This is a genomic window from Bacteroides sp. (assembly GCF_052357945.1).
Classification (GTDB): Bacteria; Bacteroidota; Bacteroidia; order Bacteroidales; family Bacteroidaceae; genus Bacteroides.
Genome location: NZ_DAWCXD010000003.1, coordinates 1 through 167,805, shown reverse-complemented (window position 1 = coordinate 167,805; position 167,805 = coordinate 1). Strand labels below are relative to the sequence as shown.

126 protein-coding genes and 1 tRNA gene are annotated in these 167,805 nt (G+C 43.0%); 69 read left to right on the top strand and 58 right to left on the bottom strand.

Annotated elements, in window-relative coordinates:
* The first annotated feature begins 395 nt into the window (after positions 1-395).
* The 12 genes from carB to ACT8YW_RS01980 all read left to right on the top strand — a co-directional run bounded on the left by carB (position 396) and on the right by ACT8YW_RS01980 (position 16,341).
* A complete protein-coding gene (gene carB / locus ACT8YW_RS02035; protein ID WP_032844102.1) occupies positions 396-3,617 on the top strand; it encodes a carbamoyl-phosphate synthase (glutamine-hydrolyzing) large subunit in 3,222 nt (1,073 codons plus the stop codon).
* Positions 3,618-3,860: 243 nt separating this feature from the next.
* Positions 3,861-4,634, top strand: a complete 774-nt coding sequence (gene yaaA, locus ACT8YW_RS02030) for a peroxide stress protein YaaA (RefSeq protein ID WP_009038969.1) — start codon at positions 3,861-3,863, stop codon at positions 4,632-4,634.
* A 3-nt stretch (positions 4,635-4,637) separates the two neighbouring features.
* Complete coding sequence (locus ACT8YW_RS02025; RefSeq protein WP_444103801.1) at positions 4,638-5,192, top strand: sugar O-acetyltransferase; 555 nt, start codon at positions 4,638-4,640, stop codon at positions 5,190-5,192.
* 312 nt (positions 5,193-5,504) lie between these two features.
* Positions 5,505-5,579: transfer RNA gene (locus ACT8YW_RS02020), tRNA-Val, on the top strand.
* Positions 5,580-5,721: 142 nt separating this feature from the next.
* The gene (gene purB / locus ACT8YW_RS02015) at positions 5,722-7,068 is read left to right on the top strand and encodes an adenylosuccinate lyase (protein ID WP_008020410.1); all 1,347 of its coding nucleotides are present in this window, start codon (positions 5,722-5,724) and stop codon (positions 7,066-7,068) included.
* 74 nt (positions 7,069-7,142) lie between these two features.
* Positions 7,143-8,450, top strand: a complete 1,308-nt coding sequence (locus ACT8YW_RS02010; RefSeq protein WP_134985015.1) for a pseudouridine synthase — start codon at positions 7,143-7,145, stop codon at positions 8,448-8,450.
* 105 nt (positions 8,451-8,555) lie between these two features.
* Positions 8,556-9,959 carry an asparagine--tRNA ligase gene (gene asnS / locus ACT8YW_RS02005; protein ID WP_009038972.1) on the top strand — a complete coding sequence of 468 codons (1,404 nt, stop codon included), beginning with the start codon at positions 8,556-8,558 and terminating at the stop codon, positions 9,957-9,959.
* 139 nt (positions 9,960-10,098) lie between these two features.
* Complete coding sequence (locus ACT8YW_RS02000; protein WP_049701811.1) at positions 10,099-10,590, top strand: DUF4488 domain-containing protein; 492 nt, start codon at positions 10,099-10,101, stop codon at positions 10,588-10,590.
* A 417-nt stretch (positions 10,591-11,007) separates the two neighbouring features.
* Positions 11,008-12,222, top strand: coding sequence for a glycoside hydrolase family 88 protein (locus tag ACT8YW_RS01995; RefSeq protein WP_444103805.1), 1,215 nt, complete (start codon positions 11,008-11,010; stop codon positions 12,220-12,222).
* Between the two features lie 48 nt (positions 12,223-12,270).
* Entirely contained in the window at positions 12,271-13,152 is an 882-nt protein-coding gene (locus ACT8YW_RS01990; RefSeq protein ID WP_444103800.1) for a hypothetical protein, read from the top strand.
* Between the two features lie 35 nt (positions 13,153-13,187).
* On the top strand, positions 13,188-14,597 hold the full coding sequence (locus ACT8YW_RS01985) for an alpha-L-fucosidase (protein WP_444103799.1): 1,410 nt from the start codon (positions 13,188-13,190) through the stop codon (positions 14,595-14,597).
* A 76-nt stretch (positions 14,598-14,673) separates the two neighbouring features.
* Positions 14,674-16,341: an alpha-L-fucosidase gene (locus ACT8YW_RS01980; RefSeq protein ID WP_444103798.1), complete on the top strand. Its 1,668-nt coding sequence runs from the start codon at positions 14,674-14,676 to the stop codon at positions 16,339-16,341.
* A gap of 82 nt (positions 16,342-16,423) precedes the next feature.
* Here ACT8YW_RS01980 and ACT8YW_RS01975 read toward each other — a convergent pair whose 3' ends face one another.
* From ACT8YW_RS01975 to ACT8YW_RS01925, 11 genes are all read right to left on the bottom strand, one after another.
* Positions 16,424-20,530, bottom strand: a complete 4,107-nt coding sequence (locus ACT8YW_RS01975) for a hybrid sensor histidine kinase/response regulator transcription factor (protein WP_444103797.1) — start codon at positions 20,528-20,530, stop codon at positions 16,424-16,426.
* 128 nt (positions 20,531-20,658) lie between these two features.
* Complete coding sequence (locus tag ACT8YW_RS01970) at positions 20,659-21,864, bottom strand: glycoside hydrolase family 88 protein (RefSeq protein ID WP_444103796.1); 1,206 nt, start codon at positions 21,862-21,864, stop codon at positions 20,659-20,661.
* 43 nt (positions 21,865-21,907) lie between these two features.
* Positions 21,908-24,910 carry a polysaccharide lyase family 8 super-sandwich domain-containing protein gene (locus ACT8YW_RS01965; protein WP_444103795.1) on the bottom strand — a complete coding sequence of 1,001 codons (3,003 nt, stop codon included), beginning with the start codon at positions 24,908-24,910 and terminating at the stop codon, positions 21,908-21,910.
* A gap of 329 nt (positions 24,911-25,239) precedes the next feature.
* A complete protein-coding gene (locus tag ACT8YW_RS01960) occupies positions 25,240-26,076 on the bottom strand; it encodes a DUF1961 family protein (RefSeq protein WP_444103794.1) in 837 nt (278 codons plus the stop codon).
* 27 nt (positions 26,077-26,103) lie between these two features.
* Entirely contained in the window at positions 26,104-28,644 is a 2,541-nt protein-coding gene (locus ACT8YW_RS01955) for a DUF4962 domain-containing protein (RefSeq protein ID WP_444103793.1), read from the bottom strand.
* A gap of 118 nt (positions 28,645-28,762) precedes the next feature.
* Positions 28,763-30,430, bottom strand: coding sequence for a DUF6562 domain-containing protein (locus ACT8YW_RS01950; RefSeq protein ID WP_444103792.1), 1,668 nt, complete (start codon positions 30,428-30,430; stop codon positions 28,763-28,765).
* A gap of 30 nt (positions 30,431-30,460) precedes the next feature.
* Positions 30,461-31,510 carry a DUF6562 domain-containing protein gene (locus ACT8YW_RS01945; RefSeq protein WP_444103791.1) on the bottom strand — a complete coding sequence of 350 codons (1,050 nt, stop codon included), beginning with the start codon at positions 31,508-31,510 and terminating at the stop codon, positions 30,461-30,463.
* A 12-nt stretch (positions 31,511-31,522) separates the two neighbouring features.
* Positions 31,523-32,284 (bottom strand): DUF3575 domain-containing protein, encoded by a 762-nt coding sequence (locus ACT8YW_RS01940; RefSeq protein WP_444103790.1) that lies wholly within the window; start codon positions 32,282-32,284, stop codon positions 31,523-31,525.
* Between the two features lie 17 nt (positions 32,285-32,301).
* Positions 32,302-34,911: a DUF4962 domain-containing protein gene (locus tag ACT8YW_RS01935; RefSeq protein ID WP_444103789.1), complete on the bottom strand. Its 2,610-nt coding sequence runs from the start codon at positions 34,909-34,911 to the stop codon at positions 32,302-32,304.
* A 6-nt stretch (positions 34,912-34,917) separates the two neighbouring features.
* On the bottom strand, positions 34,918-36,624 hold the full coding sequence (locus ACT8YW_RS01930) for a RagB/SusD family nutrient uptake outer membrane protein (RefSeq protein ID WP_444103788.1): 1,707 nt from the start codon (positions 36,622-36,624) through the stop codon (positions 34,918-34,920).
* 22 nt (positions 36,625-36,646) lie between these two features.
* Positions 36,647-39,826: a SusC/RagA family TonB-linked outer membrane protein gene (locus tag ACT8YW_RS01925; RefSeq protein WP_444103787.1), complete on the bottom strand. Its 3,180-nt coding sequence runs from the start codon at positions 39,824-39,826 to the stop codon at positions 36,647-36,649.
* Positions 39,827-40,221: 395 nt separating this feature from the next.
* Here ACT8YW_RS01925 and ACT8YW_RS01920 point away from each other — a divergent pair, with 395 nt between their 5' ends.
* The 13 genes from ACT8YW_RS01920 (at position 40,222) to tsf (ending at position 62,706) form a co-directional block, all read left to right on the top strand.
* The gene (locus ACT8YW_RS01920; protein WP_444103786.1) at positions 40,222-41,421 is read left to right on the top strand and encodes a glucuronyl hydrolase; all 1,200 of its coding nucleotides are present in this window, start codon (positions 40,222-40,224) and stop codon (positions 41,419-41,421) included.
* A gap of 115 nt (positions 41,422-41,536) precedes the next feature.
* Positions 41,537-45,637 (top strand): hybrid sensor histidine kinase/response regulator transcription factor, encoded by a 4,101-nt coding sequence (locus tag ACT8YW_RS01915; RefSeq protein ID WP_444103785.1) that lies wholly within the window; start codon positions 41,537-41,539, stop codon positions 45,635-45,637.
* A 275-nt stretch (positions 45,638-45,912) separates the two neighbouring features.
* The gene (locus tag ACT8YW_RS01910) at positions 45,913-48,516 is read left to right on the top strand and encodes a DUF4962 domain-containing protein (RefSeq protein WP_444103784.1); all 2,604 of its coding nucleotides are present in this window, start codon (positions 45,913-45,915) and stop codon (positions 48,514-48,516) included.
* Between the two features lie 26 nt (positions 48,517-48,542).
* Positions 48,543-49,280 carry a DUF3575 domain-containing protein gene (locus ACT8YW_RS01905; RefSeq protein ID WP_444103783.1) on the top strand — a complete coding sequence of 246 codons (738 nt, stop codon included), beginning with the start codon at positions 48,543-48,545 and terminating at the stop codon, positions 49,278-49,280.
* Between the two features lie 37 nt (positions 49,281-49,317).
* On the top strand, positions 49,318-50,328 hold the full coding sequence (locus ACT8YW_RS01900; protein ID WP_004314710.1) for a DUF6562 domain-containing protein: 1,011 nt from the start codon (positions 49,318-49,320) through the stop codon (positions 50,326-50,328).
* Positions 50,329-50,376: 48 nt separating this feature from the next.
* Positions 50,377-51,927 (top strand): hypothetical protein, encoded by a 1,551-nt coding sequence (locus ACT8YW_RS01895; RefSeq protein ID WP_444103782.1) that lies wholly within the window; start codon positions 50,377-50,379, stop codon positions 51,925-51,927.
* Between the two features lie 130 nt (positions 51,928-52,057).
* The gene (locus tag ACT8YW_RS01890) at positions 52,058-54,604 is read left to right on the top strand and encodes a DUF4962 domain-containing protein (RefSeq protein ID WP_444103781.1); all 2,547 of its coding nucleotides are present in this window, start codon (positions 52,058-52,060) and stop codon (positions 54,602-54,604) included.
* Between the two features lie 40 nt (positions 54,605-54,644).
* Positions 54,645-57,860, top strand: coding sequence for a SusC/RagA family TonB-linked outer membrane protein (locus tag ACT8YW_RS01885; protein WP_444103780.1), 3,216 nt, complete (start codon positions 54,645-54,647; stop codon positions 57,858-57,860).
* Between the two features lie 21 nt (positions 57,861-57,881).
* Positions 57,882-59,576, top strand: coding sequence for a RagB/SusD family nutrient uptake outer membrane protein (locus tag ACT8YW_RS01880; RefSeq protein ID WP_444103779.1), 1,695 nt, complete (start codon positions 57,882-57,884; stop codon positions 59,574-59,576).
* Positions 59,577-59,778: 202 nt separating this feature from the next.
* Positions 59,779-60,240: a 50S ribosomal protein L13 gene (rplM, locus tag ACT8YW_RS01875; protein ID WP_004297202.1), complete on the top strand. Its 462-nt coding sequence runs from the start codon at positions 59,779-59,781 to the stop codon at positions 60,238-60,240.
* A 6-nt stretch (positions 60,241-60,246) separates the two neighbouring features.
* Entirely contained in the window at positions 60,247-60,633 is a 387-nt protein-coding gene (gene rpsI, locus ACT8YW_RS01870) for a 30S ribosomal protein S9 (protein WP_008760801.1), read from the top strand.
* 121 nt (positions 60,634-60,754) lie between these two features.
* Positions 60,755-61,591: a 30S ribosomal protein S2 gene (gene rpsB, locus ACT8YW_RS01865; RefSeq protein WP_004297204.1), complete on the top strand. Its 837-nt coding sequence runs from the start codon at positions 60,755-60,757 to the stop codon at positions 61,589-61,591.
* 122 nt (positions 61,592-61,713) lie between these two features.
* Complete coding sequence (gene tsf / locus ACT8YW_RS01860; RefSeq protein WP_004297205.1) at positions 61,714-62,706, top strand: translation elongation factor Ts; 993 nt, start codon at positions 61,714-61,716, stop codon at positions 62,704-62,706.
* Positions 62,707-62,910: 204 nt separating this feature from the next.
* Here the strand turns inward: tsf and ACT8YW_RS01855 are convergent, their stop codons facing one another.
* A complete protein-coding gene (locus tag ACT8YW_RS01855) occupies positions 62,911-63,420 on the bottom strand; it encodes a TlpA family protein disulfide reductase (protein ID WP_444103778.1) in 510 nt (169 codons plus the stop codon).
* 36 nt (positions 63,421-63,456) lie between these two features.
* Entirely contained in the window at positions 63,457-63,807 is a 351-nt protein-coding gene (locus ACT8YW_RS01850) for a translation initiation factor (protein WP_444103777.1), read from the bottom strand.
* 166 nt (positions 63,808-63,973) lie between these two features.
* Between ACT8YW_RS01850 and ACT8YW_RS01845 the strand changes: the two genes are divergently transcribed.
* The 4 genes from ACT8YW_RS01845 to ACT8YW_RS01830 are packed head-to-tail and all read left to right on the top strand — an operon-like array spanning position 63,974 to position 66,784.
* Positions 63,974-64,624 (top strand): redox-sensing transcriptional repressor Rex, encoded by a 651-nt coding sequence (locus tag ACT8YW_RS01845; RefSeq protein WP_444103776.1) that lies wholly within the window; start codon positions 63,974-63,976, stop codon positions 64,622-64,624.
* Complete coding sequence (locus tag ACT8YW_RS01840) at positions 64,624-65,238, top strand: fumarylacetoacetate hydrolase family protein (protein ID WP_087318602.1); 615 nt, start codon at positions 64,624-64,626, stop codon at positions 65,236-65,238. The genes ACT8YW_RS01845 and ACT8YW_RS01840 overlap by 1 nt, the downstream gene beginning before the upstream one ends.
* A gap of 37 nt (positions 65,239-65,275) precedes the next feature.
* Positions 65,276-65,758, top strand: coding sequence for a 2-C-methyl-D-erythritol 2,4-cyclodiphosphate synthase (gene ispF / locus ACT8YW_RS01835; RefSeq protein ID WP_004308656.1), 483 nt, complete (start codon positions 65,276-65,278; stop codon positions 65,756-65,758).
* 18 nt (positions 65,759-65,776) lie between these two features.
* Positions 65,777-66,784 (top strand): metallophosphoesterase family protein, encoded by a 1,008-nt coding sequence (locus tag ACT8YW_RS01830; protein ID WP_074706626.1) that lies wholly within the window; start codon positions 65,777-65,779, stop codon positions 66,782-66,784.
* Here ACT8YW_RS01830 and ACT8YW_RS01825 read toward each other — a convergent pair.
* On the bottom strand, positions 66,774-67,637 hold the full coding sequence (locus ACT8YW_RS01825; RefSeq protein WP_444103775.1) for an exodeoxyribonuclease X C-terminal domain-containing protein: 864 nt from the start codon (positions 67,635-67,637) through the stop codon (positions 66,774-66,776). The genes ACT8YW_RS01830 and ACT8YW_RS01825 overlap by 11 nt on opposite strands.
* 110 nt (positions 67,638-67,747) lie before the next feature.
* On the opposite strand from ACT8YW_RS01825, the gene mnmA reads away from it, so the two are divergent.
* The 8 genes from mnmA (at position 67,748) to ACT8YW_RS01785 (ending at position 75,599) form a co-directional block, all read left to right on the top strand.
* The gene (gene mnmA / locus ACT8YW_RS01820; RefSeq protein ID WP_444103774.1) at positions 67,748-68,833 is read left to right on the top strand and encodes a tRNA 2-thiouridine(34) synthase MnmA; all 1,086 of its coding nucleotides are present in this window, start codon (positions 67,748-67,750) and stop codon (positions 68,831-68,833) included.
* Between the two features lie 24 nt (positions 68,834-68,857).
* The gene (locus ACT8YW_RS01815) at positions 68,858-70,222 is read left to right on the top strand and encodes a S8 family peptidase (protein WP_444103773.1); all 1,365 of its coding nucleotides are present in this window, start codon (positions 68,858-68,860) and stop codon (positions 70,220-70,222) included.
* Between the two features lie 12 nt (positions 70,223-70,234).
* Positions 70,235-71,524, top strand: a complete 1,290-nt coding sequence (gene xseA, locus ACT8YW_RS01810) for an exodeoxyribonuclease VII large subunit (RefSeq protein WP_444103772.1) — start codon at positions 70,235-70,237, stop codon at positions 71,522-71,524.
* A gap of 60 nt (positions 71,525-71,584) precedes the next feature.
* Positions 71,585-71,794, top strand: a complete 210-nt coding sequence (gene xseB, locus ACT8YW_RS01805; RefSeq protein ID WP_004297216.1) for an exodeoxyribonuclease VII small subunit — start codon at positions 71,585-71,587, stop codon at positions 71,792-71,794.
* 38 nt (positions 71,795-71,832) lie between these two features.
* The gene (locus ACT8YW_RS01800) at positions 71,833-72,864 is read left to right on the top strand and encodes a branched-chain amino acid aminotransferase (protein WP_444103804.1); all 1,032 of its coding nucleotides are present in this window, start codon (positions 71,833-71,835) and stop codon (positions 72,862-72,864) included.
* A gap of 45 nt (positions 72,865-72,909) precedes the next feature.
* A complete protein-coding gene (locus ACT8YW_RS01795; protein WP_444103771.1) occupies positions 72,910-73,533 on the top strand; it encodes a DUF975 family protein in 624 nt (207 codons plus the stop codon).
* 112 nt (positions 73,534-73,645) lie between these two features.
* On the top strand, positions 73,646-74,404 hold the full coding sequence (gene trmB, locus ACT8YW_RS01790; protein WP_004309382.1) for a tRNA (guanosine(46)-N7)-methyltransferase TrmB: 759 nt from the start codon (positions 73,646-73,648) through the stop codon (positions 74,402-74,404).
* 94 nt (positions 74,405-74,498) lie between these two features.
* Complete coding sequence (locus ACT8YW_RS01785) at positions 74,499-75,599, top strand: Mrp/NBP35 family ATP-binding protein (RefSeq protein WP_004309381.1); 1,101 nt, start codon at positions 74,499-74,501, stop codon at positions 75,597-75,599.
* Between the two features lie 202 nt (positions 75,600-75,801).
* On the opposite strand, the gene ACT8YW_RS01780 is transcribed toward ACT8YW_RS01785, so the two are convergent.
* From ACT8YW_RS01780 to ACT8YW_RS01770, 3 genes are all read right to left on the bottom strand, one after another.
* A complete protein-coding gene (locus ACT8YW_RS01780) occupies positions 75,802-77,715 on the bottom strand; it encodes a redoxin family protein (RefSeq protein WP_444103770.1) in 1,914 nt (637 codons plus the stop codon).
* Positions 77,716-77,906: 191 nt separating this feature from the next.
* Entirely contained in the window at positions 77,907-79,724 is a 1,818-nt protein-coding gene (locus ACT8YW_RS01775) for a TonB family protein (RefSeq protein ID WP_444103769.1), read from the bottom strand.
* Positions 79,725-79,742: 18 nt separating this feature from the next.
* Positions 79,743-80,108 carry a BlaI/MecI/CopY family transcriptional regulator gene (locus ACT8YW_RS01770; RefSeq protein ID WP_444103768.1) on the bottom strand — a complete coding sequence of 122 codons (366 nt, stop codon included), beginning with the start codon at positions 80,106-80,108 and terminating at the stop codon, positions 79,743-79,745.
* 397 nt (positions 80,109-80,505) lie between these two features.
* On the opposite strand from ACT8YW_RS01770, the gene ACT8YW_RS01765 reads away from it, so the two are divergent.
* Complete coding sequence (locus ACT8YW_RS01765; RefSeq protein WP_143259025.1) at positions 80,506-81,159, top strand: porin family protein; 654 nt, start codon at positions 80,506-80,508, stop codon at positions 81,157-81,159.
* A gap of 157 nt (positions 81,160-81,316) precedes the next feature.
* Here the strand turns inward: ACT8YW_RS01765 and ACT8YW_RS01760 are convergent, their stop codons facing one another.
* The 5 genes from ACT8YW_RS01760 to mdh form a co-directional block, all read right to left on the bottom strand.
* Positions 81,317-82,576 (bottom strand): ABC transporter permease, encoded by a 1,260-nt coding sequence (locus tag ACT8YW_RS01760; RefSeq protein WP_444103767.1) that lies wholly within the window; start codon positions 82,574-82,576, stop codon positions 81,317-81,319.
* The gene (locus ACT8YW_RS01755) at positions 82,577-83,758 is read right to left on the bottom strand and encodes an ABC transporter permease (protein WP_004297230.1); all 1,182 of its coding nucleotides are present in this window, start codon (positions 83,756-83,758) and stop codon (positions 82,577-82,579) included.
* A gap of 2 nt (positions 83,759-83,760) precedes the next feature.
* Entirely contained in the window at positions 83,761-84,753 is a 993-nt protein-coding gene (locus ACT8YW_RS01750; protein ID WP_004305512.1) for an HlyD family secretion protein, read from the bottom strand.
* Between the two features lie 106 nt (positions 84,754-84,859).
* Positions 84,860-86,323, bottom strand: a complete 1,464-nt coding sequence (locus tag ACT8YW_RS01745; protein WP_004305509.1) for a TolC family protein — start codon at positions 86,321-86,323, stop codon at positions 84,860-84,862.
* Between the two features lie 272 nt (positions 86,324-86,595).
* Positions 86,596-87,537, bottom strand: coding sequence for a malate dehydrogenase (mdh, locus tag ACT8YW_RS01740; protein ID WP_004297234.1), 942 nt, complete (start codon positions 87,535-87,537; stop codon positions 86,596-86,598).
* A gap of 123 nt (positions 87,538-87,660) precedes the next feature.
* On the opposite strand from mdh, the gene ACT8YW_RS01735 reads away from it, so the two are divergent.
* Together ACT8YW_RS01735 and ACT8YW_RS01730 are read left to right on the top strand one after the other, a co-directional pair.
* A complete protein-coding gene (locus ACT8YW_RS01735) occupies positions 87,661-87,870 on the top strand; it encodes a hypothetical protein (RefSeq protein WP_444103766.1) in 210 nt (69 codons plus the stop codon).
* 562 nt (positions 87,871-88,432) lie between these two features.
* Positions 88,433-89,305, top strand: coding sequence for a hypothetical protein (locus tag ACT8YW_RS01730; protein WP_004297244.1), 873 nt, complete (start codon positions 88,433-88,435; stop codon positions 89,303-89,305).
* A gap of 633 nt (positions 89,306-89,938) precedes the next feature.
* Here ACT8YW_RS01730 and ACT8YW_RS01725 read toward each other — a convergent pair.
* Positions 89,939-90,808 carry an NAD kinase gene (locus tag ACT8YW_RS01725; protein WP_004305502.1) on the bottom strand — a complete coding sequence of 290 codons (870 nt, stop codon included), beginning with the start codon at positions 90,806-90,808 and terminating at the stop codon, positions 89,939-89,941.
* 148 nt (positions 90,809-90,956) lie between these two features.
* Between ACT8YW_RS01725 and ACT8YW_RS01720 the strand changes: the two genes are divergently transcribed.
* The 14 genes from ACT8YW_RS01720 to folE all read left to right on the top strand — a co-directional run bounded on the left by ACT8YW_RS01720 (position 90,957) and on the right by folE (position 102,666).
* Positions 90,957-91,673, top strand: a complete 717-nt coding sequence (locus tag ACT8YW_RS01720) for a pyridoxine 5'-phosphate synthase (protein WP_004297247.1) — start codon at positions 90,957-90,959, stop codon at positions 91,671-91,673.
* Positions 91,670-92,386: a MotA/TolQ/ExbB proton channel family protein gene (locus ACT8YW_RS01715; RefSeq protein ID WP_004297248.1), complete on the top strand. Its 717-nt coding sequence runs from the start codon at positions 91,670-91,672 to the stop codon at positions 92,384-92,386. The genes ACT8YW_RS01720 and ACT8YW_RS01715 overlap by 4 nt, the downstream gene beginning before the upstream one ends.
* Positions 92,387-92,393: 7 nt before the next feature.
* On the top strand, positions 92,394-92,810 hold the full coding sequence (locus ACT8YW_RS01710; RefSeq protein ID WP_004305499.1) for an ExbD/TolR family protein: 417 nt from the start codon (positions 92,394-92,396) through the stop codon (positions 92,808-92,810).
* Between the two features lie 6 nt (positions 92,811-92,816).
* Positions 92,817-93,689: a cell envelope integrity protein TolA gene (locus ACT8YW_RS01705; protein ID WP_117512873.1), complete on the top strand. Its 873-nt coding sequence runs from the start codon at positions 92,817-92,819 to the stop codon at positions 93,687-93,689.
* A 27-nt stretch (positions 93,690-93,716) separates the two neighbouring features.
* Positions 93,717-94,268: a DJ-1 family glyoxalase III gene (locus tag ACT8YW_RS01700; RefSeq protein WP_004297251.1), complete on the top strand. Its 552-nt coding sequence runs from the start codon at positions 93,717-93,719 to the stop codon at positions 94,266-94,268.
* A gap of 7 nt (positions 94,269-94,275) precedes the next feature.
* The gene (locus ACT8YW_RS01695; RefSeq protein WP_444103765.1) at positions 94,276-94,935 is read left to right on the top strand and encodes a 2-C-methyl-D-erythritol 4-phosphate cytidylyltransferase; all 660 of its coding nucleotides are present in this window, start codon (positions 94,276-94,278) and stop codon (positions 94,933-94,935) included.
* Entirely contained in the window at positions 94,936-97,032 is a 2,097-nt protein-coding gene (gene recG / locus ACT8YW_RS01690) for an ATP-dependent DNA helicase RecG (RefSeq protein WP_444103764.1), read from the top strand.
* A gap of 223 nt (positions 97,033-97,255) precedes the next feature.
* Entirely contained in the window at positions 97,256-97,720 is a 465-nt protein-coding gene (gene ndk / locus ACT8YW_RS01685; protein WP_444103763.1) for a nucleoside-diphosphate kinase, read from the top strand.
* 19 nt (positions 97,721-97,739) lie between these two features.
* The gene (locus ACT8YW_RS01680) at positions 97,740-98,609 is read left to right on the top strand and encodes a peptidoglycan DD-metalloendopeptidase family protein (RefSeq protein ID WP_148366528.1); all 870 of its coding nucleotides are present in this window, start codon (positions 97,740-97,742) and stop codon (positions 98,607-98,609) included.
* A 122-nt stretch (positions 98,610-98,731) separates the two neighbouring features.
* Positions 98,732-99,274, top strand: a complete 543-nt coding sequence (locus ACT8YW_RS01675) for a DUF1599 domain-containing protein (RefSeq protein ID WP_004297257.1) — start codon at positions 98,732-98,734, stop codon at positions 99,272-99,274.
* Entirely contained in the window at positions 99,264-100,622 is a 1,359-nt protein-coding gene (locus ACT8YW_RS01670; protein WP_444103762.1) for a BT_3928 family protein, read from the top strand. Before ACT8YW_RS01675 ends, ACT8YW_RS01670 begins: the two co-directional genes overlap by 11 nt.
* Before the next feature lie 106 nt (positions 100,623-100,728).
* Positions 100,729-101,484 (top strand): triose-phosphate isomerase, encoded by a 756-nt coding sequence (gene tpiA / locus ACT8YW_RS01665; protein WP_302825453.1) that lies wholly within the window; start codon positions 100,729-100,731, stop codon positions 101,482-101,484.
* A 140-nt stretch (positions 101,485-101,624) separates the two neighbouring features.
* Complete coding sequence (locus tag ACT8YW_RS01660) at positions 101,625-102,068, top strand: SPOR domain-containing protein (RefSeq protein WP_004297260.1); 444 nt, start codon at positions 101,625-101,627, stop codon at positions 102,066-102,068.
* A gap of 7 nt (positions 102,069-102,075) precedes the next feature.
* The gene (gene folE, locus ACT8YW_RS01655; RefSeq protein ID WP_004297261.1) at positions 102,076-102,666 is read left to right on the top strand and encodes a GTP cyclohydrolase I FolE; all 591 of its coding nucleotides are present in this window, start codon (positions 102,076-102,078) and stop codon (positions 102,664-102,666) included.
* Between the two features lie 29 nt (positions 102,667-102,695).
* Here the strand turns inward: folE and dnaG are convergent, their stop codons facing one another.
* From dnaG to ACT8YW_RS01600, 11 genes are all read right to left on the bottom strand, one after another.
* Complete coding sequence (gene dnaG / locus ACT8YW_RS01650; RefSeq protein ID WP_004305478.1) at positions 102,696-104,777, bottom strand: DNA primase; 2,082 nt, start codon at positions 104,775-104,777, stop codon at positions 102,696-102,698.
* Between the two features lie 106 nt (positions 104,778-104,883).
* The gene (locus tag ACT8YW_RS01645; protein ID WP_004297263.1) at positions 104,884-105,657 is read right to left on the bottom strand and encodes a prephenate dehydrogenase; all 774 of its coding nucleotides are present in this window, start codon (positions 105,655-105,657) and stop codon (positions 104,884-104,886) included.
* 155 nt (positions 105,658-105,812) lie between these two features.
* Entirely contained in the window at positions 105,813-106,874 is a 1,062-nt protein-coding gene (locus ACT8YW_RS01640) for a bifunctional 3-deoxy-7-phosphoheptulonate synthase/chorismate mutase type II (RefSeq protein ID WP_004297264.1), read from the bottom strand.
* Positions 106,875-106,964: 90 nt separating this feature from the next.
* The gene (locus ACT8YW_RS01635; protein WP_074557406.1) at positions 106,965-108,143 is read right to left on the bottom strand and encodes a pyridoxal phosphate-dependent aminotransferase; all 1,179 of its coding nucleotides are present in this window, start codon (positions 108,141-108,143) and stop codon (positions 106,965-106,967) included.
* On the bottom strand, positions 108,118-108,966 hold the full coding sequence (locus tag ACT8YW_RS01630) for a prephenate dehydratase (protein ID WP_004297266.1): 849 nt from the start codon (positions 108,964-108,966) through the stop codon (positions 108,118-108,120). Before ACT8YW_RS01630 ends, ACT8YW_RS01635 begins: the two co-directional genes overlap by 26 nt.
* 357 nt (positions 108,967-109,323) lie before the next feature.
* On the bottom strand, positions 109,324-110,286 hold the full coding sequence (locus tag ACT8YW_RS01625) for a tetratricopeptide repeat protein (protein ID WP_444103761.1): 963 nt from the start codon (positions 110,284-110,286) through the stop codon (positions 109,324-109,326).
* Between the two features lie 39 nt (positions 110,287-110,325).
* Entirely contained in the window at positions 110,326-112,236 is a 1,911-nt protein-coding gene (locus tag ACT8YW_RS01620; protein WP_444103760.1) for a RecQ family ATP-dependent DNA helicase, read from the bottom strand.
* The gene (recJ, locus tag ACT8YW_RS01615) at positions 112,229-113,947 is read right to left on the bottom strand and encodes a single-stranded-DNA-specific exonuclease RecJ (RefSeq protein WP_052587872.1); all 1,719 of its coding nucleotides are present in this window, start codon (positions 113,945-113,947) and stop codon (positions 112,229-112,231) included. Before recJ ends, ACT8YW_RS01620 begins: the two co-directional genes overlap by 8 nt.
* Positions 113,948-114,152: 205 nt before the next feature.
* Positions 114,153-114,383 carry a hypothetical protein gene (locus ACT8YW_RS01610; RefSeq protein ID WP_004297270.1) on the bottom strand — a complete coding sequence of 77 codons (231 nt, stop codon included), beginning with the start codon at positions 114,381-114,383 and terminating at the stop codon, positions 114,153-114,155.
* Positions 114,380-114,859, bottom strand: coding sequence for a DUF3990 domain-containing protein (locus ACT8YW_RS01605; protein WP_444103759.1), 480 nt, complete (start codon positions 114,857-114,859; stop codon positions 114,380-114,382). The genes ACT8YW_RS01610 and ACT8YW_RS01605 overlap by 4 nt, the downstream gene beginning before the upstream one ends.
* Positions 114,859-115,080, bottom strand: coding sequence for a DUF3791 domain-containing protein (locus ACT8YW_RS01600; protein WP_004305471.1), 222 nt, complete (start codon positions 115,078-115,080; stop codon positions 114,859-114,861). The genes ACT8YW_RS01605 and ACT8YW_RS01600 overlap by 1 nt, the downstream gene beginning before the upstream one ends.
* Positions 115,081-115,342: 262 nt before the next feature.
* On the opposite strand from ACT8YW_RS01600, the gene ACT8YW_RS01595 reads away from it, so the two are divergent.
* Positions 115,343-116,203, top strand: coding sequence for a phosphodiester glycosidase family protein (locus tag ACT8YW_RS01595; RefSeq protein ID WP_004297274.1), 861 nt, complete (start codon positions 115,343-115,345; stop codon positions 116,201-116,203).
* A gap of 277 nt (positions 116,204-116,480) precedes the next feature.
* Here ACT8YW_RS01595 and ACT8YW_RS01590 read toward each other — a convergent pair whose 3' ends face one another.
* The 24 genes from ACT8YW_RS01590 to ACT8YW_RS01475 form a co-directional block, all read right to left on the bottom strand.
* Positions 116,481-117,221, bottom strand: a complete 741-nt coding sequence (locus ACT8YW_RS01590) for a hypothetical protein (RefSeq protein WP_217724983.1) — start codon at positions 117,219-117,221, stop codon at positions 116,481-116,483.
* Positions 117,222-117,238: 17 nt separating this feature from the next.
* Entirely contained in the window at positions 117,239-117,808 is a 570-nt protein-coding gene (locus tag ACT8YW_RS01585) for a hypothetical protein (protein ID WP_444103758.1), read from the bottom strand.
* A 56-nt stretch (positions 117,809-117,864) separates the two neighbouring features.
* The gene (locus tag ACT8YW_RS01580; RefSeq protein ID WP_444103757.1) at positions 117,865-119,160 is read right to left on the bottom strand and encodes a phenylacetate--CoA ligase family protein; all 1,296 of its coding nucleotides are present in this window, start codon (positions 119,158-119,160) and stop codon (positions 117,865-117,867) included.
* Positions 119,144-120,841, bottom strand: coding sequence for a C45 family autoproteolytic acyltransferase/hydolase (locus tag ACT8YW_RS01575; protein ID WP_444103756.1), 1,698 nt, complete (start codon positions 120,839-120,841; stop codon positions 119,144-119,146). Before ACT8YW_RS01575 ends, ACT8YW_RS01580 begins: the two co-directional genes overlap by 17 nt.
* Positions 120,834-122,324, bottom strand: coding sequence for a phytoene desaturase family protein (locus ACT8YW_RS01570; protein ID WP_272721144.1), 1,491 nt, complete (start codon positions 122,322-122,324; stop codon positions 120,834-120,836). Before ACT8YW_RS01570 ends, ACT8YW_RS01575 begins: the two co-directional genes overlap by 8 nt.
* A gap of 1 nt (position 122,325) precedes the next feature.
* Positions 122,326-126,183, bottom strand: a complete 3,858-nt coding sequence (locus ACT8YW_RS01565; RefSeq protein WP_444103755.1) for a 1-acyl-sn-glycerol-3-phosphate acyltransferase — start codon at positions 126,181-126,183, stop codon at positions 122,326-122,328.
* On the bottom strand, positions 126,180-127,370 hold the full coding sequence (locus tag ACT8YW_RS01560) for a DUF2062 domain-containing protein (protein ID WP_444103754.1): 1,191 nt from the start codon (positions 127,368-127,370) through the stop codon (positions 126,180-126,182). The genes ACT8YW_RS01565 and ACT8YW_RS01560 overlap by 4 nt, the downstream gene beginning before the upstream one ends.
* The gene (locus tag ACT8YW_RS01555; RefSeq protein ID WP_004324727.1) at positions 127,367-127,801 is read right to left on the bottom strand and encodes a 3-hydroxylacyl-ACP dehydratase; all 435 of its coding nucleotides are present in this window, start codon (positions 127,799-127,801) and stop codon (positions 127,367-127,369) included. Before ACT8YW_RS01555 ends, ACT8YW_RS01560 begins: the two co-directional genes overlap by 4 nt.
* A 3-nt stretch (positions 127,802-127,804) precedes the next feature.
* Positions 127,805-128,365 (bottom strand): hypothetical protein, encoded by a 561-nt coding sequence (locus ACT8YW_RS01550; protein WP_444103753.1) that lies wholly within the window; start codon positions 128,363-128,365, stop codon positions 127,805-127,807.
* Positions 128,340-128,975, bottom strand: a complete 636-nt coding sequence (locus tag ACT8YW_RS01545; RefSeq protein ID WP_444103752.1) for a LolA family protein — start codon at positions 128,973-128,975, stop codon at positions 128,340-128,342. The genes ACT8YW_RS01550 and ACT8YW_RS01545 overlap by 26 nt, the downstream gene beginning before the upstream one ends.
* A gap of 12 nt (positions 128,976-128,987) precedes the next feature.
* Complete coding sequence (locus ACT8YW_RS01540; RefSeq protein WP_444103751.1) at positions 128,988-129,668, bottom strand: polysaccharide deacetylase family protein; 681 nt, start codon at positions 129,666-129,668, stop codon at positions 128,988-128,990.
* The gene (locus ACT8YW_RS01535; protein ID WP_444103750.1) at positions 129,665-130,663 is read right to left on the bottom strand and encodes a beta-ketoacyl synthase chain length factor; all 999 of its coding nucleotides are present in this window, start codon (positions 130,661-130,663) and stop codon (positions 129,665-129,667) included. Before ACT8YW_RS01535 ends, ACT8YW_RS01540 begins: the two co-directional genes overlap by 4 nt.
* Before the next feature lie 24 nt (positions 130,664-130,687).
* The gene (locus ACT8YW_RS01530; RefSeq protein ID WP_444103749.1) at positions 130,688-131,878 is read right to left on the bottom strand and encodes a beta-ketoacyl-[acyl-carrier-protein] synthase family protein; all 1,191 of its coding nucleotides are present in this window, start codon (positions 131,876-131,878) and stop codon (positions 130,688-130,690) included.
* Between the two features lie 3 nt (positions 131,879-131,881).
* A complete protein-coding gene (locus tag ACT8YW_RS01525; protein WP_004297289.1) occupies positions 131,882-132,163 on the bottom strand; it encodes a phosphopantetheine-binding protein in 282 nt (93 codons plus the stop codon).
* Positions 132,156-133,928: a beta-ketoacyl synthase N-terminal-like domain-containing protein gene (locus ACT8YW_RS01520; protein WP_444103748.1), complete on the bottom strand. Its 1,773-nt coding sequence runs from the start codon at positions 133,926-133,928 to the stop codon at positions 132,156-132,158. The genes ACT8YW_RS01525 and ACT8YW_RS01520 overlap by 8 nt, the downstream gene beginning before the upstream one ends.
* Positions 133,913-134,356, bottom strand: a complete 444-nt coding sequence (locus tag ACT8YW_RS01515) for an acyl-CoA thioesterase (protein WP_004305454.1) — start codon at positions 134,354-134,356, stop codon at positions 133,913-133,915. The genes ACT8YW_RS01520 and ACT8YW_RS01515 overlap by 16 nt, the downstream gene beginning before the upstream one ends.
* On the bottom strand, positions 134,353-134,790 hold the full coding sequence (locus tag ACT8YW_RS01510) for a hydroxymyristoyl-ACP dehydratase (protein WP_444103747.1): 438 nt from the start codon (positions 134,788-134,790) through the stop codon (positions 134,353-134,355). The genes ACT8YW_RS01515 and ACT8YW_RS01510 overlap by 4 nt, the downstream gene beginning before the upstream one ends.
* Positions 134,787-135,857 carry a class I SAM-dependent methyltransferase gene (locus tag ACT8YW_RS01505; protein WP_444103746.1) on the bottom strand — a complete coding sequence of 357 codons (1,071 nt, stop codon included), beginning with the start codon at positions 135,855-135,857 and terminating at the stop codon, positions 134,787-134,789. The genes ACT8YW_RS01510 and ACT8YW_RS01505 overlap by 4 nt, the downstream gene beginning before the upstream one ends.
* 25 nt (positions 135,858-135,882) lie before the next feature.
* On the bottom strand, positions 135,883-136,794 hold the full coding sequence (locus tag ACT8YW_RS01500; protein WP_444103745.1) for an LpxL/LpxP family acyltransferase: 912 nt from the start codon (positions 136,792-136,794) through the stop codon (positions 135,883-135,885).
* A 2-nt stretch (positions 136,795-136,796) separates the two neighbouring features.
* Positions 136,797-137,048, bottom strand: a complete 252-nt coding sequence (locus tag ACT8YW_RS01495) for an acyl carrier protein (RefSeq protein ID WP_004305450.1) — start codon at positions 137,046-137,048, stop codon at positions 136,797-136,799.
* A 21-nt stretch (positions 137,049-137,069) separates the two neighbouring features.
* Entirely contained in the window at positions 137,070-138,293 is a 1,224-nt protein-coding gene (locus tag ACT8YW_RS01490) for a beta-ketoacyl-[acyl-carrier-protein] synthase family protein (RefSeq protein ID WP_007764491.1), read from the bottom strand.
* 26 nt (positions 138,294-138,319) lie between these two features.
* Complete coding sequence (gene fabG / locus ACT8YW_RS01485) at positions 138,320-139,048, bottom strand: 3-oxoacyl-ACP reductase FabG (RefSeq protein ID WP_004324738.1); 729 nt, start codon at positions 139,046-139,048, stop codon at positions 138,320-138,322.
* Position 139,049: 1 nt separating this feature from the next.
* The gene (locus ACT8YW_RS01480) at positions 139,050-140,573 is read right to left on the bottom strand and encodes an HAL/PAL/TAL family ammonia-lyase (protein WP_004324740.1); all 1,524 of its coding nucleotides are present in this window, start codon (positions 140,571-140,573) and stop codon (positions 139,050-139,052) included.
* A 209-nt stretch (positions 140,574-140,782) separates the two neighbouring features.
* Positions 140,783-141,214 carry an acyl-CoA thioesterase gene (locus tag ACT8YW_RS01475; RefSeq protein WP_004324741.1) on the bottom strand — a complete coding sequence of 144 codons (432 nt, stop codon included), beginning with the start codon at positions 141,212-141,214 and terminating at the stop codon, positions 140,783-140,785.
* 489 nt (positions 141,215-141,703) lie between these two features.
* On the opposite strand from ACT8YW_RS01475, the gene ACT8YW_RS01470 reads away from it, so the two are divergent.
* From ACT8YW_RS01470 to ACT8YW_RS01405, 14 genes are all read left to right on the top strand, one after another.
* Positions 141,704-144,730, top strand: coding sequence for a SusC/RagA family TonB-linked outer membrane protein (locus ACT8YW_RS01470; protein WP_444103744.1), 3,027 nt, complete (start codon positions 141,704-141,706; stop codon positions 144,728-144,730).
* A gap of 25 nt (positions 144,731-144,755) precedes the next feature.
* Positions 144,756-146,381: a RagB/SusD family nutrient uptake outer membrane protein gene (locus tag ACT8YW_RS01465; RefSeq protein WP_444103743.1), complete on the top strand. Its 1,626-nt coding sequence runs from the start codon at positions 144,756-144,758 to the stop codon at positions 146,379-146,381.
* Positions 146,382-146,583: 202 nt separating this feature from the next.
* Positions 146,584-147,147, top strand: a complete 564-nt coding sequence (locus ACT8YW_RS01460; protein ID WP_032848669.1) for an L-threonylcarbamoyladenylate synthase — start codon at positions 146,584-146,586, stop codon at positions 147,145-147,147.
* Positions 147,148-148,941: a chloride channel protein gene (locus ACT8YW_RS01455; RefSeq protein ID WP_004297305.1), complete on the top strand. Its 1,794-nt coding sequence runs from the start codon at positions 147,148-147,150 to the stop codon at positions 148,939-148,941.
* A gap of 71 nt (positions 148,942-149,012) precedes the next feature.
* A complete protein-coding gene (gene fmt / locus ACT8YW_RS01450; protein ID WP_444103742.1) occupies positions 149,013-149,984 on the top strand; it encodes a methionyl-tRNA formyltransferase in 972 nt (323 codons plus the stop codon).
* 98 nt (positions 149,985-150,082) lie between these two features.
* Entirely contained in the window at positions 150,083-150,733 is a 651-nt protein-coding gene (gene rpe / locus ACT8YW_RS01445) for a ribulose-phosphate 3-epimerase (protein WP_004297307.1), read from the top strand.
* 8 nt (positions 150,734-150,741) lie between these two features.
* Entirely contained in the window at positions 150,742-152,835 is a 2,094-nt protein-coding gene (locus tag ACT8YW_RS01440) for a ComEC/Rec2 family competence protein (protein WP_444103741.1), read from the top strand.
* Between the two features lie 46 nt (positions 152,836-152,881).
* Positions 152,882-153,919: a DHH family phosphoesterase gene (locus ACT8YW_RS01435; RefSeq protein WP_004297310.1), complete on the top strand. Its 1,038-nt coding sequence runs from the start codon at positions 152,882-152,884 to the stop codon at positions 153,917-153,919.
* A gap of 118 nt (positions 153,920-154,037) precedes the next feature.
* Positions 154,038-154,733 carry a DUF4827 domain-containing protein gene (locus ACT8YW_RS01430; protein ID WP_009000313.1) on the top strand — a complete coding sequence of 232 codons (696 nt, stop codon included), beginning with the start codon at positions 154,038-154,040 and terminating at the stop codon, positions 154,731-154,733.
* A gap of 42 nt (positions 154,734-154,775) precedes the next feature.
* Positions 154,776-156,164: a phosphoglucosamine mutase gene (gene glmM / locus ACT8YW_RS01425; RefSeq protein ID WP_004305440.1), complete on the top strand. Its 1,389-nt coding sequence runs from the start codon at positions 154,776-154,778 to the stop codon at positions 156,162-156,164.
* 973 nt (positions 156,165-157,137) lie between these two features.
* Positions 157,138-161,088 (top strand): AraC family transcriptional regulator, encoded by a 3,951-nt coding sequence (locus ACT8YW_RS01420; protein WP_444103740.1) that lies wholly within the window; start codon positions 157,138-157,140, stop codon positions 161,086-161,088.
* Between the two features lie 240 nt (positions 161,089-161,328).
* Complete coding sequence (locus tag ACT8YW_RS01415; protein WP_444103739.1) at positions 161,329-164,481, top strand: SusC/RagA family TonB-linked outer membrane protein; 3,153 nt, start codon at positions 161,329-161,331, stop codon at positions 164,479-164,481.
* Positions 164,482-164,503: 22 nt separating this feature from the next.
* On the top strand, positions 164,504-166,468 hold the full coding sequence (locus tag ACT8YW_RS01410; protein WP_444103738.1) for a RagB/SusD family nutrient uptake outer membrane protein: 1,965 nt from the start codon (positions 164,504-164,506) through the stop codon (positions 166,466-166,468).
* Between the two features lie 93 nt (positions 166,469-166,561).
* Positions 166,562-167,805, top strand: a 1,244-nt coding sequence (locus ACT8YW_RS01405) for a C2 family cysteine protease (protein WP_444103737.1), incomplete at its 3' end; no start/stop codon positions are given.

The window sequence follows — 167,805 nt, the reverse complement described above, 5'->3', positions numbered from 1 at the left end:
GATAAGGATAAAAACTGAAAGAAACATCAAAATGCAGTTACTTCATGATTTGTGCCTGCTTAAGATAAGAATGTAATCATTAAAAGCCAATGGAAAAACGACTGTTTCATTAACACGGTAAATTATTTCAGTAAAAAAGTGAACGTATCTTTTTGTCATGTGCAAAATATGTCGTTACTTTGCACAAATTTTGAAGTCAACAATGAATCAACAGGAAATTAGAAGCAAGTATTATTTACATTCGGATGTTTTTCATCCCGAAACGAAAGTCTTCTTCTCTTATTTCCAAAAACAATATTTTAGTTCTTTGGTAATGCGTTAATCCTTTTTTGAGGGTAACGCATTTTTTTTATGAACGAACTTAGAAATAACAACTTATTATAACAACAAAAGAAATGGAAAAGGAAATCAAGAAAGTTCTCGTTTTGGGTTCTGGAGCACTCAAAATCGGACAAGCCGGAGAGTTCGACTACTCAGGCTCACAAGCACTGAAAGCTTTGAAAGAAGAAGGTATCAGCTCAGTATTGGTAAACCCGAACATCGCAACCATTCAGACTTCTGAAGGTATTGCCGATAAAGTGTATTTCCTTCCCGTAAATACTTATTTCGTAGAAGAAATTATCAAGAAAGAACGTCCCGATGGTATCCTTTTGGCATTCGGCGGACAGACTGCATTGAACTGTGGTGCTGAACTTTACACACAAGGTGTTCTTGATAAGTATGGAGTAAAGGTACTTGGAACTTCGGTAGAAGCTATCATGTATACAGAAGACCGTGACCTGTTTGTGAAGAAACTGGACGAGATAGAAATGAAGACTCCGGTCAGCCAGGCAGTAGAAAACATGGAAGATGCCATTGCTGCTGCACGCAGAATTGGCTATCCTGTCATGGTGCGTTCTGCTTATGCACTGGGTGGTCTTGGTAGCGGTATCTGTGCCAATGAGGAAGAGTTCCTGAAATTGGCAGAGAGCTCATTTGCTTTCTCCAAACAAATTCTGGTAGAAGAGTCTTTGAAAGGCTGGAAAGAAATCGAATTTGAAGTGATCCGTGACGCTAACGACCATTGCTTTACAGTAGCCAGCATGGAAAACTTCGATCCGCTGGGTATTCATACCGGCGAATCAATTGTAGTAGCTCCCACCTGCTCGCTGGATGATAAAGAACTGGCTCTGTTGAAAGAACTTTCTACCAAATGTATCCGTCACCTCGGTATCGTGGGTGAATGTAACATTCAGTATGCTTTCAACTCTGAAACGGATGACTACCGTGTGATTGAAGTAAATGCCCGTTTGAGCCGTTCTTCTGCATTGGCTTCTAAGGCTACCGGTTATCCGTTGGCATTCGTAGCTGCTAAAGTGGCACTTGGTTACACACTCGACCAGATTGGCGAGATGGGAACCCCGAACTCTGCATACGTAGCTCCGCAACTTGACTACTATATTTGTAAAATCCCTCGTTGGGACTTGACGAAGTTTGCCGGTGTATCCCGTGAAATCGGTTCAAGCATGAAATCGGTAGGTGAAATCATGTCTATCGGTCGCTCTTTCGAAGAAATCATCCAGAAAGGCCTTCGTATGATCGGTCAGGGAATGCACGGTTTCGTAGGTAATGACGAACTGCACTTTGATGATCTTGATAAAGAGCTTTCTCGCCCGACTGACTTGCGTGTTTTCGCCATTGCACAAGCAATGGAAGAGGGGTATACCATCGAACGTATCCACGACCTGACAAAGATTGACCCATGGTTCCTTGGCAAACTGAAAAATATCGTAGACTACAAAGCGAAATTGTCTACTTATAATAAGGTAGAAGATATACCTGCCGATGTAATGCGTGAAGCTAAAGTGTTAGGTTTCTCTGACTTCCAGATTGCCCGTTTCGTACTGAATCCAACCGGAAACATGGAGAAAGAAAACCTGGCAGTGCGTGCTCATCGTAAATCGATGGGTATCCTTCCGGCTGTAAAACGTATCAATACCATCGCTTCCGAACATCCGGAACTGACTAACTATCTGTATATGACTTATGCAGTGGAAGGCTACGATGTAAACTATTATAAGAATGAAAAATCAGTAGTCGTACTGGGTTCGGGTGCTTACCGTATCGGTAGCTCTGTAGAATTTGACTGGTGCTCGGTGAATGCAGTTCAGACTGCCCGCAAACTGGGTTACAAGTCTATCATGATTAACTACAACCCTGAAACGGTTTCTACTGACTATGATATGTGCGACCGTCTCTACTTCGACGAACTTTCGTTCGAACGTGTACTTGATGTAATCGACCTCGAACAACCTCGTGGTGTGATCGTCTCGGTAGGCGGACAAATCCCGAACAACCTGGCTATGAAACTTTATCGTCAGTCGGTTCCTGTATTGGGTACTTCTCCGATTTCTATCGACCGTGCTGAAAACCGTAACAAGTTCTCTGCTATGCTCGACCAACTGGGTATCGACCAACCGGCTTGGATGGAACTGACGAGTCTTGAAGAAGTGAAGGGATTTGTAGAAAAAGTAGGCTACCCGGTATTGGTTCGTCCTTCTTACGTCCTTTCAGGAGCAGCAATGAATGTTTGCTATGACGATGAAGAATTGGAAAACTTCCTGAAGATGGCTGCCGAAGTTTCTAAAGAATATCCGGTTGTTGTTTCCCAGTTCCTTGAAAATACGAAAGAGATTGAATTTGATGCCGTTGCGCAGAATGGTGAAGTGGTAGAATACGCAATCTCCGAACACGTAGAGTTTGCCGGTGTTCACTCCGGTGATGCTACTTTGGTATTCCCGGCACAGAAGATTTACTTTGCAACAGCTCGTCGCATCAAGAAGATTAGCCGTCAGATTGCTAAAGAACTCAATATCTCCGGTCCGTTCAATATCCAGTTCCTGGCTCGTAACAACGAAGTGAAAGTAATCGAATGTAACTTGCGTGCTTCTCGTAGCTTCCCGTTTGTTTCTAAAGTTCTGAAACGTAACTTTATCGAAACTGCTACCCGCATCATGTTGGATGCTCCATACTCACGTCCGGATAAGTCGGCATTCGATATCGACTGGATTGGTGTAAAAGCTTCTCAATTCTCTTTCTCTCGTCTGCACAAGGCTGACCCGGTATTGGGCGTAGACATGTCTTCTACTGGTGAAGTGGGATGTATCGGTGACGATTTCTCTGAAGCATTGCTGAATTCAATGATTGCTACCGGATTCAAGATTCCTGAAAAAGCTGTGATGTTCTCTTCCGGTGCAATGAAGTCGAAAGTAGATTTGCTGGATGCCAGCCGTATGCTGTTCGCTAAGGGCTATCAGATTTACGCAACTGCCGGAACAGCAGCTTTCTTGAACGCTCACGGTGTAGAAACTACTCCGGTTTACTGGCCGGATGAAAAGCCGGGTGCAGAGAACAACGTCATGAAGATGATTGCTGACCATAAGTTTGATTTGATCGTTAACATTCCGAAGAATCACAGCAAGCGTGAGTTGACGAACGGTTATCGTATCCGTCGCGGTGCAATCGATCATAACATTCCGTTGATTACCAATGCTCGTTTGGCAAGCGCCTTTATCGAAGCATTCTGCGAATTGAAACTGAATGATATTCAGATTAAGAGCTGGCAGGAATATAAATAAAAACAGCTTTAGCTGTCTATTAGATAAGGAGAACTCTCTCTTTGGCTTGTCCAAAGGGGGAGTTTCTTTTTATTAGTAAATATAGCACATCAGAGTGTGTTCTATATAGGGAGTGTTTTTGTTATTAATAAATGATTAAAGTTAATTATTGGTTGAAACTAAGTAGAATCTGTCTATCCATCAGCAAGAGAAGCGATTTATTTTTTATTTTTGTTTCTTGAAAAGATAAAATCAGATAAAACAATGTTAGTACTTCTATCTTGTGCCAAGACTATGAGTGAGACTTCAAAGGTGAAAGTACCTTTGAAGACAGTTCCACGATTTCAAAAAGAAGCTTCCGGGATTGCTTTGCAGATGTCACAGTTTTCGGTGGATGAACTGGAACGCTTGTTGCGTATAAATGCCAGGATGGCGGTGGAGAATTATAAGCGTTATCAGGCTTTTCATGCAGAAGACACATCGGAACTGCCCGCTTTGCTGGCTTATACCGGAATTGTATTCAAGCGACTGAATGCAAAGGATTTCTCGAAAGAAGAATTTGAATATGCGCAGGAACATCTGCGGTTGACTTCTTTCTGTTATGGGTTGTTGAGGCCTTTAGATGTCATTCGTTCCTACCGCTTGGAAGGAGACGTAGTGTTGCCGGAACCGGGTAATCAGACCATGTTCTCTTATTGGAAATCCCGTCTGACGGATGTCTTCATCGAAGATATAAAGAAAGCGGGAGGCATACTCTGCAATCTGGCCAGCGACGAGATGAAAAGTTTGTTCGATTGGAAACGTGTGGAGAGAGAAGTGCGTGTCGTTACTCCCGAATTTCAGGTGTGGAAGAACGGGAAATTAGCTTCGATAGTGATCTATATCAAGATGTCCCGTGGTGAAATGACGCGGTTCATTCTGAAGAACAGAATCGAAAATCCGGAGGATTTGAAAAGCTTCTCCTGGGAAGGATTCGAATTTAACGAATCTCTTTCGGATGAAAAGAAGTTTGTATTTACTAACGGTAAAGAAATATAAAGTATGACGGAAGTAGAAAAGATGCGTAGTAGCCAGTTGGCTGATATGGCTGTGCCGGAATTGCAGGTGCGTTTTGAACATGCCAAGAAACTGCTGGCGCGTATGCGGGGAATGAGCACTTATGATGCGGGGTATCGGGAATTATTGGAAGAACTGGTACCGGAGATTCCTGAAACTTCAATAATCTGCCCGCCTTTTCATTGCGATCATGGAGACGGAATCAAATTGGGTGAACATGTATTTGTGAATGCCAATTGCACTTTCCTGGATGGAGGATATATCACGATAGGCGCCCATACGCTGGTTGGACCTTGTGTGCAGATTTATACGCCGCATCATCCGATGGATTACCTGGAAAGAAGAGGCTCTAAGGAATATGCTTATCCGGTGACGATTGGCGAAGACTGCTGGATTGGTGGTGGTGCTATTATCTGTCCCGGCGTGACGATTGGCAATCGCTGTGTGATAGGGGCGGGGAGCGTTGTGACGAAAGATATTCCCGACGACAGTGTGGCAGTCGGGAATCCGGCACGTGTTGTTCGCAAACAGGTTGTTTAACGTTTGACCGGAAAAGTTATTTCCCGGATTTAAGCGTTCCTGCGTTACTATCTTTGTTGGGAATTCGTTTTCCTGCAGATTCTATTTTAATTATTAATGATAGAAAAAGAGGCGCGACTATCTTTATTTTGTTCTGTTTATTAGATGAACCGGAAGAAGTGAAAGTGGCAAGAAAAAAGTTTTTATTATTATTTGCTGATAATCAGAGTGTTTCTTTATTTGATAAAAACTTTCTTGAAAAATAATACATGAAATGTTTGCAGAATTCAAAAAATGCCGTACCTTTGCATCGCTTTTGAAACGGAAGTGTACGGGCGTTTAGCTCAGCTGGTTCAGAGCATCTGCCTTACAAGCAGAGGGTCGGCGGTTCGAATCCGTCAACGCCCACACCAAAAAGGAAGTCTTACGAAGAAATTCGTGAGACTTTTTTTATTTCTTACCTCTTTTATACAAACTTTCTTTCTCCTTTTATCTTATAACTCAGGAAAAAGAGTTAATTTTGCAGTCTGATAATTATCTAAGAAAACGTATGGAACTTGATGTATTAACGGCCATATCCCCGATTGATGGTCGATATAGAGGCAAAACTAAAGCTTTGGCAGCTTATTTCTCTGAATTTGCACTGATTAAATACCGTGTACAGGTAGAGGTGGAGTATTTTATCACCTTGTGCGAACTTCCTTTGCCGCAATTGAAAGGAATCGATAGTAGCGTGTTTGAAACTTTACGGAATATCTACCGTAACTTCTCTGAAGCAGACGCACAACGCATTAAAGATATCGAAAGTGTAACTAACCACGATGTGAAAGCCGTAGAATACTTCCTGAAAGAAGAATTTGACAAGATGGGCGGAATGGATGACTATAAAGAGTTTATCCACTTCGGACTGACTTCTCAGGATATTAACAATACGTCTGTTCCTCTTTCTATCAAAGAGGCATTGGATCAGGTTTATTACCCGTTGATTGAAGAGCTGATTGCACAGTTGAAAACCTATGCGACAGAATGGGCTAACATTCCGATGCTTGCCAAAACTCACGGTCAGCCGGCTTCTCCTACCCGCTTGGGTAAAGAAGTGATGGTATTTGTTTACCGTCTCGAACGTCAGTTGGCTATGTTGAAAGCATGTCCGCTTACCGCTAAGTTTGGCGGTGCTACCGGAAACTACAATGCGCATCACGTGGCTTATCCTCAATATGACTGGAAACAATTCGGCAATCGGTTTGTTGCAGAAAAACTGGGACTGGAACGCGAAGAATATACAACGCAGATTTCGAACTATGATAACCTCTCTGCTGTTTTTGATGCTATGAAGCGTATCAATACCATTATGGTGGATATGAATCGTGACTTCTGGCAGTACATCTCTATGGAGTACTTCAAGCAGAAGATCAAAGCTGGAGAAGTAGGCTCGAGCGCTATGCCGCATAAAGTGAATCCGATTGACTTTGAAAATGCAGAAGGTAACCTGGGCATAGCAACGTCTATTCTGGAACATTTGGCTGTGAAGCTTCCTGTTTCCCGTTTGCAGCGTGACTTGACAGACTCAACAGTGTTGCGTAATGTCGGTGTACCTTTCGGTCATATCGTGATTGCCATCCAGAGTTCTTTGAAGGGATTGCGCAAACTGTTATTGAACGAACCGGCTATTTATCGTGATTTGGATAATTGTTGGAGTGTAGTGGCAGAAGCTATTCAGACCATCCTGCGCCGTGAGGCTTATCCGCATCCGTATGAAGCTTTGAAAGCGTTAACCCGCACCAACCAAGCTATTACAGAAAGTTCTATTAAAGAGTTTATCGAAGAATTGAATGTAAGCGAAGATATTAAAAAAGAGTTAAGAGCAATCACTCCCCATACATATACGGGGCTTTAATTGTTTACTTATATAATAAACGTGTTTTTTTAATAGGCCGTGAGGCCAAAGTCTAATTTTATTCGAATAAAAAAATGAGCACAGAAAACGAAGAATGGCGCGAAAATTCTTTTAATGAAGAGAATACAGGTGCCGGCCGTGATGGTAACAGGTCTTACAACAGAGAAGGTGGAGAACGTCCGTATCGCCCTTCTTACAACCGTGAAGGCGGGGATCGTCCGTATCGCCCGCGATTTAATGCCAACAATGAAGGAGGCGAACGCCCGCAGCGTTCGTACGGTGACCGCTCTTATGGCGACCGTCCCCAACGTCCTTCTTACAATCGTGAAGGTGGAGATCGTCCGTATCGTCCTCGCTTCAATAACAATAATGAAGGAGGTGAACGTCCGCAACGTCCTTACAACCGCGAAGGTGGTTCTTATGACCGTCCTCAACGTCCTTCTTACAACCGTGAAGGTGGTGACCGTCCGTATCGTCCCCGTTTCAATAACGGCGAAGGTGGCGGCTATCGCAGCAACAACGGCGGTGGAGGTTATCGTCCGAGATATAATAACGACCGTCAAGGAGGATATCGTCCTCGTCCGCGTACCGGCGATTATGATCCGAACGCTAAGTATAGCGTAAAGAAACAGATCGAGTACAAGGAACAGTTCGTTGATCCGAATGAACCGATTCGTCTGAATAAGTTCCTGGCTAACGCAGGTGTTTGCTCCCGTCGTGAGGCTGATGAATTTATCACAGCAGGTGTGGTTTCTGTAAACGGTGAAGTGGTAACGGAATTGGGTACGAAGATCAAACGTTCGGATGTGGTTAAGTTCCACGACGAACCGGTAAGCATCGAACGCAAGGTATACGTATTGCTGAATAAACCGAAAGATACCGTTACTACATCGGATGATCCGCAGGAACGCCGTACAGTAATGGATTTGGTGAAAGGCGCTTGCAACGAACGTATTTATCCGGTAGGACGTCTGGACCGTAACACGACTGGTGTACTGTTACTGACGAATGACGGTGATCTGGCTTCCAAGCTGACACACCCGAAATTCCTGAAGAAGAAAATTTATCATGTTCATCTGGACAAGAACCTGACTAAAGCAGATATGGAACAGATTGCAGCTGGTATCCAGTTGGAAGATGGCGAAATCCATGCAGATGCGATCAGCTATACAGATGATTTCAAGAAAGACCAGGTAGGTATCGAAATTCACTCCGGTAAGAACCGTATCGTTCGCCGTATTTTCGAATCACTGGGTTATAAAGTAGTAAAACTCGACCGTGTGTTCTTCGCCGGACTGACCAAAAAAGGTCTGCGTCGCGGAGACTGGCGTTATCTGTCGGAAGCAGAAGTAAACTACCTCCGCATGGGTTCGTTTGAGTAATAAGTCAATAAATAACAACTTGACAGAGGACGGGGAAAGAAAGCAGGAAAGAATTCATCCTGCATTTGAAACCTCGTCTTCTTGTATCTAAAAAGAAAAAGTTAAATGGAAAAGATTGGTAGAACAAAAATTGTTGACCTGTTGAAGCGCACAGATATTGGCGCTATGGTCAATGTGAAAGGATGGGTTCGCACCCGTAGAGGTAGCAAACAAGTAAACTTTATCGCACTGAATGACGGTTCTACAATAAATAATTTGCAGATCGTAGTAGATTTGGCTAATTTCGATGAAGAGATGCTGAAACTGATTACTACCGGCGCTTGTATCAGCGTGAACGGAGAAATGGTAGAATCAGTAGGTTCCGGTCAGAAAGTGGAAGTACAGGCTCGTGAAATCGAAGTGCTGGGTACTTGCGATAATACATATCCATTACAGAAGAAAGGTCACTCTATGGAATTCTTGCGCGAGATTGCTCACTTGCGTCCGCGTACCAATACATTCGGTGCAGTGTTCCGCATCCGTCACAACATGGCGATTGCTATTCACAAGTTCTTCCATGAAAAGGGCTTCTTCTATTTCCATACGCCGATCATTACGGCTTCCGATTGTGAAGGTGCCGGACAGATGTTCCAGGTGACTACCATGAACCTGTATGACTTGAAGAAAGACGAGAGAGGTTCTATCTCTTATGAAGATGATTTCTTCGGTAAGCAGGCAAGTCTGACTGTTTCCGGTCAGCTGGAAGGTGAGTTGGCAGCTACTGCTTTGGGAGCTATCTACACATTCGGTCCTACGTTCCGTGCCGAAAACTCCAACACTCCCCGCCACTTGGCAGAGTTCTGGATGATTGAGCCGGAAGTGGCTTTCAACGACATTACAGACAACATGGACTTGGCAGAAGAGTTCATCAAATATTGTGTGAAATGGGCGTTGGATAACTGTGCGGATGATGTGAAGTTCCTGAACGATATGTTCGATAAAGGCTTGATTGAACGTCTGCAAGGTGTATTGAAAGATGATTTCGTACGTTTACCTTATACAGACGGTATCAAGATTCTTGAAGAAGCTGTTGCGAAAGGACATAAGTTCGAATTCCCGGTTTACTGGGGCGTGGACCTGGCTTCCGAACACGAACGTTTCTTAGTGGAAGAACACTTCAAACGTCCGGTGATTCTGATTGACTATCCGAAGGAAATCAAGGCCTTCTATATGAAGCAGAACGAAGACGGTAAGACTGTACGTGCCATGGACGTTCTTTTCCCGAAAATTGGTGAAATTATCGGTGGTTCCGAACGTGAAGCCGACTATAACAAGCTGATGACCCGTATTGAAGAAATGCATATCCCGATGAAGGATATGTGGTGGTATCTGGATACCCGTAAGTTCGGTACTTGTCCTCACTCCGGTTTCGGATTAGGGTTCGAACGTCTGTTATTGTTTGTAACAGGTATGGCGAATATCCGTGACGTGATACCGTTCCCGCGTACACCAAGAAATGCTGATTTCTAATATTTCGGTATATTTATGTAAAACTCGCATAATCTTTAGGTTATGCGAGTTTTTTTATGCTCTGAATTGCTGTATTCTCAAAATAAATCTTTATATTTGGAAATACGCATTCGAGAGTGTTAACTAAAATAATACAACAATGAAAAAGCTCTATTTCTTTACCATGCTTTCAATAATGTTGTTAGCGGTAACAGGTGCGACGGCCCAGAAGAAAACCAAATTCAAAGCGGCCGATTTGAAAGGTATTTGGCAGCTCTGCCATTATGTCTCCGAATCTCCCGATGTTCCGGGAGCGTTGAAACCCAGTAATACATTTAAAGTATTGGGTGATGACGGACAAATCGTTAACTTTACCATTATTCCCGGTGCGGATGCGATTATTACTGGATATGGTACTTATAAACAACTCACGGACGATTCTTATAAGGAAAGTATCGAGAAGAACATTCATCTTCCGATGCTGGACAATCAGGACAATATTTTGGAATTTGAGATTAAAGACAATGATTATCTCCATCTGAAATATTTTATCAAGAATGATTTGAATGGAAATGAGTTGAACACCTGGTATTATGAAACCTGGAAGAGGGTGGAGATGCCGGCTAAATTTCCGGAAGATATTGTGAGATAAGTAAGTGTTGTAACTGGAACAGGAGTTGCGCCCATCTTCATCAATTAAGAAGATGGGCGCAATTTTTATTGTTATTATATGAAAGTGGATAAAAACAAAAGCCTTTTGGATAAAATCTACATTGATAAATTTAGAATCAAGGATGAAAAAATAGATATATAAAGGCTTTCTTTTCGGTAATCCCTAATTTTGCTATCAGTAAAAACCAAAGATTCTAAATATATTAATCACATGAGATTAGAAAGTGGAATGAAAGAGGAAGGTTATATAGTTCCAGGAGTATAGAACTTCTGTAAAACGATATTGTCAGACGATGGATTTAAAGGCTGGCCCAAAAGCAAGTTCCGCTAAAAATGGCAGTTGCTGGAACATATATTCTACTTATATGAATAAAACATTAAAGCTATAAATATGAGAATGAAAACAAAGTTGTATGTCGCGGTTTGGGGGATGAGTCTGCTAACCGCTTGCAGTATTCCCAAAGCGGGTGCGCCGGAGTGGTTTGAGAACGCTGTGAAAACTTCCGGCCATCAGTTACTTTATATGGCAGAGCAATTGAAAGACGTACCGGATACTACATGTTTCCCGCGTTCAACCAAACCGGATGGAAGCTATCGTTTGGAAAATGCCAAAGACTGGACAAGTGGCTTTTATCCCGGTTCTATGTGGCTGGCTTATGAACTGACCGGAGATGAAGCTTTGGCAAAAGAAGCGCGTAAATATACCAACCGTTTGGAAGATATTCAGTATTATACCGGAAACCATGATATCGGTTTTATGATGTATTGTAGTTATGGGCAAGCTCTTCGTTTGAAGCCGGAGCCGAAAGATAAACAGGTTTTGATAAACTCTTCCGAGAGCCTTTGTACCCGCTTTAGCCCGGAAGTAGGTCTAATCCGTTCCTGGGATTTTGGCGACTGGAGCTATCCGGTTATTATTGATAATATGATGAATCTTGAAATGCTATTCTGGGCATCCGGGCAAACCGGAAATTCAAAATATCAGGATATTGCAATAGCTCATGCTGATAAGACGTTGAAAAATCACTTTCGCGAAGATATGACTTCGTATCATGTAGTCAGTTACTCTCCTCAAAGTGGTAAAGTAGAATCCAAAGGAACTTTTCAAGGGTATGCCGATTCTTCAGCCTGGGCACGTGGACAAGCATGGGGAGTTTACGGTTATACCATGTGCTATCGTTTTACCAAAAATCCGGCTTATTTGGATGCGGCTCATAAGATAGCCCGTTTCATCATGGAAAATCGTCCGTCGGAGAATGATTTTATTCCTTATTGGGATTATGACACGCCAGATATCCCAAATGCTCCGCGTGATGCTTCTGCATCAGCTGTCACAGCTTCCGCTTTGCTTGAGTTGTGCGAATATACAGATGATAAAAAGTTAGGTAACAGCTATGTAGAGTATGCCGAAAATATATTGAAACAGCTTTCTTCGCTGGATTATTTGGCGAAAGAAAAGGGAAACAATGGATTTATTCTGATGCATTCAGTTGGCAGTTTCCCACATGACAGTGAGGTGGATGTGCCATTAAACTATGCTGATTATTATTATTTGGAAGCACTAAAACGGTATAAAGATTTGAAGAAGTTTAGTTTAAGTGAGAAAGAATAATCTGTTTCATTAATGAAGCAAGAAGTTATAATAGTAAGAGATTTGAATATGAAAACAATAAACTATATCCTGGTCATTGCAATGTTGCTCTCATTCAGCAGTTGTATGCAGCAACCCAAAGAAGAAAAACAGGTGGAAACTACCAGTCAGAAATCGTATGAATACATGGCAACTGTACGCCTGACAGTAAGCGAAAGCAAGCGTCTGATCGCTAAAGGTATAGCGGCAAACAAAGACGTCAAGGACAGGTTGGAGAACGGTATTGTCATTATTACTTTGGGAACAACCAATACTTACCTTGCAGAAGAACTGGCTGGATTGTCTGCTCCCCGGGGAAGTTTCGTCACAGGACGTATCTTTCCGAGTTGGAAAGAGGACTTTGCCAAAGGTATGAAGCGCCAGTCGGAAATAGTATTGTTGAAAGGGAAGCCGGTTGATATTTCTTATGCCGATGCTTTAAACCGTATGAATGCAAAAGATATCGTATTCAAGGGGGCCAATATGGTGAACTATGCCAAACGCCAGGCAGCCGTATGTGTAGGGGCTCCCGACGGAGGAACGGTAGCGAAACTGCGTAAATATACTGACTCGGGCAAAGGACGCTGGATGGTTCCTGTGGGACTGGAAAAAGAAACTACCCAAGACCTCTTCGAGATACAAAAATTGACAAATAGTGATACGCAACGTGGTAAAGGCACAGTGCGTCTCAACGTAACGCAAGGTAATATTTACACCGAAATCGAAGCTCTCAAAGAATTTGCCGACGTGGATATTCATGTCACGGCGAAAGGTGGTGTGGACGGTGCCGAAGGCGGTGTCTCATTACTGATTTGCGGCACGAAAGCGGAAGTGGAAAAAGCGGAAAGTATAGTGAAGCAATTGCAGGGTGAGCCTGCTTTTGTGGAAAGCACTTCTGATTCAAAGAAATAAAATATCTATTACTAATGCAATAACAAGAATTATTTATGAAGAAAGTTTTATCACTCATTGCGTGTATCGGTTTGTCGCTGGCACTGAATGCGCAAAACAAGAAAGTATTCGGCACGAAAGACGGCGAACTGATACATGAAAGCTCTGAAAGCTACGAATGGCCTACTGATGCGAAAGTACTGGAGAAGCTGGATAAATGGCAGGATGTGAAATTTGGTATCATGTACCACTGGGGAATCTATTCGGTACCCGGTATTACTGAATCGTGGTTGCTTTGCTCGGAAGACCGCTTTACCAAGCGCAGACAGAAAGTTGCTCCGGATAAACCGTATGACGAATTCAAGAAATGGTACTGGGGACTGGCGGAATCGTTCAACCCAGTCAAGTTTGAACCTTCCCGTTGGGCGGACATTGCGCAGGAAGCCGGTTGCAAATATCTTATTTTCACTACCAAACATCACGACGGATTCTGTATGTATGATTCTAAATATACGGATTATAGCATAGCAAAGGGACCGTACAAGAACGGTAAATATGCAGATGTCACCAAACACCTGTTCGATGCTTTTCGGCAGAAAGGTTTTATGATTGGCACTTATTTCTCCAAACCGGACTGGCATCACAAGGATTATTGGGACCCGTTTTGGGCAACTCCCACTCGTGACGTAAACTATGATGTGAAGAAGTATCCTAAGAAATGGGCGAACTTTCAGGAGTTTACTGCCAATCAGATCGATGAATTGATGACCAACTACGGTGACGTCGATATCTTGTGGCTCGATGGCGGCTGGGTACGTAAACCGCAACAGGACATTAAACTGGATGAAATAGTAGAAAAGGCACGTCATAAACAGCCGGGATTAATCGTGGCAGACAGAACCGTGCCGGGACGTAACGAGAACTATCAGACACCGGAACGTGTCGTTCCTGAAAAACAAATCAACAATCCGTGGGAAACCAATATTCCTTTGGCTTATACTTGGGGATGGAGTCCGAACTCCGAATACAAATCCTGTTCATGGGTTATCAATATGTTGGCTGAAATTGTGGCTAAAGGTGGAAATTTGGCATTGAATATTGGCCCTACACCGGAAGGTGAGATTGAGCAAGAGGCAATTGACCGTTTGAAAGAAGTAGGGGATTGGCTGAAACGCAACGGTGAGTCTATTTATGCCACCCGTACTACCTCAAACTATAACTGCGATAAAGTATGGTTCACCGCTAATAAAGACGGTAAAACGCTGTATGCTATCTATGCCTTGCCTGAAAAAGAAACGCTACCTGCTACTATCGAATGGAAAGGAAATGAACCGACAGGAAAAATGACTTTGTTGCAAAATGGCAGAAGCGTGAAGTATTCCAGCAAGGATGGCAAGGTGATCGTCACCCTGCCTAAAGACTTGAAAAACGAACCGCTGGCATTCCGTTTTAAAGTTAAGAAATAATCGTTTGTAATTTGAATAACGCTATTATTTGTCTATGATAAAATATTTTAAAGTAAAAACTATAAGTTACATAACTATGAACATTAGATTCTTAATTCTGCTATTATCTTGTTGTACACTTGTTGCGCAAGCGCAACAGAGTGAGCGTAATCAGCATGCCATTATCGACTCGAGCGCGTCAACCTTTAATTTTGACATCGCATCAGGTCCTGTGGAACCTACCGATGAATCCATAGCGGCAAACTACCAATGTCCTGAATGGTTTCGTGATGCTAAATTCGGTATCTATATGCATTGGGGAGTTAATTCTGTTCCGGGGTATAGCGGGCATTATGGCAGGTGGATGTATTGGTATCAGGAACCGGATTCAAGTTTGCGTAAATATCGTGTGCTGGGTTACAGGGACAATGCTCCCAAGGCTTATCAGCATCATTTGAAAACTTATGGTCATCCATCCAAATTCGGTTATAAAGATTTCATTCCGATGTGGAAGGCTGATAAGTTTAATGCCGACTCATTAGCTGCTTTCTATAAGGAGAATGGTGCTAAGTTTATTGGCGTGATGGCGGTCCACCATGACAACTTCGACCTGTACGATTCAAGTCACCAACCTTGGAATTCGGTGAAGATGGGACCCAAATTGGATATTGTGGGAGCTTGGAAAAAAGCATGCAAAAAGGCGGGCGTTCATTTCGCTGTATCTTCGCATCTTAGCAATTACAGCCATGAGCACATGTTCTTCCAGGGTACCAATGCAGACCCTGACGGGCCTTATGCGGGTGTGCCTTATGATTATATGAATCCTGCTTACGAAGGGCTTTACGGTAAACGTACTCCCGACCGTATCATGAGATTACAACCAGAATTTGCGCAATCATGGTATCTTAGAACTAAAGAGCTGATTGATAAATACGAACCGGAATTACTTTATTTCGATGGTCCGTTGCCCAATGGCATCTATGGAATGCAGTTGGCTGCACATTTCTATAACAAGAATCTTTCGCGTAAGGGGGTACAGAATGGCGTACTCACTATCAAGAGAATGAAAAATGGGTTGACACTCGACCGTGAATGTTCAGGAGCAGATGATTTGCAGAAAAATCCATTCTTAGTAGATACGACAGTCAATCCCGGATGGTTTTATATGGGAAATACTTTGGATATCAGCAAGGATGCCGGAGATGCCGGCATGGCTTCAGTCGTGAAAGGCAAAACCAAGGATAAACTGCGTATGACTGCGGGGCAGATTGTGGACAATTTGGTAGATATTGTCAGTAAGAATGGTACCATGATGCTCAATGTAGGGCTTCGTGCTGACGGAAGTCTGCCTGAGACTTTTAGAAATGAACTGATAAAGATTGGCGATTGGCTGAAAGTGAATGGTGAAGCAATTTATGACACCCGGCCGTTCACAGTCTATGGTGAAGGCCCTTTTGCTGCAAAGAAACAGAAACAAAAACAGAAGTATGCCGATTATTTATACTCTTATTCGGCAAACGATTTTCGTTTTACAACCAAGAAGAATACAATCTATGTTTTTGCATTAGATTGGCCGGGAAATAATGAAACGATTAAAATACAGAACTTGAACAGTACCAAAGTAACGGATAAGATACAATCAATCTCTTTCCTGGCTTCGGGAGAAAAACTGAAATGGAAACAGGAGCAAGATGCATTGTATATCACAATGCCTTCCCAGGCAATTGGTGAATATGCTTATGCCTTTAAAATTACTCTGAAGTAACGGTTGAAAGTATATAAGTTCCTTTTTACGTATGTCAAATTACGGATAATATCGGAAATAGGAAATTGGGAGAGGCTGAAGATTATTCAGCCTCTTTTTTTTCTTGGTTTCTCACATAATCGGAAGGCAAGCAGCCTACATGTTTCTTGAAACTGGTAGAGAAATAAGAAGGTGAACTGAAACCTACCTTATTGCTGATTTCAGAAATCGAATACCTTCCTTCCAACAATAATTTGCAAGCCTTATTAAGGCGGATACGGCGGATGAAGTTAGCCGGCGGCTCTCCTGAAATGGAATTCATTTTGAGGTAGAGTGAAGAACGGCTCATACAAAGTTGTTCGGCCAAATCATCAGCCGTAAAACTTTCGTTGTCGATATTATCTTCAACAATCTGTATGGCTTTGCTCATAAACTCTTCGTCTAATGCATTGGACGTAATTTTTGCCGTATCAATGTCTATTGTGTTGGAGTAATAGTATCTTAACCGTTGTTTCGCTTTCAGGATATTATTGATTTTCCCTTTCAGCAAATTCATGGAGAAAGGTTTGGGGATATAATCATCCGCACCAATCTGAATACCGGCTGTCTGCGCTTCGATACTTCCCTTGGCAGATAGCAGAATAACGGGAATGTGGCAGGTCTGCATGTTTTTCTTGATGAGTTCACATAGCTTTATGCCGTCGATACCCGGCATCATCACGTCAGAAAGTACAATATCCACTTTCTGCTCTTTCAGAATAGCTAGTGCTTCTGCCCCGTTTCCGGCAGTCAGCGTGACATACTTCGATTTGAAATTATTCTTCAGATAGTCAACCATCTCTTTGTTATCATCCACCAGTAAAATGGTTTCTGTCATTTCATCCGGTGTTTCATTTTCTTCCTGTCCGGCAACAGGAGACGTCACAGTAAATTCCCCGTCTTCAATCATTGTTTCTGTGGCTAGTGAGGACGTTTGCCATTCGGGATTGTTTTTTTCTTTTTGCGTCAGTAATTCCGTCGGGGCAAATACTTTGAGGTCTGAAGGCAGTTCGACATTGAATTCACTCCCTTGGTTAAGTTTACTGTTGACGCTGATACTTCCGTGATGCTTCTCAACCAGACATTTTACTAATGAAAGACCAATTCCACTTCCTTTCCGGTCTTCGTTCGCCTGGTAGAAACGTTCGAAGATACGCGACAGTTTTTCCGCAGAGATTCCGATACCGTTATCTTTTATCGTGAATCCGAAGCTATTCTCCTTTTCCCAGACAGAGAGCATTATTTCCCCACCGTTCGGGGTAAATTTGAAGGCATTGGAAAGCAGATTGGTCAATATCATCTCCACATAAGTCTTATCTATTGGGAGCGGGTTGCCACTCAATTCCGGCTGATATTGATAAGTGATATTTCTTTTCTGCGCATTCTCCTTAAACATACTGAACACATTCCGGGCTAGCTCGTCTACGTTATTCATAGCGACATGAATAGGTAATGCCCCGGATTCAGCTTTACGGAAATCCAGTAATTGGTTGACAAGATGCAGTAGTTTGCGCCCGTTTCTATATACGTATGAGAGTTTCTGTTGAACCTGGATGTCAAGCTTGTTTTTTTCTGCTACCAATTCTTCCAAAGGAGCCAGTATCAGGCTTAACGGAGTTCGCAGTTCGTGAGACATATTGATGTAGAAGCGAACCTTCTCCTGACTGATTTCTTCAATCTTATTACGTTCCATATGCTCAATCTGCACTTGCATTTTCATCTTGGCGCGAGCAATGAAGAAATAAACGATAAAGGTGAGCCCACCCAGTATAAGTAAGACATAAAGAGTCTTCGCCCACCATGTCTGATACCACATCGGGGTGATATGTACAAAGAACTCGGTCGGGGTGACACTCCAGCGTCCGTTGTTATTACATGCCTTTACCATAAATGTATATTTTCCGGGCGGCAGATTGGAATAGGTGACACCTCTTGTAGAAGAAAGAGCCTGACCCGAATATATCCAGTCGTCATCGAAGCCTTCCAGTTTGTAGGCAAACAGATTACGTTTTCCGGAAAGATAATTGATTACGGAAAAATGGATACTGAACAGTTTCTTGTTGGAAGGAAAGGACATTCCTAATAACCTGCCGTTATTTGACTGGAAGTACTTGGATTTTCCATCTTTTATTTTTGCGACCGCTTGGTTCTGAATTGCAGCACCGGTGATGATAGCATTGGGAGAAAACGGATTATCTACAAATTCGTAGGGATTGAAATAAGTAATTCCTTCCAGGCTTCCCAAAAAGAAAATACCGTCTTGTGTCTTGCAGGCTCCGTAGGTATTAAACTGGCTGTGGCTCAATCCGTCTTGTACGGTATAATTGAGGAAGGTTTGCTCGGAAGGGTCAAAGCAGGACAATCCGCGATTGGTTGTTATCCACAATCGTCCGCGTCCATCTTCCAGTATTCCGTAGATGAAATTATTGGGTAATCCGTTGCTTGTAGAATAGCGGGTCTGATGTTCGGTGCTTCCGTCGGGCGACTTGTACAAACCGGCTGAAGAACCTATCCAAATTTGCCGGTTGCTGTCTTCTTGTATAGAGAAAGCCTGTATCAAAGCCGGAGTTGCAGACGTATGGTCTTTCCATGCTTCCAGTTTGCCGTTTGCATATACAAATAAACTTTCTTCTGTCCCAATCCATACCCGGTCTTTCGAGTCGCGGTATAGGATAGATATAAGTATAGAGCTTAACTGGGGATATTTTTTCGTTAAAGGGTGGGGGGATAATTGCTTGTTTTTTTTATCAAAACTGTACAATCCGATGATGGAACCCACCCAAAGTGTGCCGTCCTGTCCGTCCAATAGAGAGTAACAACTGTTGCTGAATGAGACTGCCTTTGGGAAAGTATAGTTCTCGATTTGCCTGGTGCGGGTGGATAAATAACTCAATCCGCCGCCGTGGCTTCCTACGTAAACACCATCCATATCCGGAAGCACACATTTGATATTGTCCGACTGCAACGCATGGGGATTATGCCGATTAGCCCGGTAAACCGAAAAATGCTTGTTTTTCCGGTCATATTCGTTTAACCCGCCGTCATTGGTTCCTATCCAAAGATTCCCTGTACGGTTATCTTCTACAATACAACTGACTGTATTGTCACTGATAGAGTTTTTATAGGCGGAATAGGTCAGTGTTTCAAAAGCCGGTGCCATGGGGTGATAGTAGTTGAGCCCACCATGGAAAGTGCCTACCCACATTCCACCCTGGTGGTCTTTCAGGATGGAACGTACGGAGTTGTGCCCTAATGATGTTTTATCCTCATGAGAAAATGCGTATTTCTTTATTTTTTCCGTCTCGGGCTCGAGTATGAACAGTGCATTGATTGTGCCAATCCAAATATTGCCTTTGTCATCTTGTCCCAATGTGCGGACAGTATTTTCAGGCAACTGCTGCGGGCTCTTGTAATGATAATGCTTTTTTATCTGAAACTTTTCGTCCACACAATATACTCCGCTTGTCAAAGATCCCAGCCAACAGATACGTTTTCTAGGATCGTAGAGAATGGATGAGATAACTTCTTTTTCTAATTCGGGGATTAACTGGACGATAGAATTATCATGTGGATGATAATAATAAACACCTGATGAAGTGCCGAGCAGTACCTCGTTGTTCATCTTACAAATGGAATAAATGGTGGATTCCCGCAGAAGAGGGTGACGGTTCATATAACCAGTCTTTTTGTCAAAGACAACAAGACCGCTGCTTGTTCCCAGCAAAAGCTGATTTTTATCGCTCAAGTCCCCGATACTGAGTATTTGCACAGGTAGCTTATCCGGCAAGTAATAGTTGGTGAAGTTATTCCCGACGATGTTGTATCGGGACAAGCCGGTTAGCGTGCCTACCCACACTGTACCTTCCGCATCCGTACAAAGTGAGTAAACATGGTTATTGGATAAACTCGTGCTGTCGTTCAAATTCTTGTAAAGAGGGACAAAACGGTATCCGTCATACCAGTTCACCCCGTCAACGGTTCCTACCCAGATTTTACCGTTGTGGTCTTGCGTCAGCGCAAGAACCGTATTTTGTGACATTCCGTTATTCACCGAAAGACGCCGGAAGTGAATACGCTCTGAACTGCCGGTGCTTGCATGACAGAAAGAAGTGGATAATAAACAGAGGAAGAGGCTAAAGATAGAGCCTATTTGCAAATATCGGTTTCTCATGTGTGCTGAATGATAAATGTGAATATTACAAATCTAAGGTAAAGATAGTCATCTTTCATTCAATCACAAAATATACTTTCGAAATATTCATGTCGGTTTTCTCATCTACCTGTTAATTGTATTTCTGCTTATTGACGGCTTATTAATTTAAAATAACGGAGCAATCCTTCTGCATAATAGTAATCGGCATAGGACAATCCACCTTCCAGTTCGCTGCTGCGGAGATAATTCCCGGTAGCCTGTTTTAAAACAAAGAAAGAATGTTTTCCCGGTTTGGCGAGATACTCCTCGGAAGAAAGGTTTTTCAGTATTTTTTCTCCGGTTGGGAAGTAGTCTTTATTTGTGGAGTAGGTGCTTAATTCTATTAGGGCAGAAGCCATGATAGAAGCTGCGGAAGTATCCCGCATCGTTGAAACTTGGCTGCCGGAATAGTCCCAATAAGGAATTCCGTCTGCCGGCAGGTTCGGATGATGTATGAGGAAATCGGCGATATGTTCAGCTTGGCGGAGATATTTCGCTTTCTTAGTTTCCCTGTACATCATGGTGAAGCCATAGAGCCCCCATGCCTGTCCGCGTGCCCAGGTCGAAACACTGATGTCATCAGAACCATTATTCCAGTCGAATTTGCGAACCTCGCCCGTTTCCGCATTATAGTCAACCACGTGGGGACACGAATAATCTTTGCGGTATTGGCATTTCATCGTTTTATCGGCATGGGAAAGGGCGATGTGGCGCAAGGTGGTATCCCCGGATAACTTATAAGCTTCCATCAATAATTCCAAATTCATCATGTTGTCAATGATAACCGGGAATTGCCAGTCGCGTGTAGCGTCTTCTTCCCAAGACATGATAAGTCCGGTTTTGTATGAATAACGCGAGCTTAAGGTCTTGGCGGAACGACAGATGATTTTGGCGTAATCGGAATTTTTAGTCAGGCGCCAGCCATTGCCGTAACTGCAATACATCTTGAAACCGATGTCGTGGTCGAAGGCGTTGAACTGCTCCGACTTGAGTAAAGCGGTAGCCCGTTCGGCACGCTTTTTCCACTCTTCCTTACCGGTATATTCGTACACATACCATAACATTCCCGGGAAAAATCCACTTGTCCAGTCTGCCGGACTTACCAGTCCCCGTTGGGTGGAACGGGGAAGGCAAGACGACTTTTCTACTTTGGCGGACATCTTTTTCGCCTGTTTTTCAATCACGGAGAAAGCGTGCTGAAACCATTGCGGAACTTTCTTTCCCGGTTCGGCGGCATAGCCCGGCAGTTTTCCGAAGAGACAAGCGGCGAGTAGTAGAAGGATAAGGGTATTTCTTTTTTGACGGTATTTCATGTTTGAGACTAATTATCTATTGAGTATTTATCCTGAAAACTGATTATTTAGGTATATTGATAACAATGGGGGTAGCGGCATATAAGTCGGACTGATAGTTGTAGCGCTTCTCATCTCTGATGTCCGGCAGTTCAACCACTACTTTGGCACCACTTTTGTCTGGAGATACGGTTACAGTTTCCCCTTCCAACGGGTAAATTCCTTTCGTCCGGTAGGTATAAGTTCCTGCTGTCAGAGGAGCATTGACGCGGAATGTCAGTCTTTGCTTCTTGCCGTCCGGCATCGGATTAGAAACGGATAAAGCCCAGCTTTCACCATTATCACGCAGCATGATTAGTGCTACATCGTCAGAAATTACTTCAGTTTTTCCTACCGAAATTGTGCCGGGCTTGAAGAAAGCATATTGCCAGGTCTTATCGGTTGCGGAATATACCGCATGGGCGGAAGCTGTATTTTCTACAGTAGCAATCTCTTTTTGCAGGTTTGTCACGCGGGCTTTCATATCCTCTTTGCTGATATTGGCTATCAGGTAGTAAGCGTAATTATCATCCAAACCGCTTCCCGGTGTTAATCCATGGTTGAGGGCAATAATAAAGTTAGGCTGGTTGTTGGCTATTGCCCGGTCGGTGATGTTGATTTCCTTTCCGGTTTTAATCATCAGTTGCAGCTTCTTTTTCGGCAGGATGACATATCCTTTTTCGCCTTGATGAAGCCAGCAGACAGATTCTATGTTTTCAGTGATATTCACCGACTCACCCGGATTTACTGTTTGTTCTTTACCGTTGACACACCACGTCAATTCCCGGTTGAAGACAGACTGGTCGAGGAAAGTGGTAATCTCCTTTCCCTGTCCCGGACGCAGACGGGCAATACCGCTTCCTAATGCGATAATTTTATCTTCGATGAAGTGGTAGGTTTTGAATGCGATGGAAGAACTATACTTCTCTTTCGGTAAATGATGGTAAATTCCCATACCTGCCTTACCGTCAGCCAATACACCGGATATTTTGTTTAAGCCGGGTAACGAAGCCTGTGCACCCCCTTCGGCGGGTAGGGCGTCAGTACGCCATTCTTCTGTTAATCCCGGTATAGCGTGCCAGTCATAATTCTTCAATACCTGACTGGCATATTCGTCTCCGCATATTTTTAGTTGCAGGATTCCGTAGCCCAAATGCCAGGATTTACGAACTTTACCGAAGTCTTCGGCACCCACTGTACGCTCTGATTTCAGCTTTAGGGATGCATAGAACGGTGATTCGTTTTCTCCCCGGCGGTGTACGAGATATTCATTTACCCAATAAGCGTCCGTACCTGAATATTCGTGTGTATTTGCTTTGATTCCTTTGATAGCAGCCTGTAGTTCTTCAACTCCTGCCAACTTGGTGTCTTTGCTTCGGGCTTTTAGCATTTCATTGACAGCTTTGGGATAGCTCTTGGTGGCGAATTTATCTAAATCTTCCAAATAAGAACGTCCGGAGACAAGGAAATCCATGTGTTGTTTATAAATTAGCTTGGGATAGACTTTCAATAAATAGTCTAACTGGAACTGATAATATGGAGCGTCTACTTTGAATGGAGTGTTCTTGAGATATTGATATCCCACATTGCAGTCTGTCAGCCATTCAAATCCATAAGCTACCATGGCGGCATCAGTTGCTTGCCCTACATGGTGGGATATGGTACCGTCCGGCTGAAATCCCGACTGGATATACTTATGTGCAGGAATATTGTATTTGGTCATCCACCGACTGACATCGGCTATCACCCCTTGCGGACTCCAACCGGGGGAGAAACTGAAATTTTTGAAAGGTTTGTCTTTATAGAAGTCGCTATACCAGTATTGTACGTATGTCAGTGGGCGATTGTAGTCAGCCCAAATAATAGGCAGTGCCAGCATGGTGCGTGAGCGATGTCCCAGATTGGCATCTGCCCAGGCACCGGACGAATAAAGTGTATCTTGTATTTCTCCCCAACGTTCTTTAGGATTATCAATGGCTCTGCGGCTTTTGATAATAGACATGAATAACTGGTTATATCGTATCAGCGCATCATGTACCTTAAAACAAGTCTCATCATTCTCCTGTATGCCTTTTAGTATATCAGGAATAAGATAGAGTGCAGGTACCACTAATGGATCTGTCAATACCCATTGGTGGGTTGGTATTTGCATTCCTGCTAATTTATTGGCTTGAAGTAAACTGAAACCGTCTCCAGTGCAGTTACCGATAGGTTTTCCATTAATTTCTACATCTTTACCTTCCACAGGAACTGACAGTGTATAAGCCAGTATTGCCTTGTATAAAGCATTGCGCAATTCTTTCCGCTTTTCTTGGGAACCTTGTGGTCCATAGACTTTTGACGTGGCATAGGCATATCCGAGTCCACCAATCTGATTGGCTACTTTTGCCCAGTCATATTCAATGGTTTTGGTGTTTAGGTGGTCGTTTTTAGGATTGAACTCACCTTTATAATCCTGCGGATGAGTGGTATAACATCTGAATCCTTCGAAACGTCCGTCATTCTTTTCTAATTCCTCTATTTTTTCCGCCACCTCTTTATCTGAATATTTAGTTCGTCCATATAAACGACTGGTGCCGATTGCATGAGGGACGTAGCGGTCATATAATAATGTCCACAAAGTGCTTTTGACAATATTGACTGTAATATCGAACAGCTTTATTTGTTTGTTCCCGTCTTTCAGGGCGATTGTCATGGGATAGGATGAGGCTTTGGATCCGGTCTTCTTCTTTTTGTCGACGATCAATACTCCCATAATGCGTTGCGACAAGTCGTAACGGGTATCTATCCTGAACAACCCATCTGCCGGCTGGGCGATGATTTCGAACTTATATCCTTGAGGGATAGGAGAGGTTAATACATCTTTATTTTTTTCCAAATGAATGCGTCCGGTAACTTCCGTTCCGGCAGAACTGTTGATTGGAATATCAAAGTACGTGGCAAACACTTTTTCTTGTGCATGTGCCTGAAAACTGATGCATGAACAGGTGATACATACAATCAGAAGAGGTAGAAATCCTTTTTTCATGTTATAGTGTTATTTAATACTTTAATTCTGTTATCATTAAATGATGCCTTGGCTATTGCTAATAAACTTCTTAAGGCTTAATAGGAAACTTGCTGAAGGTTACTGCTAAACTTTTCCGGGCTTAAAGGTAAACTATAAACGAAAGCTTTGTTTTTATAATTGCAACTTTTGTTTTTATAATTGCAAGCTTTGTTTTTATAAACAAAGGCTTTGTTTATAGATTAGGCTTAATGGAGAATAACTTTACTTCCTATCATTTAGAACTTTACTCTTAATTGAAAGAAACTTTTCTATTAATGCATAACGACAGCTTACGGTTACTCTTAAAATTACATGGTTATTACTTTTATGTTGTCGTAAGCGCCTTTGGCACAAGTCATCAGTCTGAATCCCCAGTTAGCGCCTTGCAGCGGTTTATCATCTTTGTAGGAGAAACTTTCTTTTCCGTTTATCAGAAACCGAACGGTTCCGTTGATTCTTTCTATCCGGCAACGGCTGGTTGGACGCCAGTCCTCCGAGACAACTACATCCGCTCCTTGTGCTACCATCACCTTGCCGGGAGCGCGGCGTAAGTTGGCTTGTTTGCGTGATTTATGAAAAAATGAGACGCGATACATTGCCATGTCGTACATTGTTTCGTCTTCCACTCCGTAGCGTGTAGGTAGGGAGGTATCGAAGACACTTTCTCCTTTCAGGCCGGAAGCGCAGAACATCAACATATGTAACGGGGCGGGAGAAAGAGGGGTGAAATCAAACTCTATGGCAAAGTTCCTGCCTGTTTTGATAGCTTTGTTCCATACATTGAAATGACCGCCCATAAATTTCGGTTCCCCTTTTCCCAGAAGGAAATAGTTTCTGACATCATTCCCGTATTTAGCTTTCATGGCTGCATAGAGGTATGGTTCATATTCTTTCATGCGGTTATCGTCGGAGATAACGTCGGCTTTTATCAAGGTTTCCATAAGTGGAAAGAACAAGGGTTCCAAAATCAGTTTACCATTCTCGATATATGCTTTGCCTTCTCCTTCCACCAACCAGTCCGCAATTTCTTCCTCTTTATCGAAAGTGTAAATTGTGGATATGGTTTCTTTGACGTTTTGAGAGTAAGCACTGTTATAAGCGAACAGTGAAAATAGAAAGATAGATGTTGCCTGTTTTATATTCATAATTGTCAGTTTTTAGATTATCTTATATTAATAGCTGATTGCCCGTGTGGAAGCCGGGATATAGTCCGTTTGTTCCCTTACGCCATATCTGCCGTTCGACTTGTCGTAAAGTAAGGAAGAACGGGGAGATTTTCGTAGATATTCACTTCCTTCGATTATCGGATTGACGGATGAATAGCTGAATACCGTGCTGTTTGTCCGGTTGGTGACAATCAGTTCTGCCGGTTGAGAGGCACTCATGGTGGCTTGGATATTCCAGTCGTCACATTGGAAAGTGTCCCCCGTACGTACGATTGCCGGGACTTGTTCCGAGTTCGGGGTAATCTGTATGATAGTCAGGATACGGTTTTGGGCACTAGAAGTATATGTAGCTGTTAGATGCCATTGGTTAGGAGCCGGTGTGGCAGGTGGCACGACAAACAGGTCTGTTTGTGAAAACTCAAAAGAAGAGTTGCTGAACTGGCGAACGGTTGTTTTGAATTCTTTGGAAGAGTTTTCGGTAGTCGTTGTGTGCTTTTCTATATTAAACGGGGTAGGGCTGTGTAAGAGCCAGTCCCAACGAACCGCCTCGCTGGCTTCCAATTCATCGTAAATAACGATTGTATGAGGATGCAGAACCAACAGGTGGCGTAAGTATTTGGTAAGCGGGGTTTTACCGAAACCATTTTCGGGCGTTTGGGTGATCCCTAAAGCTGCAAAGGCGTTAATCCACATAGGGTCTTCGCTTATACCGTTGTATGCATGGGAAGCATCTCCAAGACAATAGGAAATATGATCGCCACCCATGGCACGGGTGATATTGCCGTATCCTTTTAAAGAATAGGGCTGACCGATACCGTTGACTAGAATTGTATTGTGGGCACGGGTGTGTCGGTAAGACATCAAGTTGTGCGCATCACTGAAATGCTGGTAATATCCGCTGCTGCGATACACGTCTACTCCTTTATATACAAGGTTGAAGCTGTTTTGATTGGCTAACGTATGGCTGCCTGAGGCGAAAATACTGGAACGGAAGCCGATAGCCATGTCCTGTTCAGGATGCATCAAGTCGGTGTGTATGGCAACTTCTCCTGCATCCTTATACCAGATAAATTTAGGTATGTTGGAAGGCAGTTCGGCGGAGTAGCTTTGGTTATGTATCATGCGATAGAGCCTGAATTCATAGTCTTGTTGTACCAAGTCTTTGGTTTGATCGGCATACCATCCGGCGTAGGAGTCGGCATTCTCTTTAGCCAGGAAGTCAGCAAAGGCAGCCAACACCCGGTTGGCTCCGTCACTCTTTTCGCTTCCGTCGCCGAAGCCGACACTTTTTGCATGTGGAGAATGGGTGTAAACTAGTGCTTTCCCGGCGTTCAAATACCACGGGTGCTTTAAAAAGTCGCTTCGTGTGATGTAAGAGAAGAGCGAGGGGATATAAAATAGGGTTTTTATGTTGGCGGTGATGTAGCCCGCTCCATTATGCCATACACCATCCCGGTTGAAGCCGGATGCCGGTGCGCGTGCGGTCCATATTTCGTAATAGTATTCCAGCATCGGGAGAACTTCGTCTGCGTACGCTGTTTTATCATAAAGGATGAAACAAGCCTGAAAGAATACTCGCATATTATGTTGCCAAAAGTGATTGTCGAATATATGATTTTCTTGTCTTCCGCAGTTTGATTTGAAATAGTAGCGTAACACACGCATCAGCAGTTCTTCTATTCCGAGTTTTTCTTCCGGGGTCAGTTCGCTGTAGAGCAAGTCGTAGATTTCGATAAAGTTGATAGCAATGTCGGTAGAGTCGAAATTGCTTGCAAAGAGTTGGGAGTCCGACACAGGGTGTGCCAGTAAGATATTTAATATTTCATGTAGTTTGTTGGCGTATTTTCTGTCCTGTATCAGATGATAGGCTTGATACAGGTATTGAACGGAGTTTTTTATACTGGCGGCCTCGTCGTAGGGATTGGGCAAGAGGGAGTAATCTGTTTTTAATGCGGTTGACGCACGATGTGTCAGTTGCTTGTATTCCGGGTGCGACGTCACGTTGCGTCGTGCTTGTTCTATCTCGTTGTCAAGGAAGCAATATAACCGTGGATGCGTGTGGGGAGTATTTTTAATAAATGTTTCGAATGTAGGAGTTACGAATTTGGGTGTTTCGTCCTTTACTTCAAAAGAATAGGTTTCGCTCCATGCTTGTTCGGCTCCATCGTTGCTGACAGAGCGGAAACGCCAGTACCATATACCGCTTTTGAGTATTTGGTGCGGATTATGCATACACCATTGTTTGGGAGTTGATAAGGTTGTTTCCGTGTCGGGAAAATCCTTCGATTGGGAAAAAGCAATTTGAAGCTTGTCTCCGGTCTTCATTGCTTGAGGTATGATGAATGGAGTGGGATTGATATAGAGTTCATTATCCGCTTTAGGGTATGGCTTTTCACGAAGTTTGTCGTGTAAAGCGTCGGGAGATGCTTCCGGCTGTTCTGTTTCTGGCGTGTCGGTTGCGGGAAGTGTGTCGTCGCTACAGGCAGTAAACAAAAACAAACAGGCAAAAATATGAAAAAGGGTTCTGAAGCGGAAGATAGTTTTCATAAGATTGATTTAAATAGGGGGATTGATTTAACAATAAAAGGGAAAAGCCGATAAGCAAGGCTTTTTTAGGGGATTCCTTGCTTATCTTGACTTTTCTATTTAGGTCGCTTTGGACTGTTTATTCCAGAATAGTGAGGATAGGACGGTATTGTCCCTGTACACCAAGTTTGCTGGGGTCACTATTGAGAATTGTTGCAGGTTTGGGATTAATATCCGTTAGTGCTCCCCCATTAAACGTGATAGGTTGTATAGCTTTGTTGCTGATGTTGCTGGATAGTAAATAACGGGCAGATCCAGTGGTATGAACAAAGAGGTTTGCACCTTCTATAGCGTCTACTGCATTTGCGAATATTTCGTTTTTAGCAGTCTCGCCGAATCCGTAGTATCCTATTGAGAATGCTTTCAGTTCCTCGAAAGAAGGTATATACCAACCGCTGGATTTTGCTGGAGTTGCGGTTTTTTCTTTAAAGGCAAGAAAGTCTACTATCATTGGATAGTCGCCTGAATTGTTGGTATAGCGGCTGTCTGCCAATAGAGACATGGTATTTTCATATCCTGTCTTAGTCAGTTCCATGCCGGTGAAATCAATTTCATTATTTGTGCAGAACGCTTTACGGGTATTTGACGGTGCACTTTCCAGAGCGATTACATATCCTTTGATACGGGTATATTCACCATATTTACTTGCTTCGTCGCCATTCAGTGCTTTGGTGGCAAACACAATTCCGATACATGGGTTGGCTTCGTCTGTTTTTAATTCCGAAGAATATTCGCCATTCTGATAATAGTAATCACCAATTTTCGGGTCAACAGTCGGTACTGTCGGGTCAACGTCTCCCCCGTCTATATCCGGATTCCATTCTCCGAAATCAGTGTCAATCTGTCCGTCATTCTGTGATTCTGCGACAAGATATCCTCTCACTTGCGTGCGTGTATTCTGTTTCACAGGCACATTGGCAGGGATAGCTACAGTACGACCGCCGTCTGTGGTAACAAAAGTCAGTTTGATTTCTCCCAAAGCGTCATCATCCGCAAAAATATAGCAAGAGAAAAGTTTTAAGTCAGCTCCTTCACCTTCTTGTGCTCCGGTGCCGATAGGAGCTGTGGCGGGTAGTACAGCTTCCACTGTTTCCGTAGAAATTTGTCCTGTTGATACATCGAATCCGTTCGGGATTTCCTGGCTGACACTGACTGAAGTACATTTGTTAAAGTTTGCACTACTCTTGTCTGATACAATCAACTTGGCAAATGGGCGAACCAATGTGATGCTGAGAGGATTCTCTAATGTTGCCTGACTTTTCTCGAAACTGCCGCTGCCAGAGAAGGCATCACAGGCATCCGTATTGTAAAGTGAAGCCGGATTTTTAATTGTGATCTTAGTCAGGTCGTCCGTATTGTAAAACTTGTCGGTGTAGCGACCTGTTACGGGGTCTTTCTGTTGTCCGTTGCCTTCAATGAAGTCTGCCCACATCTTATAGTTGTATGTTCCGGCTTCTTCAAGAGCAAATGTAAAAGACAGTTTACCGTCTGTGCCACCTTCAGTACCTAGTTTTTCTTCTCTATAAACACGGTCTCCGTTTTCATTTGTAATTTCGAGAATACAACGCAGGTAATGGCCGTCCACTCCCGGGATAGCGCGTGTCTTGGCAAATTCCTTCGGTAGTTCGGCGGAAATGTTAACCAGTTTGCTCTGGCTGTTTGAAGTACTAGAGTCGTTTTCTTGACTGCATGCGGTAAATAGTCCCATGAACAGTGTAATAGCTAAATAGATAAAGTTTTTTTTCATAATGGTAATGATTAAAGTGTATTATAATTATTAGTTCTTTTTTACGATAGGAGTGACGTCGATAATGATGTCGTCATCGTTGAAATCAGGGTCGAAACTGATACCAGGACTGGCCGTCAGGAAATAGCCCCGTATGTTTGTCTCCTTGTTCCGTTCATAAGGAATCTTTAGATTCTGATAGCGGGCTACCACTGTTTTACTTTCGTTCGTAATTTCGATAGTGACCGGAATGGACGATGAGGCTTCATTGTTGACTAGCAGATAATCGAAGCCGATATTGAATTCTGCTTTGTTCTCCTCTTTTTGGAGAGTGGCTAAATCAACCGTTTTATTGTACTCCATATACTGCAAAGAGTGCTTCAACTTACCCGTGAGTGCGTCGAATCCTGTGGGCAGATAGTAGTTGTACTTGACGGTCATGGTGAATTTCTTTCCGGTGATTTCCTTGTCTGTCACTTTCTTCAGGAATTTGGTGACATCCGTTGCTATCAGGTTGTACGAAGCCATTGGACGAATCATTTTTATGTCTATGGGAACCGTTACATTCCATTGGTCACGATAGGCGGTCAGGTCTAACGGAGTACTTCCGTAGAAAGCGTCGTAGTATTGGGAATTTCCTTTGTAAGGCGTAGTACGCAATATGAATGCCATGTCTGTGGCGTTGTAGAAAGCCGGGTTGATTTCTTCACCGGTTTTTTCCACATAGTCCGACCATACGGCAAGCTGATAGTTGCGGGCGTGTAATTTCATCGTAATGGGAATGTTTACGGTAGTTTCACCCGCTTGTATCTCTTGATAGACAACCTGACCGGCTACTTTTTGCGAACCTTCATAAACAGCCACGATAAAACGATGCAAGGAAGTGGTGGTTGCCGCACGTGTACCGCGGTTGACGTTCACGAGGTCGAATGACGTTTCCAATGTCAGGTTCGTCATGATATTAACAGCGGTAGGGTCTACTCCGATTTCTCCGTCAGCCGTCAGTTCCGGGTCTTCATAAAGGCAACTGCTTACGAAAACAGACAGTAACAGTAAACAGCCCAGTGTGCGAATAATGCATGTATAGGTATTCTTTTTCATAATCATACTGGCTTAAAAATGATAGGACAATGATAAACCGAGACGGGTGATTCCCCAATAATTCCGGCTTTTGGTTTCAATCAGGGCACCGTTGTCTATATTATAATAGGTGTTATACTTCATATTGGCATAGCCGGCTCCCAAAGTAAACTCCGCTCCCCAGTGTTTGGAGAAAGGGAGTTTGTATCCATAGCTGACACCTGCGCCCAGTAGCGGGCGACCGGTACTCTGATAACGGTTTTCATCCCATTTCACATTGAACAGAGCCATGTGCGCATGTACGCCGAAAAAATGACCTGTTCCTGCTTTTTCCAACCACCAGCGTCCTTCAGGCTGAACGGCGAACGTGCGGACAGCATGCTTGCTGCTGATATCCCAACCACTGAACATGACAGGAAGTTCTACGGAAATATGCTTGCTGCATTGTATCTCAAAAGCCAGGTTCGGTACGGCAATGGCGTCATAAGCGATATTGGTTTTGAGAGCCATGTAGCGTTCGGACGTCTTCTTTTGGCGAAGCTCCTTTTTAGGTTTGCTTGCCGTTGCTGTTTGCTTCTTTTCGGCAACTTGGGGCGTCTTGGCTTTTCCGGTTTCCGTGTTGGGTTTGAACACAATCTCCTTCTCGCTTGCGGAAGTCTGTATGCGTGGGCGCTTGCCTTCCTGCTTCTGCGGGTTCTGTGGATGCTGCGGTTCTCCGGCAGGTGAACCGGCTGTTGCTGTCATAGAACAAAGCAGCAACAGGAATCCTTGTACTAAATATCTTTTTGTTTTCATATTCTTCTTATAATCGGTTAGATTTCCAGTTCCGGGCGTTTGTCTATCAGAGTTGTTTCGTATCCGTCCTCACGTATGATTGTCGCTCCGCTTTTATAGACAATGCTCACGTCTTCCCCTTTCCGGGTAGAGCGGATGAAGAATGAAGATATTCCTTTGGTAGAGACGTTTACTCTGATAATCCAGCTTCCCACTTTGATGCGTCCGTCGGGAAGTATATTCGGTTCGGGAGCCGGGCGCGAAAGAGGATGTGTATTGATAATGGTTGCAAAGCGATATTTCTGTTGCTTTTCGGAAGTCGCCTTGAAATGCCAGTGGTTGGGATAATCGGCGAACTTGCCTTTTGCGTCAGCACGCAGCCAGTTGACTGCCGGAACAAAGAACTGGTTGGTCGTGTCGGTTTTCAGCGTACCGCTTGAAAAAAGATAAGCGTCCGAAGCTCCGTTTTTATTGGTAGCCTGTATATGTACGAACTGCTCTTTCTTCGTGACATTCATCGGGTTGATAACCGTATGCAACAGATAATCCCAGGTGACAGGCTCGTCGGCTTCCAGTTCGTCATAGATAAATACCAGTCCGGTTTTGCCTAAAGCGACGGTGTGGCGTCTGAAAGTCTTTAGGTGGTTCTTGTCCCAACCATTGGCAGGGGTGTATTCTATTCCGCCTTCTTTTCCGCGTTCCAGCCAGAGGGGAGAGATTTCTTCACCATAAGCGTTGGAAGCGTCGCCTAATACGTAACCTATCTTTTCGCCTACATAGTAACGGGGAATCCAGCCGTAACCTTCCGTACCGATACGCTGTCCCATGCCATTCACCAAGATGGAGTTGTGGGCGCGGGTGGAACGGTGGCAAAACAAACTATGCTTGTCTACGAACGCAATGTGGTGGCCGCTACTGTAAAAGAGCGAGCTTCCGCCAAAGAAAGTATTGAATGAATTTTGGTTGGCAATGGCGTGCGAGGTACTTCCGTAAGGGCTGCTTCGGAAACTGAACATGGCATTTCCGCCTACACGGTCCCAGTTCGTCATGAACGAAGCCAGTCCGCTTTCCGGGAAAACATATCCCATCGGGAGACTTGCCAGACCTTCACCTTCAGGCAGGGGCTTGTCGCATTGCAGGCGGAACCACGCCAGACTGCCGGATTTGGCTGTCAGAAAACGTTTGTAGAAGTCGGGAGTAGTGGCCATACGGCGTACGTAGTCGGCGGCGTATGTATTCCCGGTCATTCGGGCTAATGCGTCGGCATATCCTACACGTATGGAACTGGGTTTCAGGTTACTTTGGTGTCCGCTACCGTTACCGCCTGATTTGGAGAAAGGCGGTTGTTGGTAAATAGTGTACATGGCATTACCCTGATACCACGGGTCGCTGAAAAAATTGAATCCTGTAACGGTGGTGTAGAAATAGGGCACTTCGACAAGTGTACGGAAATTAACCGCAAAGTAACTGTCACCGTTGTGCCAGGCTCCATCCTTGTTCAGTCCGGGAAAACGTGCCAGCCAGATATTATAACAGTAATCTGCCCAGATATCCGCTTCGGGAAGGTCACCAAGTACGCTGAATGCAGCAAACGTAAAAATACGCAGGTTCATTTGCCAGACGTGATTGTCGGCTATATGGTTTTCCAACCGGTTGTTGAAGCTCTCATAAAACTCGCTGCCGCGTTTCTTGATTTCTTTCAACAGGGTCTGTTTCTGCGATTCGTTCAGCAGATTGTAGAATGAGTCATAAGACAATGAACTAAGTGAAAGCATTGTAGAAGCATTAAAATCGCCTTTCACATTCTGATTCTCGTCCCAACTGACCATCTCCAAAATACGTTTTATTGCTTCCTTGCTGTATTTGGTATTCTGTGTCAGCAGATAGGCGCGTATCAATAACTCTACGTTGGATTCTTCTTTGTCGATGATGCGGCGGCTTTCGCGAGTCAGCATGGCGTTGCGTTGCATTTCATTGTCCAATCCTGCGGCAAGTTTGGAATTGATGTCATTGACAGACTGCATCGGAGTTCTTAAAACTTTGTTTGCTCCTTCCAAGTACCATTGATACTCGGATTTCGAACGGCTGTTCTTCATAAAACTTGTCCAATTGTCTTTTTGCACCAATATGCGTGGATGACTTTTGGAAAGGTTTGCCTGCATCGTCTTGAATGAAGGCGGGCAGAACTTGCCGGGATTGGCTTCGACGGTGAATTGCAGAATGGATGACCATAGTGTTTTTCCTTCTTCATTCACATATCCATACTGCCAATACCATACACCGGGAGCTAAATCTTTCTCTGGATTGAAGAAAGGCCAGCGTGTTTCTTCCTGTTGCACATTCTTCTTCATCGCTGCATCTTGTGAATAGCGCAACTGGTATTTTAAACGGGACTTGTCTACTTTCTTTCTAGTGGATTTCATTCCGTCCAGTAATGCTTCGGAAGTGTCCACATTTGCCTGTAGCGGCCATTGGAATGAAACGGCACGGTCGGAAACAGTTGCCTTGTCCAGTGGGGAAGGAGTGGCGCGCATTTCGTGCATGAGCGTTACATCTGTAAGCCTGATTCTTGCCGGCTTTTCTTGTGCTTGCATGCCGGAGAATACCAGTAGGTTGCAAAATAATATGGTACTGATTAATTTCTTCATGGTTTATCAATAATTAGGGTTGTTTTTGTTTTCAAACAAGGGATTCAACTGTAGTTCGTCCAGTGGAATAGGAAATAATTCATGCTTACCCTTCTGGAAATTATCTCCGGCAAGATAGGCGCTGCTGCTCACTACCGAACGGCTGCTGAACAAGGTCAATGCGTCCTTGATAACTCCCCAGCGGATAAGGTCGTATTTGCGCTGTCCTTCGAAAGCGAGCTCAAAACCACGTTCCCAATAGAGTGCCGTGCGGAATTTGCCGGCCTCGTCTCCGTCGGAGATGTACTTCAGCTTATATACTTTCTCTTTCATCAGTTCGGTGTAGTTTTCCGTAGTGATTTCTCTGGCTCCGGCACGCTTACGTACGCTGTTGAGAAGTTTCCAGGCTTCGGGAGTGTTGTCTGTCTCATTGTAGGCTTCGGCTGCCATTAATACGACATCGGCATAACGCAGGTAGCAGAAGTTGACATCGGTGACATTAGGGTCTTTGTAGCCGATAGGCATCCATTCCCGGCGCCATTTCCCCGGATACCAGTCTCTACCGTTTTTGTTAACCACTTTTTTGTGGTTGTAGAGTTCTTTGTCCCATGTGTATTTGTAGGTACAAACCATAACGTCACGGCGTTCGTCACCTGTTATCACATTGCCGTCCGCATCTTCTGCTTGAACGTCGAAAAATCCTTTCCATTCGGGAACTACCCGGAACATGGCATTGGCGCGTCCCATAAACTGATTGACTTCGGTTACCGAGATGCCGGGGTGTGCCACTAACGGGCCGATGTAAGTACCCCAGTATCCTTTGGCGCCTGTCTTTCCGTCCGGACTGTAAAATGCGATTTCAAAGATACTTTCTATCGAATTGAGCGTTCCTGCGGAAAATCCTTTGAATAGTTCTCTATATCCTTCGGGATAGAAATCATGATACCCGTTTGCTTTGAACGCTTCCCACTCTTCGATGACAGCCTCGAAATATTTTTTGCGTTTACCGTCGTCAGGGCGGGTAATACTTCCGTCCATTTGAAGGCTGTACCCGGCACGTTGCAATAGTACACGCATGAGTAGACCGCGCGCAGCACCTTGTGTTACTTTTTCGGGGGTAACGGCAGGACTTGCCCAGGCTAAATGAGTTTTGGCAAAATTCAAATCGTCGATAATCTGGTCATAGATTATTTCTCTGCTGCAACGTGGCTGAAAGACGTTTTTGTCTACATTGGTAGAGGTTGTCTTAAATGGAATGTCTCCCCAGTAACGTACTAGATTGAATGCATACAAAGCCCGTAAGAATTTGGCTTCTCCGACTAATGATTGTAAATCCTTGTCTTCCTCGTAGCCGGGCATCCCTTCGATTCCTTCAATAGTATAGTTGGCACGTTCAATTCCGGTATAGTTGCCTTGCCAAATACTATTTATCCATGTGTTTGAACTCGTGACTTTATAGTGGGCAATATCCCGGCGTCCTTTGTCCGAAGTGACTCCTGCCACATAGTAGGTGTCGTCCGAACAACTCAACGCTATGTCCATAGACCCGTAGAGCACCGGAAGCTGTTCATAGACTCCGGTGACCGCCATTGCGGCTTTTGCCTTTGTTTCAAATATATCCTTCTTTTCGTAATAAGAGTTGGGATCTTCGGTCAGCATGTCGGAACAGGAAGTGTTCAACAGGCTTCCGGCCAGTATGCCGAGTGCATAAAGATATGTTTTATAGGTTCTCATTTTTCCGTTATTTTAAGGTGAATTAAAAGGTTACATTCAATCCGAACACGTAGGAATGGCTTCTCGGATAGGCTCCGTAGTCTACTCCGGGCGTCAGGTTGTTTCCTTTGGTAGAAACTTCCGGGTCAAATCCCGTGTAGGGAGTCCAGACAAACAGGTTGCTTCCTGTTGCATACAGGCGGAGCTTCTGAATACCGGCTTTCCGTATCCATTTTTTGGGAAAGTTGTATCCGATAGTCACGTTGCTTAATCGCAGGTAAGATGCATCTTCTACTGCCCATGAGTGGATGTAAGTGTCTCCTTGTTCCATGTCATTAACAGCCGCGGCGCTTTTACCTGCATTTAATGCGGCAAGCTCCTGCGGGTCTGTTATAATATCACCGTTCTGATTGATAGTCATCCATCGTTTGCTGCTGTTTACCGCATCCAGTACATTATATCCGGGTTTACCGGCCAATGTATTAGTCAGTTTGGTGGCATTCAATACTTCACCGCCGTATGAGAAGGTAAAGAATACGCTCAAGTCGAAATTCTTATAGGTGAAGGTGTTGTTCAGACCACCGAAGAATTTCGGATTGGCATTACCGATGACTGTCTGGTCGTTCTCATCAATTACGTTATTTCCGTTGGTATCGGCAAACTTCCACATTCCGGGTTGCATTTCACTGCGCGAACCCCGGTAGGGGATTCCTTCTTTCAATGTGTACTTCTTAGTGTTGGGGTCGTAGGTAAAATCCTCTATCTGATAGAGCCCGAGGGTACGGTATCCGTAGAACTGCCCGATAGGCTTGCCCACTTCTATCTTGTGCGTTTTTTGGTTATATCCGAATTTGGCTTCTTCCAGGAAGAACTGTTCGCCGGACAATGCCTTAATGGTATTCTTGTTGTGAGATAAGTTGAAGTTGGTGTTCCATGTGAAGTTACGTTTTTGTATATTAACGGAACTGATTGTCAGGTCGACACCGACGTTCTGTGTCTTTCCGATATTGCGAATCATATTGCTGTATCCTGAAGAACTCGGTATGCGTGAGTTCAGCAACAGGTGGGTGCTTTCATTTACATAGAATTCGGGAGATATGGTCAGGCGTTGTTCAAAGAAACCTAAATCTAATCCGACATTGAATGTGTTATTTGATTCCCATTGGAGCATTTCGTTCGGGATAGAAGCCGGAACATATCCCGGTGTGTTGCTTTCACCGTTCGGGTATTTTACGGAGTTCAACAGATTCAATGATGCATAGCTGGCGATACGGTTGTTTCCTGACATACCATATCCGACGCGTAGTTTCAAGTCGGAAAACAGATTCAGTTTCTTGATGAACTTCTCTTCCCCCATGCGCCATGCGGCGGAAATGGAAGGGAAAAGCCCCCACTTCTTATCTTCACTGAATTTGGAAGAACCGTCGGCACGCAGAGTGGCGGTCAGCAGATATTTCTCTCCGAAATTGTAATTGAACCGGGTGAAGAAAGACACTAACTTATCATCGTAATTGGCATTGGAAGTAATGGAGCCGGGAATCCCCAGGTTCATATCATCTAAATTAATGTCATTATTGGGGAAATTAGTGGCGCTGGCGCGCATGTTGCGTGTCCACCGCGATACCCATTCCTGCCCGAGCATGGCGATTAGCTTATGCTTTTTCTTCTTGTATTCGTAGTTAAGTACGTTGGATGTCTGGAAACTGCTGTTTTCTGAATACTGGATATATCCGTTGGCGCTTGAACGCTTTCCGTTACTGGATTTTTCTCCATAGAAGACATCATTGCGTATAGTCTGGTAACGCATACCGGTATTATTGCGGAAACTAAGCCCTTTGGCAATGTTGAAAGTCAGTCCGCCATTGGCTTGGAAAGTGCGTAATTGTCTCTTGTTGATTTCTTCGGCGGCAGAGGTGAGCGGATTTTGCATCGGGTTACCTTCCTCATCGGTGATATTGTCTTCCTCTCCATTCAGCAGGCTTTGGTCGTCTCCATAGATACCTTTGGTGGGACGGTATTGGAGAATATGCTCCATTTTGTTGAAACGGGTGGACGAATCGGAAGTTCCCATACCATATATATATGACTGGTCATAGTTAACACGGGCATTGACAGCAATGCGCTTTGTCGGTTTGTGGGAAATGCTGAATGCGATATTATGTTTGTTATTTCCACTGTATATCATAGCTCCGAGGTCTTTGAAATAGGTATAATTCAAAGAATATTGCACTTCTTTGTTTCCACCGGAAATGCGTACACGGTAGTTTTGCGAAGTCGCTGTTCTTCCTAAAGTCTCTTCCTGCCAGTTGATGCCCGGAAAATTGCCGTAGTTTTCGTTGATATCCAGGAAAGAACCGTAGATAGACTGGAAACTTTTTACTCCTGCTTCACCGTCGAATTGTAATCTGCGTTCATAATCTAATAAAACAAATTCCTTAGTGGAAAGTACCGGCAGTTTCCGTGCCAATGTCTTTACACCTACATAACTGTCAAAACTGATAGCCATTTTGGTACCGTCTTTATTTCCTTTTTTAGTCGTGATAACTACTACACCATTTGCTCCGCGTGCACCATAAATGGCAGTTGCTGAAGCATCTTTCAGAATGTCAATCGTTTCAATCTCGGCTGGGTCGATAGTGGACATCCCGTCTTCGCTGGGGAAACCGTCGATAATATAAAGGGGCTCGTTGCTCTGTGTGATAGAAATCCCCCCGCGTACACGTATGGAGATAGTAGACCCCGGAGCACCTTCGCTTTGTGTGATTTGTACGCCCGCTACCCGTCCTGCCAACGCTTGGGTAACATCGGAAGTTGGCATTCTCATCAAATCTTCGCTTTTTACGGAAACGACCGAACCTGTCAGGTCACTACGTTTACTGGTGCCGTAACCTACTACAACTACTTCGTCCAGTGCTTTGGCGTCACTTTGTAAAGTGACATTAATTGCAACTTTCCCTTTCACGTGTATTTCCTGTGTTCTCATTCCTATATAAGAGAACACAAGAATGTCTTTAGCTGCATTGTTTACTTTAATCTTATAGTTTCCGCTTAAATCGCTGATTGCACCGACACCGGGACTACCTTTTAAGGTAATGTTGGCACCAATCACCTCAAGACCTTCAGAGTCTATGACCTTTCCGGTGACGGTCAGGTTTTGTGCTTTGACCGTAAATGCGGTGCAAAGGCAGACCGCAAGAAAGAGAAGTTTTTGAATGTTTTTCATATCAATTCTAATTGTTGTTTTTCTGGGTTAAGAATCTGTAGCAAAAATACAAGCTTTTCCTATGAATCTCATTTTTCTATTGTCCGTACTTCGTTTGAATGCAGATAAATGGCTTTTGAAATTGTACAAAAGCCTTTTGATATCAGTTATTATCAGTAGCTCCAAAGAATTAATACACCTCTGATCCACCTGTGAACGAGAATAATAAAGGCATTTTTTGCTGAAATCTGTGCTCCTTTTCTTGTAAAGGATGAAAACGAAGAAGCTTTGGACGAAATCAGAGTTGATAGAAATGGAAACGAAAATGAAAAAGAAGATTTCCAAGGCTTCTGTCCTTGGGTTACCTTAACTTTGCTACCGGTAAAAGAATACAATAATAGAAATAAAGTAGAACAATGAAAAACAGACTTTTAATGGTGGCAGGGAGTATTGCTTTCCTTACTGCTTGTACTGCTCCGAAAGGAAATGAGATGCAATGGTTTGACCATGCGGTGAAAACATCCGGGCATCAGTTGCTCTATATGGCAGAGCAATTGAAGAACGAACCGGATACGGCTTGCTTCCCCCGTTCCATAAAAGAGGGAAAGTACAGGCTGGAACATCCTACAGACTGGACAAGTGGTTTCTATCCCGGTTCAATGTGGCTGGCATACGAACTGACTGGTGATGAAGCGTTGGCAAAGGAAGCACGTAAGTACACGAACCGTTTGCAGGATATGCAATATTATACAGGTAATCATGATTTGGGCTTTATGATGTTTTGCAGTTACGGGCAAGGTATTCGTTTGAAACCGGAACCGACCGACAGTCTGATTCTTGTTCATTCTTCCGAAAGTCTTTGTTCACGGTTTAGTCCGAAAGTAGGATTGATTCGTTCATGGGACTTCGGTGACTGGAGTTATCCGGTGATTATTGACAATATGATGAATCTTGAAATGTTGTTCTGGACCTCGGAACAGACTAATAATCCTACCTATCGTGATATCGCAATTTCTCATGCAGACAAGACGTTGAAGAATCATTTCCGGTCGGACATGACTTCTTATCATGTGGTAAGCTATTTGGCGGACAGCGGCGAAGTGGAATCAAAAGGAACATTTCAGGGATATGCCGATTCTTCCGCCTGGGCACGTGGCCAGGCGTGGGGAGTGTATGGATACACCATGTGCTACCGCTTCACCAAGCAGCAGAATTATTTGGATGCCGCTCATAAAATAGCACGGTTCATTATCGATCACCGTCCATCGGAAAATGATTATATTCCTTACTGGGATTATGATGCGCCCAAGATTCCGAATGAACCCAGAGATGCTTCTGCTGCAACTGTAACTGCCTCTGCGTTACTGGAATTGAGCGGCTATGGTGATAAAAAACAAGGGGAAGAATATTTCCGTTATGCGGAGAATATCCTGAAACAGTTGTCGTCTGAAGAGTATCTGGCGAAAGAGGGAGAAAATCATGGTTTCATCCTATTACATTCTGTCGGCAGTTTCCCGCATGACAGTGAAATTGATACTCCGTTGAACTATGCCGATTATTATTATTTGGAAGCAATGAAGCGCTATAAGGATTTAAAAGAGAATTCAAATCGTTAATAGTATTAGTTTTTAAGGTCGATGCCGGTTCTTTATATGAGTTAAAAAATAGGGTTTGTTTATAAGATTGGACTGAAAATATCTATCTTTACAATAAAATCTTTATTATTAGCTTATGAAAGATCGGCATTTGCTGTTTAAGTACATACTCGGATTATCCGTTTGTATCTCGTTTCTTCCTTTATATACTATATCGGCTGCCGACAACCCTATCCATTTTAAGCGGTTGTCCGTAGATGACGGACTGTCCCAAAATACAGTGCTTGCCCTGACACAAGATCATAATAATAAAATTTGGGTAGGCACGATAGATGGATTGAACTGGTATGAAGGTTCTCGTTTCGCTTCTTACTACAAGGCACTGGATGATACGACAAGCCTGGCGAATAATCATGTTTATTCGCTTCATACCGACCCGAAAGGTACAGTATGGGTAGGCACACAGGTTGGTTTGTCCCGTTATAATATTGTAGGAAACAATTTTACCAACTATTCGCTGCCGGACAATCGGCCGATGCAAGTGCTGGCTATTGGAGAACCGGAAGAAGGCGACCGCCTTTTGCTTGCCACTAATATAGGTCTGGTGATTTTTGATAAAAAGACAGGGCGGATGAAAGTGCAGCCGGAACTTGCCGGGAAAACCATTTACTCTGTTTGCCGGATGAATGACGGCTTCTTGCTAGGTACTTCGGAAGGGGTTTATTTCTACTATGTACGCAATGAGAACGTGGCCCGGCTTCTTCTCCAACTGAAAGGAGAAGTGGTCTCTGGTATGCTCTATGATGATAGAACCGGAAATTGCTGGTTGTCTTCATTGACAAACGGAGTGTATTGTGTCGATAATAATTTTCAGATAAAAAGGCATTATAACAAGCAGAATACTCCTGCTTACTTCCTTACCAACTCAGTCAGAACATTGAGCCTGGATGATAAGGGAAGAATTTGGATAGGAACAATGGAAGCTTTGCTTGTCCTTGAACCGGAAACAGAGACTTTTCAGATTTGTCGTTTTTCTCCCGAGGATCCTACTTCATTAGGACACAATTCCATCCGTTCTATTCTAAAAGACAACCAGGGTGGCATGTGGGTAGGCACGTTTTATGGCGGACTTAATTATTATCATCCTTTAGCTCCTGCTTTCAGACGCTTACAACATTCTTCCTGCCAGAATTCTTTGAGCGACAACACCGTGAGTTGCATAGCCGAGGAACCGGACAGCGAGAATCTGTGGATTGGCACGAACGACGGCGGATTAAACTACTATAACCGGAAAACCGGGACTTTTTCCTTTTTTCGGGCGGGAACTTCCGCCAATTCTTTGAAATCTGATAATATAAAATGTATATGGACGGATAAGGATGGTAGTATCTATATTGGTACACATGGTGGAGGAATGAGCCGTCTGTATCGTAAAAGCGGGAGAATGGAAACATACAGCTTTCCTCATTCGGTTTCTTTGAATAACAGTTGCTACTCTATATTGGATGGAACGGACGGAACGCTTTGGGTAGGTGGTATGAACGGACTTTTCCTTTTCGACAAACAGACCGGAGAGTTTTCGTTGCATCCATTGGCTAAAAAGCACAACAAACTGGAAAACGTGTTGATATATACATTGTTCCGTGATTCGAAAGGTAGGATATGGATTGGAACAGAAGAAAGTTTGTTCTTGTATGCCGGTGGGAAGCTGGAAGAATTGCATCTTCCATCTTCAGCTTATCTGCATGGGCTGATACAGGCCTTTTGTGTGCAGGAAGATAGCCGCCACAATATATGGGTAGGCTCTTCTACAGGTTTATACCGCTATAAGGAAGGAGTGCCGACCGCCTGGGAACAATATACGATGAAAGACGGCTTGCCGAATGATTTTATTTATAGCATACTGGAAGATGAACGGGGGCGTCTGTGGCTGACTACCAACAAGGGACTGGCCTGCTTCAATAGGGAAGAAGGAACTTTCCTCAACTATACCAAACAGGACGGGCTGCCTCACGATCAGTTCAATTTCTTCGGAGCCTGCAAGGCACAGGACGGTACGTTCTTTTTGGGTTCTCTTGGTGGTGTTGCCTATTTCAAACCTTACGAACTGGAGGATAATCCGTATTCTCCGAATGCGGTTGTTACAGGGGCCGTAGTTTTTAATCAAGTAATTACGGACTTGAAAAGTGAACGGGTGCGTTATTATCAGGACGAGAAGGGACGAATGCTGGGTATGTCATTCCCTTCCGATCAGAAATTGTTTAATATCCGGTTTGTCGTTATTAACTATTTGGCGGGAAAGCGGAATCAGTTCATTTATAAGTTGGAAGGATTTGAAACGGAGTGGAACTATTCCAAATATACTTCATCTTCACGGGCGAGCTATTCTAATCTGCCGCCTGGAGAATATGTATTTAAAGTGAAGGCACGTAACAATAACGGGAAGTGGAGTGAAGAGACTACGGAATTTTTTGTGCATATCATCCCGATGTGGTATCAAACCTGGTGGGCAAAGACACTTTTCATTTTCTTTTCTATAGGACTGTTTGTTTTTGTTATCTATTTCTTCATAGCTCGCGCCAAGATGAAGATGCAGGTACGTATTGAACAGATAGAACGGAGTAAGATCGAAGAAATCAGTCAGGAAAAGGTGCGTTTCTACATGAACATGTCTCATGAACTGCGTACTCCGTTGAGCCTGATACTGGCTCCGTTGGAAGACGTTTTGGAACAGAATAGTCTGGTAGGTGCTCCGGTACGGCAAAAACTGGAATATGTTTACAAGAATGGACGAAAGTTGCTGCACATAGTCAACCAGTTGCTTGATTTCCGAAAAGCTGAGGCGGGAGCGATGCCTATTCATGTGGTACAGACGGATGTGAACGGATTGTTGCAGGATGTATACACTCTATTCAAGGAGAACGCGGAAAAACGGAATATCGATTTTAGTATGAAGTCCGACTTGGAGGGTAGGCTGCTTCCGGCTGATAAAGCATATTTGGAAACTATTCTAATGAATTTATTGTCAAACGCTTTTAAGTTTACACCGAATGGAGGTCATATATCACTCTCTTTATACATGGATGGAGATACATATAACTTTACTGTGAGAGATAGTGGTATTGGTATGACTTCTGAACAGCTTACCCGCATTTTTGAACGTTTCTATCAGGCAGACGGGCAACGGAAGGGAACGGGTATCGGATTGTCATTGGTGAAAATGCTTGTGGAAAAGCATCACGGAACCATTGTTGTAGAAAGTGAAGTTAATAGTTATACAGAATTTAAAGTCACTTTACCTGCTGACATAAACGTTTTTACAGAGAAAGAGCGGGAAGTACCGAAACAGGAAACTGAAACACCTGTATCCTTTCGGGAAATTCCGGTGTCTGATGAATGCTTCTCTAGTGACATACCGGCTGTTGGTTCTGTGGAAATATCCGAGGATGATGGAGTAGAAACTACCGATGAGGAAGAACGTCCCACTATTTTGCTGGTGGATGATAATAAAGAAATGGTGGATTACTTGAAAGATAACTTCCGTCGGAATTATGTGACGCTGACAGCAGGAAATGGGGAAGAAGCATTGGTCATCATGAAAGAACATCGAGTGGATGTCGTCCTTTCCGACGTGATGATGCCGGGAATCGATGGAATTAAGCTTTGTCAGCTTATCAAAAGGAATTTGCAGACTTGCCATATTCCAGTGCTTCTGCTATCTGCCAAAGGAAGTGTCGACGCACAAACGGAGGGTATTCAGGCAGGAGCGGACGATTACATTGCGAAACCGTTTTCTATTCATTTGTTGAACGGCAAGGTTGCCAATTTGCTGAAAGCTCGTCAGCGGTTGAAACATTATTATTCAAATACGATTGATATTGATACTGCCAAGATGACTTCCAATACTTTGGATGAAGAATTTATGAGCAGGGCTATTCAGGTGGTGGAAGAAAATATCAGCAATGAGGACTTTACATCTGATGAGTTAGCTAGTAAACTTTGTATGAGCCGTTCGTCACTTTATCTCAAGATGAATTCCGTATCTGGTGAACCGCCTGCTAATTTTGTCCGTCGTATTCGCTTTAATAAAGCTTGTAAATTGCTGTTGGAAGGACGCTATTCTGTTACTGAAATTAGCGGAATGGTAGGTTTCGGCTCTTCTTCTTATTTTTCCACTAGTTTTAAAAAGTATGTCGGCTGTCTGCCGTCTGAATATATAAAACAACACACTAAGTAGCCATTATTTCCTATTTGGTTAATGGTAATTTTGGGGCTATCGTATTGGTAAGTTTTTGTCTTTGAATAGGCAAATCCTTGCTAATACGGTGGTCTCTTTTATCTTCTTATTCCCTCTGTAACAGCGTCTAACGCTTGTTTTGGACGAATTTTAAGTTGAAATGAACGAAAACAAAGTCCTGTTAGACAGTATCAGAGAAGGAAGAAATGAATTGAAAGTTCCGTTTCGGACAGTTTATCTACATTTGCCTACAGAAAAACCAATCATTTGATATCATGAAAAAAGTATTATTGATTTCATTCGTAATCTTGTCTGTGGCTGCACAGATGACACATGCGCAAAAACGAGCAGTCATCAAGTTAACGGAAACAACGTTGATGCATGAAATGCGTGCTACTCCTTATCCTCTTGATAAAGCGGTGGTAAATGACCGTGCGGTTTCTTTTCAATGGCCGCTCCGTTCAGACATGAACTCGCAGGACAGTCCGTTGGATGGATTCGAACACAAAGTAAAGAAGGTAGATAAAACAAAGGTTACCTATCGGTTACGTTATTCGCAGGATGCCGGATTGAAGTCCGGAGTTGTTCAGGTGGAAACTCGTTGGCCGTTCTATAATCCGGAACAACCGCTTGCACCGGGTGTGTGGTATTGGCAGTTCGGTTACGTAGAAAACGGACAAGTGACCTGGGGAAGTACACAGCAAGTCACCGTAGAAGATCGTCCGGGCAAATTCTGTCCGCCTTCATTGAAAACAGTGTTGGCAAAACTACCTGCCGACCATCCGCGTGTGTGGATCATGAAGAACGAATGGAAGGACTTTATAAATCACAGCAAGCAAAAGGCAGAAAGACAATGGTATCTTGAACGTGCAGATCAGGTACTTCAGACTCCAATGAAATCAGTGAAAGATATTAATGTCTCGCAGGTGAAGAATTTGAAGAACGAGATGCAGATAAATTCATACCTCACTCGTGAGAGCCGTCGCATCATCGATGCGGAAGAGGGCAATACCGAAGCGCTGATACGGGCCTGGTTGCTGACGCAGGATACTAAATATGCTGACGAAGCCATCAAACGGGTATTTATCATGGCCGACTGGGATAAAGATAAGAATGTGAAAGGAGATTTTAATGCTTCTAGCTTATTGTCTCTCTGCTCTATGGCTTATGATTCTTTCTACGACCGGTTGAATACATCACAAAAGAAAGCATTACTGGAAGCCATCAAAAATAAAGGTGGTGAAATGTATGAGAACTTTAATAACCGGATGGAGAACCACATCGCCGACAATCATGTGTGGCAAATGACACTTCGCATCCTTACAATGGCGGCATTCAGTGTATATGGCGATCTACCCGAAGCCGATACATGGGTGGATTACTGTTATAACGTCTGGTTGGCACGTTTCCCCGGATTGAACAAAGACGGTGGCTGGCACAATGGCGATTCTTACTTTACGGTCAACACCCGTACATTAGTCGAAGTGCCTTACTATTATAGCAAACTGACCGGTTACGACTTCTTTTCCGATCCTTGGTATCAGGGAAATATCATGTATACCATCTTCCAGCAGCCTCCTTTTTCCAAATCCGGAGGAAACGGAAGTTCGCATCAGAATGTGGGGCGTCCAAACAGTATCCGTATAGGATATTTGGATGCACTGGCACGCCTTACCGGAAACACTTATGCCGCTGATTTCGTACGCCGTACATTGAAAGTGGAACCGGATTATATGAAGAAAGCCTTATTGAATAAGCCCGGTGATCTTGCCTGGTTCCGCCTGCAATGTGACAAACCTCTGCCGGAAGGTGAAGGATTGACAGCACTTCCCGCAGGATACGTCTTCCCCGCAACAGGACTTGCCTCTTTCCAGACGAACTGGGACAGAGTAGGTGGAAATGCGATGTGGAGTTTCCGGTCAAGCCCTTATGGTTCTACCTCTCATGCACTTGCCAATCAGAATGCTTTCAATACGTTCTATGGTGGAAAACCATTATTTTACAGTAGCGGACACCACATTGAGTTTACCGACGTACATAGTATGTTGTGCCATCGTGCCACACGTGCTCACAATACGATTTTGGTGAACGGTATGGGACAACGTATCGGTACGGAAGGATATGGATGGATTCCCCGTTATTATGCCAGCGAGAAGATCGGTTATGTGCTAGGCGATGCTTCCAATGCTTACGGAAAAGTGATTTCACCGCTTTGGCTGACACGCGGCGAACAGTCGGAGGTGCATTATACGCCCGAAAATGGCTGGGATGAGAACCATGTGAAAACTTTCCGCCGTCATATTGTCAATTTGGGAAAGACAGGACTCATCTTTATCTATGACGAACTCGTGGCAGACGAACCTGTAAACTGGAGTTATTTGCTGCATACCACAGAAAATCCCATGACAGTGGATCAATCGAATCATCGCTTCGTGCATATTCAAGCCACGAACCGCGGAGGAGCATCAGACGCTTATCTTTTCTCCACCGGAACATTGCAGACAGATACGACGAGCCGTTTTTTCTATCCGGCAGTCAACTGGCTACGTGCTGATGACAAAGGGGTGTTCAAGAAGTATCCTAATCACTGGCATTTCACCGCTACATCGGAAAAGGCACAAGTATATCGTTTTGCCACTGTCATCAATACACATGCACTGAAATATCCTGCCAAAGATCCCGAAATCTTGTCCGACGGACGTATCAAAGTGGGCGGATGGCTAATCAGTGTTAATCTGAAATCCGACGGTGCTCCTTCATTCTTTATCCGCAGCACTCAAGAGAAGGTGAATATCACTTATAAAGGTGAAGCTACTGTCATCAATGAGGATGGGTACGAAACGGTAATGAGGGATACAGTGCCCGAACTGGAAATCTGATCAATGAACATGAAAGATACGAATATATGAGACACTCTACTTTTAATATGAGAACTATATGTCTGTTGGCTGCATTATCGGGCATAACCGTCTTGTCGGCACAGACTCCCGGTAAACCCCGTGTACAGACTTCGGCAGCTCCGGAGGAAACTACGGTTTACAAGCCCGGCGGGAAAAAACAGGAAACAGCAGTTGCGACTTCTTCAAAAAAGGAAGAGGATAAACGCCAATCCGGCAAAGAGAATGCAGGAAAGAAAGCGACTGCCTTTGATGGTCAACGCTATCTGGCACTGAAAACGAATGTAATATATGATGCTTGTGCTTTGCTGAACCTTGCCGTGGAAATGCAGGTGCATAAAAAGATCACGGTAGAGTTGCCATTGACTTGCAGTTTGTGGGACTTGGGAGATAAGCACGGCGTGCGTACGGTAGCATTGCAACCTGAAGCCCGCTGGTGGATAGGAAATGAGACAGGACGGGGACACTTTGTCGGACTGCACGCCCACGTAGCATGGTTTAACGTGAAGTGGAACGATGACCGTTATCAAGATACGGATCGTCCGCTGTTGGGAGCCGGAATAAGCTACGGTTACAAACTCCCTCTTTCCAAACACTGGGGAGCGGAATTTAATCTGGGAGTGGGATATGCCAACATGAAGTATAACACCTATTATAATGTAGACAACGGAGCACAGCTGGATACGCGTGTCCGTCATTACTGGGGGATAACCCGTGTGGGAGCATCGTTGGTCTACCGCTTCTAACCTTAGATAGGAACATACATATAAATAAGATAACAATATGAGAAGAAATTTATATATACTGGCACAGTGCACTTTCTTGTTGTTCATCACTTTGCTGGTGAATGGATGCAGCCTGCACGAAGAACCGGAAATGACTCCCGAAGGAGAACTGGGAGTGGACCCGACAGCTGTAACACTCAACCTTAATCTGGCAATGAATCTAAGTTTGGCAGAAAGAGCACCGGTGACCATCACCCGTGCGTCGGAAACCAACTATCTGCGTCGTTTCATCGTAGAAGCCTATCTGGATAGACAGGTGGCGGCACGGCAAACGGTATATGAAGAGGATTTTAACCGTGCCAGTCTGTCTGTTAGTATGAAGCTGCACGCCCGTAATTACCGCATCCTGGTGTGGGCCGATTATGTGAATGCGGAGACACCGGAACAGGGACTTGTTTACGATGCCAAGAATCTGGCTTTTATCCTTCCTGCCGGGAAGTATATAGGGAATAGCCGTTATAAAGATGTTTTTGCTGCTTCTGCTATGGCAGACCTGACTTCTTTCCGCAATCATTGGGGAGCTGAAACAAGTCTTGACGTTGAACTGTATCGTCCCGTAGCACGCTATGAACTGGTGGCTAAAGATGTGGCAACGTTTCTCAATAAACTGTCCACAGGCGGACTGAAAGGTGAAAGTTTTACCGCTCGTGTGAAGTACAGTGATTATTTGCCTACCGGCTACAATTTGTGGGATGATGTACCCAAGAACTCGCTCATGTACATGGAATATAAAGTGGCATTTGAACGCCCTGCCGATGGTACGAAAGAACTGAAACTGGGATTTGACTATGTGTTGACCGATGCCGGAGAAACCGTTTCCATCCCTGTAGAGCTCGAAATCTTGAATGAGAAGAATGAAGTGCTGGCACGTACAGCTTTCCGTATTCCTTGCGAACGGGGCAAAAACACAACGGTACGCGGTAACTTCCTGACTTCCGATGCTAATGGAGGAATAGGGATCGACCCCGATTATGACGGTGATCTGGAAGTAGACCTTGGAGAATTATAAAATAGATAAATCAATTAAGAATTGCTTAACCATAAAACAATTAAGATCATGAAAAAGAACTTATTTTATTCGCTAATGGCTTTGTTCGTAGTGCTTTTTGCATCCTGTGGACAAGAAGAAATCGTTTCGGACAACGGAATAGAAATCAATGCTCCTGTTACCATCTCTGTACAGGCTCCTGTAAATAACGTCTTTAGCCGTGCGGTTACCATTCCTGACGGTTATACGATGCAATGTATCATGCAATTACTGAATGCTGATGGCAATAAGATAGGCGATCAGGTAACTAAACCAGTTACAGACGGTAAGGTATCTTTCACTATTTCTGTAGATGAACAAAAAGAAGTGTCGAAAGCATTGTTTTGGGCTGAATACGTGCCGGAAAGTGGTGCCGCTAATAAAGTATATAACACTGCTGATTTGAGAGCAGTAGGATATAATACTGCATCATTCGATCTGACAAATGATGCGTTGATGGCAGCCAGCGACGCTTTCTGCGGAAAATTGGAAACGATTGCTAATGCCAGTGTGACATTGAAACGCCCGTTTGCTAATGTGAGCGTAAAACCGAAGAATCCGGAAGTAGCTGCGGCGGCTAATAAACTGGAAATAAAATATAACGCTTTGAGTGGATATGATATTTTAGAGGGTAAATGTACTGCTACGACTCCTGTGACTTATACAAATGCAAGTTTTGCTTCTGCGGATGGCAATTGGTTCGCTAATTTCTTTTTTGCTCCTTCAAATGTAAGTAAATTTACAGAAGAAATAACCATGGCATTGAGTGGCGGATATAGTAAAGAGATTAAAATACCGGCAAATACATTACCTTTGGATGCTAATATGCAGATTATGGCTAAATTTGAAATCGGAGATGGAAACTTTGACATTGAAGTAGGAGTGGATCCGGATTATGAAGCATTGGAAATGAAAGTTGGTAGTTATATCAATGCCGAAGGTAAAGTGGTACGTGATGCGGCGGATGCTGTTGGTATTGTTTTCACGATGGAGGCTATTGGTAGTGATGTGCCGGCTAATTATCCTGTAGCACTTCAAGGTAAGACAATTGCCGGATATGCGGTAGCGATTGAAAATGTGGCGGCTGGTCGTCAATCTCTTAATACTGAATTATTGACTACTTTGACCGAAACAGTTGCAGGTATGACAAATGGAACACAGACTACGGACGTCTTATTAACAGGTCTTGGAGATGTTGCGTTTAAAACAACTTATGAGAAATGGGTGGGAGAACATGCTCCTGATAGTGAGAATTTGAGTGCATGGTATATTCCTACATTGTCGCAATTGAGTGCGTTTATGGGTACGTTGTTCACTATGAAAGAGGTGCCTGCTACTGGTAGTGAGGACTTCAGAAATATTCCGGAGTTTGGATTTATTAATGGTAAAATGTTTGATAGAGATCCGATTAATACAGTGAACTATGCTTCCAGTACCATCAATAACCAAGGTAATGTTTCGGGAGTACGTATTAATGTAGCTAATGGTGCAGTAACTAATGCGACAGAGGCAGGCATTAGTGTTAAGACAGCTCTTAATCAACAAGCTCTTTGCCGCCCAATGATTACAATCTTTAAATAGTCACAGAATATTCGACCTTACTCAATAGAAGTTCAAGGAAAGTGGGATCCCCCCATCCCGCTTTACCTTCTTCTTACATTGAAACTTTTGAAAATAGCCCTCTAATCTTATACCAAGAAAAGAAAATAATATGCACACCACATTTCGCCTATCGGTTTTTCTTTTGTTCATGGTACAGCTGTTCTGTAGCTGTACATCTGACTCGCTGCCCGAACCGGACAGTACGCAGCCAGAGACGCTTGCCGGAATTCCCGATGCCTATCAGGATAAAATACGAACGCAACCTTATCCCAAAGCAGATAATGAATTGTATCTGAATCCTGCTCCTCTTATTGTTCCTCAAGCCATGAAGACGGGCGAAAGACTGCAATTTTCCCTTTCACGTACTGAAGATTTCAGCAGTTCCGAAACGCTACTTTCCGAACCGCAGGAATGGTGTATGTATAATCTTCATCGTCGTTTGGAGGTCGGCACATGGTATTGGCGCTTTCGTTCCACCAATCTTAATGGAACTACGCCCGGTGAATGGAGTGCTATCTATCGTTTCGAAGTAAAGAATGATACACCGGAATTTGTAACACCTCCTTTTCGGACATTCTTAGCAAATGCTCCCCGTCTGCATCCTCGTATTTACTGTTTTTTAGACGACCGTATCGGAGAGGCTCGTAACCGTGTCACTTCACACCCTGAATATGCAGAACTACAAAGTCGTGCTTCACAGGCATTGAAAGCCGAATACACCGGAATGACTGATTTATATAGTCGTGCGGAAGAGCTCCGGCAACATGCCACTTATCTTTATCAGGCCTATCATTTAACCCAAAAAGAAATTTATGCCGAAAAGTTGCGTCAGCTTCTCGAAGCGTTGATTGCCGCTCCCCCAGCTGACGGACAACTTTTTGCATCCAACTTTACTGCCAGCAACATCGCATGGTGTCTTGTTGCAGCCTACGATCTGCTTTATAATAACTTGTCTGCTTCCGATCGTACTGCTGCCGAAGAACTGATGATGCGTGTGGCACGTTACTATTACAAGGTAAATTGCGGTTTTCAGGAAAACCATCTCTTTGATAATCATTTTTGGCAGCAGAATATGCGTGTCCTCTTTCAAGTGGCTTTGTCGCTTTATGATAAGCCGACCTATTCTTCCGAAGTGTTGCCCATGATGGAGTACTATTATGAATTGTGGACAGCCCGTGCTCCTGCTTCCGGTTTCAATCGCGACGGTATATGGCACAATGGTACCGGTTATTTCAGTGCCAATATATTGACTTTGGCGTATATGCCGTCTCTTCTTTCATTTATCAGTCGGTACGATTTTCTATCACATCCGTGGTATCAGAATGCCGGACGTTCGTTGGTTTATACTTGCCCGCCGGGATCGAAAAGCAACGGCTTTGGTGACAGTAGTGAAAAGGGGAGTGAACCCAACCGTCTGATTGCCGCCTTTGCTGACTATCTGGCATGTGAAACGGGTAATTCCTATGCCGGATGGTATGCCGGAGAATGTCGGGACCTGTTGCGTCGAGATTATGAATTGCGTCTTTACCGGATGTGTACCGATCAGGATTACAATACAACTTTTCCTGCCGGGGCTGATAAAATGGTATGGTATAAAGACGCTGGTGAAGTAGCCATGCACAGTGCTCCGGAAGATACGGGAAAGGATCTTGCGCTCTCGTTCCGTTCCAGTACATTCGGGTCCGGCAGTCACACTACTGCCAGTCAGAATGCTTTTAACCTGTTGTATAAGGGTGTCGATGTGTATCGCAGTACGGGTTATTATCAGAATTTCAGCGATGCTCATAATCTGATGTCCTATCGCCATACGCGGGCGCATAATTCACTGTTGGTAAACGGTATCGGACAACCTTATTCTACCGAAGGTTATGGCAGTGTGATGCGTGCTATGGGCGGACAGCATATCAGTTACTGTTTGGGAGATGCTTCACATGCTTACAGAGGTATCAGCAATGACCCGATGTGGGTTGGCTACTTCAAGCAGGCAGGTATTGAGCAGACGCCGGAAAATGGATTCGGTGCCACCCCGTTGACTAAATACCGCCGACATGTGTTGATGCTTCATCCTCATACGGTGATTGTGTATGATGAACTGGAAGCATCGGAGGCTGTCCGCTGGGAGTGGCTGTTGCATAGTCCTACGGAATTTAAGATGGATGCGACAAAGAAAACGTTGTCTACAAATAATAAGACCAAAGGATGGATGGCTGTGACGCAGCTTTTTGGAGGACATGTTTTTACGCTGTCCCAAACGGACCGTTTTGTAGTGCCGCCCGCCATCACCGGAGCGGAGTATCCCAACCAGTGGCACTTGACTGCACGGGTTGACGGTAGTTCTGCCACCCGTTTCCTGGCTATTATTCAGGTAGGAGATGAGGCTGTCCCTGCTATCTACCGTGACGGTGATACTTTTAGTGTGGGCGACTGGACGATCAAAGCGGTTTTGGATGCTTCCAAGGCTCCAGAACTTACTGTGAATCATCGCACCGAACAGGTCGTCTTTAGTTACGGGACGGACAATCCTGTCTTGAATGGGGCTTTTCACCCTCGGCAGTATACGGGTTCTTCGTTGCTTTACGACGAGATAAACGGAGTTTATCAGGTGGTGGAAATGACCGACCGGAGTCCCATATCTACCCGGGTAGCCAATCAATGATAAACAATGAAATAGAATGAATATGAATAACAAACAGAATATGATGAAAAGTAGAATTATTTGCATTTTGTTGCTTCTTGTCGGTGTATCCGGCATTTATGCTCAAAGTTTGACCGTTACCGGTAAGGTGGTGGACAACGAAGGCTTGGAAGTGATTGGAGGAAATGTAACCGTGAAAGGAAAACAAAACACGGGTACCATTACCGATATCAATGGTAAATACACCATTACTGTTAGTGATCCGCAGAAAGATGTTTTGGTCTTCTCTTTTATCGGATTGGAAAATATGGAAGTACCCGTGAAAGGAAGAAAACAGATTGATGTGACCATGAAGGCTGCGTCGGTATTGTTGGATGAGGTGGTAGCTATCGGTTATGCAACAGTAAAACGTAAAGACCTGACCGGTTCCGTGGCTTCTGTGAGAAGCGACGATTTGCTCAAAGTTCCTTCGTCTGATGTAACCCAAGCTTTGGCGGGACGTATGGCGGGGGTACAGATCATACAGACAGACGGTCAACCCGGTGCTACGATGTCAGTGCGTGTTCGTGGCGGTATATCAATTACGCAAAGCAACGAGCCGCTTTACATTATCGACGGATTTCCGACGGAAGATGGCATGTCCAGCCTTGATCCTGCCGATATTGAAAGTATCGACGTGTTGAAAGACGCTTCGGCAACAGCCATCTATGGCGCCCGGGGAGCGAATGGCGTAGTGGTAATCACCACCAAAAGCGGTGCGAAAAGTGAAGGGAAAGCGACTCTTACTTTCGATTCTTATGTCGGTGTGCGTACGCTTGCCAAGCGGTTGGATGTATTAAGTGTAGAGGAATTTGTGTTGGCGGATTATGAAAGAACATTAGGAGATGCTACTGATCCCGAGGAAAGTATGCGGTCATGGCAGAATCGTTATGGTGGTTTTGTCGATCTTCATGAGAACTATGGCAATCGTGAAGGTATCGACTGGCTGGACCGTACGATGGGACGTACTACCGTTACGCAAAATTACCGGGTAGGCGTCAACGGTGGCAATGATAAGTTGAACTACAATATGTCTTATGGTTACTTCAAGGATGAAGGTGCGATGGTATATAGCGGCAGCGATAAACATAACATTGCGCTTAGCGTGAAAAGCGAAGTGAATAAGCGGCTCTCCGTTACAGGACGTATCAACTTCGATTATCTGAAAGTGTATGGAGCAGGTGTTGCCGGAAATGGTACGAATGAAGGCGGAAGCAATGTAGATGCAAAGTTTAATAAAATGGTTCAGATTTTGCAATATCGTCCTACCATTGGTATACGTGGCAATGACTCGGATTTGTTGGCAGGAGAAGACCCTGTATTAAGCGATGCGGACGGAAACGTGATGCAGAATCCGTTGATTGCCGCAGCTGAAGAAAAGGATAATAAGGAAACACGTACTTTGCAAGCCAATGGCGGACTGACTTTCAAAATCATCAAAGGATTGACCTTCCGCAACAATACGGGTATGCGTTATCAGCTTTACCGCCGGGAGCTTTTCTATGGCGACCAATCTATTATGGGAAGGCGCAACGGTATTTACGGCTCTATCAGAAATACGGAAACCGGAAGTTTTCAAACCTCTAACGTCTTGACTTACGATAAACGTTTTCAGAAGAAGCATAAAGTAGTAGTGCAATTGGGACAGGAATTTGTAAAACGCTGGACTCGTGTGCTCGAATCCGGTGTCAGTGGGTTGCCTACCGATGAGTTCATTTTGGGAGATATGAGTCTGGGTACTCCATCCGTTGCTTCGTCCGATGAAAACTATGATGATAATCTGCTCTCTTTCTTCGCTCGTCTCAACTATGACTTTACCGATAAGTATTTGTTTTCCGCGACGTTCCGTGCGGATGGCTCTTCTAAATTCGGAAAGAATAATAAATGGGGTTATTTTCCTGCCGTATCGGCAGCATGGCGTGTAGGTGAAGAGGATTTTATAAAGAAACTGAATGTTTTCTCCGACTTGAAATTCCGTATCGGATACGGTTTGGCGGGTAACAACAGGATCGGTAGCTATAACAGCCTTGCTTTGATGTCTTCCATCATCACAGCTATGGGAGATCAGCTTACTCCCGGTTATGCCTCCAAGCAGATACCGAATCCCGATCTGAAGTGGGAAGCGAACAAGACTTTTAATATGGGTGTCGATTTAGGCTTCCTGAATCAACGCATCACCGTTTCGCCCGAATTCTATATAAATAGGAGTAGTAATTTGTTGCTTAATGCCCAGTTGCCTTACTCTTCCGGTTATCAGACCATGTTGATTAATGCCGGCGAAACGAAGAATGTAGGTGTGGAACTGACAGTGAATACAGTGAATTTCTCTACAAAGAAGTTTAGTTGGAATACTACATTGACGTTGTCGCACAACAAAAATACCGTAAGAGCATTGACCGGTGAGGCGGTACAACTCTATGAAGCCAAGTTCGGCTTTAACCAAAACACCCATCGCATTGCTGTCGGAGAACCATTAGGACAGTTTTATGGTTACATCACCGAGGGCCTGTATCAGGTAGATGATTTCAATTATGATGCTTCTACGCAGACCTATACATTGAAAGATGGAGTACCTTATCATGGTGATAAAGGTCAGATTCGTCCGGGTATGTGGAAGTTTAAGAACTTGACCGGAGACGATGATATTATTGATGAAAATGATAAAACGGTCATTGGCAACGCCCAGCCGAAATTCTACGGAGGCTTGAACAACTCATTCACTTACAAAGGTTTTGATTTGAGTGTCTTCCTGACTTTCAGCTATGGCAACGAAGTGCTGAATGCAACCAAACTGGTGACCAGCAAGGTGGGTAGCTTAAACTACAATGCTTTAGATGTGATGAATAGCTCCAATCGTTGGATGACAATCAATTCCGAAGGACAAAAAGTGACAGATCCCGGAGAATTGGCAGCTTTGAATGCCGGTAAAACCGTAGCTGCTTATTATGATGCCCAACAAGGAGATAATTATATTCATTCATGGGCAGTGGAGGATGCTTCCTATCTGAAGCTAAGTAATGTGACTTTGGGATATACATTCCCTAAAAATCTGATTGCAAGGGTGGGATTGAAAAACTTGCGTTTGTATGCCACCGGTAATAATCTGTTGACTTGGACCAAGTATTCAGGTTTCGATCCGGAAGTCTCCACGATGAAAAGCGGTTTGACACCGGGTGTTGACTTTGGAGCGTATCCGCTTAGCCGTTCTTTTATTTTTGGTCTCAACGTAGCATTTTAATTCTTTAAATACATAGTAATCATGAAAAAGATACATCTATTATATGCCGTATTCGCCTTGTTATTTACAGGGCTTACCTCTTGCGAGGATTTGCTAACGGAAGAACCTAACTCAAAATATGACCGGGACCGCTATTTCGATTCGGAAGATAAAGCGGAAATGGCAGTGATGGGAATATATAGTTCATTGTCGGACTTTAATCATTACGGTTGGTACGAAATGGCTTCTCCCGCATCGGACGATACCTATTATACGGCTCGTACGCAGTCTGACAATCAGGTTCACGATATTGCACATTATCAGCTAAACTCCACGAATACGTGGATTGAAAGTATCTGGAAACTGAAATATGAGGGAATCGACCGGGCTAACCTCACCATTGACGGAATCCGTGGCATGACAGGATACGCAGAAAATACCCGTCTGAAAGCATTGGAAGCGGAAGCTCGCTTTCTGCGTGCTTTCCTCGCATTTGATTTGGTGAGATATTGGGGAGATGTGCCTTTCAAAACATCTTATTCATCATCCTACGAATCTGCTTTTGGTGAACGTGTGGACAGGGAAGTGATTTATGACGAGATTATATCCGACCTTACTTTCGCTAAAAACAATCTGGATTGGGCAACTGCTTCTTCCAGTCCCGAACGGGTGACGCAAGGGGCTGCCCGTGCATTGCTGATGCGTGTATATTTGCAACGTGCAGGATATAGCCTTCAATCGAATGGACAGTTGAAACGTCCGGAGGACAGTAAGCGGATGGAATATTTCGATGCAGTGATAAAAGAGTGGGAGGCTTTTGAAAAGAAAGGGTACCATGATTTTTATGATGGTGGTTATGAGGCACTCTTTAAAAGCTACTCGCAGGGGGTACTGAATAATAAGGAGAGTCTTTGGGAGATTGCTTTCTATCATTCACAAGGACGTCGTAACGGTGGAGCATGGGGGATTTATAACGGTCCGCAGGTGGCGGAACCTACCGGAGTTTCTGCATCTGAATCTAGTCAGTATATGGGACGTGCCAACGGCTTTTTTATAGTGGTTCCCGAATGGCGTAACTTTTTCGAAGCGAGCGATAAACGCCGTGATGTGGCGATTTGCACCTATCGTTATACCTGGAATGGTACTAAAAAAGAGCATGTAAAAGAAGAAAGAAGTGCAGGTAGCTGGTATGTAGGAAAATGGCGCCGGGAATGGATGCCGAAAGAGTCATGGAACAAGAATATCAATTATGCGGATGTGAACTATTGCCCTTTGCGTTATGCTGATGTGGTATTGATGGCTGCCGAAGCGTATAATGAAACAGGAACAGACAGACAAAAAGCATGGGATTTGTTGAATAGCGTACGTACACGTGCTGAAGCAACTTCTATTACAGAAGCGAATTATGATGAAATGATGAGCGCACGGAAAAAGACACATAACCTGACTTTCATTGACGACTCTGCACCAGAAGGAAAGTTCCGTACGGCTCTCTACTGGGAACGTGGCTTTGAACTGGCTTTTGAAGGACAACGCAAATATGATCTGATACGTTGGGGAGTGTTGGGAAAGGCTCTGAAACTGTTTGGTGAGATCAGTTCCGTCAATCAGAAAGAGAACAAACCATATCCGGCTTACCGGAATTTTATGGAGGGTAAACATGAGCTTTTCCCTATCCCTCTGAAAGAAATACAAAGTAATCCGAAACTCAATGGAATGAATAATAACGGGTATTAGTAAGACCCTCAATAGAATAGGTGGCTGGAAAAATATACAAAAATAGTTTGCCAATTCAAAGAAAAGCCGTACTTTTGCAAGCCGATTATTATCACAAAATGATAAGAGATTAATTCATAGCAAGTTAGTATTCCTTTGTCCGGGGAAGACTAATGAGTGGTGAAGAAATTTTTAGTAGTAACATTTAAAAAACAAAATTAGAGTGGATACTTTAAGTTACAAGACCATTTCTGCAAACAAAGCGACTGTAACCAAAGAATGGGTTATCGTTGACGCTACAGACCAAACATTAGGCCGTCTGGGAGCAAAAGTTGCAAAATTGCTGAGAGGAAAGTACAAACCAAACTTTACTCCTCACGTAGACTGCGGTGATAACGTTATCATCATCAATGCAGACAAAGTAAAACTGACTGGTAACAAATGGAATGACAGAGTTTATTTGTCATATACAGGTTATCCTGGTGGTCAGAGAGAAATGACTCCTGCCCGTTTGATTACAAAACCGAACGGTGAAGAGAGATTACTGAAAAAAGTAGTGAAGGGCATGCTTCCTAAGAATATCCTGGGAGCTAAATTGCTGAATAACTTGTATGTTTACGCTGGTAGCGAACACAAACAGGCTGCTCAGAACCCGAAAATGATTGATATTAATTCATATAAATAAGATATAATGGAAGTAGTAAATGCATTAGGCAGACGTAAACGTGCAATTGCACGCGTATTCGTAAGCGAAGGTACAGGAAAGATTACTATTAACAAGAGAGACCTTGCAGAGTACTTTCCATCAACTATTCTTCAGTATGTTGTAAAACAACCATTGAACAAGCTGGGTGCTGCTGAGAAGTATGACATCAAGGTGAACTTGTGTGGTGGTGGTTTCACAGGTCAGTCTCAGGCATTGCGTTTGGCAATTGCTCGTGCACTGGTTAAGATGAACGCTGAAGATAAAGCTGCTCTTCGTGCAGAAGGCTTCATGACTCGTGACCCTCGTTCTGTTGAACGTAAGAAACCGGGACAGCCGAAAGCTCGTAGAAGATTCCAGTTCAGCAAGCGTTAATGTGCTGCCTGATAGAGGAATATGTTTAGTATCTAAACTACTGGGACTCTGCTCATAGACTACCCAGCGGTTGGTTTAGAAAAAACAAAAAAGAAAGTAAACGATTTAAAGAAAAAACAAGATGTCAAGAACAAATTTTGATACATTATTGGAGGCTGGTTGCCACTTCGGACACCTTAAGAGAAAGTGGAACCCTGCAATGGCTCCTTATATTTTCATGGAACGCAATGGTATTCATATCATTGACCTCCACAAAACAGTTGCAAAAGTAGACGAAGCTGCTGAAGCTTTGAAACAGATTGCCAAATCTGGCAAGAAAGTTCTTTTTGTTGCTACTAAAAAACAAGCTAAACAAGTTGTAGCTGAGAAAGCTCAATCTGTTAATATGCCTTATGTAATCGAACGCTGGCCGGGTGGTATGTTGACTAACTTCCCGACTATCCGTAAGGCTGTGAAGAAAATGGCTACTATCGATAAATTGACTAACGATGGTACTTACTCTAACCTTTCTAAGAGAGAAGTTCTTCAGATTTCTCGTCAACGTGCAAAATTAGACAAGACTTTGGGATCTATCGCTGACTTGACTCGTCTGCCGTCTGCATTGTTCGTTATCGACGTAATGAAAGAAAACATCGCAGTTCGCGAAGCTAACCGTCTGGGTATCCCTGTATTTGGTATCGTTGATACTAACTCTGATCCTTCAAACGTAGATTTCGTAATTCCTGCTAACGATGACGCTACTAAATCAGTAGAAGTTATCTTGGATGCTTGCTGCGCTGCAATGATCGAAGGTTTGGAAGAAAGAAAAGCTGAAAAGATCGATATGGAAGCTGCTGGTGAAGCTCCTGCTAACAAAGGCAAGAAGAAATCAGTGAAAGCTAGACTCGACAAGTCTGACGAAGAAGCTATCAACGCAGCTAAAGCTGCTGCTTTCATCAAGGAAGACGAAGAGGCTTAATATATAAAATGTGCCAATTTGCTAATGTGCAAGAGTATATTTATACGCTTGTATCTTGATTGGCAGATTGGCACATTTTTTTGTTTCGAAAATTATTATTCATTTAAATAAAGGAAATTATTATGGCTGTAAGTATGGCTGATATTACCAAGCTGCGCAAAATGACCGGAGCTGGTATGATGGATTGCAAAAACGCGTTGACTGAAGCTGAAGGCGATTTCGACAAGGCAATGGAAATTATCCGTAAGAAAGGACAAGCTGTTGCTGCTAAGCGTTCGGAACGTGAAGCTTCTGAAGGTTGCGTTTTGGCTAAAACTACCGGTGACCGTGCTGTTATCGTTGCTTTGAAGTGTGAAACTGACTTTGTGGCTCAGAATGCTGATTTCGTGAAACTGACTCAGGATATTCTTGATCTTGCTGTGGCTAATAAATGCGCTACTTTGGACGAAGTAAAAGCATTGCCGATGGGTAACGGTACTGTACAGGATGCAGTGACTGACCGTAGCGGTATCACAGGTGAGAAAATGGAACTGGATGGTTACATGACTGTAGAAGGTGTATGCACTGCTGTTTATAATCACATGAACAGAAATGGTCTTTGCACGATTGTTGCTTTCAACAAGGAAGTGAACGAGCAGTTGGCTAAGCAAATAGCTATGCAGATTGCTGCCATGAACCCGATTGCTATTGATGAAGATGGCGTTTCTGAAGAAGTAAAACAGAAAGAAATTGAAGTTGCTATTGAGAAGACAAAAGCAGAACAGGTACAGAAAGCTGTAGAGGCTGCTCTGAAGAAAGCTAACATCAACCCGGCTCATGTGGACAGCGAAGAACACATGGATAGCAACATGGCTAAAGGATGGATTACAGCTGAAGATGTAGCTAAAGCAAAAGAAATCATTGCTACTGTTTCTGCAGAGAAGGCTGCACACCTGCCTGAACAAATGATTCAGAACATCGCGAAAGGTCGTCTGGGCAAGTTCTTGAAAGAAGTTTGCTTATTGAACCAGGAAGATATCATGGACGGTAAGAAAACTGTAAGAGAAGTGTTGGCTGCTGCTGACCCTGAACTGAAGATTGTTGATTTCAAGCGTTTCACTTTGAAAGCTGAATAATCAATCAGATTCAAATTCTATGATGTGTCCTTAAAAACGGAACACGTTAACTTAATAGAGATATTCATTAAGACTCTCTATTTGAAGATACAAGAAAGGCAACTAATTCATAACGAGTTAGTTGCCTTTTCTTTTGATTTGATCTTATCATTCCTTTCCTCAAGAAACTGCCATGTATAACATGAGGCACATTCTTGGGGAGGATTATTTCAATGCTTTGTCTATTTCCTTCATCAGCTTGTCCATTTCCTCTTTTTTATAACCGACAGTGGCGGATATCACTTTCCCGTCTTTGTTGATTAAGTAACTTCTGGGAATGTATTGACTGGCAAACTTACCTGTGACTTCCCGTTTCGGGTCCGGGTAGAGAGGAAATGTAAACCCTTTGCGCTTGTTGTATTCCGTTAATTGGTCGTCGGTATGTTCGCGTCCGATTACTAACATGCAGAAATCTTTGTTGTCCTTATATTTAGGCCAGAGTGTTTTTTGAACTTCAGCCAGTTCGCTTTGGCAAGGACCACACCAAGTAGCGAAAATATTGATTAATACAACTTTCCCTTTCAAATCCTCGGAGTTTACAGTACCGTTCACTGTTGAATGAAGGGTGAAAGCAGGCATACTATCGCCTACCTTGACGATATCAGCATTGTTGTCTTGTGCAAATGACAACAGTGAGAATAACACTGCTGCACAGAATAATGTTACTTTTCTCATATCTTTAAAATTTCTAGTTACAAAATGCTATTTAGTTTAACCTCCTATACCTTTTGTTCTGGCATATCCTTCTTTAATGAGCAGCTCTATGATTTTGGTTTTGAAATCTCCTTGCACCATAATCTCTCCGTCTTTAGCCGATCCGCCTACTCCGCATTTGCTTTTCAGTAGCTTACCCAGCTCTTTCAAGTCGTTTTCCGTTCCTATAAATCCGGTAATTAATGTGACCACTTTGCCGCCCCGGTTCTTTTTGTCAATGGAAACTCGCAGGTTTTGTTTGTTTTTGTCGAGAGTAACTTGCTTTTCATCGTTATCCATTTCATAGCCGAAGTCCGGATTCGTGGAATACACTACGTTTAATCTATCTTTCCAATCATTATTTTTCATACTCGTCATTTTTAATCCTTTTTCAAAAGTATTAAACTTATGGAAAAGAGCAAAATTTGAACCTCTTTTCATTGTTTTGTTTAATCTCTATTAAGGTTTTCTGTTATAGGGTTGTCAGTCTCAAAAAAGATTGTACTTTTGCAAAATACCAAATTTAGTAAGAAGAATGAGCACATCTATACGAAAAGAGGCGGATAAAGTGCCGGAGCCTACCTTGCGCAGACTTCCTTGGTATCTGTCCAACATAAAACTAATGAAAGAAAAAGGAGAATTGTACGTCTCTTCTACACAAATTTCTAAAGAAATAAATATTGACGCTTCTCAAATCGCCAAGGATTTATCCTACGTCAATATCTCCGGGCGCACGAGAGTAGGGTATAACATTGATGCGCTGATTGAAGTGTTGGAGAGTTTTCTTGGATTTACCAATATGCACAAAGCCTTCTTGTTTGGTGTAGGTAGCCTGGGGGCTGCTTTGCTTCGGGATTCAGGTTTGCATCATTTCGGGCTGGAGATTGTGGCAGCTTTTGATGTGAATCCGGAATTGGTGGGAAAAGACCTGAATGGTATTCCTATTTTTCACTCCGATGATTTTGAGGCAAAGATGAAAGAATACGATGTAAATATCGGTGTGTTGACCGTGCCTATTAATATTGCTCAGGAAATTACAGATAAGATGGTAGATGGAGGTATAAAAGCCGTATGGAACTTTACTCCTTTCCGAATCCGTGTACCCGAGAATATTGTGGTGCAGAATACGTCTTTATATGCTCATTTGGCTGTTATGTTTAACCGATTGAATTTTAACGAGAAATAATGAAGATTATTGCAGTAGGCATGAACTACGCCCAGCATAACAAAGAACTGGGACATACACAAGTAAATACGGAGCCGGTGATTTTTATGAAGCCTGATTCTGCTATTCTGAAGGATGGCAAACCGTTTTTCATCCCCGACTTTTCCAACGAGATACATTATGAAACGGAACTGGTAGTCCGTATCAACCGATTGGGGAAAAATATCGCTCCCCGTTTTGCTAACCGCTATTATGATGCTGTGACAGTCGGTATCGACTTTACAGCCCGTGACCTTCAACGAAAGTTCCGTGAGCAGGGGAATCCCTGGGAGCTTTGTAAAGGTTTTGATTCATCGGCTGCTATTGGGACTTTTGTTCCGGTAGAGCATTATAAAGATATTCAAAATTTGAACTTCAATCTGTTGATCGACGGTAAAGAAGTACAGCGTGGCTGTACAGCAGATATGCTTTTCAAGATAGATGATATTATCGCTTATGTCAGTCAGTTTGTAACGTTGAAAATCGGTGATCTACTCTTTACGGGGACTCCTGTCGGTGTAGGTCCTGTTAGTATCGGACAGCGTTTGCAAGGTTATCTGGAAGAGGAAAAACTGCTGGATTTCTATATCCGTTGATCTTTTTATTCATTAGTACTCATTTGTTATACAAAATATGAAGATAAGAGTAGGCTTTGGCTTCGACGTACATCAGCTGGTCGAAGGGCGTGAATTGTGGCTGGGCGGTATTCTTTTGGAACATACAAAAGGATTGTTGGGGCATTCGGATGCTGATGTATTGTTGCATGCGGTTTGCGATGCTTTGTTAGGGGCAGCGAATATGCGTGATATCGGCTATCACTTTCCCGATACGGCTGGAGAATTTAAAAACATAGATAGCAAAATTCTGCTGAAGAAAACAGTGGAATTGATTGCTACCAAAGGATATAAAGTGGGTAATATCGATGCAACCATTTGTGCCGAACGCCCGAAATTAAAGGCACACATTCCTTTGATGCAAGAGACGATGGCAACTGTCATGGGAATTGATGCGGATGATATTTCCATTAAGGCGACTACTACCGAGAAACTCGGTTTTACGGGTCGTGAAGAAGGTATATCAGCCTATGCTACCGTGCTGATAGAGAAGATTTCTTAACCCCTAAAACAAATAAATATGATTCGGCTCTTAAAAATTTACTTAACACTTACCTTTTTGTTGGTAACAACTTTTTGTATGGCTCAAAAGAGTGAACTGAAATTTAGTAAAGATGGTAAATTCAAAATTGTGCAATTTACCGATGTGCATTTTAAATACGGCAACCGGGCTTCTGATATCGCTTTGGAACGCATAAATCAGGTGCTTGATGATGAACGCCCGGATTTGGTAATTTTTACCGGCGATGTTGTTTATTCTGCTCCGGCAGATTCCGGAATGTTGCAGGTATTGGAACCGGTAGTTAAACGCAAACTGCCTTTCGTGGTCACTTTTGGTAATCATGACAATGAACAGGGAATGACACGGGAACAGTTATATGATATTATCCGTAAAGTTCCCGGCAATTTATTGCCAGACCGGGGAACAGTCTTATCGCCGGACTATGTATTAACCGTGAAATCGTCTTCTAATGTAAAGAAGGATGCAGCTTTGCTTTATTGCATGGATTCTCATTCCTATTCTCCTTTGAAAGATGTGAAGGGATATGCATGGCTTACATTCGATCAGATAAATTGGTATCGCCAGCAGAGTGCAGCTTATAAAGCGCAAAATGGTGGACAGCCTTTGCCGGCTCTTGCCTTTTTCCATATTCCTCTTCCTGAATACAATGAAGCTGCCCGTACCGAAAACGCGATTCTTCGCGGAACTCGTATGGAGGAAGCTTGTGCACCTAAATTGAATACGGGAATGTTTGCGGCAATGAAAGAAGCGGGTGATGTGATGGGTATGTTTGTAGGACACGATCATGATAATGATTATGCAGTGATGTGGAAAGGTATTCTTCTGGCTTATGGACGCTTCACCGGTGGAAATACGGAATATAATCATTTGCCTAACGGGGCCCGTATCATCGTATTAGATGAGGGGGCTCGTACATTTACGTCCTGGATTCGTCAGAAAGACGGAGTGGTGGATAAAATTTCTTATCCGGCAAGTTTTGTCAAGGACGATTGGACTAAACGTTGAGGCTTGCGAACTTCACATGGCTAAGGCGCGTGTACTTTGAACCATAGCTTTCGTATTGGCGTGATACTTTCGCCGATGCAATGTAGATAATATCTCCCAGTCGGTATTCATGTTCTATCCCTGATAGAGTGCATGAAACCGCACTGGGATTTTTTGATGGAATACTTATAATAACCAGGTTTCCACTGGCATCGGTTAAAGTCAGTATCTGCTTGACAAAAAACTGTGGGGTAGTGCCGTTCACTCTTGTTTTGTATGGATCGTCTTCCAGTCGTACGCGGGTAACTTTTAATTTTAAGTCAGTCAGTTTTTCCCCTAATTCTCCTAAATAGCGGCTTGATGAACGTTTCTCTCTCGACTTTCTGATCATGATATCCAAATATATGGAATGATAAGCCTGTGCTATTTTGACGAAGCGTTCCTGTTTCGGTATTTTGGGGGTGAACTTGTAAGCTACCCAACTTAAATAGGCAGGATCTATCTTCAGTATTTCATGAAGAAAATGTCCCCGGTATTTTCCGAAGAAGATAAGGTCGTCTCCATTACTCTGCATTCTTTTCTCATTGTAATCTACAAGGATGATGCAACGCCTTGAATAGTAAAACATTGTACTGGCCATCCGGAGGGATTCGTTAATGTCCGGTGACAAGTCATGTATATAAAGAATGGATTGCTTTTCGGGCAGGGGAGAGTACAGCCAAAGGGAATAGTTTGGTTTCCCCGGTCGGGGCAACACCACCAAGTAGACTCCTGCCTCTTTAAAAGAGGCTCTGCCTCGGTTGTACTCATTCAATTTGGCATACAATAAGGCTTCTTCGTTTTCGGAAATGCCCGGTAATCTAGGGTTAGCCATAATTGTTCTCGCTTTTGGTATATTTCAAATATAAGGATTTTCTTTCAGAAAAGCAACTTTTCTCTTTGAAATCTCGTACATTTGTAACCATGTAAATTTTCAAAATTCGAATGGAAGAACGAAACAAGAGAGTATTGGTAGGTATGAGCGGTGGCATAGACAGCACCGCTACCTGCTTGATGCTGCAAGAGCAAGGATATGAGATTGTAGGGGTTACCATGCGTGTGTGGGGAGATGAACCGCAGGACGCCAGGGAGTTGGCTGAACGAATGGGGATTGAACATTATGTGGCAGATGAGCGTATTCCTTTTAAAGAGACCATCGTAAAAAACTTCATAGATGAATATAAGCAGGGGCGTACACCGAATCCGTGCGTGATGTGCAATCCGCTGTTTAAGTTCCGTGTTCTGACGGAGTGGGCGGATAAGTTGAATTGTGCATGGGTAGCTACCGGACATTATTCGCGATTGGAAGAGAAAAACGGAAATATTTATATAGTAGCCGGAGACGATGATAAGAAAGACCAGTCGTATTTTCTCTGGAGATTGGGGCAGGATGTGCTGAAACGTTGCATTTTCCCGTTGGGAGATTATACGAAAGTAAAGGTCCGTGAGTATCTTGCGGAGAAAGGATATGAAGCAAAGTCGAAAGAAGGAGAAAGTATGGAAGTCTGCTTTATTAAGGGAGATTACCGTGATTTTCTTCGTGAACAGTGCCCCGAATTGGATAGTGAAATCGGACCGGGATGGTTTGTCAACTCTGAAGGAGTAAAACTGGGGAAACATAAAGGAGCACCTTATTATACGATTGGCCAACGAAAAGGACTGGAGATCGCTTTAGGAAAGCCTGCTTATGTGTTGAAAATCAATCCGCAGAAAAATACAGTGATGCTTGGAGATGCCGACCAATTGGAAACTGAATACATGTTGGTGGAGCAGGATAAGATTGTGGATGAACGGGAACTGTTCGGGTGTGAGAATTTGACGATACGGATTCGTTATCGCAGTCGTCCGATTCCCTGCCGGGTGAAAAGATTGGAAGACGGACGTTTGCTGGTACGTTTCCTCGAAATGGCTTCGGCCATTGCTCCCGGACAATCTGCTGTGTTTTATAATGGAAGACGGGTGCTGGGAGGAGCTTTCATTGCTTCTCAAAGAGGGATTGGGCTGGTGATTATAGAAAATGAAGGATTATGATTGATTAAAAAAGAAAGATAACTTATGAAGAAGTTTATAGTATTGATTCTCGCTTTAAATATGTATCTGGGTGTGTTTGCGCAGTTTACTCCGGAAGATACCTTAAAATATCGAATTAGCTTGAAAGACAAGGCAGCTACAGAGTATTCCTTACAGAAACCGGAAAAGTATTTGTCTAAGAAATCTATCGAGCGGAGAAAAAAACAGGGATTGCCTATTGATTCTACCGATTTACCGGTTTGTAAGAAATATGTAGATGCCATACGGAAGACGGGTGTCCATGTACTCGTGACTGGGAAATGGGATAATTTTGTCACAGTTTCCTGCAATGATAGTATTCTGGTTGACGAAATAGCAAAATTGCCTTTTGTACGTTCCACGGAAAGAGTGTGGAAAGGTATCACACAAAGAGCCCTTCAAAGAGATTCGTTAATAAATAAACCGGTGCGTACCGATAGCCTTTACGGTCCTGCAATCACACAGGTGGCAATGAGCCGTGTTGATCTTCTGCATAATGCGGGCTTTAAGGGACAGGGAATGACTATTGCCGTGATTGATGCCGGATTCCATAATGTAGATAAGATTGATGCAATGAAAAATATCCGTATTCTTGGAGTGCGTGACTTTGTGAATCCGGAAGCGGATATTTATGCTGAAAGTAGTCATGGGATGTCTGTATTATCCTGTATGGCCATGAATCAGCCGAATGTGATGATTGGCACAGCTCCTGAAGCATCTTATTGGTTACTGCGTAGTGAGGACGAATATTCGGAGAATCTGGTAGAACAGGATTACTGGGCGGCAGCTATTGAGTTTGCCGATAGTGTAGGAGTGGATTTGGTGAATACATCGCTTGGATATTACTCTTTTGATGATCCTTCGAAGAATTATAGATATCGTGACTTGAACGGTCATTATGCGTTAATGTCTCGTGAAGCAGCGAAAGCAGCCGATAAAGGAATGGTCGTTGTTTGCAGCGCTGGAAATTCGGGTGCAGGTTCGTGGAAGAAGATTACTCCTCCGGGAGACGCGGAGAATATAATAACGGTAGGAGCTGTCAATAAAAGGGGAGAACTGGCACCATTTTCTTCTGTTGGAAATACGGCTGACGGACGTGTGAAACCGGATGTAGTGGCTGTCGGTCTGAATTCGGATGTGATGGGAACGGATGGTAATCTTCACCGTGCCAACGGAACCTCTTTTTCTTCTCCGATTATGTGCGGTATGGTAGCTTGTCTGTGGCAGGCTTGTCCGAAGCTGACAGCGAAGCAGATTATAGATTTGGTACGTCAATCGGGTGATAGAGCCGATTTCCCGGATAACATATATGGATATGGTATTCCCGATTTGTGGAAGGCTTATCAGTCCTCTTCCAAGGAAAAGAAATAAGGTAACTGTTGTATGATAAACGCTATGAATAAGTCGAAGCAATCTGGCTCCCTCTCTTTGGGAGAGGGTGGGGAGAGGCTTTCTCTTTTAGAGCTGAATGCACTCGTCCGCCGTAGTCTGGAGCAATGCCTGCCTGATGAATATTGGATACAGGCAGAGTTGAGCGATGTTCGTTCCAATACGACAGGGCATTGTTATCTGGAATTCGTGCAGAAAGATCCTCGTAGCAATAATCTCGTAGCCAAGGCACGCGGTATGATTTGGAATAATATCTACCGCTTGTTGAAACCTTATTTTGAGGAAACCACAGGGCAGCTATTTACTTCCGGCATTAAGGTGTTGGTGAAAGTAACAGTTCAGTTTCATGAGCTATACGGTTATAGTCTGACGGTACTTGATATTGATCCTGCTTATACATTGGGAGATATGGCTCGTCGCCGTCGGGAAATATTATTGCAGTTGGAAGAGGAGGGAGTGTTGACGCTGAATAAAGAGCTTGAGATACCGATTCTTCCCCAGCGTATTGCTGTCGTTTCTTCGGCTACTGCGGCCGGATATGGGGATTTCTGTCATCAGTTGCAGCACAATTCGGGCGGGTTCTTTTTTTATACGGAGCTTTTTCCGGCTTTAATGCAGGGAAATCAGGTGGAGGAATCTGTGTTGGCAGCTTTGGATCGTATTAATGCCCGCATCAATGAATTTGACGTAGTAGTCATCATTCGTGGTGGTGGAGCTACTTCCGATTTGTCCGGCTTTGATACTTATCTATTGGCAGCTGCATGTGCGCAATTTCCATTACCTATTATTACCGGTATTGGGCATGAACGCGATGATACAGTGCTTGATTCCGTGGCTCATACCCGGGTGAAAACTCCTACGGCTGCTGCCGAACTCCTGATTCACCAGGTAGCGGAAGTCGCGGAGCATCTGGAAGAATTATCTATGCGGATTCAACAGGGAGCTTATATGCTTCTTGATCTGGAACGACGAAGGTTGGAAACTCTCCAAACCCGTATTCCCAATCTTGTTCATCGCAAACTTGCGGACGCCCGTTTTTCTTTGCTGGCAGCAAAGAAAGATTTGTCACAGGTGACGAAAGCATTGGTGGCCCGTCAATCTCACCGGTTGGAACTTTTGCAACAACGAATAGCGGACGCTTCTCCGGATAAACTCTTGAGTCGGGGATATAGTATTACGATAAAGGATGGGAAAGCGGTGACGGATGCTTCTTCACTGAAGCCGGGAGACTATTTGATAACCCGGCTATCGAAGGGAGAAGTTCGATCGGTGGTAGAAAAGTAACTATCCGCCAAACGTGTATTTGTAAAAACATTCATCATTAACCATTAAATATCAATCATCGTGGCAGCAAAAAAAGAAACATATTCCCAAGCGATGGAACGTCTTGAAAAGATCGTTCGCCAGATAGATAATAACGAACTGGATATCGACATTTTGAGTGAGAAAATAAAAGAAGCCAATGAAATTATTGCCTTTTGCAAGGATAAACTGACAAAAGCCGACCGGGAAGTCGAAAAATTATTGCAAGAAAAGAGGCAATCTGAAGAATAAAAGTTATTTTTGCGTTTCAATGCATAGAAAATAAACTAATACATAACAATATGAAAGAAATAGACTGGGCGAATCTGTCATTCGGATACATGAAGACAGATTACAATGTGAGAATCAACTTCCGTAATGGTGCATGGGGAGAATTAGAGGTTAGTAGTGAAGAACACCTTAATTTGCACATGGCGGCAACCTGTTTACATTATGGTCAGGAAGCCTTTGAAGGGCTGAAAGCATTCCGTGGAAAAGATGGAAAAGTTCGTATTTTCCGTTTGGAAGAAAATGCTGCCCGTTTGCAATCTACTTGCCAGGGAATTCTGATGGCAGAACTTCCGACAGAACGGTTCAAAGAAGCAATCCTGAAAGTGGTGAAGCTGAATGAACGTTTTATTCCTCCTTATGAAACTGGTGCTTCTCTTTACATCCGTCCGCTGTTGATCGGAACAAGTGCCCAGGTAGGTGTACATCCTGCTGAAGAGTATATGTTTGTAGTGTTCGTAACTCCGGTAGGTCCGTATTTCAAAGGTGGTTTCTCTACCAATCCGTACGTTATCATTCGTGAGTTTGATCGTGCCGCTCCTCATGGAACAGGTATTTATAAAGTGGGTGGTAACTATGCAGCCAGTCTTCGTGCTAACAAGAAAGCACATGATCTGGGCTATTCCTGCGAGTTCTACCTTGATGCAAAAGAAAAAAAATATATTGATGAATGTGGTGCTGCCAACTTCTTCGGTATTAAGGATAATACTTATATCACTCCGAAATCATCTTCTATCTTACCTTCTATTACCAATAAGAGCTTGATGCAGTTGGCAGAAGATATGGGTATCAAGGTAGAACGCCGTCCGATACCGGAAGAAGAACTGGAAACATTTGAGGAAGCAGGTGCTTGTGGTACTGCCGCAGTAATCAGCCCGATTCAGTGTATCGATGATTTGGAAAACGGAAAATCATACGTTATCTCTAAAGATGGTAAGCCGGGACCAATCTGTACAAAATTGTATAATAAGCTCCGTGGAATTCAGTATGGCGACGAACCGGATACGCATGGCTGGGTGACAATTGTGGAATAACTGTATATTATGAAATAACACATTTATCAATTAATATTATTCACTATGTTAAAACAAAATTCAGAACTACGTGCCCAGGCGCGTGAGGCACTTCGAGGCAAGTGGCCTATGGCAGCCGTTGCTGCACTTATTTATTCAGTAATTGTCGGTGGATTATCTGCTATCCCTATGATTGGAAGTTTAGGTTCCTTGTTTGTCGGACTTCCGGTTGCATACGGTTTTACTATTGTAATGCTTGGTGTATGTAGAGGCAAAGAGATTGACTTTGGTGTTTTGTTCGAAGGTTTCCAGGATTATGGACGTATTTTTGTAACTATGTTGCTTCAGGCTGTCTATACAGCTTTGTGGTCACTGTTGCTGGTTATACCGGGTATCATTAAGTCTTATTCTTATGCAATGACATCCTTTATTTTGAAAGATGAACCGGAAATGAAAAACAATGCAGCTATTGAGAAAAGTATGGCTATGATGGAAGGAAACAAGATGAAATTGTTCATGCTTGATCTAAGCTTCATTGGCTGGGCTATCCTTTGTATTTTCACTTTGGGTATCGGACTTCTTTTCCTGCAACCGTATGTTGCTATTTCCCGTGCTGCTTTCTATGAAGATTTGAAAGCACAACAAGGTGGAAATGTAGAGGTAAACGTTGAAGTGAATGTTGAGATTTGATAAGACGAATCATTCAGTACTATAGAAGAATGGAGCATGGAGAAATCTGTGCTCCATTTCTTTTTGTTGGTTGCATCAAAATCAGTACCTTTGCGACCTAATCAGGATTGATATGGGAAAGAATAAATTAGAAAAGTTTGCCGATATGGCGAGTTATCCACACGTGTTCGAATATCCTTATTCGGCGGTAGATAACGTGCCTTTTGACATGAAAGGGAAATGGCATAAGGAGTTTTTTAAAAACGATCATCCGATTGTGCTCGAGCTGGGTTGCGGACGTGGTGAGTATACCGTCGGCCTGGGTAAGATGTTCCCCGAAAAGAACTTTATAGCAGTGGATATAAAAGGTGCCCGTATGTGGACAGGAGCAACGGAGTCATTACAGGCCGGAATGAAGAATGTCGCTTTCCTGCGTACCAATATTGAAATCATCGAGCGTTTTTTTGCCGAAGGCGAAGTGAGTGAAATATGGCTTACCTTCTCTGACCCGCAAATGAAGAAAGCAACCAAGCGATTGACTTCTACCTATTTTATGGAACGGTACCGTAAATTCTTGCAGCCGAATGGTATTATCCACCTGAAAACGGACAGCAACTTCATGTTTACCTATACAAAATACATGATTGAAGCAAACCGTCTTCCCGTTGAGTTTATGACTGAAGACTTATATCATTCCGATTTAGTAGATGATATTCTCGGTATCAAGACTTATTATGAACAACAATGGCTCGATCGTGGTTTAGCTATTAAGTATATCAAATTCCGGCTTCCGCAGGAAGGTCAATTGCAAGAACCGGATGTAGAAATAGAACTTGATCCTTATCGTAGTTACAATCGTAGCAAACGTAGTGGATTAAGTACAAGTAAATAGTTTTGTGCAGTAACAATCGCCTTAAAAGTGAACTGACACTTAATCGAATGGTGATTTTAAATTGTAAATAGTAAATCGTCAAATAGTAAATAAAATGACTCTCTATCCTAAATTGATATTAGATGCATTGGCAACGGTGCGTTATCCCGGTACGGGAAAGAATCTGGTGGAAGCGGAGATGGTTGCCGATAATCTCCGTATTGATGGCATGACTGTCAGCTTCTCATTGATCTTTGAGAAACCGACTGATCCGTTTATGAAATCAATGTTGAAGGCTGCGGAAACAGCTATTCATACGTATGTTTCTCCTGATGTGCAGGTAACGATCACAGCGGAAAGTAAACAAGCTGCCCGTCCGGAAGTTGGCAAGCTCCTTCCGCAGGTGAAGAATATAGTCGGCATATCTTCCGGTAAAGGTGGAGTAGGCAAGTCTACGGTGTCTGCGAATCTGGCTGTTGCTTTGGCTAAATTAGGTTATAAAGTCGGTTTGCTTGATGCTGATATTTTTGGTCCTTCTATGCCGAAGATGTTTCAGGTGGAAGATGCACGCCCTTATGCTGAACGTATCGACGGTCGTGACATGATTATTCCGGTAGAAAAATATGGAGTGAAATTATTATCTATCGGTTTCTTTGTCGATCCGGATCAGGCAACTTTGTGGCGTGGTGGAATGGCTAGTAATGCGTTGAAACAGTTGATTGCTGATGCAGCTTGGGGAGAGTTGGATTATTTTCTGATAGACCTTCCTCCCGGAACCAGTGATATTCATTTGACAGTTGTTCAAACGCTGGCCATGACAGGGGCGATTGTTGTCAGCACTCCGCAGGCAGTGGCTTTGGCAGATGCCCGTAAGGGAATCAATATGTTTACCAATGATAAGGTAAATGTACCTATCCTTGGTTTGGTTGAAAATATGGCTTGGTTTACTCCTGCCGAACTTCCCGAAAATAAATACTATATCTTCGGAAAAGAAGGCGCAAAGAAACTGGCTGAAGAGATGAATGTTCCTTTGTTGGGACAGATACCTATTGTTCAAAGCATTTGTGAAGGGGGAGATAATGGTACACCTGTTGCGTTGGATGAAGATTCCGTGACCGGACGTGCTTTCTTATCCCTGGCTGCCAGTGTCGTTCGTCAAGTAGATCGACGGAATGTAGAGATGGCTCCGACTCAAATCGTGGAAATGCATAAATAAGTGGAATCTGGAGTTGGATAGCTTTGCAGTAAGTTATCCATAGGATATAAAACGAGCCTCTGTAGTCTTTGAAAAGACTATGGAGGCTCGTTTATTTATTGATTTTAGGATTATGTACTCTTGAAAAATAATCTTATATAAACTAATTATGATGACATACTTATGTAGCAATTGTTGTTGGCGGATTTTTTTAACGTTCGAATTACTTATTCAAAGCTTTCATAAGCTCTTTTTTCATGGTGTCTACTCCGGGAAATCCAGTTTGTTTGAAGGTGATATTACCCTCCGAATCAACAATAAAATAAGTGGGAACTCCCCGGATATTGAAGCTGGACATCAGAAAACTCCATTGTTCATTTGTCACACGGAAATGCTCACCATGAATGTCGGTAATCATATTTTCCCAAGTGCCTTTGGGGGAGGTTTCGCCTGTGATGTAGAGGTAGATAATATCCTTGTCTTTTAATTCCTCTTTCATTGGAGTAATGGCTTTATTGGCTGTGCGACAAGGGCCACACCAGGTTGCCCAAAAATCGACTAACAACGTGTGTCCCCGGAATTTAGAGATAATGGATGGGAATAAGTCCTCATTGGAGACTTGTCCCGTCTCGTTTACAGTGAAGCCTGTCTTTCTTTTGTTTAATTCTATTTTCTTTATTATTTCTTTGTTCGTTTGGGTAAGCATCTCTGCGTATGCCGGGGAAGAAAAAGTTTTTAGTTCGGCATTCTGCTCTGTTGTTAACGGGGTAAAATCCTTTATGGATTGATATAGCTTATTAAATTTTATGTTATCGAATAAGGGTCCCTGTCCCGTTCCCAGTGTCTCTTTAAGTACATCTAAAGAATTCGGCAGAAAACTTATCAAGTATATTGTTGATGCGTAATATTTACCGTATAGCGCTTTCAGAGTGTTGATAGAAGTGAACTCTTTCAATATGTCATAATATCCTGTAGGAATATCAATGCGGGTATTGTAGAAATAGTCGTCAGTCTGTTCTTTATTTAGTTTATTAACAGCGATATATGCTGATTTTAGTTCTCTCTCCGTCATGGCGATTTTACCAGTCGCTGCCAGATCTACCTGAATATTTAATAGCTCTTTACACGCATTACTGTATGGGGATTGTGCAATTTCTTTTCGAATGGATGGAAGACGCTCCAATACATAAGCCTTGTATTCATCTGCGCTTTTCCCGGCAATGTCGTTATACATATCCATGTAATAAACGCTTTTCAATACAATATCTATATCTACGGAAGCTAATTCTTGTTGCAGACTAGCCAGATAACCATTAAAGTATACAGGTTCTCCATACGTTTTATCCTTTTTTTGCAGATGCGCCTGTCTACGGCATAGTTCCTTTGTATTGATGATGAGCGATGTCTCTTCGTTGGGAGCTATCAGACACTCGATCCAGCCAAAAGGAAGTTCTAATGCTACACTTGTAACGGACGCTACTTTGACCTCCGCCTGAAAAGTGCCGTCTTCTTTGATCTTTATGATATTTTGTTCGTTGTGGACATTCAATGCAGGGCTTTCTATATGCATCTTCATTTGTTGCATCATCTCTTTCTGATAGTCCAGTATTTTCCCTTTGAGTGTAGCAGTCCCATAAACCAACTTTGGAGTAGGCAATATCGCTTTCTTGTTTATTTTGTGTACAACTGCTTCTTTGGGAAGTTTTTGTTTATAGAATGTCTCTTTGTCTAATTGTATTCCCCATATCTTATAGGCCCCGTCGAAGTCTCCTTCCGAGAAATCCAGACTGGTTACATTTTCAGGTATTGGGGGAAATAAGAGTTGAAACTCCGCTTCTCCCGATTCCGGCATCCAGAATTCTTTATCCAATGTGATTCCAACTCCCTTTCGGATAGGATAAAGCATTCCGTTATTATCTTTCAGAAAACTGCCCGTTGCTATTTTAATCCAGTATTTCGGACGATAAAAAGCTTTTATATACACTGTTGTCACGGTATCACTCATGACAATTTTATCAATCTCAATACTATTGGAGCTCCATGCTAGAAAAGGAGGCCGCTCGATAACTCTGTTTTTGGCTTGTATGGTGCAGATTGTGCAGAATATTAAACCGATAATCCATGCGAATCTTTTCATGTGAATAATGTTTTATTACACGAACAAATATAAGGATCTTTTTATAACTATCCTTGCGAAAAGCTGAAAAAGAAATGACTTTTTTCAGCACCGGGGAAAGATATGTCCGGCACCGGGGAGGAGAGGGTTCCCCACCGATGAACGCCCCTTTTCTCACCGATGAGGAAAGGGAGCGGTATCGGGGAAGTTATTTATTGTAACCGGAATGTGATAGGGAGGGTATACTTAACAGGGACAGCCTGTCCTTTTTGCATTCCCGGTTCCCATTTAGGCATGTTGCCCACTACACGGATGGCTTCTGCATCCAGTGACGGAGATACGCTGCGTAATACTTTTACGTTTGACAAACTACCGTCTGTTCCGATAATCATTTGTATGATTACCCTGCCTTGTTCTTTGTTTTTTTGAGCAATGACAGGATATTTGATACTTCTAGCAAGATAACGCATCAACCCGGCTTGTCCCTCCGGGAATTTGGGCATTGTTTCTACTACAGTGAAAGCCTGATCTGCGTTTTCTCCTTTCACACCTACTGCACCGGGAGTTGAATCTTCTTGTGGACCGTATCCCACTACAACTACTTCGTCCAGATCAGACTGTTTGATCTCTTCCGCTTTGGGGGTGGGGGGATCGGATAGTCTGAAAGCAACGGGAACTGTAAATCTTACATTTACTGCTTCCCCTCTTTGTTTGCCAGGTTGCCATTTAGGCATGGCAGCAATGACACGCATGGCTTCTTTGTCGAGATACGGATTGACACTTCGTTCTACTTTTGTGTCGGCTATACTTCCGTCCTTTTTAACAGTAAAGCTTACAATTACACGTCCTTGTGCACCGATTGCATGTGCTTCAGCCGGATATTTGACATTCTTCGACAAGTAATCCATCAATGCCTTCATCCCTCCCGGAAAATCCGGCATTTCTTCTACAACCTGAAAAACAACAGAATCCGGTACACTCTTGATTTGTGTTTCCGTTACTTCCTTTCCTTTTGTACCTTGCGGAAGAGTGATTTCTTGAATTTCTCTTGTAGAAAGTTCGGGAATATTTGTGGTTTCAGCTTGCATGGCAACTTCTTCCGTTACTTGTCCCATCATTTCTTTTGCAAATTTTTCAGTAGTACGTGCTACCATTTCGATGTTACTGACAATCATCAAGATGGCGGCCAAGGGAAGAAACATCAGATATTTTGTTCTTCCTATTTCTTTCGTTCTTCGTTTATTCATCATTTTAATACGATTTTTGAGTGGTAAAACATTGAAACTATTTGATAAATTTGCTGCAGCCTTGTGATGTGCCAGTCCCAATAAGTGGTACTGGTATGATTTACTATCATGTCCTGTCTCTAATACACGATGGTCTGCCATGTATTCGAGGTTTCCTCTGACTTCCCGTTTCATTAACCAGATAAATGGGTTGAACCAGCAGAATATGCACATTATTTCGCTGAAAAGCACATCCACCGAATGGTATTGACGGGCATGTGTCTCTTCATGCGTAATGATTTCACTGATTTCAGATTCCGTATGTGATTGCGGGTGTATGAATATCCAGTGGAAGAAAGAAAAAGGACCTGTTTCTTTTTTTAATAGATGTATGCGTACTCCTTGTATATTGCTTTTTGAGCATTGGAAATGCAATCGGATGATGCTACCCAGTTGTACGAAGAAACGTGCGGTAAGTAATAACATTCCGCTCCAATAAATAATTTTAGCGAACTGTATGATAACCTCTTGCCAATTTATGACAGTCTCTTGTGTAGGAGTCACAACTTGTTCCGGAAGCAGGATGGTTGCATAAAGATCTGCCATTGCCACCATCGGTTCGTGAGCTTTTATCCATCCCTGAATATTCAATAGGGGATAAAGCAAAGAGATGGCAAAGAAACATAACAAAGCCATTCTGCGCCAATGGAAGAAGGTGTCTTTATGAAAAAACAACCGATAAAATGCGTAGAACAGGGCTATCGCTACATTTATCTTTAGAAAATAAGCTAGTTCCGGAGTCATGATGATGAATGTTTTCTATTAATTTTCTTTTCCTTTTTCAATAAGATCGATAATATCTTTGAGATCATCGGCCGAAATCTTCCGGTCTTTGGCAAAGAAAGAAACCATTTCTTTGTAAGAGTTCTCAAAGTAGTTGCGAACTACGCCGCTCATGAAATGACGTTTATATTCATTTTCGCGAATGGAGGGAGTGTATTGGTAGGTATTACCCACACGTTTCGGCTTGACATATCCTTTCCGCTCGAGGTTCTTTACGATAGATGCTACTGTGGTATAAGGAGGTGCCGGTTGCGTATACTTTGCAACAATGTCTTTTACGAAACAGCATTGTAACTCCCAAATGTAGATCATTACTTCTTCTTCTTGTATAGTTAACTTTTCCATGGAGATGTTGTTTAATTACGAATACTTCGCAAATCTACGAATATTTCGTAAATGCACAATAGCTAGCCGGTTAATAATTGTAAATGTGTAAACCTTGCAAGAATATTTTAATTGTGATATGATCCTGAAAATAGTTAGGCATAAAAAAAGACCGGATGAGCATTATTTTTGCCTAAATAGTCACACTTTAATAACATTTATGTAAAAAACAGAGTGTATAGGATTTTTTTATATAAAATAAATGAAATATATTTGCGGCTACAAAATAGACGTTAAATATGGAAAGGTGCGTTTCAATACTGGATAAGTAACGAATAATTCCCCGCACTTAAGAACAAAACTATTAACTAACAATGCTGACCAAAGGGAAGAGGAAGGCAGCTAAAAAATGAATGATATGAAAAAAGGTTTGATTTTTGTGCTATTTGCACTTGTTTCTATCGTTTCTTATTCTCAAATTTCTTGGAATGCCAAAGTAGGTATGAATATGAGTAATCTTACAGGTTTGGAAGAAAACTCTATGAAAGTAGGCTTTAATGTTGGCGTTGGAATGGAATATCAATTCACAGAAATGTGGTCTATTCAGCCATCTTTGATGTTTTCTACTAAAGGTACAAAGCAAGATTTTAGTGAGGACGGATATAAAGATGAATACACTTATAATCCAATGTATTTAGAATTGCCTATCATGGCTGCTGCAAGATTTGCTATTGCAGATAACCAGAATATTGTAGTAAAAGCTGGTCCATATCTTGCATACGGTATTGGTGGTAAGGTTAAAAATAGCTGGTCTGATGGCGATGAAAGTGGAGAAGATAAATATGATATCTTCAAAGATGTTAAAGATGAAGATGGTGACATTGTAAATAAGGCTGCTAAGAAGTTCGATTTTGGTATTGGAGTTGGTGTTGCTTACGAAATCAACAAGTTCTTTGTTGACCTAACTGGTAGCTTTGGATTGACTAAACTTTCAGATGGCATTAATGCTAAAGGTGAAAAGACAAGTGTAAAGAACATGAACTTCTCTATCGGTGTAGGTTACAAGTTCTAAACTTATTATACTCTCTTTATAATATCTCTAAAATCCCTCGTTCTATACTCTCTTGGAACGGGGGATTTTTTTATATTCTTATTTAGAAAAAAGAAGAACGGCATACCCTCTATGGAAAGGATACACCGTAAACTCTCTCTCTTGTAATTTTCACTCATTAATCACTTATCTGCTTGGATAAGTTTTCTTTCTTTTTTAATTCTTTGTATCGCTCTATTGCATGTTTGCGGCTCATTAGTATTTGCCAGCGGTATACCCAACAGGTGGTAAGGAAATAAATGCCGGCTTGCAACCATAAAGCCTTATATTCAAAAGCTACTTCACTAAGAGTAGCTCCCATATTATTGATTTTTACAAAGCCGTTAATTCCAAAGGTAGAGGGGAAGATGTAAGATACATACTTCCAAAACGGGGGAATGGCTGCTCCCGGCCAGGAGATTCCGGAAATAAATAACAAGGGGACTGACGTGAATACAAAGATCAGCATACACGTCTCCCGGTTGCGGATAGCAATGGAAGCTGTCATGGCAAAGAAAATACAAGCCGCAAGGTAGGGGACAACAAATAATACTAATGAACTGGGTTGTCCGATCTGGTTGAGGCTAAATAATCTTGGGACCACATAAAGTACGTAGAAAGCTACCAATATATAGACCAAGAAATAACTCAAGCCTTTTCCTAATACAATTCGTAGCGTTCCGTTGTAATGACGGTTAATAGGCACGAGATCCTTAAACCTGTTATTTTCACGAGCTGTTCCCGCAGCGAGACCGATACCAAGTAATAATGTTTGTTGGATAATTAATACTAGTACTGCAGGAATTAGGAAAGCAGCGAATCCGGCAGTCGGGTTGAAGATAGAGATTTCTTCATATTCGATCGGATAAGCGGTGATTTCATCCTGCCGGTCGGTTGTATTTCCACTGCGTGCAATCTTGATGTCCTTATTCATATTCAAAGAAACCGCTGTGTTGGCAAGAAGCATCGATTTATAATACAACAATCCGCTCATGTCGCAATAGATGCTCACTTGTGTCTGTTTTCCTTTGGCAATATTGTCACTAAAATCCGAAGGGATATAAATGATGCCGTATGCACGCCGGTTTTTCAGCATTTGTTTGGCCTCTTCCATATCGGCACAGTAAGAGACGATTTGAATATCGGGTGTGGCATCTACCTTGCGGAGATATTCACGACTAAGAGATGAATGTGAATCGTCTACAACAACGGCAGGAACTTCACGCACTACTTCGTTGTCATAAATGAAACTATACAACAACGGATAACCTAATGGGACGAGTATGAAAAATATCAGCACCCCCTGGTCGCGGAAAGTTGTCTGAAACTCCCGCTTCCAGATATAAAACAGGTCATTGATGCCTTGGGCTATCTTGTCTTTTAATTTTATATCTTTCATTTAGGGTATATATTTATAGTAAACCAATGCTTCCTTCAGGCGATGAACCACAAAGAAGGGGAGCATCATAAATATTAATAGTGCCATATAGTTGGTCCATGAGTAAGCCATACTATATCCGTTGAGTGCTTGATCGACGTAAATCAGGAAATAATGCCGCAACGGGAATAGATTACTCAAAGCCTGTAGAACGGGGTGCATAGCCATGACCGGGAATGAAAATCCGGAAATGGAGAACGATATGACTCCCCACAGGGAGGCAAAACTTAATCCGAGTCGTAGAGTCGGCAGAGTTCCTATCATAACAATACCACAACATTGAGATGCCAGTACGAGACACAGTGTGGCGAATATCATCGGGAATATGCCGCTATTGCAAGGAAAATGCAGGAATCCATACAGGTATACATTATAAAATATACCCATAATGAAAAAGACTATTGTGTGGGGAAGCAGTTTTCCTGCCAATGCAATGTAAATGGAGTTGTTACTCATTCGTAGCCATTCGCGGGCAGTGCGATCCTTAATTTCTACACCGATTGAATAAACGGTAACCATAAATATTAATAGCATGAGTACTCCCGGTATCAGTGTATTACATAAGTATACCGAATAATTCAGCCACGGATTATTTAGTGGGTGTGTATCAATTACGATCGGTTGCAGATAAGCCATAGCCTGATCCTCTGTCGCACCTTTGGCATACAGCATCGTCCGGGCTGCAGCTCCGGAGGTGAGTTCTCCCATCATTTTCATATCCCTGAACAATAGAGAGCCTGCAATCAGGTATGAGTAATTGGTATAGAAAGAGATCGTTGGCTGCCGTTGGCTTTGTGCCTCTGCCGATAAACCCTTGGGGAGATAGAAGAAACCGTAGATTTTTCCCTCCTGCATGGCAATACGTGCATCTGTTACATTGCTGTAATGAGCTACAACCCCTGTCTGCGAAAAAGCATCCAGATTGCGGACAATATTACGGGAAGTAGACGAATCATCCATGTCCACCACTCCCGCAGGAAGATCCTTGGGAAGCCCCGAATCCATTAAAGTGGTGAAGAATATATAGCAAAACAGCGGGGCAATGACCATACAGAAGAGATAGAGCGGGCGTGATACCAATCGCCGGCACTCTCTTTGCATAACCTGCCACAAAGCTATATATTTCTTTTCTCTCTCTTTCATGGTTACTTGTCAATGATAACGGACATACCCGGACGGAGATTTTCCACTTTCTCTACCGGGGAAGCTTTCACCTCGAATGTTTTCAGATCAAACTGTCCGGTCGTTTTGGTTGCTTTCCAGGCAGCATAAGTGCCTAAGTCTTTCAGATAATATACTTTGAGCTGGATCTTTTTATTATCCAGAGCAGGAATGATAGCTTCGAACTCCGAACCCATCGTCAGGTTCTTGAGCAAATCTTCACGTACATTGAATGTTACCCACATATCGTTGAGTTCAGCGATATTCATGATAGGAGCGCCGGTACCAACCAATTCGCCTACCTTCGGGAATATTTCAGAAACTTCCCCGGCAGCCGGAGCAATGAGATAAGTCTCCTTAATATACGATTCAACTTCGGCAACAGCTCCTTTTGCCCGGTTTACCAAAGCTTCCGCAGCCATCTTATCTTCACGTTCCGCTCCATTCTTCGCCATGGTATATTGTGCTTTGGCAGCTTTCTCTGTTGCAATACTTGCATCCCGTTGCGCAGTCACTTCATCCAGCTTCTGTGCAGGCATCACTCCCTGTTCGTAGAGATTCTTGATGCGTTGATATGATTTTTCGGCAATGGTAACGCCTGCTTGGGCTTTTTGCCACATTTCATAAGCCGCCTGGATTTGTTCCTCCCGCGCGCCTTTGATTGCTTTTTCATTTTGTGCCTGTGCAGCTGCTTCAGCAGCACGTGCCTGTTCCATTTTTGCTACCACGTCAGGAGCTTCCAAAATGGCCAGCGTATCCCCGGCATTGACACTTTGGCCTTCTTTCACGCGAAATTCCAGTATACGTCCCGGAACTTTACTTGAAACGCGATATTCGGTAACTTCAGCCTGTCCCTGTATAATTTCAGGACCCTTGCGGAGCATGAAGAAACCGACGACTGCAACGATTGCAATAACTCCCAACAGAGTAAGGAATGCAAGAAGCATATTGCTGTTTTGTGATTTTATAGGTGCCATATGATTTATGAATTATGATTTATGGATTGTGATTTATAGATTGTGAGTTGGTTAGAGATTGGGTTGTTTCTGATTGGGTTCTTAACTTTATTTTTCCGAATCTTATTTATTTCAGCGTTCCCAAAGACTTCTTCAGATAGATTTCCGTCAGCTTCACATCTATTTGCGCGTCAATCTTTTCTGAATGAGCAGACAACCATGCTGTTTGTGCTTCAAGAACATTGCTGGTGGCAATCACTCCTTCTTTAAAACCAAGTGTTGCATAGCGTAGATTTTCTTCCGCTTTTTCCATGTTTTTAGAAGACATTACCAGTTTCTTACCAGCTTCTTTTACCTTGAATGCAGCCTGATTGACCTGCAACTCTATTTTTTCACGAGCATCCTGAAGTTGGTACTGTGCAATACGAGCTTCGGCTTTTGCCGCTCTGGTTTTATAAATACCTTCTCCCCAGTGCCATATAGGTATCTGTACCATAACTCCCACATTCCACATACCTTTGAACTTGTTTTCAAAGCTGTTGAAAACAGAGGGATTGGTTACCATATAATTCCCCATCAATGCGATGGATGGAAGATGCTCCGCACGGGTTACATTTACTTTCTGTTTATAAATCTGCGTTGCCAATTCGAGGCTACGTATCTCCGGACGATTCTCATAAGCGGTGGATAGATCGAAATGAGGGTCCGTTGTCAGTAGTGGAATGTCTTCCATATTTTCGTCTGCCAGTGTGATGGGAGAACTAAGATCAATACCACATAGTTGACACAGCAACATTCGCGCAAGACTCAATCCGTCTTCCACTTTAGTCAGTGTCATTTCGGCTTCATTTACCTTGACGCGTACAGACAAACCATCCGCTTTGGTGGCTACTCCTTCATTAATCATTTTCTCTACATCGCTGTCCAGCTGTTGCAGAAGCTTTAGATAACCTTCCGCCAACTTCTTCTTATTAACCAGTGAAATGACTTGCCAATAGGCTTGGTCCGTACTCATGATTACTTCCTGCATACCGCCGTGATGTTGTTCTTGAGCCAACTCTTCGGCATACTTTGTTATTTTGTTGTACGCCCGGATTTTCCCGCCCATGTATAAAGGTTGTGTCAATGTAATGGCACCTGCATAGACATTTCGGGTGTCTGTACGGAGTGCATCCACTAAAGAGTTTCCCGCTTGATCGAGGGCGGGCAGCACCGCTCCTAATTTTCCACTTAAGGAAGAAATAAGTGGTGCCAAGTCAGGATGTGCTGTTGCAATCTCGGTTGCAGCTTGTTGGATGGGGCCAGCCAGATTCGTTCCTAACCCTGAAAGCGCGGCTTTCTGGTCATTGTTTAATAATGAAAACTCTTTCTGGTTCCTCATGTAAGCTCCCGTTGCCGAGAAATTAGGCAAATAATTTGTAAATGCAGCTTTCCGTTGATAATGAGCCGCACTTATTTTTTCATTGCTTATCAACAAATCTTTGTTGTTGGCAAGAGCTAATGCGCGGCAACTATCCAGACTTAGAAAGCTCTGCGCTTTTACTGTAAAAGTGAAACTTAACAGAAATGTCAGAAGAAAAACTTTTTTCATCGCATCTTGCATATTAATAAGGTGGTACTTCTATTTTAAATAACCCTGTTCTTATGCAATTTGTTTATTAAAGTAGTCTGTTTTTTTGTACTTGTTTACTTAAACAATAATTGCATAAACAACGATGCAAATGTATGTGCTTTCTGTGAGAACTCAAAACGAATTAGCTTTTTTTAGAAATATAGTGGGGATGGATTCTGTTGAAAAGAAAGAAGGCTATTCCTCATGGCGAGGAACAGCCTTTCTTGATATATAAAGTAAGGGGATTTTAATTACAGAGCACCTACTTCTTTCAAAGCAGCGTTAGTTCCGTGAACAGCTTTTGCGCTAGCTGCGAACTTAGCTTTTTCGTCTTCGTTCAGGTTCAGTTCAACGATCTTTTCGATACCATTCTTGCCAAGGATTACAGGAACACCGATGCAAAGATCTGATTCGCCGTATTCACCTTCCAATAATACAGAACAAGGAACCATCTTCTTTTGGTCGTGAAGGATAGATTCAACTACGAATGCTCCTGCTGCACCCGGTGCATACCATGCAGAAGTACCTAGCAATTTAGTCAGCGTAGCACCACCTACCATAGTAGCAGCAGCAACTTCTTCCAATTTCTCTGCAGAGATGAAGTTAGCTACAGGCATACCTTTGTAAGTAGCGAAACGAGTCAAAGGAATCATAGTAGTATCACCGTGACCACCGATAACCATACCTTCTACTTCGTTAGCGTTGCAACCGATAGCTTGAGACAAGAAATATTTGAAACGAGAGCTATCCAGAGCACCACCCATACCGATAACACGGTTTTTCGGCAAGCCCAGAGCTTTCAATGCCAAATAAGTCATTGTATCCATTGGGTTGGAGATAACAACGATGATAGCGTTAGGAGAATATTTCAACAGGTTTTCTGCTACCGATTTAACGATACCAGCGTTCACACCGATCAGTTCTTCACGAGTCATACCCGGTTTACGAGGAATACCTGAAGTAATCACAACAACGTCAGAGTTAGCAGTTTGAGCATAGTCGTTCGTGCAGCCTACCAATGTAGTGTCGAAACCCAACAATTGAGCTGTCTGCATCATATCCATTGCTTTACCTTCTGAAACGCCTTCTTTAACGTCCAGCATTACTACTTCGTCTGCTACTTCATTAAAAGCAAGTACATTTGCACATGTAGCACCTACGTTACCTGCGCCTACTACGGTTACTTTTGACATAATACTATATATTTAAAAAGTTGATAATTTGTTTTATCTTTTAGCGCGACAAAATTACAACGATAATCCTAATTAAAGAAATTTTTCCGTAATAATTTTAGTTAAAGGTCGAAGTTCTCCGGAATGGATAGCTATCATGAAAAAAAAGTGGTCGAACAAGCCGTTGGCAAGCGTGGAAGAGAAGTGGAGAATAAACAACGAAAACGATACAAAAACGAGGGTGTTCGGAGAGAGTTGTACGAAGCGCTGAAACGCCCACCAGTAAAGGGGGAAAAGCCAATGAAAACCAGTAGAGTAGAGAAGAGTAGAGAAGAGAAGAGTAAAGAAGAGTAAGTAAAAGTATTATTTCTGTTATAAACAACAGCAATAATACAGGGCAGAGAAGATGGCTTTGGTTGCTGCCGTTGTCGGTTCGGATCACTTCGTCGGTGCCATTTCTGTTCCCGTGTCCCTCATGAACTGTTCGTCCGGCAGATGACCGACTTTTGTCTGGTAGGTTGTTGATGCTCGCCCGGTGGGTAACGGACATTCACACGGTAGATAACGTACGTTTGTACGTTAGGTAAATTCTATATTATTTCTCTGGCTACCGCTTCACTAAAAAATAATTTCAATACTTGTTTGCTAAAGTATCATTTGCTTCAAAACCAGTACGCAAACGAGGTAAAAGTCGCAAATAAGGCTGCTCCGATCAGGTAATGCCAGTGGCCGCTTAGGATCATAAAGGAGAATCAGTCGGGGTACTTTGCGTCTGTCGGCTCGGCCTGGTTGACTGGTTAATAAATTAAAATTGCATAGATTAGTCGGGAGTTTTTCAAAAACTCTCACTTTTTATACTTGACTTCTGTTGCGAAATGATTACTTTTGCGCACGTTATCAATTCACAACTGAAACTATGAGTAAAAAAAGCCTTCTTATTGCGGCCGTGGCTATCTTGGTGATAGCTATTATTGGTATTACTTATTTATTGTTTACCGAAAAACAAGCTAACCGGGAGTTAGTGCAGGAATTCCAATTAGATAAGGAAGATCTGGAAAACGAATATACCCGTTTTGCACAACAATATGATGAGTTAAAGATGACGATTTCTAATGACTCTTTATCTCAATTACTGGAACAGGAACAATTGAAAACTCAACGTCTCTTGGAAGAACTTCGTACAGTGAAGAGCACGAATGCTACAGAGATCCGTCGTTTAAAGAATGAGTTGGCTACTTTGCGTAAGGTAATGATTGGGTATATTAATCAGATCGACTCTCTGAATAAACTGACTGCACAGCAGAAACAGGTCATAGCTGAAGTGACTCAAAAGTATAATCAGGCTTCACGACAGATCGATAACCTTTCTGAAGAAAAGAAGAATCTGAATAAGAAGGTGACGCTAGCCGCACAACTCGATGCAACTAATATTCGTATCGAACCACGCAATAAACGTGGTAAAGTGGCGAAGAAAGTGAAAGACGTGGTGAAGTTAGCCATCAGTTTCACGGTCGTGAAGAATATAACCGCCGAAAACGGTGAACGTACCATCTATGTACGTATAACCAAACCCGATAATGATGTACTGACCAAGAGTGCATCCAATACTTTCCCTTATGAAAACCGTACATTGGTTTATTCAATTAAGAAGTATATTGAATATAACGGAGAAGAACAGAATATCAATGTGTTTTGGGATGTAGAAGAATTCTTGTATGCCGGAAACTACCGTGTTGATATCTTCGAAGGTGGTAATCTGATTGGTTCGCAGACCTTTATGTTAGATTAATATCGGGGTATTCTTTTTCTCTACCGATATTCTATTTTCTTCTATATTAGCTAACCCGATGGTCTGTTTTTAATATTTCTTCGGGCAACAGTTGTTCTTTTATGGATGAACTGGGGAAAGAACTGCATAAATAATTGCAATAATATACAGAAAATAGGGCGAGCGTAGCATGAATTTGCAGACAATATGCGGCTTTTTAATCATGGGAGCCTTCGTTGGATTAAAACCAACGAGATGTCCCTCACCGAGGAAGGATAAGTTCCTCGGTGAGGGACATCTCATTTCTCGGCGAGGAACTCATATAGGAATGATTAGAAGCTATTTTTTTCTCTAGTTTATATATAAATAAAGGTAAGGAGAAACTGATAAAATGAATGACTGTTGTCTATAAAAGAATGATTTGCAAGTGTAATCAGTATATTTTAATCTTATTGAGTAAATATAGGGGAAAATAATGTTAATCTGATTTCTGAAGATTGTAAATCCCAGCCCTTTTTGTCTTTAGTTGGAATCTATACCCAAAATTGTTGCATTCTCACCAGTTTGAATATCCCTTTTTTTAGAAGTTCTATTTTTAAGTACCGTATAGTTGAATTAGGCGATGAGGAATAACGGTTGCATAATGTGGACTGCTTACCGTCTTCCGTCAGCTCCCCACATCATCTTGCTGCGGAGTGTATCGAAAAAAATGTGATTAAAACGTTTCACTACCTTTACGCTGTAATCTGCCCGGCGAATGGTTAGTTGAGTCGTTTCTTTGCAAGTTTCGCTCCTCCCGTCGATGGCGACGAGGAAGTTGTGACTTCTGCTTTCTACATCTAATGTAATCTCCCAGTCATCCCGAATAACGATAGGGCGGACGTTGAGACTATGTGGAGCCACCGGAGTGATGGCAATAGTGTTGGAATGAGGAACGATGATCGGGCCTCCTACACTCAAAGAGTAGGCTGTGGAACCTGTTGGAGTGGCAATTACTAACCCGTCAGCTTGATAAGTATTCAGATACGCGCCATTAATAGCTGTCCGGATACTAATCATAGAGGAGCTGTCCCGTTTGAGAATAGCTATTTCGTTGAGGGCATAAGGAGAATCTTGGAGATGTTTGTCGTTGCAGATCAACTGAAGTACGCTTCGTTCCTCCACGCTATATCTGCCGTTTTGGATTTCATCAAATGTTTCCTCCATTTCCTCCGGCGAAATATCTGCCAGAAATCCTAAACGTCCTGTGTTAATTCCCAAAATAGGGATCCCTTTTCTTCCTACGCGGCGGGCAGCTTTCAGAAACGTTCCGTCGCCTCCGATGCTGATTACCATATCGGCAGTAAAATCATCACCATCAAATAATTGATCTGCTTCAATATCCATATTTTCAGAAACTAGGAATTGATAAAATTCCCTGCACATACCAATCTCTGCTCCTTGTTTCTTTAAAAGTTTAAACAAGGTGACAGCATGAGAAGACTTTTTAGCCTGATAAGTATTTCCAAAAATGGCAAATTTCATAAGCAACATCATTAGTTCAGGATGCAAATTTGGCATTTTTTCTTGGATTTCTACTTTAAATAACCAAAAAAGAGTAGAGAATGCGTTTCGTATTATTAGGCAACTAATAATAATATTTGTATTTTTGCGGCAAATATAACGTAGAACTATGACTAAATTAAGTGTAAACATAAACAAGATTGCTACACTAAGAAATGCTCGCGGGGGAAATGTGCCCGATGTAGTAAAGGTAGCGCTTGATTGTGAATCTTTTGGGGCTGATGGTATCACCGTTCATCCCCGTCCTGACGAGCGTCACATTCGTCGTTCTGATGTATATGACTTGCGTCCTCTGTTGCGGACTGAATTTAATATTGAAGGTTATCCGTCTCCGGAATTTATTGACTTGGTGTTGAAAGTTAAACCTCATCAAGTAACTTTGGTTCCCGACGATCCTTCACAAATTACTTCCAATTCCGGTTGGGATACGAAAGCAAATCAGGAATTCCTGACGGAAGTTCTCGATCAGTTTAACAGTGCCGGCATTCGTACTTCCGTTTTTGTGGCAGCCGATCCTGAAATGGTGGAATATGCAGCAAAAGCAGGGGCGGATCGCGTCGAACTGTATACTGAACCTTATGCGACGGACTATCCGAAGAATCCGGAAGCAGCTATCGCTCCTTTTATCGAAGCTGCAAAGACTGCCCGTAAACTGGGTATCGGATTGAACGCCGGTCATGATTTGAGTCTGGTGAATTTAAATTATTTCTATAAAAACATTCCTTGGGTGGATGAAGTGTCTATCGGACATGCGTTGATTAGCGATGCACTGTATCTGGGACTCGAACGTACCATTCAGGAATATAAAAACTGTTTACGCTCATGAATGCAATGATCTTGTTAGCCCAAGGGGCTATGAATATGGCCGACTCACTGGCTACTGCCAACCCCGTGCTGACGGAGGTAAACGCTCCGGAAATGAACATGCTTGATATGGCTGTCAAGGGTGGATGGATTATGATTGTATTGGGCGTACTGTCGGTTATCTGTTTCTATATCCTGTTTGAACGTAACTACATGATTCGCAAAGCAGGAAAAGAGGACCCCATGTTTATGGAACGGATTAAAGACTATATTCATAGTGGAGAGATCAAAGCGGCTATTAACTATTGCCGTACGATGAATACCCCTTCGGCACGTATGATAGAAAAAGGAATCAGCCGTCTGGGACGTCCTATTAACGATGTGCAGGTAGCTATTGAGAATGTGGGTAACATTGAAGTTGCAAAATTGGAAAAAGGACTGACTGTGATGGCAACTATTTCCGGAGGTGCTCCAATGCTCGGATTTCTCGGTACGGTGACCGGTATGGTACGCGCATTCTACGAAATGGCGAATGCCGGAAGTGGAAACATTGATATCACTTTGCTTTCGGGAGGTATCTATGAAGCTATGATTACAACGGTCGGTGGTCTGATTGTCGGTATCATCGCTATGTTTGCCTATAATTATCTGGTGATGCTGGTAGACCGTGTGGTAAATAAAATGGAATCTCGTACAATGGAGTTCATGGACCTGTTGAACGAGCCTGCAAAATAATTGGCAGATGGGATTAAAAAGAAGAAATAGAGTATCGCCCAATTTCAGCATGGCCTCCATGACGGACGTCATCTTCCTGTTGCTGATATTCTTTATGATAACCTCTACGGTGGTGTCGCCCAATGCCATAAAGGTATTGTTGCCTCAAGGCAAGCAGCAGACTTCGGCCAAGCCGCTGACAAGAGTGGTTATCGATAAGGACTTGAATTTCTATGCCGCTTTCGGCAATGAAAAAGAGCAGCCGGTGGCGCTGAACGATCTGACTTCATTTTTGCAGAGTTGTGCAGAGAAGGAACCGGAAATGTATGTGGCATTGTATGCAGATGAATCGGTACCTTATCGTGAGATTGTAAGGGTATTGAACATTGCAAACGAGAATCATTTTAAGATGGTGCTGGCTACCCGCCCGCCTGAAAATAAATAAGAAACAATGGACAGAAGAAAAAAGGGTGAATACATAGGAGCGCTCGGTGCACTGTTGGTGCATGTGGCAGTGATTGCTCTTTTGATTCTGGTGAGCTTTACTGTCCCCCAACCGGATGAAGATGCAGGCGGAGTGCCTGTGATGATGGGAAATGTAGACGCAGCAAGTGGTTTCGATGATCCCTCTCTGGTAGACGTGGATATTATGGATGAAGATGCGGCAGCGCCTGCGGAGGCAGAACCACAACTTCCTTCGGAACAGGATTTGTTGACGCAGACTGAAGAAGAAACAGTAACTCTGAAACCTAAGACGGAAGAGCCGAAAAAAGAAACGGTGAAACCCAAAGAGGTGGTTAAGCCGAAAGAACCGGTGAAGAAGCCGGAAAAAACGGAAGCGGAAAAAGCTGCGGAAGCGAAACGACTGGCGGAGGAAAAAGCGGAGCGTGAACGTAAAGCTGCCGAAGAGGCCGCTAAAAAGAGAGTATCCGGTGCGTTCGGAAAAGGAGCGCAAATGACGGGTAATAAAGGTACGGCAACCAGTGGTACGGGAACCGAAGGTAGTAAAGAAGGTAATTCTTCTACCGGAGCGAAAACCGGAACCGGAGGTTATGGAACATTTGACCTTGGCGGACGTTCTTTAGGTACGGGTAGTTTGCCGAAGCCTGCATATAACGTGCAGGAAGAAGGACGTGTAGTGGTGAATATCACCGTGAATCCCGCAGGACAAGTAGTGTCGACCAGCATCAGTCCTCAAACGAACACTGTAAATTCTGCTTTACGTAAGGCAGCGGAGGATGCAGCTAAGAAAGCCCGTTTTAATACGATCGATGGAGTGAATAACCAGACAGGGACAATCACCTATTATTTTAACTTGAGATAGTATCATTAACCAAAAATATTAAGCATTATGGGAACTGTATACGCTTTTTTTGCAGATGGTTTTGAAGAAATTGAAGCCTTTACTGCTATTGACACGTTGAGACGTGCCGGACTGAATGTAGAAATCGTATCCGTTACACCGGATGAAATTGTAGTAGGAGCACATGATGTATCCGTTCTTTGCGATATCAATTTCGAGAATTGTGATTTCTTTGATGCTGAACTTTTGTTGTTGCCGGGAGGAATGCCGGGAGCTGCTACACTTGACAAGCACGAAGGATTGCGCAAATTGATCCTTGATTTTGCTGCAAAAGGTAAACCTATTGCTGCCATTTGTGCTGCTCCGATGGTGTTGGGTAAACTGGGACTGCTGAAAGGAAAGAAGGCTACCTGTTATCCGAGTTTCGAACAATATCTGGATGGTGCCGAATGTGTAAATGCACATGTCGTACGTGATGGAAACATCATTACGGGTATGGGACCAGGTGCTGCTATGGAATTTGCCTTGACAATCGTTGACCTGTTGGTAGGTAAGGAAAAAGTAGACGAACTGGTAGAAGCGATGTGCGTTAAACGCTAAACCGTCCATGAAGAAATATGTAATCATTGTCGCCGGTGGAAAGGGCTTGCGAATGGGAAGTGATCTTCCCAAACAATTCCTTCCCATGGGTGATAAACCTGTGTTGATGCATACCCTGGAAGTCTTCAGGAGATATGACGAGGCACTTCAAATCATATTGGTGCTTCCGCAGGAGCAACAAAGTTTCTGGAAGCAACTTTGCGATGAACATCATTTTACGGTGAAACATGTCCTTGCAGAAGGAGGTGAAACACGTTTCCATTCCGTAAAGAACGGGCTGGCACTGGTGCAAGAGCCGGGATTGGTGGGAGTGCATGATGGAGTACGCCCGTTTGTATCAGTAGAAGTGATTCGCCGTTGTTATGAGTTGGCAGAGGTGCAAAAAGCAGTGATTCCTGTGGTGGATGTAGTAGAGACGCTTCGCCATTTGACAGATGCCGGAAGTGAAACAGTCAGCCGGACTGATTATAAACTGGTGCAAACGCCGCAAGTGTTTGATGTAGAGTTGCTGCAACAAGCCTATGCCCAGGAATTTACCCCCTTCTTTACAGATGATGCTTCCGTTGTGGAAGCGATGGGAATGCCCGTTTATCTGGCAGAAGGCAACCGTGAAAATATAAAAATAACAACTCCTTTCGATTTAAAAGTAGGGAGTGCTCTTTTATAAATGTTCGATTTAGCCACACGCGACATAAAATTTATCTCCGGTGTAGGCCCTCAAAAAGCCGCTGTATTAAATAAGGAGTTGGAAATCTATTCCTTGCACGATTTAATTTATTATTTCCCTTATAAATATATTGACCGGAGCCGCATCTATTACATTCATGAAATAGATGGCAATATGCCGTATATCCAGTTGAAAGGAGAAATCCTCGGTTTTGAGACCATTGGTGAAGGACGGCAGCGCCGTCTGACAGCGCATTTTTCGGATGGTACAGGAGTCGTGGATTTGGTGTGGTTTCAAGGTATAAAGTATATCTTGGGAAAGTATAAACTCCACGAGGAATATATCATTTTCGGCAAACCGACAGTTTTCAACGGACGTATCAATGTGGCGCATCCTGATGTAGACAAACCGGATGATTTGAAACTTTCCTCGGTGGGACTGCAACCTTATTACAGTACGACGGAGAAGATGAAACGCAGTTTCCTCAACTCTCACGCGATTGAGAAGATGATGGCAACGGTGATTCAGCAGATACAGGAGCCTCTACCTGAAACACTTTCTCCCAAGTTGCTGACGGAGCATCATTTGATGCCTTTGACGGAAGCGCTCCGGAATATCCACTTCCCGACCAATCCCGATGTCCTCCGTCGGGCACAATACCGTCTTAAATTTGAAGAACTGTTTTATGTTCAGCTAAACATTCTCCGATATGCCAAAGACAGGCAGAAAAGGTATCGTGGATACATCTTTGAAAAAGTGGGAGATGTGTTCAATACATTTTATACAAAGAATCTTCCTTTTCAACTGACGGGTGCGCAGAAACGGGTATTGAAAGAGATACGGAACGATGTCGGCAGTGGCAGACAGATGAATCGTCTTTTGCAGGGAGATGTAGGAAGCGGAAAAACACTGGTTGCCTTGATGAGTATGCTGCTGGCATTGGACAATGGCTATCAGGCTTGTATGATGGCACCTACCGAAATCCTGGCAAACCAGCACTACGAAACCATCAAGGAATTGCTTTTTGGCATGGATATTCGTGTTGAGCTACTGACAGGTTCTATTAAAGGAAAAAGGAGAGAAGCGATTCTGACCGGATTGCTGACCGGAGATGTGCAGATATTAATAGGAACACATGCAGTTATTGAAGATACTGTCAATTTCTCTTCTTTAGGTTTCGTTGTGATTGATGAACAACATCGCTTTGGTGTGGCTCAACGTGCCCGTCTTTGGAGTAAGAATGTTCAACCTCCGCATGTACTTGTAATGACTGCCACTCCCATTCCTCGTACGTTGGCGATGACTTTGTACGGTGACTTGGACGTGTCTGTTATCGATGAACTTCCACCCGGAAGAAAACCGATTACTACCATCCATCAATTCGACAATCGCCGGGAAAGCATGTATCGTTCGGTACGTAAGCAGATCGACGAAGGACGGCAGGTTTATATTGTCTATCCGCTGATTAAAGAGAGCGAAAAGATTGATTTGAAGAATCTTGAAGAAGGGTATCAGCATATTCTGGAAGAGTTTCCGAAGTGTACGGTTTGTAAAGTGCATGGTAAAATGAAACCTGCCGAGAAAGATGAACAAATGCAGCTTTTTGTCTCGGGGAAAGCGCAGATCATGGTAGCTACCACCGTCATCGAAGTGGGAGTGAATGTTCCGAATGCTTCGGTGATGATTATTGAAAATGCAGAACGTTTCGGGTTGTCACAGTTACATCAGTTACGCGGTCGGGTAGGGCGTGGAGCAGAACAGTCTTATTGTATTCTGGTGACGAATTACAAGTTGACGGAGGATACCCGGAAACGATTGGAAATCATGGTGCGCACCAATGATGGCTTTGAAATAGCAGAAGCCGATTTGAAATTGCGTGGTCCCGGTGATCTTGAAGGTACACAGCAAAGCGGTATCGCTTTCGATTTGAAGATCGCGGATATTGTCCGTGATGGTCAATTGTTGCAATACGTTCGTGCTATAGCTGAAAGCATAGTAGAACAAGACCCTGCAGCACAAAGTCCGGAGAACGAAATCTTATGGCGACAGCTTAAAGCCTTACGGAAAACGAATGTTAACTGGGCTGCCATAAGTTGAAAAACGGTTAAACATGCAGTTTATTTGCGTAAATGTGTTGCAAAACATGTTTCGGCTCTATCCTCCCTATTTATAGGAGTTTAACGCCCCAATTACCCCCTCTTTTCGTACTAAGCATCTGAAAAATAGTTAATAACTCCCTTGTCTTTTCGTAGGAAAATACTACCTTTGGGGGAATTTTTTTAGTAAATGTATTGTTTAACCATTTGCAAAGTCGAGTATTATGCTTGAAAAAACGCTAGTCATTTTAAAACCGTGTACCCTTCAACGGGGATTGGTAGGTGAGATTACTCATCGCTTTGAGCGTAAAGGATTACGGTTGGCTGGCATGAAGATGATGCAACTGACTGATGAATTGTTAAGCGAACATTATGCCCACCTTAGCGGCAAACCTTTCTTTCAGCGTGTGAAAGATTCTATGATGACAGCTCCTGTCATTGTTTGTTGTTTCGAGGGTGTGGATGCTATTCAAACAGTCCGTACGTTGGCGGGACCGACTAATGGACGTTTAGCTGCCCCAGGCACCATTCGTGGGGATTACAGTATGAGCTTTCAAGAGAATATAGTTCATACATCCGATTCTCCGGAGACCGCAGCTATTGAATTAACGAGATTTTTTAAACCGGAAGAAATATTCGATTACAAGCAGGCAACATTTGACTACCTGTACGCAAACGACGAATATTAATTGAATTGACAAAGAACGAATGAATTTTAGCATTATTAAAACAGGATTGGTCGCTGTTGCGGCTATGGTTAGTCTGAGCTCTTTCTCGCAAGACCTGATTGCCCGCCAAGCACCGATAGACAAGAAATTAAAATCAGTAGACTCTTTGGCCTTGCAGAAGCAAATCCGCGCCGAACAGTCCGAATATCCCGCCCTAAGTCTTTATCCAAACTGGAACAACCAGTATGTGCATGCTTACGGAAATGCTATTATCCCTGAAACGTATACAATCGACCTGACTGGTTTCCATATGCCAACTCCGAGTACTAAAATTACTTCGCCTTTCGGCCCTCGTTGGAGAAGAATGCATAATGGCCTCGACTTGAAGGTTAATATCGGTGATACAATCGTTGCTGCTTTTGACGGTAAAGTGCGTGTCGTGAAGTATGAGCGCAGAGGTTATGGTAAGTACGTCGTTATCCGTCATGATAATGGATTGGAAACTGTATACGGACACTTGTCTAAACAATTGGTTGAAGATAATCAGCTAGTGAAAGCAGGTGAACCGATTGGTCTGGGTGGTAACACCGGACGTTCTACAGGTTCGCATCTTCATTTCGAAACCCGCTTCCTGGGAATTGCTATTAATCCGATTTATATGTTCGACTTCCCGAAACAGGATATCGTTGCCGATACTTATACATTCCGCAAAGCAAAAGGCGTGAATCGTGCAGGTTCTCATGACACTCAGGTGGCTGATGGTGCTATCCGTTATCACAAGGTGAAGAGTGGCGATACATTGTCCCGCATTGCTAAGTTACGCGGCGTATCAGTCAGCACACTTTGCAAACTGAACCGCATCAAACCGACCACGACTTTGCGTATCGGACAGGTTTTGCGTTGTTCATAAAAAATATAGCTTATAAAACAGTAATACAATATCTTTAGAAGAGGGCACTTTAATATAATTTAGAGTGCCCTCTTTCTGTTTTTACTTAATTATTGTTACCTTTGCGCACTATTTGGAAGAAGATGAAAGATACCAAGCAACAATTTGAACATGTCATCGCTTTGTGCCGTGACTTATTTTCCAAGAAGCTGCACGATTACGGGCCTGCATGGCGTATCCTGCGTCCGGCTTCGGTGACTGACCAGATTTTTATTAAAGCCAATCGGATTCGTAGTATTGAAACCAAAGGAGTGACCTTGATTGACGAGGGAATCCGTGCTGAGTTTATTGCGATTGTCAATTATGGCATTGTCGGACTCATCCAGTTGGAACTGGGTTATGCCGAGTCTGCCGACATCAGCAATGAAGAAGCGATGGCTTTATACGATAAGTATGCAAAAGAGGCATTAGACCTGATGCTTGCCAAAAACCATGATTATGATGAAGCTTGGCGGAGCATGCGTGTCAGCTCTTACACAGACTTGATCTTGATGAAGATTTACCGTACCAAGCAGATTGAGAGCCTGGCCGGCAACACATTGGTGTCAGAGGGAATTGATGCCAATTATATGGATATGATTAATTACTCTGTTTTCGGACTGATTAAGATAGAATTTGAAGGATAAGAACTTACATATCATTCAGGAGGTAGTGGCGAATACGTGTCGCTTTCTTTTGGCGGCATCGTTCATCTTTTCCGGATTTGTAAAGGCAGTTGATCCACTGGGGTTCCAGTATAAGATACAGGATTATCTGACCGCATTCGGAATAGCTTCCTGGTTCCCTTCATTCTTCCCTTTATTGGGAGGCATCATCTTGTCAGCCGTTGAGTTTTTTATCGGTATCTCCTTATTCTTTGCTACCAGGAGAACGTTGGCTACTTCATTGGCTTTGATGCTGATGATTTTCATGACACCACTGACCTTGTATCTTGCCATCTTTGATCCGGTTTCGGACTGTGGCTGTTTTGGAGATGCCTGGGTGTTGACGAATTGGGAGACATTCGGTAAGAATATAGTTCTGCTGTTTGCAGCAATGATGGCTTTCCGTCACAGAAGGATGCTGGTTCGTTTTATCAGTGTGAAAATGGAGTGGCTGGTTTCTCTCTATACGTTGTTCTTTGTATTTACTTTGTCGTTCTATTGTCTGGACCGTCTGCCTGTTTTAGACTTTCGTCCTTACAAGATCGGAAAGAATATTCTGGAAGGAATGACAATGCCCGAAGGAGCGAAACCGAGTGTATATGAAAGCATCTTTATCTTGGAAAAGAACGGAGAGAAGAAAGAATTTACGTTGGATAACTATCCGGATAGTACCTGGACATTTGTCGACACACGGACAATCCTGAAGGAAAAAGGATATGAACCGGCTATTCACGATTTCTCTATGATTGATCTGAATACGGGCGAGGATATAACAGACGATGTATTGACGGATATAGGATACACCTTCCTGTTGGTTGCCCATCGGATTGAAGAGGCGGATGATAGTAACATTGATTTGATTAATGAGATATATGACTATTCGGTGGAGCATGGCTATAAGTTTTATTGCCTCACTTCTTCACCGGAAGAACAGATCGAATTGTGGAAGGACAAGACGGGAGCCGAATATCCTTTCTGTCAGATGGATGATATTACATTAAAGACGATGGTTCGTTCCAATCCGGGATTGATACTGATTAAGAACGGAACAATTCTGAATAAATGGAGCGATGAGGATATACCGGATGAATATGTGCTGACGGACAAACTGGAAAATCTGCCGTTAGGAAAGCAGAAGGTGAGCAGTGACACTCATACAGTAGGATATGTATTCTTATGGTTTGTTATTCCATTGTTGTTAGTGCTTGGGGTGGATGTTTTGGTCGTTCGCCGCAGAGAACGGAAAAACGCGAAGCGGAAGCAACAAGAGGAAGAGATGAAAAGCAAAGAATTAAAAACGGAGAATCCGAAAATAGAAGAACAAGAATAAAAAAATAAATGATAACGAGCGGCCTCTGTAACGAACGCTAATTCCGATCGTTCAATTGTCAATCGTGAAATCGTAAATTTATTAACCCTTTAAAATAAAAAACAAAATGAGAAAGAACATTGTTGCAGGAAACTGGAAAATGAACAAAACCCTTCAAGAGGGTATCGCTTTGGCTAAAGAATTGAACGAAGCATTGGCTAACGAAAAGCCTAACTGTGATGTAATCATCTGTACTCCGTTTATCCACCTGGCTTCTGTTACTCCGTTGGTAGACGCTGCAAAGATCGGTGTAGGTGCTGAAAACTGTGCAGACAAAGCTTCAGGTGCATATACAGGTGAAGTTTCAGCTGAAATGGTTGCTTCTACAGGTGCAAAATATGTAATTCTGGGACACTCTGAACGTCGTGCATACTACGGTGAAACAGTTGCTATCCTGGAAGAAAAAGTAAAATTGGCTTTGGCTAACGGTCTGACTCCGATTTTCTGTATCGGTGAAGTGTTGGAAGAACGCGAAGCTAACAAGCAGAACGAAGTGGTAGCTGCACAGATGGAATCTGTATTCTCTCTGTCTGCTGAAGACTTCTCTAAGATTGTATTGGCTTACGAACCGGTTTGGGCTATCGGTACAGGTAAAACTGCTTCTCCTGAACAAGCACAGGAAATCCATGCTTTCATCCGTTCTATCGTAGCTGACAAGTATGGCAAAGAAATCGCAGACAATACTTCTATCCTTTACGGTGGTAGTTGCAAACCTTCTAACGCTAAAGAACTGTTCGCTAACCCGGACGTTGATGGTGGTTTGATTGGTGGTGCTGCTTTGAAAGTATCTGATTTCAAAGGTATCATTGATGCCTTCAATTAAATGATAGTTGATAAATGATAGTTGATAGTTGCTATGTAGTATAGCCTGCTATCGACTATCGTTTATCTTTTCAACTATCATTTTCCGACTGTCATTCTCTAACTGTCATTTATCATTTATCAACAATCAACTGTTTAATAATGAAAGTTTTACTTACCCTATTGTTTGTTTTGACAGCTACTTTTGCGCAAGCGCAAAGTATTATCAAGAGTCTGGAACGTAACATTCCGGGACAAGGAAAGGTGACTATCCATCAAGATCCCCGCATCGAGGCTCTGATAGGTATGGAACGTCCTGCAACAGGTGAACAGAAAGTAATAAAGACTTCCGGATTCAGAATCCAGGCGTATGCCGGTAACAATACTCGTCAGGCGAAGAATGATGCTTATCATGTAGCATCGCGTGTGAAAGAGTATTTTCCTGAATTGACGGTATATACTTCGTTCAATCCGCCTCGTTGGCTTTGTCGTGTAGGTGATTTCCGTAGCATTGAAGAAGCGGACGCAATGATGCGTCGGTTGAAAGCTACCGGTGTGTTCAAAGAGGTTTCTATTGTAAGAGACCAGATCAATATTCCTTTATAATTGTATCATGTTAGAAAAAGAAGAAATTGTTTCTCCGAATCTGGAGGAGTTGAAGAGTCATTATCGTAGTATTATAACTTTGTTGGGTGAAGATGCCGAAAGGGAAGGGTTATTGAAAACTCCAGAACGGGTGGCTAAGGCGATGTTAAGCTTGACGAAAGGGTATCACATGGACCCTCACGAAGTGCTTCGCTCTGCTAAATTCCAGGAAGAATATAGCCAGATGGTGATTGTGAAAGATATCGATTTCTTCTCTCTTTGTGAACATCACATGTTGCCGTTCTACGGAAAGGCGCACGTGGCTTATATTCCTAATGGCTATATCACAGGGTTGAGTAAGATTGCCCGTGTAGTCGATATATTCTCTCATCGTCTGCAAGTGCAGGAACGCATGACACTGCAAATCAAAGAGTGCATTCAGGAAACGCTGAATCCACTGGGAGTAATGGTGGTGGTGGAAGCCAAACACATGTGTATGCAGATGCGTGGTGTAGAAAAACAAAACTCTATTACTACTACTTCTGACTTTACCGGAGCTTTCAATCAGGCAAAGACTCGTGAAGAGTTTATGAATCTGATTCAACACGGAAGAGTATAATCTATTTTCTGCTCACTAAACAAATAAGTTTATCGTAAAACGACGCGATCTCCCAACCGCTTTGCCATGATGCTTTGTACGGTTCTCAACTCATTATAGCGTTGCATAAGTGAGTCGCATTTCTCATTATCATGGGCAAGAGCAGGATCTTGGAGGGCATAAAGCATGTGCTTCAATTCCTCTGTTACGATTGCATACTTGAAGTTAATCATTAACATCGGAACCATTTCATAGAGCCGCTCTTCATCCGTCACAATCTTTTGGGACTTGGAGTGATACTTACTAAGCTGATAACGCACATTAATCAAGTCTACACTCAATTTACTGATTACCGGATCAGGATGTGCCAGGAAATAACGTTCGGCAATGAAGTTGGAATCGTGCATGTGTGCAGCAGCTTCCGATAACATTTGGCGGTGCAGCGGATTATGGAAGGCTAACTCGTCCTCTTTCAAATCATTAACCACATACTCTATGACGGTTACCGGAATTTCGTTTCCTTCTTCATCGGTCAGGTTACACATGATTTTCTCTCCATAACGAACTACCGCCTGTAATATCAGTCGCTCGAATTTGTAGAATTCCTGCCCTTCCTTTCCTTCCTGCGGAATAAAGGAAGCATAACTGTCTTCCTGCAGAGCAGGAGGAACATCTGTATATCCGCCATCCACTTCAGGAGGTAACGGAATATCTCCATTAGGTATTGGAACATCTTCAGGAGGTGTGCTGCCCTGTGACATCATAGCCGTTCTTTCAGCCATCCGGCGTTCCCGTTCCGTTTGTTCAGCTCGCTTCTCTGCTTGAGTTTCCCGTCTTTTGGCAACTTCTGATACTAGCAGCTTATCTTCTACATGAAGTAGCTGCGCGCATTCTTTGATATAGACGTCTCTGACAATTGCTTCAGGGATGACAGAAATACTTTGCACCAGATTACCAATCAGTTCCGCACGCTTGATGGGATCTTTTCCTGCATCCTCCAGTAGCAAGTTCGTTTTGAAGCGGATAAAGTCCGTTTCATGTTCCGAGATAAAAGTCTGAAATTCCGTTGAGTTGTGCTTGCGGGCAAAAGAGTCTGGGTCGTCCCCATCGGGAAGAAGACAGACTTTGATATTCATACCTTCCTCCAATAACATGTCAATTCCCCGGATAGAAGCCTTGATACCTGCTGCGTCGCCGTCGTAAAGCACAGTCATGTTGTTGGTAAACCGGTGAATCATACGGATTTGTCCCGGTGTAAGGGCTGTTCCCGAGGAAGCAACCACATTCTCTATGCCGGATTGATGCATGGAGATTACGTCCGTGTAGCCTTCAACCAAAAAGCAACGGTCTTGTTTTACAATAGCCTGTTTGGCAAAATATATACCGTATAACTCGTTACTTTTGTGGTAAATTTCCGATTCGGGCGAATTGACGTATTTGACTTTAACCCCTTTCGTTGCACTGGCAAGTACACGTCCGCCAAAAGCCACCACTTTGCCGGAAAGCGTATGTACAGGGAAAATAACACGTCCCCAAAAACGATCCCGTAACCGGTGGTCGTCCGTTTCGTAGCAAAGTCCTGTTTTTACCAAGTACTCTTTCTTATATCCTTTTTGGATTGCTTCTTTGGCGAATGCATCGTGGGCTTCAGTGCAGTAACCTAATTGGAATTTCTCAATGATGTCGTCGCGAAAGCCACGGTTGCGGAAATAGGCCATACCGATGCTACGCCCGTCTACATGATTTTTTAGTATATTCTGGAAATAGTCGCGTGCAAAGTTATTAACGATAAACAGACTTTCGCGTTCGCTTTGCACAAACTTCTCTTCATCGCTTAATTCCCGCTCCTTGATTTCAATATTATATTTCTTGGCAAGGTACTTCAATGCTTCCGGATAAGACATCTGCTCGTGTTCCATAATGAAATGCACGGCATTTCCACCTTTTCCACAAGCAAAACATTTGCATAATCCTTTGGCGGGAGAGACATAAAAAGAAGGGGTTTTATCACTGTGGAACGGACATAAACCGACATAATTGACACCACGTTTGCGCAGGGTGACAAAATCCGAAACGACATCCATAATTTGTGCCGCGTCCAATATCCGGTCTATGGTAATTTGATCTATCATTCTTTCTCCTGTGAATCCGTTTTTGCGGATACAAAGGTACACATAAAAAAATCCCCTGCAAAGAACTTTTTTGCAGGGGATCGTTAAATCTTGGCACCGGTATTGATTATTTAATCTTTTCCCGGATCTTCGTCAGATACTTTTTCATACCTTCCGCATCCTTGTTTTCGATGATTTCGAGAAGGTTTTTCAACTCTGTCCGGATATTAGTCACTTGTCCCGGAGTGCGTGGGTTGAACAGTATTTCCTGAAGCAGGTAATCATCTTCGCTTAGCAGCCCTTTGGCGATTGCCATGTGCTTTTTGAACGTAGTTCCCGGGGCTTCCTGATGTTTCATTACGGCAGCAAATACGAACGTCGATACGAACGGAATAGAAAGCGAGTAGGCTACTGTTTCGTCGTGCTCATCAAATGTATATTCGAAGATGTTCAACCGTAATGTCTGATAGAGGTCTTTGAAGAATATTTTTCCCAGGTGGTCGCCTTCACTGATAATGATGGCATTTTCACTGCTTAGATTGCTAAGACTTGCGAAAGTCGGGCCAAACATAGGGTGACTGGAAACGTAGCGGAAACCACTTTCTTCGTAGAACTTCTTCAATCCTGTTTTTACAGAGGCAATGTCACTAATGATACAGTCTTTCGGTAATACAGGCAGTATTTTGCGAAAGGCATCCAATGTGTACTTCACTGTAACAGCATTAATAACCAGTTCCGGTTCAAATTCCTTAATCTCCTCCAATGTAGTGAAACGATACGTGTTATAGACGAAACGCAACTGGTGCGGGTTGACGTCGAACACGGCCGTCTCGTGTTGAAAGCTCAAAATATCAGTAAAGAAGGAGCCCATTTTACCGGCTCCAAGGATTAATATTCTCATAATGTTTATTATTTAGTGAGAGTGTGTCAAAACACAAATTATCGCAGATTATTTCAACTATATTGATATATTAATCAACGACTTATAAAATTATTTCTGCAATAATTTGCGTTAATCTGCGTTTTATTATTCATTATGACACACCTTCACTCTAACTACTTATTAATAATTTCCATCTGTTGACGAACCGATTCTTCGTGGATGGCTTCGAAAATCTTCTTCATAAACTCGCTGTCCATACCGCATTGTTCGCCCTGCGCGCCACGTTTTTCCAGAATCTCATTGTAACGTCCGGCTTGAAGAACTGTGATTCCGTGCTCCTTTTTGTAAGTACCGATTTCACGGGCCACACGCATTCTTTTTGCTAATTCCTGAATGATATTGTCGTCACATTCATCAATCTGTTTACGGAGTTGTGCCAGACTTTCGGTAGACTGTGTTTCCGTACGGATTACCAACAGATTGAGGATATAGTCGAGTACGTCCGGAGTAACTTGTTGAGAAGCATCGCTCCATGCGCAATCCGGGTTGCAGTGGCTTTCTACAATCAAACCGTCGAAATTCAAGTCCATAGCCTGTTGGCAAAGCGGTGCTACCAACTCACGTTTTCCACCGATATGGCTCGGATCACAGAAAATCGGAAGATTAGGGATACGGCGGCGTAGTTCGATAGGAATATGCCATTGGGGAAGATTCCGGTAGATCTTTTTGTCATAACTGCTGAAACCGCGGTGGATAGCACCCAGACGCTTCAAACCAGCGTTGTTGATACGTTCCAGTGCTCCGATCCATAATTCGAGATCCGGGTTCACCGGGTTCTTAACCAATACAGGGATATCAACCCCTTTCAGTGCGTCAGCGATTTCCTGTACGGCGAAAGGATTGGCAGTGGTGCGTGCACCTACCCAAAGAATATCGATTCCCGCTTTCAGACATTCGTAAACGTGTTTGGCTGTTGCTACCTCTGTAGAAACATACATTCCAGTTTCTTTCTTCACCTCTTTCAACCAGGCAAGACCTTCTACACCGATACCTTCGAAACCTCCCGGTTTGGTGCGCGGCTTCCAGATTCCGGCACGATATATTTTTTGTCCTTTAGCAGCCAGTTGTTTGGCTGTATCCATTACTTGTTCTTCCGTTTCTGCGCTACACGGGCCGGCAATGACAATCGGTCTTTTAGCTTCAACGCCCGGTAATAAAATTGATTCGAGTTCCATATTCTTATTTGTTTTTATTCTTTTAATAACTTGTTTTCATTGAAATTGTTCTGTTGTCTCATTCTGCTGTCGTTCTCTCTTTGTAAGAGGTTAGATTCTTTTAATTCTTTCCAGAGCTTCCGCCAGCTTATTGTCCTTGCAACAAAGTGAGATACGAATATACCTTGCTCCGTTGCTGCCGAAGATAAATCCCGGAGTGATAAACACTCTTGCTTCATGCAGCACCTTTTCTGTCAGTTCCTCTACATCTTTGCAGGAAGCGGGAATCTTTCCCCAAAGGAACATTCCTACTTGTTTTTCGTCGTAGGTGCATCCCAATGTTTTCATGATCTCACCGGCGAGGTGACGACGGTTGCGATAGTTCTCGTTATTGCCTTCATACCAGTCCGCTTCGGCTTCAAGAGCAGTTGCTGCAGCCAGTTGCATAGCACGGAACATACCACTGTCGATATTACTTTTCACTTTCAGTATCCATTGCACGAATTCCGCGTTTGATGCCAGCATGCCGATACGCCAGCCGGGCATATTGTGGCTCTTGCTCATAGAGTTAAACTCGATGCAACAGTCTTTGGCTCCCGGTACACTTAGGATACTGATAGGCTTATCGTTCAGGATAAAGCTGTACGGATTATCATTCACAATTACGATATTCTTACGACGGGCAAAGTCAACGAGACGTTCATAGATTTCCGGAGTTGCATTGGCTCCCGTCGGCATGTTGGGATAATTGGTCCACATCAGTTTTACGCGGCTAAGATCCATCTTTTCCAGTGTCTCGAAGTCAGGCATCCAGCCATCCTCTTCTTTCAGGTCGTAGTTGATAACTTCCGCTCCGAGTATTTTACTCAAAGAAGTATAGGTGGGGTATCCCGGATTCGGGACTAGCACCTGCTCACCCGGATTGACGAATGCCAGCGTAACATGGAGAATTCCTTCTTTAGAGCCGATTAAAGGCTGTATCTCCGTATTCGGATTCAGTTCCACTCCATACCAGCGTTGATACCAGGCAGCGAAGCCTTTGCGCAGTTCGGGGATACCTACATACGGTTGGTAACCGTGTCCGTTGGGATCATGAGCATTGTTGCACAATGTTTCGATGGTTTCCCTTGAGGGAGGCATATCGGGGCTTCCGATGCCGAGGCTGATAACATCCTTTCCCTCTGCATTCATCTGTGCTACCTCTTTTAGCTTCTTTGAGAAGTAGTATTCGCTTACACTTGCCAATCTGTCGGCAGGAGCGATTTTATACGTTTGACTTTCCTTCTGCATATTCGCCTAATAATTTAAGTTCTTTGGTTAATGGAGTGATTGCGGCAATAGACTGCTTGTATCTTAGATAATCGTTGAAAGCTACATCTACGTAAAACTGGTATTCCCATTCCCGTCCGATGATAGGTAACGATTGAATTTTGGTCAGATTGATATTATAGAACGATAGAATGGATAAAACCTGTGACAGGCTGCCTTCCGTGTGTGGAAGAGTGAATACGATACTTGCCTTGTTGGTTGCATTGGCATGATGTTGGCGGAGTTCGTCTACTTGCCAGGGATCGGCAACAACCAGAAAACGGGTGAAGTTGTGCTTGTTCGTTTCAATACCTTCCTGAAGGACTTTCATGCCGTAACGTTCAGCTGCTGCTTTGGAGCAGATGGCAGCGTGTCCTTTCAGATTTTCATTCTTGATGATTTCTGCGCTGCGGGCCGTGTCTTCACCTTCCACCACTTTCAATTGCGGATGTTGATTCAGAAATTCACGACACTGCATCAGGGCGATAGGGTGGGAGTTGACTTCTGTCAGATCTTCCCAGTTCTCATCGGGGAGACAGACAAAGCTGTGTGAAATGCGCAGTTTGTATTCACCGATAATCTGTGTGCCGCTTTGTCTCAACAATTCATTGTTGTGCAACAAACTTCCCGCAATCGTATTCTCGATGGCTAGCATTCCGATGACCTGGCTGTCTTTCCGTATCGAAGTAAACACGTCTTCGAAGTTGGCACAACAGATTAACTCTATTTCTTCTCCCTCGAAGTACTTGTGTGCGGCGATATCATGATATGAGCCGAGTGTTCCTTGAATTGCTATCTTTTTCATTGTTCTAAATGTATTATATAAAAAAATCCCGCGTCCATATTGGAGCGGGATTCATATGATTGATTTCTCTATTCAGTCCTTAAGCATCACTGTCACTTGATACATACAAACTCCCGCTCTACTTTGTTGCTAAAGTAAAAGTAAAAAAAGAAGTAATATGCATAAGTAAATGATTTCATTCGAATCTATCTTTTTTGCTTTGGTTTTTAATTCTGGGGCAAAAGTAATAATTTTCTGTTAGATGCAAACAAAAAACGATATTTTTTTTGTTTTTTCATCAAAAACAAATGAAAAGGTCATTCTGTATTACATTTGCGCTTCTGCTTTAAGTGATACTTGCCTCTTGGTTTCCGGTATTTAGAAGATACCCGGAAGTGTCTCCGGCTTCGGTCCCAAATTTTTGAATTCTCCGTTCAGGCCAGCTTCCTCTTTCGGATTCAACTCCAGAGATTTCTTCATGTCCTCTACGGAACCATCTTTATCACCATTCAGTAATTTAGCGCGTCCGCGTTCTTTGTAGGCTTCCGCAAAGTTCGGATTCAGTTCGATGGCTTCATCAAACAGGCCGATGGCTTCCGTCAGTTTTTTCTGGTTGATATAAAGTTGCCCTAAATAAAGGTATGCCTGTTCGTTGAACGGGTTTATTTCCGTCACCAGTTTGTAATCCTCTTCCGCTTCTTCGTCCTGACCGTTGGCTTCTTTCACTTTTCCACGCAGGAGCATGGCAGTCTCTTCTTCCGGGTTTTGGGCAAGTACAGCGTCTATATCCTCCATCATTTCTTTATATTGTTTCAGATTTAGCAACGCTTCCGCACGTAACAGACGGGCTTCGATGAAGTCATCTTTCAAAGTGATTGCTTTGGTGAGATGGGCAATAGTCATCAAATCATCGTCCTGTCCCTTACGGGCTTTCCCTAACAGGTAATGAGCCACGGCATTTCCTTCTTCGATGGCAATTGCTTTATTGGCAGCCTCTTCCATTGCCTGATAATCTTCCTGGATGAAACATACATTTGCCAGTGTCAGGAAAGTACTCGTGACATGAGGCTCCATTGCGGCCATTTTCTCCAATAGTTCGCGGGCTTTTGCCGTTTCTCCCATCTGAATGTAGAGTTGACTAAGATAGCCCATTGTTTCAAACTCTTCCTGGATGGCAAGAGCTTCAGTAAAACATTTTACTGCATAATCCGGACGTCCCATGCGTTGCGCACGTAAACCGTCGTATTTGAAAATCTCGAAATTTTTCTGATCGTTTTTCTGTTTTTCACTTTCCGGAGTTTCCGACTTACCGGAGAAGAAAGATTTAAAAAAGTTCGGCATGGTTGTGTTATTTTTGAGTTACCTTGCAAAGGTAGTAACTTATTTTGAAATATGTATCATTCCGTCCTGCATCTTCCACTCACCTTCCTCCAATAAATACTGGATGACTTCGCTGATTTTCTCTTTATCCGCTTCTATCTTATCGGCTATTTCTACTGGTGTCAGCGGTTTCTGGGTAAGTAATTCTGATATTTTCTTTTTCAGTTCCTCGAAATCGAAAGAATTCTCGGTCAGGGTATCGGTTGCACGGTGACTAAGACAAACATCGCATTGTCCGCAGTTGTGCTCGTTCTTCTCTCCGAAGTAACGGAGCAGCATTCGGCTCCGGCACACATTCTCCGAAGTGACATACTCTTCCATCGCTTTGATGCGGGCTTCATACCGGGCTTTGCGTTCTTCGTAGACGGAAGGAGGAATATGCACAAAACGAAGTTCCTGCCGTTCGCGGGTGTATATAATATAAGGTGTCTTTTTGTGTGGAATGTAATCCACGATACGACGTTTGGTAAGCGTGACCAGTATATTATAAATTTGTTCGCGGGTCAGTCCGGTACGTATGGACAGGGTGGCTTCGCTGATATAGGCATAGTCGGTGAATACTCCGGTGTAAGAGCGGAGAATCGTCTGTATCAGTGCTTCGGCTTCCGTTCCCATTTCTCGCAATTTGTATAGTTCGTCCCGGCGAATCGTGAAAAGAATACGAGAGGCATTATCCTGTTCGTCCGTATATTCCAGATAGCCGGCTTGAGTCAATATTTTCAGTGCACTGTCTACCGGAACCGGGAAGTATTTGAACTTCCGGCAAAATTCTTCCAGATTAAACTCGCGGACACATTGGAAACCGTCGCCCATTGCCATCTGATAGTAATACTGCAAATGTTCGTAGACATTGAGAATATACTCCTTGTCGGGGAAAGTATCCACAACGCGCCTGTGTAGCGTCGTTCTGTCCGTTTTGGTGTATAAGATCACAGCATACGCTTTTTCACCGTCTCTTCCTGCACGACCGGCTTCTTGGAAGTAAGCTTCGAGAGAGTCGGGGAGATCGAGATGCAATACGATGCGCACGTCGGGTTTATCAATCCCCATTCCAAAGGCGTTTGTCGCTACCATTACACGAACTTCTCCGCTTTGCCAGCGTTTTTGCCGGAGGTCTTTTACGGCATTATCCAGTCCGGCGTGATAGAAGTCGGCGGTAATATCTTCGTTTACCAGTAACTCGGTGATTTCTTTGGTGCGTCGTCTGTTGCGGACATAGATAATGGCGCTGCCGGGTATCTTTCGTAAGATATGCAACAGCTCTTGAGTTTTGTTATCCGTTTGCCGGACGATATACGCCAGGTTTTTCCGTTCGAAGCTCATGCGGAAAACATTCTCTTCACGGAAATCCAAGCGAGCTTGAATATCCTTCACTACTTCCGGAGTGGCGGTCGCCGTAAGTGCCAGTACCGGAATTCCCGGTAGCAATGCCCGTATTTCGGCAATTTTCAGGTAAGCAGGGCGGAAGTCATATCCCCATTGTGAGATACAGTGACTTTCGTCGACCGTAATCATGGAGACTTTCATTGATCGCAGTTTGGTGCGGAATATGTCCGTGTCCAGACGTTCCGGAGAAATATAGAGGAATTTGTAATTACCGAAGATACAATTCTCAAGAGCAGTGAGAATCTCCTGCCGCGTCATGCCCGAATAGACAGCAAGCGCCTTGATGCCGCGTTTACGCAGGTTTTGCACCTGATCTTTCATCAGGGCGATGAGAGGAGTAATGACAATGCAAATTCCTTCCTGGGCGAGAGCAGGCACTTGAAAAGTGATGGACTTACCGCCTCCGGTCGGCATAAGTCCCAGTGTATCTTTGCCTTCGCCGATACTGGTGATGATCTCCTCCTGCAAGTCGCGGAAGGAGTCATATCCCCAATATTGTTTTAATATCTCCTGATACTTATTCAATCGGCTTTATATCCTCGATTTGAAGTTGTACTTCCCCACGCTTGTGCGTGTTTTCTTCAATGGTGTAACAGATGTCGAATGAACGTTTCGTTTTGATGTAACGTACATGCGAACTTTGTCCGAATGCAATACCGTTCATTACATTATTCGATTTATTATCGACCAGTTCGAGTTTGATATGTTCCTGATCGCGCCCTACCACTTTACTCGTTCCATAATCATAGACATGATGAGTGCAGAAAATGGGTTTCGTGTTATCAGGACCGAAAGGATTAAACTTCTTCAGGTCGTTGAAAAACTTGGATGAAATATCCCTGAAGTCGATTTCAGCATCAATTTCGATTACAGCACTGGTTTGTTCCGGCAGGATATGCTGTGAAACGTATTCTTCGAACCGTTTGGTAAAGGCATCCACATTCTCCACTTTCATCGACAGTCCGGCGGCGTATGTATGCCCTCCGAAGTTTTCCAGCAGGTCGCGGCAATGTTCGATTGCTTTATATACGTCGAAGCCGGAAACTGAACGTGCGGAGCCTGTTGCCATATCATCCGTCCGGGTCAGTACCACGGCAGGGCGGTAGTACACTTCTGTCAGACGGGAAGCTACGATACCAATCACTCCTTTGTGCCATTCTTCGTTGTAGAGCACGATGGAGCGGCGATCGGCTAATCCTTCCAGATTGGCAACGATGTTGTTTGCCTCTTCCGTCATACTCTTGTCGAGGTCTTTCCGGGTTTCGTTGTACTGGTTGATTTGTCCGGCTTTCTCAAGCGCTATCGAGAAATCTTTTTCCGTCAGCAGGTCTACGGCTTCTTTTCCGTTTTGAATACGTCCTGATGCATTGATGCGCGGTCCGATTTTAAACACAATATCGCTGACGGTGATTTCCTTTTCAGAAAGTCCGCATACGTCGATAATAGCCTTCATACCAATGCTCGGGTTACTGTTCAGTTGCTTCAGACCGTGGTAGGCGAGGATACGGTTTTCACCCATAATCGGAACGATGTCCGATGCAATACTCACGGCTACAATATCAAGCAAAGGAATCAGGTGGTGGAACTCGATACCGTTACTGATAGCGAATGCCTGCATAAACTTGAAGCCGACTCCACAACCGGAAAGGTGAGTGTACGGATACGTATTGTCCAGGCGTTTGGCGTTCAGAATAGCTACGGCAGGCGGAAGCACATCATCCGGTACATGATGATCGCAGATGATGAAATCAATCCCTTTCTCTTTGGCATAAGTGATTTCCTCTACTGCTTTAATTCCACAATCGAGTACAATAATCAGCCCTACACCGGTTTCTGCGGCATAGTCCACTCCTTTTTTAGAAATGCCATACCCTTCATTGTATCGGTCGGGTATGTAATAATCAAGGTTCGAATAGAACTGTTGAATAAACTTGTAGACCAATGCTACGGCAGTAGTACCGTCTACGTCATAATCTCCATAAATTAGAATACGTTCTTTCTTTCCCATCGCCCTGTTCAGACGTTCTACTGCAATATCCATATCCTTCATCAGGAACGGATCATGCAGGTCGGGCAATTGCGGGCGGAAAAACTTCTTGGCATCTGCTGCCTTCGTAATTCCCCGCTGCACCAAAAGTTGTCCAAGTATCGGGCTAATCCCTAGTTCCTGGGCCAATGTCTGGCTTGTCTCTGCCTGTTCGGGTGTAATGGGTCGATAATTCCATTTGTGATTCATTTTATATATTGTTTTTTCTTTTTCTGTTCTCAAGGGTTGAAAAGGCACTTCTTTCCAACAAGGGGTAAAAGTACGAAAAAAAGCGGAAGTGTATAGTAGATAAGACGAAAATATTTCAAGGCTGTAGAAAACAGAGGTTTGATAAAGGTAGCTTTTTTACTTGTGAAAGATATGGGATGCTGACAAGCAAGTGTGAAACTCTATTCTAACTAACTTGTCCTGTGGTCAGTTCTTTTTTTAGAAAGTCGTACACGTAACCGGCACTTTGGTAATAAAGTCCCGTAGTCGGATCACTCAAACGCTCAAAGGTGTCGGAATTGTAGTAGATTTCCATTGCTTGCGTCATATTATACTGCCATTCCTCCATGAGTATCCGTATGATTTCACTACTTAAATCTTCAATCATACATTCTATTTGTGTATTCGTCAGCTTCATAGTTTCTTTAGGTATGAAAGGGCATGTTCAGTGCCGAAGTAATATTGTATGGTCAACCCTTTGGCATATTTTAGTTCTTCAATCAATCTGCTCATTGAAATGTCTCCCATGCTGTAACGACGTAACTGATAGGTTACTCCGTCGTCGGCAATAGGACCAATGACTATATCGTAAGTGTGTGCAGGATGTGTATGGCTACGGTCGCGGTTGAGTAAAACGAACTGTACCCATTCTTCACAGTAATCATCGAATATTTTTATTTGCAGATCTGAAGTCTTTATTATTTGATCTTCCAGTTCGAAGATGGTCACAGATGGCTCTCCGGATTGTAATTGATCGGTTTTTTGTTTGGCTAAGGCATGTGCCTGTTCATAACCGGGAGAAAGATAAAATCCTTGGCCAAAGTCTTTGAAGGGCTTTGAACGAGATAGGTCCGGCTTGTCTATTTTCATATTTGAACCATGGTATAGCTTCATTACAGTTGTCCTCCATTTCTACGGCATACCATTGATAAAGCTTCAATAGAATCTTCGAAAGATTGTGTGTGCATTACTTCATAGTGTTTTTGTAAAAAAACAAGGCCTTTAAAACGATTCAAATAGTTGAATGCCTGTTTTTGCTTGATTTGATAAGTCGCTGCGAACTCTGCGATTAAAGCTACAGTAAAATTCAATTTGTTTTTCTCTATGCGAGACATCATGGTTCTCCTTTCTTCATTTGTATTATCTTCCGAAAACAAAGATAGGAAAAACTCTGCAATATCAAAAATAAGAAGCTATTAAAAGTTGACTTAAAGCTCTGTTGCTCACTCTGAATTAGATGCAGTCAGAAGATATGGATTATCTGGATAGTAAAAAAGGAGGTAGAGAAAATGGAGCGAGCGGAAAGTTACAGGGATTTTTGGATGAATGGCGATTATTAACTAGCTTTAGCGGCCTAAATGATTCATTTCTCTATCTATGATAAAAAGAAACTTGTTAATTGCTATCTTGATTTTATGTTCTATCGGAACATTGAAAGGGCAAACCGCATCCGATTCTTTGGCAATCGTATCTGCCCAATGGAAGGTGGAAAGTCCTCAAAAAGGACTCATTTATAAGTATGCTTCTATCCCCCGATTGTATCAGGGACCCCAGTCTGTTAGTCTGATAGAAGTTGATCCCGGTGCGGGCTTGAAAGTTGATGTTGCCGTTTCGGATAAAATGAAAGAAACAAGTAAGATTGCTTCTGAATATAACGCCATTGCAGCCATTAATGGCTCCTATTTTGACATGAAACGGGGAAACTCGGTCTGTTTCCTGAAGACGGATCGCCAAGTTATTGATACAACGCTGCAGAGTGAGTTTAAACAGCGTGTCACAGGAGCCATTAGTGTGCGCAAAAGGGGAATGAAATTAATTCCTTGGAACAAACAGATAGAAAAGAATTATAAAGGCAAAGCAGGTACGATACTAGCTTCCGGTCCGTTAATGTTGAAAGACGGACAGGTTTGTGATTGGAACTCGTGTGAACCGAATTTTATCCGGACGAAGCACCCTCGTAGTGCTGTTGCTACTACTAAGGATGGAAAAATACTGTTGATAACGGTAGACGGGCGTTTTCCTGAACAAGCAGGAGGAGTGAATATCCCGGAATTGGCACATCTGATTCGTGTTTTAGGGGGTGAGGATGCATTAAATTTGGATGGAGGTGGATCTACTACTCTTTGGTTGTCCGGTGCATCGGATAATGGAGTCGTTAATTATCCTTGTGACAATGGGCGGTTTGACCATGCCGGCGAACGTAAAGTTCCTAATATTCTTTATATAACGCATCAATAACGTTTCCATTATTCTTCATTGTATTTAAGGTCTTTCAGTGCATAGATTAAGACTTTTCAGTGCAGAAACTAGTGACTTTTTGTGCAGTCGGGTAGTCGTCCCGTTGTAACGGGACAATAGGCACTTTATAAAAAGACGAATGTCACCTTATAGGGTGACATTTATCATTCTATAAGGTGACTAGCTATCTTCAAAAGGATGAAAATTACTAAAGATACAAAATTAATTAGTGAAAAGCAATAGTAGGGTAAGAAATTTATCTGTATTGCAAACAGACTTAGAATTCAAATCCGAATCTAATTCCTACTCCATGTAACTCCCATGTATCATCCCAAGTGTTATGATAATAATGTCCTCCATAGCTGTAACTATAATCCGTTGTGGTGTCATAATCTTGGAAGTTATATATCAAAGCTAAATTCAAGGCCTTTTTTCCTTTTAAAGAAAAACGTACTCCTACTCCTATTGAAGCATATGCTCCTTCTATGTCTCCTACAGCATATCCGGCTTTTACGTCGGCAAACGGAGTAACTCTTTTGTTGATGAAGTTAGCTCTGAAGTTGGCATAGATGGGTGCTGCAACAAGATCTGCATCTGTATAGTAGTTGAGAGCGACACCGCCACCTACAAAGAAATAATTGTTGAACTGATAACCATGTGTGGTTGATAATTCAATTTTAGAGGCATTGTAGTCACTCACATCGCCAATATATGCAAAGTCTACAAAACCCTTATAACCTTTTAATGTATTTCTTGCGGCTTTGCGGTCGTTGGTATCTTTACGATAATCTCTTGTGTACCGCTCTTCTTTTGTGATTTTAGTCACATCACTCATCTGACAGATGATGAGGCTGCCATCACTTGTTTTGATTTTTAAAGAAACATTGGGCACTTGTTCAATGATTACTCCTTTGATAATGCTGCCATTCTTTAAATACACTACTTCTGTGTAGTTCTGTGCTGCGACATAAGTACTGATACTTAACAATAAGGTCAGCAATAATAGTAGTTTTCTCATGTTTATATGTTATTGGTTTATAATTTCTTGAGTGCGCTATGGATAGAGCCTGCCCAATAGTTGCGTAATCCGAAACCACGTGCTTTTCCATCTGTTATCCATTCTTCAATGATTTCCTTTGTTTCGGTATTGAAGAATACGACTTCATACGTACCTCTATTGTTTGATTTGTCCAGGAACTGTGCGATAAACACCATACCTACTCCGGGTGTTTTCTGGATAGGCAATGCGTTGATGGCTGCTTTGATTTGCTCTTTACTAAGAGTATATTCTCTTTTAGCAGTCATTAGCTCGGCCAGGTCGATGTTTTCGTTCACCTGATTAACGGCATCCAGTGAAATCTCTGTCACTTCTTTTTTCAATTGTTTTCCTACGTTATACTTCTTAGCTTCTGTGATGAACAGCTCATTGATACGTCTGAAAGCATCTTTGAATTGTGCCGGTGATTCATCTGCACCGAAAACTTTTACTTGGGAGTAGTCTACCCCATAGAACTTAATAGACTGAATGTCTTTCAATGCACTCTTGCCTTGTCCGAAACAGAACAGGCTCGTGCTCAAGAATAAGAATAGAATAAGTTTTTTCATATACGTTAATGTTAAAGTGATATAGTTGGTTACTAACTTCCAAAAGTAGAAAATAATTATCGTAAATCAATGAATTTTATCGTTTTTCGACTCATCGGAGGCATTTGTATCTTGGCAATGTACTCTGCCGATTCAAAATTGATGCTTGGCGCCACTCTGACTTTCGAACGGAACAGATCTTTAATCTCTTTGGCAAAGGCTTCGCTACGGTTCTCGCTTCCGATACGAATCAGAATCTCATCCGTTCCCAATTCATTGGTATAAACTTCAATAATATAGTTTTTTACCGAAGGTATATTATCCAGAATGTCGAATAATGCAGGCGGATATAACGTTGTTCCTTTGTATTTAATCATTTGTCCTTTCCGGCCGAGGATGGAGCTTAGGCGGATGGTATTTCTCCCGCAACCACAGGGCTCGGTGTGGTGGTAGCAAATATCGCCTGTTTTGAAACGGAGCAACGGCATCCCTTTGACTCCGAGCGTCGTGATCGTTACTTCCCCTGCTTCTCCCTCTTCCACGGGGCGATTGTTATCATCCAGAAACTCTACAATGATAAGTTCCGGTTGCAAATGTCCTCCGTGGAATTCATTACACTCGGTAAAGGACGACTGCATTTCGGTGGAGGCATAAGTGGAATACAACTGCAAGGCAGGCCATTTATCGTGTATCTTCTGTCCGAGCGTATTCAACTGGAATTCCTGATTGCGCAATGCTTCTCCGATACAGATACACTTCTGCATGGAACAGGTATTATGGTCGATATGATTCTTTTCGGCAAACTCTATCAGTTTGATAAGGAAAGAGGGGACCACCATTCCACAAGTCGGATGTATCCGTCGAATCGTGTCCCATTGCAGTTCCGGGATGCCGTTGCCTACACGGATCACTCCCATACCCAGTTCGCGGGCTCCCATATAATAAGCCAAGCCTGCCATGAAACGGCGGTCGATGGTAGTCATCAATTGAAGAATATCCTGCTTGGTGCATCTGGTGGTGGTGAAAGATAGGTATTCGTTGTAAGAGAGACGGTCCAGGTCTTCAGAGGTGAGAACGAAAGTGACCGGATCTCCCAATGTGCCCGAAGTCGTCACATAGTCGATAATTTCCTCTTTGTCTACGCAGATGAAATCATCGTTATGGAGTTGCAAGTCCGTCTTGGTAGTGACGGGGATCTGTTGCAAGTCTTCAATCGTCTTTATTTGATTGATATCAATGTGATGTTCGGCAAACATCTGTTGATAGAACTTGGAATGTGCTTGCAGGTAGGCTAACGCTTTGGCTAACTGTTCTTCCTGATAGCTTTTGATATCTTCCGGTGAGCGGAACTGAATTTCAGGATTCTTTTCCATCTTTGGATTGTTTTTGAATTTTCTGTTGGATACGTTCTTTCTCTTGCAACTTGGGAATAGGTCTCTTCAATGCCTGTTGCCAGTATGCAATAGCTTGTTGAGGTTGCTGCATGGCCTCGTAGTAATCTCCTATTACTTCATATACATAGTATAGGGAAGGATTGGAGGCTTGGTATGTTTTTAAAACAGATTCCTCTATCTTTTCCTTTTTTCTGATTTTCTTCAATAAAAGCGGAGTCAGTTTCTTATACGTGAGAAGATGCTGGAACTCCGGTGTGTCGATGAATTTATCTTCCGGAATGGTCAGAGCGGAACTGTATATTTCGTGTTGCCAATCAATCGTGTCCTTGAATATCTTATTCAGGTCATAAGCTACGTATTTCCCACATTGCCAGGGAGAAGTAGATACCCACATCAGCCGTTTTTCCGGCTGGAAGATGACGGAATGATGGGCAATAAACTGATTGATGGCCATTTCGTTGGCCAGTCCCAGGTCTGTGTTTTGCAAGCCTTTGTGGTCACGCAGGATAGAGGCGGCTTTGGAGACATCTATCGGAAGATCCTCATTAATGAGTTCCGTTAATCGTGCAAAACGGTATGGGCTGTCGGAAGTGCGGATATTTTCCATGTTTCGTTCGTCCTTGCTGAATTCTTCCGATTGGTAATGGTTGGTGCAGATGAGTCGATTGGCTTCTTTTCCGGTGAAAAGCACTGTTTTCTCCGGAGATTTCTCGATAATCGCGGCCTTGCCGTCTTTGGCAGAACCTATCAATATGGATTCGGAGACGAATGTTTCCCGTTTTTGGGCGATGGCAAAGGCTTCATCAATAGTGGCTGCATATTGCAGAATCTCTCTGGTCAGGATGGAAATGGGGGTAGCGGAACTTGTCGGGACAGCAGATTTGGCAGCATTAATTGTCACGGTAAGACCTGTCTCGTTCATGCCGGATAACACTCCTATCATACCCGGCCATCCCACAGAAGCAAACCTGTATCCTTGCTCCGGTACATAAAAAGCCACCTGCTTGTTCTCTGCGAAGGCATCTCCAACGTAGAAATCGAAGTTACGTCCGATCAGCAGGGATGAATCTGCACTTTGTGTTCCCCAAGTGGCGAACGAACTGCATCCCACTAACATATAATCCTGCATGGCGTGTCCCAGGTCGTGCGCCGAATGGTAATTCAACTGGCGTTCGTAAGGAGTGCCGATGAAGTCGTACTCATGTGTACATGATAGCGAGATTCCGTAGATCTCGTCGCGGTATTCTTCGAGGACGTTCTCACCCAGATTACGGTTGAATAATACAATGAAGAACCGGAGGAATTTCAGATAACTGTCTGAAGGAACAATCTCACGAATCTGATCCACGAACACTTTCTCTTGATGGTGGAGCAGGTCGGAAGACAGTTGCCCGATAGCTTCTCCTCTCTGGAAAGCATCCCCTTTCACAAACAATTCCCATAAGCCGCTGTCGCTGTGCCGGAGAAAGTTATCTCCATAATGCCGGAGGTGGAGACTGTCTATATCAATCACTTTGTCTGTGGTCATACTTTGCTCATGTTTGGGCGTTTGCATATCCGCAGAAAAGTAGAGATAGCTGATTCCGGCTATCAATAGAACAATGAGCGACAGGAAAAGGAAGCCCGTGTATTGGAGTGTCTTTTTGACTATTCTATGCATTTCCTACTTTTTTAGCCAGATATTCTTGTCCTACAAACTCCGCACAAGTCAGCATGGCAGTTAGTGTTACCCCTAATGCACCATGCACATTCAGGTTTTGCCCGGTGAGAAAGAGGTTTCCCAAGCGGCTTCTTGTAGATACGAAACCAATTTGCGGACATTTATAATCTTTGATAATCCCATACGCGGAACCATCCACTGTTCCTGTATAGTCCCGATAGCTTAATGGAGTAGTGGTATACATCTCTTCTATGTTTTCTGAAAGGTCAATGCCATGTCCTCGGATGAAGCGGAGAATCTGCTCTGCTTTCTCCTTTTTGAAGGATTGGTAGTCTTCTCCCCGATGTTCGGGAGTCGTGTCCTTCCAGGCAGACAGTTCATCTATATACATCGGTGCCAGGATGGAAATGACACTGGCATATTGACTGTCCTCGGAAGACGCTTGCATGGAAATCATACAGTTGGTGGTCCGTCCCGGATAGAGCAATTTATCATACCACACTTTATTGTTCGCATGCAGATACAGGTTGCGGTTCTGATAGGGAGTGCTTTTTTTCTTCATTACCAGGTAGAGCGTAAAGATGCCGTAGGTATTTTCCAGCGAACGGATGCGGGAAATATAGGCATTCTTGATGCTACGGTTTTTATCCAGTATCTCCAATGTCCGTTGGGGATGCATATTGGAGATGACGAAGTCGCTTTCCAATCGCTCTTCTCCGTTGATGATAACCCCTTGTACCTTTTCGTTTTCAACGATGATGCGGGTGGCTTCACTGTTATTGAGCACGGTCCCTCCGTTTGCCCGGATTACATTGATTAGCTCCAGACTGACTTGCATACTTCCGTCTACAAAACGGTAGGCCCCTTCAATATAAGAGTGGTTAATCATGGCATGCTGGTAGAAAGTGGAGACATCTTTCAAACCTCCGTAGAGTAAAGCTGAACCTGCCAGTACATTTCGTAAGGCGGGGTCCGGAGTGATATCCGCAATCAGATGGGCGGCAGAGGTACAAAAGTATTTCATACCCTCCAAAGCGAGTGTGCCTTGTTTCAGGTGGTCTACGCTAATCAGGTTTCCGACAGCCTGAAGCTGTTCGGCATAGCATTTCAAGTTTTCTTTCTCATGCGGGAAGGAACGGCAGATGGTTTCAATAAACTGCGGGTACCCCATTGCATAATCGTATGTTTTTCCTTTATAGTAGATCGTGTCAAAAGCAGCATCGTCCAAGCGTTTTATTTTCAGCTTGTCCATGATACCGAAATAGCGGAAATACTGGTTCATCACTTGACCCTCATCCAGGCTTCCTACATAATGAATACCCGTATCCAACAGATGCCCTTTTCGTTGGTAAGTCTGGAAGCATCCGCCGAATTGCGCATTTTTTTCTACTACGCATACGTTGAATCCCTCTTTGCTAAGAATCGCTCCGCATTCCAGTCCGCCAAGGCCGCTGCCGATAATGATGATGTCATATTTGCTCATACTAGTTCGGTTTTCTAAATATGTAAATGGTGTTTGATGTATATTTGTCATTAGGAATGATTTCGACAGCCATTCCACAGGCGACTGCTATTTCCCGTAATTGGGTTTCAGTGGTGAAATACAGCTCTCCGGTTGTCCGGTTGAAGTTGAAAATACGGGTGGATAGTAATTCCGTGAACCGGGTTAACCGGTGCTTGGAAGCGTTGGCTGAATTTCCGTCGCGTATGATAATCATTCCTTGTGAACGTAAGCGACCGGCACATTTCAACAATAGGGTTTGTTGATGTTCGTAGCTCATATAGTGAAGCATGTCGTTCAGGATAAAGACATCACTTTCCGGCAGGGGATATTCCAATGCATTGCCATGCTTGAACTGGAGATGCTCGTTGCGTAACCATCCGTGCTGCGCCAGCGCTATCTTGTCTTCATCGTAATCAATACCCAGGATTTCCCGGTCCTCGGAAAGCAGAGACAGCATATAGCATAACGGGCCGAAGCCGCAACCGATGTCTGTGATTTGCCCTTGGACGGGAATCAACCGGTTGAATAGCCGGTAATTCTTTTCCATTTTTACTTTGATACGGATATACCATTCTACGACGGGACCTTTATAGATATAGTTCTGGATAAGAGCTTCGTAGAACGCCGGATTGTCCGTCGTGTTCTGTTCACGGCAGATACGGGCATAAACCTCTTTCATGTAAGCGGATATGCGTTTGGTACGCTCCTGATAAGTACTTCCGAAAGACAGGTCGTCTAATGGTATACGGGGAAGTATTTCCGTATAGATGATTCCTTTCCGGATATTGAAAGGTTGTGCTTTGGCAATGATTTTGTTATTACCATAAAGCAGGATCGGGAGAATATCCAGTTTCAATGCTTCTGCCAGATAGAATGCTCCTTTGTGGAAACGTTTCATCTTTCCATTATAGGTACGTGTGCCTTCCGGGAAAATGGCGATGGAGTAGCCCTCCTTCACTTTTTTCCGCATCCGTTCCATATATTGCTCGTATCCTTCGCCTATATAATAGAAGTCGACATAACGAATGATGGTTCCGAAGAAAGGAGAGTGCCATACCCAATGGTTGGTTACCATCAGGATTTTAGATGAAAGAGACAGCAATACCAGAATGTCGATGAACGACTGGTGGTTGGCAATGATAATTGCCGGATGGCGGAAGCGTTCGTTGGCTTTGTTGATATGCTCTTTTTTGACGGCGGTGGCCAGTAGCAAAATTCCTTTGCAGGTGATTTGTATCAGGCGGCACACCAAACGCTGCTTGCTGCTTTTGCGCACAGGCACCGGATAAAGCAGAATAATCAATATACGGAGGACGATGCAGCCGATAAAGAAAAGCAGGAAGAGCAACACGGTACGTATCAATCCGATAAGCGTATAAGGCGGCAATCCTTTGGAAGCGGGGCCTGCGATGAAGAACCGGAAAATGAGTGGCTGAATGGTATAGGCCACCAATACCACTGCTATCATACCCAGAATGGAAATCAGGGAAATGGATTGCAAAGCCGGATGTTTGGCAAACACAAGTGCTCCCATACCGACCACTGTGGTGAAGGCGGAGAAGAAGATGGCTGTTTTATGCGAATTCAACACCTTCTGACCTGTACGGTATTTGTTTTGTAGCCCGTCCATAATGAAGATACTGAAGTCATCTCCAATGCCAAAGATAAAGGTGGACAGGATGATGTTGATAATATTGAACTCAATTCCCAGAATTCCCATTAATCCTAAGATGATTACCCAGCTGATTAGCATCGGGAGAAAACTCATCAAGGTAAGCTCGATACGTCCGTAGGAGAACCATAGTGCAAAGAATATCAGGAAAGAAGAGATGTACAGAATCAGGTAAAAGTCGTCATTGATGGCCGATACCCATTTGTTGGCAAAGTAGGAACGGTCGAAGATGACTACATTCGGGTCTTTATTAAAGTTCTGGTACACAGCTTCCTTATCCGGTTCGCAGATCCGTATCTGGCTGATAAGCATGGTGATGGAATCGGCAGAGGTTTGCCATTCATTCAATAGCTTGCCGGATAAATCGTCTCCTTGCGCGGTGTAATGATATTCACCGAAAGGTTGGTTCATCCATTGATAAAAAGAATCAAAGCTTCCCGGACGGAAACGATATTCGGCAGCAGCTGTTTCCAGCTGTTCACGGACTTGTTGCTGTTTTTCATCCGTCCAGTAATCTTTCCATTTCTTCAGGCGTTTCTGCTGCTCTTGCGGAGAGATCAGAAACTGTGAGGCGGAGGCATACTCTTTGATGAGTCCCTGCTCTTTCAGTATAGATAACTTATGATTGGTTGTTGCATAAGTTTCGGTAGCCTGATTCATGTCTTTTCCCACACTGACAAAAAGCACGGTCTTTTCGTCGTTGTCGAAGAGTTGCAGTAATTTTTCTTCTGATTGTTGGAGATGGCGGGGCTCATAGTTGAGACTCATCATATCGTTGTTGAAGCCCACCTTTTGCGAAGTAAACAAACAGATTACTGTAATGAGGAGGATGCCGCCTACCAGCCATTTATTCTTTTCGTAAGAATAAGCGTTTATTTTCTCGATGATGCGTAGTATGCGTCCCTGTTTGACGTCTGCCTGTCCTTTCAGAAAATGAGGCAGGTAAATGAGACAGAAGAGGGTGGTGCCCACCAATGCCAGAGAGGCAAACAATCCGAAGTCGCGTAACAGATCGGAACTGGTGAATATCAATCCCAGAAATGCGCCGATGGTGGTGAAACTACCTACCGTAAGCGGATAGGCTATCTCTTTAATAAGTTGTTGCACGGTGGAAACATGGTTCTGATGTGCCAGCATGTGAATGGAGTAGCTTAGTGCAATACCCATCACTGCCGAACCGGCTCCCACTGCAATGGCGGAGATACTTCCTTTAATAAAGAAAATGAGAAACAGGGCAAATAATCCTCCGAACAGTACCGGAGTAATAATCAACGGTATCGATCTCTTTCGTTTAAAAACGAGTGAGATAAATACAATGATGATAAGCAGTGCCAGGGAGGAGGTCAAGATGGTATCTTTCTTAATCTGACGGGCGTTGTAGACTCCCACGGAGGGACCACCGAAATATTCAGCTCGAATGGTAGGAGATTCTCCCTGTACGTGCTTGAGCTCTTCTTCGAGTATCTTTATCAGTTCGTCGTTCTTTCCGGTGCTGCCTGTACTGAATACCGGGGTAATGAACATAAGTAAGGTGGAGCCGTCTTTGGAGAAGATATGTTCGTCATAAATCTCGTAGTTGGCTTCCAACTGGAAATCTTGCAAATGTTTCAGGGTTTCGCTTCCCAGTCCGAGCGGGTCCCGGAGAATATAACTTCTTAATGCAATTCCGGCAGGAGAGAGGAGGTTGGTATAATTCTTCTGCATGGTAGCCTGTATCCCTTTATCCGTCAGTAAGGAATCAAAGCGTTGATAGTCCGTATCTGTCAGGAAAAGCGGGAGATGTTCATAAACGAAGTCTGTGGCTCCTTGGATGAGGCTTTGGTCTACTTGTGCGAAAATTCCTTTAATCAGTTTACCTCCGGCTTTTTCAGTCAGGGTTTGTTGCAGTTGTCCGGCTGCTTCTATCAGGGAGTCGGGTTCTACGCGGTGACAGGTATCTGCCGAGGATAACATAATGATAATCTTATCCTTAATCTTGAGATTGTCGAACACTTTGATTGTGTTCTGGGAATCTTTAGTGTCGGGGAAAAATTGTGTGATGTTCTCTTCGAACCTTACTTGCAGGGCAAAGAATCCCATTAACAGGACACAACTGATGAGTGACAAATAGAACAGAATCTTGTGCCTCTCGAAATAATCATATAGTCCGATAAAAAACTGGGTCATATCTTTTTTTTCCTACACGCCGTGAGCAGAATGAACGCGATGGTTCCTGCCAGTATGCTGCAACCGACTGCAAAGATAACACTTCCTATTAAATATTGCTCTATGACTGATTTTACATTTTCAAAAGAAAGTTCGTTTAAATGCAGATTGACAGGATCTCCCAGCACTTTGCAACCGGTTACGTAACTGCCGTACAGCAAAAATGGAATCATCGGAGGGATACTGATATTGGCTGCTATAATAGCTATGACTTTATTCAGTCTGAACAAATGTGCCAGAAATAACGTGATTAGCATTTGATATCCCCATACCGGAACGATACCCATGAATACGCCGAGTGTGATGGCAGCCGTGATCCGCAGATTAGATTCGGGGGAGTGGGTGACATGATCCGAGAAAAACTGCTTGCAGTTCTTCCAGGTCAGTTTACGGAAGAAGTTTCGGGGGATGATCCAAAGGAAAGTGACGAGCACCAGTACTGTGTTCAGGATACTGATACGGGTGAAATCACGGAACGGTCGAAAATGAGAAACCCGCTCTTCCTGTGGCGGATAATAAACATGTACCGGAATGTTTTTAACGGTAATGCCTCCCCAGGCTGCAAAGACAAGTGCTTCCAGCTCAAATTCGTATTTGGCGGTGTAATACCACTTGTCCACATTCATTCGTTGGATGGGGTACAGGCGGTAGCCGGATTGTGTATCTTGCAGTTTGATACCAGTTTCGAGGGTAAACCAGAAGTTGGAAAACTTATTGGCAAATGTATTCTTTCCTGGCATATTGTCCGAGGCGAGGTTACGGGCACCTACCAATAATGTGTCCGGTTCTTTTTCTATGGCTTCGATCAATGCGGGAATATCCGAAGCGAAATGCTGTCCGTCAGAATCAATGGTGATTGCATACCGGAATCCTTGCTTTTTGGCAAAGGATAGTCCATGTCTCAAAGCTACTCCTTTTCCTTGATTGACAGGGTGGGTGATGATATGTAAGTTAGATTCTCGGCTAAGTATTTCGGCAGTTTCATCTGTAGAACCGTCGTTGACAACAAGGATATCGGGGGCGTAGAAACGTACACTTTCTATGACGTCCGCCAGTGTCTTTCCATTGTTGTAACTTGGGATGATAACGATGATCCCTAATTGTTTCAACTTCTCGTGCCAATAGGCTGTACTTATTTGTTCCTTCATGCTTTCGGGGTAAGTGCAGCTTTTAATTTAATGAAACATTCGTCCTTTACGGTATTTTCCTCTACAGTGCTCTCTTTCACTGTACTCTTTTTTACAGCTTCCTTCTTTACACTCCCTTCCGCTTGCAACTGAAGTGTACCTTCTTCTGTCTCTTTAAAAGTCAGTGCCACCGAAATGTGCGGTGTTTCTATAGGATTGATAGCCGAAAGAAACTTGCAGGAAGACACTTGTGTTACTTGCAATTTTTGCTGGCGAATATCTTCTACACATTCCTTGATAAGTTGTAACAGGCAAACTCCCGGAACTACCGGATGTTCGGGGAAATGTCCCTGATAAACAGGATGCCCGGGATTCAACTTTATCTGGATAGTCCAGATCGTTGAGTCCGATGATTCGGAGGAAAGGATGGTATAGAAGTTATCAAGTAGCATATATTAAATCTCTTTAGATAGTTTATCCAGACGGATCGTTAACCGAATCCACGGATGTTTGATTTTTATTTGTGCGGGATCGCCCGGAGTATTGCCAGTGATGTAGACCACTGACTTTCCAAAGCCTTTTCCACTGGTTCTTTTTTCAGTAGCACTGTCTTTGGTCGCTTTCACACGAGTATCTTTCCCACTTAAGAACAGACGTCTGAAATCCATCTCCAGAAGTTTCAGCACCTTTTCCTTTTTCATGGGTTCAATGCAACTGTTGACAGTAAACTGATCGTTGCGAAGAGAAAAATCGAAAAGGCTTAGTCCGAAGTAAGTAGACGCTACGATCCGGATTTCGTTATCAGGCATACGGCGTACTATTAGCATACCGCTCATGTGATGTCTCATGAAATCCAGTTGGATATTGTATTTTTGCGAGCTTTCTCCTTGTGTTAGTTCAATAGCGGGGGGCACGGTACTGCCTTCCCCGCTCATTCGGGAAGAGCAGGAAGTCTGGATCTGTATCCATAAGAATAGCAGAACCGTCAGACTAACGAATCGCAAACTTTGTCTCATTCTTCAGGGAGTTGAACTTTTTATTATAGAATTCGTATTCTGTATAGTTTGTGGCTGTTTCGGACAGACGGAGTTTGTGTACCGACATATCTTTCTTGTCCAGATAGATTTCTATACCGGCAATATAGGCTTGTACCGCTTTGTTGGTCGGTTTTATTTTAACCAGATAGTATCGTGCGTCTTCAAAATACTCCAGCAGGTAGTTGGACGACATTTTAGACAGGTCGCCTATCATACACGCGGTCAGCATATCCTGCATCTGTGCCATCATTTTGTTCGAACTAAGATTCATGATACTTTTCTTGCCATCCGAAACGATTTTGAGCTTACTGCCGTTTATCACGATGAGATAATTCATCGGGCGGAAATATTCCATGCAGATTTTATGGGTCTTCTGGTAGTAGAACTTCCCTTTGGAAGTAACCTTCTCATCGAATACATCGAGATATTTCACTTGGGTGAAATCGCTTTCGATGGACTCTACGGTTTGCGCCTCCTTTGCCAGGCGGCTTTCAAACTCTGTCTTTTGCGCCATCTTTTTCATGCCCTGGGCATGGGTAGAGACTATAGACAAGAAGAAAAGCGATAAATATATTAATAAAGTTCTCATACCTTTTTTATTTTATGCCAATAGTTTGTCCGGACGGACAACGGTATATCCTTGTTCTTTCAGCAAATCCAAGATTTGTTTCACTAGCTGGTCGCTGTCCGGCATCCGGTCGTGCAACAGAATAATGGCTCCCGGTTCAAGATGTTTCCGAATCCTGGCAAGGACTTTATCCGGTGCTGGTTGTTGTGTATCTAGTGTACGGATGCTCCATCCTATAGAGGTATATCCTAACTGTCGAACGGCTTTTGCAATCGTTGGATTAGTAACACCAAACGGCGGACGAAACAAACTAACCGGCTGCGAAGTTACTCGTTCTAGTTCACACTGACAAGTTTGCAAGTCTTTTTTCATCTTGGAGAGCCCGTATAGCGGGAATAAACCGGAATGGGTATGCGAATGATTTCCAATCAGATGACCTTCTGCCACCATTTTTTGCAAGATTGCTTCATTCCCTTTTACCTTTTGACCGATACAGAAGAAACAGGCGGTTACCTGATATTCTTTTAGTACCTGCAGAACTTTGGGAGTCTGTAGGGAGTCGGGGCCGTCATCAAAAGTCAGGGCGACAATCTTTTCCGCAGTATGCTTTTTGCAAAATGACCGGAGGTAAATTCCCGATTGAATGCTATAAGAGGCATAAACGAGAAAAGACAGGAGCAAGAGCAAGCAAAGAAGGAGGCAAACGATTATCATACGCTTTTCCGGATTAGAATCAATGAATGATTGATGGAGTGGTGATGATTGTAAATCAATATATGGGTCGAGGTAGTGCAGTTGGCCGATTCGTTCACTGCTTTCCATACCGCATACGATGTTGCGGTAGGATATTCACCACATTCATTCTTAAAACTAAGATAAGCACTTTCCGGGAAAAGGTTTGTTTCAAGCTCTTCATAAATAGAGTTGCCATTGTTGACAGTTTGCTCGTGAGAGTCATCTTGATTGTGTTGCTTCTTGTTTTTTCCGGTAACCAACCACTGAATATCCTGACATTCTAAACCATTTCGTTGCAAAAAACGGATGATTCGGGAGCTGATTTCTTCTGTTGTCTGTTTCCCGATGAAAGTTTCGACTCCCTGTATTTCAGCCAACGGATGCTCTCCGGCTTCCCGACTTAACAGAAAGAATTGAGCACCTTCTCCGGCTGCTATCCCTTTCAGCATTCCCAGCCGTTGCTGAATCGTGTAACTGGTTTCTGTTATTTCATCGATGGCTCCCACAAGTATATTCTCGCTTCCTTCTTCTATTTTCATCATAGCGTCCAATAAAGCACTTTCAAAACTAAGTCCACGGTGGACATAAGTCATGTTGTAGGCATGTATTTGATGAATCAGAGCTATTTGTGCACCGATTGTATTGAATGTCGACTGGATGAAAGGAGTAGGATTCAGCATCCGCTCTTCATTATCCAATAGGTTGTTCAGGAATTTTTCCGTATCTGTCAGGCAGCCCAATCCTGTTGCTGTGATGATTCCTTGTATCTTTTCAGGAGATAGTTCACCCATACATTCCAATCCGCAGGCCACCCCCATTTTTACGATACGGCTCATACGTCTGCGCAAGGTCGCATTGGTGATAATATCCTTATAATCGGGTTCGCAAGCCTGAAGATAAGGGTGATTATTTTCTGGTGAATGATCCTTTGGCGGATGAATGGAAGCGATGCGTTGAATATAAACTGGCTGCATAGGCTTAAATACTTAAAGGTGCGTTCATGCTGGAAAATTCGTTGCGGAAAAGAGGAGCGATGAATCGTTTCCTCCGAAACCGAAAGAGTTGGATAACACATGTCGGATGGGGATTCCTTCTTGAAAAGAGGTTTCCGGTATCAGTCCTGTTTCCGGCATCGCATCCGTAAAGTTCAGGTTGGGATAAATCAGCCCTTTATCTATTGAAAGAACGGAGTAAACAGCTTCAATTCCTTCGGAAGCTCCTAAGGTATGTCCGATAAAAGCTTTTACCGAACTAAATGGCGGAACATGTTCTCCAAAGATTCTTCGGAGTGCCATACCTTCTGACGCATCATTGCCGGGAGTACCTGTTCCATGTACATTGATATAATCGATTTCTTTGGGAGAAATGCCGCTGGAGGCGATAGCTTCACTCATTGACAGAAAGGCACCGTCCCCTTCAGGAGAACTTCCTGTTTGATGATAAGCCTCATTTGTATTGGCGTAACCGCTAAGTTCGCAATAAGGAGTTCTTTGAAGTGAACTTTCCGATTGAAGCACTAAGTAACCGGCACCTTCTCCCAGATTTAATCCGGTACGTGAGCGGTCAAAAGGACGGCAATGTGTTTTGTCCAAAATCATCAGGGAGTTGAATCCATTGAGCGTAAACCGGCAAAGTGCATCTGTGCCTCCTACGATAGCGGCATCCAGTAGCCCGTGTTTAATCATTCTTGCTCCCAGCATGATGGCATTGGCTGCTGACGAGCAGGCTGTACTGATGGTGGTTATAAAATCATTGATACCCAAATACGAAGCAATCAATTCTGTACTGGCTCCGCAGTCGTGTGAAATTACTTCCCGTAACCGTCCCTGTCCCGGGTTCTTCTTGAAAGATTCATAGAAGTGCTCGCTCAAATCCATGCCGCCAACGGAAGTGGCGGAAATAAAACCGATACGTAATGATGGTGTGAGTCCCGCATCTTTCATTGCTTCTTCGGCTGCCATCATTCCCAACAAGGCTGTACGTGATACAGTGCGTTGCAGCGGTAAAGAGATCAGTTTCTTCAGTTCCTCATTGCTACGTTTCACTTCGGATACGGGCACATCGAGAGCCGTCGGAAAAAGAGTTACTTTTCCGATGCCATGCTTTCTTTGTCTCAACGCTTCTATATTTTCGGAAACTCCGATACCGATGCCCGAAACAACTCCCAATCCGGTGACGTATATCTTCATCGGTTAAGCTTTGCGATTAGCAATGATGTAGTCTGCCAGTGTACGTACCGAGTAGAAGATTTGTTTTCCTTCACTGGGGTTCTCTATCTTTATACCGTATTCGCGTTCCAGAATCAGGATGATTTCGAGTGCGTCAATGGAGTCAAGGCCAAGACCTTCGTCGCCAAACAGAGGGGCTTCGTTGTCAATATCTTCCGGAGTGATTTCCTCAAGGTTCAACTCTTCGATTAGTTTCCCTTTCACTTCGTCCATCAGTTCTCTTTTGGTTTGATCTAAATTATCCATAAATCGTTGATATATTATTAAGTTGTTTAAATTCTGCTTGATAATGTCCGCCCAGTAGTTCGCACCAGCCTATGATACAGGTGCGTAACTTGCCTTTTGCCATCACAATCCTTGCATAATCCTCTAATGAGGCAGCATCTGATTGCCGACGGACAAAGAATGTATTCTCTCCCTGAATCTTGTGCCGGATACAGATTTCTCCCAATACTACATTGGGGAGAGTGTATACAAACATGGCAGGACTGGCTGCTTTGTCTCCTTCTTTACTGATGATTGCCTGATGTTTGCAGTCCGTATCCAGAGAGGAAGAAGCATTGGCAAGAATGATTCCAATCTCTTTCGGATGGTAGTTTGTATCTTTCAGTAAATATTCGGCAGCTACATATCCCAGCTTACAGAGGTTGTCCATCTTATAGAACTTCATATTGTTTTCTCCCAGATGCTTGTATGCTTCCCGGATAAACGGTGCAAAGTCAGTTTCCGAAGAGCTGAATACAGTTGTTCCTTTACTTTCTACTGCTCCTGGTCTGATTGTGACCATGTTGCCCGATTCCACAACCGCTTTGTAAACTGACGGAGCACTCGCTTTGTCGGTTGCCTGCGAGTTTGCTTTCTGTTTCAGATGAGCATCGGGGAGGGATAATACCAGTGCGGCATTACAGCCTCCGAAACCGGAAGCGGTTTTGATGCAGCATTTCATCGGCATCGGCTGATGAGTAGCATAGACAGTGATAGGCATGGGAACACCGAGTGTTTCATACCCTAAAGTTCCGTAGTATCTTCCTTCTTTTAGTTGCTCTATGCAGAGTATGGTTTCGATAATGCCCGAAGCTCCTAATGTATGACCGAAATAGGGCTTAAGGCTATTCACCGGAACTGTAGCTAATCCCGCCAGATGTATGGCTTTGGATTCCATTTCATCATTGTAAACCGTAGCTGTTCCGTGTGCATTGATAAAGCTAATGTCTTCGGGGAGTGCTCCGGCTTCTTCCATTGCCTGATTAATGGCTAGAGCTAAACCGTCCCCTGTTCGGGAAGGACCGGATATATGGTTGGCGTCATTGCTGATTGCTCCTCCGGAGAGAATAATATGATTCGCGTTTCCTTGAGTTTCTAAAAGAACAGCTCCACAGGCTTCGCCCAGACTTAATCCATCCCGTTGTATATCGTATGGTCGACAAAGGTGTGCGCTGACAGATCGGAATGATAGAAAGCCGCTGGTAATGAAATGAGAAAGAATATCCCCACCTGCCACAATCACTCGTTTGTAACGTCCTGATTCTATCCATCTCTTAGCGACGATTAGTGCCGAGACTCCTGATATACAAGCATTGGAGATGACCTCTACCTGATTTGTCGCTCCAAAGAAATCTCCGATTCGTTCCGCCATTTTCCAAAGAAAAACCGGACTGTCAGCAGGTAATTCACTCAATAAATCAACATTTCCTTTAGTGGTAGATAATAACAAGGCGCAATCCGGCTCCCGCAAGTCGGCTCCCGATTGAGAAATAACCTCTTGGATAGCCAGTATGAATAATTGCTCCATCCGGGTATAATCCGTAATCTGCATCAGCTTCGCCCGTTTTTCCAATTCCACAGAATCAATCATTCCCGCCAATAGGGGATGATCGGAAATTAGGCCGGCTTCTTGCATACGGATTCCGCTTCGGTAGTTATGGATGGCCTCCAGGTTTTCCGGGATGCCGAAACCTAACGAACTAATCAGCGTATGGGCTGTGATGTATATATTTAAAGGATATTCCATTTCTTTTTCCATTCCAGATAAAACGGAGGGTTCATAAGCTCCAATTCTTTATTCAGGTTCAGGAACACTTGTATGGTGCTTCCGGTAGCTACTATACTTTGGTCGGTAGCCCGGTAGATAACGTATTCAAATTTTATCTTGGCTGCCTCACAGGCAATATAGCGCGTCTCGACAATCGCTTCTTCACCAAAAGATAGTGATTGTTTGAACTGACAGGTTAAATCCACGATAGGAACCATGTATCCCTCCCGGTAAATACTCATATAATCCAAACCATACTGTTTGCCAAAAGCTTCTCTTCCATCTTCAAAGTAGCGCACATACTCACCATGCCATACAATCTGCATGGAGTCTATTTCGCTGAACCGCACTCTGAAGGTAGTCCGGTTAGTCAAAGCTGCAACCTGTTGATTCGTTTTCCGTTTCATTCTTTTTTTATAAATATTTTCATCCTGCATTCAGCTATCAGCTTGTCTTCCACTTTCACTTGTGCAGAAATCAATGTAATGTCGAATACCTCCTGTACAACGGTAATCTCCGTAAATAGTTTCATCCCGATCTTTGGCAAATCGTAGATTTTAAGTTTGTCTACCGAGCCGATAAACCCTAACGGTACTTTTTCACCCTGCCGGGTATAAAGAAATCCGATACGTGCTGCTACCGATTGAGCGATGTGTTCAATAATTCCCGCCTCTTGCAGTTTTCCGGTTTCGCAGAAAATATTATCAGCAGTAACAGTCAGTCCGGAATAGGAATGATTCTCTTCGATACCAAAGAAACTGTCCACCATCACGATGGGCGGACGCTGTGGAATCAGATTGAGTATTCCTTCTCCTTGTATGATAACTTCCCTGTTGTTCATTTCAATCTGCATTGTACAATGCTGTGTCCCATTCCTAAATGGTCATCTATCTTTTCGACTTCCAATCCCGCTGCTTTGATGCACCGTTCCATATCATCCGAATGATACATTTTGCTGTTACCATTTGCCATGGCTGTGAAATAAAGACTGATTTGTGTCAGGCAATAAGCGGCTGTGTCAAACTTTTGCCGGTTCCAGAAAGTTTCCATGATATAGAGGCGGCTCTCCCGGCTCATAGAGCGGGCTGCACGGGTCAGTATGCTGGTTACTTCTTCTTCCGAGAAACAATCAAGGAACTGGCTCATCCAGATAGCATCGAACCCTGTCGGGAAAGGAACTTCGGGATCGAGCAGATTGGCGCCATACCCGTGGATACGCATTGCTCCGGGCAGTTCTTTAGTTTGTTGACGCATCATCTCCAATTGTTGCGGAAGATCCATTATAGTTACTTCCACCGCGTCGTCATAGCTTACGCACTTGGTTGCCCATCGACCGGTATTACCTCCCACATCCAGTAAAGTCTTGGGATGGCGGGCGAAAACAATCGCCAAAGCTTCGTCAAACGAGCAATCCGAGTAATAATGATCGAAACCGAACCAGCTCTTTTGTACCTGTGAGGGTAAGCTTGACAGTCCTTCATAGATGGTACTCCATTCGCCGAATACTTTCAGCCCTTCGGGACGTCCGTTGGTGAGAGCCTCTTCAAGATGGAACATTCCCAGATAGTTGACATCGTGGTTGAAATCCAGATTGACACGTACCATCTTGTCGTTGAGCAGGAACCATCCGGCTTTGGCAAGGCGGTAACGGTTTTCGTGCTGCAATACGGTACCGATGGTTAATGAGGCTTCCAACAAAACTTGTGTCGCATAAGAAGACAACTCACAAGCCTTGCTGATTTCTTCTTGTGTCATGCCAGCGCGTTCGTCGGCCAGTAACTGAAAAATACCGAATTTGAGCATAAGGCGTGATACCTGAAACACGACGGGCCCGAAAGCTATTTCTTGTGCCAGGCGTTGTGCCTCTACCGCGGTCAACGGTTCCTTATCATATTGATTCTGTTGCATCTTTATTTTGTTATATCTTTCTATTTCAATCCTTTGAGAGCGAACCGTCACTTGTGGTTTCCCAGAATGAGTAATAGTTAAACCATTGTTCCGGATAGCGTTTCAGTATCTGGTCCAAAGCGGCCGTATATTGTTCGAGCAGAGCTGTCTCTGCTTTCTTTTCTTTGGTTCGTATGATTGGTTCCGTCCTTATAAAATGAAAACGGTAGGTTCTGCCCGGCTCTCTCATGGCAAAGTAGAATACCACCGGAACTTTCATTCGCGAACCAAGCAGGAAAGGACCGGCAGGGAAAGGAGCTTTCTGTCCCAGGAGTGTTCCTGTCAGCAGTTTCTCTTTATTCAGATAACGGTCGCCCTGAAAGCATACATATTCTTTCTTGTTTAACGCCTCGGTAATACGGAAAACGTGTGTCAGGTTATCTTCGTTGACGGGGATAATCTTAAAATCCTTGTCCTGACCATTTTTCTCCAATATCTCTTTGATTCTACGATGTTCGGCATCATACATCACGATATTGATTTTCTTTCCGTAATCGTCGAAGAAAGGAACGCCTATTTCCCAGTTTCCCACATGGGCGCCAATCATAATCACTCCCTGTTCGCTGTTCAGCAATTGCAGAAATTCCGGATACCGTTCGAACTCGAATCGGTATTGATCGACTTTTCCGTTGCCAATGGCTACTTTGTCAATCAGGATTTGCCCTAACCGGTAATAGTTGCGTAGCAACATACCCAAAGAGCGTATTCGGTTGTATTTCAGAATGCGGCGGGCATAAAACCAGGTGCTTTTGGTGGCTTTCGGAGCAAACGGTATGAAGTACAATACTACCAGACTTAGAAATATATAAGCGGCAGTAATGCCCAGATACTTAATCAGGTAAATAAAGAATAAGTATCCGAATGTTCCTCCCCGGGTTTTGCCTTTCCACGTCGACATATTTACTTGGCTTCCTGCATACGGGTGATAACGAGATCGTAGAAGTCCTGGAAGGTTTTGATACCCGCAAAATCTTGTCCGGTTACGTTGAAACCGAAGTTCTTTTCTACCAGTACCACCATATCGACCAAGTCCAGGCTGTCCAGTTCAAGAGTTTCCATTAACGGTGCATCCGGCTGGATAACGTCGATGTCTACTTCAAACTCTTCTGCCAGAGTGGTTCTTATTTTCTCGATGATTTCTTCGTTTGTCATATATCTGTTTTCTTTAGTAAATTATGGATTGATTTTGCGTATGATTAGCGTGGAATTGGTTCCTCCGAATCCGAATGAGTTGGAAAGGAACGTATCAAATTCCAGGTTTACCCGTTGGGTAGGTATATTTAATTGTGCAGAGGCCTCGTCCGGTTCCTCGAAATTGAGGTTGGGAGCGATGAAACCGTTGTTCATCATGAGGGTGGAATAAATCACTTCACTGGCACCGGCCATCCACATTTCATGTCCTGTCATAGACTTCGTGGAAGTCACATACGGGTGATGCCCTTCAAATACTTCCGCAATGGCTTTTGCCTCGTTCAAGTCACCTACCGGAGTTGAGGTGGCGTGTGCATTGATATAACTGATCTGTTCGAGTGCAATCCCTGCATCTTTGATAGCCATTTGAAGAGAACGTTTCGGGCCGTCCACATTAGGCACGGAGATGTGATCTCCATTGGATGAAAAACCGTAACCGATGACTTCGGCCAGAATGGGAGCTCCCCTTTTTACAGCCGATTCATAACTCTCTAATACCAGACTGGCGGCTCCTCCACTTGGAATCAGCCCGTCACGTCGTTTATCAAAAGGTTTCGAGGCTTTCTCGGGGACTGCTTCCTGGGTGGAAAATGCGCTTAGTCCGTCGAAACTTCCTACTGCATAAGGATTGACTTCTTGTGCGCCACCGCAAAGAATACAATCCTGCAATCCCGATTTTATAAGCAGGTAACCCATGCCAATAGCGTGAGAACCGCTTGCACAGGCTCCGGCAATGGTGAAGTTGACCCCTCTTAGTTTGAAAATAACCGACAGGTTCATTGTCACGGTGGAATTCATCGACTGGAAAATAGAACCGGAACCTACCAGTGCAGTGTTTTTCTTTTCACGAATGATGTCCACTGCGTTAATAACAGGAGCGGCACTACTATCATTGCCATACAAGATACCCACTTCATTGGCTTCGAGAAAATCCTCATTAATACCGGCATTACGGAAAGCTTCTAATGTAGCGAGATAAGCATATTCTCCCTGCTCCGGTAGACAGAGACGTTTACGGCGGTCCAACAACTTCTTCAAGTCGGGACGTTCCAATATCCCCGTTAATGCAGAAAAATAGCCCAATTCTTTCCGTACCGGGTCTATGCCAATTCCCGATTTCCCATGATATAGTGAGTCTTTTACTTCATCCAGATTCTTGCCGATGCAAGAGTAAATCCCCATTCCCGTGATAACAACTCTTTTCATTATTTTGTCTATTCTATGCTTTTATTTTAAGTATATAGTCCTCCGTTGATGGAAATCACTTCTCCTGTGATGTAGGATGAGGCTGGAGATGCCAGGAAACCGACCAGGTCGGCAACCTCTTCCGGAGTGCCGAAACGTCCCGCGGGAATATGTTTCTTCCATTCGTTCTCATCAATTCCTTCCGTCATATCCGTACGGATGAATCCCGGAGCTACTGCATTGACTGTTACTTTCTTCTTGGCAACTTCCTGTGCCAGTGCTTTGGTAGCGGCTATTACGCCACCTTTGGCTGCGGAGTAATTGGTTTGGCCGGGCATTCCCTGAATGCCCGACAATGACACGATATTTACGATACGTCCATAACGTTTGACCAGCATATTCTTCAATAAAGGCTGTGTCACGTTGAAGAATCCGTTCAGGCTGATATCGAGCACTTTGCTCCATTCTTCTCCTGTCATCCAGAGCATCAGGTTGTCTTTGCGGATACCTGCATTGTTTATCAGTACCTCGATATATTCGTCAGGGTGTTGGGAAGCCCAGTTGCCCAAAGCAAGGGTGATAGCGGCAGGGTCGGTCACATCGAACTTCATCAACTCGCCATTACTTCCTTTTTCCTGTACTAACTGCAACGTTTTCTCCGCTTCTGCGTCATTATTCTGATAATTTATCAGTATAAAGTAGCCCATTTCCGCCAGTTTACAACTGACAGCACGGCCGATACCTCGGCTTCCTCCGGTTACTAATGCATATTTCATTTTATTTATCTTCTTTTTTGAGATAGTCTATCATCATTTCTATCTCTTTATATTTAGGTGTGTCATTGGTAAATACAGGGAAGAAACTGCGTATTTCTTCATAAACCTGCCTGCTTTTGGAACTTAGGCGATCCTGTATTTTCAGGTAGTCGATAGCTTGTGCCATTCCCATGAACTGGATAGCCATCACCTGATAAGAATTCTCAATGACTGTTTTTGCTAATAGAGCCGAGTTGGTTCCCATGCTGACAATATCCTGATTATCATTGTTGTTGGGGATACTGTGTACATACATCGGATTTGATAATGTCTGACACTCCGCTGTGGTGGAGGTTGCAGTGAATTGCGAAGCCTGTAAACCATAGTTCAATCCAAGCACTCCCAAATTTACAAACGGAGGCAGGATGCCATTGATACGGTCGTGGAACAGATAGTTAATCTGTCTTTCGCAAAGCATAGTCAGCTTGGTCACGGCAATTTTCAACTTGTCCATTTCGAAAGAAATGTAATCTCCGTGGAAGTTGCCGCCATGATAAATATTTTGTGTATCCGGATCGACAATCGGATTGTCACAGGCGGAATTTATTTCGTTTATTAATACTTCTTCCGCATTCTCCAGTTCATCGTAAATAGGACCGAGTATTTGCGGAACACATCGCAAGGAATAATAGGGCTGTACTTTGTGTTCGAAGATTTTCTCTTTATGCACCTGGTTGTATAGCTCGTTCTCTCTTTGAAGCACGCATTTACTGCCTGCCACCCATTCTCTCATCATAGCAGCTATCTCTTGTTGACCTTTATGATGCTTGGCCTCGTTTAATGCCTGTGCCATAAAATCATCATAAGAGGCGGCAATCTCATTCATCATTACAGAGGCAGCCACCGACCAACGGAGTAGTTTTTTTGCATAAATCAGATTGACAATACCGATGCCTGTCATTACAGAAGTACCGTTTGTAACGGATAAACCTTCACGAATACGCATGGAAAAAGGTTTCAGACCGTTTTCCTGAAGCACCGTAGCTGCGTTACACAATTTACCCTGATAAAAAACTTCCCCTTCCCCTATTAACGTCAGGGCGATATGGGCCAGTTGTACGAGATCGCCGCTGGCACCTACACTTCCGTGTTCGGGTATGAACGGATAAATTCCGCGGTTGATAAATTCACAGAGGAGAGAAACCAGTTCCAGATGCACTCCTGACTTCCCTTGTAGAAAAGTGTACAAACGGGCAATCATAGCTGCTTTTACATAAAGTTCGGGAAGCGGTTTGCCGGCACCGGTGGAATGGCTTCGGATGATATTATACTGAAGGTCGATCAATGACTGATCTTCTATTCTGTATTGTGCCATTGGGCCGAACCCCGTATTGATACCATAAATAATCTTATCGCTGGAAAAGGATTGCAGAAAATCGAAGCTTTCCTCTACTTTTCGAATACATTCTTCAGAGAGTTCCAGCTTCTCATTATCAAACAATACTTTATGAAGGGTATCTAAATTTATACTTTTGTCAGCTATCATTTTCTGTACTAGATATTTTATGCCTTAATAATAAGGTGCAAAAATAGGCAATTTCTGTTATATAGCGGACATGAATCAGGATAAAACTTTTTCTGGGGAATTGGTTTTGCTTGTTTTGTTTCTCATTCGTGGGAGATTTGTTCCCCGGTACCGCTCGATGCCTTCATTGGTGCCGGAGGGTGTCTTCATCGGTGGGGAGAAAAATCAATCTATGCTTTTTGCAAATCCCGTCCTTCATACTTGCAGATCGCTTCTATCCATTCTTTGGTCAGTGGCATGGACTCATGTCTTTCAAGATCGAAAGTAACCATGATGGACTTGCAAACACATTTCACCTCATTGGTTTTCGTATCAATGACTTGTTGAACCAGATGAAAGCTTTTGGTACCTATCTTAGAGACGGCGGTTTGTACAGCGATGTGGTCCGATGCGAAAATTTGCTTGACAAAATTCGCTTCGATATGAACAACGACAATGCCAATCTTTTCCCAATCTACTCCCGGGCATACTGAACCGAAGTATTCAGTCTTTCCCAAGTCGTAAAAGGAGAAGTAAACCGTGTTGTTGACGTGACCAAATTTGTCTACATCATTGAATCGCAATTGGATAGGTAATGTGTGATGAAATACGATTTCTTCCATTGTTTTCTCTTAAACGTTTTAAATTCGACACAAAAATAGCACTTTTGCTTTCTTGCTTGAAATTGGGACAAAGATAGATATTTCTGCTGATTCTGTTCTCGGAGACGGGGGAGAAATTAGTTAATAATCGTTTAAACTGGAGTTTTGGAACGTTTATTCTGACTTCTGATATGTGGAAACAATCAGAAGGATGGAAAGGAACTTTTAAATACGGATTATTCTTAACTTATTATCTTGTGGAATATGTCCACATTTCTGTGGAATTTTTGCACAGGATCGTGCTTGAAACTTAATCTGGCTATTAATGCTTTTTTTCTTTATTGCAAATTATTTATGTATTTGAAAATGAGTGATATAATCTCTTTTGTTAAACTTGGCAAGTCTCGTTGTATCAGTCTTTTGTTATGCTTTTGGCACATAAATTGCCTAATATTGATGGTAATCTATCCTAATAACTATTCTAATTTTAGAACAATAATGGAAGTAATAATGAAAAACAAATGGCTATTATGCATTCTTTTAATGCTGTTTCTGCCTTTCGGATTATTCGCGCAGGTGGCTCCTCCTCTTGAAAAACAGAAGACAGAAACACAGGAAGCCCCGGAAAATAACAATGAAGTTACGACAAACAGCGATACTACTACCGACGGGGATGCTGGAAAGACAATCAAAGGAGTGATTAACGACGAACAGGGAGAGACAATCATTGGTGCTTCCGTCATTATCAAAGGTGAAGACACCGGAACTACCAGTGATATGGATGGTAGGTTTACTCTCGAAGCTCCGGAAGGAGCGATTTTAGTGATCTCTTACATCGGCTATCATACGCAGGAAGTGAAAGTCAGAAAGAGATCTCTTCTTCGTGTTGTGTTGAAAGAAGACAATCAGTTATTGGATGAAGTGGTAGTGGTAGGATACGGAACCGTCAAAAAGAGTGACCTTACGGGTGCTGTGTCCGGTGTATCCAACAGACAATACAAAAATCAACCTGTACAACGGGTTGAAAATATACTCCAGGGTCGTACTCCCGGTGTAGAAGTCACTGCTACGAGTGGTATGCCCGGAGCAAGTATGAAGGTGCGCGTTCGTGGAACTACCTCTATCAATAAAAGCAGTGATCCTTTATATGTGATTGACGGTATCATCTCTTCCAGTGGCTTGGACGGTATTAACCCTTCTGATATCCAGTCGATGGAAATACTGAAAGACGCTTCCTCCACTGCCATTTACGGTTCCCGTGGTTCGAATGGCATTATCCTGATAACCACCAAACAGGGTAGTGAGGGAAAAGCACAGGTAACGTTCGATGCATCGGTAGGGCTTTCGACTGTCAGAAAACAGTATGACCTGCTGAACGCTTACGAATATGCAACTGCACTGAATGACATTCGCGGATCGTCTACTATCTCTGCCGAAGATCTTGAGGCTTATAAAAATGGAACGAAAGGAATTAACTGGACTGATCTTCTGACTCGTACAGGTATCACCCAGGATTATCGGCTCGCCATATCCGGAGGAAATGAAAAAGTGAAATACCTTATTTCGGGAAATGTGCTCGATCAGGAAGCCATCACCATCATGTCCGATTATAAACGCTATGGAATTCGGGCAAACATCGACTCGGAAGTGAAACCCTGGTTGACAATCTCTGCAAAATTAAACGCATCCAGTCTTCACAAACACAATGAAGGTGGGGCGAACTGGTTGCATGTCACTAACTTTTCGCCTACCATGGAGCTGAAAGATCCCGAAACCGGCGTGTACAATACAGACCCGTATAATATGATAGGTTCCAGCCCTTACGGTGAAATGATAGTGAACAATAGCGATAGCTATAGCTATAATTTAAACGCCAACCTGACATTGCTGTTCAAAATCATGAAAGGACTGACGCTTTCCGTTCAGGGAGGTTATGACTACGATAATAGTCCTTCTTATTCTTTCCGGTCGAAACTGGATTCGCCGGGTGCTATCAATAGCGCAAGCAATACCAACGCATTGCATAACTATTGGCAGAATACTAACAATCTGACCTGGCAAAAGCAATTCGGAGATCATAGCTTCACTGCCATGGGCGTATGGGAAATAAGTCGTTCGTGGGACTCACAACTAAAGGGAACCGGTTCCAATCTGAACAATGAAAGTGTTGGGTACTGGAATCTTGGCAATGCTGCTATCAGAGATGCGAGCAATTCATACACGGAATTTTCTTTGGCTTCCGGTATCGTACGTGCTAATTACGATTATAAGAAACGATATTTTATTACCGCTGCATTAAGAGCTGACGGTTCTTCTAAATTTCAGGGAGACAACAAATGGGGATATTTCCCTTCCGCAGCTGTGGCTTGGGATATTGCACAAGAATCTTTCATGAGCAACCAGCACGTGCTCGATCAGTTGAAACTGCGTGCCAGCTTTGGTGTCACCGGAAATCAGGATATTGCTGCTTACAGCACATTGGGTATGTTATCGGGGGCATCTTACGGCTGGGGAACTTCCACTTCCTCTACGGGATATTGGGGATATCAGTTTGCTACACCCGGCATTACCTGGGAAAAGACTTACCAATATGATTTGGGATTGGATATGAGTATCGGAGGCTTTAATATTACAGTGGACTGGTTCAAGAAACAAACGAAAGATCTGCTCTTTCAGAAACAGGTGCCTAAATATAACGGAGGTGGTACTTATTGGGTGAATCAAGGAAAACTGAACAATACCGGAGTCGAATTATCCCTTACCACTTTCCCTGTAAAGGGGGCTGTGACGTGGGAAACCAGCCTGAATGCTTCTTATGTGAAGAATGAAGTAGCAGACCTCGCAGGAGATGACTTTGTACTCACTGCTAACTATAGCGATTTGGGAGGTCCTATGCAGATTATGAAGCCCGGTTATCCTATGGGATCTTTCTATGTCTATCAATGGAAAGGATTCGATGATAAAGGCGCCAATCTTTATCAGAAAGCAGATGGTAGTCTGACAACGAATCCGACTTCCGATGATCTGGTTGTGAAAGGACAGGCAAGTCCCAAATGGACAGTAGGTTGGAACAACACTGTTACTTGGAAAAACTGGACGCTGAATGTGTTTTTCAATGCTGCCACCGGATATGACCGGTTGAATATCAGCCGTTTTATGGCGGCATCCATGACTGGTGTCTCTCGTTTCGTAACCTTGCGTGATGCCTACTTCAAAGGATGGGATCATGTTGCCAACAAAGCGGACGCTCTTTATCCGAGCCTTACCAATACCGACAACAAGAGTTATGCTAATTCGGATTTCTGGCTTGAAGATGCTTCTTTTATCAAGTTGAAGAATATCAGCCTTTCGTACCGCATTCCTCGCCGTGTACTGAAGTTTGCAAGTGTACAACTGTCCGTCAGCGCACAGGATCTCTTTACAATCACCCGCTACAAAGGAATGGATCCTGAAGTGTACACTAGTTATGACGGACTGGATTACGGTGCTTATCCGATTCCTCGGACAATCACCTTTGGAGCCAAATTCAGATTTTAAAACCGTGTATTAAGACAATAACCGTATGAAAACAGCATATACCTTTATAATGAAAGCCTTGCCTGTGCTTCTGACAGCTTTGTGTTGGACTTCGTGTAGTGATTTTCTGGAAGAAGATCCGAAAGGACAGTTACCTTCGGATACCTATTTCAGTAACAAAGAAGATCTGGACGCTTCGCTGACGGCTCTCTATTCCGTGATCGCAAGTTCACAGGCTAGTAATAATCTTTGTGGAACGAACTTCCTGGTGGGAGATGATATCTCCACTCATCCTTCCAGTAATAAACAACCTCTTCGTGAACACGATCAGTTTGATGTGAAAGACAATAACTCGTGGTTGTCCAGTATGTGGGAGCAGCGTTTCAAAGTTATCAAGGCTGCCAATTTTATCATAAATAATGCGGAGCGTACGCCGGAGGTATCAAAAGACGATATAAAAGTGGCTATTGCACAAGCACATTATTGGAGGGCCTACTCTTATTTTTATCTGGTGACTACTTGGGGACGGGTTCCCATCATGCTGAAAGAAGAAATAGATTATAATGCTCCGTTGAAGACGGAAGAAGAAGTGTACGAATTGATTCTGTCTGACCTGAAAATAGCAGAAACCGATTGCCCCGCACTGTACACGAAGGAACCGTATGGCAGAAATGGAATGAACATTGCTGTAAGTGAGGGAGCCGTAAAAGCAACGATGGCTTATGTCTATATGTGTATGGCAGGATGGCCGCTTAATAAAGGAGTAGAATATTACAAGCTGGCTGCCGCCAAAGCCAAAGAAGTGATAGACGGTGCAGATGGTGGTAGCTACTATTATAAACTGCTGCCGGAATATAGCCAGGTATATTCATGGGAATACAATAATAAGAATACGGAACTTCTGTTGGGTATCTATTATAATAGGGATGCAGCAGGACAATCCGCTCCCTTGACCGATTTCCTGCAAGATATGAAACAGGCCGGTTGGGGAGATACGAATGGAGAAATTAATTTCTGGATGAACTTCCCCGAAGGCCCTCGTAAAGATGCTACGTATTTCCCGAAAATCATGCTTAGCGACGGGAAACTATATGATTGGTGGTATGATACCGATCCTGCTTCCCGCGAGGTAGTGGCGCCTGTCTTTATGAAGACCGTGGAAGGTGCTGTACGCGGAACTGAATTTGATTATACAAATCCTGCCGTAGTCAATGCATCGGGGGAGAAAACATTCCAGTTATTACGTCTTTCGCAAGTATATTGCTGGTATGCCGAAGCAACAGGCCGTGCGGGAGAAATCAATGAACAGGCGGTTAAAGTGTTGAACGAAGTGCGCAACAGGGCAGACGGTGAAAAAACAAATAGATATACGACGGATATGTCTCCTGATGAACTGGCGGAAGCAGCCTACAATGAACATGGTTGGGAAATGGCCGGTTATTATTGGGGCGGTATTGCGAGCAGAGCCAGGGATATGTTCAGAATGTACCGGTATAAGGATCATTTTGAATTTCGTAAGAAAAATGAGCCTATTGAAGTGGTGTCCGGAGTTTTCAGGAAAGAAGCAGTAACGGTCACCGGAACTTGGGATGACAGTAAGATGTATGTTCCTTATCCCTATGAAGATGTGATTTTGAACCCGAATCTGGACAATAGTTGGAAGAACAAATAGCGTTAGGGGTTGATTTTTTGAATGATCTGTTTTTTATAGAACGATGTAGGTTATCTCTTAATTTACATCGTTCTTTCTTTTTTGTATGGTTTGTTGTGTCAATCTATATTTTTGAGGGACTTAAAAACGTCGGGATAGATTTCACTAAATGGAATAAAAGTGTTATTTTTGCATCTTGTTCTTAACGGAAATTAATCAAGAAATGATAGAAGATATTAAAAAAGCCTGTCAGGTGATGAATGAAGGAGGAGTGATCCTTTATCCCACCGATACCGTATGGGGTATAGGCTGTGATGCGACTAATGAAGAGGCTGTACGCCGCGTGTATGAGATTAAGAAACGCGCTGACAGCAAGGCTATGCTGGTCTTGGTAGACTCTCCGGTTAAAGTAGATTTTTATGTACAGGATGTGCCTGATGTTGCATGGGATTTGATTGAAGTTGCCGACAAGCCGTTGACGATTATTTATTCCGGAGCACGTAACTTAGCATCGAATTTGCTGGCCGAGGATGGCAGTGTAGGGATTCGGGTGACGAATGAAGATTTTTCCAGACGACTCTGTCAGCAGTTCCGTAAAGCAATCGTTTCTACTTCGGCTAATGTCAGCGGGCAGCCGGGTGCGGCTAATTTTAGTGAAATCAGTGATGAAATCAAATTGGCGGTAGATTATATCGTTGGCTTTCGCCAGGACGATATGAGCCGGCCGAGACCCTCAAGTATTATTAAGTTGGAAAAAGGTGGAGTGATAAAGATAATTCGCGAATAAATGAAGGGAGAAAAACTTAGTTTATTACAGCGTTGCATCAAATGGCGGGAAGCGAATATAAAGGAGAAGCAATTTATCCTGATATTAAGTTTCCTAGTCGGAATTTTCACAGCGTTTGCCGCATTAATATTGAAATTCTTTATCCATCAGATACAGAATTTCCTAACTGATAATTTTAATGCAACGGAAGCTAACTACCTGTATTTGGTATATCCGGTAGTCGGGATTTTTCTTGCAGGTTGGTTTGTTCGTAATATTGTAAAGGATGACATCAGCCATGGAGTCACCAAAATTCTATATGCTATTTCCCGTAGACAGGGACGTATCAAGCGACATAATATCTGGTCTTCTACCATTGCCAGTGCCATCACCATCGGTTTTGGTGGGTCGGTCGGAGCAGAGGCGCCGATTGTACTGACAGGTTCGGCAATCGGTTCCAATTTAGGGAGTGTATTCAAGATGGAGCACCGCACGCTGATGTTGCTCGTCGGCTGTGGCGCGGCAGGTGCGATTGCCGGCATTTTTAAAGCTCCGATTGCGGGATTGGTATTTACATTGGAAGTCTTGATGATCGACCTGACCATGTCCTCTTTACTTCCCCTGCTGATTTCTGCCGTGACAGCGGCAACCGTTTCATATATAATCACCGGTACGGAGGCTATGTTTAAGTTTCATCTGGATCAGGCATTCGAACTGGAACGTATTCCTTTTGTTATCTTACTGGGAATTTTTTGCGGACTGATTTCATTGTACTTTACACGTGCCATGAATTCGGTGGAAGGTGTCTTTGGTAAACTCAACAACCCTTATAAGAAACTGGCTTTCGGTGGTGTGATGTTGAGTATATTGATCTTCCTTTTCCCGCCTCTTTATGGTGAAGGATATGATACCATTAATCTTTTGCTGAATGGAACGTCTGCGGCAGAGTGGGATACGGTCATGAACAATTCTATGTTTTATGGCTATGGCAATTTGCTGCTGGTTTATCTGATGCTGATTATTCTGCTGAAGGTCTTTGCTTCCAGTGCAACGAATGGTGGCGGTGGTTGTGGTGGTATCTTTGCACCTTCGCTTTATCTGGGATGTATCGCCGGGTTTGTCTTTTCTCATTTTAGCAATGACTTTGCTTTCTCCGCTTATTTGCCGGAAAAGAATTTTGCATTGATGGGGATGGCGGGAGTGATGAGTGGCGTTATGCATGCTCCGTTGACAGGGGTGTTCCTGATCGCCGAATTGACAGGGGGATATGACTTATTTCTTCCGTTGATGATTGTATCTGTAAGTTCATATCTGACCATTATAGCTTTCGAACCTCATAGTATCTATTCGATGCGTTTAGCTAAGAAGGGACAGTTGCTTACACACCATAAGGATAAAGCCGTGTTGACGTTGATGAAGATGGAGAATGTGGTGGAGAAAGATTTCGTTGTCGTACATCCGGAAATGGATTTGGGCGAATTAGTGAAAGCAATCGCTGCTTCCCATCGAAATGTCTTCCCGGTGACAGATAAAAAAACAGGTGAATTGTTAGGTATTGTACTTCTTGACGACATTCGTAACATCATGTTCCGGCAAGAACTTTATCACCGTTTCACTGTTAATAAATTAATGACATCTGCCCCTGCCAAGATATTCGATACGGATGGAATGGAACAGGTGATGCAGACGTTTGATGATACGAAAGCCTGGAATCTTCCGGTAGTGGATGAAGAAGGGCGATATCAGGGATTTGTTTCTAAATCGAAGATATTTAATTCATACCGGCAAGTATTGGTACATTTCTCTGAAGACTAACCGACAATCGGCAAGATGCCGGAGCCGGGCTTATGCAGATAACAGGTTTCTATGCAGATTATAAGACGATTATGAAAAAAGAAGATTTAAGAATAGTATATATGGGGACTCCCGATTTTGCGGTAGAGGCCCTGCGTCAATTAGTAGAAGGCGGTTATAATGTAGTGGGTGTGATTACAATGCCCGATAAGCCTGCCGGACGCGGACATAAGATCCAGTATTCTCCTGTAAAGCAATATGCGCTTGAACAAAATTTACCGTTACTTCAACCGGAAAGGTTGAAAGATGAGGTTTTTGTAGAAGCATTGCGTGAATGGAAGGCGGACTTGCAGATTGTAGTTGCTTTTCGTATGTTGCCGGAAGTGGTATGGAATATGCCACGACTGGGTACGTTCAATCTTCATGCTTCTTTGCTTCCTCAATACCGTGGAGCTGCCCCCATTAATTGGGCGGTTATCAATGGTGATACGGAAACAGGAATTACTACTTTCTTTTTGAAACACGAGATAGACACCGGAGAAGTCATTCAGCAAGTACGTGTACCTATTGCAGATACGGATAATGTGGAAGTGGTACATGATAAGTTGATGGTACTGGGAGGAAAACTGGTTCTTGAAACGGTAGACGCTATATTGAATGGAACGGTAAAACCGATTCCTCAAGAAGAAATGGCGGTTGTCGGTGAACTTCGTCCTGCTCCGAAGATCTTTAAAGAAACCTGTCGGATTGACTGGAATCAGCCGGTGAAGAAGATATACGATTTTATCCGTGGATTATCACCTTATCCTGCTGCTTGGAGTGAACTGATTACTTCTGAAGAAGGAGCAGCAGTGGTCGTGAAGATATTTGAAAGCGAGAAGATTAATGAATCACATCAATTAGCTACAGGAACAATTGTGACCGATGGAAAGAAATTCATGAAAGTAGCTGTACCGGATGGATTTGTATCTATTCTTTCTTTACAGCTTCCCGGTAAAAAACGTCTGAAAATAGATGAATTGCTTCGTGGATATCACCTGAAAGATGGTTGTCTGATGAAGTAATTAATCGGATGAGCAGATTAAAACGAGCAAGCCATTAGATTATAAATAGAATAAAACGTCCCGAATAAGTGACGGCTAGAACCTAAAATAAAAGAATTATGAAACCGATTATCGCTCCTTCCATTCTTTCTGCCGATTTTGGATATTTGGCAAAGGATATTGAAATGGTAAACCGCAGTGAAGCGGAGTGGGTACATATTGATATTATGGACGGAGTATTTGTTCCGAACATTTCATTTGGCTTTCCGGTACTGAAATATGTAGCGAAGTTAAGCCAGAAACCGCTGGATGTGCATTTGATGATTGTGAATCCGGAAAAGTTTATTCCGGAGGTAAAAGCGTTGGGCGCTCATACGATGAATGTACATTATGAAGCTTGCCCGCATCTGCATCGGGTGATTCAACAAATCAGAGAAGCCGGGATGCAGCCTGCTGTAACTATCAATCCGGCCACTCCTGTAGCTCTTTTACAAGATATTATCCGGGATGTATATATGGTGCTTATCATGAGCGTGAATCCGGGATTTGGCGGACAGAAGTTTATCGAACATTCAGTAGAAAAAGTTCGTGAACTGCGTGCCCTGATTGAACGGACAGGTTCGAAAGCGCTGATTGAAGTAGACGGTGGGGTGAATCTGGAAACAGGTGCCCGTTTGGTTGAGGCGGGAGCCGATGCGTTAGTGGCTGGTAATGCTGTCTTTGCGGCACCGGATCCGGAAGCGATGATTCGTCAGTTGCACGAACTGTAACTCTTCTGTTGAGTACTTTTTACATCCATCGATATCCCTATATACGCCTGATTATCCCTTGGATAACAGGCGTTTTTTGTGGAGATCATTTTTTTGACCGTTCACGAGAACCTTTTTGGAGTATTCTAACCCTTGGACTTTGTATTGCTTTATTGTTTGTTCTTTATTTCCTGAAACGCCATTCTTTGCGATGGTGTTTTGGATTAGCAGTCTCTATCCTTTGTTTTATAGGAGGATGGCTTGGAATAACTTGGCAATTACAACACGCTGTCTACTCTTTTCCGGAAGAAGAAACAGTGTATCGGGTTTTAATAACGGATGCACCTCAAGCGAAAGAATATACTTACCTCTGTCAGACATTATTAAAGGAACGGCGTGATACTACCGGCACATATCCGATAGAACGTGCTGCAATCCTTTATCTACAGCAAGATTTGGCCGTCACCCGGTTGAATAGTGGAGATGAACTGCTGATTTCTGCCCGTATTTCTCCCCCTCTCAACAATCGCAACTTTGATGAATTTGATTATGCCCGCTTCCTGATGCGGAAAGGAATCAGTGGAACAGGATATGTTGCATCCGGGAAATGGACAAAACAGGACGGAATGAATAACCTTGATCTCAAAACTATAGCCAGCTCTTGCCGAAGAAAGATGATTTCACTTTATCAGAAACTAGGGTTTTCCGGCGATGAACTGGCTGTACTTTCAGCACTGACCATAGGAGACAAAACGGAATTAAGTGATTCGGTTCGTGAGAGTTATTCGGTGGCCGGTGCAAGTCATATTCTAGCTCTATCCGGTTTGCATATCGGGCTTTTATATACATTGCTCTTTTTCATACTGAAACCTATTGCCCGAAGAGGAAATATAGGTAGAGTTATACGTTCTGTTCTTCTTCTTATCCTATTATGGGCTTTTGCCTTTTTCACAGGACTTTCTCCTTCGGTAGTACGCTCGGTCAGTATGTTTTCGATTTTAGCAATGGCAGATATGGTTGGTCGCCAACCGCTATCTTTAAATACATTGGCGGCAGCTGCATGGTTGATGTTATTCTGCAATCCGGCATGGTTGTTTGATGTTGGTTTCCAGCTCTCTTTCCTTGCTGTTGCTTCCATCCTATTGATTCAAAAGCCAATCTATCACCTGATTACGGTGAAAGGTAGAATAGGAAAATATATTTGGGGACTGATAAGTGTGTCTGTTGCTGCACAAATAGGAACGGCTCCGCTTGTCATGTTTTATTTCTCCCGGTTCTCTGTACATTTTCTATTGACGAACTTGGTTGTTATCCCTTTTATTACGATTATCCTGTATGCTGCTGTCATTATGCTTCTTCTGACTCCTCTTTCGTGGCTTCAGATCGTAGTGGCCGAAGGTGTTAAGAAACTATTGGAAGGACTTAATTTCTTCGTCCGATGGGTGGAACAGCTTCCTTACGCTTCTATAGATGGAATCTGGCTTTATCAGTCAGAAATATTGGGTATCTATATCGTTGGCTCTTTGTTAACCTATTATTTCCTGAACCGTCGATACCGGAATTTATTGATTTGTCTTTTTTCTATCTTATTACTAGGGACTTATCATGCAACATTATATTGGCTAGATCGTCCCCGGACAAGCCTGGTCTTTTATAACGTGCGCGGTTGTCCTGCAGTACATTGCATTGAGAGCGATGGACGTTCCTGGATAAACTATGTAGATACTATCCCCAATGAAAAACGTCTGAAACGCATGACTGCTAACTATTGGAAGCATCATCATCTTCTGCCTCCCAAAGAAATAACTGCCGATTGCCGGTATATGGAACTTAACCGTCAGCAGCAGATTATATCCTATCATGGCTGTCATATTTGTGTCATAAATGATAACCATTGGCGGAACAAAACCACTGTTTCTCCGTTATATATTCAGTATCTTTACTTATGCAAAGGGTATGACGGACATCTGGAAGAGCTCACCCGAATCTTTTCTTTCTCTTACGTCATATTGGACGCATCTCTCTCGGAATACCGCAGACACCTCCTTGAAAGCGAATGCAAGCAATCCGGTCTGCGGTTTATCTCGCTATCCGACGAAGGTTCTGTCCGCTTTTTGCTCTAAGTACAAAGATTTATCGTACATTTGCACCTTGATAAAGTATAAGAGTATGTTGACGAAAGTAATTGAACAAGCCAAAATAGACCATTTCACCAAATGGTTTGAACGAGCTGACAAAATAGTAATTGTATCTCATGTTTCTCCTGACGGCGATGCTATCGGTTCTTCACTGGGATTATATCATTTTTTAGATTCACAAGAGAAAACAGTAAACGTAATTGTGCCGAATGCTTTTCCCGATTTTCTGCGGTGGATGCCGGGCAGTAAGGATATCCTGTTGTATGACCGTTACAAAGACTTTGCAGATAAATTGATCGCCGAAGCAGATGTCATCTGTTGCCTCGATTTCAATGCACTGAAGCGTATCGACGATATGGCAGATGCTGTGGCCGCTTCTCCGGCACGTAAAATAATGATCGATCATCATTTGTATCCCGAAGATTTCTGTAAGATAGTAATGTCCTATCCTAAAATATCCTCTACTTCCGAACTGATATTCCGTCTCATCTGCCGTATGGGATATTTCAGTGATATCTCTAAGGAAGGCGCAGAATGTATCTACACAGGGATGATGACAGATACCGGTGGGTTCACCTATAACTCGAACAACCGGGAGATTTATTTTATCATTAGCGAACTCCTTTCTAAAGGAATCGATAAAGATGATATTTATCGTAAGGTGTACAACACCTATTCGGAGAGCCGTCTACGTTTGATGGGATATGTATTATCGAACATGACTGTGTATTCGGAATCTAATTCAGCTCTAATCACCCTGACAAAAGCAGAGCAAAGCAAATTTAACTATATAAAAGGCGATAGCGAAGGCTTTGTTAATATTCCCCTTTCCATTAAAAATGTCTGTTTCTCTTGCTTCTTGAGGGAAGATACCGAGAAACCGATGATTAAAATATCCCTTCGTTCAGTAGGAACATTCCCATGCAATCAGTTAGCTGCCGAATTCTTCCATGGAGGAGGCCACTTGAATGCTTCGGGCGGTGAATTTTTCGGAACGATGGAAGAGGCAAAAGCGGTCTTTGAGAAAGCGCTTGAGAAATATAAACCTTTACTAACAGCGAAAAGCTAAAGATGGAAGGTTAAAAGTGAATATGGAAAGGTTAAAAGATACGAACTTTCAACTTCCCCCTTTCAACTTTTAATGATTTTGAGATACATTTGTGCGGAATATAGCTAAATAACAGATAATGAAGAAACTTGTATTTTTATTTCTCTCTTTGTTAACCGCCGGAAGTCTGTTCCAGGCATGCGACAATTCGAAGACTTATGCAGAAATGCTGGAAGACGAGAAAAATGCGGTGAATAAGTTCATCAAAGATAATGATATCCGTGTCATTTCACTGGAAGAGTTTGAACGGGATACTATTACAGCTTCTAAAGAAGCGGGGAATGGATATGACGAATACGTTGCTTTCTCCAATGGCGTATATATGCAGATCGTAGATCGGGGAGGAAAAGAGGATAAGGATGGAGTTGAAGTTATTAATGAGGTAGATACTTTTGCTAACAATAATGTCATTTGCACCCGCTATGTAGAACAGGATATGATGACAGGAGATACTACATGTTTCAATGTTCCTTTGGAAAAATGGATGGATATCTCTGAATATTATAAGTCTCCATTAACATTCCGTTATGTGCAAAACACATCTACTGTTTATGGAATCGTTTTATCTGGTGATTTTGATTATGACTATTTGTGGACAGTTGCTAATGGTTATGGAACTGCAATTCCATCTGGATGGCTGATTGCCTTACCTTATTTGCGTAATAATGCACATGTACGCCTGATTGTACCTTCTAAGATGGGACATACAACTGCACAACAATATGTCAATCCTTATTTCTATGATATCCGGAAGTTTGAGAAAGCAAAAAGCTAGACCACTAACATTAAATAAATCAAATCTTTAAGTAAAGAACCTATGACTCTAATCAAATCTATCTCTGGAATCCGCGGAACTATCGGCGGAGGAGCGGGAGAAGGACTAAACCCGCTTGACATTGTAAAATTTACCTCGGCTTATGCTACTTTGATTCGTAGAACCTGCAAGGCAAAGAGTAATAAGATTGTTGTGGGACGTGATGCCCGCATTTCCGGTGAAATGGTAAAAAACGTAGTAGTCGGCACATTGATGGGAATGGGCTGGGATGTAGTAGACATTGATCTTGCTTCTACCCCGACCACAGAACTTGCTGTAACAATGGAAGGCGCCTGTGGCGGTATTATCCTGACAGCTTCTCATAACCCGAAACAGTGGAATGCACTGAAATTGCTGAATGAACATGGTGAATTTCTGAATGCAGCCGAAGGTAACGAAGTACTTCGTATTGCTGAAGCTGAAGAATTTGACTATGCCGATGTCGACCATCTGGGATCTTACCGCAAAGACCTGACTTATAATCAGAAACATATCGACAGTGTATTGGCTCTCGACCTGGTAGATGTAGAAGCTATCAAGAAAGCCAATTTCCGTGTAGCGATTGACTGTGTGAACTCTGTAGGCGGTATCATTCTCCCTGAACTTCTTGAACGTTTGGGTGTGAAACATGTAGAAAAACTCTACTGTGAACCTACCGGAAACTTCCAACACAACCCTGAACCGCTTGAAAAGAACCTCGGTGACATCATGAACCTGATGAAAGGGGGTAAAGCGGATGTAGCATTCGTTGTAGATCCGGACGTTGACCGTTTGGCAATGATTTGCGAAAATGGTGTAATGTACGGTGAGGAATATACACTGGTTACTGTGGCTGACTATGTACTGAAACATACTCCGGGTAATACAGTTTCCAATTTGAGCTCTACCCGTGCCCTGCGTGACGTAACCCGTAAATATGGTATGGAATACAGTGCTTCTGCAGTAGGCGAAGTAAACGTTGTAACGAAGATGAAAGCAACCAATGCCGTTATCGGTGGTGAAGGAAATGGTGGAGTGATCTATCCTGCCAGCCACTATGGCCGTGATGCATTGGTAGGTATTGCTTTATTCCTTAGCCATCTGGCTCATGAAGGAAAGAAAGTTAGCGAGCTTCGTGCCACTTATCCTCCTTACTTCATAGCTAAGAACCGTGTCGACCTGACTCCGGAAATCGATGTAGATGCTATTCTTGCAAAAGTAAAGGAAATCTATAAGAATGAAGAAATCAACGATATCGACGGTGTGAAGATTGACTTTGCCGACAAATGGGTACATTTGCGTAAAAGTAATACAGAACCGATCATCCGCGTATATAGCGAAGCGTCTACCATGGAAGCTGCCGAAGAAATCGGTCAGAAAATTATGGATGTAATTAATGAATTAGCAAAATAATATCCTGTAGAATAGGATCTTGTTTATAACATTGGAGTCTCGTATATCATAAAGATAGCTGAATGAGCTGTCTCACATGATATACGAGACTTTTTTATTAGGATGATATCCAACTGAATAATAGTTATTTTTCTCCTTGAGTATTAACAATAAAGTTTCTTTAGATTAAGTCTAAACTTCCTTTTGTCCAATAGTAAACTTCTCTTTTATTATTTACAAACTTAAAATGCAAGCTTCATTTTTATAAATGCAAGCTTTGTTTTTAAAAACGGAACCTTTGTTTTTATAAATGAAGGTTGCATTTATAGATTGGAAGGGATGAAAAGCAACTTTACTGTTAATAAAAAGAAAGTTTGGACTTAATTAAGAGCAACTTTTCTATTAATAGATTGCATGAGAAGTAAGCAGTATTGAGAAGAAGTAATCAATATAGCTTACTTCTCTGCTTCGTTAGAATAGATATGACACAAGAATATCGATTGATATACAAAGCTTTATAGGTCTTATATCAATGATAAACAAACGGCTTGGATATGTAGATTTGATATATGAAAAGCACAATTAAAGAAAAATTGTAGTATATTTGTACTGTCCTTTAGGACGTTTTTATTATAAGGAAGCGTTTAGTGCTTTTTCTCAAGTGCGAATCTGGACAATTCGAGCTGTGTTGAGGAAATAAACAAAACGTTCTCCCTTTGGTTTGTATGCTGCACTTAGGTGCTGATATACAGTCAAGGGCGTGAGCTGTTTTTGCTTATATTCAACACAGAGGTAGTCCAGAACCTGCACTTGGATATAAGTTTAGCGGTCTCACGCTTCTTTTGTATATACACTTCTGTTGAGACTAGGAAGGAACTAACAAATCAAAGAGCATGCAAACAGTACAAGTATTACTAGTAATGTTGCTAATGTCCGTAACAGTATCAGCAAGAGACCTAACAGGTTTTGAACAGCTTATTGATAAACGTACGACATGAAAATAAAGCTGATTGCATTATTTATAATGATGAGTTCATTGGCTGCTGTAGCTGATAATGATACTTATTTCTTCTCGAAAGTAGACTATCAGCAGGGGCTATCCAATAGTGCAGTACTTTGTCTTTTTCAAGATAATGTAGGACTGATGTGGTTTGGCACGTATGATGGGGTGAACTGTTGGGATGGAAAGACGATGGAGGTGTTTCGTTCTGATTTTTCTGAAAGCAAAACGTTAAGTAACAACGTAATCCATTCTATTTCGCAGGCTGATAGCAGCTGTTTATGGATTTCTACTCATTTAGGAGTAAACCGCTTTTCACAAAAGACAAGACAGGTGGTAGGTAACTACGATTTTTCAGGTGATTATTATGTCCATTCCAATAATCAGGGAAATACATGGATTCTTGCCGGTGATGGGATTTACTATTATAATACGAAGCATCAAAGTTTTATCCGGGCGCAGACTTCAGCTCTACCTATGGATAATATGGAACAGCGTGCATTTGTGACTGATGATGGAGTTCTTTGGCTGTTTCCTCTTCATACAGGACAGATTCAAAATTATTCTTTGAATGCTTTTGATGCGGATAGCCTATCAGTTAAGTTGTCTGTCTCAACAAACAAGTTTCATTCGAAAGCCATTGAAGATATATTCTATCAGAACGGTATTTTTTGCTTTATAGATTGCGACAAGGATTTGTATATGTATGATATCTCCCGTAAGTCTAAAATTTATATCCGTAACCTTTCATCGCTAGTACAAAAATATGGGGTGATAAAGGGAATCGTTCCCTTTTATGAAGATATTGTTATTGGATTTCGTGCCAATGGACTGATTCGGTTGCGTACCTCCAAGAAATATGAAGAAGAAGTGGTTAATCGTAATATCCGTATCTATGGGATTTACCGGGAACCGCGCCAAGGGCTACTTTGGATTGCGTCGGACGGACAAGGGGCGGTGATGTATGCTAAGAAATATTCGATAGCTACGAATTTGATGCTCAACCGTATGTCGACCAATTTGAGCAGGCAGGTACGTTCGGTAATGACTGATAAATACGGAGGACTATGGTTCGGAACAAAAGGAGATGGACTTTTGCATATACCTGATTACCATCAGGCAACGGGAAACACCTCTCTGGAAGCTACGGTTTATTCCCCTGGCAAAAAGCAGGTGGTATCATCATATATAAAATGGAATCAAGAGTTTCATGCCTATAAGCTGGTTCAGAGTCGTTATATGGATGGTTTCTGGATTGGGGCGGGAGATCCCGGTTTGTTCTATTATTCGTTCAGGGATGATGCTGTGCATCCGGTGGAATATTCTTCCGGTGACCAACCTGCTATTGAAATACATGATATTTATGAAGAAAGTGATAGTGTATTATATGCTGTAACTGCAGGAGTCGGTTTCTATAAGATGGTGCTTGAGAAAAAAGCAGGGCAGATTAGTATTCATCGACAGAAACGATATCGTTTTTTTCATGAACAACAGGAAATCACGATGTTTTATCCTATGTTGGCGGAAGGTGATTCTGTCTTATGGTTGGGAAGCCGTGAAAAAGGACTTGTGCGTTTTGATAAGCGAACGGAAGAATATCAGGTTATTTCTCTGAAAGAGATGCTCCGCAAGTCAGTGGATGATATATTGAGCTTGTATCGTACCCAAGACGGTAAAATGTATGTAGGAACTACTTCCGGTTTAGTCTGCCTCACCTTTCATGAGAAGAAGATAGAAGCAGCTTATATCGGTAGGGAACAAGGGCTGCTTAATGATATGATACACGGTGTACTGGAGGATGGTAATGGTTTTCTGTGGTTAGGAACCAATCGTGGGCTTATCAAATATAATCCTCAAAATGGCTCGTCACATGATTATTATTACAGTGCCGGTGTACAGATAGGGGAGTTCAGTGATGATGCTTATTACCAATGTCCCTATACGGGTAGTCTTTTCTTTGGAGGAGTTGATGGATTGTTGTATTTGGACCGTAAGGTGGCAGCTGCTCCGGAATTCAATCCGGATATTCTGCTACGTCGATTATGGATTGGACGGACGGCAGTAAATTTAGGTGATTATTATGCAGCCGATGAAAAAAGCTTGCAACTGGAAGGGGCAGTAGTCTCTTTCTCTCTTTCTTTTGCCGTCCCTGATTATTTGACCGGAGAAGAGGTAGAGTATTCTTTTATTCTGGAAGGGTATGATAAACAGTGGACTTCGTTTAGTAGTCTCAATGAGGCATCCTATACCGGCGTACCTTCAGGGGATTACATTTTTAAAGTTCGCTATAAAAAAGATGTGTTCGATACGGAATATAAATTCTTTTCCATTCCTATACATATTCTTCCACCCTGGTATCAGTCGATGTGGGCTTATGTCTTTTATATTTTGTTAGGGCTGCTCTTTGTGATTTATTTGCTTCATTTACTTCGCAAGTATATTCTTCACGAGCAAATACTAAAACGGCTACTTACTACAGAAAGTAATAAAGAGGTATCGGAAAGTGGTAGTTATAATCGTGATTTATTAGATCGCTTCACTCTCATTTATCATGCTTGCGATCAGTTGCGTGCAGAAAATGTTTCTTATAATCAACGTTGTGAACAGGTAGAATTAATACGTGAGACTGCGATGAATGCTCTTTTCCGTCCGGAGACTCTCTATTCTGAAAAACTGAAGCATTTTTATCCTATCACTTTTGTTTTGTCTGCTCGTATGTGTATGCAAGAGTTGTCTGTAGAAGTACTTCGTGCACTGGAAGCAGAAGGTGTAAATACTACTCCGGTACTATCCTCTATTCCTGAAAGCTTTACCTTCCCTGTTTATAAAAATGCTTTGCGTTGCATCCTTTATTATTGTTACCAGTTTGTTTGTCAAAGAACCTCTTCCGAAGTTGTGGTAAGTGCACAAGAAGAAGATAACAAGATGTTGTTGGTAATGTCCGGTGAGGAGGATATGCTCAAAAAGTTACGGGATCAACTGACCGGAGCTTCCTGCCTTGTATGTGATAAAAAAGATGTCGACGAGTCTTTTGGTGTTCAATTAATACTTTGCTTTGTGCAATCAGCCTTAGAGCAACTTCATACCGCTATCCAATATGTGGAATCTGAAGATGGCAGACATCGCCTGATGTTTACTTTTGAACCTGCTATATTAATTGAAGGCCAGTCGAATGAGAAAAAGACCATTCTTCTATTGGAAGATCGTGAAGAGATGGTCTGGCTAATAACGGGATTGCTTTCTGAAGAATATTCGATACGTTCGGTGAAAAGTGTACAGGTCGCATTTGATGAAATTCGCAATTTGACTCCTGCAGTTTTTTTAGTCGATATGGCTATGTATACCAAAGAGGAGAGCACATTTATGGAATATGTGGGTAAAAATCGTTCTGTATTATCGAAGACTGCCTTTATTCCTTTGTTGACATGGAAGGCGAGTTCAGTTATTCAACGTGAACTGATTAAATGGTCTGATTCCTATATTGTGCTGCCCTATGATATTCTATTCTTGAAAGAAGATATTCATAAAGCTATCTATGGTAAGCGAGAAGCCAAACAGATTTATTTGGAAGATCTGGGTGAACTGGCGGGACAAATCGTTTGTACCACAACAGAGCAGGTGGATTTTGTTCGTAAATTGTTGCAAGTGATTGAGCATAATCTTGAAGAGGAAGAACTGGGATCGACATTAATAGCTGATCGCATGGCAATGAGTCCACGCCAGTTCTATCGAAAATTTAAAGAAATTTCTCCCATTGCTCCCGGCGATTTGATTAAAAACTATCGAATGGAGAAAGCAGCACGTCTTTTGAGAGAGGAAGATATTTCTATTCAAGACGTAATTGCTGATGTGGGAATTGCCAGCCGTTCTTATTTTTATAAAGAGTTTGCCCGGAAATACGGTATGACACCAAAGGATTACCGTGAACAGCGGAAAAATATATAATTCTTACTTGTGCTTTGTGTTGTGCTCTCGTTGTACTGTTTATGCGAAAACTTATTGATTTCTAGTGCTATATAATGTGCTCTCATTGCACTTGTTGTGTCCTTGTCTGCCAACTGATTTTTGCCTGTTTTTTGTCACTACAGAGGATTAATAATAACCGGAAACGGGTTTAATTTGCTTCCGTTAACAAGAAATTAAACATGTTTGATAACCTTATTATTAATCAAAAAAACAAGTAACATGAATTTGTTTGGAATGGAAAAACATCACACGAAATCGTTGTGGCTATTGGCAATCTTAATAGCGTTTAGTACAACGATGTGTGCACAGGGCACTTCGGTTACAGGACGTGTCTCTGACGAAAAAGGAGAGTTGCTCATAGGAGTGAGTGTTCAGGAAAAAGGTACTACCAATGGCACTATTACTGATACTAATGGGCAGTATAATCTCAAGTTATCTTCTAAAAATCCTATTTTGGTGGTTTCTTATATAGGATATAAGCCTCAGGAAGTAAGGGTTGCTAAGCAGAAAGTGCTTGATGTAATTTTAGTAGAAGATGTGTCTTCTTTAGATGAGGTAGTAGTGGTGGCTTATGGACATCAGCGTAAGGTATCAGTAGTTGGAGCGCAGTCTTCGATGAAGATAGAGGACATAAAGATGCCGACCGCCAATTTATCTTCTGCCATTGCCGGTCGTTTGCCGGGTGTAGTGGCTGTACAACGTACAGGAGAGCCGGGACACGATGATTCGGATCTCTGGATTCGCGGTATTTCTACACTGGCCGGACAGAACTCTAAACCGCTGGTATTGGTGGATGGTGTGGAGCGTAGTTTTAACAATATCGATCCTGAAGACATCGAATCATTCACAGTATTAAAAGATGCTTCCGCTACAGCTGTGTATGGAGTGCGCGGTGCTAATGGTGTGATTTTGATTAAGACTAAACCAGGAAAAGTAGGTAAGCCGCAGTTTTCTGTCGACTACTATGAAGGCTTTGTGACATTGACCAAGAAACCGGAAATGGCGGATGCTTTTACCTATATGGATGCTGCCAACGAAGCTTATATGGATACTAAAGGTAGCATGCTATATTCTCCACAATATATTGAGGCAACAAAGAAAGCTCACGGCTTACTACCGAATGACAACCCGTTAATGTTCAATCCTTATCTATATCCAAATGTGAATTGGATGGACGAATTGTTTAATGACTGGGGACACAATCGCCGTGTAAATGTCAGTGTACGTGGTGGTGTGCCTAATGCCACATACTACGTTTCATTAAGCTATTATAATGAAAAAGGTCTGACACGTACTGCCGAAATGGAAAATTACGATGCTAATATACGTTACGACCGCTACAATTATACGGCTAATTTGAACTTGAAGCCGACGGAAACAACTACTATCGATTTGGGCTTCAACGGCTTTCTTTCAATGGGTAACTATCCTCAACAGTCTACCAGTGACTTGTTTGCGTCAGCTATGGAAATCAATCCGGTGTATTTGCCGTTGATGATGCCTGATGGTTCCGTACCGGGTATCTCTACCAATGGTGATCTTCGTAATCCGTATGCTGATTTGACTCGTCGCGGTTATAAGAATGAATCAAGAAACCAGTTGAACTCTAACATTCGTTTGACACAAGATCTTGGCTTCTGGAAATGGAGCAAAGGATTTACTGTTTCTGCAATGTTGGCTTTCGACGTGCATAACAGTCGCGACCTGAAGTATAACAAACGTGAAGATACATATAACTTTGCCGGAACCAAAGATGAAAACGGTTTATGGAATGACGATGTGTTTGATGAAAACGGTGACTATCGTTATGCGTTGACATATACGGGGCATAAAGATTTGGCCTTCGACCAAAGTGCATCTGATTCCAGAAGTACCTATTTTGAGGCTTCTTTAAATTATGACCGTTCTTTTGGTTTGCATCGTATAGGCGGACTCTTGCTATATAATCAGAAAATTTATCGTTCAAGTTCCGATAATTTGGTAGGCTCTTTACCTTATAAACAACAAGGTTTGGCTGCCCGTGTCACTTATTCCTGGAATGACCGCTACTTCTTCGAAGCAAATGCCGGATACAATGGTTCCGAGAATTTCAGTCCCGATAAACGTTTCGGTTTCTTCCCCGCATTCGGTATTGGTTGGGCTGTCTCTAACGAATCTTGGTGGACACCTTTGCAAGATGTTGTTTCTTACTTTAAGGTACGCTATACGGATGGTTTGGTTGGTACGGATGCTGTAACAGGACGTCGTTTTATGTACCTCGATCAGATGGCTAGTGTAGATGGTTATCGTTTTGGCGATCAGAATAATAGTGTTGGTGGTTGGGGATTCAGTAAATATGGAGCCAATGTAGGTTGGTCTACTTCCCGTAAACAAGATTTGGGTGTTGATTTAAAATTCTTCAAAGACAATCTTTCATTGACATTTGATGTCTTTAAAGAACATCGTAAGGACATCTTTATTACCCGGCGTGTTATTCCTGATTATTCAGGATTTGTAGAAATGCCTTATGCCAATCTGGGTGTAGTAGACAATAAAGGATTTGAAGCTACATTAGAATATACCCAACAACTCGGCAAACAATGTTTCTTGACTGTTCGCGGAAATTTCTCATGGAATGAAGATAAAATCATTGAGAACGACGATCCTCGCGTACAGTATCCATGGATGGAAAAGAGAGGAACGAACGTAAATGGACGTTGGGGGTGGATTGCTGAAGGATTGTTTACCAGCGAAGAAGAAATTATGGATCATGCCAAGCAGTTTGGCGAAGGACATCCGGGACAGATTTCGAAAGTGGGTGATATTAAATATAAAGATTTAAACGGTGATGGAGTGATTGACGATTACGACCAATGTTTGATAGGCCAAGGGGATGTGCCTAAGATTTATTATGGCTTTGGTGCAGACTTACAACTGGGTGATTTCTCTATTGGTGCACTCTTTGCCGGAAACGCCAAGGTGGATCGTTGTTTGAGCGGCAATGCCATTTATCCTTTTAACGATGGTTCGGGCATTACCAACTTGTTTGCAAACATTACCGACAGATGGTCTGCTGACGATCCGACCAATCAAGATGTATTTTATCCGCGTCTGCATCATGGAAACAATGCTAATCAGAATAATATGAAAACTAGTACATGGTGGCAGAAAGATGTCAGCTTTCTGCGTCTGAAACAGTTGACAATCGCTTACCAACTTCCAAAGAAATTGATTAACAGGTCATTCTTGAAGAGTGCGCGTATTTATTTGATGGGAACTAATTTGCTGACATTCTCTAAGTTTAAGATGTGGGATCCGGAATTGAATACCAATAATGGTACATCTTATCCGAATGTACGCACATATTCAGTGGGTGTGAATGTGAGTTTTTAAATAATAATTAGTTAGCAAGGATATGAAAAATATATTTAAGATAGGAACTTTGGCACTGTCTTTGGCAGTCGGACTTAGTTCGTGCAATGACTTTTTTGATGCAATCCCCGGTCAACAATATGATTTGGAGGATACGTTTACCAATCGCTCGAAAACGGAACAGTTTTTGAACAATGTGTATAATTATGTGCCCGATGAAACGCTTGAACGTAATGCAAAAAATACCATGTCAGGAATTTGGACGACCGGTTCGTTAGAATGTAAACTTTCATGGGACGGAAACAATGGTAGCGAGTGGGCTTCAGGAGCTACTTATGCAGGTTCTTCATGGATTAACTTCTGGTACATCGAGTACTACAAAGGTATTTCTCGCGCCAGTACGTTTATAATGAACGTAGATCGTTGTCTGGAAGCTTCGGCTGCACAACGCAAACAATGGAAGGCGCAAGCCAGAGCGTTGCGTGCTTTCTATTATTTCATGATTTTCCGCTCTTATGGTCCGTTTGTGATTTTGGGAGAAGAGCCTATACCATTGGATATTTCAACGAGTGAACTATTGAAGGAACGTAACTCGGTAGACGAGTGTGTGGATTTCATGGTAAAGGAATTTGATGATGCGGCAAATGATCTTCCTGACAGATATGATGGTTCTAATTTGGGACGTATAGACAGAGCTACTTGTAAAGCTTTTAAGGCAAAAATGTTATTGTATGCAGCGAGTCCATTGTTTAATTGCAATACAGACTATGCCGGTATAGTTAACCCGGAAAGTGGCAAACAACTTTTCCCGCAAGATAAATCACAGGAAAAGGTGAAGTGGGAGACGGCACGTGACGCTTATAAGGCATTTTTTGATGAATATGGAAATACTTTCTCTTTGTATACGGAAAAAACATCAGATGGAAAGACAGATTTCTATGAATCTTATAGAAAGGCAACATCGGGGGTACTTTATGGTGCTGAGAATAAGGAACAGATCTTTATACGGTTGGCCGACCATGATTATCGTGCTTACGAAACTACACCTTACCATAAGGGCTATGATGATAACAATGGTGCTTTGAGAGGTGGTTTGGGATTTGGTGTACCTCAAGAGATGGTGGACTTGTACTTTATGAAAGATGGTCGTAGAATTGTGGAGGACCAGAACTATGAAGAGTATGAAGGTGTGCCCTCCAGTGGATATCTGGGTTGGTCTACGGATTACAAAGATGCTGTAGTTAATTCCAGAACTTATTTCAAAGCCAATTCAAATAAAACATTAAAACAATGGGCTGATCGTGAGTCGCGTTTCTATGCAAATATCACGTTTAACGGTTCTACTTGGTTGAAGACAGATACTCCACGTGGAGAGGTGACAACGGAGCTAACTTTTAACGGTAATTCTGGTTATGCAAATGCTAACTGGGATGCTCCTTATACAGGTTATGGTATGCGTAAAATGGCACCGAAAGAAGGACGTAATGGAGCTAACAGACATTGTGCTACTTTACTTCGTTTGGCCGATATGTATTTGGGATATGCTGAAACATTGAGTGCATGTGACCAACGTGGTGAAGCCATTAAATATGTGAATAAGATACGTGCTCGTGCCGGTATCCCGGGGTATGGTGTGGCAGGTACGACAGATGATAATGGATTTGCATGTATTCCTTATGAAGACACACGTGATGAAGTGGATAAACGTATCCGTCGTGAACGTTTGATTGAGCTGATGTTTGAATGGAATCATTTCTTTGATGTACGTCGTTGGAAAGTCGCCAATATGGCTGTAGGTGATGACTGGATTTATCCTAATTATCACAGAGGAGGAGAAGGTGGAGCAATTCATGGTATGGCATTCCGTTCAGATGCTCCTGCATTCTTCGAGAAAGTAGTGGTGGAAACACGTACGTTCTTACCTAAACATTACCTCTTCCCGATTCCGGACGAAGACGTGCGTCGTAATCCGAAAATGGTACAAAATCTAGGATGGACAACGGAGTAATATACTCCGTTAGCCAATCCATGAATAATTTTAGAATTTAATGAGAAGAAAACAATGAAGATACCTCAAATAAGATTTAACGATACGAACCTAGTGAAGAGATTCTTTTTTCTCTTTGTCTTATTTATTCCTGTTTATTTTGCAGGCTGTTCATCTGACGACGATGAAGGAGGCAATGGAGGAGAAGATCCGAACGGAAGTGCCCCGGCTTCTTATGTGCTTGGTTCGGGAAATACGAATATGCCATCTAGTGGTACAATTATTGCCGAATATGCGGATGCTCCTGCCGGTTCGGAGATTAAGAGCCTGGTAGATGATAATGCTGATACGAAGTATGTCACTTATCACAGCAGTTTCCATATCACTTGGAACGGAAACAGTAGCAAGGCCGTGACTGCATATTCCCTGACATCTGCTGCCGACACCCCTGAAATGGATCCGAAAACATGGACTCTTTACGGATCGAATGACAATGCGACGTGGACGAAATTAGATGTACAGACTAACCAAATTTTTGCAGCGAGAAAAGAAGAAAAAAACTATGAGGTAGATAATGCAACTGCCTATCGTTATTACCAACTTTCTGTTGAAGCAAACAATGGTGGTACTGCCACGCAAATAGCCGAATGGAAATTGGTGGCTATGCGTTCATATACAGAAAATATCAACGACTTGATTTCCAGCAAAGGATCCAGTTCATTTAGTGCTATCACTCCAATGGGTAAACAACATGAAAATGATTTGGAGGCTACGGCAGCAGACTTGAAATGGCTTGCTGATCCTGCGGAAGAGCCGGAACCATTTGGAGACAACGGGACGAAGATGGCTTGGAATACATTCAATGTAGTATCGCTCTATCCGAATGGAAGTCCCGCTTTATCTGATGTAAATCAACGTTGGGTAGGTGACTGTTGCGCATGTGCAGTATTTGCTTCGATGGCTTATCTCTATCCTCGCTTCATTAAGCACATTATTAAGGATAATAAGGATAAAACATACACGGTTACTATGTATGATCCGACAGGAAAGCAAATTCCTGTGGGTGTAGGTGGAGATTATTTTATCGGTAACAGTGGTGATTTAGGTGCATTAGGCGGTAGAAATAAGGAAGTTACTTGGGCTACAATCCTTGAGAAGGCGATGATGAAGTGGCGTCAGGTTTATCTGGGTAGTTCTAATGTCGGAGGTATCGGTACGGAATATGTATCTGCCATCTTTACCGGCAATGGAGAAAGTGTAGGTTTTGGTGCAGGTGCATTAATTGCTGAAGACTTGCAACGTGCTGGAGGGGGGTCGCTTACTCAAGGTCGAGTGGTTATTGGTGGTTTTACAAGAAG

Excerpts from the sequence above, each read along its gene's own strand:
- ACT8YW_RS01635 (WP_074557406.1), bottom strand. The coding sequence starts at position 108,143 with ATGCAGAAGGAAAGTCAAACGTATAAAATCGCTCCTGCCGACAGATTG.
- fmt (WP_444103742.1), top strand. The coding sequence starts at position 149,013 with ATGAAAAAAGAAGATTTAAGAATAGTATATATGGGGACTCCCGATTTT.
- ACT8YW_RS01630 (WP_004297266.1), bottom strand. The coding sequence starts at position 108,966 with ATGAAAAAGATAGCAATTCAAGGAACACTCGGCTCATATCATGATATC.
- ACT8YW_RS02000 (WP_049701811.1), top strand. The coding sequence starts at position 10,099 with ATGAAAAAGCTCTATTTCTTTACCATGCTTTCAATAATGTTGTTAGCG.
- ACT8YW_RS01775 (WP_444103769.1), bottom strand. The coding sequence starts at position 79,724 with ATGACTCCGGAACTAGCTTATTTTCTAAAGATAAATGTAGCGATAGCC.
- ACT8YW_RS01715 (WP_004297248.1), top strand. The coding sequence starts at position 91,670 with ATGAATGCAATGATCTTGTTAGCCCAAGGGGCTATGAATATGGCCGAC.
- folE (WP_004297261.1), top strand. The coding sequence starts at position 102,076 with ATGTTAGAAAAAGAAGAAATTGTTTCTCCGAATCTGGAGGAGTTGAAG.
- xseA (WP_444103772.1), top strand. The coding sequence starts at position 70,235 with ATGATAAACGCTATGAATAAGTCGAAGCAATCTGGCTCCCTCTCTTTG.
- ACT8YW_RS01795 (WP_444103771.1), top strand. The coding sequence starts at position 72,910 with ATGTTAAAACAAAATTCAGAACTACGTGCCCAGGCGCGTGAGGCACTT.
- mdh (WP_004297234.1), bottom strand. The coding sequence starts at position 87,537 with ATGTCAAAAGTAACCGTAGTAGGCGCAGGTAACGTAGGTGCTACATGT.
- ACT8YW_RS01505 (WP_444103746.1), bottom strand. The coding sequence starts at position 135,857 with ATGCAACAGAATCAATATGATAAGGAACCGTTGACCGCGGTAGAGGCA.
- ACT8YW_RS01410 (WP_444103738.1), top strand. The coding sequence starts at position 164,504 with ATGAAAAATATATTTAAGATAGGAACTTTGGCACTGTCTTTGGCAGTC.
- ACT8YW_RS01725 (WP_004305502.1), bottom strand. The coding sequence starts at position 90,808 with ATGAAATTTGCCATTTTTGGAAATACTTATCAGGCTAAAAAGTCTTCT.
- ACT8YW_RS01945 (WP_444103791.1), bottom strand. The coding sequence starts at position 31,510 with ATGAAAAAGAATACCTATACATGCATTATTCGCACACTGGGCTGTTTA.
- ACT8YW_RS01465 (WP_444103743.1), top strand. The coding sequence starts at position 144,756 with ATGAAAACAGCATATACCTTTATAATGAAAGCCTTGCCTGTGCTTCTG.
- glmM (WP_004305440.1), top strand. The coding sequence starts at position 154,776 with ATGACTCTAATCAAATCTATCTCTGGAATCCGCGGAACTATCGGCGGA.
- ACT8YW_RS01695 (WP_444103765.1), top strand. The coding sequence starts at position 94,276 with ATGAAGAAATATGTAATCATTGTCGCCGGTGGAAAGGGCTTGCGAATG.
- ACT8YW_RS01970 (WP_444103796.1), bottom strand. The coding sequence starts at position 21,864 with ATGAAATACCGTCAAAAAAGAAATACCCTTATCCTTCTACTACTCGCC.
- ACT8YW_RS01415 (WP_444103739.1), top strand. The coding sequence starts at position 161,329 with ATGAATTTGTTTGGAATGGAAAAACATCACACGAAATCGTTGTGGCTA.
- ACT8YW_RS01895 (WP_444103782.1), top strand. The coding sequence starts at position 50,377 with ATGAAAAAGAACTTATTTTATTCGCTAATGGCTTTGTTCGTAGTGCTT.
- ACT8YW_RS01565 (WP_444103755.1), bottom strand. The coding sequence starts at position 126,183 with ATGACCCAGTTTTTTATCGGACTATATGATTATTTCGAGAGGCACAAG.
- ACT8YW_RS01590 (WP_217724983.1), bottom strand. The coding sequence starts at position 117,221 with ATGAGAAAACTACTATTATTGCTGACCTTATTGTTAAGTATCAGTACT.
- ACT8YW_RS01605 (WP_444103759.1), bottom strand. The coding sequence starts at position 114,859 with ATGAAGCTATACCATGGTTCAAATATGAAAATAGACAAGCCGGACCTA.
- ACT8YW_RS01730 (WP_004297244.1), top strand. The coding sequence starts at position 88,433 with ATGAGTAAAAAAAGCCTTCTTATTGCGGCCGTGGCTATCTTGGTGATA.
- ACT8YW_RS01675 (WP_004297257.1), top strand. The coding sequence starts at position 98,732 with ATGAAAGATACCAAGCAACAATTTGAACATGTCATCGCTTTGTGCCGT.
- yaaA (WP_009038969.1), top strand. The coding sequence starts at position 3,861 with ATGTTAGTACTTCTATCTTGTGCCAAGACTATGAGTGAGACTTCAAAG.
- ACT8YW_RS01915 (WP_444103785.1), top strand. The coding sequence starts at position 41,537 with ATGAAAGATCGGCATTTGCTGTTTAAGTACATACTCGGATTATCCGTT.
- ACT8YW_RS02025 (WP_444103801.1), top strand. The coding sequence starts at position 4,638 with ATGACGGAAGTAGAAAAGATGCGTAGTAGCCAGTTGGCTGATATGGCT.
- ACT8YW_RS01555 (WP_004324727.1), bottom strand. The coding sequence starts at position 127,801 with ATGCTACTTGATAACTTCTATACCATCCTTTCCTCCGAATCATCGGAC.
- asnS (WP_009038972.1), top strand. The coding sequence starts at position 8,556 with ATGGAAAAGATTGGTAGAACAAAAATTGTTGACCTGTTGAAGCGCACA.
- recJ (WP_052587872.1), bottom strand. The coding sequence starts at position 113,947 with ATGAATCACAAATGGAATTATCGACCCATTACACCCGAACAGGCAGAG.
- ACT8YW_RS01845 (WP_444103776.1), top strand. The coding sequence starts at position 63,974 with ATGAGCACATCTATACGAAAAGAGGCGGATAAAGTGCCGGAGCCTACC.
- ACT8YW_RS01560 (WP_444103754.1), bottom strand. The coding sequence starts at position 127,370 with ATGAAGGAACAAATAAGTACAGCCTATTGGCACGAGAAGTTGAAACAA.
- ACT8YW_RS01480 (WP_004324740.1), bottom strand. The coding sequence starts at position 140,573 with ATGATAGCTGACAAAAGTATAAATTTAGATACCCTTCATAAAGTATTG.
- ACT8YW_RS01855 (WP_444103778.1), bottom strand. The coding sequence starts at position 63,420 with ATGAGAAAAGTAACATTATTCTGTGCAGCAGTGTTATTCTCACTGTTG.
- fabG (WP_004324738.1), bottom strand. The coding sequence starts at position 139,048 with ATGAAATATGCATTAGTAACCGGAGGAAGCCGAGGTATCGGCCGTGCT.
- ACT8YW_RS01435 (WP_004297310.1), top strand. The coding sequence starts at position 152,882 with ATGTTGACGAAAGTAATTGAACAAGCCAAAATAGACCATTTCACCAAA.
- ACT8YW_RS01570 (WP_272721144.1), bottom strand. The coding sequence starts at position 122,324 with ATGAGCAAATATGACATCATCATTATCGGCAGCGGCCTTGGCGGACTG.
- ACT8YW_RS01925 (WP_444103787.1), bottom strand. The coding sequence starts at position 39,826 with ATGAAAAACATTCAAAAACTTCTCTTTCTTGCGGTCTGCCTTTGCACC.
- ACT8YW_RS01745 (WP_004305509.1), bottom strand. The coding sequence starts at position 86,323 with ATGAAAAAAGTTTTTCTTCTGACATTTCTGTTAAGTTTCACTTTTACA.
- ACT8YW_RS01905 (WP_444103783.1), top strand. The coding sequence starts at position 48,543 with ATGAGACACTCTACTTTTAATATGAGAACTATATGTCTGTTGGCTGCA.
- ACT8YW_RS01455 (WP_004297305.1), top strand. The coding sequence starts at position 147,148 with ATGAAGGGAGAAAAACTTAGTTTATTACAGCGTTGCATCAAATGGCGG.
- ACT8YW_RS01910 (WP_444103784.1), top strand. The coding sequence starts at position 45,913 with ATGAAAAAAGTATTATTGATTTCATTCGTAATCTTGTCTGTGGCTGCA.
- ACT8YW_RS01475 (WP_004324741.1), bottom strand. The coding sequence starts at position 141,214 with ATGGAAGAAATCGTATTTCATCACACATTACCTATCCAATTGCGATTC.
- ACT8YW_RS01640 (WP_004297264.1), bottom strand. The coding sequence starts at position 106,874 with ATGGAACTCGAATCAATTTTATTACCGGGCGTTGAAGCTAAAAGACCG.
- ACT8YW_RS01760 (WP_444103767.1), bottom strand. The coding sequence starts at position 82,576 with ATGAAAGATATAAAATTAAAAGACAAGATAGCCCAAGGCATCAATGAC.
- tpiA (WP_302825453.1), top strand. The coding sequence starts at position 100,729 with ATGAGAAAGAACATTGTTGCAGGAAACTGGAAAATGAACAAAACCCTT.
- ACT8YW_RS01700 (WP_004297251.1), top strand. The coding sequence starts at position 93,717 with ATGGGAACTGTATACGCTTTTTTTGCAGATGGTTTTGAAGAAATTGAA.
- ACT8YW_RS01550 (WP_444103753.1), bottom strand. The coding sequence starts at position 128,365 with ATGAGACAAAGTTTGCGATTCGTTAGTCTGACGGTTCTGCTATTCTTA.
- ACT8YW_RS01990 (WP_444103800.1), top strand. The coding sequence starts at position 12,271 with ATGAAAACAATAAACTATATCCTGGTCATTGCAATGTTGCTCTCATTC.
- ACT8YW_RS01460 (WP_032848669.1), top strand. The coding sequence starts at position 146,584 with ATGATAGAAGATATTAAAAAAGCCTGTCAGGTGATGAATGAAGGAGGA.
- ACT8YW_RS01920 (WP_444103786.1), top strand. The coding sequence starts at position 40,222 with ATGAAAAACAGACTTTTAATGGTGGCAGGGAGTATTGCTTTCCTTACT.
- ACT8YW_RS01960 (WP_444103794.1), bottom strand. The coding sequence starts at position 26,076 with ATGAATATAAAACAGGCAACATCTATCTTTCTATTTTCACTGTTCGCT.
- tsf (WP_004297205.1), top strand. The coding sequence starts at position 61,714 with ATGGCTGTAAGTATGGCTGATATTACCAAGCTGCGCAAAATGACCGGA.
- ACT8YW_RS01950 (WP_444103792.1), bottom strand. The coding sequence starts at position 30,430 with ATGAAAAAAAACTTTATCTATTTAGCTATTACACTGTTCATGGGACTA.
- ACT8YW_RS01995 (WP_444103805.1), top strand. The coding sequence starts at position 11,008 with ATGAAAACAAAGTTGTATGTCGCGGTTTGGGGGATGAGTCTGCTAACC.
- ACT8YW_RS01585 (WP_444103758.1), bottom strand. The coding sequence starts at position 117,808 with ATGAAAAAACTTATTCTATTCTTATTCTTGAGCACGAGCCTGTTCTGT.
- ACT8YW_RS01930 (WP_444103788.1), bottom strand. The coding sequence starts at position 36,624 with ATGAGAACCTATAAAACATATCTTTATGCACTCGGCATACTGGCCGGA.
- ACT8YW_RS01780 (WP_444103770.1), bottom strand. The coding sequence starts at position 77,715 with ATGAAAAGATTCGCATGGATTATCGGTTTAATATTCTGCACAATCTGC.
- ACT8YW_RS01660 (WP_004297260.1), top strand. The coding sequence starts at position 101,625 with ATGAAAGTTTTACTTACCCTATTGTTTGTTTTGACAGCTACTTTTGCG.
- purB (WP_008020410.1), top strand. The coding sequence starts at position 5,722 with ATGGAACTTGATGTATTAACGGCCATATCCCCGATTGATGGTCGATAT.
- ACT8YW_RS01470 (WP_444103744.1), top strand. The coding sequence starts at position 141,704 with ATGAAAAACAAATGGCTATTATGCATTCTTTTAATGCTGTTTCTGCCT.
- rpsI (WP_008760801.1), top strand. The coding sequence starts at position 60,247 with ATGGAAGTAGTAAATGCATTAGGCAGACGTAAACGTGCAATTGCACGC.
- ispF (WP_004308656.1), top strand. The coding sequence starts at position 65,276 with ATGAAGATAAGAGTAGGCTTTGGCTTCGACGTACATCAGCTGGTCGAA.
- ndk (WP_444103763.1), top strand. The coding sequence starts at position 97,256 with ATGCTTGAAAAAACGCTAGTCATTTTAAAACCGTGTACCCTTCAACGG.
- rpe (WP_004297307.1), top strand. The coding sequence starts at position 150,083 with ATGAAACCGATTATCGCTCCTTCCATTCTTTCTGCCGATTTTGGATAT.
- ACT8YW_RS01940 (WP_444103790.1), bottom strand. The coding sequence starts at position 32,284 with ATGAAAACAAAAAGATATTTAGTACAAGGATTCCTGTTGCTGCTTTGT.
- ACT8YW_RS01830 (WP_074706626.1), top strand. The coding sequence starts at position 65,777 with ATGATTCGGCTCTTAAAAATTTACTTAACACTTACCTTTTTGTTGGTA.
- ACT8YW_RS01520 (WP_444103748.1), bottom strand. The coding sequence starts at position 133,928 with ATGGAATATCCTTTAAATATATACATCACAGCCCATACGCTGATTAGT.
- ACT8YW_RS01900 (WP_004314710.1), top strand. The coding sequence starts at position 49,318 with ATGAGAAGAAATTTATATATACTGGCACAGTGCACTTTCTTGTTGTTC.
- trmB (WP_004309382.1), top strand. The coding sequence starts at position 73,646 with ATGGGAAAGAATAAATTAGAAAAGTTTGCCGATATGGCGAGTTATCCA.
- ACT8YW_RS01500 (WP_444103745.1), bottom strand. The coding sequence starts at position 136,794 with ATGTCGACGTGGAAAGGCAAAACCCGGGGAGGAACATTCGGATACTTA.
- ACT8YW_RS01840 (WP_087318602.1), top strand. The coding sequence starts at position 64,624 with ATGAAGATTATTGCAGTAGGCATGAACTACGCCCAGCATAACAAAGAA.
- ACT8YW_RS01645 (WP_004297263.1), bottom strand. The coding sequence starts at position 105,657 with ATGAGAATATTAATCCTTGGAGCCGGTAAAATGGGCTCCTTCTTTACT.
- ACT8YW_RS01770 (WP_444103768.1), bottom strand. The coding sequence starts at position 80,108 with ATGGAAAAGTTAACTATACAAGAAGAAGAAGTAATGATCTACATTTGG.
- ACT8YW_RS01495 (WP_004305450.1), bottom strand. The coding sequence starts at position 137,048 with ATGACAAACGAAGAAATCATCGAGAAAATAAGAACCACTCTGGCAGAA.
- ACT8YW_RS01980 (WP_444103798.1), top strand. The coding sequence starts at position 14,674 with ATGAACATTAGATTCTTAATTCTGCTATTATCTTGTTGTACACTTGTT.
- ACT8YW_RS01985 (WP_444103799.1), top strand. The coding sequence starts at position 13,188 with ATGAAGAAAGTTTTATCACTCATTGCGTGTATCGGTTTGTCGCTGGCA.
- ACT8YW_RS02010 (WP_134985015.1), top strand. The coding sequence starts at position 7,143 with ATGAGCACAGAAAACGAAGAATGGCGCGAAAATTCTTTTAATGAAGAG.
- ACT8YW_RS01580 (WP_444103757.1), bottom strand. The coding sequence starts at position 119,160 with ATGGAAAAGAATCCTGAAATTCAGTTCCGCTCACCGGAAGATATCAAA.
- ACT8YW_RS01535 (WP_444103750.1), bottom strand. The coding sequence starts at position 130,663 with ATGCAGCCAGTTTATATTCAACGCATCGCTTCCATTCATCCGCCAAAG.
- ACT8YW_RS01515 (WP_004305454.1), bottom strand. The coding sequence starts at position 134,356 with ATGAAACGGAAAACGAATCAACAGGTTGCAGCTTTGACTAACCGGACT.
- ACT8YW_RS01885 (WP_444103780.1), top strand. The coding sequence starts at position 54,645 with ATGATGAAAAGTAGAATTATTTGCATTTTGTTGCTTCTTGTCGGTGTA.
- ACT8YW_RS01610 (WP_004297270.1), bottom strand. The coding sequence starts at position 114,383 with ATGAAGCTGACGAATACACAAATAGAATGTATGATTGAAGATTTAAGT.
- mnmA (WP_444103774.1), top strand. The coding sequence starts at position 67,748 with ATGGAAGAACGAAACAAGAGAGTATTGGTAGGTATGAGCGGTGGCATA.
- ACT8YW_RS01785 (WP_004309381.1), top strand. The coding sequence starts at position 74,499 with ATGACTCTCTATCCTAAATTGATATTAGATGCATTGGCAACGGTGCGT.
- ACT8YW_RS01705 (WP_117512873.1), top strand. The coding sequence starts at position 92,817 with ATGGACAGAAGAAAAAAGGGTGAATACATAGGAGCGCTCGGTGCACTG.
- dnaG (WP_004305478.1), bottom strand. The coding sequence starts at position 104,777 with ATGATAGATCAAATTACCATAGACCGGATATTGGACGCGGCACAAATT.
- ACT8YW_RS01750 (WP_004305512.1), bottom strand. The coding sequence starts at position 84,753 with ATGGCACCTATAAAATCACAAAACAGCAATATGCTTCTTGCATTCCTT.
- ACT8YW_RS01420 (WP_444103740.1), top strand. The coding sequence starts at position 157,138 with ATGAAAATAAAGCTGATTGCATTATTTATAATGATGAGTTCATTGGCT.
- ACT8YW_RS01710 (WP_004305499.1), top strand. The coding sequence starts at position 92,394 with ATGGGATTAAAAAGAAGAAATAGAGTATCGCCCAATTTCAGCATGGCC.
- ACT8YW_RS01975 (WP_444103797.1), bottom strand. The coding sequence starts at position 20,530 with ATGAGAAACCGATATTTGCAAATAGGCTCTATCTTTAGCCTCTTCCTC.
- ACT8YW_RS01935 (WP_444103789.1), bottom strand. The coding sequence starts at position 34,911 with ATGAAGAAATTAATCAGTACCATATTATTTTGCAACCTACTGGTATTC.
- ACT8YW_RS01965 (WP_444103795.1), bottom strand. The coding sequence starts at position 24,910 with ATGAAAAAAGGATTTCTACCTCTTCTGATTGTATGTATCACCTGTTCA.
- recG (WP_444103764.1), top strand. The coding sequence starts at position 94,936 with ATGTTCGATTTAGCCACACGCGACATAAAATTTATCTCCGGTGTAGGC.
- ACT8YW_RS01765 (WP_143259025.1), top strand. The coding sequence starts at position 80,506 with ATGAAAAAAGGTTTGATTTTTGTGCTATTTGCACTTGTTTCTATCGTT.
- ACT8YW_RS01825 (WP_444103775.1), bottom strand. The coding sequence starts at position 67,637 with ATGGCTAACCCTAGATTACCGGGCATTTCCGAAAACGAAGAAGCCTTA.
- ACT8YW_RS01540 (WP_444103751.1), bottom strand. The coding sequence starts at position 129,668 with ATGATAATCGTTTGCCTCCTTCTTTGCTTGCTCTTGCTCCTGTCTTTT.
- ACT8YW_RS01510 (WP_444103747.1), bottom strand. The coding sequence starts at position 134,790 with ATGAACAACAGGGAAGTTATCATACAAGGAGAAGGAATACTCAATCTG.
- ACT8YW_RS01680 (WP_148366528.1), top strand. The coding sequence starts at position 97,740 with ATGAATTTTAGCATTATTAAAACAGGATTGGTCGCTGTTGCGGCTATG.
- ACT8YW_RS01575 (WP_444103756.1), bottom strand. The coding sequence starts at position 120,841 with ATGCATAGAATAGTCAAAAAGACACTCCAATACACGGGCTTCCTTTTC.
- ACT8YW_RS01530 (WP_444103749.1), bottom strand. The coding sequence starts at position 131,878 with ATGAAGATATACGTCACCGGATTGGGAGTTGTTTCGGGCATCGGTATC.
- ACT8YW_RS01755 (WP_004297230.1), bottom strand. The coding sequence starts at position 83,758 with ATGAAAGAGAGAGAAAAGAAATATATAGCTTTGTGGCAGGTTATGCAA.
- ACT8YW_RS01490 (WP_007764491.1), bottom strand. The coding sequence starts at position 138,293 with ATGAAAAGAGTTGTTATCACGGGAATGGGGATTTACTCTTGCATCGGC.
- ACT8YW_RS01430 (WP_009000313.1), top strand. The coding sequence starts at position 154,038 with ATGAAGAAACTTGTATTTTTATTTCTCTCTTTGTTAACCGCCGGAAGT.
- ACT8YW_RS01850 (WP_444103777.1), bottom strand. The coding sequence starts at position 63,807 with ATGAAAAATAATGATTGGAAAGATAGATTAAACGTAGTGTATTCCACG.
- ACT8YW_RS01625 (WP_444103761.1), bottom strand. The coding sequence starts at position 110,286 with ATGCCGAACTTTTTTAAATCTTTCTTCTCCGGTAAGTCGGAAACTCCG.
- rpsB (WP_004297204.1), top strand. The coding sequence starts at position 60,755 with ATGTCAAGAACAAATTTTGATACATTATTGGAGGCTGGTTGCCACTTC.
- ACT8YW_RS01890 (WP_444103781.1), top strand. The coding sequence starts at position 52,058 with ATGCACACCACATTTCGCCTATCGGTTTTTCTTTTGTTCATGGTACAG.
- ACT8YW_RS01735 (WP_444103766.1), top strand. The coding sequence starts at position 87,661 with ATGGATAGCTATCATGAAAAAAAAGTGGTCGAACAAGCCGTTGGCAAG.
- ACT8YW_RS01600 (WP_004305471.1), bottom strand. The coding sequence starts at position 115,080 with ATGTCTCGCATAGAGAAAAACAAATTGAATTTTACTGTAGCTTTAATC.
- ACT8YW_RS01955 (WP_444103793.1), bottom strand. The coding sequence starts at position 28,644 with ATGAAAACTATCTTCCGCTTCAGAACCCTTTTTCATATTTTTGCCTGT.
- ACT8YW_RS01815 (WP_444103773.1), top strand. The coding sequence starts at position 68,858 with ATGAAGAAGTTTATAGTATTGATTCTCGCTTTAAATATGTATCTGGGT.
- ACT8YW_RS01545 (WP_444103752.1), bottom strand. The coding sequence starts at position 128,975 with ATGAGAACTTTATTAATATATTTATCGCTTTTCTTCTTGTCTATAGTC.
- ACT8YW_RS01525 (WP_004297289.1), bottom strand. The coding sequence starts at position 132,163 with ATGGATAATTTAGATCAAACCAAAAGAGAACTGATGGACGAAGTGAAA.
- ACT8YW_RS01595 (WP_004297274.1), top strand. The coding sequence starts at position 115,343 with ATGATAAAAAGAAACTTGTTAATTGCTATCTTGATTTTATGTTCTATC.
- ACT8YW_RS01880 (WP_444103779.1), top strand. The coding sequence starts at position 57,882 with ATGAAAAAGATACATCTATTATATGCCGTATTCGCCTTGTTATTTACA.
- ACT8YW_RS01720 (WP_004297247.1), top strand. The coding sequence starts at position 90,957 with ATGACTAAATTAAGTGTAAACATAAACAAGATTGCTACACTAAGAAAT.
- carB (WP_032844102.1), top strand. The coding sequence starts at position 396 with ATGGAAAAGGAAATCAAGAAAGTTCTCGTTTTGGGTTCTGGAGCACTC.